Origin of the sequence: Bartonella sp. AA18HLJMS (assembly GCF_042197245.1) — a bacterium.
Lineage (GTDB): Bacteria > Pseudomonadota > Alphaproteobacteria > Rhizobiales > Rhizobiaceae > Bartonella.
Genome location: NZ_JBHIRP010000001.1, coordinates 258,227 through 424,287, shown reverse-complemented (window position 1 = coordinate 424,287; position 166,061 = coordinate 258,227). Strand labels below are relative to the sequence as shown.

At 37.3% G+C, this 166,061-nt stretch carries 118 protein-coding genes, 1 tRNA gene and 1 pseudogene (1 of these 120 cut by a window edge); 60 read left to right on the top strand and 60 right to left on the bottom strand.

Annotated features, from left to right (window positions below; translation table 11 throughout):
* The 10 genes from cyoD to acnA all read right to left on the bottom strand — a co-directional run.
* The coding region (gene cyoD, locus ACFINW_RS01685) for a cytochrome o ubiquinol oxidase subunit IV (protein WP_375640007.1) at positions 1–601 on the bottom strand (601 nt) is incomplete at its 3' end.
* Positions 601–1,269, bottom strand: coding sequence for a cytochrome (ubi)quinol oxidase subunit III (locus ACFINW_RS01680; protein WP_375617543.1), 669 nt, complete (start codon positions 1,267–1,269; stop codon positions 601–603). The genes cyoD and ACFINW_RS01680, both read right to left, overlap by 1 nt.
* Positions 1,266–3,284, bottom strand: a complete 2,019-nt coding sequence (cyoB, locus tag ACFINW_RS01675) for a cytochrome o ubiquinol oxidase subunit I (RefSeq protein WP_375639690.1) — start codon at positions 3,282–3,284, stop codon at positions 1,266–1,268. Before cyoB ends, ACFINW_RS01680 begins: the two co-directional genes overlap by 4 nt.
* An 84-nt stretch (positions 3,285–3,368) precedes the next feature.
* Entirely contained in the window at positions 3,369–4,340 is a 972-nt protein-coding gene (gene cyoA / locus ACFINW_RS01670; RefSeq protein ID WP_375673697.1) for a ubiquinol oxidase subunit II, read from the bottom strand.
* A 130-nt stretch (positions 4,341–4,470) separates the two neighbouring features.
* Entirely contained in the window at positions 4,471–4,923 is a 453-nt protein-coding gene (gene aroQ / locus ACFINW_RS01665; RefSeq protein ID WP_375673696.1) for a type II 3-dehydroquinate dehydratase, read from the bottom strand.
* A 55-nt stretch (positions 4,924–4,978) separates the two neighbouring features.
* Positions 4,979–6,112 carry a DNA replication/repair protein RecF gene (gene recF, locus ACFINW_RS01660; protein WP_375673695.1) on the bottom strand — a complete coding sequence of 378 codons (1,134 nt, stop codon included), beginning with the start codon at positions 6,110–6,112 and terminating at the stop codon, positions 4,979–4,981.
* A 20-nt stretch (positions 6,113–6,132) separates the two neighbouring features.
* Entirely contained in the window at positions 6,133–7,254 is a 1,122-nt protein-coding gene (gene dnaN, locus ACFINW_RS01655; RefSeq protein WP_375673694.1) for a DNA polymerase III subunit beta, read from the bottom strand.
* Between the two features lie 186 nt (positions 7,255–7,440).
* Positions 7,441–9,012, bottom strand: a complete 1,572-nt coding sequence (dnaA, locus tag ACFINW_RS01650) for a chromosomal replication initiator protein DnaA (protein ID WP_375620839.1) — start codon at positions 9,010–9,012, stop codon at positions 7,441–7,443.
* Positions 9,013–9,713: 701 nt separating this feature from the next.
* Positions 9,714–9,980 (bottom strand): 30S ribosomal protein S20, encoded by a 267-nt coding sequence (gene rpsT, locus ACFINW_RS01645; protein ID WP_375673692.1) that lies wholly within the window; start codon positions 9,978–9,980, stop codon positions 9,714–9,716.
* Positions 9,981–10,217: 237 nt separating this feature from the next.
* Positions 10,218–12,905 (bottom strand): aconitate hydratase AcnA, encoded by a 2,688-nt coding sequence (gene acnA, locus ACFINW_RS01640; protein ID WP_375673691.1) that lies wholly within the window; start codon positions 12,903–12,905, stop codon positions 10,218–10,220.
* A gap of 294 nt (positions 12,906–13,199) precedes the next feature.
* Between acnA and ccmA the strand changes: the two genes are divergently transcribed.
* From ccmA to ACFINW_RS01615, 5 genes are read left to right on the top strand one after another with little or no spacing between them, the layout of a single operon-like run.
* Entirely contained in the window at positions 13,200–13,811 is a 612-nt protein-coding gene (gene ccmA / locus ACFINW_RS01635; protein ID WP_375611428.1) for a heme ABC exporter ATP-binding protein CcmA, read from the top strand.
* Positions 13,812–13,822: 11 nt separating this feature from the next.
* Positions 13,823–14,488 (top strand): heme exporter protein CcmB, encoded by a 666-nt coding sequence (gene ccmB / locus ACFINW_RS01630; protein ID WP_375611427.1) that lies wholly within the window; start codon positions 13,823–13,825, stop codon positions 14,486–14,488.
* A 46-nt stretch (positions 14,489–14,534) separates the two neighbouring features.
* Positions 14,535–15,314, top strand: coding sequence for a heme ABC transporter permease (locus tag ACFINW_RS01625; RefSeq protein ID WP_375611426.1), 780 nt, complete (start codon positions 14,535–14,537; stop codon positions 15,312–15,314).
* Entirely contained in the window at positions 15,302–15,553 is a 252-nt protein-coding gene (locus ACFINW_RS01620) for a hypothetical protein (RefSeq protein ID WP_375612828.1), read from the top strand. Before ACFINW_RS01625 ends, ACFINW_RS01620 begins: the two co-directional genes overlap by 13 nt.
* Positions 15,528–16,121 (top strand): DsbE family thiol:disulfide interchange protein, encoded by a 594-nt coding sequence (locus ACFINW_RS01615; protein WP_375620841.1) that lies wholly within the window; start codon positions 15,528–15,530, stop codon positions 16,119–16,121. The genes ACFINW_RS01620 and ACFINW_RS01615 overlap by 26 nt, the downstream gene beginning before the upstream one ends.
* A 706-nt stretch (positions 16,122–16,827) precedes the next feature.
* Here ACFINW_RS01615 and ACFINW_RS01610 read toward each other — a convergent pair.
* The 3 genes from ACFINW_RS01610 to ACFINW_RS01600 are packed head-to-tail and all read right to left on the bottom strand — an operon-like array spanning position 16,828 to position 19,991.
* Positions 16,828–17,808 carry an Hsp33 family molecular chaperone gene (locus tag ACFINW_RS01610; RefSeq protein WP_375620842.1) on the bottom strand — a complete coding sequence of 327 codons (981 nt, stop codon included), beginning with the start codon at positions 17,806–17,808 and terminating at the stop codon, positions 16,828–16,830.
* Positions 17,809–17,844: 36 nt separating this feature from the next.
* Positions 17,845–18,780, bottom strand: coding sequence for an ornithine carbamoyltransferase (gene argF / locus ACFINW_RS01605; RefSeq protein WP_375620843.1), 936 nt, complete (start codon positions 18,778–18,780; stop codon positions 17,845–17,847).
* Positions 18,777–19,991: an aspartate aminotransferase family protein gene (locus ACFINW_RS01600; protein WP_375640015.1), complete on the bottom strand. Its 1,215-nt coding sequence runs from the start codon at positions 19,989–19,991 to the stop codon at positions 18,777–18,779. Before ACFINW_RS01600 ends, argF begins: the two co-directional genes overlap by 4 nt.
* A 486-nt stretch (positions 19,992–20,477) precedes the next feature.
* Between ACFINW_RS01600 and ACFINW_RS01595 the strand changes: the two genes are divergently transcribed.
* A complete protein-coding gene (locus ACFINW_RS01595) occupies positions 20,478–21,014 on the top strand; it encodes a GcrA family cell cycle regulator (RefSeq protein WP_375617530.1) in 537 nt (178 codons plus the stop codon).
* A 529-nt stretch (positions 21,015–21,543) separates the two neighbouring features.
* Positions 21,544–21,792, top strand: a pseudogene (locus tag ACFINW_RS01590) (Arm DNA-binding domain-containing protein); the annotation flags it as partial.
* A 135-nt stretch (positions 21,793–21,927) separates the two neighbouring features.
* Here the strand turns inward: ACFINW_RS01590 and ACFINW_RS01585 are convergent.
* Both ACFINW_RS01585 and ACFINW_RS01580 read right to left on the bottom strand, forming a co-directional pair.
* Positions 21,928–22,518, bottom strand: coding sequence for a Smr/MutS family protein (locus ACFINW_RS01585; RefSeq protein ID WP_375611420.1), 591 nt, complete (start codon positions 22,516–22,518; stop codon positions 21,928–21,930).
* Positions 22,519–22,570: 52 nt separating this feature from the next.
* Positions 22,571–23,263 carry a Tim44/TimA family putative adaptor protein gene (locus ACFINW_RS01580; protein WP_375639703.1) on the bottom strand — a complete coding sequence of 231 codons (693 nt, stop codon included), beginning with the start codon at positions 23,261–23,263 and terminating at the stop codon, positions 22,571–22,573.
* A gap of 175 nt (positions 23,264–23,438) precedes the next feature.
* On the opposite strand from ACFINW_RS01580, the gene ACFINW_RS01575 reads away from it, so the two are divergent.
* Positions 23,439–23,933, top strand: coding sequence for an FxsA family protein (locus tag ACFINW_RS01575; RefSeq protein ID WP_375612822.1), 495 nt, complete (start codon positions 23,439–23,441; stop codon positions 23,931–23,933).
* A gap of 142 nt (positions 23,934–24,075) precedes the next feature.
* Entirely contained in the window at positions 24,076–24,552 is a 477-nt protein-coding gene (gene secB / locus ACFINW_RS01570) for a protein-export chaperone SecB (protein WP_375611417.1), read from the top strand.
* Between the two features lie 69 nt (positions 24,553–24,621).
* Here the strand turns inward: secB and ACFINW_RS01565 are convergent, their stop codons facing one another.
* Positions 24,622–26,922 (bottom strand): NADP-dependent malic enzyme, encoded by a 2,301-nt coding sequence (locus ACFINW_RS01565; protein ID WP_375639707.1) that lies wholly within the window; start codon positions 26,920–26,922, stop codon positions 24,622–24,624.
* A 195-nt stretch (positions 26,923–27,117) separates the two neighbouring features.
* Here ACFINW_RS01565 and mutS point away from each other — a divergent pair, with 195 nt between their 5' ends.
* The gene (gene mutS / locus ACFINW_RS01560) at positions 27,118–29,862 is read left to right on the top strand and encodes a DNA mismatch repair protein MutS (RefSeq protein WP_375639710.1); all 2,745 of its coding nucleotides are present in this window, start codon (positions 27,118–27,120) and stop codon (positions 29,860–29,862) included.
* A 1,048-nt stretch (positions 29,863–30,910) separates the two neighbouring features.
* On the opposite strand, the gene ilvD is transcribed toward mutS, so the two are convergent.
* From ilvD to ACFINW_RS01540, 4 genes are all read right to left on the bottom strand, one after another.
* Positions 30,911–32,749 carry a dihydroxy-acid dehydratase gene (gene ilvD / locus ACFINW_RS01555; protein ID WP_375620847.1) on the bottom strand — a complete coding sequence of 613 codons (1,839 nt, stop codon included), beginning with the start codon at positions 32,747–32,749 and terminating at the stop codon, positions 30,911–30,913.
* A 171-nt stretch (positions 32,750–32,920) separates the two neighbouring features.
* Entirely contained in the window at positions 32,921–33,100 is a 180-nt protein-coding gene (locus ACFINW_RS01550; RefSeq protein WP_375611413.1) for a hypothetical protein, read from the bottom strand.
* A 600-nt stretch (positions 33,101–33,700) separates the two neighbouring features.
* Positions 33,701–33,952 carry a DUF1150 domain-containing protein gene (locus tag ACFINW_RS01545; RefSeq protein WP_012754519.1) on the bottom strand — a complete coding sequence of 84 codons (252 nt, stop codon included), beginning with the start codon at positions 33,950–33,952 and terminating at the stop codon, positions 33,701–33,703.
* Positions 33,953–33,978: 26 nt separating this feature from the next.
* A complete protein-coding gene (locus ACFINW_RS01540) occupies positions 33,979–34,410 on the bottom strand; it encodes an Hsp20 family protein (protein WP_375612819.1) in 432 nt (143 codons plus the stop codon).
* 120 nt (positions 34,411–34,530) lie between these two features.
* On the opposite strand from ACFINW_RS01540, the gene nth reads away from it, so the two are divergent.
* From nth to ACFINW_RS01490, 10 genes are all read left to right on the top strand, one after another.
* Positions 34,531–35,271: an endonuclease III gene (gene nth / locus ACFINW_RS01535; RefSeq protein ID WP_375612818.1), complete on the top strand. Its 741-nt coding sequence runs from the start codon at positions 34,531–34,533 to the stop codon at positions 35,269–35,271.
* 155 nt (positions 35,272–35,426) lie between these two features.
* On the top strand, positions 35,427–35,630 hold the full coding sequence (gene rpmI, locus ACFINW_RS01530; protein WP_183193590.1) for a 50S ribosomal protein L35: 204 nt from the start codon (positions 35,427–35,429) through the stop codon (positions 35,628–35,630).
* 33 nt (positions 35,631–35,663) lie between these two features.
* Positions 35,664–36,065: a 50S ribosomal protein L20 gene (gene rplT / locus ACFINW_RS01525; protein ID WP_012754515.1), complete on the top strand. Its 402-nt coding sequence runs from the start codon at positions 35,664–35,666 to the stop codon at positions 36,063–36,065.
* A 94-nt stretch (positions 36,066–36,159) separates the two neighbouring features.
* On the top strand, positions 36,160–37,242 hold the full coding sequence (gene pheS, locus ACFINW_RS01520; protein WP_375612817.1) for a phenylalanine--tRNA ligase subunit alpha: 1,083 nt from the start codon (positions 36,160–36,162) through the stop codon (positions 37,240–37,242).
* Positions 37,243–37,274: 32 nt separating this feature from the next.
* Positions 37,275–39,689: a phenylalanine--tRNA ligase subunit beta gene (pheT, locus tag ACFINW_RS01515; RefSeq protein ID WP_375673689.1), complete on the top strand. Its 2,415-nt coding sequence runs from the start codon at positions 37,275–37,277 to the stop codon at positions 39,687–39,689.
* A 290-nt stretch (positions 39,690–39,979) separates the two neighbouring features.
* A complete protein-coding gene (locus ACFINW_RS01510) occupies positions 39,980–40,888 on the top strand; it encodes a metal ABC transporter substrate-binding protein (protein ID WP_375611408.1) in 909 nt (302 codons plus the stop codon).
* Entirely contained in the window at positions 40,885–41,715 is an 831-nt protein-coding gene (locus tag ACFINW_RS01505; protein ID WP_273790252.1) for a manganese/iron ABC transporter ATP-binding protein, read from the top strand. The genes ACFINW_RS01510 and ACFINW_RS01505 overlap by 4 nt, the downstream gene beginning before the upstream one ends.
* Complete coding sequence (locus tag ACFINW_RS01500; protein WP_375611406.1) at positions 41,712–42,578, top strand: metal ABC transporter permease; 867 nt, start codon at positions 41,712–41,714, stop codon at positions 42,576–42,578. Before ACFINW_RS01505 ends, ACFINW_RS01500 begins: the two co-directional genes overlap by 4 nt.
* A complete protein-coding gene (locus ACFINW_RS01495; RefSeq protein WP_273790250.1) occupies positions 42,575–43,480 on the top strand; it encodes a metal ABC transporter permease in 906 nt (301 codons plus the stop codon). Before ACFINW_RS01500 ends, ACFINW_RS01495 begins: the two co-directional genes overlap by 4 nt.
* Before the next feature lie 410 nt (positions 43,481–43,890).
* Entirely contained in the window at positions 43,891–44,277 is a 387-nt protein-coding gene (locus tag ACFINW_RS01490) for a YbaN family protein (protein WP_375611405.1), read from the top strand.
* A 1,464-nt stretch (positions 44,278–45,741) separates the two neighbouring features.
* Here the strand turns inward: ACFINW_RS01490 and pncB are convergent.
* From pncB to aroA, 5 genes are all read right to left on the bottom strand, one after another.
* Entirely contained in the window at positions 45,742–47,046 is a 1,305-nt protein-coding gene (pncB, locus tag ACFINW_RS01485) for a nicotinate phosphoribosyltransferase (protein WP_375611404.1), read from the bottom strand.
* Positions 47,047–47,178: 132 nt separating this feature from the next.
* Positions 47,179–55,743: a GH36-type glycosyl hydrolase domain-containing protein gene (locus ACFINW_RS01480; protein WP_375673688.1), complete on the bottom strand. Its 8,565-nt coding sequence runs from the start codon at positions 55,741–55,743 to the stop codon at positions 47,179–47,181.
* A gap of 229 nt (positions 55,744–55,972) precedes the next feature.
* A complete protein-coding gene (gene rpsA, locus ACFINW_RS01475) occupies positions 55,973–57,673 on the bottom strand; it encodes a 30S ribosomal protein S1 (RefSeq protein WP_026500132.1) in 1,701 nt (566 codons plus the stop codon).
* A 132-nt stretch (positions 57,674–57,805) separates the two neighbouring features.
* The gene (gene cmk / locus ACFINW_RS01470; protein WP_375629216.1) at positions 57,806–58,453 is read right to left on the bottom strand and encodes a (d)CMP kinase; all 648 of its coding nucleotides are present in this window, start codon (positions 58,451–58,453) and stop codon (positions 57,806–57,808) included.
* A complete protein-coding gene (gene aroA, locus ACFINW_RS01465) occupies positions 58,450–59,778 on the bottom strand; it encodes a 3-phosphoshikimate 1-carboxyvinyltransferase (RefSeq protein ID WP_375639730.1) in 1,329 nt (442 codons plus the stop codon). Before aroA ends, cmk begins: the two co-directional genes overlap by 4 nt.
* A gap of 187 nt (positions 59,779–59,965) precedes the next feature.
* On the opposite strand from aroA, the gene ACFINW_RS01460 reads away from it, so the two are divergent.
* Positions 59,966–60,346 (top strand): TIGR02300 family protein, encoded by a 381-nt coding sequence (locus ACFINW_RS01460; RefSeq protein ID WP_375611400.1) that lies wholly within the window; start codon positions 59,966–59,968, stop codon positions 60,344–60,346.
* 117 nt (positions 60,347–60,463) lie between these two features.
* A tRNA-Ala gene (locus ACFINW_RS01455) sits at positions 60,464–60,539 on the top strand.
* 1,600 nt (positions 60,540–62,139) lie between these two features.
* Here ACFINW_RS01455 and ACFINW_RS01450 read toward each other — a convergent pair.
* Both ACFINW_RS01450 and ACFINW_RS01445 read right to left on the bottom strand, forming a co-directional pair.
* A complete protein-coding gene (locus ACFINW_RS01450) occupies positions 62,140–62,727 on the bottom strand; it encodes a hypothetical protein (RefSeq protein ID WP_375629210.1) in 588 nt (195 codons plus the stop codon).
* Between the two features lie 111 nt (positions 62,728–62,838).
* The gene (locus tag ACFINW_RS01445; RefSeq protein ID WP_375629208.1) at positions 62,839–64,020 is read right to left on the bottom strand and encodes a DNA recombination protein RmuC; all 1,182 of its coding nucleotides are present in this window, start codon (positions 64,018–64,020) and stop codon (positions 62,839–62,841) included.
* 90 nt (positions 64,021–64,110) lie between these two features.
* Between ACFINW_RS01445 and def the strand changes: the two genes are divergently transcribed.
* From def to truA, 3 genes are read left to right on the top strand one after another with little or no spacing between them, the layout of a single operon-like run.
* Positions 64,111–64,647, top strand: coding sequence for a peptide deformylase (def, locus tag ACFINW_RS01440; protein WP_375620854.1), 537 nt, complete (start codon positions 64,111–64,113; stop codon positions 64,645–64,647).
* A complete protein-coding gene (gene fmt, locus ACFINW_RS01435) occupies positions 64,647–65,576 on the top strand; it encodes a methionyl-tRNA formyltransferase (RefSeq protein WP_375620855.1) in 930 nt (309 codons plus the stop codon). Before def ends, fmt begins: the two co-directional genes overlap by 1 nt.
* A gap of 1 nt (position 65,577) precedes the next feature.
* Positions 65,578–66,321: a tRNA pseudouridine(38-40) synthase TruA gene (gene truA / locus ACFINW_RS01430; RefSeq protein ID WP_375612809.1), complete on the top strand. Its 744-nt coding sequence runs from the start codon at positions 65,578–65,580 to the stop codon at positions 66,319–66,321.
* A 32-nt stretch (positions 66,322–66,353) separates the two neighbouring features.
* On the opposite strand, the gene ACFINW_RS01425 is transcribed toward truA, so the two are convergent.
* Positions 66,354–67,217, bottom strand: coding sequence for an LOG family protein (locus tag ACFINW_RS01425; protein WP_375620856.1), 864 nt, complete (start codon positions 67,215–67,217; stop codon positions 66,354–66,356).
* A gap of 106 nt (positions 67,218–67,323) precedes the next feature.
* Here ACFINW_RS01425 and dapD point away from each other — a divergent pair, with 106 nt between their 5' ends.
* Positions 67,324–68,172, top strand: a complete 849-nt coding sequence (dapD, locus tag ACFINW_RS01420) for a 2,3,4,5-tetrahydropyridine-2,6-dicarboxylate N-succinyltransferase (protein ID WP_375620857.1) — start codon at positions 67,324–67,326, stop codon at positions 68,170–68,172.
* 574 nt (positions 68,173–68,746) lie between these two features.
* Here the strand turns inward: dapD and lepA are convergent.
* The 5 genes from lepA to dnaK all read right to left on the bottom strand — a co-directional run bounded on the left by lepA (position 68,747) and on the right by dnaK (position 78,764).
* Entirely contained in the window at positions 68,747–70,552 is a 1,806-nt protein-coding gene (gene lepA / locus ACFINW_RS01415) for a translation elongation factor 4 (protein WP_375611467.1), read from the bottom strand.
* A gap of 1,435 nt (positions 70,553–71,987) precedes the next feature.
* Positions 71,988–72,902: a DMT family transporter gene (locus tag ACFINW_RS01410; RefSeq protein WP_375611392.1), complete on the bottom strand. Its 915-nt coding sequence runs from the start codon at positions 72,900–72,902 to the stop codon at positions 71,988–71,990.
* 32 nt (positions 72,903–72,934) lie between these two features.
* A complete protein-coding gene (argB, locus tag ACFINW_RS01405; RefSeq protein ID WP_375611391.1) occupies positions 72,935–73,840 on the bottom strand; it encodes an acetylglutamate kinase in 906 nt (301 codons plus the stop codon).
* A gap of 1,730 nt (positions 73,841–75,570) precedes the next feature.
* A complete protein-coding gene (gene dnaJ, locus ACFINW_RS01400; protein ID WP_375611466.1) occupies positions 75,571–76,713 on the bottom strand; it encodes a molecular chaperone DnaJ in 1,143 nt (380 codons plus the stop codon).
* A 158-nt stretch (positions 76,714–76,871) separates the two neighbouring features.
* Positions 76,872–78,764, bottom strand: coding sequence for a molecular chaperone DnaK (gene dnaK / locus ACFINW_RS01395; RefSeq protein WP_273790233.1), 1,893 nt, complete (start codon positions 78,762–78,764; stop codon positions 76,872–76,874).
* A 960-nt stretch (positions 78,765–79,724) separates the two neighbouring features.
* Between dnaK and ACFINW_RS01390 the strand changes: the two genes are divergently transcribed.
* Positions 79,725–80,279, top strand: a complete 555-nt coding sequence (locus tag ACFINW_RS01390) for a copper chaperone PCu(A)C (RefSeq protein WP_375611390.1) — start codon at positions 79,725–79,727, stop codon at positions 80,277–80,279.
* Positions 80,280–80,389: 110 nt separating this feature from the next.
* Here ACFINW_RS01390 and lysM read toward each other — a convergent pair whose 3' ends face one another.
* Entirely contained in the window at positions 80,390–80,845 is a 456-nt protein-coding gene (gene lysM / locus ACFINW_RS01385; protein WP_375639745.1) for a peptidoglycan-binding protein LysM, read from the bottom strand.
* A gap of 386 nt (positions 80,846–81,231) precedes the next feature.
* Between lysM and ACFINW_RS01380 the strand changes: the two genes are divergently transcribed.
* The 6 genes from ACFINW_RS01380 (at position 81,232) to thpR (ending at position 86,280) form a co-directional block, all read left to right on the top strand.
* The gene (locus ACFINW_RS01380; protein WP_005774392.1) at positions 81,232–81,954 is read left to right on the top strand and encodes a response regulator transcription factor; all 723 of its coding nucleotides are present in this window, start codon (positions 81,232–81,234) and stop codon (positions 81,952–81,954) included.
* A 39-nt stretch (positions 81,955–81,993) separates the two neighbouring features.
* Positions 81,994–83,778, top strand: coding sequence for a stimulus-sensing domain-containing protein (locus ACFINW_RS01375; RefSeq protein WP_375611388.1), 1,785 nt, complete (start codon positions 81,994–81,996; stop codon positions 83,776–83,778).
* 23 nt (positions 83,779–83,801) lie between these two features.
* Entirely contained in the window at positions 83,802–84,266 is a 465-nt protein-coding gene (locus ACFINW_RS01370) for an HPr kinase/phosphatase C-terminal domain-containing protein (protein ID WP_375611387.1), read from the top strand.
* 136 nt (positions 84,267–84,402) lie between these two features.
* Positions 84,403–84,801 (top strand): PTS sugar transporter subunit IIA, encoded by a 399-nt coding sequence (locus ACFINW_RS01365; protein WP_375611386.1) that lies wholly within the window; start codon positions 84,403–84,405, stop codon positions 84,799–84,801.
* 17 nt (positions 84,802–84,818) lie between these two features.
* The gene (locus tag ACFINW_RS01360) at positions 84,819–85,112 is read left to right on the top strand and encodes an HPr family phosphocarrier protein (protein WP_012754483.1); all 294 of its coding nucleotides are present in this window, start codon (positions 84,819–84,821) and stop codon (positions 85,110–85,112) included.
* Positions 85,113–85,740: 628 nt separating this feature from the next.
* Complete coding sequence (gene thpR, locus ACFINW_RS01355; RefSeq protein WP_375620860.1) at positions 85,741–86,280, top strand: RNA 2',3'-cyclic phosphodiesterase; 540 nt, start codon at positions 85,741–85,743, stop codon at positions 86,278–86,280.
* 106 nt (positions 86,281–86,386) lie between these two features.
* Here thpR and grpE read toward each other — a convergent pair whose 3' ends face one another.
* Both grpE and hrcA read right to left on the bottom strand, forming a co-directional pair.
* The gene (gene grpE, locus ACFINW_RS01350) at positions 86,387–87,049 is read right to left on the bottom strand and encodes a nucleotide exchange factor GrpE (RefSeq protein ID WP_375620861.1); all 663 of its coding nucleotides are present in this window, start codon (positions 87,047–87,049) and stop codon (positions 86,387–86,389) included.
* A 124-nt stretch (positions 87,050–87,173) separates the two neighbouring features.
* On the bottom strand, positions 87,174–88,244 hold the full coding sequence (gene hrcA / locus ACFINW_RS01345; protein WP_375629189.1) for a heat-inducible transcriptional repressor HrcA: 1,071 nt from the start codon (positions 88,242–88,244) through the stop codon (positions 87,174–87,176).
* 513 nt (positions 88,245–88,757) lie between these two features.
* Here hrcA and rdgB point away from each other — a divergent pair.
* Positions 88,758–89,405 (top strand): RdgB/HAM1 family non-canonical purine NTP pyrophosphatase, encoded by a 648-nt coding sequence (rdgB, locus tag ACFINW_RS01340; protein WP_375673685.1) that lies wholly within the window; start codon positions 88,758–88,760, stop codon positions 89,403–89,405.
* Positions 89,402–90,601: a radical SAM family heme chaperone HemW gene (hemW, locus tag ACFINW_RS01335; RefSeq protein WP_375673684.1), complete on the top strand. Its 1,200-nt coding sequence runs from the start codon at positions 89,402–89,404 to the stop codon at positions 90,599–90,601. Before rdgB ends, hemW begins: the two co-directional genes overlap by 4 nt.
* A 1,602-nt stretch (positions 90,602–92,203) precedes the next feature.
* On the opposite strand, the gene dapE is transcribed toward hemW, so the two are convergent.
* The 3 genes from dapE to ACFINW_RS01320 form a co-directional block, all read right to left on the bottom strand.
* The gene (dapE, locus tag ACFINW_RS01330; RefSeq protein WP_375673682.1) at positions 92,204–93,376 is read right to left on the bottom strand and encodes a succinyl-diaminopimelate desuccinylase; all 1,173 of its coding nucleotides are present in this window, start codon (positions 93,374–93,376) and stop codon (positions 92,204–92,206) included.
* A 222-nt stretch (positions 93,377–93,598) separates the two neighbouring features.
* Positions 93,599–94,345 (bottom strand): M48 family metallopeptidase, encoded by a 747-nt coding sequence (locus tag ACFINW_RS01325; RefSeq protein WP_375673681.1) that lies wholly within the window; start codon positions 94,343–94,345, stop codon positions 93,599–93,601.
* A gap of 31 nt (positions 94,346–94,376) precedes the next feature.
* Positions 94,377–95,156, bottom strand: coding sequence for an alpha/beta hydrolase (locus ACFINW_RS01320; RefSeq protein WP_375620866.1), 780 nt, complete (start codon positions 95,154–95,156; stop codon positions 94,377–94,379).
* 196 nt (positions 95,157–95,352) lie between these two features.
* Between ACFINW_RS01320 and infC the strand changes: the two genes are divergently transcribed.
* The 4 genes from infC (at position 95,353) to ACFINW_RS01300 (ending at position 98,522) form a co-directional block, all read left to right on the top strand.
* Entirely contained in the window at positions 95,353–95,871 is a 519-nt protein-coding gene (gene infC, locus ACFINW_RS01315; protein ID WP_375673680.1) for a translation initiation factor IF-3, read from the top strand.
* A gap of 345 nt (positions 95,872–96,216) precedes the next feature.
* Positions 96,217–96,402, top strand: coding sequence for a hypothetical protein (locus ACFINW_RS01310; RefSeq protein WP_375620867.1), 186 nt, complete (start codon positions 96,217–96,219; stop codon positions 96,400–96,402).
* A 64-nt stretch (positions 96,403–96,466) separates the two neighbouring features.
* The gene (locus ACFINW_RS01305; RefSeq protein WP_375620868.1) at positions 96,467–98,233 is read left to right on the top strand and encodes an ABC transporter ATP-binding protein; all 1,767 of its coding nucleotides are present in this window, start codon (positions 96,467–96,469) and stop codon (positions 98,231–98,233) included.
* 151 nt (positions 98,234–98,384) lie between these two features.
* On the top strand, positions 98,385–98,522 hold the full coding sequence (locus tag ACFINW_RS01300) for a hypothetical protein (protein WP_375620869.1): 138 nt from the start codon (positions 98,385–98,387) through the stop codon (positions 98,520–98,522).
* Positions 98,523–100,475: 1,953 nt separating this feature from the next.
* On the opposite strand, the gene ACFINW_RS01295 is transcribed toward ACFINW_RS01300, so the two are convergent.
* The gene (locus ACFINW_RS01295) at positions 100,476–105,134 is read right to left on the bottom strand and encodes a translocation/assembly module TamB domain-containing protein (protein ID WP_375673678.1); all 4,659 of its coding nucleotides are present in this window, start codon (positions 105,132–105,134) and stop codon (positions 100,476–100,478) included.
* Positions 105,134–107,098, bottom strand: a complete 1,965-nt coding sequence (locus tag ACFINW_RS01290; protein WP_375629174.1) for an autotransporter assembly complex family protein — start codon at positions 107,096–107,098, stop codon at positions 105,134–105,136. Before ACFINW_RS01290 ends, ACFINW_RS01295 begins: the two co-directional genes overlap by 1 nt.
* Positions 107,099–107,507: 409 nt before the next feature.
* Here ACFINW_RS01290 and ACFINW_RS01285 point away from each other — a divergent pair, with 409 nt between their 5' ends.
* A complete protein-coding gene (locus ACFINW_RS01285) occupies positions 107,508–109,040 on the top strand; it encodes a YifB family Mg chelatase-like AAA ATPase (RefSeq protein WP_375611373.1) in 1,533 nt (510 codons plus the stop codon).
* Positions 109,041–109,051: 11 nt separating this feature from the next.
* On the opposite strand, the gene ACFINW_RS01280 is transcribed toward ACFINW_RS01285, so the two are convergent.
* Positions 109,052–109,957, bottom strand: a complete 906-nt coding sequence (locus ACFINW_RS01280) for a transporter substrate-binding domain-containing protein (protein WP_375611372.1) — start codon at positions 109,955–109,957, stop codon at positions 109,052–109,054.
* A gap of 1,196 nt (positions 109,958–111,153) precedes the next feature.
* Here ACFINW_RS01280 and gyrB point away from each other — a divergent pair.
* From gyrB to tsaE, 11 genes are all read left to right on the top strand, one after another.
* On the top strand, positions 111,154–113,586 hold the full coding sequence (gyrB, locus tag ACFINW_RS01275) for a DNA topoisomerase (ATP-hydrolyzing) subunit B (RefSeq protein WP_375629169.1): 2,433 nt from the start codon (positions 111,154–111,156) through the stop codon (positions 113,584–113,586).
* 118 nt (positions 113,587–113,704) lie between these two features.
* Positions 113,705–114,487, top strand: coding sequence for a bifunctional demethylmenaquinone methyltransferase/2-methoxy-6-polyprenyl-1,4-benzoquinol methylase UbiE (gene ubiE / locus ACFINW_RS01270; RefSeq protein ID WP_375612796.1), 783 nt, complete (start codon positions 113,705–113,707; stop codon positions 114,485–114,487).
* A gap of 2 nt (positions 114,488–114,489) precedes the next feature.
* On the top strand, positions 114,490–116,076 hold the full coding sequence (ubiB, locus tag ACFINW_RS01265) for a 2-polyprenylphenol 6-hydroxylase (protein WP_375620872.1): 1,587 nt from the start codon (positions 114,490–114,492) through the stop codon (positions 116,074–116,076).
* A gap of 69 nt (positions 116,077–116,145) precedes the next feature.
* On the top strand, positions 116,146–117,567 hold the full coding sequence (gene coaBC / locus ACFINW_RS01260; protein ID WP_375620873.1) for a bifunctional phosphopantothenoylcysteine decarboxylase/phosphopantothenate--cysteine ligase CoaBC: 1,422 nt from the start codon (positions 116,146–116,148) through the stop codon (positions 117,565–117,567).
* Positions 117,568–119,446: 1,879 nt separating this feature from the next.
* Entirely contained in the window at positions 119,447–120,145 is a 699-nt protein-coding gene (locus ACFINW_RS01255; protein ID WP_375673676.1) for a sulfate transporter family protein, read from the top strand.
* A gap of 1,006 nt (positions 120,146–121,151) precedes the next feature.
* Positions 121,152–122,072, top strand: coding sequence for an acetyl-CoA carboxylase, carboxyltransferase subunit beta (gene accD, locus ACFINW_RS01250; RefSeq protein ID WP_375611366.1), 921 nt, complete (start codon positions 121,152–121,154; stop codon positions 122,070–122,072).
* Between the two features lie 4 nt (positions 122,073–122,076).
* Positions 122,077–123,396 carry a bifunctional folylpolyglutamate synthase/dihydrofolate synthase gene (locus ACFINW_RS01245; RefSeq protein ID WP_375639772.1) on the top strand — a complete coding sequence of 440 codons (1,320 nt, stop codon included), beginning with the start codon at positions 122,077–122,079 and terminating at the stop codon, positions 123,394–123,396.
* A 44-nt stretch (positions 123,397–123,440) separates the two neighbouring features.
* Complete coding sequence (locus tag ACFINW_RS01240; RefSeq protein WP_375620876.1) at positions 123,441–124,439, top strand: complex I NDUFA9 subunit family protein; 999 nt, start codon at positions 123,441–123,443, stop codon at positions 124,437–124,439.
* Between the two features lie 713 nt (positions 124,440–125,152).
* Positions 125,153–126,550 carry an adenosylhomocysteinase gene (ahcY, locus tag ACFINW_RS01235; RefSeq protein WP_375620877.1) on the top strand — a complete coding sequence of 466 codons (1,398 nt, stop codon included), beginning with the start codon at positions 125,153–125,155 and terminating at the stop codon, positions 126,548–126,550.
* A gap of 34 nt (positions 126,551–126,584) precedes the next feature.
* Positions 126,585–129,050 carry an ATP-binding protein gene (locus ACFINW_RS01230; RefSeq protein WP_375673674.1) on the top strand — a complete coding sequence of 822 codons (2,466 nt, stop codon included), beginning with the start codon at positions 126,585–126,587 and terminating at the stop codon, positions 129,048–129,050.
* 51 nt (positions 129,051–129,101) lie between these two features.
* The gene (gene tsaE, locus ACFINW_RS01225; protein ID WP_375612787.1) at positions 129,102–129,572 is read left to right on the top strand and encodes a tRNA (adenosine(37)-N6)-threonylcarbamoyltransferase complex ATPase subunit type 1 TsaE; all 471 of its coding nucleotides are present in this window, start codon (positions 129,102–129,104) and stop codon (positions 129,570–129,572) included.
* A gap of 678 nt (positions 129,573–130,250) precedes the next feature.
* On the opposite strand, the gene trxA is transcribed toward tsaE, so the two are convergent.
* The 6 genes from trxA to ACFINW_RS01195 form a co-directional block, all read right to left on the bottom strand.
* Positions 130,251–130,574: a thioredoxin gene (gene trxA / locus ACFINW_RS01220; protein WP_273790200.1), complete on the bottom strand. Its 324-nt coding sequence runs from the start codon at positions 130,572–130,574 to the stop codon at positions 130,251–130,253.
* Positions 130,575–130,751: 177 nt separating this feature from the next.
* A complete protein-coding gene (gene addA, locus ACFINW_RS01215) occupies positions 130,752–134,228 on the bottom strand; it encodes a double-strand break repair helicase AddA (protein ID WP_375673672.1) in 3,477 nt (1,158 codons plus the stop codon).
* Between the two features lie 2 nt (positions 134,229–134,230).
* Positions 134,231–137,350, bottom strand: a complete 3,120-nt coding sequence (addB, locus tag ACFINW_RS01210; protein ID WP_375673670.1) for a double-strand break repair protein AddB — start codon at positions 137,348–137,350, stop codon at positions 134,231–134,233.
* A gap of 386 nt (positions 137,351–137,736) precedes the next feature.
* Positions 137,737–139,311, bottom strand: a complete 1,575-nt coding sequence (locus ACFINW_RS01205; protein WP_375639794.1) for a peptide chain release factor 3 — start codon at positions 139,309–139,311, stop codon at positions 137,737–137,739.
* The gene (locus tag ACFINW_RS01200; RefSeq protein WP_375673669.1) at positions 139,311–140,972 is read right to left on the bottom strand and encodes a lysine--tRNA ligase; all 1,662 of its coding nucleotides are present in this window, start codon (positions 140,970–140,972) and stop codon (positions 139,311–139,313) included. The genes ACFINW_RS01205 and ACFINW_RS01200 overlap by 1 nt, the downstream gene beginning before the upstream one ends.
* 373 nt (positions 140,973–141,345) lie before the next feature.
* Positions 141,346–142,581, bottom strand: coding sequence for an argininosuccinate synthase (locus ACFINW_RS01195; RefSeq protein ID WP_375673667.1), 1,236 nt, complete (start codon positions 142,579–142,581; stop codon positions 141,346–141,348).
* 170 nt (positions 142,582–142,751) lie between these two features.
* Here ACFINW_RS01195 and ACFINW_RS01190 point away from each other — a divergent pair, with 170 nt between their 5' ends.
* On the top strand, positions 142,752–143,393 hold the full coding sequence (locus ACFINW_RS01190) for a LysE family translocator (protein ID WP_375612781.1): 642 nt from the start codon (positions 142,752–142,754) through the stop codon (positions 143,391–143,393).
* A gap of 789 nt (positions 143,394–144,182) precedes the next feature.
* Here ACFINW_RS01190 and rlmN read toward each other — a convergent pair.
* The 6 genes from rlmN to lptC all read right to left on the bottom strand — a co-directional run bounded on the left by rlmN (position 144,183) and on the right by lptC (position 151,338).
* Positions 144,183–145,409 carry a 23S rRNA (adenine(2503)-C(2))-methyltransferase RlmN gene (gene rlmN / locus ACFINW_RS01185; protein ID WP_375639804.1) on the bottom strand — a complete coding sequence of 409 codons (1,227 nt, stop codon included), beginning with the start codon at positions 145,407–145,409 and terminating at the stop codon, positions 144,183–144,185.
* Positions 145,410–145,450: 41 nt separating this feature from the next.
* Positions 145,451–145,954: an invasion associated locus B family protein gene (locus ACFINW_RS01180; RefSeq protein ID WP_375611465.1), complete on the bottom strand. Its 504-nt coding sequence runs from the start codon at positions 145,952–145,954 to the stop codon at positions 145,451–145,453.
* A 1,886-nt stretch (positions 145,955–147,840) separates the two neighbouring features.
* The gene (ptsN, locus tag ACFINW_RS01175; RefSeq protein WP_375611353.1) at positions 147,841–148,305 is read right to left on the bottom strand and encodes a PTS IIA-like nitrogen regulatory protein PtsN; all 465 of its coding nucleotides are present in this window, start codon (positions 148,303–148,305) and stop codon (positions 147,841–147,843) included.
* Between the two features lie 911 nt (positions 148,306–149,216).
* Positions 149,217–150,011 (bottom strand): LPS export ABC transporter ATP-binding protein, encoded by a 795-nt coding sequence (lptB, locus tag ACFINW_RS01170; protein WP_012754448.1) that lies wholly within the window; start codon positions 150,009–150,011, stop codon positions 149,217–149,219.
* Positions 150,012–150,017: 6 nt separating this feature from the next.
* Positions 150,018–150,617 (bottom strand): LptA/OstA family protein, encoded by a 600-nt coding sequence (locus tag ACFINW_RS01165; protein WP_375639809.1) that lies wholly within the window; start codon positions 150,615–150,617, stop codon positions 150,018–150,020.
* A 76-nt stretch (positions 150,618–150,693) separates the two neighbouring features.
* Positions 150,694–151,338: an LPS export ABC transporter periplasmic protein LptC gene (lptC, locus tag ACFINW_RS01160; RefSeq protein ID WP_375611351.1), complete on the bottom strand. Its 645-nt coding sequence runs from the start codon at positions 151,336–151,338 to the stop codon at positions 150,694–150,696.
* Positions 151,339–151,521: 183 nt separating this feature from the next.
* Here lptC and ihfB point away from each other — a divergent pair, with 183 nt between their 5' ends.
* The 7 genes from ihfB to ACFINW_RS01125 all read left to right on the top strand — a co-directional run bounded on the left by ihfB (position 151,522) and on the right by ACFINW_RS01125 (position 157,431).
* The gene (gene ihfB / locus ACFINW_RS01155; protein WP_273790186.1) at positions 151,522–151,800 is read left to right on the top strand and encodes an integration host factor subunit beta; all 279 of its coding nucleotides are present in this window, start codon (positions 151,522–151,524) and stop codon (positions 151,798–151,800) included.
* Between the two features lie 7 nt (positions 151,801–151,807).
* A complete protein-coding gene (locus tag ACFINW_RS01150; RefSeq protein ID WP_273790185.1) occupies positions 151,808–152,104 on the top strand; it encodes a lipopolysaccharide assembly protein LapA domain-containing protein in 297 nt (98 codons plus the stop codon).
* Between the two features lie 171 nt (positions 152,105–152,275).
* Positions 152,276–153,208, top strand: coding sequence for a class I SAM-dependent methyltransferase (locus tag ACFINW_RS01145; RefSeq protein WP_375620886.1), 933 nt, complete (start codon positions 152,276–152,278; stop codon positions 153,206–153,208).
* 2 nt (positions 153,209–153,210) lie between these two features.
* Entirely contained in the window at positions 153,211–154,065 is an 855-nt protein-coding gene (locus tag ACFINW_RS01140) for a TrmH family RNA methyltransferase (protein WP_375639815.1), read from the top strand.
* The gene (gene lspA, locus ACFINW_RS01135; protein WP_375611348.1) at positions 154,055–154,558 is read left to right on the top strand and encodes a signal peptidase II; all 504 of its coding nucleotides are present in this window, start codon (positions 154,055–154,057) and stop codon (positions 154,556–154,558) included. Before ACFINW_RS01140 ends, lspA begins: the two co-directional genes overlap by 11 nt.
* A 1,123-nt stretch (positions 154,559–155,681) precedes the next feature.
* Complete coding sequence (locus ACFINW_RS01130; RefSeq protein ID WP_375611347.1) at positions 155,682–156,455, top strand: Bax inhibitor-1/YccA family protein; 774 nt, start codon at positions 155,682–155,684, stop codon at positions 156,453–156,455.
* 112 nt (positions 156,456–156,567) lie between these two features.
* Entirely contained in the window at positions 156,568–157,431 is an 864-nt protein-coding gene (locus tag ACFINW_RS01125; RefSeq protein WP_375620887.1) for an endonuclease/exonuclease/phosphatase family protein, read from the top strand.
* A gap of 5 nt (positions 157,432–157,436) precedes the next feature.
* Here the strand turns inward: ACFINW_RS01125 and polA are convergent, their stop codons facing one another.
* The 6 genes from polA to ACFINW_RS01095 form a co-directional block, all read right to left on the bottom strand.
* Positions 157,437–160,364 carry a DNA polymerase I gene (polA, locus tag ACFINW_RS01120; protein WP_375673666.1) on the bottom strand — a complete coding sequence of 976 codons (2,928 nt, stop codon included), beginning with the start codon at positions 160,362–160,364 and terminating at the stop codon, positions 157,437–157,439.
* Positions 160,365–160,663: 299 nt separating this feature from the next.
* Positions 160,664–161,371 (bottom strand): DNA polymerase III subunit epsilon, encoded by a 708-nt coding sequence (gene dnaQ, locus ACFINW_RS01115; RefSeq protein ID WP_375639824.1) that lies wholly within the window; start codon positions 161,369–161,371, stop codon positions 160,664–160,666.
* A gap of 4 nt (positions 161,372–161,375) precedes the next feature.
* Positions 161,376–161,963: a dephospho-CoA kinase gene (gene coaE, locus ACFINW_RS01110; RefSeq protein WP_375612770.1), complete on the bottom strand. Its 588-nt coding sequence runs from the start codon at positions 161,961–161,963 to the stop codon at positions 161,376–161,378.
* On the bottom strand, positions 161,960–162,832 hold the full coding sequence (locus ACFINW_RS01105; RefSeq protein ID WP_375629126.1) for a shikimate dehydrogenase: 873 nt from the start codon (positions 162,830–162,832) through the stop codon (positions 161,960–161,962). The genes coaE and ACFINW_RS01105 overlap by 4 nt, the downstream gene beginning before the upstream one ends.
* Positions 162,825–163,421 (bottom strand): Maf family nucleotide pyrophosphatase, encoded by a 597-nt coding sequence (locus tag ACFINW_RS01100; protein ID WP_375611343.1) that lies wholly within the window; start codon positions 163,419–163,421, stop codon positions 162,825–162,827. Before ACFINW_RS01100 ends, ACFINW_RS01105 begins: the two co-directional genes overlap by 8 nt.
* Positions 163,418–164,257: a pyruvate, water dikinase regulatory protein gene (locus ACFINW_RS01095; protein WP_375632115.1), complete on the bottom strand. Its 840-nt coding sequence runs from the start codon at positions 164,255–164,257 to the stop codon at positions 163,418–163,420. Before ACFINW_RS01095 ends, ACFINW_RS01100 begins: the two co-directional genes overlap by 4 nt.
* A gap of 552 nt (positions 164,258–164,809) precedes the next feature.
* Here ACFINW_RS01095 and rho point away from each other — a divergent pair.
* Positions 164,810–166,061: the 5' portion of a transcription termination factor Rho gene (gene rho / locus ACFINW_RS01090; RefSeq protein WP_015857121.1), read on the top strand. Its footprint extends 14 nt past the window's final position; the window shows 1,252 of its 1,266 coding nt (coding positions 1–1,252); its start codon is at positions 164,810–164,812; its stop codon lies off the right edge, out of view.

Below are 166,061 nucleotides of genomic sequence, written 5' to 3'. Positions count from 1 at the left end.
CAGGAGTTTGCGTACTTAGACCCTGCCCCATGGGCATTTCTGAACCAGGTGCTTGATCTACAGGAGTTTGCGTACTTAGACCCTGCCCCATGGGCATTTCTGAACCAGGTGCTTGATCTACAGGAGTTTGCGTACTTGCACCTTGCTCCATCGAAACCTCTGAGCCCTGTATCTTTTCTGGCTGTTTTCTTACGGAGATATCTTTGTTTGATAACTGCTCAGACACTGAAGAATCATCTCTACTTGATATTTCCGGTTCAATAACACGTCCTGAACCACCCATCATATTATAATTCAAATGAGAAATAGCCCACCAAGTTCCCCCAATAATAACAAAAACGCAAATAGCAGCAAACCACAACGCGCTTAAATTCCACTTGGCGTCTGGACCAGAATTCAAGTGCAAAAAGAAAACAATTTGTACTATAATCTGAATAATCGCCATCCCAATAAGATACGCAACCTTTGTACTAACTGCCCAACTTTCCATCATTCCATACATCACAGGAATAAAAGAACCCAAAGTGAAAAATACAGCTAGAATAAAACCAACCAAATAGGAACCAGTACTGGGACCATGTGTTTCATTTTGCACGCTCATCACAACGCTCCTAATAGATAAACCATGGTGAAAACACCAATCCATACAATATCAAGTAAATGCCAAAAAATGGAAAGACATGCTAAACGTGTTTTATTGTTCTGATCCAAGCCATTACGACGAAGATGAAAAAACATCACAACCATCCAAAGAAGGCCAACACTTACGTGAAGTCCATGGGTGCCAACCAAAGCAAAAAATGCTGACCAATAAGCAGAGAGAATTTCCCGTCCAAAAAGCTGTAAACCTGTTGCAGGATCAATACCCGCATAAGCATTTGGATCAAAATAAAAAACCTCACTCAAAAGTTCATGAAATTCGTAAAGTTCCATACCAATGAAGCAACACCCCAATACAAAGGTAATAGCCATCCATAAACGCACACCACTGATGTTATTTTTATGTGCTTGTACCATTGCAAAGCCATAAGTGACGGATGAAAACAACAAGAAAGCAGTCTCAACCAAAACAAACTTTAAATCTATAAACTCACTGCCCGCTTTACCACCACCATAAGAAGCAGAAAAAACAGCAAAACTTGAAAACAGTGTCGAAAACAGGATTAAGTCTGAAAGAATATAGACCCAAAAACCAAACGTCATTACCGAGCTACTATCGTGGTGAAGTTCATCTATAGTACTCGCGTTATTCATTGTTACAGCACTCATACTGTCACTCCTTGTTCTTTAAGAACAGCTGTAAAGGCATCTTCAGTTTTTTGCACTTCTTCAGCTGGAATATAGTAACCATGATGATCACCTGTTAATGAATGACACACAAGCGTTGCAATAAAACCAATCAGTCCAACAGCAGCAAGCCACCAAATATGCCAAACAAGTGCAAAACCAACAACTAATAAGAAGAATCCCGCAATAATTCCAGCCGATGTATTCGACGGCATATGAATTTTTGTGAATCCACTTGTCGGACGTTGATAACCACTTTTCTTCATATTCCAATAAGCATCATCAGACTGTATCTTTGGAAGGAGGGCAAAATTGTAGGCAGGAGGCGGTGAAGAGGTAAACCATTCAAGTGTACGTGCATCACCCCAAGAATCATTCAACGTTACCGGTAGGTGACCTTTATGCTTAATACCATACCAAATCGCCAAAACAACCTGTAACACAAAACAAAGGATACCAAGCAAGATAATAAAAGCACCTAGAGCAGCAATAATAAACATCGGCTGCCAACTAGGTTCCATGTAATGCTGGAGACGACGTGTTGCACCCATTAAACCAAGCGCATAAACAGGGAAAAACGCAAGGTAAAAACCAATAAACCAACACCAGAAAGATGCAATACCTAATATGCGATTTGGTTTATAACCAAAAACTTTTGGAAACCAAAAAGCAAGCCCTGCTAAATAAGCAAAAACCACACCTCCAATAATTGTATGATGGAAATGCGCTATCAAAAAGAGCGAATTATGAAACTGCCAATCTGCAGGAACAATAGATAATAAAACACCAGTTAACCCACCACCAACAAACGTAAAGATCATTCCCATGCACCAAAGCATTGGAGGCTCAAAGCGAATCCGACCTTTATACATCGTGAGCAGCCAATTAAAGACTTTTACACCTGTTGGAACTGCGATGATCATCGTAGCAATACTAAAGAAGGTATTTACAGCTTCACCACCACCCATTGTAAAGAAATGATGTCCCCAAACAAGAAGCGAAAGAATCAAAATAACCACCATGGCCCATATCATGGAAGTATAACCAAAGAGGCGTTTTGAAGAAAAAGTTGAGACAACTTCAGACACAATGCCAAAAGCAGGAACAACCAAAACATACACTTCAGGGTGACCAAAAACCCAAACATAATTAATCCACACCATTGGATTTCCACCACCAACGTTAGTAAAGAAATTCATGTTCAAATAACGATCACATGCCAAGAGCGCAAAAGCAACAGTTAAGACAGGATAAATAACTACAATAAGAACATTGCTGACAAAAGCGCTCCAACAAAAAATAGGCATTTTCATCATTGTCATTCCAGGAGCACGCATTTTAATCATCGTTGCAATAAAATTCACTGATCCCATTGTTGTTGCAATACCAGAAAGCTGAAGAGACCATAAATAATAATCTACCCCTGTATCTGGACTCGTTTGTAATTCTGTAAAAGGTGGATACATCAACCAACCACCCCGACCAAAATTACCAACACCTAGGGATATATTAATCAAAATCGCCCCAGCTGCCGTAATCCAAAAACCCAGATTATTTGCAAAGGGAAAAGCAACATCACGCGCACCAATTTGAAGCGGTATCAGATAATTAAAAAGACCAAATAAAATAGGCGTAGCCATGAAAAAAATCATGATCGTACCATGCGCCGAAAAAATTTGATCAAAATGCTCAGGAGGTAAATAACCTGCTGTTTCACTCCCAAGAGCTAAAGCTTGATGCGTTCGCATCATAAGTGCATCCGCAAAACCGCGAACAAGCATAATAATTCCAAGAACTATATACATTATGCCTATGCGCTTATGGTCAACAGTTGTAATCCAATTTCGCCATAAAATTCCCCACCACCCAAGCGCTGTCAGAGCAACGACAGCAATTAAACCAACCAAAACAATCGCAATACATGTATACAAAACGATCGGTTCATGTGCAAGCGCATGAAAAGCACCTGCCGTAGGATCTGTAAGTCTTCCAAACATTTCTCAACCCATTTCAAATGAAATTTAAGTTTAAAAGAAACCTTATATTAAAAATATTAAAAGGGCTCTTTCTCTATTGACCCTTTAAATAACATCAGGATCAAATACTGAACACAGTGCACCCCATAGCGTCTGAGCAGCAGCACGTTTCATTAAATCTTCATTACACACCGTCTTTTCATCGACACATCGATTAACAACACGATAGTAAAGCCGCTTCTCAACAGGTGCAAAATAACGAACTTCAGCATCTTTTTCCTTCGCAGCAATATCACCCATACGAGGCGCAATAGAAAGTTGACGATAAGATGTACGATCAAGTAATCGACCATTAGCCCGAGCTTTTACAATCCAATCCTCAAAATCCCGCGAAGACACAGAATGCCACTTAAACCGCATACCCGAAAAACCATCACCACTGTAATTTGCTGAGGTCCCTTTGAATACTCCTTGCTCTTCAGCGACCAAATGCAACTTAGCATTCATCTGCGGCATAGCGTAAAGAACTGTACCCAATTTGGGAACCCAAAAAGCATTGACAGAATTCTCTGACGTCAATTGCAATAAAACTTGACGTCCTTCAGGCGCATAAATCTCATTAATCGATGCAACACCGTATTCAGGATAAATAAAAAGCCATTTCCAATCAAGAGCAATAGCATCAATCTGTAATGGCTTTCCTTCACCTACAACTTCCACTGGAAGAGGATTTGTAGGTTCAAGCTTATAGGTATAATAAGCTGTTAATGAACCTAAAACCATTACAATTACAACTGGAATACCCCACATCAATGCTTCAATTTTATTTGAATGTGCCCAATCAGGAGAATAGTCCGCTTTCATATTCGATGCACGATATTTTATAGCTAAAAATACCACACTTACCATAACTGGGATAACAATACAAAGCATCACCACCACACAAACAACGATCAAAATGAGCTGTTGACGTGCAACATAACCTGATGGCTGCATAACATCAACTTTACAACCAGACAAAAGCAGTGCTCCCCCTAAAATCACAAGCATTTCTAATTGTCTAACAAAGCTTTTCATCTCTATTTACCCCCGTCATACGCACTAAAAACTGTCATAAATATATACCTCACATTGTACAGATTTGAAAATAATTATCAAGAGAATTAAATGCCTATATTACTCTTATTAAACGCTTACTCTTTACCTATCACAATTTAATTGTTTTGCTTAATTGTTTTGCAATATACTCAAGTGCAAACCGATATCCATCACCTCCACACCCAGTTATGATAGCGTCTACACCTGCAGATGTATAAGAATGGTGACGAAAAGCTTCACGCTGATAAATATGAGATAAATGAACTTCTACTTTCGGCCCTGAAAACATTTTTAGGGCATCGAGAAGTGCAACAGATGTATGACTGTAAGCCGCTGGGTTAATGATCAATCCAGAACTTGCCTCTATTGCTTCTTGTATCCATGCTACTAATTGCCCTTCACAGTTACTTTGATAAAAATTTATTATGATATCATTTTTTTTTGCCCATTCTCTGCATCTTTTTTCAATACCTTCTAGAGTTTCAGTTCCATAAATTCCTGGCTCACGTTGACCTAGAAAATTTAAATTAGGACCATTTAAAATCGTTATTATCTCTGACATAGCAAGCCTTTTCTTTCAGAGTCATCACTTATTAGAAAGATATTTAGCATGTTTTTTACAGCAATAAAGCTCCATTCTTAATCTCAAAAAATTCTGCGCGTCCTTTTAAGGCATCAAATAAAACACGATCTGTTCCTGTCATGAATGTTTGCACAGCTAAATCATCAAGAATATCAAATAAAGCAGCACGTCGATGCGAATCAAGATGAGCAGCCATTTCATCAAGAAGAAGAATGGGAGCCCTTTCCGACATCATACCTGTTAGACGTGCATGACATAAAACTAAACCTGTCAGCAGCGCTTTTTGTTCACCTGTTGAACAAGATGTTGCTGCTATATTCTTATCAGCATAAAAAACCTGTAAATCTGCGCGATGTGGTCCTTCTAATGTTCGCCCAGCAGCACGATCCATTGCGCGATTACGCTGCAACTGATCACAAAACTGCTCTTCAACTTCAGTTGCTGATATTTCACTAAGAGCTGTTTCTAAAAAACCATCAATTTGCAAAAAAGCTCGTGGAAAAGGTATATGAGACGGCATTTGTGTAAACATTTCATTTAAAAGCCGAATAACATCAACACGCGCTGCAGAAATAGCTGTCGCCAGTTCTGCCATCTGCTTTTCTAAAGCATCAAACCAAGCACAATCTTCATTTCCATCCAAAAATAAGCGATTACGTGCACGCATAGCTCTATCATAATCGGCTATGCGACGCCTATGCAAGGGATCAATCGCTAAAACCATACGATCCAAAAAACTACGGCGCTCAAGTGAAGGACCTGTAAAAAGACCATCCATGGACGGTGTTAGGACACTAATATGACAATAATCTGTTAGGCAATCACCTGGTTCATTCACACCATTAATATGGACCTTTCGACTGTTATCGCTAACCTCCAAAGCTGTACCAATCTTTACTTCACCATAAAGAGCACATTCAAGACGTGCAAATACAACGAATCCTTCACCTCCGCCCTCTACAAAGCTAACATCAGAATAAGCAGCACGTCGCAAACCACGACCAGGAGAAAGAAAAGATAACGCCTCTAAAAGATTCGTCTTACCAGCACCGTTATGGCCAGTAAAAACCACATGCTGACCCGAAAAATGAATATTAAAAAAAGAATAATTGCGATAACGTAAAAGCTTCAGCTGCCTCACTGCCACTTTGTGCACACGACTCGCCATGCATTGCAAAACAATTGCCCCTAAACGCGAATAGGCATCAGCACATAGAGCACATCTGCATCATCATTATCACGAATCAGAGCCGGTGCTCCAGCCTCAGCCAACATAAAAACCATCTCATTGCTTGAAAGCTGCCCAGCGATATCCAAAAGATAACGTGAATTAAACCCTATCTCAAGCGGTTCAGATGTGTAAGTTACTGATAATTGATCTTCTGCACTGCCCGAATCAGGACTATTAACGATAAGCTTTAACTGTCCATGCTCAATCGTCAACTTAACTGCACGCCCCCGATCACTTGAAATCGTTGAAACACGATCAACTGCAGAAGAAAAACCCTGCCTATTAACAATTAATTCTTTATCATTTCCAAGAGGGATGACGCGCTGATAATCTGGAAATGTTCCATCAATTAACTTTGATGTAAAAATAACAGAACCCACAGAAAAACGAATCTTTGTCTCTGAAAGCTCTATACATACATCACCATCATTTTCTTCTGAAAGAAGTTTCTGCAACTCTCCTACAGTTTTACGGGGAACAATAACACCGGGCATTCCTTCAACTCCTGAAGGAGCTTCCATCTCAACTTGTGCCAAACGATGACCATCCGTTGCAACCAAACGCAGTTTCAAAACACCATCATTAACAACATGGAAGTAAATACCATTAAGATAATAACGGGTTTCTTCAGTAGAAATAGCAAATTGTGTACAATCAAGTAAACGCCTTAACCCTGATGCCGATAGAGAAAAGCGATAACCAAACTGCCCAGGAAGCGACTCTGGAAAGTCTGCCCTCGGAAGACATTGAAGCTGAAAATGTGCACAACCCGAAACAATGGACATTGTACCTGCTTGATTCTCATCGAGGGATAATACAACTTCATTGCTATCAGGAAGTTTTCGAATGATATCATAGAGCAAATGTGCCGGAACAGTTGTTGCTCCAGCTTGTTTAACATTAACTGCAAAAGATTCCATAACCTCTAAATCAAGGTCTGTTGCTTTTAACTGTACACGGCCATTTTCTGCATCAATCAACACATTCGATAAAATAGGAACAGTATTACGGCGCTCTACCACACGGTGAACCCGACCAAGAGACTTGAGAAATTGACTGCGATCAACTGTAATACGCATAAAAGCCCCGTATGATTTACTAAAAACTATAAGAATTCCTTAGAATTAAAGAATAGATCCCTTTAGAGAATCGCCTGCTAGAGTTTATTAAACCTCTCTTAAAATGGCAAGTCACTCCTGCATAAGAAAAAATAAATCTTTTCATTAAATTCTTTAAAGTCTCTCCAAAGAAAGAAACGATAAACACTATACAGCCTGTTCTCCAATCAACCGCTTAAGCAACTCAAGTTCCTTAGCCAAGGTCTGATCACCACAAACCAAATCTTCAATTTTACGCACAGCGTGTAAAACTGTTGTATGATCTCGCCCACCAAAACGGCGCCCAATTTCTGGTAATGAGCGAGGAGTTAATACTTTTGCTAAATACATTGCAACTTGCCGTGGCTTCACAACCGTACGTGTTCGACGATTAGATAACAAGTCCTGTTTAGAAACATTATAATGGCGTGCTACCGTACGCTGAATTTCTTCAATCCGAATACGCTTAGGTTCACCAGGACGTGTCAAATGACCTAATAATTCATCAATCCGCTCTAAAGATAAATCAGACTCAAAAGATTGACGAAACAAGAGCTGATTAAACGCACCTTCAATATCACGCCCCGACCCTAAAACCGTTTTCGCAATATATTCCAAGATATCATCAGAAATTGATACCATGCCATCATCTTGTTGTGCCACCTTCAACCGCTGGCGCAACATTTGCAAACGCATTTCATAATCTGGTGCTTCAATTTCAAGAGCTACCCCTCCCTGAAGACGAGAGCGAACGCGAAGATCAAGCGATTCTAATTCTGCTGGTGGACGATCTGCAGCGACAACAACCTGTTTTGCACTATCAAGTAACATATTAAGCAAATGGCAAAACTCATGTTGTATCGACTTACCCTGCAAAAACTGCATATCATCAATAATCAAAAGGTCGATATCACGAAGCTGTTCTTTAAAAGAAAGAGCATCATTATCACGAATAGCTGTTGCAAAACGCCACATAAAATATTCAGCAGTTAAATAAATAACGCGCACAGACGTTAAACGCTTCAATGCAGAAGCAGCAATCGCTTGAAGCAAATGTGTTTTTCCTAAGCCAACAGATGCGTGAATAAAAAGAGGATTAAAACGTAAGGCACTTTTATGCCCCTCTGCAATGGAACGCGCAGCTGCTAAAGCAACACGATTAGAAGCCCCCTCAACAAAACTTTCAAAAGTATAGCGAGAATCAAGTGGAGATCCAAAAACTCCCGTTTGAGAATTCTTAACTGAATGCTCTGCGCAACTTTCAACAAAAGATGAAGTCGCCTGCTCCTCTAGCACAACAGGAGGAACACTTCTTTTACAAACGACATCTCTTGAAACACGTTCCATACCACGAACAATAACTTCAACACGAAGAATTGCTGAATTCTCTTGTTTCCATAAATGAGTCAAAAGAGAACCATAGTGATTATTAATCCATGAACGTAAAAAAGCAGTAGGAACAGAAAGCTTTACAAGAGTATGACTATATTCAGCAAGCTTCACACGTCCAAACCAACTGGTATAAGCCTCAACACCAACCTGCACCTTTAATTGCGCCATAACACGTATAAAAGCCGCCGCACTTTCCTCCTCTGAAACAATAGAATGCCCTATAGAAGCATTTCTACAAACGTTCTCATCACTTTCCGTCATCCTATTCTTTATTATGTTCTCTGCCGACAGGATATTTACCGAAACCCTTTTAAAGGAACTAGCTTTAGAGTTCAATTTATCCACCATCTTCCATCCTGATAAAAATAAAATTTTGTCCTGCCAAACAACTAAAATAAATCTAGCGAAGGCAAAACGCCCTACCCCAAATAAGATTACTCACCCTCCCCTAGGATAGCCTCATCACAACCCCACTAACAAAGATGACCAATAAGATTTATTTGCACTCATGATATGACCCACCCTTCTAAAATGGTAAACATATCCATTAAGAAAACTAAAAAACCGTCAGAAAACCTCTCCAACACAAAAGTTTCGAAAAGCCTAAATCAAAACATCTTGTATTCAACAAAATACAGAATAATGCGCTGATGTGACCCCTTCATGCTTCTTAGTCTTCATAAGAACCATACAAAACAGCAGAGGTAAAATGCAAGAGGTCAAAATAAAATCAAAAAACCCAAAAAAAATGCTTATATTAATGAGGACTGAAAAAAATATTGATTCAATTCATTTTTTTTCTCTAAATTTACCAATAATTAAAGAATCTCTTCAGATTTAAAAAAAAAAATAAAATGCTTGACAAAAAAGACTCTGTACAAATCCACAAAGCTTGTGGATAACCATACCTCCCCCTATAAACTTTCTCTCCTTTTTCAAGTGGAGAATCATTATCGATTCTTATTTTCAATAGAAACTTTTTGAAATAATAAACAAAAAGCCAGCATCCTCATGGATACTGGCTTTGTTCTCAATTAAAGGAGAAAAGCTTAAACGCTGAGAGCCTTCAAACGTTTAGCTAAACGTGATACTTTCCTCGCAGCAGCATTTTTATGAAAAATCCCTTTAGAAACTGCACGCATAATTTCAGGCTCAAAATTCTTAAATGCAATCTCTGCAGATGCCTTATCGCCACCCGCTAAAGCGTCATCAAACTTACGTATAAAAGTACGAACGCGTGAACGGCGGGCCTTATTAACCTGTGCGCGCGCCGCAACCTTGCGCACCGCTTTTCGAGCAGAAGGTGTATTCGCCATAAATATAATCTCTCTTTCAACACCTTGGTAAAATGAGTCTCAATAACAACTCTACCAATATAAATAAATCCAACCCAAGCAAAACTATAAATCTGCCTATAACCGTGTGGATTATAGCGCAATCCTAAAGCTAACGTCAATTAGATTTTCAAAGATAGCCATAAAAAAACGAAGCTAAACTCTTTGATCCGCAACTTTATAGCTTAATAATAGATATTCCTTAACAAACAAAAGAATTTAAACGGCTAACTTACGCAAGACATATTGCAAAATTCCACCATGATGCAAATAATCTAGCTCATCTTCAGTATCAACACGGCATAATAATGGAACGGTTTTTACCGTACCATCAGAAAAAGTAATTTTCGCTACAGTCTTTTGACGAGGTTTCAAGTTATGAATCCCTTCAATTGTCACCTTTTCATCTCCCTTTAAGCCTAAAGATTTCCAACTTAGCCCCTCCTCAAAGACAAAAGGGACAATGCCCATACCAACAAGATTAGAGCGATGAATCCTTTCAAAAGACTGCACAATCACTGCTTTGACACCAAGAAGATTGGTCCCCTTGGCAGCCCAATCGCGGGATGATCCATTACCATATTCAATACCTGCAAAAACAACGAGTGGAATACCTTCTTGTTTATACGCCATTGCTGCATCGTAAATAGTTTGTTCTACCGCTGACGGATAATAAACCGTATAACCTCCTTCTCGACCATTTTCCCCTAACATGAAATTACGAATGCGAATATTGGCAAAGGTCCCACGCACCATAACTTCATGATTCCCACGACGCGTTCCATACTGATTAAAATCAGCCACTTTAACACCATGATCCATTAAATATTTTCCGGCAGGAGAAGCTGCTTTAATAGAACCAGCAGGAGAAATATGATCCGTCGTGATTTTATCACCAAATAAACCTAAAATCCGTGCATCTTTAATATCTGGTAAGATATCAGGTGTTTTCTGCATATCATCGAAATAAGGTGGATTGCGTACATAGGTGGATTGCTCATCCCAAGAATAGGTAGAACCCGTAGGAATCTGAACTTTTTGCCAATTTTTATCTCCCTTAAAAACATCTGCGTACTTTTCGGCAAAAACCTTCCGCGTGACATTTTTTTCGATAAACTCCTGTATTTCTTGAGAAGTTGGCCAAATATCTCTCAAATAAATGGGGTGGCCATTTGAATCTTCACCTAGAGGCTCCTTGGTTAAATCTTTACACACCGTCCCGATGAGCGCATGTGCAACAACTAACGGTGGTGAAGCTAAATAATTCGCTTGCACATCAGGGGAAACACGCCCTTCAAAATTACGATTTCCTGAAAGAACCGCAGATGCAATTATACCATTGTCATTAATCGTTTTGGAAATAGCTGGATGCAAAGGACCAGAATTCCCAATACATGTTGTGCACCCAAATCCTACTAAGTTAAATCCTAATGCATCTAAATCTTTTTGCAGACCCGAATTTTGAAGGTAAGCTTCAACGACTTGTGAACCAGGTGCAAGAGAAGTTTTTACCCATGGTTTACTCCTAAGACCCTTTGCCACAGCATTTCGTGCCAAAAGACCCGCAGCAATAAGAACACTTGGATTCGATGTATTCGTACACGACGTAATCGCAGCGATCACCACATCACCGTGACCAAGCGTATATTCTTCACCTTCAACCTGATAACGCTTATCTTGTCCAGAAGTCTTCTTATAGTCTTCGACCAATGCCTTCTCAAAACCCTGCCCAACATTTTCCAATGCAATACGTCCTTCAGGACGTTTAGGACCAGCCATAGAAGAGACAACGGTTCCCATATCTAATTCAATTGTATCACTAAAAATGGGATGAGCCACCATTTCATCATGCCACATCCCTTGTGCTTTGGTGTAAGCCTCCACTAAGGCAATCCGACTTTCATCACGCCCTGTCATATTGAGATAACGCACTGTCTCCTTATCAATTGGGAAAAAACCACACGTTGCTCCATATTCAGGTGCCATATTTCCAATCGTTGCCCGATCAGCAAGCGTCATATGCTCCAAACCAGGACCAAAAAACTCAACAAATTTACCGACAACACCCTTCCGACGTAGCATTTGGGTCACCGTTAATACGAGATCGGTGGCTGTTACACCTTCCTTAAGTTTACCTGTTAGACGAAAACCAATCACTTCAGGTAACAACATAGAAACAGGTTGGCCTAACATTGCTGCTTCTGCTTCAATACCACCAACACCCCAACCTAAAACCCCTAAACCATTTACCATAGTCGTATGCGAATCAGTTCCCACACAGGTGTCAGGATAAATCGTCTCACAGCCCTCTTCATTCTTCATCCATACACATTGTGCTAAATATTCTAAGTTAACCTGATGACAAATCCCTGTTCCTGGAGGAACAACGCGAAAATTTTGAAAGGCTTGTTGCCCCCATTTAAGGAAACGGTAGCGTTCACCATTGCGTTCATATTCATGCTCAACGTTTTCCTTAAAAGCCATGGAATTGCCAAAAGCATCAACAATAACTGAGTGATCAATGATGAGATCAACGGGAATGAGAGGATTGATTTTTTCAGCGTTACCACCAAGTTTAACCATAGCATCACGCATTGCAGAAAGATCAACAACTGCTGGAACACCTGTAAAATCCTGCATAAGAACACGTGCAGGACGGTAAGCAATTTCTGCCCCAGCGCTCCCTTTGTCGTTTAACCACTTAGCAACATTGAAGATATCCTCTTTTTTAACTGTGCGACCATCTTCGAATCGCAATAAATTTTCGAGAATAACTTTCATCGAAAACGGTAAACGAGAAACACCTTCAAGTCCGTTCTTCTCCGCTTCAATCAAGCTATAATAAGTATATTCTTTGCCACCAACATTTAATACTCTACGACAATTAAAGCTATCAATTTGAGTCATGACTGTCCACCCTCATACTATAACCACCCAATTTCCAGGAATGAACAACACAAACTACGAGTCAAGGTCGCAGCTTGAGCGCAGACGCAATTACCTCCGCCATCCATTTCCCCTCCACCCTCTAGGCATAATGCGGAAATCAGCGCCAGAAACCATTTTACACCAGATATTGATGCAAGGTATCCCTTATAGAACTATTTCTAGAACTATTCTAGGTACAATTGCATAAAAAATGTGTTTTTTATTCTATAATGCAATAAAGAATATGAAAATAAAAACAAAATAGGCAATCACATGGTGTTATCAGGCAAAGATTTAGCCGCTTACAGAAACGAGGAAATTCTGTTTCAAGGTCTTTCTTTTTGTTTATTTTCACAGCAACTTATGACAATCACCGGTCCTAATGGTATCGGAAAGTCTACATTACTCCGAATCATTGTCGGTCTTCTTGAAGCTGCTGAAGGTCATATAATACTTAAAGACCATGATCAAATATACCCTGTTGCAACTGCTTGTCATTATCTTGGTCCTCAAAATGCTATGAAACCTCTCTTATCTGTCATTGATAATTTGCAATTTTGGGCAGATTTTTACGGTCAACATTTACGTTTTGCGCATGAAGCTCTTGCCGATATTGGTCTTTCTAACCTTGAACATTTACCCTTTAACGCTCTGTCAACTGGACAACAAAGACGCGTAGCTATTGCTCGCCTTTTGCTCTCCTATCGTCCTCTTTGGATTTTAGATGAACCAATATCTGGGCTTGATAACCATGCTCAAAAACTCCTTGCTCGTATTTTCCAGCGTCATCTCAATCAAGGTGGTATGATTATCGCTGCAACTCATAATTCCATAGGCATTCCAGAAAACCATAAAATCGCTCTGGAAAAATTTTTACCTCTCTAGGAGAGAATAAAATGAAAGCACTGTTCTGGCGTGATCTTAAACTATTATTAGCGCTACAAGCCACTTCACTAACAGGATTATTGTTTTTTATCGCTGTTGTTGTCATAACCCCCTTTGCCATTGGACCAGATCCCAAAACTCTTGCACAAATAGGACCAGGTATATTGTGGTTTGGGGCCCTTCTTGCAGGACTCCTCAATCTGAACAAACTTTTCCAAATCGATCGCGATGATGGTAATCTCGACCAATTTATCCTTTCAGGAAAAAGACAAAGTTTTACACTAATTGTCTTTACAAAATGTCTTGCCCATTGGGTAGGAACAATGCTTCCTCTTATTTTTGCCACACCTATTTTAGCCCTCATGCTCCATTTAGATGTAGTAATAACTTTTACAACAATACTTACCCTTTTATGCGGAACACCAGCTATTATTTTTATTGGTGCTATAGGCGCTGCACTCGCAACCTCATTGTTGCACAGTACTTTGCTTATTTTTATCATTATCTTGCCGTGGATCATTCCAATTATGATTTTTGGTGTTTCCGCTGCTACAGCCCCAATAAACCCAAATACCTCTTTTCTCACTTCTCTAGCTCTTCTCAGCGCTTTTTCACTTCTTTTGAGTCTCTTTAGCTCTTTTGTTGCTGCGATAACGCTTAAACTTTTATCAGAATAATAAAAGATGATTGCCGCATAGCAAAACTCTGCCTATTATGAATTTTATGAATAAACTATCTCGTACATATAAAATCAGGTTACTCCCTGCAAGTTTCACCCTTTTCATGAAAATAAGCAGAGTCGTCTTACCTTGGTTGGCCGGCATAACATTGTGTTTCCTTATCTTAGGGCTTATTCTAGTGATGCATTCCCCTGATGACTATCAACAAGGCATTACTGTTAAGATTATGTACCTTCATGTACCCTTTGCGTGGTTGTCTACATTCTGCTATGTAACGATGAGTGCAGCGGCTTTAGGAAACCTGATTTGGAAATATCATCTTGCTGATGTAGCACTTAAATGTGGAGCGCCTATTGGGGCAATTTTTACCGCCTTGGCTCTCATGACAGGAGCGCTTTGGGGGCGACCTACATGGGGAACATGGTGGGTTTGGGATGCACGATTAACATCAGTTTTAATTCTGCTTTTTATCTATCTCTCCATTATCCTGCTTGGGCGTGCTTTTGACAACCAAGTAAAAGCCGCTCGTGCTACTGCAATTCTTACACTTGTTGGATTTGTTAATATCCCTGTTATTAAATTTTCCGTTAATTGGTGGAATACATTGCATCAACCAGCATCATTGTTACGTGCTGGAGGATCAACAATCGACAATGCTATGTTATGGCCCCTTATAACAATGCTCTTTTGTTTCATCTTTATGTTTATTGCTCTTTATTTGATGGCTATGCGAAATGAAATCAATCGTCATTATATCCGAATACTTCAGATTAAAAAATCCCGTCGTGCACAACAACAGGACGCTTCATCATGCTCGACCTAAATGGCATCCACGGCGGACTTTTAGGAAATCTATCTCAGAAAATTGATTTTTTCCTGAGCACCCTTAAACACGAGCAAATTGTTGTTTTAAGCTATGTGCTTTCTGCAATATCCCTCTTATGTCTTATTGGATATATTCTTTGCAAAGCCCTATACCAAAAAAAAATTCTCCAACAGCTAAACAAAAAAGAGCTGTCCCAAAAAGAAAAGTATAATGAAAAACATCCCTCTAAAACTTAAAAAAAATATATCTTTACCTGTTCTGCTTGTTTTTTTTGGACCATTTGTGCTTTTTCTTCTTCTCATGATGTTTTTTTTCAACTTTATGGATAAAAAACACCTTCAAGATTCTTCTCTTCTCCCAAACGCATTGGCTGAAAAACCTGCTCCCAATATTCATCTTCCTCTTCTTGATAAAGAAAGTTATCTCAATTCAAAACAGTTTAAAGGACGTGTTACATTGGTCAATTTTTGGGGCTCTTGGTGTTTGCCCTGTCGCGAAGAGCATCCTATTCTTATGCAAATTGCACAAGATAAACGTTTTGATCTGATTGGTATTAATTACAAAGACAATAAAACAAACGCCCTGCGCTTTTTAAACAGTTTTGGTAATCCTTTTAAATTTATTGGCTTTGATGTTTCAGGATATACAGCTATTGACTGGGGGGTGTATGGACCACCAGAAACCTTTCTCTTGAATAAAGAGAGTATTATTATTGCCAAACATGCTGGTCCCTTAACATGGCAAATTTATCAAAAAAAAATTCTACCAAAAATTGAACAAGCGATTATGACAGAAGACAAATAAAATATCGACATATTGATTTTAAATAATTTTTACCATTTTTATCTATTAAATGAAAACACCGAATACTATGAGATTTTTTCAAATTTCTTTATGTTGAATTAAAAAAATGTTTAAGAAAAGGCTAAAAATACTTTTTATGAATCATCTAAATATGAAAATAATTGGCAATATTTTAAGTTGAAAAATATAATAATGCAGACTTGTAAGTAAAAACATCCAGTTTTACCACGCTATGTATGCCGTTTTATAGAGCACCACCATTTTTACGCTTAATATAAATAGCAAGCTATTATCACCACACATTTTGCCAGCTCTTGGGTATTACGACATAGCCTTGGCACTTGAGACGATTCAGAAGGATTTTTACACCTTTTTTCGTGTTTTACCCCCACGCCAGCTCTGCTTGTAACGTGCAAGCAAGTGATTTTAATTGATGCAATATAAAAGAGATTTGCCATGAGAGAACTTTACAATATTCTGGACTCTCATTCAACATGCAAAACGATAAATTACTATTATAAATCAATATATTGAAGGTACTGTATGATATTAATACTGATTGCAAAAGAAAGATCATTGGCATACATCGAAAAAAGCTAAAGAAAGAAATATTCTAGAAGTTCATATGAGCTTATGCGTAAACTTTTATGACGCAAATAAAATAGGCTTTTGTTGCAATCATCATTTTTTAATGAAAAATGTTTGATTATGTTTTTTCTTCCAAAAATTCTTGCGCTGTAAAACGATACATTTTTGAGCAAAATTCACATGTAACTGAAATATATTTATTTTGAACCATTTTATTGCGTTCATCAATAGAAAAGCCTTCTAGGATTCCTTTAATTTTTTCGTGTGAACAAGAACATTGATCAACAAGAGAAAAAGGGTTAAAAACTCTAACACCTTGTTCATGAAAAAGACGGAACAAGAGCTGTTTACTACCGACCTGGGGATCTGTTAATTCTGAACTTTCAATCGTTTTCATGAGTATTTTAGCTTCTTGCCATTGGTTATCCAATTGGATATGAGTTTTCGTTTCTTCTCGCTTGTGATGAGACGATGATTGGGGCAAAAGTTGGGTCAAAATACCTCCAGCTCGCCAGCTTTTCTGCGGTTTTCCTTGTTGGTCACGATTAATTAATATAGCAACAGCCAAACGGATATCGGTAGGAATTTGTTCTGATTGATCAAAATAAATACGAGAAGCTTCTTGTAAATTTGATCCATCTAATGCAACTATCCCTTGATAGGGTTGCATATGGGGACCTTGATCAATTGTGAAAGCTAAAGTGCCTTTTCCTAAAAGTATTTCTGAAGAGATTTGATTATTGTCTATGGCTTGTTTAAGCTGTTCTTTATCAAAACGAGCGTATCCACGTAAACTGGAAGGAGGCGAAAAATCGCACACCAACATATTAACTGGTCCATCGGAATGAGTTTGTAAAATAAATTTTCCCGTAAGTTTTAGAGAAGTTCCAAGCAGAACCGTTAAAAGTAAAGCTTCTGCTAGAAGATAAGAAACCGGTTCAGGGTATTGATGTCTTGTGAGAATAGAATTTAAAGTTTCCCCAAGTTGTACGGCACGTCCACGGATATCAAGTTCTTCAACTTGAAAGGGAATAACACTATCATCTTCATGCAAGAAGTTGTTGTTGAGAGAGGCTTCATCTTTAGCTTGTTCACTCATAGCTTTGCCTTTTTTATATAATTTGTTGTAGGGAGGCTATTGTGGAGAGAAAAACGCATTTTGTAAACACCAAGAAAGAATTGCTTTTTGAGCATGAAGACGATTTTCAGCCTCATCGAAAACAACGGAGTGCGGTCCATCAATCACAGAATCAACCACTTCTTCACCACGATGAGCAGGAAGACAATGCATAAAAAGAGCATCAGGTTTTGCTAATTTCATGAGAGATTCATTGACTTGATAAGGCTGAAAAATAGAACGACTGCGAGCACGAAATTCTTGTCCCATGGAGACCCATGTGTCGGTCATAATACAATCAGCATCTTGAGCTGCTTTTTGGGGATCATGGGTTAGCATAAGATGTGCTCCTCGCTCACGTGCCCAATGTATAAATTTTTCCTGTGGTTCACTGCCCTTTGGAGTAGCAATACGCAAATGAAAACCAAAAAGAGCTGCGGCTTCAATTAAGGAATGGAGCACATTATTACCATCCCCCATCCACGCAAATATTTTACCAGAAATAGGCCCCCGATGCTCCTCATAGGTTAAGATATCTGCTAGAATTTGGCAAGGATGTGTATCATCTGTAAGGGCATTAATGACAGGAATTTGTGCATATTGTGCCAATTCAAGCATACGTTGGTGTTTCGTTGTTCGCAATATCACAATATCCACAAAACGGGATAAAACGCGCGCCGTATCAGCTATGGTTTCACTATGACCAAGTTGCATCTCTGAACCCGTGAGCATGATCGTATCTCCGCCAAGCTGGCGCATACTGATATCGAATGAAATACGGGTTCGTGTGGATGGTTTTTCAAAAATCATCGCGAGTGTTTTACCTATAAAAGGTTTTGAACCTTTTCCTGCCTTAAAAGATGCTTTAAGAATTTTTGCATAATCAATCAGTGCACGTGCCATTGCTGGCGTTAAAATGGATAAATCCGTGAAATGACGAAGAGCATTTGTCATATGTGTGATATTTGTCTTTCTTTATTTATTTGCGAAAGATAGGAAATTGCTTTTTCAATACGATGCAAACTTTCATCTATTTCTTCTTCCCTAATGATAAGAGGAGGCAATAAGCGCACAACATTGTTGTTGGCTGCAACGCTTAAGAGATATTCATTTTCCAAAGCATTAACGACAAGATTTGAAGGCACAACACATTGAAGACCCAACATAAGCCCCATCCCCTGAACTGCGCAGATAATATCAGGATAGATATTGAGAATGTGCAAAAGCCCATTTTTTAGTTTATCACCCATGCGCTGAACATGGATGAGAAAACTTGGCTCTAACAAAACATCAAGAACACTATTTCCTACAGCCATTCCAAGCAAATTTCCTCCAAAGGTTGATCCATGCGTTCCAAGTATCATACTTTTTGCAACTTTATCCGTTGCAAGGCAAGCGCCCAATGGAAATCCACCTCCTAGTCCTTTTGCGAGGGTAAGAATATCAGGCGTGACATCACTCCATTCATAAGCAAAAAGCTTTCCTGTTCGTCCCATGCCCGTTTGCACTTCATCCAAAATCAACAACAGACCATTATCATCGCATATTTTACGCAAAAATCTTAAATATTCATGAGAAACCGTTCGTATTCCTCCTTCTCCTTGAATAGGTTCAATAAGAATAGCGGCGGTATTTTTATTAATAGCGTTACGCAAAGCGATTTCATCACAAAAAGGTACTTGAATAAATCCACCAGCTTTAGGTCCAAAGCCTTCAAGATACTTTTCATGCCCAGTCGCAGCAAGTGCAGCAAGTGTACGTCCATGAAATGCCCCTTCAAAAGTAATTATTTCAATGCGTTCTGAATGACCAGCAGCATAGTAATAATGGCGTGCCGTTTTGAATGCGCACTCCAATGCTTCAGTGCCTGAATTGCAGAAAAAAACCTTATCCGCAAAACTATTTGCACAAAGCCGCGTGGCAAAAGATGCTTGTTCAGGAGATTGAAAAATATTAGAAACATGCCAAAGTTTTTCAGCTTGTATCTTGAGCGTATCAACCAATTTTGGATGTGAATATCCTAATGCATTAACAGCAATGCCAGATGTGAAATCAAGATAATGGTCTCCTTTATCGGAAATAAGCCATACACCATGCCCCTGTTCAAAATGCAAATTTCGTCTTGCGAAGCATTCATAAAGTGGTTGTATAGAGACGGCATCCATCATAATTCCCTTTATATTTTAGTCTTTTCAATATATATATAAAGCAACACTACAAATAAAACAGCATGGTATATTTCGTTACGGTGCTTTCAACATTTCATTACGATTAGTGATTACACCTATAGAATAGATCATTACACCAATTGAAAAAAAGTCAATGAAGGTTCTACAAATAAGCATTTTGGGAAAAAGCCTTAAACAAAAGTGAAAGTTTAACCTATGATTGATTTGCAAGTTGGGGAAAACATTCTAAATAAACTCTTCAAGAGGTAAAGACTCTTGTCATAGAGTGAGTGCATATTGTAATTTACAATATAATAAGCAAGATGATGTGTTTTGATTTGTAAATCCACAGGTTGGATGATTTTTTTATGCTCACGTAGAGTGTAAAGTTCTTTCATTCAGCGTAATGAAAACATTATTTAAACATTTGAAGATGCAACGGGGGAGAGCATCTTAGTGACGTAATCGGAATGGAGTGCTGGTATGGGTTGGACATGTGAACGCGTTGAGCTTCTTAAAAAGCTTTGGAGTGAAGGGTTAAGTGCAAGTCAAATTGCTGCTCAATTAGGTGGGGTCAGCAGAAATGCAGTCATCGGCAAAGTACATCGATTAAAGTTACCAGGACGTGGTAAGACAGCACAAGGAAGCACGCGTGCGCAAAAAACTCCCGTGGGAAGTAGCAGCCCATCATCTCCACGTGTGCGTCGCAACACATCCACGGTATCGCCAATAAACACATCATCTGTAAGTATTGAAGAAACCGCTTTAAAGACAGAATTTGTAGTGGAAGATGTAAAAGAAGTTGATATGTCCACAAAATCCAATGTAGTTGTGCCTATATCACGTCAACTTAATCTTCTACAATTGAGTGAAAATACATGTAGATGGCCGGTTGGCGATCCATTATCAGCAGATTTTCATTTTTGTGGTGCAGATTCTGATGAAAATAGCCCCTATTGTGCCTTTCATGCTAAGCTAGCATTTCAACCAATATCTGAAAGACGTCGGATAAGAGTGTAATATCCTCAATTGAATCTCGTATTCTACGCCTTCTGCGCTTCGCTATTAAATTTTAATTATCGAATTATTATGAGAAAGAAATTTAATGGAGCTTTTAATAAATGAAAAAATTTCTTCATGAAACTATTCAACGAAACTGTATCTTTTGGTGCTATTGCGCAGCTGTGTGTTGTAAAGTTATATTCCTGTTTATTTTCACAGTTTTCTTTAATTTAGTTGTACTGCTTTTAACACTATCCATAGTGACATCTTTTGAATAAGCTAGTTTCTCAATTTCTCATGTTTTTATTCTTCGTGTATTTATATAGAGTAATGCTGTGGTTTATAAAAATAATTTATCGCTTTGCAACCTGAATGAGATCCATTTATATCTCTCTCATTTTAAGTCCTCTTATATTGAATCAATCAAAATCTTTTGTTTGGGCGTCACGAGCGAGATGAGAACTGTGGAGAGTTAAAAACACTTAAAGAAAAGCATGCCTCTTATAAATGCTTTCAAGTGCCAAGGACTTAAAGGGTTGTTGCAACATTGGGAGATGGCAAAGTGTGTGATGATGCCAGATTGCCCTTTTATTAAGTATAAAGATAGGGTGTGCTTCATGGATTTATCATTATACTCTTCATGGATGCCGTCGCAAAATAGGCTTGGGAGCGTTGAGAGATGTTTCTTTAAAACAAGCCTGTGAATATATGCAATTCAATATCATTCTGTTTTGCGTGAGGGATGTGCCCCGTTAAAGAATGCGATAAACAAAAGCGTGAAGCAATACGTAGAATGTAAAATAATATCTTTATAATTTTTTATAAAAAATTATAAAGAAGGGAATATTGTATTCAAGGCTCTTACGAAATATACAAAAACAATAAATTATAAGTATAAATAAATATAAAATCTAGAGCGACCACAATAACATCACTTTCCTTCTCCCGACACAAAACGGCGCAACCAAACATAAAGCGCACCTTCTCCGCCATGCTGACGCGCTGCTTGCTCAAACGCGTGGACATAGTATCGAAAAGCTGGTGTTGATAACCAATACGGAACAAATCTATACAAAGCTCCATCGCTCCCAACGGATCGTCCTTTTCCTGTAATCACAAGGACATAACGCAATCCTCTCTGCTGAGAGGACTGTAGAAATTTTTTTAAGAAAAAATAAGCTTCTTCCTGCATATAACCATGGAGATCAAGACGCGCCTCAAGAGGACAACGACCTTGGGAAATTTTACGATATGCAACATGATCAAAGAAATGAATCTTTTGTGCTTGTGTAACTGACCTCTTTTCTCTTTTAATAATTGTCGAGGGTTGTTGATTTTCCTGAGACAATGAGGAGATTTGAGTTACAGGCTGTTTTTTATCATTAATATTTGCAATAGTTTCTGAAGCAGAAGAGAGCATCTTACCGTGAAGCGGTGTTATCGTACGACAAACCATCTCCCATAAAAGACGATCTTGTGAAGCCAATAAATCTCTTTTTTGTCTCCATTTACTTGAGGACATTTTAATTTCTCATAAATCATTGAATGCTTATGGAAGAAAAACAAAAAGTATTTTAATTTTCATTTTCTGTAGCAAAAAGCTTCCAGTTGGGATCTGACGATAAACTATTGCGAACAAAAGTCCAAATATCCCTGATTTCTATAATAGCATCAGGATCACCGTCTATACGCTCGCCCTGTTCATTATAAGTAACAGAAATCATCTCACTGACAATACGTATCGTTAAAAGTTCATCTTTTTCTTGTATTGCCGCCGCAACAAATTCGGCCTTATTAATTCCAACAAAAGTGAATTCTATTCTTTCTTTATTTTTTTCTCGTTGCTCAATAGCCATACAAAAGCTCTCAAAAACATCCTGACAAAGCAAGCTTTTAAGTTGATTGCGATCACCTTTGGCAAAAGCTGTTACAATCATTTCATACGCAATTTGTGCACCTTTTATAAAAAGTTGAGGAGAAAAATGAGGATCAATTCTATGCAATTCCCGCAAATTTTTATTCAAAACACTCCCCTCCGGTGAAATTTTATCAATTTCACTAAAGTCGTCTTTTTGTGAATTTTTCTGATGAGGGAACGAAACAATATTATCAGCCGTTTCTGCTTCAACTTGTTTTTTAGAACGTCGTGAATAAGGATCAAAGGGTGGCTTTTCAAACCCAATTCGTTTCCCTAATACATTACGGAGTTGCACAAAAATAACAACCATAACAACAAGAGCGATGACAAGTATAACGTCAAATTCCATAGGCGCTGTCAATCTCCAAAGCTTAAGTCTCTAATAAACATTGCAGTCAATACCATTTATCAATAAATATGTAAAATAAGGAATCTTATCATTCAAATATTTTTATAGATTTTGTATTTAAACGGAGTTCTCTTAAGAATTTCTCCCCCCTACTCATCTAGAAGGAAACTTTCATGTGATAAAACTTTATTCTATAAATCCTCGTTTTTTTGTTGTTATCTTTCTTTGCATTCTTTTAATCGAGATTGCTGGTTTTATCTTTGTTGGTCAAGAAATTGGTATTTTGGCAACCTTGAGCTTGGTTATTCTCACAACCATAGTTGGGGTTGTTTTATTGCGAATTCAAGGGATTAGCCTCTTAAAAAATATACAAAATGAACTTATCCAAGGACGCACATTAGAAAATAATATTATTAATGATGCTTTCATCATGTTTAGTGCAATTTTACTTATTCTTCCCGGCTTTGTAACTGACCTCTTGGGAATATTACTTCTTATTAAACCAATTCGCTCTGTTGCTTGGCATTTCTTTGCATCATTAAAAAACAAAATGAATCCCAATACTAAAAGAAAAAATGACTCTGAAAAAATAATTGATCTAAAAGCAGAAGATTACACAATTCATGATACGACAGAATCTCCATGGCGCAAAAATGATGATAACCATTGAAATGCCTAAAAAATCTGTAACAAACTAAAAAAATATTCAAGATAAAGAGCGCATTTCTTGCAACCTTTTGCAAGGCGTGATAACCAATCTGGTCTTTAGATCTAAAATAAATATACATATTATAATGGAAGAGGTTTGTCGTATGGCCGAAGATGAAATGAATAACAGTGGTGGAGAGCCGGTTTTTGCTGTATTAACTCAATATTTAAAAGATTTATCATTCGAAAACCCTGGTGCTCCTCGTTCATTACGTGCACGTGAAAAATCACCACAAATTGATATCAATATTAACGTCAATGCTAACCCAATTGGTGATGACAATTATGATGTCGTTTTGTCTCTCTCCGTCAAAGCCAATGATGAAACTGAAACCTTATTTCATGTAGAACTTATTTACGGTGGTGTTTTTCACCTTAAAAACATTCCACAAGAACATGTTATGCCACTGGTCTTTATTGAATGTCCCCGTCTTTTATTTCCATTTGCTCGCCAAATTATATCTGATGCTACTCAAAGTGGTGGTTTTCCACCTTTGTGGATTGATCCTATCGATTTTGCAGCACTCTTCCAAAAGCGTCTTTCTGAAGAGCAAAAAGACAATCAAATACAGCCCTCTTAAAAAATTTATTTTTTTTTGCTATCAAAAAGCCCCTTGATATATTATTGGTATATTAGGGGCTTTTTTCCTTTAGACGACTTTTGCGGCATGATAAGCCGCAAGCATTGCAATATTGACAACATCTGTATCGCTTCCACTAAACGGTACAATTTGGACAGATTTTTCCAATCCAATTAAAATAGGACCAATGATAGTTGCTTCACCGAGTTCTTGTAACATTTTGCTTGCAATGGAAGATGCGTGATATCCAGGCATAACCAAAATGTTAGCAGGCTCCGTTAATCCCATAAATGGATATTGCTGCATCAATTTGGAATTGAGTGCCACATCAGCACTCATTTCTCCATCAAACTCAAAATCAACTTTGCGTTCATGCAAAATATTAATCGCATCCTGAATTTGCTGCGTCGTCTTCCCTTTCATATAACTAAATGTAGAAAATGCTAAAAATGCTACCCGTGGTTGATATCCAAATCCTCGCACAAATGAAGCTGCTTGTTCAGCTATATCTGCAAGTTCTTCAGCATTAGGATTTTCATAAACGGCTGTATCCGTAATAAACACAATTCGTCCACGGCAAATAGCCATTGAAATACCAATCAATCGTTCTTTTGGTTTTTCATCAATTGCACGACGTATATCGATCAACGCTGTTTCATAATTGCGTGTCACCCCTGTAACCATTGCATCAGCATCTCCTAGTGCCACCATACACGCAGCAAAATAATTGCGATCATTATTGATACGACGATGACAATCACGCAACAGCCAACCTTGACGCTGCATTTTTTTATAAAGATAATTCGCATAAGCATCTGTACGGCAAGAAAGCTTAGCATTCATAATAGAAATACCTTCACGCTCCAGATCAATTCCAGCGATAACAGCCGCTTCTCTTACTTGCTCTTCACGACCAACCAAAATTGCTTGTCCCAATTTTTGATGAACATAGGAAACGGCTGCCCGCATAACTTGCTCTTCTTCACCTTCTGCAAATACAATTTGTTTTGGCGCTTGACGAACATGGTTATAAACCCTACGCATCATCGAGGAAGTAGGATCACGTCTCGCATTCAAATCGCGCTCATAGGCCTCTAAATCATCTATGTTCTTTTGCGCAACACCGCTTTCCATTGCTGCTTTTGCTACCGCTATTGAAACAACCGTAAATAAACGCGGATCAAAAGGAACAGGGATGATATAGTTAGGACCAAACTTTAATCGCTTTCCATAATAAGCTTCTGCAACGCTGTCAGGCACTTCTTCATGCGCTAAATTAGCAAGAGCCTTTGCCGCAGCAATCTTCATGGCTTCATTAATAACTCTTGCACGCACATCAAGCGCACCACGAAATATATAAGGAAAACAAAGAACATTATTAATCTGATTTGGATAATCGGAACGCCCTGTTGCGACAATGGCATCATGACGCACTTGCATAACCTCTTCCGGCGTAATTTCTGGATCGGGATTAGCCATAGCAAAAATGATCGGCTGGGGTGCCATGGATCTTACCATTTCAGGAGTAAGAGCACCTTTAGCAGAAACCCCAAAAAATATATCTGCACCTTCCATTGCTTCCATAAGCGTACGTTTATCTGTTTGAATAGCATGCGCAGATTTCCACTGATTCATTCCCTCTTTGCGGCCTTCATAGACCACACCCTTTGTGTCACATAATATGATATTTTCGGAACGAAAGCCCATCGCTTTAATCAGTTCAATACAAGCAATCCCTGCAGAACCAGCACCATTACAGACTAACCGCGTATTTTGCATATCGCGCCCTGTTAAAGTCAAAGCATTGAGAACACCCGCAGCAACAATAATCGCTGTACCGTGTTGATCATCGTGAAAAACAGGTATATTCATCACCTCGCGTAGGCGGCTTTCAATCATAAAGCACTCTGGCGCCTTAATGTCTTCAAGATTAATTCCACCAAAAGAAGGTTCTAAATGACGCACTAAATTGATAAAACTTTCTGTATCGTTTATATCAATTTCTAAATCAATGGAATCAATATCCGCAAAACGCTTAAACAGCACTGCTTTGCCTTCCATGACCGGCTTAGAGGCAAGTGCACCTAAATTGCCTAACCCTAAAATAGCTGTACCATTTGAAATAACAGCAACAAGATTGCCTTTTGCTGTATAATCATAAGCTAGCGCTGGATTTTGAGCAATTGCCTTAACTGGAACGGCAACACCTGGTGAATAAGCAAGTGCTAAATCATGCTGTGTTGCCATAGACTTTGTTGCAACAATCTCAAGCTTTCCTGGTCGACCACGACTATGAAAATCTAGAGCTTCTCTTTCGCTCGCACTGTAAACAGTTTGAGACATTTTCTGATCTTGCTCGCTCTTTTTCATCTCACTTTATTTTCTCCAAAAACAGTGTAAATTTTGCTTGATAATGCGTATAGTCATTAAATTTGATTCATATATTAGAAATCGCTATTCTTGCCTTAGCAAATCTGATGATGCGTTGCAATTTAGAGATAAATAGATATTGAAGTAAACAAAAAAGAGTAAAAACTTCACTTAAAGGAAACAGGCCTCGTACAAATGGATAAAAAAAACAATCATAAAAATAATTTAATTCCACAGCCTGCCTCCCCATCTGCTTCCTCTCAAGAACGTCTTACACCTATGATGGAGCAGTACATAGAAATCAAAGCCGTCCATCATGATTCCCTTCTCTTTTACCGAATGGGGGATTTTTATGAATTATTTTTTAATGATGCGATTGAAGCTGCTCAGGCCTTAGGAATTACACTCACAGCACGTGGAAAACATTTAGGACAAGATATTCCTATGTGTGGTGTTCCCGTTCATACTGCTGATGATTATTTACAAAAACTGATTGCTTGTGGTTACCGAGTTGCTGTTTGTGAACAAATAGAAGATCCTGCTGAAGCAAAAAAACGTGGCTCAAAATCTGTTGTTCGGCGTGATGTTGTTCGCCTTGTAACACCAGGAACAATAACAGAAGAAAAACTCCTTGATCCAACACGCGCAAATTATTTGATGACACTTTCCCGTATAAAAACTAGCGATGGAGAGGAATTTGCTCTTTCTTGGATTGATATCTCAACAGGCATATTTCGTGTAACAGAAAGCCGCCAAGAAAAACTTTTAGCAGATATTATGCGTGTTGATCCACAAGAAATCATTGTTGCTGATTCATTTTTTCATGATAAATTTCACAAGTCACTTTTTAGTGTTCTTGATCGTATCGTTTCACCTCAACCTGCTTGTCTCTTTGATGCACTCACCGCTGAACGCGATATTTGCAATTATTTTAAACTCTCAACTCTTGAAGGCGTTGCCGATTATTCACGCTGTGAACTCTCTGCAATTGTAGCTGCTATTCGTTATATCGAAAAAACACAAATCACACATCGCCCTCCCCTCATGCAGCCTGAGCGCCAAAATGAAAGTGCGACTCTTTTTATTGATGCCGCAACCAGATTAAGCCTTGAACTTATTCGTACGACATCAGGTCAACGGGATGGAAGTTTATTAAAAGCTATTGATCGCACTGTAACAGGAGGAGGATCACGCCTTCTTATTGACCGCCTTATTGCTCCCCTCACCACTCCTTCAGCTATTGATACGCGTTTGGATTCTATCGATTTTTTTCTACGTAATCCTTCTCTTGCAGAAGCGATAAAGCTTATTTTAAAGGGGGGACCAGATATGCCCCGCGCCGTTTCACGTTTGGCTCTTGGACGAGGAGGTCCCCGTGATATGGCGACAATCCAGCGTGGCTTTGAAATCATTCGTGAATTGCATCAACTTCTTGATAATGAGCTTCTGCCTCAAGAAATAAGTGATGTACAACAGGTGTTCTCAAAATTACCCACAGCGTTATACTTTCATTTAGAACAGGCATTAGCTGATGATCTCCCACTCCTTAAACGTGATGGTGGTTTTATTCGTTCTAATTATCATAAAGAGCTCGATGAAATGCGTGCTTTACGTGATGAATCTCGCCGTGTCATTGCTGAACTTCAAGCGCAATATGCCCAAGAAACAGATATTAAGACGCTTAAAATAAAGCATAATAATATTCTAGGTTATTTCATTGAAGTAACCAGCACACAAGCATCTTCCCTTACAAATAATCCACAAGCTAAAGCACGTTTTATTCATCGGCAAACAATGGCAAACGCTATGCGTTTTACGACAACAGAGCTCGCTGACCTTGAAAGCCGTATTGCCCATGCTGCCAATCACGCATTGACACTTGAACTAGAGATTTTTGATATTCTCGTTCATGAAATTACCGAACAAGTTGATTTTATTCGTAAAGCCTCTGAAGCACTTGCTATTTTAGATGTCTCTGTCGCTTTAGCATATCTTGCTGAAGAACAAGGATATTGCCGCCCTAAAATTGATCTTTCACTTACCTTTCGCATTACAGCAGGACGCCATCCTGTCGTCGAGCAAGCACTCCGCAAACAAGCAGCAGAACCTTTTATTGCCAATAATTGTGATCTCTCTGTGCAAGAAAATCAGCAATATGCAGCAATCTGGCTGTTGACAGGGCCTAATATGGGAGGAAAATCAACTTTTTTGCGGCAAAATGCTCTTATTGCTATTATGGCGCAAATGGGGTCCTTCGTTCCAGCAACTTCAGCACATATTGGTGTCGTAGATCGCCTATTTAGTCGCGTTGGAGCTTCCGATGATCTTGCACGAGGGCGCTCAACCTTTATGATGGAAATGGTTGAAACAGCAACGATTCTCAATCATGCTAGCCACCATTCCCTTGTTATTCTTGATGAAATAGGACGTGGAACATCAACCTTTGATGGACTTTCTATTGCTTGGGCTGCTGTTGAATATCTCCATGAAGTTAACCATTGTCGTGCTATTCTCGCTACCCATTTTCATGAAATGACCGCACTTACCGAAAAACTTGACAGACTGCATAATGTAACCATGAAAGTCAAAAACTGGGATGGTGATGTAGTTTTTCTTCATGAGGTCACACCAGGAGCGGCTGACCGCTCCTATGGTGTACAAGTCGCAAAGCTTGCTGGACTTCCCCCAGCCGTTATTACACGAGCAACAGATGTACTCCATCAATTAGAACAAGGCGAAATGGCTGGAAAAGGACATAAACTCATTGATGATTTACCACTCTTTTCTCTTAAAGCAACATCTCCCGTCAATGAAGCAAAAAACAAACATTGTATACTTCACGAAGCTTTAAAAAATATTCATCCCGATGAACTCTCTCCTAAACAAGCTTTAGAAGCAATTTACCACCTCAAACAGCTTGAAAAGAGTAACCCTTTATAGAAAACAGATGTTATTTTTTATTAAAAAACCTTCTTAATAGGAGATAACGTAACCATTTTTGATATACCACAGCATAAACAGTTATTTATCGTATTCCCATCGCTTTTCTACATAATATATTTTGATAAGTGTAATTGCCTATAGGCAAAACCCTATGCATTATATTTCATATTCCCTTAGATTAATATTGGCTCTTATACAAAAAATTGGTCAAGATCGACTATTTTTACAAGATAGTCGTTTTTTGTAAAGATTGTCATGAAATCTCCTCCACGTTGCAAATACGCCATATTTAATGAATTATGCTTTTTCACGATCAATATTATTGTTATCATAGCAATATTTTTAGTTTAAAACTGTCAGTGTTGGAATACCATCCCATTTTGCATAATAAATTCATGGATAATGGGTCTCGTATTTTCTTCACATTTTAAGTTATTATTCACATTTTAAGTTATAAAGAGCTCTTTTACTGTTTTCATATGAAACATATAATCAGATATATCACAGCTGTACTTTATTTTCATAAACATCCTTTAACTCCTTCCCACACCTTAATGGATAAGGATTTTCATTCGAATCAAGTCTGCAAATAGTCCAACTTCTAACGGATTTTCCTTGACTTCCTAATCATGCGCTTCTCTTAAACTCAAAGCTTTACAAACAAGTCTAAGAATATTCACCACACACTAAAAACACACTTAATATTTAAGGAAGATGCCGTATATCACAGTCCTAAATGACAGTGTTTTACGGTACAACAAGATAATGCCACCAGTACAATAAATATCTTTCATAAATATGAGTAATAAGAAATCATAATCTCATATAAGATTGGAATATGATATGAAAAGTAATTATACTGTATCTGTTTTACATAGCTGCTAAAATAAGCAATCTACCGCAGTTTTTAGTTGTATTGATAGCTTTTTAATCATACTCATCATGACTCGAAATATTCTGATAAGTTCATAAACTCATAAAATAATTAGCTTAGAATATCGTGCAAAAGATGCAAAAAATCAGAGCACTATCTCTATTCAACTCATCAAATATTACGTACTGCACCCTTTGCAGCAGATGTGGTCATCGCTGCATAGGCTTTGAGAGCCTTTGAAACTTTACGCTGACGCTTCTCAATCGGTTGCCAAGCGCCTTTTCCTTTTGCTTCCATCTTAGAACGGCGCTGCTTCATCTCAACGTCATCCACCAACATATGAATTCTACGATTTGGAATATCAATTTCTATGATATCCCCCTCTTCCACCAACGCAATTGCTCCTCCTTCAGCAGCTTCTGGTGAAATATGTCCTATTGAGAGCCCTGAACTTCCACCTGAAAAACGTCCATCTGTAACAAGTGCACAAACCTTGCCTAATCCTTTAGATTTGAGATAACTCGTTGGATAAAGCATTTCTTGCATTCCAGGTCCACCACGTGGGCCTTCATAACGGATTAAAACAATTTCACCTGTTTTAATCTTATCAGTTAATATAGCTGAAACAGCTGAATCTTGGCTTTCAAAAATTCTTGCCGGACCTTTAAAAGTTAAAATTGATTGATCAACGCCTGCTGTTTTTACAATGCAGCCATCTTTTGCAAGATTTCCATAAAGAACTGCCAATCCTCCATCTTGTGAATATGCGTGTTCCCTATCGCGAATCACACCTTTTTCACGATCAAGGTCAAGGGTCTCATAGCGACAAGATTGACTAAAAGCTGTCTGTGTTGGAATACCACCTGGAGCGGCACGATAAAATGCATGAACTGTTGGCTCATTAGTTTGCTTTACATCCCAGCGGTAAAGAGCTTCTTTCATTGTTTTTGCGTGAACCGTATAAGTTGATGTATCAATGAGTCCTGCCGCATCCAGTTCACCTAAAAGCCCCATAATACCACCAGCGCGATGAACATCTTCCATATGTACATTTGCAACAGCAGGAGCAACCTTACATAAAACAGGAACACAACGTGAAAGATGATCAATATCCGTCATGGTAAAATCCACCTCACCTTCTTGCGCTGCAGCTAAAAGATGCAGTACTGTATTGGTTGATCCCCCCATGGCAATATCAACGGTCATTGCATTTTCAAAAGCCTTGCGTGAAGCAATAGAGCGCGGCAAAACTGTTTCATCATCTTCTTCATAATAACGTTTAACCAATGCAACAATCTGTTTTCCAGCTTCTTCAAAAAGCATTCGTCGATCTGCATGTGTTGCTAACATTGATCCATTTCCGGGAAGAGAAAGCCCCAATGCTTCCGTTAAGCAATTCATAGAATTGGCCGTAAACATTCCTGAACAAGAACCACATGTAGGACAAGCAGCACGCTCCATTTCAGCAACTTCTTCTTCTGAATTTTGTTCTGAAGCTGCTGCAACCATGGCATCGACCAAATCAACCGTTAGATCTTGATCCTTCCATTTAATCTTACCTGCTTCCATAGGACCGCCTGAAACAAAGATTGTCGGAATATTCAACCGTAAAGCAGCCATTAACATACCAGGCGTAATTTTGTCACAATTAGAAATACAAACAAGTGCATCTGCACAATGTGCATTAACCATATACTCTACAGAATCAGCAATGATTTCACGTGAGGGCAACGAATAGAGCATTCCATCGTGCCCCATCGCAATTCCATCATCTACAGCAATGGTATTAAATTCTTTCGCAACACCACCGGCAACTGCTATCTGTTGTGCGACTAATTGCCCAAGATCTTTTAAATGGACATGCCCTGGTACAAATTGTGTAAAAGAATTCGCAATCGCAATAATGGGTTTACCAAAATCAGTATCTTTCATCCCTGTTGCACGCCAAAGTCCGCGGGCTCCTGCCATATTACGCCCGTGGGTCGATATCCTTGAACGGTAAGAAGGCATTATTTTTTTCCCCTCAAATAATTCCATTTTGCTTGTTGTGCTGTAACTTCATTATAAAAACAAGAGCTTTAATATTCAAAAGAGAAAAATACCTTGTACTGCGGCATTTGAAGCACAAAATTAAAAGCTCTGCATAAACTTTTTCATAAAGCCTTTGTTTTTTATTACCTGTTAATCAACATCTAATCCCTGTGCGAGTCCACGTTTGAGACAAATATCAAAACGCTTCAGTATGACACGAACTGTTCCAGATTTTTGTATGCCAGATTTGGTTAGTATATTGCATCTATCTGTTTGCGTAATTTCTGGAATTGGAAAGAATATAAAGAAATCGTGATAAAAATCTATCATCTCCTTATAATTCAGCTTTACACCTTTCAAACGCATTCATAAAAATATCTTTTAAATAATAATGACGCATTATCTCATGCTTTTGTTTTTACACTCTTCAATAGAGCTACTCCCCTCAGGAAGAACAAAACACACCAAACAAAATACACTTGTATAGCCTTTATACTCATTGCACTCGAGCCCATTTCACGATAGCGCCTATGAATGGTATAACAGCCCCCGTGAATAATATAAATCTATAAGGGACATCTTCACACTTATGAAGAAGAAAACTGACACCATCATACATTTTTTTATCCCCATATCGTGAACGTCCTTGGTAATTGAGACAATTAAAAAGAGATATTTTTATTCCTTTCTTCAAGTGTTTTTATCCACATGGCTCTCCCTGCTTATGACATCAAGCAAGTGACTTTAATTGTTTCAATATAAGAAGATCTCAAATGAGAGAACCTTATGATATTTGGGACTCTCATTCCAGTTGTAAAAAATTAATTATGAATATAAATCAATACTTAATCTAATTATAACTCACATTACACCCTTTACGAAAAAACAGATAGAATTTATAAAGAGTACAGCTTTTTCTCGTAAGGTAATCTAGTGCAGAGTTACAATTTGTAGTTCATGCTCATTGGCTCCAGCAAGGGCGATAGAACGCTCATCGGATAAAATGATAGGATAACCTGTTTCACCAAAGAGAGCCCATATGGTAATGCCTGGAGTCATAGGGGGAAGATCTGGAAAGTTTTTAGCCAGATCATCTGTACAAACTTTTTTTAAATAGGCAATCTGTCCCGCATCAGAGTAGGATGTGTTCTGAAACGACAAGTTTTGTTTGTGTTCTCCCATTTCACTGTTCCTTTACGCCTTAACTTTTATGACTCACCACTACTGACTTTAATTGGAATCTGTTTTATTTCTTTTTTTAATTTTGGTTGATACAGATTAATTGATAAAAGACCATTTTTCAACTCTGCATTTGTAACATGCATCCCTTCCGCGAGAACAAAGGTTCGCTGGAATTGTCGCGCAGCTATACCGCGATATAAATATTGATGATTTTGGTTGTCTGTTTGTTTACCATGAATAACCAATTGATTATCATCGAGTAAAATATTAAGATGGTTAATCTTAAATCCAGCAACAGCCAAAGTTATCCGGATATGATTTGCATCATCACTTTTATGCAAACGTTCAATATTATAGGCTGGGTAAGCCTCATCAGCTTTACCGATACGTTGCAATATTTTTTCTACGGTTTCAAACCCTAAAAGAAAAGGATTGGAGAAAGGCGTCACATGTGTCATTCATGAGTATCCTCTTTAAAACGGCTTTACTTGACCAAACTCTATAAAAGTGTTCGCTGCACTCCTCTCATATGGCGAGCGTGAATGATAACTTCAAGAGAGAAGATTTAAGAGAGTTCAATGCCTCAAAGTAACATAAAATTATCAAAGGTGCGAAATTTATCTAGTATATTGTATAATAAAGATGAAATTGCGGAAATATTTCGCCGTTTTTCTGTGCAACGCCCAACACCTAAGAGTGATCTTAACTACATAAATACTTTTACACTTTTAGTTGCCGTTGTGCTTTCGGCTCAAGCGACAGATGTAAGCGTTAATAAAGCGACAAAAGAATTATTTTGCCTTGCTGATCAACCGGAAAAAATGGTTGCATTAGGGGAAGAAGAAATAGCAAATCATATCCGTTCAATTGGCCTTTGGCGTGCAAAAGCACGTAATGTTTATGCGCTTTGCAACTGTTTAATTGATTATTATGGCGGTCAAGTACCCGATACGCGTGAAGCACTCATGGCCCTTCCTGGAGTGGGGCGCAAAACGGCTAATGTGGTCTTGAATGTTGCTTTTGGTCAGCCTACATTGGCAGTAGATACACATATTTTTCGCTTAAGCAATCGTCTTGGTTTGGCGCCTGGAAAAACACCAGAAATTGTTGAGAAAAAATTATTAAAGATTATACCGGTTCATTATATTCGCCATGCGCATCATTGGCTGATTTTACATGGTCGCTATATTTGTCAAGCCCGTAAACCACAATGTACGCAATGCATTATTGCCGATTTATGTAAAGCAGCCATCAAAACAAATGCAATTCCAGCACCTTTGGTTGAGCTTCAAGGCAATGGAGCGCCGATTTTTTTGTAATACGGTCTTGCTATTTTGTGTATACTAGCTTATGAAAACGTCTTTAAGAGCCGCCCGGCAGGGCATGCCGTGGCTGTTTAAATGCTTGTTCAAGCGTTGGTCCGCTTGAGTGAATAAAATGTTTGATTGAATAAATTAATGTACGGAGTAGCAAAATGCCCAAGATGAAGACCAAATCATCCGCTAAAAAGCGGTTTAAAATCACTGCGTCAGGCAAAATTAAAGTAGCAGCTGCCGGTAAGCGCCACGGCATGATTAAGCGTTCGAATAAATTTATTCGCGATGCACGTGGAACAATGGTTTTGTGTGAACAAGATGCTAAAAAAGTCATTCAGCATTATTTGCCGAATGGTATTTAAACCTTACGCTTTTGATTTTGAGGAGATTATAATATGGCTCGTGTGAAAAGAGGTGTGACAGCACACGCTAAGCACAAAAAAGTTCTTAAACAGGCTGAAGGTTTTTACGGTCGTCGTAAAAATACCATTCGTGCAGCTAAAGCAGCGGTTGATCGTTCAAAGCAATACGCTTATCGTGACCGCAAAAATAGGAAACGTACTTTCCGTGCTTTGTGGATTCAGAGAATTAATGCGGCTGTTCGCGCAGAAGGTTTAACTTATGGACGTTTTATTGATGGCTTATCAAAAGCCGGTATTGAGGTTGATCGTAAGGTTCTTTCAGATATAGCAATCCATGAGGCAGAAGCATTTTCTGCTTTAGTTGCTTCGGCAAAAAAAGCTTTAGAATATTTAAAAGATACGACACCTAATGCTTTCGAAGGCGCTGTCAAATAAGCCAGTCGTGTTCTCTTAAAGCATTCATTTATTCGAGGTCCCGTGCTGGCTATTGCGAGTGCGGGTTTTTCTTTATTAAAAAATAGGCAAAAATATGAATGATATTGAGCGTCTGGAACAAGAAATTTGTTTAGCCTTAGAGGCAGCAGGTGATGAACAAGCACTTGAAGAAGTGCGTATTGCAGCATTGGGTAAAAAAGGTAGTATCTCTGAAAAATTAAAAGAATTAGGAAAAATGGATGCTGGCGAGCGCCATAAAGTTGGACCAGTTCTTAATGGATTAAAAAATCGCATTTTAGAATTATGGGCACAAAAGCGTGATCTTCTGAAAAGACAGGCAATGGATGCCCGTCTTTCTCGTGAAACAGTTGATGTTACCTTGCCTGTTCGCTCTTCACCTATAGAACGGGGACGCATTCATCCTATTTCACAAGTGATTGAGGAAATTATTGCCATTTATACAAAGTTGGGTTTTTCTCTTGCAGAGGGACCTGATATTGAAACAGATTATTATAATTTTACAGCATTGAATTTTCCTGAAGGGCATCCAGCGCGTGAAATGCATGATACCTTCTTTTTTGATGTTGATAAAATGGGAGAACGAAAATTATTGCGAACCCATACATCACCCGTACAAATTCGCACACTAGAAAAACAAAAAGCACCGATACGAATCATTATTCCTGGAAAAACTTACCGCATGGATTCGGATGCAACACATTCTCCCATGTTCCATCAGGTCGAGGGTCTTGTCATTGATAAAACCTCCACCATTGCACATATGATGTGGCTGCATGAAACTTTTTGTAAAGCATTTTTTGAAGTTCCCTCTGTAAAAATGCGTTTTCGTCCCTCTTTTTTCCCTTTTACCGAACCATCTATGGAGGTAGATATTCAATGTGATCGTTCTGGTTCAGAAGTAAAGTTCGGAGAAGGGCAGGATTGGTTGGAAATTTTAGGATGCGGAATGGTGCATCCCCAGGTGTTGAAAAATGTTGGTTTAGATCCAGATGAATATCAAGGTTTTGCATGGGGCATGGGCATTGATCGTATTGCCATGTTGAAATACGGTATGCCTGATTTGCGGGCTTTTTTTGATGCTGACCTGCGTTGGTTAGACCATTATGGCTTTCGTTGCTTTGATATGCCTGCTTTTTTTCCTAATAGAAATGTGTGATCTTAGTCATCGCTTTCATGTGAGGTTTTAAAATGAAGTTTACATTGTCCTGGTTAAAAGATCACTTAGAAACAAATGCATCTTTGAATGAAATTTGTGAAAAATTAACCGCTATAGGTCTTGAGGTTGATTACGTTGATGATCGGTCTTCTTTAAAAGGTTTTGTGATTGCAAAAGTTTTAACAGCAATAAAGCATCCTGATGCAGATAAACTTCAAATTTTATCAGTCGATACAGGGACTTCCACACCTGTTCAAGTTGTCTGTGGAGCACCAAATGCACGCGCAGGTCTTGTTGGTGTTCTGGCACTACCAGGCACTTATATTCCAGGACTTGATGTAACATTATCTGTAGGAAAAATCCGAGGTGTTGAAAGTTTTGGGATGATGTGTTCACAAGCGGAGCTTGAATTATCAAATGAGCATGATGGGATTATTGAACTTCCAGAAGATGCACCTATTGGAGGTTCATTTGCAGCTTATGCTGGTTTAGATGATCCGGTTATTGATATTGGTTTGACCCCTAATCGTTCCGATTGCACAGGTGTTCGTGGTATTGCACGTGATCTTGCTGCCGCTGGAATGGGAAAATTAAAAGAATTATCCTTGTCAAAATTTGATCCTTCCTTTGAAACACCTCTCGATGTTTCATTAGATTTTTCGCAAGATTCATCATTATGTTTAGGTTTTGCTTGGCGTGAAGTGCGCAATGTTCAAAATGGTGCATCACCACAGTGGATGCAACAGCGTTTGAATGCAATTGGTCTGAGACCGATTAATGCGCTTGTTGATATGACCAATTACATCAGTTTTGACCTTGGTCGTCCGCTCCATGTTTTTGATGCAGATAAAATTAAAGGTAATTTGTGTGTACGTTGCGCGCGTGAAGGAGAGCAGCTTCAAGCACTGAACGGAAAAATCTATCATCTGGGCCCTAAGAATTGTGTCATTGCAGATGACGAGGGGGTTGTTTCGATTGCCGGTATCATGGGCGGTGAAAGAACGAGTTGTGATGAAACAACACATCGCATTATTATTGAATCGGCGCTTTGGGATGCGCGAAGCATTGCACAAACAGGAAGAGCATTAGGTCTTATTAGTGATGCACGTTATCGATTTGAACGAGGTGTTGACCCGGCTTTTATAGAAACAGGACTTGAGATTGCAACAGAATTGGTCTTACGTCTTTGTGGTGGTGAAGTATCTAAAAAGAAGATCGTTGGCTATCAGCAACAAGAAATCAAACAGATCGCTTTTCCTTTTTCTGAAATTAAACGTTTAACAAATTTGGAAATAGAACCTGAAAAAGTCATCTCTATTTTAACAAAACTTGGATTTTTTGTTGAAGGAAAAGGAGAAGTCGTTACGGTAAAAGTACCATCATGGCGCCCTGATATTATGGGTAAAGCCGATTTGGTGGAAGAGGTTATGAGAATTTATGGGTTAGATGAAATTAAACCTATTCCTTTGGAAAACTTTGCAGAAGGAAAAGATCAAATTTTAACATGCGCACAAATTCGTTCACGTGCTACACGTTTGGCTCTAGTGCAACGTGGTATGAAAGAAGCGGTGACATGGTCTTTTATTTCTGAAAATCAAGCTCTTGCTTTTGGAGGAGGTCAAGAAGAGCTTAAATTAGTTAATCCTATTGCTGCTGATATGTCAATGATGCGTCCTTCCCTTTTACCTGGCTTGATTATGGCGGCACAAAGAAATGCTGATCGTGGTTTTTCCGATCTTGCTTTGTTTGAAGTTTCAAGTATTTATGAGGGCGACACCCCTGATAAACAACACCGTGTTGTTAGTGGAATTCGTCGCGGAACAGAGCAATTTAAAGGAGCTGGGCGTTTTTGGAATGGAAATGCAACCGTCGTTGATGTTTTTGATGCCAAAGCAGATGCCTTAGCTATTTTAGAAGCATGCGATATGGATGTTGGGAAAGTGCAGATTGAAGTTGGAGCACCGGATTGGTATCATCCTGGTCGTTCAGGTGTCATAAAACTTGGATCAAAGATTATTCTTGGTTTTTTTGGTGTTTTTCATCCTGCTACATTAGAAAAGTTAGATGTCAGTGGACCTTTATGCGGCTTTGAAATTTTTCTAGATCGAATTCCAGAATCAAAGAAAAAAACGACCAAAAGCCGTCCTCCTTTGAAACTCTTACCTTTTCAAATGGTGCGGCGTGATTTTGCCTTTATAGCGGATAAAACTGTTGCCTCTTCTCTTATTATTCGGGCGGCAAGCGGAGCCGATAAAAAACTTATTCATTCAGTGCAGGTTTTTGATATTTTTGAAGATTTAAGCTTTGGTGAAGATAAAAAATCTGTTGCAATTGAAGTAACTATTCAGCCCATAGAACGGACTCTAACAGATGAAGATTTAGAAAAGCTTGCCTCAAAGATCGTGGATAATGTTACCAAAATGACAGGTGCATATTTGCGCTACTGAGTATACTCATTTTTTATGAGATATTTTACATGAAGTGGGAGCATCTTTGCGTGCTCCCTTTTTGTTTGGCATTCAAGAGCTATAGAACTTCTTGAAAGGGGACCTCCTTACCAAAACACGCTGCTTAAATCATCAATTTTTTCAATATGAAAAAACTGTTTTTAAACATCTTGAAAAGTTATTTTTTCTCTTAATCCTTCATTGCAAATGTAAAAGATAACTGCTATTGCTAAATGATAATGCAAATTATTTGCAATAAAAAGAAGGCATATAAAGGAAAGAGAGAATCAATGAACGTAAGAACGTTTTTCACCATAGTTTTTGGAAGTGTTATTTTTTTTACACCCAATTTTGCTTTGTGTGCTGGTAAATTTAAAGCTGTTACGACATTCACTATCATTGCTGATATGGCACGCAATGTAGCAGGTGATGCCGCTGATGTTGAATCCATTACAAAACCAGGTGCGGAAATTCATGAATACCAACCCACCCCACGCGATCTTATGCGTGCTCAGGGAGCTAACCTTGTATTGTGGAATGGTTTAGAGTTAGAGCTTTGGTTTGAAAAGTTTTTTCAAAATATCAAGGATGTTCCAAGTGTTGTTGTTTCAAAAGGTATTGTACCCATTAAAATTGGTGAGGGCCCCTTTAGCGGTAAACCCAATCCTCATGCGTGGATGTCACCGACCTCTGCTTTGATTTACGTTGATAATATTCGCGATGCTTTTGTAAAATATGATCCTGAACATGCTGAAATTTATAAACAGAATGCTGAAATTTATAAACAGAAAATTCGTGCAACGATTGATCCAATTAGGGCTGAATTAGAAGCTGTACCGCAAGATAAACGTTGGCTTGTGACCAGTGAGGGGGCTTTTAGCTATTTGGCGCGTGATTTTGATCTAAAAGAACTTTATTTATGGCCCATCAATGCTGACCAACAAGGAACACCACAGCAGGTCAAGCATGTTATTGATATGGTTCGCAAATACAATATTCATGCAGTTTTTTCTGAAAGCACTATTTCCCCTGCGCCTGCTAAGCAGGTTGCCAGAGAAACAGGAGCTAAATACGGTGGTGTTCTTTATGTTGATTCTTTAAGTGAGAAAAATGGTGAGGTACCCACTTATATTGATTTATTACGTGTCACGAGTGGGCGTATTAGCAATGCTTTAGTAGAGGGAGTAAAAAACCAATGACGGAATGTGGAATTTTTGCCCAAGGAGTAACGGTAACATATCGTAATGGACATACAGCTTTACGCGAAGTGAATTTTGAAAGTCCAAAGGGTTCTATTACGGCATTGGTTGGTGTTAATGGATCCGGTAAGTCAACGTTATTTAAAGCGATTATGGGGTTTGTACGCCCCTCAAAGGGAAAAATTCGTATGTTTGATTTGCCCGTTGATATAGCTTTGAAAAAAAATCTTATTGCTTATGTTCCTCAAAGTGAAGATGTTGATTGGAATTTTCCTGTCTTGGTTGAAGATGTTGTATTGATGGGGCGGTACGGTCATATGAATTTCTTTCGCTATGCCCGTACACAAGATTATGAAGCCGTTCGTATTGCCTTAGAACGCGTTGATATGTTGGCTTTTGCTAAGCGCCAAATTGGAGAACTTTCTGGTGGACAGAAAAAGCGTGTTTTCCTAGCGCGCGCTCTTGCACAGAAAGCAAAAGCTATTTTATTAGATGAGCCGTTTACAGGGGTTGACGTTACAACAGAAGATAAAATCATTGCTTTGTTACAAGATCTCCGTAAAGAAGGAGCAGTGATCTTGGTTTCAACTCACAATTTGGGTTCTGTTCGCGAATTTTGTGATCATACAGTTTTAATAAAAGGTACTGTTTTAGCTTCTGGGTTAACAGAAAAAATCTTTACAAAGGAAAATCTGGAGAAAACTTTTGGAGGGTCTTTGCATCACCATATTTTTGATCTTCAAACCACAAAAAAAAATGATGTTTTCATGGGAAGAAAGCAGTCTGCAGTTTGTGAAGATATTGAAAGAGTGGAGCACGTTGCATGATTTCTTGGTTGCTTGAGCCACTGAGCTATCAATATATGGTGAATGCAATGTGGGTTTCTGGGTTAGTTGGGTGTGTTTGTGCCTTTCTTTCAGCTTTTTTGATGTTAAAAGGTTGGTCATTGATTGGTGATGCACTTTCCCATTCGATTGTTCCTGGTGTAGCAGGAGCTTACCTTTTAGGATTACCTTTTTCACTCGGCGCTTTTTTTTCTGGTGGTCTTGCAGCAGCAGCAATGCTCTTTTTTAACCACCGGACAAAGCTTAAAGAAGATACCATTATTGGGCTCATTTTTTCTTCCTTTTTTGCCTTTGGGTTGTTTCTCAAATCATTAAAACCAATGGCTGTTAATATTGATACGATTGTTTTGGGAAATATTTTAGCAGTGAGTTCAACAGATATTCTACAATTGGCTTTTATCGGCTTTGTTTCGTTGCTTATATTGCTTTTGAAATGGAAAGATCTTCTTGTGTCATTATTTGATGAAACGCATGCGCATGCCATTGGATTAAACGTAAAATTTTTAAAGATTCTCTTTTTCACATTGCTTGCCGCTTGTACTGTTGCTGCGATGCAAACCGTTGGAGCATTCTTAGTCATTTGTCTTGTTGTGACACCTGGGGCAACGGCCTATCTTTTAAGTGATCGTTTCGTGAACATCTTGGTTATTGCAGTTGTAATTGGAACCTTCACAAGTGTCTTGGGTGTTTATGTGAGTTACTTTTTGAATGCACAAACGGGGGGGGTTGTAGTGCTTTTTCAAGCATCTTTATTTGTTTTGGCTTTTATTTTTGCTCCTAAACATGGGTTTATTGCTGCGCGCTTACGCATAAATGCGGCAAAAAAGGGTGTAATATTATCATGATTGATCAATTACTGCTTCCGTTTCAGTTTTCTTTTATGCTTAAGGGTATGCTTATTGTCATGATTCTTTCTATTCCCATGGCGATGCTTTCCTGTTTTCTTATTTTGAAAGGATGGGCGCTGTTAGGCGATGCCATTTCTCATGCAGTTTTTCCAGGTGTTGTTGTTGGTTATATGACAACACCATGGGTAATCGCATTTTTAACTTCTTTGCCATTTGCTTGGTTTCAGCATATGCGTCCAGAGAATATTACAATGACTTTGATTACTTGCGGTGCTTTTGTTGCAGGAATGGTGTGTGCACTATTAACGGGTTTTTTAGGGAGCAATAGCCGTATCAAACAGGACACGGTGATGGGTGTGGTCTTTTCTTCAATGTTTGGTTTGGGGCTTGTTTTAGCCACGTCTATTTATAGTAGCTTAGATTTGAATCATATTCTATTTGGTAATCTCTTAGGTGTTAACTGGCTTGATATAACGCAGACGGCAATCATTTCCGCTGTTGTCACTTTTATTTTAGCAGCAAAATGGCGCGACTTTATGCTGTATATTTTTGACACAGTTCAAGGACGTGCAATGGGGTTACCAATATCTCTACTCCACTATACCCTGCTAACGATGATTTCTCTTACAATTGTTGCAGCTTTGAAAGCTGTAGGGATCGTACTCGTTATTTCTTTACTGATAGCACCAGGAGCAATTGCCTATCTTGTCACAAAGCGGTTTTCTTTTATGTTAATGATCGCGATACTTGTTGCAGCTTTTTCTGGTTTTTTAGGGATTTATCTCAGCTTATTTATCGGCTCTGATTCTGCTTCCACAATTGTGTTGATCTTGACGTTGATTTTTATGGCTATTTTCATGATGATTTTCTTTCGTCGAAACACAGTTCAAGAGACTTGAAAGTGTTAAAATTCATGCATATCAGCCATGCATTTTTATATATTGTTTCTCATTTTTATTTTAATTAGAGTCCCGAGTGCTAGATTATTTTTCCTCCTAATATCTAGCAGGTGAATGCAGTAAATTTTCTCCCCCCCCCAACACTGCATTCTTAATTAAGAGGCTGCATTGATTTCTTCTGCAGCCTTTTTATTTTTTTGTTTTTCTAAAATCTCTCCTCTTTTCTTGAAATCATTTAAAATGATTATAATATTGTGTAAGCTATTCGGTATTTTCAAGGAACTTATAACAGCAAAGACACTTACGCATGAAGGGGTAGAGCGTAATTGTGCACTCAGACATGTAAACAGAAAAAAACAGATACAATGTTTTTGTATAGGGTTTTGCGTAGAGGAAAATAGTACGAGAAAATGAAAAAAGATTTGAAGATATCGCACCCTTTACGTATCTGCTATTATATAGCAGGGTGGGCGATGGTTATATTAGGTATTATCGGTGTCGTATTACCTATTATGCCAACTGTGCCTTTTTTATTGGTTGCCTCATGGTGTTTTACGCGTTCTTCTCCACGTTTTCATCAATGGTTGAATAATCATCGTATTTTTGGTCCCCCTATTAAGCGATGGGAAGAAAAAAAAGCAATCTCTCCATTCGTTAAAGTTTTTGCAATGATGAGTATGACAGGAGGATTTTTATCCTTTTTTGTAATGCTACACCCTCCTTTGTGGATTTCTTTACTTGTTGCGGTTATATTATTGCTGATTGCCATTTATATTGTAACACGTCCATCTTCCTAATGATAAAAAAGGCTTTATGGGATACTCTTTTTAGCTTCAACTTATTTGTAAAAACTATGAGAACTTTTAAGTTTTGAATATAAGCTCTCCATTTCCAAAATGCATATGAAATAGCAAGCTTTTTGAACGCAATTAATTAATAATATGTTTGTGAAATAATTTTTATGAACACTCAAAATGTTCTCACTTGGTAAACAATGATAAATCACATTCATGGAAGAGAGTCATTATTTTTGTAAAGCATGTTTGTATGAATCTCTACATATACATCATTAAAAAGTCATTGATATGATAGTCATTTCTTTCTAAAAGACATTTCGTTTGTTTTCATATTTCTTAATGAGGATATAATACAAAGCTTACTAAACACCATCATTTTTATACTTATACAGTTAAGAAGCCGGTCTATTATATCAATCTTTAATGTTATATCTGTTATTAACTTAAGAATAATTCATAAAAAACAACAGAGTTTTTCAAATGGTTTTATACATACACGCATTCTTATTATAATATGCGAATAAATAATTTCTCTGTCTTTGTATAAAGCTTATTCGAAATAAAAATATTATTGCATTCTCTGTTTTTAATAAAGTCATGCCCCTCACGTAAAACAAAAGGTCTCCCAAATCATGTTATTTACACATTTATTTTAATGAAACATCTCTCAACGCTTTACTCATTTCATAATAGCAGACCATACATGGATAAAGTAAAATCTCATTGTAACGTGTATAAAATCTATTTGAGCACCATCATCCTTGCCTTTCAAAATGCACACCAATAGTCACCATGCTATTTGTCATCCTCCAATGTTGCCTTAGTAATTCCTAATGCTACAATTATAGCTTGTCATCTGGTTTTGTATATTTTGACACTAGATTTTGTATCAATTTATTTTTTTCAAAGAGTTTAAAGATGTTCTCAAAGGGTTTTGAAAGCCTTTTCTCATTTTTACTTATGGAAACGCACTTTTTTCTGATTTTCGGTAATTTTTGCAATTTTAGGTGTCAAAATCTATTTTGATAAAACGCGCATTTAATGGCCAAAATTGTACATAAAAATAGCAAATTACCACGTATTCCTACTTAATCCAACCTCTTCCCACTTAGTATAAAACCTACTGTCAAACTACAACAATAACCCTTAGAACTTGAAAACCTTCATACATGCAAGGAGATGAGTGTGCTTGATTTAACAGGGTTAAAATGAGAAAATCTCCTTGGTTAAACTTCCTTGGCTCGTTAAGTATTTTTTTAATGCGTCGTAAATATTTTTAAGTCTTATCTATCGCGCCTTATGTAAGTGAAGCGTATGCGTGGTAGGCCAAGTAGAATCTGCTCAAAAACAGCCGAACTGTTTACAGACCAGCAAAGGTTAAGAATCCTCGTCCTTAGAGTAGGACAAAAATCAATCTTATAAACAATATGATGGATCAATATACTTGTTTTAAAGAACCGGAAACTATGTCTTTATAGGTCTAGCAATTCGCTTTTTATTACCAAAAAAATTGAGATAACGTTGTACTTCTTTTGAATCACCGATCGTTTTTTCAGGATTATCTGAAAGTTTTACGGCTGGTCGACCATTGGCATAGGTCACCTTACAAACAAGGGAAAGAGCATCAAGAGTTTCGATTTCCTGAGGTGCACAGCCTGTAAAATCATTGGTAAGATCCGTGCCCCATCCAAAACTCATGCGCACTTTACCATGGAAATGATGATAGGTTTTTTCAATTGTATTGACATCAAGAGCATCAGAAAAAATTAAAAGTTTTTTGCGTGGATCTTTTCCTTTTTCTTTCCACCATTGAATAATACGTTCACCACCTTCAATAGGAGGCGCACTATCGGGTCTGAAACCCGTCCAATCAGCGACCCAATCTGGTGCATTGCGTAAAAATTCTTCTGTACCAAAGGTATCAGGTAAAACAATGAGAAGATTTCCACCATAATAACGATTCCAATCTTGCAAGACTTGATACGGAGCTCTGCGTAATTCATCATCGTTGTTGCTGAGAGCCGCAATAACCATAGGCAATTCGTGTGCATTGGTTCCAAGAGCTTCTAAATCCGTATCCATGGCAAGAAGAACATTAGAAGTTCCAGTAAAAGAATGACCAATGCCTTCTTTTAATGCTTCCACACACCAGCGCTGCCATAAAAAAGAATGGCGGCGCCTTGTCCCAAAGTCAGATATTTTAATATCAGGCAATTTTTTGAGACGTTCAACTTTACTCCACATTTTTGCTTTAGCACGCGCATAAAGTACATCAAGAGCAAAACGATCTAGTTTTTTGAGAGCAGCACGTGAACGTAATTCACTAATAATAGCAAGGGCAGGAATTTCCCACATGGAACTATGGGCCCAGGGTCCATGAAAATGAAGGATATATTGGCCATCTTTGCGGGTGAGTTCATATTCTGGGAGTTGAAAATTCTCAAGCCACTGAAGAAAATCCGGTTCAAAAATTTGTTTGCGTCCATAAAATGTATTACCAGCAAGCCAGATCATTTCTTTTTTTGTAAAGCGCAAACTAAGAGCATGATCAAGTTGAGCACGTAATTCACTCTCATCAATATCATCGGCAAGACGTATTGTTTTAGAGCGATTTATGAGGGAAAAAGTAACATTAACATTAGGGTATAACCCCCAAATCATCTGCACCATAAGAAGCTTATAAAAATCCGTATCAAGAAGTGACCGAATAATGGGATCAAGCTTCCAAGTGTGATTGTAAACACGTCTAGCAATATCCGGATGATTCATAACCTTTTTCTTTCATTTTCATAAAATCTAAAATATTATGCACCAACACGGCTAATATAGACGGTGCAATATAACAACTCTACAGTTTTGGGCAAGAATAAAAAGCCTACTCTCTTTTTCCATCTTTCATCTTTAAGATTTGACAATACGCATAATTTCATGCTGACCTGTTTTTTGTAATTTTATCCCTGTATGAACTTCGGTATATTCTTTGCTATTAACATAGAGCATATTTTTAGGTCCCCATTTTACTTTAATGCGATAAACGGCATCATAAAACTTCATTGTTGCTTCATATTTTGGCCAAATAGAGGGTAAATGTGGCTGCAAAAACAATAGGTCTCCCTGACGCTGTATTCCAAGAATAGCTTGTGTTGCAGCGCGATAAAACCAACCGGCTGAACCTGTATACCAAGTCCAACCGCCTTGACCACATCTTGGTTCAACAGCATAAATATCTGCAGCCATCACATAAGGTTCAACACGATAAATTTCAGGATCTTGTCCATGGGTAATTGGGTTTATCATAGAAAATAAAGCATAAGCTTTATCGTTTTGTTCCATTTCAGCCAACGCAAAAATACTCCAAATGGCACCATGCGTGTATTGACCACCATTTTCTCGAATTCCTGGAGGATAACCTTTTATATAACCAGGCTCGAGCGTACTTTTATCAAAAGGCGGCCAAAAAAGCCGAATGAGTCCGCCTTTTTTATCATAGAGCTGTTCCAACATTGATTTCATCGCTTGTTTTTGACGTTCAGGCGATGCCATTTGAGAAATGACAGCCCAAGATTGAGCAATGGTATCAATTTGACATTCATCATTGATTTTAGAGCCAAGAGGTGTTCCATCATCAAAATAACCACGTCGATACCAAGCACCATCCCAACCGTTTTTCTCTAGGGATTTTGTTAAATGTTCAAGGTACGTACTCCATATTTGCATATGGCTATTATCACCACGTTTTTTGGCTAAAGAAATAAATGCTTGTAATGTGTACCCAAGAAACCATCCTAACCAAATGCTTTCGCCTTTTCCTTCCACACCGACCAAATTCATGCCATCATTCCAATCCCCACCTAAAATAAGAGGGAGACCATGTGGTCCGCAGCGTTTAATGGCAAGGTCTAAAGCTAAAACACAATGTTCATAAACTGTTGCAACCTTTGAGGATTGGGTGGGTTGAAAATAAGCATCCTGTTGCCCACTTTTGAGAACATCACCTTCAATAAAAGGAATGAGCGTATCAAGAAAAGCGTCGTCACCAGTGGTAGTGACATAAAGAGCTGTTGCATATGCAAGCCAAACGATATCATCAGAAATGTATGTACGAACACCAGCATTTGTGTCAGGCAACCACCAATGTTGCACATCACCTTCAAGAAATTGGTGCGCTGCTGCATTTAACAATTGTTCACGTGCTAATTGTGGTTCCAGCAATAACAAAGACAAGCTATCTTGTAACTGGTCACGAAAACCAAATGCACCACTCGCTTGGTAAAAGCCTGCGCGTGCCATGATGCGGCATGCGTAGATTTGATAAGGAAGCCAATGGTTGACCATAAGATTAAAAGAAGCATCAGGTGTTTTGACTTGGAAAGGAGAAACAAAATCACTCCATTGCTGTTTTTGTTTTGTGAGCTGAATTTCAAAATCACTTGCACGTACTTGATTGAGTAATTTTTCAGCTTCTTGCCTATTTTCAGCACTGCCAAGATAGAAGATGATTTCTTTTGTTTGCCCTGGTTGAAGATCAATATCATAGGCGAATGCTGAACAAGGATCACATCCTGCTTCAATGGTATTTGAAAGAGCAGCGGCTTTACGGATCGCATTTGGACGTGTTACGGTTCCCGTTGCACCAATAAATTCAGCGCGATTGGTCGTCGTGCTGGTTGGCATTTCGGATGCTGATAAAAATATAACTTGTTGAGATTTCTCGATGTGATAGGGATTTTGAATAAAATGTGCACCCCATCTGGTCTCATAAGAGGAAACAATAAAGGGGGCATATTTTGTACGGACATTTCCCAAAACCCATTCAACATAATTATAAAGGCGTAAACTGCGTGGTTTTTTCCCTTCATTCGTAAGGATAAGACGTGAAAAGCGAATAGGTTTTTCGGGATCAAGTGTATGAGTCAGTTCTAATGCGATTTCTGAATGTGTTGATTTAAAAGTTGAGCATCCAAACCCATGACACGCCTCATAGACAATATTTTCGTCACATTCAACAGTAGAAACGGGTGAGAAACGTTTTAAAGACTGGCGATCAACCAGATAAAGAGCTTCTCCTGGTCGGTTAGACGTTGGATCATTCGCCCAAGGAGTTAGTTGATAATCACGGCTATTGTTAGCCCAAGTAAAAATTGCACCTTCAGCAGAGACATGAAAACCAAATCTGTGATTAGCAATGACATTAATCCACGGATGCGGTGTAGTGGTACGTCCATGAAGACGTATTACATAATGATTGTGCTGATTAAAACCACCGTAACCATTCCAATATCTTAGATCTTCTCCATTTGGGAGAAAAGAGGATGGTTTTTGTTGGCTAATAAGACCAATGGAAGAAAAAAGATTTTGTTCAATTTGTGTTGTAAATTGCTGTCCTTCGTTATATCTTGGCAAGTCTAATTGATCATAAGATTCTTGATAATTTTTATGAATTGTGAGATTAAAATCATTCTCATCAAGCCGTTTAAGTTGTTCAGATAAAGAGCCATTTTGGGCATCAAGAACGATACGCGCTGATGCAAGAAGCGTTTTAAAACTCTGTTCACTCATTTGATCGCGTCGAAGCATAAAAATATGTTGGCGTTCATCTGTTTTTTGCGTGTGGTGATAATAAGATTCACAGACCCACTCAAGAGCGCGTTGTGTACTTTGTATATAGGAAAATGTTTGTTCATTAAGAATGACCAAATCAACAATGAGTCCACGCATACGCCAATATTCGTGTGCTTTAAGGAGCTCGCGCAGTACAGCTATATTTCCCTCGTTATTTAACCTAAGAAGACAGAGTGGATTGTCTCCTGAGATAGACATGGGCCAAAGATTAGACTGTTTTCCTAGCGTTTTTGCTAATATTTCAGAAGGAAGACGCCATGTGCGGTCTGGATAGATAAGCGGTGTTGCATATTTTTGATAGATAATAGCTTCTTTAAGCTGGGTTCCGCTCTGATACAGTGCGACTTGTGAGTGCGTCCATGCCATTGAAAGTTCTTTTTGAAACATATCAGGTTGTCGATAATGTTTAATATGATTATTTAGCGCTTCTTTTGTATGAGCAGCAAAAGTCCAAAAAATAAGTTCTGCTTTTTCATGGGCTGAAATTTTTATACGGCATCGCAATGACATAACAGGGTCAAGAACACAACCTTGACTGTTACTAAAACGAGTATTTTGGTCAAATGCAGCGGGACGATGAATAGATCGCCCCCGACCAATAAACAGAGAGCGATCTGTTTCAGCTTCTGTCTCTTGGAGAATATCTGTTGTACTAGAAACAAAATGGGTAACATAGATTTCAGGATCACTAGGCGAGCGTTTGCGCCTTTTGGCAAAAATTGTTTTACCTTCTTCAGTAATTTCTGTCTCTATAAACATACGGGAAAAAACAGGATGAACTTGGTCTGTATCCATCGTGGCAAGCGCTAATTCACCATAAGAAGTCACTTCAATGAGTCGGTCTTTATTTGTCGTATTCATCAGTTGAATACGTCTCCCTTCGCCACATCCTTCAGATGTAATAAGACATTCAAGTGTTGATTTAATACCATCAACCATTTTTGTATATTCAGCCTTTTCATCTGTAAAAATGCTGACAGCTTCTTCTTCAATAACACGTGTTGGCTCACCAGTAACAGACCACCACCGTCCACTATGCGTATCACGTAAGAAGAATAAAGTACCTTGTTGATCTTCTGTTGCATCAGGAATAAAGCGCGTAATCGCATAATCGTGCCAACGGCTGTAACCAGAACCGTTCGCTGTTAACATGGTAGAATAAAAGCCATTAGACAAAAGTAAAGTTGCTCGTGGTTTGAGTAACGGGTTTGTAATAATGCGCAAAGGGGCTGCGTCAAATGCTTGAGACTTATTGCGCATACGATTAACAGCTTTGGTATGAATAATAGGAATGAGATGAGGCGCTCTTTCCTGTAAGAGCAATTGTGTTGCTTCAATAACGGGATCACGGTGAAAACGATCACGCATTCGCCCTTGAAAAATAACATTGTTAAGAGCAAGGATAGACATGCCATGATGGTGCGCATAATAATTGCGTATAATGGCGTATTTTTCCCCTGTTTTCACGCGTGTTGGAGTAAAATCAACAGAGTCATAATAACCATATGTTCCTAAAGCTCCAAGATCACGGAGTCGTTTTAAATTAGCGACAGCGCAAGCAGGAGCATATTGTGCCGCTAGAAGGCTGGCATAGGGAGCAATGACAGCATTGCGTGAAAGACCACGTTGGAGTCCGAGGTTTGGAACACCAAAATGAGCGTATTGGTAATTCATTAAATGATCGCGAGCATTAAATGCGGCTTCTGAAATACCCCATGGCAATTCCCGTTTATGGGCATATTGTATTTGACAACAAATAATCAATCGATTTGTTTGATCTAAGAGAGACCCTAAAGGTTCATGCATTACGAGAGATGGCATAAGATATTCAAACATTGATCCAGACCATGATAAGAGTGCACCTTTCCCACCTATGGGGATGAGAAGTCGACCAAGACGAAACCAATGTTTAAGTTTTATATCTCCTTTTGCGATGGCAAAAAAGCTTGCAAGACGTGCTTCTGAAGCAAGTAGGTCATAACAATTTTCATCGAGTTTGTTTTCTTGAACACGATATCCAATGGATAAAAGGTGCCGTTTAGGCTGTTCTAAAAAGTCAAATTTCATATCAAAGGCTATTTGCCTTGCCATTATAGCCAGCCTGTTTAGTTTTTTACGTAATTTTTCAGTATCACAATGAGCAGTCGCATCATTATGATGAGCGTTACAGGTGTCGATAAGGCATTTAGCCCAAGAAAGCGCACGAGCAGATTCTATCGTTTGAATTTTGTGGTCAAGTTCACCGACTAAGTGCACAATATCATGGGCTGCAAGTGAAAGATCTATGATGTGAGAAGGAATCGTATTTTCTTGTTCTATAAAAATGAAGATAGAATCATGAAAACGAGTGATGTTTTCTTCGATTTTTTGGCGTAAAGAACGTAAACTGGGTTGATGATCTGGAATTTCTCTGACAGTTTCTTCAAGAATAGCAAGAACATCCGATAAGCCTTCTCGATCACTTTGGAAAAAAAGAAGCGGTTTTTCAGCCCATTCACTTAAAGCAGAAGAGAGTGTTACCAAATGACCGGCAAGATTTCCTGAATCAACGGTTGATACATAAGTAGGTAAAAGAGGCCTGAGTGTATCCGTTTCATACCAATTATAGAGATGACCACGAAACTTTTCCATTTTTGTAAGAGAGCGTAATGTACATTCAATACGGTTGATGGTCTCTTCAAAACCAATCCAGCCAAAATCACGTGCTGCAATAATAGAAAGGAGATAAACGCCAATATTCGTAGGCGATGTACGTTGAGCAACAAGAGGTTCAGGATCTTCTTGAAAATTATCGGGAGGCAGATGGTTGTTTTGTGCATTGACAAAGGTTGTATAATAAAGCCATGTCCGCCGTGCGATAGAGCGGAGTTTTTTTTCATCTTTTGAAGAAAGATCAAGGCTATCTTGAAAGGTTGAAGGTTGACTCACAATCCAAGCAATGAAGGGTGAAAAAAACCATGCTATCCCAAAAGGCAAAGCAACCAAGCTTGCAAAACTATCAGAAAAAAGAGGGAGTGCTATAGTAAGAATACCAATAAGCGATGCTGGTGCCATTGTAAAAACATAGAAACGCAAACTATTGGGTATTGATTTTGTTGCGGCAGAAGTTTTCCATTCAAGAAGATGCTGTTTTGAAATCGTCATACGATAGAGTGTACGAATAATCGCATCGGTCATAAAATACGCCGAATGAGCAAGAAACGTCGTTTTAAGAAATATATCAGCGCTTGTAAGAGCAATTTTGTTCCAAATTAATTGAAAATGTCCACGCAAAGAATGATCTATATTGGATGAGACAAGCGTTTTTAATACACATAGAATGGGTGAAATGAAGGAGCTAAACAACAAGAATAGTTGCCAGACGATTGCACTCTTTAAAGACAAAAAAGCCCATCCTGCAAATGCTGCGATTAACCACATAAGTGGAGTGAGAGAACGACGTAAATTATCCTGCATTTTCCAACGCGTCACGGAACTTATTTGACGGTGGGAAAAAAGATAAGGCAAAAGCTGCCAATCACCGCGGACCCAACGATGATAACGCATAACATCAATATTATAAGCGGTTGGATAGTCTTCAATGACTTCTATGCTACTTACCAGAGCAGTACGAGCATAACCTCCTTCTAAGAGATCATGACTAAGAATAGTATTTTCTTTAATTTTGCCATCAAGTGCTTGTTCAAATGCATCAATATTATAAAGACCTTTACCGATAAAGGTGCCTTCTCCTAAAAGATCTTGATAAGTATCAGAAACAGCAAAAACATAAGGATCAATGCCACGGTTGATAGAAAAAACCCGTTGGAGAATTGATGTTTTTTTTCCTGTTGTAAGAGAAGGAATAATGCGTGGTTGTAAAATGCTATAGCCCTTTACAACCTTTCCACTTTGTGGATCAAAAACGGGATGATTGAGTGGATGGTTAAGCTTTCCAACAAGTTTCGCGACGCTCTCTGGAGTAAGACGTGTATCATAATCCAGCGTCATAACAAAACGGCAATCCATAGGAAGATGTGGATTGGGAGGATAAAAGCTTGTATTTTTATCGCCTCTTAAGAGCCGATTAAGTTCATGAAGTTTTCCTCGCTTTCGTTCCCATCCCATCCAACATTTTTCGCTTGTATTATAAAGGCGTCGGCGATGTAAAAGGAAAAAAAGCGGAAGTTCATCACGATGATAACGACTATTGAGTTTATCAATACTCTTTTGCGCATAGTGCAATAAATCAAGATCATCTTGCGTTTCTCTCAATGGAGCATCCACCCAATCTGTAATGAGTGCAAAATGAATGGCACCTTTAGGATTGGAAAGATAGTGCACTTCAAGATTGCGCACTTGTTCATCAATATCATCGCGTGATGTCATCAAAGTAGGTACAATAACCATTGTCCGTGCATGTTTTGGAATACCTTCTTTATATTCATAACCAATGAGTTGTTTTGATGGGACAAACCACGAAACAACAGTGTTAAATAAAGCAAAAGCAGCATCCATAGCAGGAAAAAGCGCCAATACAGTAAAGCAAAAAGATATCCATTGTGTCATGCCAGATATTTGTAAAAGGGCGTAAATTACCAGCAAAAGAGCAAGCGTCAGAAAAGAGACAGGAACGGCGATGACTCTCAATTTTGAGCAACAGGAAGCGCGTGTCCATTTTATGAGAAAGGGCGGAATATACCCACAAGCCTTTTCAAATATGCCACGACCATCATCAACAAGGTACCACCCCACACAAGAATGATGAGGCATATCTTTAGAAGTGGAATTTGCCATTTCTACAACTTTATGTGCAACTTCCAGTTCACTAAGAGGCGAAAAGCGAGAAACTTTTTCAATGACTTGTCGATAAATATTGCGTGAGTGAGCATCAATTTCAGAAAAATCACTATTTTTACGCAAAATAGAATCGACACAACTCACTGTTTCAAACCATGCTGTCCAATCAACATCATCTATAGCTTTAAGAGCACGGATAATATTTCCCATGGTCACACCATCTGCTGCTTGTCGGGTATGTTCATCAGCTGTTGCAATCTCTAAGCTACTACCTTGGCTTTTCAATTGCTTTTCAAGCCAAGTTAATGCTACGGTTGAATCGACAGATGCACTGCGCAGGCGATAGAATAAATGTGCTGAAAAAGTTGGATCAACAGTAAATGGTTTATACTGCGTAAAAAGAGAGTGTGGATTTGTTTTATTTTCTACAAGAGAAATTTTATCAGCTACTTGACTAGCAAGATGGCGCATATGTCGCGCTTTTTCGATACGTACTGAAAGACGACGGACATTTTCAATGAGCAGCATTTGCATAACTGAAGGAAGAGCCCACAATTCACCAATTGTGAGCGCACAAACTTCTTGAAATCCGTTGGTCATAGCAGTGAGTGTTTCTTGTGAAAAGCTGCTATCGGTATGCGCAATATAAAGCCAAGTTAAAGCAAAAATTCGTGGTATGCCGGCTTTGTGTGTAGAAAGAGGAAGTTGCTTTATGAAGGACTTGGGTAGATTACGACGTAGCTTTTGTATGGTTTTATCAATGGTGTAATGATTATCAATGAGCCATTGAGCAGATGGTGCGATGGTTTCATCATTTCGGGCAGCAAAATCACTGGTATGAAAGGCATGAAGAATAAGTTTAGCATTTTCATTCAATCTCTTGCGAAAATCTCCTACTCCTTCATATTCAGGGAGTAAAATTTCTTTACCAGAAGCTATATCATGCCCTAAGTTATAAAGATCTTCCTGTACCTTATAGATTGCACGAAGAGGAAAATCCGTATTAATAAAATGATCTTTTTTCTCTTTTTGAGAAAAAAGTATTTTATGAAGGGTATTATGCACGCCATGTCCCATTGTTATTTAATTACATCGTTTTTTATTTAAATTGTAAGCATTTTATCTGAATAGTGAACCGTTGTTAGACAAAAAACAAACTTTTTGTTTTTATTTGCAAGCATTTATAATTTTTGTTTCAATAATTTAAAAATAAGCAGACAATTTTTTTTAGAAAATAAAAAGGTCACTCCTAATGAGTGACCTTAATAATAACACCAACTTTAATGATTGATGATTAATCTTGTTCTTGTTTTTTCAAAGCTGCACCCAGAATATCACCAAGAGAAGCACCTGAATCTGTAGAACCATATTGTGCAACAGCTTCTTTTTCCTCTGCAATTTCTAAAGCTTTAATCGATACTGAAATTTTACGTGTTTTTTTATCAAATGCTGTGATGCGAGCATCAACCTTTTGCCCAATTGCGAAACGCTCAGGACGTTGCTCATCACGATCACGCGCAAGATCAGCACGCCGAATGGTTGTCTCAAGGTTGTGGTCAATCAATTTCACACCAATGTCATTGTCGTTAACAGCAATCACTTCGCATGTTACAACTGCACCTTTTCGCAATTCGCCAGAAGCAGCTGCTTCTCCAACTTTATCACTGGAAAGCTGCTTAATTCCAAGAGAAATGCGCTCTTTTTCAATGTCAACATCAAGGACCACAGCTTTAACGATATCGCCTTTATTGTAAGTATCAATAACTTGTTCACCAGGACGGTTCCAATCAAGATCAGACAAATGAACCATACCGTCAACATCGCCTTCAAGCCCAATAAACAGACCAAATTCTGTTTTATTTTTAACCTCTCCTTCAATTTGCGAATTGACAGGAAATTTATTAGCAAAAGCTTCCCATGGATTTTCAAATGTTTGTTTTAAGCCAAGAGAAATACGCCGTTTAGAAGGATCAATCTCAAGAACAACCACTTCTACTTCTTGTGATGTAGACAGAATTTTTCCAGGATGAACATTTTTCTTTGTCCAGCTCATTTCAGAAACATGGATCAGCCCTTCGATTCCTGGTTCAATTTCAACAAAACCACCGTAATCAGTAATGTTGGTAACAGCACCCGTAATTTTTTTACCAATCGGATACCGGACACTGATGCTTTCCCAAGGATCACTTTCAAGCTGTTTCATTCCAAGAGAAATACGGTGCGTATCTTGATTAATGCGAATAATCTGAACTTTAATCGTTTGGCCAATTGTGAGCACTTCAGATGGGTGATTAACACGCCGCCATGCCATATCTGTAACGTGCAAGAGACCATCAATCCCACCAAGATCAACAAAGGCACCATAATCTGTAATATTTTTCACCACACCTTCAACGATTTGGTTTTCTTCAAGATTTTGTACGATTTCTGAACGTTGCTCAGCGCGACTTTCTTCTAAAACAGTGCGGCGTGAGACCACAATATTGCCACGACGACGATCCATCTTCAAAATTTCAAAGGACTGTGAATTATGCATGAGGGGTGAAACATCACGAATGGGACGAATATCAACTTGGCTGCGAGGCAAGAAAGCAACGGCACCATCAAGATCAACTGTAAAACCACCTTTTACTTGGCTAAAGATCACTCCATCAACGCGTGCACCAGCATTGAATTTTTCCTCCAAACGGACCCAACTTTCTTCGCGCCGTGCTTTTTCACGCGATAAAACAGCTTCACCCATCGCATTTTCAATGCGTTCAATGTAAACCTCAACTTCATCGCCAACTTGCAAAGAACCATCTTTTGCTTTAGCTCCAAATTCTTTGAGAGGAATACGTCCTTCGACTTTAAGACCAGCATCAATAATGGCCATGTCTTTTTCGATTGCAATAACACGACCTTTAACAACAGATCCTTCATTAAGATCATTAGTTTGAAAAGATTCTGTTAAAAGGGCTTCAAAATCCGCTGTTGTGGGATTGTATTGTGACATAAGAACTCCTAATATATACCTTGTATTATAAGGTATGAGCGCTAGGTTAGTGTTAACATAAGTAACTCCCTAGCCTTTTCCTTGAATAAAGGAAAAAAAGTTAGCGCTAGGCTGGAAGTTACCTTAACGAATTTATCCAATTATATGCATTTTTATGATTGGATCAACAAAACTGCATGCAATTTCAAATGTTGCTTCTATACTCAATTCTGACGTATCAAGCAAGTGGGCGTTTTTTGCTGGTTTTAGTGGACTTTGTTTGCGCGTTATATCGCGACTGTCGCGCTGTTCAAGTTGAGCTAGGATTTCATGATAATTTGCTTGAACACCTTTTTTTAAAATCTCTTGGTAGCGGCGTTTGGCGCGTGTTTGAACATTGGCTAGAATATAAAACTTGATATCGGCATCAGGACAAACAATCGTTCCGATATCACGCCCATCAAGCACACAGCCGGGCAAAACTTTAGCAAAGTTGCGTTGTTTTTCGACAAGAATTTTGCGTACAGCAGGGTTAATTGCTATTTTTGAAGCCGCTTCACCAAGTTCATGAGAAGAAAGAAGAGAAGGATTTAAGGTATTAAAATCAAGTTCTGTAGCATAAATAATAGCATTTTTTTCATCATTAAGAGCTAAATTTTGTTGTAAAAGCGTATGAGCAACACTACGATAAGTAAGACCAGTATCGAGATGACGAAGGCGATAATGTGCAGCAATTTTGCGTGCTAAGGTTCCTTTGCCTGAGGCTGCAGGTCCATCAATGGCAATAACAAAAGGCTTCAAGCGATTTTCCCCCCAAGTTTTTTTATAAAAGGAATAAACTCTGGAAAGCTCGTAGCGATCATTCGTTTATCATCAATGGTAACAGGTTTTTCTGACACAAGCCCAAAAATGAGAAAACACATAGCAATTCGATGATCAAGATGTGTGGCAACATACCCCCCCCCCAAACCTTTGGCAGAACCTTTTCCATAAACAATAAGAAAATCTTGACCTTCTTCACAGTCTACACAATTAATTTTTAATCCTTGAGCAACAGCAGACAATCGATCTGATTCTTTTACACGCAATTCTTCAATTCCTAGCATAACTGTTTTGCCTTCTGCAAAGGCTGCTGCTACTGCCAAAGCAGGATATTCATCTATCATCGATGGAGCACGTTCTTTGGGCACCGTAACGCCTCTAAGGACCGATGATTTTATCCGTAGATCAGCAACATTCTCTCCACCTGTTTGACGTCGGTTCAAAAATTCAATTTGAGCACCCATTTCCCACAATGTTTCGATAAGTCCTATTCGAGAGTTATTTATCAAAACATTTTCAATGGTGATATCAGAGTCTTCTACAAGAAGGGCTGCGATAATTGGAAAAGCAGCAGAAGAAGGATCACCCGGAATATGAATCGTTTGTCCAGTAAGATGGGGTTGACCATTAAGATGAATCAAACGCGCACCTTTGTTATCTTTTTCTATTTCAAGTTGCGCACCGAATGCTTTTAACATTTTTTCCGTATGATCTCGTGTCAGAACTGGTTCAATAACAGTTGTAGTGCCGGCGGTATTGAGTCCAGCAAGCAGGATTGCTGATTTAATTTGGGAGGAAGCTATTGGAACACGGTAACGAATCGGATTAGCCATTTTCGGACCATAAAGCGTTAAAGGAAGGTAATCGTCGCGCGTTGCCTCAATTTCAACCCCCATGAGACGCAGTGGATCAAGGATACGCCCCATTGGACGTTTAGAGAGAGAAGCATCACCAATAAAGGTTGTTTTCATATGATACGGACCAACCATTCCCATAACCAAACGAGCACCTGTTCCAGCGTTTCCAAAGTCTAAAGGTTTTTGTGCAGCTAAAAGGCAACCATTCCCTGTTCCTCGTATGATCCAGAAGTCTCCTTTTTTAATAATACAGGCACCCATAGCTTGCATAGCAGCAGCTGTATTGAGTACATCAGCGCTTTCAAGTAATCCATGAATATATGTCTCACCACTTGCTAATCCTCCCAATATAAGAGAGCGATGAGAGATTGATTTATCTCCTGGTATTTGAATTTTTCCAGAGAGACTACTCGATTTATAGGTGGTTATAGGGATTGCTTTTTGCATGGAAATTCTATTTAATTCTATCTAACTTTTATGAAATTGTGCATCCTTTAGCACATGCTTTAAAAGACGTCATGAAAAAATCACTGTGGAACAGTGTATTTATCTTTGACAAAGGTATTATTTTTCGATTAAGCACCATAAAATTTATCTTTTAATGGAATAATAGTTAATCAAAGAGGCACGGTTTATGGCAAAACAAGAACTTGGAACTAAACGTGTTGATCCAGAAACAGGAAAAAAATTTTACGATCTAAATCGCGATCCTATTGTGTCGCCCTATACAGGAATTTCTTATCCGCGTTCTTACTTTGAAGTTGCAGCAGCTGAAGCAAATAATGAAGAAGAAGTTGATACTGAGGAGCTTGATACAGCACTTGAAAAATCTGCTTTTATGCTTCTTGAAGATGATGATGTGGATTCTAAAGATGACGATCTTCCTGATTTAGAAGATAGTGATGTAGATCTTGGTGATGATGATGATACATTTTTGTCTCATGATGGTGACGATGAAGATGATGACGTTACTGATATTCTCGGAGGCGGTGTTTCTAATGATGACGATGCTTAAAAGAAGTAAAAGAGGACATCTTTTCTATTGAATGTAAATTCTTCTTGATCTTCAATTTTGATCGTTCTAGAAAAGTTGGAATTGTATACTGTCTTTTTGGGACAATTTGTTTTTATAGGGGCTATAGCTCAGCTGGGAGAGCGCTTGCATGGCATGCAAGAGGTCAGCGGTTCGATCCCGCTTAGCTCCACCAAAAGGACCAACTGTTCTATCAAGGGAATCAATCATAATAAAAGATGTGTGCATCAATTTAAAAGGTTTATGTGCTATTTAATTATCATTCCAATAGCGCCTGTTCCTTGCATTTTAATGACATTATAATACATTTTTAATCATTTGTTGGATTATAAAATTTACTGTCGCAACCATGAAAGTAGATAATTTTTTTATGCTTTGCACAGAAATAGAAAATGATCTGTTTAATCTGCGCCTTGTCTTAAAGGACAAAATCTGAATTTCCTTTACCACAATATTTCCACAAATATCATAATATGTTGGTTACTGGTATCTTTTTAAAAGATATGAAGTACTTAAACAAAGAGTAGAGAATAAAATATTAAAATATACTTCTCAATTATTGCGAATCAGAACTTTTTTCGAGTATTTTTAGCCTGATCAGATGTTCTGCCAATTAAAAATACCTACCTTGAGTAGCGTATACCTGCTCAATACTAAGGTATATTAACGCTTAAATAATATATTGAATCAATTAATTTTTTTCCTTGCACGTCACAAACAAGGTCGAGGTGTGAGAGCAAAGTGGTGCCATCATTATATGTGCTAATTCCCAATGTTACCGATAATTCTTACATTTGAAAATGTATGTTCATAAAAAAATATTTTTAGTCTTTTCTTTCACAGTTTTTATCCACATACCCATTGTGCTTGTTATCTGCAAGCCAATGGTTTTATTGATTCAACCTCAAGAGATCTGAAACGATAAAACCCTACGCCATTCGAGATTCTTACTTTAATATAAATAACGATATATTATCTTTATAAATCAATATGCTTAAACCATTTAAGAAAAAGAATAAAAATGCTTCTCATAAATATTCTCAAATGCAAAAGCTATCACAACATTGGAGACTGACTTGTTACTTCATAGGCGTTACAAATCTTTCTCTGAATATTCCCTACCCTGAATATTCATTGTGTGTAAAGTTGCATATACCTTATCATCCTATAAACGGGAGTGTTTTTACAATACAATAAGATAACTTTTTTCAATTAAGATGGACTGGATGGACGAATATGTTTTATTTCATACAATACTAAATACACCTAGTTCTTTTGAAGACTGTAGCGCCCTCTTTATACAAAATAACGTTTTTTCGTTTAATGCATTTCTCGTTTTTTTATATTGAATATTTTACCCTTTTTATGATGCCCGAATTGCATTTGTTTTAATTGCTATTTTATACGCTTAACAAAGAAAATATTCATATAATAATCAGCCAGTAATACGCATAATGAAAATAAAAAATGATATTATATTTTAAAATTTTTCTTCAATAAGCGCTGGCACTTAGCCCAATGCGAAATGCCAGCGCTAAATAGAAGATAGTTTCTATTATAAATTTTTTTAACAAAGGAGGTAAAAATGTCGAGAGTATCTTCAAATATATTGTGTATTGCAAAAACTTTCTGTTGCTTGAGTTTATTCTAAAAAATAACAATTTATTTCATTGAACGATCGGAAAAACGGCACTGTTTTATCATATCATGCGGAATTTTGCTTTCGAATAATTCTATCCCATCAATTCCCTGATTGAGATTTTCAAAAATCTTCCCTAATGCCATCCACATCTTTTTAATTGCTGTTCATAGAGCCTCGATATCCTTGCCATGCGCTGTGCTGTCTGTGAAAGCGCAGCACTGACATGCCCACCACTACGTGCATAAGCACCATGCCCCATATGATAATTTAAATAAAGGCTATATGCATCATCAAACCTCACCCCATTGCGTTGAACACTTTGGCGATGATACCAAGCAACAAAATCAGCAGCATCTGCGAAATTCGTACGCCATGCAAAAGACTTTCCTGTAGAGCGAAGATACATTGCCCATGTACTATCAAGCGCTTGAGCATAACCATAAGCTGTCGACCGACGCTTCCATGGAATAAAACCAAGTAGTTTTTTGCGTGGAGGACGTGCATTGTGACGAAAGCTCGATTCCATCTTAATGGTTGCAAGAATAATAGGCATAGGAATCCCATAGCGCATTTCTGCTCTTTGAGACGCCTTTCTCCAATTATCAAAAAAACCATTTTTTTGTGCTAAAATAACGCAAGCATTGTTTGTGTGAATGGGAGTGGTTGTTGCGCATCCCTCTAGCAAAAACACCAGTGCCCCTAAAAACAAAAGGTGTCGCATATTCCTATTCCTCTCGTTTAAGAAATAAAACAAGATAGAGATACTAAAAAATGATTACCAATCAATAAAGAACATGATCTAACTTGTAATATTTAAGAAGCTTGCTTTGCTTTATTCCTCATCAGCAAAACGCAATGTTTGCGACTGAGCCAATGTTGTCATTTTTGTTGGTTCAGAGTAATTTTCTTTTAATTCGACAGTTTCAATGCGATTTGCCCGTTTCATGATTTTGGAAGACGATATCAAAATTCCCTCTATATCTTCACCTGCTTTATGAAAGTGCTTCTGTAGTGCGCGAACACGCGTATCCATTCGTCCAAAATCTTCCATCAATTTTGCTACTTCTGATTGAATTAAATGCGCTTGTTCACGCATCCGCGCATCTTTCATAATGGTTTGTACCACTTGGACAGAGAGCATCAACAAAGATGGTGAAACAATAATCACATGGGCTCTATTGGATTTTTGTACCAATGCCTCAAAATCCTCATAAATTGTTGCGAAAATCGATTCAGATGGCACAAAAAGGAAAGCAGTGTCATGGGTTTCTCCAGGAATCAAATATTTTTGTGCAATATCACGAATATGAACTTCCATATCGGTACGAAATTGGCGTTCTGCCTCTTGACGCTCTTGCGCTGATTCTGCCTTACGCATAGCATTCCAAGCTTCCAGAGGAAATTTAGCATCAACAACAAGAGAAGGAGCTTTATTGGGCATATGAATGAGACAATCTGGGCGCTTTCCATTGGAAAGAACAGCCTGAAAAGCATAAGCGTTTGTTGGTAAGGCATCGGCAATAATTGCTTCCATCCGCCCTTGACCGAAAGTACCACGCGTCTGCTTATTACTTAAAATGGACTGCAACTGAACAACTTGTCCCGTAAGCGATTGAATATTATTTTGTGCTGCATCAATCACTGCTAAACGCTCTTGCAAACGATTCAAATTTTCATAAGTGGATTTGGTTTGTACCTGAAGTGTTTGGCCTAAGCTTGTTGTCATCCCATTGAGTTGCTCACTGAGTGATTTATTCAATTCAGCCTGCCGTTGACCAAAAATTTCCGCCATCGTTTGCATTCGTCCTTGCATTTCAGCTTGTGTTTTCAACAAGGTAGCCATCTGCATTTGTGCCTCACGTGCGCGTTCAGCAATTTCATTTTCCAAAAATGCTTTTTTTCGATGAGAATGTATCAACATAAAAAATGCCAAACAGACAAGTATAAATAAAAGCAAAAGCATTAGTTTAGAAAAAAAATCACCAGCGAATATGGAAAAAAACGAATCAAACATAAATTGTAATATAACGCTCTTATTGTAAAAAAACGCAAGAATCCGTTATTCAATATTGACCAATAACAAACCATTGATTAATCTCTACTTATGCCAATGAGATCTTTAGTTACTTTACCTGATCCAATTTTACGGGAAGTGTCCAAACCTGTTGAGCAGGTCGATTCAGCTCTCCAAAAACTTGCGGATGACATGTTGGAAACCATGTATAATGCTAAAGGCGTTGGTCTTGCTGCTATTCAAATTGGTATACCGCTACGTATGTTGGTTATAGATGTCTCTGGAAATTCTGAAGATGAGCAGAAAAAACCACTTGTTATTATCAACCCTGAAATTTTATGGCTTTCAGATGAGCGTAATATTTACAAAGAAGGTTGTCTTTCTATTCCTGATTATTTTGCAGAGGTTGAACGTCCTAAACGCCTTCGTGTTCGCTATCAGAACCGTGAAGGAAAACAAACAGAAATTGAAGCAGACGATCTCTTAGCAACTTGCTTGCAGCATGAAATTGATCATTTAGATGGGCGCCTTTTTATTGATTACATTTCAAAGATCAAACGCGATATGGTGATACGAAAATTTAAAAAACGCGCAAAAGAAAAAAACATGCAGGAAGCAGTTTTGTAATGGCTTTACGATTAAGTTTTATGGGAACACCAGATTTTTCTGTTCCTATTTTACATGCTTTATTGGATGCAGGTCATGATGTTGTTGCTGTTTATAGTCAACCCCCTCGTCCAGCAGGACGTCGAGGACTTAAATTAATCCCCTCCGCTGTTCACACCGTAGCAAAAGAAAAATCCATTCCTGTCTTCACGCCTCAAACACTCAAAACAATCGAACAACAGGAGCAATTTGCAGCACTTTCTGTTGATGCTGCTATTGTGGTGGCTTATGGACTCCTTTTACCTAAAGCTATTCTCGAAACGCCACGTTTTGGTTGTTTTAATGCCCACGCTTCACTCTTACCACGTTGGCGTGGTGCTGCGCCTATTCAACGAGCAATTATGGCTGGTGATAAAGAAACAGGTATCATGATCATGAAAATGGATGAAGGACTTGATACGGGGCCTATCGCTCTTTCTCGCTCCATCCCCATTACTGATAACACCACCACTGCTGAGCTTTCAAACAGACTTTCACATATTGGCGCAGAACTTATGGTAGAGACTTTATCCACTCTTGAAAAAGGACAACTTAAACTGACCCCACAATCAGAAGAAGGCATCACCTATGCCGCCAAAATTAGAAAAGAAGAGACCCGCATTGATTGGACAAAACCTGCAGAGTTTATTCATAGGCATATTCGCGCGCTCTCTCCCTCTCCTAGTTGCTGGTGCAATATGAATATCGGTGGACGAGAAGAACGTGTAAAAATTCTTGATAGTCGTTTAACAACAGGTCCTTCTCTTGAAATTGGACGGATAGAACCAGATTCTTTGATTATCCATTGTGGGCAAGGACGGATAGAAATAACCTCTCTCCAAAGATCTGGCGGTAAAATTCTTGAGTGCGCAACCTTTTTGCGAGGTGCTCATATTTCTGCTGTTTTTTAAGATGCCACGTTTTAAACTCACTCTTGAATATGATGGTTCAAATTATGCTGGTTGGCAGCGTCAAGCAAAACTTCACACGATACAAGGAGCTCTTGAACAAGCAATTTTTTGCTTTAGTGGACAACAATTGACCATAACAACAGCAGGAAGAACCGATGCGGGCGTACATGCTACGGGACAAGTTGCGCATGTTGATTTTGAAAAAAACTGGCTCTCCCATACTGTGCGTGACGCGCTCAATGCTCTTTTACGTAAACAGGGAGAGGCGATTTCAATCTTAAATGTAGAAAATGTCCCTGATGACTTTGATGCACGATTTTCCGCTGTAAAACGCCATTATCTTTTTAAAATACTTAATCGTCGCTCTCCACCAGCTTTAAATGCCAAACGCGTGTGGTGGATACCAAAACCTCTTCATGCTGAAGCCATGCATGAAGCTGCGCAAAAGCTTGTAGGACAACATGATTTTACAACTTTCCGTTCAGCACATTGCCAAGCCAAAAGCCCTATTCGCACCCTTGAACGTCTCGATATTCAAAGAGAAGGTGAAGAAATTTTCCTTTATGCACAAGCTCGTTCTTTTCTTCATCATCAAATCCGTTCATTCGCAGGAAGCCTCATGGAAGTGGGTATTGGACGTTGGACAGCTCAAGATCTCGAAACAGCTCTTCATGCTAAAGATCGTAAACGTTGTGGTGTTGTTGCCCCCCCCTCAGGACTTTATTTAACCAAAGTAGAGTATTAATTATCCTTCAAGAGTGAGCATCTCAAAAGTCGTTAAGGCAGTTTATAAAAAGAACGAATTTCTTCAAAAGCTTCTGCTGCTGTATTAACAAATTTCACAAAATTAATATCAGTAGGAGAAATTGTACCTTGTGCAGACAGATACTCAAAATTGACAGTATTGCTCCAAAATTCTTTGCCAAACAATAAAATTGGTACCTGTTTCATACGCCCCGTCTGTACTAAAGTTAATGTCTCAAACAGTTCATCCAGAGTTCCAAATCCGCCAGGGAAAATGGCTAGGGCTTTCGCTCGTACTAAAAAATGCATTTTGCGCATCCCCAAATAGTGGAAATTAAAACATAAATGCGGTGACACATACGAATTAGGCTCCTGCTCATGTGGTAAAATAATATTCAAGCCAATCGTTGGGGCACCAACATCACAAGCACCACGATTTCCCGCCTCCATGATTCCTGGTCCGCCCCCTGTAACAACCACAAATTCACGATATTGTGTCGTAGCAGAATAAAGTGAGCACAAACGTGCAAACTCTCTTGCTTCATCGTAATAATGTGACATAGCATGCAAATTTTTCTTTTGTATTTCATTTTTTGCAGCCCACGCTGCTTGCCTAGGTTCAGGAATACGCGCACCACCAAACAAAACAACTGTTGATTGAATATCATATTCTTTAAGGGTTATTTCCGGCTTTAAAAATTCAAGACTAATACGTTGTGAACGCAGCTCTGGACGCATCATAAAATCTTGATCGATATAGGCTAAACGATAAGTAGACGAATGCACCTGTGCTGAATTAGAAACTTTATGTATTTGTTGTAGAGCATCCTTCGTATGGAGAAGTGGCGTCCAGTTTTCTTGCTCCCTTTTTCTTTTTTCTTTACAGCTTTTTTTCATGCACCTGTCCTACTTCCTCATCGTTTTATTGACTGAACACATTTCTTCGCGTAGTTCATAGAGAATAAATCTTGAAGCTTTCAACTTGTTTAACGGAACTCTCGTCATGACCCATATCACACAACTTGAAATTATTATCGAAAAAGCTTTTGACGACCGCGATTCTATCGATACTACCACAAAAGGCGAAATACGTGAGAGTGTTGAACATGCATTGAACCTTCTTGATAAAGGTGAAATCCGTGTTGCAGAACGACAAAAAAATGGACAATGGCATGTTCATCAATGGTTGAAAAAAGCGGTTTTACTCTCTTTTCGGCTTAATCCTATGCAAATTATTACTGGTGGAATCAATGGGACACATTGGTGGGATAAAGTTCCTTCAAAATTCTCTGGTTGGCAAGAGGCAGATTTTAAAAGTGCTGATTTCCGTTCCGTTCCTGGAGCCATTGTACGTCATTCTGCTTACATTGCACCCAATGTTATATTGATGCCATCCTTTGTCAATCTTGGTGCTTTTATCGATGAGGGCACAATGGTTGATACATGGACCACCGTTGGTTCTTGTGCACAAATTGGTAAACATGTCCATCTTTCTGGCGGTGTTGGTATTGGAGGTGTTTTAGAACCACTGCAAGCAAATCCAACAATCATTGAAGATCATTGCTTTATCGGTGCTCGCTCTGAAATTGTTGAAGGCTGTATTATCCGTGAAGGTGCTGTTTTGGGAATGGGAGTCTTTATTGGAAAATCAACAAAGATTATTGATCGTACAACAGGTGAAATTTTTATTGGTGAAGTACCAGCCTATTCAGTGGTTGTACCAGGTTCTCTCCCCGGAAAACCTTTACCAAATGGTGAAGCAGGCCCAAACCTTTATTGTGCTGTTATTGTAAAACGCGTTGATCAAAAAACACGAGAAAAAACATCTATTAATGATCTTTTACGTTCTTAGACACAAGATTAATTCATAATAATATTTCATCGTTTTTTAACTTGAATAATAACCTCGAATACAAGGATTCTCTCATTTCAAATCCTTTCATAGTGAATCAATCACTATCATTTCCTTGCACGTTATAAACGCAGTTGGTGTGTGGGTAAGAAACACTTCAAGAAAAGAGTGAAATACCTTTAATGAATTCTCTCAAGTGATAAGGACTGTCATAATATTTTGAGCTGAAAAAAAGTATGATGGGTGCGCTTTGCACCTTTCTGACGCGTAAAAGCGGTAATGCCAAATGGATTTTATATCATTCACAGTGTATTTTACGTTATATTTTTCATAGCCCCCGTTGTGAAATGGAGTTTGATGTATTGAGTGATGATTTACGAAAACGAGCACGCCAATATGCAACATAAATGTATTTTGTTTAAAGCATTCTGTTTTACGTGAGGAAGTGATACCATTATGCAATACACAAGAACATGAAGCACGACGCAATTCTATTTAAAAGTGTTCTTTAAACACCTGAACCAATCGACAAAAGCAAAAGCGCAATCAATGAGAGAAAATACCCCTTTTTTCATTATTTGTTCATTTTGAGCGCTTGAATAAATGCCGATTGTGGAATTTCTACTTTTCCAAATTGGCGCATCCGCTTTTTGCCTTCTTTTTGCTTTTCCAAAAGTTTGCGCTTACGCGTAACATCACCCCCGTAACATTTCGCTGTTACATCTTTACGCAAAGCACGAATCGTTTCGCGCGCTATAACTTTACCACCAATAGCCGCTTGAACTGGAATCTGAAACATATGCTGAGGAATAAGATCTTTCAGTTTTTCGCACATTGAACGCCCACGCTTTTCTGCAATCGTGCGGTGAACAAGCATCGATAATGCATCAATAGGCTCTCCATTCACCAAAATAGACATTTTAACTAAATCACCTTCTGCATAATCTGTCATTTGATAATCAAAAGAAGCATAACCCTTTGAAATCGATTTTAGCCGATCATAAAAATCAAAAACAACTTCATTCAGTGGTAAATCATACGTTACCATAGCACGGGTTCCAACATAGGATAAACCAACCTGTACCCCACGCCGCTCTTGGCATAGCTCTAAAATTGACCCAAGATAATTATCAGGAGTCATGATTGTTGCCCGAATCCATGGTTCTTCTATGGAAGAAATTTTAACCACATCAGGCATATCCGCTGGATTATGTAACTCTTTAACAGAACCATCATTCATATTCATGCGATAAACAACTGAAGGTGCTGTCGCAATTAAATCCAAATTAAACTCACGCTCTAATCGCTCTTGAATAATTTCAAGATGCAGAAGTCCCAAAAAGCCACAGCGAAAACCAAACCCCAAAGCCGCAGATGTTTCCATTTCAAAAGAAAAACTCGCATCATTTAAGCGTAATTTGCCCATGGCTGCACGCAAATCATCAAAATCAGCAGCATCAATTGGAAAAAGCCCACAAAAAACAACCGGTTGCGCCGGCTTAAAACCAGGCAAAGCATTTTCACAAGGACGACGCTCTTCAGTAATCGTATCCCCAACCCGTGTATCTGCTACCTCTTTGATAGAAGCAGTGATAAAACCAATCTCGCCTGGTCCTAATTCATCAACCTGTACCATTTTAGGTGTAAAAACCCCAACGCGCTCAACTGGATATTTTGCACCTGTACCCATCATACGAATGGTTTGGCCTTTTTTTAAAATACCGTCTATCACCCGTACCAAAACAATGACACCAAGATATGCGTCATACCAGCTATCAACCAACATTGCTTTCAAGGGATTTGCAACATCGCCTGTATGTGGAGGTGGTAATTGTGCAACAATTGCCTCCAAAACATCAGGAACACCCAAACCTGTTTTTGCTGATATTTCTACTGCTTGAGATGTATCAATGCCTATCACATCTTCAATTTGTTCTTTAACTCGCTCAGGTTCTGCTGCTGGAAGATCAACTTTATTGAGAACAACAACCAACTCATGGGAATTATCAATGGCTTGATAAACATTTGCTAACGTCTGCGCCTCTACGCCTTGGCTTGCATCCACCACCAACAGAGAACCCTCACAAGCTGCCAATGAACGCGAAACCTCATAAGCAAAATCCACATGACCTGGTGTATCCATAAGATTTAAAATATAGGTTTCACCATTCTTTGCCTTATAGTGTAAACGTACCGTCTGTGCTTTAATAGTAATTCCACGTTCACGCTCAATATCCATGGAATCGAGTACTTGTTCTTTCATCTCACGTGTATCAAGCCCACCTGTTATTTGAATCAAACGATCAGCTAAAGTGGATTTGCCGTGATCAATATGCGCCACTATGGAAAAATTACGAATATAATTACGATCTATTGTCATATAAGGCGATTTAGCAAAGAATAATACAAAACGCAAAGACCAATTATGCTCCAGCTCCTTACAAAAGAATATAAACCTAAAAAGCCTCTCAAAACACAACTTTTTATAGCCTAAAAAATGAGGCTTTTATTTGCTAAATTAAATCCAAGGCTGCTAAAATGATCTTTTCGCATCTTATTTGATAACTCATATGCTGTAGTAAGCTGGCACCATCACACACTTTGCCAATCTTCAATATTGCGACGATCCTTTACATTTGAAAAATTTTATAAGAGATATGCTTTTCTTTTACAGTTTTTACCCACATGGCCCCACCCACTCACTTGTGACGTGTAAGAAAGTGATTTGGATTGATTTAACATGAAAATGATTTGACGTGAGAAAATTTTACGGTATTCAGGGTCATAATTGAATGTGAATAATGCTATATTATAATTATAAATCAATGTATTATCATATTTATATGATGGGCGTGTATATCACTTAGGCTTGCAATAAAATTCGCAAGAAATGCTTTTTATTTGTACGCAATAATCTGCTTTTTTAGCAATCTTATATAAAATAACATGAATATCGAGAGAGTTTCTTCTCAATTTTTAAAACTTTAGAAATACGCTCTATTGAGTGATGTTTTTATATAACTCCTTCCTTCCTCCATTAAATATAAAACACACCAATCCTCTTCGATTCATTGGATAACGCATTGATTTATAATGATCGTTTATTGTTTTGCAATTTAAATTAAAGCTCTGAATATCGCGAGCTTCTCTCATTTTAAATCTTCTCATAATGAATCAATAAATTTTTTGCTCCCCCATTATAAAACAGAGCTAGTGTATGGATAAAAACGTTTAAGAAATGAGTAAAAATACCTCTCTCTTTCAAATGCCAAAAGCTATCGTAATATTGAGAACAGATAAAGAAAATGCTCGTGCCTTTTATTTTAAGTAAAATGATGATGCTCTGTGGTTTTTCTATACTTCATGCAAACCGTCAATGAATATGATGTATATTGAGAAAATTATCTTTTAAAAAACGCTTTAATGTACAACGTTATGGGGATACTTTGGGCGTTCTATTTTGCGTGAGAAGCGTAACTCTATTAAGGGACAAAAGAAATAACGTGCGACAGTGCGTAATTTTCATTATTCAAAAACATTACCGTAGATGTTTTTGAAAGTTGTTAAAGCCGAATTTAAAGATGAGCGTTAATTTTTACCTTTATATCACCTCATGTTTTGGCTCAATGAAGGTTGTCTGCCCGGTTCAGAAATCTGACAAACAGAGAGAAGCATACTATTTCTCCAATTTGGTATGCAAAAACTGGAATAATTTATAGAACTTCTTAATCATCTGAATATTAAAAAAGCTCCAAAAATGAAAACTCTATAAGCAAAAAGCTCATGCAATAAAATCATAATAAAAAAATGTATAGCTAATCAATTTTTTTAATTGCTTTATTTTTTTTACGCCATTGTGAAGGTTGTAATTCAGCCACAATGATCCCAATCAGAATAAGCAAACCGCCCAATAAAGCTAAGGGAGATAAATGTTCTCCAGCCAAACGCCCAACAATACCAGCCCATACTGGTTCACCTGCGTAAATGAGTGTCGCACGCGTAGGGGAAATAGACTTTTGTGCCCAATTCATAGCTAATTGAATGATGGCACTCATTAATGCCAATCCTATACCAATATTAAACCAAACCCACGAAAATTCAGGAATGCTTTCTCCCATCAAAGGCATACAAGCAAATGAAAAAAAACCACTAAAAAATAACTGAATAATGGTTACACGCCGACTATCAACCTTGTTCGCAAAAATTCCGATGAGTATGACTTCTCCAGCAATCGCTAAAGCGCCTAACAAAGTTAAAATTTCGCCTTTTGAAAAATCAAAATTTCCCGGCTTTTGTCCTGAAATAAATACAAGCCCAATAAAAGCGAAAATAATGCCAATCCAACAAGCTAAACGGGGAGGTTTTTTAAAAACAATCCATTGCAAGATTGGAACCATCGGTACATAAAGCGCTGTGATAAAAGCTGACTGACTACTAATAATTGTTTGAAGTCCAGCTGCTTGAAAAGCATAACCAAAAAACATGGCTAAACCTATTGCCATCCCAGCGAAAACTTCATAAACAGTTATACCTTTTATAGAACGCCAAAAAATTACCCCACATATAAGAGATGCAACAATAAAACGAAATCCAACAAAAAACAGAGGACCACTATAGCGTACCGCAATGTGAATGACTAAAAATGTAATGCCCCACAATATTGTCGCAGTAAATATTGCCAATTCTGGCTTACTTAATAAAGGATATTTAAACTGTTTTAGATTCACCATGAAAAACTTTCTCTTCCAATTTTCCCCACAATTTATGAAACAATAAGCGTTCCAACTCCCTGTTCGGTAAACAGCTCTAGTAAAACAGAATGAGGAGTTTTACCATTTAAAATGACAACACCTTCCACACCATTTTGAAGGGCTTTTATGCAAGTCTCTACTTTTGGAATCATGCCTCCTGAAATTGTCCCATTTTTAATAAATTTCTCAGCTTCAGAAACTGTCAATTCTTTTAAAAGTTTACCTTGTTTATCCAAAACACCAGGAACATCAGTGAGAAATAAAAGGCGTTTAGCCTCTAATGCACCAGCAATAGCTCCAGCAAAAATATCAGCATTGATATTATAAGTTTTACCATCGCGTCCTGGAGCTACAGGAGCAAGAACTGGTATCATTTCAGAAGATGCTAAAAGATCTAGCAATGTGCGGTCAACTTCAACAGGCTCACCAACAAACCCCAAATCTAAAACACGTTCAATATGCGAATCAGGATCAATGACAGTTTTATAAGCCTTTTCGGCAAAAACCATATTGCCATCCTTGCCGCATAATCCTATTGCCCATTCACCCTCAGCATTGATGAGAGCAACAATTTCTTTATTTATGGAACCCGCTAAAACCATTTCAACCACTTCAACGATCCGCTCATCGGTTACCCGTAGTCCGTTTTCAAATCGTGATTCAATCCCCATTTTCATTAAAATTTCAGCAATTTGAGGCCCACCACCATGAACAACAACAGGATTGATCCCCGATTGCTTTAATAGAGCAATATCACGCGCAAATGCTCGCCCCAAAGCAGGATCACCCATAGCATGGCCGCCATATTTTACCACGACCGTTTCATTTTCATATTTTTGCATATAAGGTAAAGCAGACGATAAAAATGCTGCTTGTTTTTCCAAAACATCTACATCACCGTTTTTAGCATCATCCATCAATAGAGCCTCCTCATCACTTTTTACCATCTCTTAATGAAATTTAGGAAAAGTGAAAACAATAAAACCAAACTTTACTCTATCCACCCCCTCCCCTGAAAATCGTCAATTTTCCTCTAAATTACGAAAAAGGAATAGCAAAATGAAATACAAAAAACTTCCTTTAAAAATTGACAGCGAAAAATTAAACAAAATAGACGTAAAAAAATGTCATTATTTTATGACCTTATATATAAAATTGAAAAGCAAAATTTTGAAGCTAAGCCGTACATTCAACTCATTAGTTTATCCCTATGGATACTTAACAATGAATAGGAATATATACAACCATTGATTTTGTAAGATAAAAATAAAGTTTCTTATAATAATAAAATTAACATATTCCCAAGATAAGAAATCACTCAACTGCTTTATAGCTTATCCCAATAAACTATAACTTTGGTTTTAAAAATTTGACTTTTTCTCAATCATTAAACATGAGGAAATGTCAATTGAACGCTCCTCATGGAGAATCATAATAAGTTGATTTATAATCATAATTTATCTTTTTATATCGTAAAATCAAAAAAAGGCTTTGCAAAATTATCATATATTGTGACTTTATTTCGATAACTCTTCAGAAGCATCTTCGTAAAAGCATTTAATTGTTTAGATTACTCTCTTCGTAAGGTTTTATAAAACTTCTCATTTTTCATGATCGGTCATTAAGTTTTTCTTTCTGCATAGCGATACATGCTTGAATTATTCAATGTTTTGTAGAATTTTTAACTCTTTTAATTATGTTATTTTATGAAAAAAGATTCATTTCGTAAATTTCTCTTTCCATATCACCAATCAATTTCAACAATATATCGTGCTGTTTTCTAAGCATATTGTGCTATTTTTTATTGTATTTATTTTTTCTTTTTAAAGGTAACTTCCTCTATCTTCCCACCAACTTTTTATTATGCCAATAAATTCAATTAAGTGAATTCCATCGAATCTGTTTCCCCACAAGAGAGATACATCGAATAACTCAAAAAGTGTTTTGTTATGTCTTCTTTAGCATTCAACACACATTATCTCATTCCACAATTTCTTTGGAACAAAATAAACTTGATTATAGCGTTTTTTATTATCTGGAAGAACTATTTATGACATCAGAAATACAAAACTAAATCCGCATCTAAAAAGACATGATTACTGCTAAAAGCTAAGATGAGGCATGTAAAAGCTATTCCGAACAAAATAACCCTTATTTTAAAGGAAGCAGTGATTAAAACTATGAAAAATGCCAAAAATAAAATCGGTTATAAGAAGTTGATACTTTATTTGAAAAAGATGGATTGCCTAACAGCTTATTTAGCGTTTCTTGGCAAGCCGCTACCCATTTTATAATTTTATTATAGAGCCTTTAAAAAGAAATTTTGAGTGAAAAAATAAACATCAAAAAGACTGAATGCATAAAGGCAGTTATCATGACACTGGCAATATTTATTATCAATCACTCAATTGCGTTCTTATATGGATAAGCCCTTTTTAAAATGTCATAGACACTCAAAAATAAGACTTATCCATAAAACTCATGAAATATAAAAACTATCAGCAGCAGGAGTTTATCCTAAATTAGCTGTCTCTCTCTTTTCTTTTCAAGAAAAAATGCTTTTCAAAGATAATGAGACAATAGAAAGCTTAATGAAAATAACTTTCCCACAGTTCTCTCTAATTATTCTGAGAACATTCACATAATTTTAACCAGAAATATTTTCAAAAAATTCTTTCATACGTGAAAAAAAACCATGTGATTGCGGTGAATTTTCATGATTTGAGAGTTTCTCAAATTTTTGCAACAATTCACGTTGTTCTTGCGTTAATTTCTGCGGCGTCTCAATCGTGATATGGATGTAAAGATCACCCCTTGCTTGCTGACGGCGCAACATGGGCATACCTTTGCCTCTAAGGCGGAATTGACGTCCATTTTGTGTCCCTTCTGGAATCTTAACGCGTGCTTTAACACCATCAAGGTCGGAAACTTCAAACTCTCCTCCTAAAGCAGCTGTTACCATTGAAATAGGAACGCGACAGTGAAGATCTGCTCCTTCTCGCTGAAAAAACTCATGCGGTTTAATGGAAAGGAAAATATAAAGATCACCATTGGGGCCACCACGAATACCAGCATCACCCTCACCAGAAAGGCGAATACGCGTTCCATCTTCAATACCAGCTGGAACATTTACGCTTAATGAACGTTTTTTCTCTATACGCCGTGTCCCCTGACATTTGGGGCATGGATCCGTAATAGTTTCACCACGTCCATGACATGTAGGACATGTCCGCTCAATAGAAAAGAAACCCTGTGCAGCACGCACACGACCAGATCCATGACATGTTCCACAAACTTGCGGCTTAGAGCCTTTTCTTGCTCCTGATCCTTCACAAACATCACACGTAACGGAACTGGGAATATTAATTTCTGCAGTTTTTCCTGAAAATGCCTCTTCTAAAGTCACTTCCATATTATAACTCAAATCTGCGCCACGTTCGCGACTATCACCACGCTTACGGTGTGTCCCTCCCATAATCTCACCAAAAAAGTCTTCGAAAATATCCGCAAATCCACCACCAGCAGCAAAACCACCAAAGGGATTTGCTCCCCCTTGACCACCGCTATTTTCAAAGGCCGCATGGCCAAATCGATCATAAGCAGCACGCTTCTGGGGATCTTTAAGAACTTCATAGGCTTCCCCAATTTCTTTGAATTTTCGCTCTGCCTCTTTATCCCCCGCGTTGCGATCAGGATGATATTGCATTGCCAACTTACGAAAAGCAGATTTCAACTTTTTATCATCACATTCGCGAGTCACGCCAAGAATTTCATAATAGTCAACCTTCATCATGTATTCCTGATAATTTTTCTGTCATCCATCTTTATGGATAATATTGCTTTTAATTTATATTTTTAGCAACAAAGTTGCAACTTATCTCAAATAATAAAGCCCAGCCTTATATTTCAAAGGCCGGGTTTATCAATTAATCAACACATATGCTGACACTATTTCTTCTTATCATTAACTTCTTCAAAATCAGCATCAACAACATCATCATTCTTTGCCTCTGTTTCAGTGTCAGCGCTCGCTGCTTGTGAGGCTTCGTACATAGCCTGTCCAAGCTTCATACTGACTTCTGCTAATTTTTGCATCTTTGTTGTTACTTCTTCCGTATCACTGCCTTCAAGCGCAGATTTCAAATCAGATATTGCTGTTTCAATCTGTCCCTTTTCTTCAGCTGATACTTTATCGCCATATTCATTGAGCGACTTTTCAGTTGAATGAATAAGAGCCTCCGCTTGATTTCTAGCTTCAACACCTTCACGGCGTTTTTTATCCTCAGCCGCGTGCTCTTCTGCATCCTTTACCATTTTTTCAATATCAGCATCACTTAAACCACCTGATGCCTGAATACGAATTTGATGCTCTTTACCTGTTCCCTTATCTTTGGCCGAAACATTAACAATACCATTCGCATCAATATCAAAAGTAACTTCAATTTGAGGTATACCACGTGGGGCTGGAGGAATACCAACAAGATCAAATTGAGCCAATAACTTATTATCACTTGCCATTTCCCGTTCACCTTGGAAAACACGAATCGTCACAGCACTCTGGTTATCATCAGCTGTCGAAAAAACTTGCGATTTTTTCGTCGGGATAGTGGTATTGCGCTCAATAAGGCGTGTGAAAACCCCACCCAAGGTTTCGATACCCAAAGATAAAGGTGTTACATCTAGCAACAACACATCTTTGACATCGCCTTGCAATACACCTCCTTGGATGGCAGCACCCATTGCGACCACTTCATCAGGATTAACGCCTTTGTGTGGATCCTTACCAAAGAAGCTCTGCACAACTTGCTGAATCTTGGGCATACGCGTCATTCCACCCACTAAAACAACTTCGTCAATCTCACCGGCCTTTAATCCAGCATCTTTCAACGCAGCTTTACAAGGTTCAATGGTACGCTGCACTAAATCGTCAACGAGAGATTCAAATTTTGCCCGAGTCAATTTCATTGTTAAGTGCTTAGGACCTGATTGATCTGCCGTGATAAATGGTAAATTGATTTCTGTTTGCTGTGACGAAGAAAGCTCAATTTTTGCTTTTTCTGCCGCTTCTTTTAAGCGCTGTAAAGCGAGTTTATCATTTTTCAGATCAATTCCTTGTTCTTTTTTGAATTCATCGGCAAAATAACCGACCAAGCGCATGTCAAAGTCTTCCCCCCCTAAAAACGTATCCCCATTGGTTGACTTAACTTCAAAAACGCCATCTCCAATTTCAAGGACTGAAATATCAAATGTACCACCACCAAGATCGTAAACTGCTATTGTTTTTCCGTCCTTTTTGTCCAAACCATAAGCTAAAGCAGCAGCAGTTGGCTCATTAATAATCCGTAAAACTTCAAGTCCAGCAATTTTACCTGCGTCTTTCGTGGCTTGACGTTGCGCATCATTAAAATAAGCAGGAACCGTAATAACGGCTTGTTCAACTTTTTCACCAAGATAAGATTCTGCTGTTTCCTTCATCTTTTGCAAAATCATAGCTGAAATTTGTGACGGAGAATATTTCTTTCCCGCCTCTTCAACCCATGCATCACCATTGTCACCTTTAACAATTTTATAAGGAACAAGCGCTTTATCTTTTTCAACCATAGGGTCATCAAAACGGCGCCCTATCAAACGTTTAACTGCAAAAACTGTCCCTTCAGGATTTGTCACCGCCTGCCGTTTAGCAGGCTGCCCAACAAGCCGCTCCCCCCCATCAGTAAAGGCAACAACGGAAGGTGTTGTTCGCGCTCCTTCTGAGTTTTCAATAACTTTTGCGTTTTTGCCATCCATAACAGCCACACAAGAGTTCGTTGTCCCCAAATCAATACCAATTACTTTTGCCATATTATAATCTCCATTCAGCAAGCTACCTCAACCTTCATAAAGCATCTTTTTAAGATAGCTCCTCATAACACCTAAAGCCCGTATATTGCTTCAAGCAATATAAATAATGATAAACTGCAAGTCGCAACAAGCCTTGCTGCCTCGTATATAAGAACAGGCTTTTATTGCTACAAGAGAATAATGAGAGAAACATCTCTAAAATAAAAAATTTATTTTAAAATAGGCACTCTAATGACCCATAAATACCATATTTATGAGAGACTTGAGAGGATAATATATTTTTCTTGCAATTCTCAAAAAATATATCTTTCTATAAAAACTAAAAAATAAAAGAATGATTGCACTCTCGCTCTTGATCTTCTCATCATTGATAAAATCATACTCACGTAAAAGCTTTTTAAAAGGCGAATAATTTATATCACAAATATTATAAATTTTCCTTGGACTAAAATAGTCATCATATCTAATGCTCATATCAGTAAAGGTATTATCTATCTATCTCCTTTCAAAAATTCTCCTTCTAACGGTCTCATTGTTTGCGGCTATTTGAAATCTGTGCTTTAAATTCACCTAAAGCGTTTTTTCTTAACTGTATAATTTTGAACTTTGAAAATATATAAAAATACCTCTGTATAAACGCTTTAAAATGCCAAGAGCTGTCATAATATTAAAAATTGGTAAAGTGGTTGATGATTGTTCTGTATTATATCTTCATTAAGTAAAACAGTAGTGCATCATAGATTTTATACCATTTGCAAATACTATTTATGAGATGAACACGGAAGCGTTAAGAGGTGTGTTGTCATTGTAAATCTTACTGTCTTCTTTTAAATTTCAAGAATTCTATGATTTTTATATTAAAATCAATTTCATTTTAGCATTTCTTTCTTTTATTTTAAATAAAAGCTCTGCTAAAATAAAAATATTCAAAGTGTGAATCTTATGAAGGAGGGTAAATCAATGATGACATCTATTATTAAGAAAATAACAAATCTCATCTTTAAGAATATAATACATACACAATATCCATACAAAAAGGTTATCATAAATATCGTGTGTGCTCTTCTCTTTGCTGGTATAACCCTGCCAGCAGGTGCTCAGCAATATAAACTTGGCGACATAGAAATTCTCAATCCTTGGACACGCGAAACACCTAGAGGTATAAGAGTTGGTAGCGGTTATCTCTACATTATCAATCACAGTAATACCCCAGACCGTTTGGTTTCTATTTCCACAAACGGAGTAAAAACAACAGAGATACACTCTATGGCTGTCGTTAATGATATTATGAAAATGGAAAAAATGCACAATGGCATTGAAATTCCGGGAAATGGCGAAATCACGCTTAAGCCTGGCGGTGATCATATTATGTTCATGGGGCTTTCACAACCATTTAAGTTAGGTGATAAAATTAGCGCAAAATTAACATTTGAGAAAGCAGGAACCATTGATGTTGATTTCTCTGTAAACGCTATGAAAGTACCATCACCTTCTAAATCCTCTCCTGTTCACTAAGCTCCTTTTATTATAAATACACACTTTATAAAATGAAGAAGCGTGAAATTTTTTACGCTTCTTTATTTTTTGTTTTATGCCATCAGTAAAAAATTATCCCCTTTGATGAATTAACTATGGTCAATTTCAGGAATACGTAAAACTTGTCCAAGATAAATTTTATCGGGAGATTTTAGCATTGGCTTATTGGCTTCAAAAATAAATGTGTTTTTATTACCTTGCCCTTTTCCATAAACCTCTTCAGCAATTTTCCAAAGATTATCACCAGATTTAACCTCATAAAAGCGAGAAGTTTTTCTAGGCGTTGTATCTATAACCTTTAATTGATCAACATCTACAGAAGAGATACCTTGTGAATTGCCAACAACCAGCAGTGCTTTTTCAAGTGTTTCCCTATCTGGAACTTCACCGCTTAAAATAGCTTTACCGTCTTCAACTTGAATATTGACTTTTTCTGTACCGAGTTGAAAATGATCAAATGCTCTCTTAAAATCCTTTTCTTTTGGTTCATGGTCCCCAATACCTAACTTTTCCCCTACAGTTTTAATAAAATTAAAAAATCCCATTACGACCTCCTTTCGTGTAGCAGAAACAAATTTTTGTGCATATATTGCCACATTCTTTTCTTTGCTCTTAAAACACATAGGCAGATTTTCTAAACTTCAACAATCAAAACTACATCTGTTCAATTATGAGACAAATACAATAATAAACTTTGTAATAAACCTTGATAAAAAAAGCCTTTATGAAAATTTTCTCTCAAATGAAGGGATCTTAATAGACGTAGAAACATTATAAATTATGAAAGCAAAACAAGATTTTACAGTAATGACAAAAGGTTTTTTACTTTGCTACAATTTGTATCATATTTGTTTTGCAAAAAAAATATGAACTCCCATATAAATAAGTGTGGGTAATTTGCTACCACAGCAATAGAAAGGTCTAAGAAACCATGAAAGATACACCAACAATCACACAAACGATTGTACTTGTTGATGATGATCGCAATATTTTGACATCTTTATCTTTTGCGCTTGAGACAGAAGGATATCGAGTTGAAAGCTATACAGATGGAGCATCTGCACTCAAGGGTCTCACACTTCACCCTCCACACTTAGCTATTTTTGATATTAAAATGCCCCGAATGGATGGGATGGAACTTTTGCGTCGTTTGCGTCAAAAATCTGATCTTCCAGTTATTTTTCTTACCTCTAAAGATGATGAAATTGATGAATTATTTGGTCTCAAAATGGGAGCTGATGATTTTATTACTAAACCTTTCTCCCAACGTCTTCTTATTGAACGCGTGAAAGCTATTTTACGCCGTTCTAATGCACGTAACCAACCGCTTTCTACAGGAACTTCTTCCACCTCTTCTCTCAAACGTGGAGATCTTGTGATGGATCAAGAACGCCACACCTGTACATGGAAAGATAAACCTGTTATTTTAACCGTTACGGAATTTTTGATTCTGCAAACCTTAGCACAAAGACCAGGAGTTGTAAAAAGTCGTGATGCTTTAATGGATGCTGCTTATAGTGATCAAGTCTACGTAGATGATCGCACCATTGATAGTCACATTAAACGTCTGCGTAAAAAGTTTAAACAAGTGGATGATGATTTTGCAATGATTGAAACACTTTATGGTGTAGGTTATCGTTTCCACGAGGTATAAAACTACTTTGTCGCAAAAATTTGAATGGCAATCAAATCGATGACAGACAATTCTCAACTGGAAACTTTACAAAAAACAACCGTTAATGGTACATCCTCAACGCCATTTCTTATGTTCGCTCGTTTGCATCTTCGAACACAACGTCTCTTTAGACAATTGCTTTTTTCCAGCCTCACACGTCGCATTGTTATATTAAACATTGCTGCTCTTGCCGTTTTAGTTACAGGCATTTTATACCTTAACCAATTTCGCGATGGTTTAATTGAAGCAAAAATCAAAAGTTTATGTACCCAAGGAAAAATTATTGCTGGGGCTATTGCTGCTTCTGCAACAGTAGATACAAATTCTATCCTCATTGACCCTCAAAAACTCTTAGAGTTACAGACTGGTGAAAGCGTTACACCCGCTCCTCAATCAACCGATTCTTGGGATTTTCCTATTAACCCTGAGCAAGTTGCCCCTCTTTTACGGCGTCTTATTACACCTAAAACGACAAGAGCACGTATCTATGATCGTGATGCTACTCTCCTTCTTGATTCGCGCGTTCTTTATTCTAGTGGAGAAGTTTTTAGTTATGATTTACCCCCACTTAAAACAGAACAAAACATGTGGGATCGCCTTACTTCATGGTATTCAAGCGCATTTTATGGCAAAGGTATTGCTCTTGACAGAGAACAAACAAAAACCAGTGGTATTGCTTATCCAGAAGTGTACCGCGCATTAAACGGATCTCTTGCTACGGCTAAAAGACGCAACAGACAAGGGCAATTAATTGTTTCTGTTGCCGTTCCTGTTCAACGCTATCGCGCAGTGGTTGGAGCTCTTCTTCTTTCAACCACTGGTTCCGATATTGATAACATTGTAAAAGGCGAAAGACTGGTTATCTTTAAAGTTTTTGCCGTTGTAGGTAGCGTACTTTTGGTTCTTTCTCTCTTTTTGGCCCATACGATTGCCCATCCATTAAGTAAATTATCTGCCTCGGCTAATCGAGTGCGTAATGGCAATAATCAGCGTGTAGAAATTCCTGATTTTTCAATGCGTGAAGATGAAATTGGTCACCTTTCAACTTCTATTCGTGATATGACCAATGCCCTTTATATGCGTATTGAAGCCATTGAACGTTTTGCTGCTGATGTAAGCCACGAATTAAAAAATCCTCTCACCTCCCTACGCAGTGCTGTTGAAACGCTCCCTCTGGCTAAAAATGAAGAAGCACAAGAAAAATTGCTGGAAATTATTCAACATGATGTGCGCCGCCTTGATCGGTTGATTACAGATATTTCTGATGCATCGCGACTCGATGCAGAGCTTGCACGAGAAACCGCAGAGATTGTTGATATGACACCGCTTTTGGAAAGTCTTGTTCATGCTGTTCAGGAAGTGTATCGTAATACGCAAACTATTGATATAAGCCTTAATATTGTCCCACGTCCTCATGGAAAAGCTTATCTTGTATTGGGACATGAACTTCGTTTAGGACAAGTGATTTCAAATCTTCTTGAAAATGCGCGTTCTTTTATTCCTCGGAATCGTGGCAAAATTTGCATTACTATGAAAAGCCATGCTTCAACCCTTATTTTAACCATTGAAGATAATGGCCCAGGTATTCGTTCAGAAAATATTGAACGCATTTTTGAACGTTTTTACACAGATCGACCAAATGAAGATGCTTTTGGACAAAACTCTGGACTTGGCCTTTCTATTAGTCGGCAAATCATCGAGGCTCATAATGGGACAATTACAGCCGAAAATATTATTGATCCTACACTTGGGAAGTGTAAAACTGGTGCACGTTTTACTATCATGCTTCCGCTTGCTAAATAAATCTTTTATCCAAAGTAAAAGACATGAAAACAAAATGTGAAATACTCCACGCAAATTGCCTTCAACTAGGCGGCAAGGGGCTGTTAATTATAGGTCCATCCGGATCAGGAAAATCAACCATCACCCTTTCTTTGCTTGACCGCGCTGAGTGGTCAAAACGTGAAGCGAAGCTTATCAGTGATGATTATACAATGTTGCGTGCGGAAAATGGAAAGCTTCACGGATACACTCCTGATAATTTAGAGGGCGGCATCGAGATTCGTGGCGTTGGTCTTTATATGATAGAATTTGAAAAGCACACAACTATCGATTGTGTTATTTTTCTCGGTCCGGAATATGAACGTTTTTCCACAAATAAAACTTTTCAATTTGAAAATTTGCACATTCCTCTTTTAAAACTTCCCTCTCTTCGTGAAGCCGATTGTACAGCCATTTGTCAAGCTATTGAAGCATTTTTGTTTAGAAAAATATGGCAAAAATCTGTCTAATTTTTTTCTAAAGATAAAAAAATCACAATTTTTGCCTTTTTTTTGCAAATTTTTCTTGGCAGCAAGATAAAGCCTTGTACAATGTCTTTCCTACCAACTATGGTTGGGTCTTATTAGTTAACAGGAGTTTGCGTAAATGATTGGACTCGTGCTTGTAACGCACGGTGAGCTGGCTGTCGAATTTTTACATGCCGTGGAACATGTTGTTGGAGTACAAGAAAAGTTCGCAACAATATGCGTTTATCCCGATGACGATATAGATCAGCGCCGAGGTGATATTATAGCCGCAGTAACCGATACAGATACGGATCATGGCGTCATCATATTAACAGATGTGTTCGGTGGAACACCATCAAATATAGCTATTCCTGCTATTGAAAAAGGACGCGTTGAAATGATTGCGGGTGTTAATTTGCCCATGCTTATTAAACTGATTTCTATTCGCAAATGTCCTGATATTTCATTATCAGACGCGTTAAGAATAGCACAAGAAGCAGGGCGTAAATATATTAATGTACCAAGTATGATTTTATAGCGGATAATAAAATACCAATGTTTTCCAAAGATACCCTCCCATGTATAAGTCGTCATTTCAATATCTGTAATAAACGTGGGTTACATGCACGTGCTTCTGCAAAATTTGTACAAACTGTTGACAATTTTAATGTTACTGTTGAAGTTGAAAAGGACGGGAAAATTGTTGGCGGATCATCAATTATGGGACTTATGATGCTAGCGGCTTCATCCGGTTGCAACCTCACCATTCGTGTTTCAGGACCAGAAGCAACAGATGCTCTTAATGCTCTTGAAAAGCTCATCAATAACAACTTTGGAGAGGAAAACTAGTGCTTTTTCATCATAAACAAAGATGATAATTCTTAGAAAATAGGAACTTTCCATCATTATTTTGAATTTTAATTTCTCTTCCCGCTTTTATACAAATATTCATATCCATTATAGATTGGCATAATTATCATAAATGTAAAAGCTTATAGTAATTTTGTTATGCTCGATTTTTTTCTTCCTTTCCTAACATTATTTGACCAATTTGAATAGTTTTGCGTATTATGGCTATTCCCCGACTTAATCATATAATTAAATTTTTACAGAAAAGAGAACTCTTTACCTTGTATTAAAGTATGCTTTATTTTAGGCTAAAGATAAATGTCAAAATAATTTCGCACATCAAAAATCTATCAACTTTTCTTATTTTCTGCTAACTTTGTAGCCTTTATAATACACAAGTAATCTTCCATTGCACATCATTGTGATACAGATCCTGAAAACGCAATTCTTATCAATATCATAACCATTTTCTTAAAACAAATAAGCTGTGTATATTCATAATTATGGTAAGCATTTTTTAAACATTATTTTTCTATACTATTGCCTTATGTTCTTTGGTAGACAACTCACTCTCGTTATCTATCATTGTGCTTGGAGTGGCATCTTTTCATTGTAAAGAGGTAATATTGTGGGTCGTCTATTTAGTGCCCTTCAAATTCCTCAACAAACAACACAACAACTTGTGTCGTTGCAAAGTGGCTTACCAAATACGCAGTGGATTAATTCGCAAAATTTTCATGTCACCTTATCTTTTTTTGGCAAAGTTGAAAGTTCTACCGCAGATATACTTATGCACGCCTTTGACACAATAAAGCTCTCTCCTTTTATGCTACAAATAGATGGTTTTGATATTTTTGGTTCAGAAAATACTGCCCCCTCTCTTGTTATTCGCATTAAACCTTGTAAAGCTCTCAATCTTCTACACGAAAAGATGCAATCTATCCGTAGCCATTTAGGTCTAACACCTGATGAAAGAGAATTTACTCCACATATTACTATTGCGCGACTGCTTGATACTAAACCTGAAGACCTTGTTCCTTATCTGTTCTTTCGAAGGAATTTTTCATTTCCTCCTTTTGAGGTTGATCATTTTGTTTTATTTTCATCGCCATTTCCCTCAAGCGATGCCGTGTATGTTGTAAAAGGAAATTGGCCACTTCAAAAATAAAAGGGTGTTTGTCACACCCTTTAAAAACTCTTTGAGAAAAGACCCTATATATATGAAACTGCAGGGAATACTGCATTTTACGATAGAGGTTTGTTATTGATGTGTTTTAAGCCGAATCATCTTCAACAGAAGTTTCTTTTGCTCCTCCTTTGGCTACACCCACTATAGCTGGACGTAACACCCTTTCCCCGATAATATAACCTGCCTGAACCACTTGTTGAACAGTATTATCTGGAACATCAGCATTGGGAATTTCAAACATCGCTTGATGAAAGTGAGGATCAAATTTTTGCCCCTCTGGATGAATTTTTTGCACCCCATGACGTTCTAATGCTGCCATCATGGCACGTTCAGTCATTTCAACGCCTTCTGCCAATGATTTCAAACCAGCATCACTCTCCCGTGCACCTTCTGGAATAGCTTCCAAAGCACGATTGAGATTGTCAGAAACCGATAACATATCCCGTGCAAAATTAGCAATGGAATAAGCTCTTGCATCCGCCACATCTCGCATAGTACGGCGTCGAAGATTTTCCATATCTGCAACAAGACGTAAAAGCTGATCTTTCAGTTCTTTATTTTCATCCTGCAAAGACGCTAAAAGATCACTAACCTCATTGCTTTCTGTTTCAACGACTTCGTGTTCCTCTGTTTTATGTGTTTTTAAAAATTCATCGGCTGCCTGTTTAAGTGTATTACGATCAGCTGGATTTTTTAAATCACAATTTTCAAATGAAGCGTCAGTAAATTTGTTTTTTTCATCAGACATAAAAATTTTATTCCTTCATAAGATTCGTTATTCTCGATATCGAAATTCTACAGACAAAAATCAAGGGGTATCGATGTATATAATACAATGAGCTTTTATAGTACAAATACTTACTTGCATCGTTTTAACGCAATAACTGTGACACAAGTTGAGCTGTATAATCAACCATGGGCACGATCCTTGCATAATTAAGCCGTGTAGGACCAATAACACCTAAAGCACCAATGACTCTTTGTTGTGAATCACGATAAGGTGCTACAACTAAAGAAGAACCAGAAAGTGAAAATAACTTATTTTCTGAACCAATAAAAATTCTAACCCCAGAACCTTCATCCGTTAAATCGAGAAGTTGTGCCATACTTTCACGCGTTTCAAGATCATCAAACAAATGGCGTAATCGTTCTAAATCTTCTTCTGCTTTCACATCTTCAAGTAAATTGCTACGCCCGCGAACAATGAGGTGTATTTTATGATCAGCACCTTCTCCTCCCCAAAGAGCTAATCCCGTTTCAACAAGATGATGCGATAAATCATCAAGTGCAGCCCGTGTTTCTGCGCATAAGCGGGCAATTTCCCCTTTAGCTTCACTCAATGTACGCCCTTGGATATGGGCATTGAGAAAATTCGTTGCTTCCGTCAATTGTGCATGAGTAACCCCTTCCGGTAAATGAACAATACGATTTTCAACTTCACCTTGTTGAGTCACCAAAACGGCAAGAGCATGCTCCCTATCAAGGCGCACAAATTCAATATGTTTCAATGTTCCTTCTTGTTTTGTTGCTAAAACAAGCCCTGCCCCACGTGAAAGATCTGAAAGAACTCGGCTTGCTTGAACAAGAAAATGTTCAACCGATTGTGCATGACCAGCCTCTTTGACTTGCATTTCAATATTTTCTCGCTCTTCGTTTGGCAAATCACCCGCTTCCATAAATGCATCAACAAAAAAGCGTAAACCTGATTGTGTTGGCATTCGACCCGCAGAAACATGTGGTGCATAAATTAAACCGAGATGTTCAAGATCACTCATCACATTGCGAATCGTCGCAGGCGATAATGTCTGTTGTAAAAGCCGCGAAAGATTACGTGATCCTACAGGTTCACCATCATTAAGATAAGCTTCAACAATATGGCGAAAAATATCACGCGAACGTTCATCAAGATATTTTAGTTCATTATCAATAGTTTTGTGCTTCATCACAACTGTTTCACTACTTTTAAAATCCTCATCTCTTATATAAGTTTTGCCAAGGTTTGGTCAAATAGTCTAAAGTAGTATAAAAACATATTATCCTATTGAGCTGTAAAATGCTACCTTTCAGAGTGATGCTTGATAAATTACGCAGGAAATATTTTTGTTAGAGTGTGTGAGAAATATTTAAGATTAAGAATTGATCTGTAAAGTGGTCTGCTGTAGGGACTTGTCAAGAGAATCTAGATTGATTAAAAATCGCTGTAAATAGAAAATTTCACCCTTTAGAGCAAGCAGAAAATTGGAAGTTTACCATAAAATGCTATCATAAAAAAGACATGTCTTCCCTATCTTTGCAAGGTTATCTTCGTGCAAGATAAAAAATTTTATTGGAATAAAATATCATAAAACGTGTAAAATAATCATATTATGTGAAATCAAGCAGAATGTGTGTATATGAGCATTTAAACCGTTTTTTAGCACAAAAATAATTCCCCTTTCATTTTTGGAGAAATCTATATGAGAAGCATAGCAGATAAAAAACTTGTCATTGCTACACATAACACTGGAAAATTGCATGAAATCACTACTTTAATTACGCCTTTCGGTTTAATAATACAATCGGCAAAAGAACTAGGCTTGCCAGAACCAAAAGAAACGGGAAAAACATTTGAAGAAAATGCTTATATTAAAGCTTTTTCAGCAGCAAAAAAAACAGGACTTCCTGCCCTCTCTGATGATTCAGGCTTAGAGGTAGATGCATTGGAGGGTGCGCCAGGCGTTTATACCGCTGATTGGGCAATTCAAGCCGATGGTACACGTAATTTTCCAAAAGCTATGAAAAAAATAGAAAATCAACTCCAAAAAGTCGGAGCACGAGAAAAAAGTCAACGGAAATGCCGTTTTATATCCGTCATTTGCATTGCATGGCCTGATGCTCATGCAGATTACTTCCGTGGATGCGTTGAAGGAACGTTCATTTGGCCTCCACGGGGAGATAAAGGCTTTGGTTTTGATCCTATTTTTTTACCAGATGGATGTGAAAATACCTTTGGAGAAATGTCAACAGAACAAAAACACAACTGGAAACGCAATGATCTTCCCCCTCTTTCACATCGCGCACGTGCTTTCAAACTTTTAGCAGAAAACCTTTTAGCATTCTCATGAATGAACCTTTCGGCATTTACATTCATTGGCCCTTTTGTGCAGCTAAATGTCCTTATTGTGACTTTAATTCGCATGTTCGCATCCATGGTGTTGATCAACCACGTTTTGTCACCGCCTTTAAGCGCGAAATAGAAACGCAATACCACAAAATAGGACCACGCCATATTACAAGTATTTTTATTGGTGGAGGAACCCCCTCTCTTATGGAGCCACAAACTGTCGATGCCCTATTGCAAGCACTTGCAAAAAAATGGGTAGTCGATGATAAAGTTGAAATTACATTAGAAGCTAATCCATCCAGTGTGGAAGCAGAGCGCTTTCGTGGATACCGTGCGGCAGGTGTTAATCGCTTATCTCTAGGAATACAAGCGCTCAATGATAAAGCATTGCGCAAACTTGGCCGACTCCATAATGTGGAACAAGCTCTTTGTGCCATTGCTTTAGCACGACAAATTTTTCCACGTTTATCCTTTGATCTCATTTATGCCCGCCCCGAACAAACCCTCGAAGAATGGAAATCTGAAATTTCCCAAGCAATTGATTTGGCAGCAGACCATCTTTCTCTTTATCAATTGACGATCGAAGAAGGAACCGCCTTTAAACGCCTTCATGATGCAGGAAAACTTATCCTTCCCCCATCAGAGCTAGCAGCAGATCTGTATCATCTTACTCAAGAAATAACGGCACTACATGGACTTCCTGCCTATGAAATCTCAAACCATGCAATGCCCGGTGCCGAATCAGCACACAATCTTCTTTATTGGCGTTATCACCAATATGCAGGCTTTGGTCCAGGAGCACATGGACGTTTCATTGAGCATACACCGAATCATTCCTCTTTCTGTTCAAAAACATTGTCATCAAACCTTGAAAACCGCGAACGTTATGTCACAATAAATGAAAAGCATCCCGAACAGTGGCTTAATTTGGTAGAAACAACAGGACATGGCTGTATTGAAACGGAACATTTAACCACTGAACAACAGGCAAATGAAATGCTCCTTATGGGATTACGCCTTTGCGAAGGCTTAGAACTTATACGCTATGAAACCTTAAGTCCCAAACGCATCCCTATGGAAAAACTGATCGAGTTACAACACCAAGAATTGATAGAAATGGTCGATAACCAACGCTTAAAAGCAACAGCCAAAGGACGTATTGTTCTTGATCACATCATCAGCCAACTCGCAAATTAAAGTTTTTATAACAACATACTTATTTTAATCATAATTATCATTTTTCATAGCAAGGTGAGACTAGAATATTGTGAGATTCTTTCATTTCAAAACTATTTATAGCAAGTTAGTTATCGCCATTTGCTTACACCTTAAAAATAGAGAAGCATGTGGATAAAAACTATAAAAAAGGAGTAAAAAGGCCTCTTATGAACACTCTTAAGTGCTAAAAGCTATTGCAATATTTTGAGCTAGAAAGTGTATGGTGCTCTAACTTTATTTTTCATAAACATAAAGATGGGGAGGCATTATAGATTTTATATTACAACATTCATAAGCACCGTAGTAGCACAAATGTGACAAACATTAAGAAAATTTCTTTAAAACAAGTACGTGAATGCATAATACGATAATGTATTTTTTCTTTATGAAATCGTGGCACCATTAAAAGAACCAGAGAAATAAACATGAAACCATGCATCAATTTCTGATTATTTAAAAGATATTACTCTAGATAATTTTGAAAACCGTAAAGCTGAATAAAAGAGAAAGTAAAAAAGAACGCTGATTTTCACCTTTATACCTTTATATTTCCCCTCAATCAGGTTGTGGTTGTATGTCTGTTTCAGAGATTACAAAAAATAGATATACACAATGCTTTTATCCTATTCTGTCATATAAAAGCTGTTATCGCAAAAAATACTGAACCAATATTTATTTGAGATACGCGGCTGTATGATCGTATTAATTTATAGGTAACAGCAACATTATGAGCTTTACTAAACAAATAATGTGCTCAAATGGCAAATATACTAAATATGAATCGGTATTGCTTTGTTAGCGAGCGAAACGATGTTAATCTCATATGATCTTACTTGTATGCGTATATGCTTATAAGTGTCTGTACCCGTCCTTTAAGGTTATTTAATTAAAAAATTGAGAATAATACTAGGACAATCTTTGGTTAAAGAAATCAACGTGCTGCTACAAAAAAATTCTGTGTATCTTTATCATAACCAAGATTAAAGCTGATTAAATACGCTCACCTTCTATCTCGTAATGATTTGCAACGGAAGTTCTTGGGGACAAAAAAAGCAAGGTAAAATATATGAAATAAAACAAACTTAAAGCGCTTTTCCTATAGTCTTTATTCTAAGAAAGTCTATAGGAACAAGAAGTACCTTTTATGCGAGTGCAGAAAACATATCAAAACATGAGCTGTGAATGAGCGCATTTATGTTGTACGAACTTTTTACAATAGTAGCATGTTTTTGTGTGTCTTTATGGCATCAACCTGTCATCACACAATGATGATATAATATTCATTGTTTTCCATATATGATTGCGTGTGACTTCCTTTCTACACTTTAAAGAACGAATATTTTCAATCCAATATGGTCTAAACAGTTCTGCTTCTTCAAGCAGATCTCTTTTGGCTTTTCAATTATGTAATTCACTTAACTAAAGACTCTACAGGCAAGAATCCCAACTTAAGAATATTCATTACTTACTCTAAGACTACTTAATATATTAAGTTTTACGAGTCTCGTATCACCACACCATAAATGGCAATATCTTATGGCACAACAAGATAAAGGTATTTTTGAACCAGCAACCTTTTCTTTATGCAAAAAATTCAATAATAAAACGCTCATAAATAGTAGTAAGTGTTTCTATTGCATCAAGGGCTACACACTCATCTACCATATGCATCGTTTGCCCCGGTAAACCAAATTCGACCACTGGGCAATAATCCTTAATAAATCGTGCATCTGAAGTACCACCAGAAGTGGAACATTCTGGTATATTCCCTGTTACACTTTTAATAGCATTGGATAAAGTTTGAATGAGTTTATCATTTTTGGTCAAAAAAACATCTCCTAAACTTGGAATCCATTCAAGCTGATAAGAGGGATATTGGTCACCATTGTTTTTTGATTGTACCAAAGCAAGACGCTTTTCAATTTCCTTCATCAGTGTTTCTTTTGTCCAAAGATCATTGTAGCGTATATTAAAACGAATCGTTGTCTGCGCTGGAATAACATTGACCACTAAATTACCGGTATCGATGGTTGTTAGCTCTAAATTACTGGGTTGAAAATTTTCTGTCCCTTTATCTAAAACGGTTTGTGTCAATGCTTGAATAAGCTTACTTGCCAAAGGCAAAGGATTGGCAGCCCTTTCTGGAAAAGCAACATGACCTTGGCGACCCTTCACGGTAATGACACCAGAAATCGATCCGCGGCGACCAATTTTGATAATATCACCAACAGTCTTTACGCTTGTTGGTTCTCCCACAAGAGCCGCAGTCCATTTTTCGCCTTTTTTTTCTGCCCATTTGAGAAGTTTTACCGTACCATTAACAGCAGGCCCCTCTTCGTCACCAGTAATTAAAAGGCTTACCCTTCCTTTAATGGGTCGTTTCTCAAGAACTCGCGCTAGAGCCGCAATAAAACAAGCGATACCACCCTTCATATCAACAGCACCCCGCCCATATAATTTCCCCTGATCTATAACAGCTTCAAAAGGTGGATAAGTCCAATCTTCCAATGCACCTGGCGGTACGACGTCCGTATGACCCGCAAACATAAGATGGGGTCCTTCACTTCCCATTTTTGCATAAAGATTTTCAACATTATCTGTATTTTTATCCGTAAAAACAGGGCGATCGACGTGAAATCCCATTTTTTTTAAAAATTGTTCCAAAGTTGATAAAGCCCCTGCTTCATGAGGTGTAACAGAAGGACAACGAATAAGTGCCTGTAATAGCTGAAGTGGATCTGTAAGAACAGACATAAAAAACCTTCCCATTTTTTTATAAGTCATCGGAACTTAGGGTTATTACGCTGAATTACAAAAAAGATAAAGCAAAACATTGAAGACACTCAGCAAACCAAGCAGGGGAGAACAATCGTGCTGAGAGCTTCAATGGCTTCCTCATTATGCATGAGCAAGCAAACACTCAACAAAACACTCAACAAAAAGTTCCGTTAAATATTGCCTTCATTTGAAAGTTTTTTACGCCTCTAAATTATATGAATCAAAATTAATTGCATGCAGTCTAGAAGCATTTTCTTTCAACCAAGCACGATATGTTTTACTATCAGGACATAGCTCTTCACAAAGAGCCCAAAATCTTGGCCCATGATTCATTTCAACAAGATGAGCAACTTCATGGGCAACAACATACTCAACAACTTCTTTTGGTGCCATAATAAGGCGCCAAGAAAAAGAAAGACGCTTATCGATTGAACAAGAGCCCCAACGACTTCTCGTATCTTTATAACAAATGGATTTGACTTTACGCTCTACCTGATGAGCATAATGTGCCACCAAAGGCGTTATAATAAGCGCCGCTTGTTTTTTCAAAACGTCAGCAATGCGTCTTGGGAGATATTCTAATTGACCATAAACAATAATTTCAGGCCCTTGCTCCGCATCTGCTGTAATGATTTCTGTTACCCCACGTCCCTCTCTATGCTTTATGGTATGAGAAACACCCAATAAGGAAATTGTCGCCCCTTCTTTGAGATAAGCATTTTTATGAGAGATTTGTACATGAGCAAGACGTGCCTCAATCCAAGATCGATGCTTTTCAATAAAATTTTCAACCGCATAGAGATTTATTGCTGGTGGTGTTGTTACACAAATCTCCTGACTTCTGGCATCAATACGTAAGGTAAGACGGCGCGCATACTTATTTTCCCGCACCCGTACAGGTACAAAACGCTCAGAAAAAATAAAATGCTGTTTAGAAATGCTCATATATTTTTATCTTCATCAATAAATGTACCCCTTACTTTGCATTAATCTGATTAATAAAAGATCTCAATACTGTTTCAAGGCAATCTAAATCTTGTGGACGAGAAAAGCGATGATCTGCATCACGAACAAGTGTCAATGTTACATCATGGAGAGGTAAATGATCAAGTAAAGTCAATGTATGCTGATAGGGAATATCTTCATCTTCCATCCCTTGTAGAATATGGACTGGACACCCAACATCAATGCATCCTTTCATAACACAATTTTCGCGCCCATCTTCAATCAATGTTTTTGTAAAGGGCATTGGCTCTGTATCATCAACTGCAGGTCGTTCAATATAGCCTTTTTCTTCCAAAACCTTCCATTCTTCTGGGCCTAATTTTGGTTCCACCAATGTTTGTGTAAAATCAGGTGCTGGAGCAATCAATATCATGCCAGCAAGCTTCTTATTTTTCTGTGCTAGCATCATTGCAAGCCTTAGCGCAATCCACCCCCCCATAGAGGAACCAATCAAAATTTGTGGACCCTCACAATAGGTTTCAAAAGTCGCTAAACTTTCCTTAACCCAACGCGAAATTGTTCCTTGAAAAAAATCACCTTCAGATTCTCCATGTCCAGAATAATCAAAACGTAAACAAGACAAATCATTCTTCTGAGCAAACTGATCAACTAACGCTGCCTTACTTCCTAACATATCGGATTGATAGCCAGGAAGCCAAACCAAACCTGGAGATTGGCGCCCCTTGCGATAGCGTACTGCAAGTGCGGTGTTCTCAAATGAAAAAAACTGACAAGGAATATTTTGATCCATGATTTTTTATCCTCTATAAAACAATTTCTTTAAATTAAGAGAAAAACTTTTATAATCTAAATCATTCCAAAAAGTAATAAATCAAATAATGAAAATAACACGAATTATAGTTGTTTTTAGGTACATAATTGTATATTAAATTAACTGTAGTTGAATCAAAATTTAAGGAGCATAAACCATTCGTAAACCGTTTAAAATGACACCTACCCAAAAAGACGGACCACGTTCAAATCAGGATATTCGGGTACCTCATGTTCAGCTTATCAATGATGAGGGACAACATCAGGGAGTTGTTGCGATACAAGAAGCTCTTGCTATGGCTGCAAATGCGGGACTTGATTTGGTTGAAATTGTACCAAATGCGGAGCCACCTGTATGTAAAATCATCGATTTGGGAAAATTAAAATATCAAACCCAAAAAAAAGCTGCTGAAACACGTAAGAAGCAAAAAGTCATCGAAATCAAAGAGATTAAGATGCGCCCAAATGTTGATGTCCATGATTATGGAGTCAAACTCAAGGCTGTTCATCGCTTTATTGATCATGGTGATAAAGTAAAGATTACTTTGCGTTTTCGTGGTCGTGAGATGGCTCACCAAGATCTTGGATTAAAGCTTCTTCAGCGTGTGAAAGAAGATACAAGTGAAATTGCCAAAATCGAATTGGAGCCAAAGCTTGAAGGCCGGCAAATGATGATGGTGATAGCACCTAAATAGTTTTGCATTGGAATAATATTCGCATGCAACGCATCAAAATGATGTGTATAGTATTATTTAGAAGCACCACATAGAATTTTTGTGGTGCTTTTAAGGTTTTATAAATGTGTATAAATCCTTTTAAGAGTTTAATAATGCTTTATCAATTTATAAGAAGAATTCGTCATTTTGCATATTAATGAGAAAGCTCAAACATCGTAAGGTCTTCTTATTTCAAGCTCTTTTATCATGCAATGCGGCAAAATTGTTTGCTTACACATCACAAATGGAGATGATACATAAAAATTATTAAAAAAGCAGAAATGTTTTTTGTGAGCCATTTCAAGTGCCAAAGGCTATCACAATATGGAAATTGGTAAATACAATAGTGAAACTCACCGGTATCTTTTATTGAAAACTAAAAATAATGATGAACAACGAATTTTCGTTATACCTTTTACAGAAACTTTGAACTACATTCTTCACTCTCACCGTCGTGAAATTGATGTGATGAACCTTGAAAGAAAAAGCTATTTTTGTAAAAAAGATTAAGGGGCTTTTTAATTAAGAGTGTTTCAATCTTGCATAAAATAATGAGAGAATATAGAAGCTCTTCATGGCTAAAAAACAAATTTCCTCTTTTGACAAACATCTTATTATCCGCCTTTTGCGAGAAAATTTTCGTAAACATATGCGTTGGTACAGTGCGGCTATCTTCTCAATGATCATCATTTCTTGTACCACAGCAACCAGTGCATGGATTATGCGGGATGTTGTTAATCAGATTATTGATGCACAAAATTTTCCTATGATTGTTTTGATTTCTAGCTTCATTGCTTTTATCTTTATTCTCAAAGGAGTTGCAACTTTTTTCCAAACTTACTTTCTAAACAAAGCAGGCAATAGTATCATTGCTGAACAACAGCGTAAAATTTTTGCACGACTTATGGAACAAGGTGTCTCTTTTTATCATAATAACACTTCATCTGATCTTCTTGTTCGTGTAACTCATAACGCGACAGCCGTACGTAATATAATTGATACTATTATCACAACTTTTGTACGTGATTTGCTTTCCGTTAGTGGTCTGTTGCTTGTCATGTTCATTCAAAACTTTGTGTTAATCTCCATTACTTTAATCGTAGGACCACTAGCTTTTTTAGGCGTTCGAATGGCTTTAAAACGCGTTCGCAGCTTGATGGAAAAAGAGCTCCTTTCACTTGGTGAAATTATCAAAATCGTACAGGAAACGGCTGTTGGTATTCGAATCATCAAGGCCTTTTCACTAGAAGAAGTCATGAAAAAACGGATGGACAAAGCCATTTGTGATGTTGAAAAACAAACAAACAGTATTGCAACACTCGAAGCTATTACCAATCCAATTATGGAAACACTCACGGGTGTTGCCATTGCAGGTATTATTTGTTTTTCCGGTTATCTTGCAACCCAACGCGCAGGTGTTCAAGGTGAATTTATGTCCTTTATTGTTGCTTTACTTTTAGCTTATGAACCCGCAAAAAGACTAGCAAATGTACGTGTTAAAATTGAATCTGGCTTGGTCAATATCCGTACGATGTTTGAAATACTCGATTGTCCCCTTACAGTTGTAGAACATAAAGAAGCTAAAGATCTGAATAAAACGCAAGGAACTATTCGTTTCGAACATGTTTCTTTTGCATACACTAATAACAAAATGATATTGAAAGACATCAACCTAGAAATAGAAGCCGGAAAAATGACAGCATTGGTGGGACCATCCGGTTCGGGAAAATCAACCCTTATCAACCTTATTATGCGCCTCTATGACCCCACAAAAGGACGCATATTGATTAATGATCAAGACATTCGCTACACAACATTTCGCTCTCTGAGAAACCTGATGGCCTATGTAGGACAGGATACTTTTCTCTTTCAAGGAACTGTTAAATATAATATCGGGCTTGGAAAAGAAGGGGCTAGTGATGACGAAATTATCGAAGCAGCAAAAGCAGCAAATGCTCATGACTTTATTATGAGTTTGCCAAATGGTTATGATACACAGATAGGTGATAATGGCTGTAATCTTTCAGGGGGGCAAAAACAACGACTCGCTATCGCTAGAGCAATGATTCACGATAGTGAAATTCTGATTCTTGATGAAGCAACAAGTGCGCTCGATTCACACACCGAAGCACAAATTAATGAAGCTATTCATCACCTTACTAAAGGACGCACAACGATCATTATTGCTCATCGCCTTTCAACGATTGCTCGTGCTCATAAAATTGTGGTCATACAAAATGGACAACTGATTGAACAAGGTACTCAAAAAGAATTGCTAGCAAAAGAACATGGGTTTTATAAAAAACTTCATAATATCCAGTTCAAAAAACATACCTCCTAATTTCTAGATCCTTAAATAAAATTTGAAATAAAAAATGGATAGAAGGTAATGCTCCATTTATAAAAAAGACTTGTTACCACGAAAAAGCATTACTTTAATCAAAGTTGGCAAAGAATTTATGGTTTATTGAAAATAAACTTCTTGGATTTAGATGAAAACTTTACTCGCTATTTTGTTGAATGCAATTGACTTTAACCATGAAATTTCAAAAACCCCTTCCCTTCCTCAAATAAGTGTTGAAACATTCATAAGTGTTGTGAATCCTGAAAGAGAAAGCATAAAAGTTTGAAAAAATTATCGCGGATGATGATGAATTTGGATTAATACAACCTTTATCCGTGTTTATCCCTGCACTGATAATTTTTTTCTCCACACAACTTTTAAAGGACAAAGACTCTACCCAATCTGATCTGTAAACAATCTAGATTTTTATTGAGCTCATTCCTCTTGATAACAACTTATGTGATTCACTTATACAAGGCTTACCCTAAATATTCACCACGTGCTTTCAGAATACTGTGTCAAAAAGGCTTACATACCTTATATCACCACACCTCAAATGTCGGTCTTTTATGGTACAACAGAATAAGCTAACAATTATAAATTGTGTTGCAAATTATAGATACACTCCGTTTAAAAGAAAAACATTGAAAAAATAAGAGAGGTTTTATTATAAAACTTTTTTACTGTTGTAGCTTGCTTTAAAGCAAGCTTTGCTGCTTTTTCTACATTTAGAAACTAAAATGATATTCCTCCAATACCTTAACGGCTTGAAGAGTTTATAAATGCACAACGTTAGTGCCTATATAAGGCTATAATTTCAATATGTAAAAAAACAGATGAAAAGCAAAATGACATTCCTCTTTCTTTTAACCGCTAAAATAGAAAAATACGACATATAATTCTGATAAATATTTTTACAAAAATATCTTTTAATATACATTTTAATACTTTGATTTATAATCGTAATTTGTTATTTTATATCTTAAACAAAAGATAAGATGTAATTTGCTTATTGCAAATTTTCTTTATATTTATGATGAATCAATCAAAAGCGCTTGTTGTACGTCATAAGAGATATTGGTATATGCATAAAAACTCTTAAGATAAGCAATAAAAATACCTCTACACTTTCAAGTGAAAAGATTGTCAGCAACATGAGAAGCTGGAAAATAGAATGATAATGCCGGCTTATAGCTTTAGTAAATACTTATACCTTTATTAATAACGGTAGTGTAGATTTTATACCATTCATAAGAGATACTTTATACCATTTCACAAGCAATCTTATGAAATAGACTCAAGCGCACACTGAGAAATGTTCCTTTAAAACAAGTACATAAACTTGCAACACAATAATGTTATATTTTGGAGTATTCTGTTTGGGGAGCTATTCGTTATAAGAAAAGTGATCTTATTCCAGACACAATAAACAAAATCTAAAATAATAGGTAATTTTTATTATTAAAAAATATTGCTTTAAATGCGTTTGACAATAAAATCGATATCTTATGAATTCTCTGCTTGCCTCACGTTTTTGACGGTCTTTAATGGAATCATGTCCTTCACGTAAAAACAGAATGCCATTGTGTTGCAAATTCACGTACTTGTTTTAAAGAGATCTCTCTCAAAGTCTTCCCTAAGCCCATTCGCAATAACATTCGTGAATTGTATAACGATAAATCCATTAACCCCCTCTATCTTTACGCTTATGGAGTAACAAGCCGGCACCACTCACACTATTCTGCCAGTCCCTAATGTTGCGACAGCTCTTAGCTCTCGAGATGATTCATAAGAGGCATTTTTAGTTATTTCTTAATAGTTTTATCCACACAGGATTCTCCGCTTGTAGCATACAAGCCGAATGATTTTGATTGATTCAATACGAAAGAGATTCGTACGATATTCAAAGTTCTAATTCAAGTTGAATAACAATAAATTATCTTTATAAATCAATATATTGCACACACTACATTCTTTAGGCAACAGCACGATATGGGCTTGAAAACAAGGTAAGGTATTTCTCTAAAATAAATATATAGCAGCAAAATAACATACTATCTTTCGTGAAGATTTTGTCCCTTTAGAGAATAGCATAACAAAAATCAAATATTTCAGATACATCTCTTCACGCCTCAACAAAAAGCTTCTTCTTTTATAGGATTTCTAGTCTATGCCTCCTTCCTCAGATTTAGAAATGAGAGACAAAAAACGAAGAAATTGTTTTTTTAAAATTCAATCTTTAATAATCTCTTTCATAAAAGAGACCTATACTAGAATTTTGTTCATTTCCTATGGCACCTTTAGCTTTGAGATGACGCGAAATATCTAAATTAATTGTCCCTTTCGTCGTTCCATCAGACCCTGCTTCAAAGCCCAAATAAATATTATTGTGTATGTAGCGTCCAATACGTAAGCCTGTATTCCCCTTCTCATTAACGATAACATCAAGATCATCAAGTCCAATTTTAGTTCGTAAAGTATTCAACAAAGATGTATTAGAACTACCTGCAAGATCAGCCGCTGCTGCTGCAAGTTGAGCAATCTGAAATGGTGATAATTCATTAAGAGAGCGTTTAAAAATCAAACGCGCCAAAATCTCATCCTGAGGCAAATTTGGTTGTGATGAAAAATTAATATCAAGATTATCAACCGTCCCACTTACAGTTACAGTGACACGAATATCACCACTGTTATTGTTGGTTACAAAATAAACCGTAGGATTAAGATTACCACTAAAACTCGCTTGTCCTTGATCAAAATTAAGACGTTGCGACAAGATATCAAAACGTCCACGAATCATTCTAAATTCACCAACTGGATGCACATCATTCAATGGACCTGCTAGATTAATGCGTCCTCCCAGTTCAGCATCTAAGCCTTTTCCGCGTACAAAAAATTGATTGCGTGCTGTAATACGCATATTTGATAGCACGACAGATGAAGATTCTTGTGTAACTATACGGCTTTTGCTTTTGTTCGTGTTCTTAACATCAGCACGTTCAAGTGTTGTTTGAATCGATTTAGTTAAATTCTTATTTCTAACATCAAGAAACTTGGCATTTTTAAAATGATCAGGAACAAAAACTTCAGCTTTTTCAACGATGATATCACCACCAAGAACAAGACTATTTAAAAAATGACCTGTCATTGTCATCTCACCTGATAATGTTGCCAGAATCATAGAACCATCATTATAATTGGCATTATCAAGATGAAATATCAAATCTGTCTCTAGACCATTAGAGATACGACCTGAAGCAGAAATTCCTCCCCCCTCAAACGAAGAAGCTGAAGCTTTTTCTATAAGGATATGATCACCTTTCAATTTGCCTTCAATTGTTATATTATTCAATCCTACATTTGTTTGTGAATCAAAAAAGCTACCGTCGCCTATAGAAATATTTCCTATCAATTGTGGTTTTGATAATGACCCATTAAGAGCTGTATCAATTCTTGCTGTACCCGTTATATGTGCACCACGCTTAGCTAATAAGAGATTAACAAAATCAAGAGGCATTATCCCTTTAACGTTTAATTTTGCCTCTGAACCATTAAGAGATACAGGCCCATGGATGGAAAGATCTAATCCTTTATCTCCAGTAGCTATCATATTTTCAATATGAAATGTCGATTTTTTATAAGAACCACGAGCATTTATATTGATTGACATCGGTCCTTTATGCGTCATAGCGGTTAAATTTTGACTAGAAAGCTCAAAATGAGCAGATGGATCCTTCATTGTTCCACCAATATCAACTTTACCTATCACTGTCCCATCAAGCGCTTGTCCTGCAATAAAACCATTCGCCAAACGTGCAGATAAATTTTGCAAATTAATACGAAGATCAAGCGCATTTTTCTCTAGAGATACACGCCCCTGAGCTTGTGCTTGTACTCCTTCTCCTGTTAAATTTGCATTCAAAGTAAGATTTTGATCTACAGTGTTTCCCGTGGCAGAAAGAGAAAAAGGCATAATTTTTTTATCTTGAAAAGCAACGGTTGTCAGTCCCTCACCTTTTATATCGTAAGTTATATCAGGTTTTTTTAAATGACCACGAATCATAACCTGCCCTGTTACACTCCCTGCTGCACCAAGATCGGATTTCCACAAATTGACTAAAGTAGCAGGAAGGGCATTCATTGTAAGTTGTAAATTCAGGGTATCTTGAATATTTCCTGCTAAGATGATGTTGCCCCCATTTATTGCAATTCCTAATTCATTGATTGTCATTCCATCTTTATCAAAAGAGATTATAGATGGCTTCGGCAATGTCGCATGAAAAGTATGTTGTTTTAAGTCCACAGCTTCAATTTGCACTTCTCGTTTTATACTTTCTGGAAGTTCCTCAACCATTAAACGACCAGAAAGCCGTGCATTGAGAGTATCATGCAACGTCGCCTGGACAGTAAAAACCGTTTGTCCATTATTCCTATCAGCGTGAGCATTTAAACGATTGACCATTACCAAAGGTGTTTGAATATGTTCTGCATTGATAACTCCTTCAAACTGAGTCATGCCAAAAGGATCGAATATGTCAGCATCTATTGCCAATTTTTTTATTTTATTCTTGGAAAATTTCAAATGGTTAACATGCGCCTTCACATTGGTTTTTTGTCTGCCATTTTGTTCATCAAAAATAAAATCTCCTTTTACTTTTCCACTACCATCCTGCAAAAATAACGCTGAAAGTACGGAAATATCATCGGCATCAATATGCAGCGCTCCTTTCAAAAAACCGCCAAGTTGTTGAGAAAGATCACCCGTTATTTTTGCACTTCCCCCTCTAATATCGATATTTTCAAGTTTTCGAATTTTATGAGAATCTTCAAAAGAGGCCGATAAATGCAAAGGTTTCTTAGCAAAAATTCCTTCACCCTTTACCACCCCTGTTAAAGAAGTAACTGGTGCTGTATTATCTACAAATGCATCTATGTTAAATGTTGTGTTTTGAAGTTTCTTCCCTACAATTAATGCTTCAGAAATATGGGCACGCGTATTTAGTTTTATATGGCTATTGCGCCCTCTCGCCGTACTTTGAATTGTAAGTGCACCACTTATCTTTGAGTCTAATTTGGACAAATCAGATATTTGAGCAGATAGATCCATTTTAGCGCTTTCATCTGAAAAATAACCATTAGCCTCTATATTTGTATATTGATTTTTCAAATTAAAATGACGTAAAGTGAAGCCCTTTGTATTTCGAGCAGTGCCACCTGAAAGAGTAGTATTTCCTTTGAATAAACGATCAAAAGACTGCACGCCTATTTTCATATCGTCAGCCATTCCTGATAATTGGAGATCAAAAATGCCACTCAATAAACTGATCGTTCCTTTGGCTTTAATATCTGCATTACCAGAAAGTGATTGTTTACTGAACACTTCCAAAGGAGTTAATGTTTGAGCTTTTAAACCGAGATCGCCTTTAAAAACAAAATTCTCCATTGTCCCTTTTAACCAAGAAGAAAAACCCTGAGCCGTAACACTCAGATCATGAATCAAAATTGGTTTGTTCGAAACAATATCCGTATCTAAATGCACATGAACCGCTTGGCTTAAATTTTCTACTAACGCTCCCTTAATCTTTTTAACCCCTTGAAGCGTCCCTTTAACCTGAACACCAACATGACGAGAAGCTGCATTATCAAGATTTTCGCTTACTCCTCCCATATCAAAAATTGCATCGCGAATATAAATATTTTTATTGCTTAAATGATTTACAACCAACCGCCCATTCCAAGATTGTTGACCTTCGCGACCATAGTCAATGTTCAAAGCAAGAGTATTCGCAGGTTTTGGCACTTCTGATATAGGTAAATGAATAGACTCCTTTTCGTTATCAAGAGCCATTTTGCCATCAACAAAAAGCCGTCGCAAGAATCCATCGGCGGTTATTTCAGCATTGGCTATAACATTCATTGCTTTGTTCTGAATAACCATCTGATCAAGGTGTGTCACACCTTCTTTTGTTCTTCTTGCCTTTGCTTTTAATGTTATATCAGATTCGAAGAGACTACGATATTGAACAGGTATTAAAGGGCTCAGTGTTCCCTCTAATTTCGTAGAAAAACTCTGTCCTTCTGGAACACTTGCAAGAATAACATTACCATCTAAAATAGAATGATGATCGGACTCTAAAGAAAGTTTGATAACCAAATCATCAAAAGTACCATCACCTTTCACGACGAGACTTAATGCTGGACGTTGTTCAATGTTAAAAATATTCGCCAAAATACCATTTTGTGGTTCGTTAGCAGAAATATCAATTTGAGCTGTACGATTACTATCAGATATCTTGGTGAGAACAGAAAAAGAACCCGGTGCATCTAAACGATGCGCCGCTATATCGACATCAAAATTACCACCAGCCAAGGTGAAATTGCCTTTTAAGGACATATCAGCAGAAAAACCAAAAAGATTCTGTTCAAATGTCACATGTTGAGCTGTAAGCGTATTGATAGAAAGAGTAAGCGGTAATTTTGGTAAAGAGAATTTACCAGTCTCAAGGGAAGAAACAAAAGAAGAATTGCCTTGCGGTTTGCGTAAAAATGTAACCTGTTCTGCCGAAAGCTGGTTAATATCCATCCGTCCTCTCAGCAACGCTAGACGATTCCAATCCATTTTAGCATTGGTAATTTTAAGCCAAACCCCTTTTTTATCACTGACAGTAATAGTATCAATTGATGTTTGAGAAGACAGTGTCCCTTGCATATTGTGTAAACGAACTTGACGATTAGGCGCTGAAAGCTTTCGTTCAATTAAAGAAACAAACCATGAGCGATCATCTGTTTTCATTTCGCTAGAGGGAAGAATGTCTCCTCTTTGCGCAAAAACAAAACCACCCACCCCAAAAAACAAAAATACAAAGAAGAAAGCTGATAAATGTACACCTTTTTTCATTAAAATGCTTGCCCTATACCCACATAAAAACCAATGCGAGGGTCACCCTTCTCTCTCTTTAAAGGAAAGGCTAAATCAACGCGTAAAGGACCAAGACCCGTCATATAACGACCTCCTATACCGGCTCCCCATTTAATTTTTTGAGAAAAATCAAAATTCGCCTTTTCCCCGACTAAACCTCCATCAAGAAAACTGACAAACCCTATTTTATCATTTAAAGAAACACGCAATTCTGCTGACCCCTCAATAAGCGCCCGTCCACCAACAACCCCATCATTTTCTGTTTTGATACCAATATTACGGTAAGCATAACCACGAACAGAGCCCCCACCACCAGCAAAAAAAAGCGTATTTGCGGGTACTTGTGCTGCATCATTCCCAAGAATTGCACCAAGCTTTGCCCGCGCAGCAACAACAAAACGATCCCCTTCATCCAACGCCCAATAAGAACGACCTTCTGCTGTTACTTTTGCAACAAAGTTGCTAAAACGCATCTCATAAAAAGGCTCAATGAAAACTTCACCATATAAACCTTTTGTTGCATTAAACTTATTATTACGACTATCGTAAATCAAACCGCTAGGGAAACCGATTGTTGTAAAATTACGGCTCCCAAAATAGATATCACGTGAATAACCATTTGAAACTTCTACAGCAGCCTGTCCCGATAGATTACCATTAAAAATATGCGTAATACCTAATTTTCCTTTGATGGCTTTTGTCGTATAATTTTCTAAAACATCTTGTTGTATTTTTAATTCTGACCTGAAATCTGTATCTGGCGTGAGTACACCGGGCTTTACAAATGTAGCACCGAAAAGATAATCAAAATTTTTAAAATTATATGATTGCTTTTTATTGCTACCAACACCACTTATTTTTGTTTCAATTTTAAGAGTCTCTGCATGACCCAAAAGATTGTTATGCATCCAATAAGTCTCAAAACCAGCACCGTCTAAAGTTGAATAGCTACCGCCTACACCAAAACGACGCGGTTTACGTTCTTGTACAACAAGTGCAAGCGGTAAACTACCATCTAGATTAATAGTATCAGCCTCACGTATATTGATAGCACGAAAAACACCAAGGCGCGCAAGACGTTCATTTGCCTTAGCTAACGCATCAGAATCGTATATCTGCCCTGGTTTCAATCCGGTCATCCACGCGATATAAGCTGAATCTACACGTGGTTTCTTACTTATATTACGCACACTTAAAGGACCATAATAAGCCTTTTGTCCAGGAGCAACAACAATCCGTCCTTCAACACGCAACGCAGCATGGTCAGCCACGACCTCACTCTTCATAATTTTAGCTTTAGCATAACCTTGTTGCCGCCATCCTTCTATCGCCCATTTTTCTGCTTTCAAAATGGTTTCAGATTTAGCAATAGCCCCAACTTTATAGCCCAATTCTTCAATTGTGGGCATTTTATGCGCTTTACGTTTTTCAAACGGAGCTACTTTATCAATATTGGCAATACTAAAAACATATTGTGGACCAGCATTAATTGTAATAACGATATTCGATTGTGCTGGAAGTTGAGTTACCGGACTTAAATCAGCGACTTCTAAGCCATTAATTTTAATACTAATAACACCACCATAGCGTCCATCAGCATAAAGAGCAGAAAGAATTGCTCGATAATCTGAACGCGCCTTGGCGAGCAAACCAGAAGAACTGGCGGATGCTTTCTCTTTATCAGCAACAAGAGAAGAAACAGATTTAACTATTTTTATACCTTCTAATGGTGCACCTGGCGGTGCAACAACATCAACTTTATAAAATTTCTCTGTACTTTTGGCATAATGTGAAGAAGAATTTGTTTTCTTTTGACCAAAAAGAGGGATGCCGAAAAAATCAAATGCAGCAAGTGGCTGTGGAAAAGAAAAAGTAAAACACAAGCCTATAAATACACAGCGCACAGTCCCTGATTTTAACAAAATTCTTGTCTGGTATACCATAAAATCAGATACCTTATAATACACTTTGCATCTACTACGCTTTGAAATAATATAAAAATAAGAAAGGTAAATATAATTACTTTGCACATTTTACACGTTTTATCACATCAAATAACACTCTGCGATACATAACGTTATCCTCCCCTTATATTTTCATAAAATTTTACACTGTTGTATAACACGAACAGCCTCATTCTTTTTTTCTTAACATATTTATTTAGCTTATTATAAATGTTTTATTGCGTCCCATATCATCATGGTTAAATTTGTACAAATGACTTTCCATGGGAATGCTAAAAAACTGCCCACGTATATAGTTCTCTCTATAAAAAAAGCTATAGAGATGCTTCTTGATTTTTATAAATAGATATGATTGTCTCTACCAAGTCTAAAGGGGGAAAATAAATAAATGATCGCACGTATTACAACTGTTGCTTTTCGCGGTCTAGAGGCAGTCCCTGTCGATGTACAGGTTATGATTTCGTCTGGTAAAATAGGAATGGCTATTGTTGGATTAGCTGATAAAGCAGTTGCAGAAAGCCGTGAACGTGTACAAGCAGCCCTCCACGCTTGTGGACTTTCTATGCCTACTAAACGAATTACGATTAATCTTGCACCAGCTGATTTGCCTAAAGAGGGATCGCATTATGATTTGCCAATCGCCGTAGGCTTAATGCTTGCTATGGGAATCCTCCCTCCCGAAGTAGCTCAAGACTATGTCATTTTAGGAGAATTATCACTGGATGGTTCACTTACCGCCGTTAATGGTGTTTTACCAGCTGCCATGACAGCTTTATCACTCGATAAAGGACTAATTTGTCCCTTCCAATGTGGACCTGAAGCAGCATGGGCAAATGCAGAAATAAATATTCTTGCCCCAGAGACTCTGCTCACTATAGTCAACCATTTCAAAGGAACCCAAATTCAAAAACGTCCACAACCGCGCCAATATACTATCGAAACTGAACTTCCAGATCTTTGCGAAATCAAAGGACAAAAAACAGCCAAACGTGCCTTAGAAGTTTGTGCTGCTGGACGCCATAACCTTTTGTTTGTAGGTCCCCCTGGTGCTGGAAAATCTATGCTAGCGCAACGCTTACCTTCCATTTTGCCACCTCTTGATAGCCGTGAGCTTTTAGATGTCTCTCTGATTGCTTCTATTACAGGAGAAACGGTTCATAATACCATTTCACTTCATTGTCCCTTTCGTTCCCCACATCATTCTGCTTCCATGGCCGCAATGATTGGTGGAGGGCTTAAAGGACGACCGGGAGAGGTCTCCCTTGCTCATAATGGTGTGTTATTCCTTGATGAATTGCCTGAATTTTCTCCACAGGTTCTTGATTCTCTTCGTCAACCTTTAGAAAGTGGGGAGTCAGTTATCGCCCGCGCTAATCACCATATTAGCTATCCTGCTCGCTTCCAACTTATTGCCGCAATGAATCCTTGCCGTTGTGGTATGGCAGGCGAAAAAGACCATGTTTGCCCTAAAGGGATACGCTGTCAAATCGATTATCAGTCCCGTATTTCTGGTCCTCTGCTTGACCGAATTGATTTACGGATTGATGTCCCTGCTTTGACGGCTATGGACCTTATGCAACCAGAACAATCAGAAAAAAGCTGCGACGTTGCCAAACGCGTCGCACGGTGCCGTACCATTCAAGCTAAACGTTTTTCAACAATGGGGTTTGATCATATTCGTACCAATGGCGATTGCCCTGCCAAAATTATAGAACAGATTGCCATTCCTGATAAAAGTGCGACCATACTCTTACGAGATGTGAGTGAAAAAATGCACCTCTCCGCACGCGCTTATCATCGCATTCTCAAAGTTGCACGCACAATTGCTGATCTTGACGGATCAGATACTCTTTCACGCTATCATCTCGCAGAAGCTATTTCCTATCGACTAGGCGCAGAAAGATTAACAGCCCTTAATTAAAAAACTACTCATCAAAAAAAACTTATTGGAAAATAACGCAAATAAAGTTCTGTAAGTTTACCATCCTCTTCTAGAGATTTCAGCGCATAATTGAGTATATCAACCAATTTTTCATTCTTTTTTGCAACAGCAAGCTGCATTCCTTGCCCCAATAACTGTGGCGCCATATATGCCCCCCCAACAAAATGGCAGCAATCAACAGATTTTTGTTTTTTGAACCATAATGATAAAGCAAATCCATCATCAAAAATAAGGTCAATTTTACGCTCTTGTAATGCTTTATAGAGCTCTTCTCTCTTTTTAAACCCTTGCCATTTGGCTTTAGGAAAATAATATTGAAAGAGTTTTTCGTGAACACTTTTAGACAAAACACCACTGGTTAAATGTATCAATTGATCGCTTATTGGCTCATCGAGATTTAAACGTCGAGAAGCAACAAATCGCGCTGGAAAGCGCAAATATGACTTTGTAAAAACAAGATCTTGCTGGGTTTTACTTGTTTCTTTTAAACCCGCAATAATGACTTCTGCACCACCATTTTTAACATGTTCTAAAAGCTCTTTCCAAGGAATCACTTCTATTTCACAAAGCTTCTCTAATTTTAATTTTGAGCAAATAGCGCGCAATAAATCGATATTATAACCTGCAAGATACCCCGATTGATCAATAAAATTAAAAGGAGGAAAATCAAAAGTTGTTACAAAACGCAAACGAAAGATATCCGTTGTATCAGGTTGTACCAAATGTTCATGCGAATCAAAAAAAGAAGGCAGCCTTTCAGCTTCTGCGTAAGAGGAAAATAGAACCCCCCCTGCTACAAATAAAATACGAATAAAAATATTGTATGGATTATTGAATAAAAAGTACTGTAAACGCAATTGAAGATGTTTCACATATATAGATTTTTTTATTTTCAAAATCTCTCCCCCATTTTTCAAAACTAAGATGCAACACTTCTTAATTATTATCTAACGCACTTCACCAAAATATCTGGCGTTTAATAAATAAAATTCTTGCTATTTTTGAAACCATTGAAAATGCTTAGATTTCTGATGTTAATTTTCCAAAATGAATATATAAAAAGTAATTTTAGAGAAAAGCGATTTAATTTTTTAATATAAGAAATAAGCTGTATATACTTTAGTGGTACACTTTATTTTATCAAAATATCCCGCGTACCTTAAAATATTAAGACCATTTCCTTGCGTATCACAACCTGGGAAGTATATAGATACTATTGAAGAAAAGAGTAAAAATACCCCTCAAATGCCGAGGGTTTTCTCAACATTAAGGTTGCACCAACATTTAAGAGCTGAAAAATAAAATGATGATTCTGATTTGCACTTTATTGTCACGATGGGAAAGATGGAGGACATAAATCTTGTAGTATTCACAGGGTATTTTGCGTTATACTATTCAAACATCGTTGTAAAATGAGTTTGGGAACATTGAGCGATGCAACCTCACGAGAATGCAAGAAACAAAAGCGTAAGATAATTCGTCATTACCCTCATTATTCAAAAACATCACCGTAGACGTTTTTTTAATTGTAAAGTTGAATATAAAAGATGATCGTAGAAACGTGTTTTTACATTTACGCATTTATATTTTCCTCAAATGAAGCTTTTTTCACACTTTAAAGATGACACAAACCAATATACAAAATATTTTCGCCTCAATCTAACATACAAAAGTTTGAACTGCTTAGAGAGCTCGCAACCTTTGTTTTAAATATATGGTAGAATTAGGATTGAAAAATTGATTTATGGATAAAACAAGTGAGACCTTTATTAGTGTAACACAAAAATGCATAACTAATTCTGAAACATTACGCATATGCAAAAATAAACAAAGTAAATAGCATCGTTTATGAAACAGTTTTTTGTATAAGTCATAAGTGTTTATTCGCCTTATATCACCGTCCTAGTGTTTTACAGCATAACAGTACACTATCATTTTATCATTCTCTCCATTATATATCGACAGATATTGAATCTAGATCTGATATACGGTAAATATTTAATGTGGTTATTCCATAAATAACTGATCAGAACATTGAGCTTTAAAAAAGCGGATAAAATATTGTAAATTGAACACAGGAATGGACTAACTTATGAGTGATGAAATAACCTCACCAGCACAAAGCAATAACTATGATGCCGCTTCTATCAAAGTTCTCAAAGGTCTTGATGCTGTACGCAAACGTCCTGGTATGTATATCGGTGATACTGATGATGGATCGGGGTTACATCATATGGTCTATGAAGTTGTAGACAATGCTATCGATGAAGCTTTAGCCGGTCATGCAACTCTTGTAAACGTCACACTCCATGCTGATGGTTCTTGTTCTGTTCGTGATAATGGACGTGGAATTCCGACAGATATCCATCCAACAGAAGGTATTTCTGCCGCTGAAGTTATTATGACACAGCTTCATGCCGGTGGAAAGTTTGATCAAAACTCTTATAAAGTTTCAGGCGGATTACACGGTGTTGGCGTTTCTGTTGTGAATGCATTATCCGTTTGGCTTAAATTGCAAATCAAACGCAATGGTAAAATTCATGAAATATCATTTACCCACGGGGTAGCTGATGCTCCATTAAAAGTTGTTGGCGATTGCGATCAAGAAAGTGGAACAGAAATTAGATTTTTACCAAGCTCTGAAACCTTTACTATGGTTGAGTTTGATTTTGAAACTTTAGAGCGTCGTTTACGGGAATTAGCTTTTCTAAATTCTGGGGTTTATATTCTTCTTGTTGACGAGCGTCATGCTGATATTAAATCCGTTGAATTGCATTATGAAGGTGGATTAATAGAGTTTGTGAAATATATTGACCAATCAAAAAAAGCTCTGCTTGATACTCCTATTTATATTGCAAGTGAAAAGGATGGTATGAGCGTTGATGTTGCCCTGTGGTGGAATGATTCCTATCATGAGAAGGTCTTGTGTTTTACCAATAATATCCCTCAGCGTGACGGTGGAACGCATTTGATAGGTTTCAGAAGTGCCCTTACACGCCAAATTAATGGCTATGCTGAATCTTCAGGTATTGCTAAAAAAGAAAAAGTGAACTTAACCGGTGATGACTGCCGTGAAGGATTAACAGCTATTCTTTCTGTCAAAGTTCCTGATCCAAAATTTTCTTCACAAACAAAGGATAAGTTAGTCTCTTCTGAAGTGCGCCCTATTGTTGAAAATTTGGTCAATGAAGGTCTTTCAATATGGCTGGAAGAACATCCTCATGAAGCAAAACTTCTCATTAGTAAAGTGGTAGAAGCTGCAACAGCACGTGAAGCAGCACGCAAAGCACGTGAACTCACAAGACGAAAAGGGGCACTTGATATCACTTCTCTACCAGGAAAGCTTGCCGATTGCCAAGAACGAGATCCCGCAAAATCAGAAATCTTTATTGTCGAGGGGGATTCGGCTGGCGGTTCAGCAAAAAGTGGGCGCTCACGTCAAAATCAAGCAATTTTACCCCTTCGTGGTAAAATCCTCAATGTTGAACGAGCACGTTTCGATCGCATGCTCTCATCTGATATGATTGGAACACTTATTACAGCTCTTGGAACGTCTATCGGTAAGGATGAATTTTCGCCTGATAAATTACGTTATCATAAGATTATTATCATGACGGATGCGGACGTTGATGGAGCCCATATTCGTACTCTGCTGCTCACTTTCTTTTTTAGACAAATGCCCGAGTTGATTGAACGTGGACATCTTTATATTGCTCAGCCTCCTCTTTATAAAGTATCGCGTGGAAAATCTTCCCAATATATTAAAAATGAAGCAGCGTTTGAAGAATTCTTGATCGATACTGGATTAGAAGAAACAACGCTTGAGCTTTCAACGGGAGAAGTTCGTGCAGGAGCTGATTTGTATCAACTCGCTAAAGATGCTCGTATATTACGTCAACTTTTAAATGGTCTTCATACCCGTTATGACCGTAATATTGTTGAACAAGCAGCAATTGCTGGCGCTTTTAATCTTGAAGTCTTTGCAACACAAGAAAAAGCGCAAAAAATAGCAGATACTACAGCACACCGCCTTAATCTGATTGCTGATGATATGGAACAAGGTTGGAGTGGACAATATACAGCAGATGGAAGTTTATGTTTTGAGCGTATTTTGCGTGGTGTTAAAGATGTTGTTACGCTTGATGTGGGGCTTATAAATTCAACTGACGCACGCCAAATTGATCGCATTTCTCAAAATTTTATCGACATATATCATCCTCCTGTTCTTTTACGTCGCAAAGATAAAACAGAGCGTATTTTTGGTCCTATGAGCCTTTTAGAGAGCATTTTTACAAACGGTAAAAAAGGTGTTACTCTTCAACGTTATAAAGGTCTTGGGGAGATGAATGCTGAACAACTTTGGGAAACAACGCTTGATCCCAATGCACGTTCTCTTTTACAAGTAAAGATTAATGATGCAACCGATGCAGATTCACTCTTTTCTCGTCTCATGGGTGATGAAGTTGAACCTAGACGTATTTTTATTCAAGACAATGCCTTAAGCGTTGCCAATCTTGATATCTAAAGGTACTCTTCTGTTTTTGGCTGTGTAAACGTCGTAGTTTTATACGTTGTTTTTTCGTAGTTGAACATTCCCTCTCTATTTCATTTACGATAAAAGAAAAATAAGGAAGATCATATACATGGCAATTGAAACAGAACGTGTAGGAACCAAGGGTGGCATGGAGCACTCTTTTGGTTTTACAATAGTAGATGAAACACAAAAACAATCCATGGTGGATGGTGTGTTTCATTCTGTTGCTGAAAATTATGACAAGATGAATGATATCTTATCCTTAGGGCTACACCGTGTGTGGAAAAATTCCATGATTGCTTGGCTTTCCCCACCAGCACTTTCTCATTGGAAAGTTCTTGATGTCGCTGGCGGTACAGGTGATATTGCTTTTCGTATTCTTAATGCTTCACGCCAAAAAGCCCATGCTACAGTGCTTGATATTAATGGCTCAATGCTCAGCGTTGGCAAAAAACGCGCACAAAAAAATGGTCTTGCCCCTCTGATTGATTTTGTTGAAGCCAATGCAGAAAATCTACCTTTTGAAGATCAAAGCTTTGACGCTTACACGATTGCTTTTGGAATTCGCAATGTTCCTCATATTGATCAAGCTCTTAGAGAAGCTTTTCGTGTTTTAAAGCTCGGTGGACGTTTCTTATGTTTAGAATTTTCAAATGTCGAGATGCCTTGGCTCGATAAAATTTATGATCTTTGGTCTTTCCATGCTATCCCTAAGCTAGGTCAATTTATCGCAAATGATGGCGATGCTTATCGTTATTTGGTTGAATCTATCCGCAAATTTCCTAAGCAAGATGATTTTTCCCATATGATCAAGCATGCGGGGTTTTCGCGGGTATCGTACCGCAATCTCACCGGTGCGATTGCAGCGCTGCATTCAGGTTGGAAAATTTAAAAATGGTGCAAATTTCCCCTTACTTTCAATTGATGCGTGCAGGATGGGTTTTAACACGTGAAGGTGTTTTAAGTGCTCTTCCTCATGATGATCTTCAAGGATTTCCAGCGCTATGTCATCGTATAGCGAATGCATTAGCACGACGCAAAACAAAAAAGAAACAGCGATCTGAAAATATTTCATATGCCATTAATAAGCTTGGACCCTCTTACATAAAACTTGGTCAATTTCTTGCCACAAGACCTGATATTGTTGGGCGTGATATTGCGGAAGATTTGTCACAGCTACAAGATCGTGTCCAAACATTTTCTTGCACTGCCGCTATTGCTCAAATTGAAAGTTCTCTTGGTCGCTCTATTGATGATTTATTCGTAAATTTTTATCCCCCCATTGCCGCCGCTTCTATTGCTCAAGTTCATCCAGCTGAATACAGTGATGAAACTGGCCATAAGAAAAAATGTGCTGTAAAAGTTATTCGTCCCAATATCAGAGCACGTTTTTCTAAAGATCTTAGAGGATTCTATCTCATTGCTCATTTACAAGAGCGCTATATCCCTGCCTCTCGAAGGCTTCGTCCTGTTTGTGTGGTGGATACTTTAGCACAAACAACACGACTTGAAATGGATTTACGCTTAGAAGCAGCAGCTATATCTGAAATGGCTGAAAATATTCAACATGATACAGGATTTCGGGTTCCACGTATTGACTGGGAACGGACAGGACGTAATGTTCTTACAATGGAATGGATTGATGGTATAAGAATATCCGAAACTTCCAAACTCAAAGAGGCAGGATTTGATTTGAAGGCGCTTGCTATTACGCTTATTCAATCTTTTCTTCGTCATACACTGCGTGATGGTTTTTTTCACGCCGATATGCATCCTGGTAATTTATTCGTAGATGAAAAAGGATGTATTGTCGCTGTTGATCTAGGCATTACAGGAAGGCTTGGCAAAAAAGAAAAGCATTTCCTTGCTGAAATTCTTTACGGCTTTATTACCCGCGATTACCATCGAGTTGCACGTGCCCATTTTGAGGCAGGCTATGTTCCTTCACACCATAATATCGAAAGCTTTGCACAAGCCAATCGCGCTATTGGCGAACCAATTCACGGACAATCAGCACAAAGCATTTCCATGGCTAAATTGCTCACTTTATTGTTTGAAGTCACTGAATTATTTGACATGCAAACGCGACCTGAACTTTTATTGCTGCAAAAAACGATGGTTGTCGTGGAAGGTGTTGCCCGCACATTAGACCCCACTTTTAATATGTGGAAAGCTTCTGAACCCATTGTCAAAGAATGGATTAGTAAAAATTTAGGACCCGTAGGCGTTGCAAAAGACTTTAGTGAAGGAGCACAAGCTCTCCTTTCGCTGGCACGCAAAACACCACAATTGGTTCAAAATTTCCAACGAATAGAAGAAGATTTCAATCAAATGAGAAAAACAGGTTTTAATCTTTCTCCTGCTACCCTCAAACAACTTGCTGTGGAACAAAGCCACAGAAACCGTTATGGTCGTTATAGTCTTTTCATCATTGCACTTTGTTGCGCTTGTCTTACTTTTTACTTTTTTCATCTTTTCTAATCTCCTTAATATGCTAAAAATATCAACAATGAAATCATTGAAATCATTTTTATTTCTTGGAGGTATTTTATGGCCAGTATTACTATTCGTAACCTGTCTCTTGAAACCAAAGAAGCTTTGCGCATACGCGCCGCGCAAAACGGTATTTCTATGGAAGAAGAAGCCCGCCGTCTTTTAAGCAATCCTCCTACTCACACCACACTCCCCTCTCATGCCAGTGCTGTTGAAGTGCAATCATTGAAATCAAAATCTCTCCTTCTTATTATTGGTGGAAGTATTGCATCTTATAAAGCCCTTGATTTGATTCGCCGTTTACAAGAACGTGGAGCACATTTAAAAGTTGTGATGACAAAAGCGGCGCAAAAATTTATTACGCCTTTAGCCGCTGAAGCTTTAAGCGGTGGTACTGTATATACTGATTTATTTTCACGCGAAGAAGAACATGATATCGGACATATCCGATTAGCACGTGATGCTGATCTGATTATTTTAGCTCCTGCTACAGCCAACCGCATTGCAAAAATAGCCAATGGAATAGGAGATGATCTGGCTGATTGTGTCCTTTTAGCAGCACGCTGTCCACTCTTGATTGCACCCGCCATGAATCCAGCCATGTGGGTGCATCCAGCAACTATTCGTAATGTTGCACAATTGCACGCAGATGGCGTTCATATCATCGGACCAGAAATCGGAAATATGGCTGAACGTGATGAGATTGGATATGGACGTATGAGCGAACCTTTAACTATTGTCGCTGCTATAGAGAATCTTTTGAATGTGCATGAAAAACCTCTTTTTGGCCGCCATTTCATCGTTACCTCTGGTCCTACCCATGAACCAATTGATCCAGTACGTTATCTTGCTAATCGGTCCTCAGGTAAACAAGGTCATGCCATCGCAACCGCTCTTGCACATTTGGGTGCAAAAGTAACACTTATTTGTGGACCTGTTCATCTTGCAAACCCACAAGAAGTAAAAACAATTCATGTTGAAACAGCACAACAGATGTTAAAAGCCGTTCAAACCGCATTGCCTGCTGATGGTGCCATCTTTGTTGCCGCTGTTTGTGACTGGCGCAGTCAAACGCAGTCTTTACACAAAATTAAAAAGAATGCTCATAAAATACCACCATCCCTTGATATAGTCGAAAATCCTGACATTTTAGCAACGATTGGACACGCTCCAAACCGCCCCTCATTGGTCATTGGTTTTGCTGCTGAAACATGTGATATCATTGCCAATGCGCAAAAAAAATGTGTTGAAAAAGGAGCTGATTTCATTCTTGCTAATGATATTTCTCTTCAAGTAGATGGTACAAGTGTCATGGGTGCTGATACAAATCAAGTTTATCTCGTAAGTAGAAAAAAAGTTGAACAATGGCCTCATATGAGTAAACAACACGTAGCGCAAAAATTAGCAAACGTGATTGTATCATTTTTTGCCCCCCAAACATCTACTCCTCATGAGAAAAATATACCCCTTTGCAAATAAGAACTCTTCAAACGCGTTGATATTAAAACACCTTATAAAATAGAACTGACAATAGGTGTCTATCCATCTCAATTAGTATATAATATTTTTGATTTATAATGATAACCTAGCATTGTTCATATTAAATTAGAATCCCAGACATCGTAAGATTCTCTTATTTCCAATCTCTCTCATATTGAATCAATAAAAATCATTTTCTTGCACGTTTTAAACAAGGATAACTGTATGAATACAAAACGTTTAAGAAAGAACTAAAAGCGCTTATAATGGACCGTCTCAAGAACCAAGGGCTTGTCTCGGACAACACTGAGGATGATGGTGCCAGCGTGCTCTTTTTATTAAGCGTAAAGTTAGTGATGCCCTATAAGTTTTATATTATTCACGAGAGCTTTACCCATATACCATTCACAAACGCTGTTGCGAAATGGGTATGATGAGCGTTGGGAAATGTTTTTTTAAAATCCTATCTCACCCTAGCCTTCATAAAAGTAGAATCTATTGCACCACTGTCTCGCCAGCTTATAAAAAACAAGCTATCATTCACTTTGGCTACCATCAATTTTGACAAAGCTCTTGTAATGGATAAAATTTATAAAAAGCATTTTCTTTCTTCAATGTTTTTATCCCCATATTGGTCATATTTATGATATGCAAATAAATGATTTTGATTGTTTCATGATGAGAGCAGCTAATGAGAAAATATGACAACTTTATTTTGAGCTCTTATTCGCTATGAAAAATAATGTATAAATCAATGATATTATAACATCTCAATGCAATTTGAAGCATATCTCACACTGACGCTTATAAAGAGTGTAGACAAAATTCACTGCACCACTGTCTATAAGTTTATGAAACTGAAGCCTTTATTATTTTCCTCAGTGATCGGTCTTTAAGATTAAATGTGTATGTCCTCTCTCCAGAATACTAAGACCACAAAAACTAGAATTTGATCCATGATATCCTCACATTGTGATGTTTCATGAGAAGCATTTTTATTCCTTTATCGAAAGCTTTGTATCCATACATTGGTCTCGCCTATAATGTGTACGTAAATAATTTTTTGATGTTGAATAGAGTCTTTGAAATTAAAGAATATTTCTATATTTGGGATTCTTATTCAAGTTGAAAATGATCAATTCTCTTCGATAACTTAGTGGTGTTATTATCTAAAAATTATTTGATACAGTGCACCACTTGTATGAAAAGTGCTTCAATGAATGCTTACTTCATTGCACTTATAGCTTTTAAAATTCAAAATCTCATCATTTTTAAGCATCCGTGGTTTCTCCCTTTCTTTGCTTCTTCTCAAAAAACTGCTCTTTTCTATGGGATCTGACGGTCAATCGCCTAAGCTTATTTTTTCCACTTCTATCATATTAATCATTCTGTTGCCCAAAATTAGAATATCTACGGAGCTACTACGTTACCCCTATTCCATTGAACTCAATATTTTTTTGAAAGCGAGAGGCAAAAGCATGCCGCCAAATAGTAGAAAAGTACAGAATTTTAGGAATTGTGCAAAACAATTAAACATTTAGATAAACGAAGTTAGATAACTCTACTGAATAAATAGAAATAAACAACTTTTCTACCAAATAGTTCTTATTCCTTAATTTTTTACATATATCATATAAACGCAATAATCTACACTATGTACAAAAATACTAAAAATTTCTTCTACAACAGCTACTTTGTTAAATTCTTCTTTGTTTTTAAAAATCAAAATTTCTATTTATTCAAACTTTATTTTTAACAAAGAAACCTTAACCGTTTTTTATAATGTTCTTGAAAAAAATCTTGTAATTCAAAGAAAGAAAAAATCATACAATAAATATATTTCTTGTTTTTTTTGCTTCTTTCCTTAATTTACTAATCTATGATTTTTACTGCTGCTTATCGTGCTTTACAACGTCTTCTAACCTCGCAATATCGTATTATGATACTGAAAGCATTGGGGGTTACTTTTTTCATTCTCACCATTTTATGGTTATGTGTGCACCAACTTTTTGTGTCTTACTTTTGGCCCTGGATTGCTCAATTTCTTCCTGGACTCCCTAGTTGGGCGGGATGGATTGGTTTTAGCATACTTATCATTTTTAATCTTGGTTTGGCTCTTTTGTTGGCTTTTTTGATTGCACCGATCTCAGCTATGATTGGTGGTTTTTTCATTGACTCTGCTGCTGAAATCATTGAAAAAGAGGATTACCCAAACGAGCCTATTGGACAAGCTTTGCCGTTTCAGCGTTCTCTTATCATTTCCTTTAAATTTGTTATTTTAAGCCTTCTTGGTAATGGAATTGCTTTTATTTTATTCTTCATACCAGGTATTAATTTAATTGCTTTTTATCTTATTAATGGTTATTTGCTCGGTCATGAATATTTCTTGTTTGCGGCTTACCGTTTTCGAACAGAACAAGATGCCCGTGCTTTTTTACATACTCATTACACAACGGTTTTTGGCGCAGGATTATTGATAGCGCTTTTTGTTTCGATTCCTATTATTAATCTAGCAACACCGCTTTTTGCCGCCGCCTTTATGACACATTTACACAAAACGCTTTCCCAAAAGACATAGCACGCATCACACAAAAATAATGCTCCTTAACTTTAAATCAAACAAAACTTGTAAGCCCCCAAAAGCATAATATAAAATTTTATGCTTTTCTTTTTATTAAGGCAATATATTGATTTATAATGATAATTTATCGTTTTATGACATGAGTGAAAAACCTAAATATTATGAGGGTTTCTCATTTTAATCCTATTCATATTGGATCAATTGAAATCGTTTGTTAATATGTCATAAACGGAGGTGGTGTGCGGATAAAAGTACTTTCAAAAAAGCGTGAAATATCTTTATATGAATCCTCTTAATGCAAACATTATCGTCGTATTGAAAACTGAAAAAGAATATGATGGTGCCGCTTTGTACCCTCTATTTCAGTAAAAACGGATAGCATAATGTCTTTTATACCATTCATGGAGAGTGTATACTCTTCATAAGAGAGTTTTGGAAATTATTGAAAGATATCTGTGTAAAACAAGCACGTAAATGAGTAATATAATGATATTTTGAGCGTATTCTATTTTAATTGTAAAAAGCGTGCGCTTTAAAGAAACCTTTTGAAAAAAATCTTGCTCTGATGTTAGCGTTTCGCTAATATAGCGTTATTGTATTCATTATCTTTAATGGATTATTTTAGCCTTGTTAGCGCCTTATACTATAAGGTTTCTTTTCTTCAAAACTGTTGATACGAATGATTAATTGGATATTCATTTTTTATTAAAAATAAGGCGTTTGTTAACCATCGCAAGGAGTAAATTTTAACACCAAAGTAAAAAATACAAACATGTAAGTTCTTAGAACTTATGAGAAATTTATTATAGGGAATACTCTTCATGATGCATATGATTGTTATGATATGGGAAAAATTAAAAATTAAAAAACAAGCTATACGTACGCTGATAAAAGTATTAAATAGACTCCTTTGTTCAACCGGTAAAGTAAATGTGACTGCTTAAGTTCTATATTCTTTCAAATCATGCAAAAGATGCACAATATTTAAAGGAAGGTTATAAAGATGAACTGGATTACAAATTATGTTCGTCCTAAAATTAACTCTATATTGGGGCGCCGTGAAATTCCAGAAAATCTATGGATTAAAGATCCTACCAGTGGTGAAATGGTCTTCCATAAAGATCTGGAAGCTAATCAATTTGTAGCTCCCAATTCTGGTCATCATATGCGTATCAGTGCTAAAAATCGTCTCATGCATTTTTTTGATGATGGTGTTTATACAGCTCTTGAAAATCCAAAAGTTGTAACAGATCCTTTAAAATTTCGTGACGAAAAACGCTATATTGACCGGTTAAAAGATTATCGTTCTAAACTTGGGGTTGATGACAATATTTTAAGTGCACGTGGTACGATTGAAGGCTTACCAATTATTGCAACTGTTCAAGATTTCGCCTTTATGGGTGGATCACTTGGTATGGCTTCAGGAGAAGCTATTATCAAAGCTTTTGATACTGCCATTGCTGAAAGGCGTCCGCTGGTTCTTTTTGCTGCTTCTGGTGGTGCACGAATGCAAGAAGGAACACTCTCGTTGATGCAAATGCCCCGTACAACTGTAGCGATTGAAATGTTGAAAGAAGCAAAGCTTCCCTATATTGTTGTGCTGACTAATCCAACCACCGGTGGTGTTACTGCTTCTTACGCCATGCTTGGTGATATTCACATTGCCGAGCCTGGCGCTATGATTGGTTTTGCTGGTCCACGTGTGATTCAACAAACTATACGCGAAACCCTACCAGAAGGTTTTCAAAGTAGTGAATATCTGCTTGAACATGGTATGATTGATATGGTTGTATCGCGTTTAGAAATGAAAACAACAATTGCGCGTATTTTACGCTTGATGATGAAACGCCCTGCTGTTTTTAACCCTTCCGATCCATCCCCAACAGACTCTCAAACATCGCTTTCTAGGACAAAAGCAGCTTAAGTTTATGCAACAAAGCCAAATACAAAGGGTGGTGGATGATTTACTAAGAAATTATCCGAAAAAATTTGATCTTTCTTTAGAGCGTATTGTTCACCTTTTAGAGCGTCTTGGTAACCCACATTTAAAACTTGCCCCTGTTATTCACATCGCTGGAACAAATGGCAAAGGATCTGCTTCAGCAATTTGCCGTGCTCTTTTGGAAAGTGCAGGATACCGCGTTCATGTTTATAGCTCACCTCATCTCGTCAACTGGAATGAACGCTGCCGGTTAGGTCAAAAAGGAGGTGGTCAACTTGTTACAGAAAACCAATTGGCTGAGACAATCCGTGAAATTATAAAAGTAAATCGTCAAGAGCCGATTACTATTTTTGAAATTTTTACAGCCGCTGCCTTTATGTTGTTTAGTATACATCCAGCTGATGTTGTCATTTTAGAAGTTGGATTGGGAGGACGTTTTGATGCTACCAATGTCGTTAACAAACCAGCTGTATCGCTTATTATGCCCATTGATTATGATCATGAGAGCTTTCTTGGAAATACAATTGCTCAAATCGCTTTTCAAAAAGGGGGAATTATAAAACCAAACGTTCCAGTGGTCATCGGAAAGCAGAATTATGAAGAAACTCTTGCTACTTTAATACCCCTTGCCGATAAAAATAAAGCATCTTATGCTCTCTTTGATCAAGATTATCAAAGCTATAAAGAACATGGACGTATGGTTTTTCAAAACCATCAAGGTCTCATGGATCTTCCTCTTCCTAACCTTATTGGAGACCACCAAATTGCTAATGCTGGTGCATCTCTTGAAGCAGTTTATCAAGCGGGTTTTCAACTTTCAGAACAAACCATAAATGACGCTTTGAAAAATATTTATTGGCCCGCACGAATGCAGCATCTTACCCAAGGACTTTTGGTTGATCAACTATCTCCTGATATTGATTTATGGTTAGATGGTGGTCACAATCCTGCTGCAGGAAAAGTTATTGCGGCAGAACTTACACAATGGAGAAAAAAAACAGATCGCCCCATTATTATGATTGCTGGCATGCTTAATACCAAAGATGCTGTCGGTTATTTTCGTCCTTTAGCTAACCTTGTCGATAAAGTATATACGATACCGCTGCTTAACAATATTGCCAGTATCTCTCCAACAGACTTAGCTAAATCAGCCCAAAAAGTAGGAATCCCTGCTGCCCCAAAAGCGCACCTACAAGATGCTTTACATAAAATTAAAATGGAATATAAAGAGGCTATTGTTCTTATTAGTGGTTCTCTTTATCTTGCGGGTGATATTTTGCGTGACAATAAAACACCACCGTGCTAGATAATTAGCTATTTTTAAAGCTTTGAAAGATAGACTTTTTAATCATGCAACTTGATTGTGCACTTTATCAACATCCTAAACTCATTACTGTTTTTGGCGGATCCGGTTTTGTAGGACGACATGTCGTTGAAACTTTGACTAAGCGGGGATATCGCGTTCGTATCGCTGTTCGTTGTCCGCAAAAAGCTTATTATATGCTCCAAATAGGAGAAGTAGGACAAACCCAAATGCTTAAAACAGATATCAAGCATCGTGCCTCTGTTGCACGCGCGTTGCTTGGAGCTGATGCGGCAGTGTTTTTGCCTGGTAGCTTAAAACAAGCAAGTCAATCGAATTTTAAAAACACACAAATTGATGGTGTTTACAATGTTGCTGAATTAACAGCAGAAACTGGTATTCCGCTCATCTATATGTCAACACTTGTGGCTAACGAGAATGCTTCATGTCTTTATGCACGTGTTAAGTTTATGGGTGAACAAATCATTCACAACAAGCATCTTCAAGCAATTATTATCCGTCCATCCGTTATCTTTGGACCAGAGGATTGTTTCTTTAACACCTTAGCAGATTTGTCACGTTTTTTACCAATTATGCCTCTTTTTGGAGGTGGACAAAGCAAATTGCAACCCGTGTATGTTGGTGACGTTGCTGAGTTTATCGTGCGCGCTTTAGATGGACAGGTTGCTTGGGGAAAAAATTATGATCTTGGTGGTCCCCAGATTATCACCTTCCAAAATACTCTTGAAAATATACTCAAAATTATTCACCGTAAAAAAACAATCCTATCCATGCCCCTTTCTGCTGGTCTATTGATTGGAGGAATTTTGGGAACAATCGGTAAATTGCCTTTTGTACCAACACTCGTAACAGCCAATCAGATACGTTTTTTGCAAATGGATAACATTGTTTCTAAAGAAGCTATAGAGAATGGATATACTCTAGAAGGTGTGGGTATTACCCCCAGAGCAATGGCAGCATTCTTGCCAAGTTATCTCTGGCGATTTCGTCCACATGGTCAATTTTCCCAAAACCTACTCGTCTAGAATAAATTCTTCCAAAACTGAGTTAATTATTTGATTTATAATTCATAGCGCGTTGTTAGCGGTTTTAAAATCAGAGTGTTCAATAGAGTGATGTTTTTACATTTTAAATACTCTATTCAGTATCACAAAAAATGTTTAATCGTATATCTATAGTCTTTTGATAAAAATCGTTGAAAACAGGAGAAAAGCACTTCTTATAAACTGTCTTTATCCAAGAGCAGGTGCAACATTGGAATCCTAAAGAACCGATTCTGAACTGCCTATCCATAAACATGATAATCTATGGCTTTACATTTATATTATTTTGCTAAAAAGCTTAATAATGAGATTAAAGTAATTCTTCCTTTTTCAACAACCGCATAAGTGAGTAGAATACGAGTATACTACTTTCGATATTATCCCATAAAAATCAATATAAAAACTGTAAAGCAATGCACCATTTTTATTATTTAAAAGGTATTCCCTCTGGAGACTTTTAAAAGCTTTAAAGTTACGTGAAAAGGATAGAATTTTGTTTATATAATAAAACTTATCATGAAGATCTCCTACTCCGTCAGCAACATCACTACTCAGATCCATAAATGCATATTTGTTGCACAAATTTATGGAGATTTTAAAAGAGCTTTTTCACATAAAGAAGTCCTCTTCTTGTCTTGCATTTTTTTTTAATTTCTCCTACCGTCTTGGAAAAACTTATTTTAAAGGAATGAAGAATGGCAGCTCAAGATTTTGTTGTCAAAGATATTGCACTTGCTGCTTATGGTCGTAAAGAACTTGATATTGCTGAAACAGAAATGCCTGGTTTGATGGCTTGTCGTAAGGAGTTTTCTTCCAGTCAACCTTTGCGCGGAGCGCGTATTTCTGGCTCATTGCACATGACAATTCAGACAGCTGTTTTAATTGAAACATTAAAAGCGATTGGCGCCGATATACGATGGAGCTCTAGCAATATTTTTTCTACGCAAGACCATGCAGCAGCAGCTATCGCCGCAACTGGCATTCCTGTATTTGCCATTAAAGGTGAAACATTGGAAGAATATTGGACTTATATAGATGCAATCTTCCAATGGCCAGATGGTAATCCTTCCAATCTTATTTTAGATGATGGAGCTGACGCCACAAACTATATTTTAATGGGAAGTCGTGCAGAACAAAATAAAGATATTTTATCGCATCCCAAAACAGAAGAAGAAGAAATTTTTTTCAAACAAATACAAAAGCGTATGGATGCAACGCCAGGTTTTTTTACACGACAGCGCGCGGCAATTAAAGGTGTAAGCGAAGAAACCACAACAGGTGTAAACCGTCTTTATCAGTTACAAAAAGAAGGACTTCTACCTTTTCCTGCTATTAATGTTAATGATAGCGTCACTAAATCAAAGTTTGATAATAAATATGGATGTAAAGAATCATTGGTCGATGGTATTCGACGTGGAACAGATGTGATGATCGCTGGTAAAACTGCCATTGTCTGTGGTTATGGTGATGTAGGAAAAGGTTCAGCAGCATCTCTTTCTGGTGCTGGGGCTCGTGTTAAAGTAACAGAAATTGATCCTATCTGCGCTCTTCAAGCCGCTATGGATGGCTATGAAGTTGTTAATTTGGATGATGCTGCTTCCAGTGCTGATATTATCATCACGACAACAGGCAATAAAGATGTTGTTCGTTTAGATCATATGCGACAAGTAAAGGATATGTGTATTCTTGGAAATATTGGTCATTTTGATAACGAAATCCAAGTCGCTGCCCTTAGAAATTTGCCATGGACAAATATTAAACCACAAGTTGATATGATCACCTTTCCCGATGGAAAACGCATCATTTTGCTCTCTGAAGGGCGTTTGTTAAACCTCGGGAATGCGACTGGGCATCCTTCTTTTGTCATGTCGGCCTCGTTTACTAATCAAGTTTTAGCGCAAATTGAACTTTTTACCCGTTCAGAACACTATACAAATGAAGTCACTGTTTTGCCTAAACATCTTGATGAAAAGGTTGCACGTCTACATCTGGATCGGTTAGGAATAAAATTAAGTGTTTTATCAGAAGAACAAGCCGCTTATATTGGAGTCTCACCACAAGGACCTTATAAACCAAACCATTACCGTTACTAATACGTTTCCTTGGGTTAAAAAAGGGAAAGATGCCGTGCTCAGCTTTGGTGACTATAACCCCAAAGAAAAAACTCAAAAAGAGATCCGAATCTATACGTATATATTTTGCTTTTTTTTCTTTTTTTCTCCAACATGCGCTTTTGCTCAGTCATTGGAAGGTTATTTACCATTTTTCTTCACTTTGCCGAATGGTCCATGGCTGCTTTTAGCGCTGTGTGGAGGAATTTCTTGTGCTTCACTTCTCTCGTGTATAGCTGTTACCGTGCGTGCAAAAAAAACTGCACAGAAGCCTTTGAAGATAATTCAGGCAAATTTTTCTGAAAAACTTAAATATTATGAATGGCTTCTGGAAGAAACCGAGCAATTCCTTCTTATTTGGGAAAATCCAACAACCTTACCCCGTGTTGTTGGTGCTCTTTCTGCATTGCAAAAAATAGGAATCGATCAGAAAGATTTTCAGCGTTTTGAGCTCTGGGTTGAAGAAAATTCTCTGCGAGAACTTGATTATGAATTGACTCAACTACGTTGTAAATGTCACCCTTTTGATCTTTCTATCACCACCACAAACAATGTACCGCTACAAGTTACAGGAGTCATCGCAGGAACAGTCGCCATTGCTCGTTTTCAAGATATCTCAAAACAACAGAAAGAAAATTCTCGTTTACAGAAAGATATCGCCCGCCTTCTTACTGAATTGAGAATGCAGCGTAATCTTCTTGATCTTATTCAAGAGCCCGTATGGATAAAAGATTGTGAAGGAAAAGTTTGTTTTATCAATCGCGCCTTTAGAGAAATGACAGATTTTCGTGAAGACAGTGATGACGTGGGGGATCTTTTCAATGAAAATACACAACGCAAAACAGATGAAACAGAAACAATTTTTCAAGAACATGTTTATACGGTTATTGGTGGAGAACGGCACCGTTTTCATCTCACACGTATTACAACAGCTGAAGGGATGGCAGCTTTTGCACGTGATGACAGCGCATATGAAAATCTTGCTCATGAATTAAGATATGTTCTTCAAAGCCATTGTGAAACACTTGACCAAATTTCAACAGCTGTAGCCATTTTTGATACAAACCAAAAATTAAAATTCTGTAATCATGCTTTCAAAATTTTATGGCCGTTGGAGAGTTCTTTTTTAGAAAGTGAACCAAGCCATACATTGTTTCTTGAACGTTTACGTGAAAAGGGGCTCATTGCTGAACACCCTGATTGGCGCGCATGGAAAGAAGAACTTTTAAAAGCCTATTGGCAAACAGAATCGAACCAACAAATTTGGAATCTTCCAGATGGACGTACGGTGCGTGTTGTCTCGAACCCTCATCCACAAGGAGGTGTCACTTGGCTTTACGAAAACCTTACAGAAAAAATTGATCTTGAGCGCCGTTATAATACACTTATTAAAATACAAGGTGAAACACTTGATAAACTTTCTGAAGGTGTGGTCGTTTTTGGTACTGATGGACGCCTTCGCTTATCGAATCCTGCCTTGTCGAAATTGTGGTCTCTTCCTTATAATTTACTGGTAGAAGGAACCCATATTACACAGTTACAAAGCCATTGTTCAGCCTTAACCTTGGGGCAAGAATGGGATCAATTTACCAAGTTCATTACCGGTTTTGCTGAAAAACGTGAAACATTTTCAGGTCGTATAGATCTTAAAAATGATATGATTATTGACTATACTCTGGTCCCTCTTCCTAATGGACAAACGATGCTTACTTTTGTGAATGTTACGGACACTGTCCATGTTGCGCGTGCTCTTCAAGAAAAAAATGAAGCATTAGAAAGTGCTGATCGTTTGCGTAATGAATTTGTCCAACATGTTTCTTATGAATTACGCACACCTCTCACCAATATTATTGGATTTTCCGATATTTTACGTGATCAAATTTTCGGCTCTATCAATGAACGTCAACAAGAATATCTTGAACACATTCATTCAGAATCAGGAACTCTTTTAAATATTGTTAACGATATTCTTGATCTTGCTACCCTTGATGCAGGCATTATGGAGTTGGACATAAAATCGGTTAACATTGCCGATGCTATGATACAAGCAGTAGCACGTGTAGAAGATCGCCTTAATGAACGTCATATTACGCTTTTACAACAAATTTCTCCTTCCTTAAATTCTATTTCTGCTGATGAAAAACGCTTGCATCAAATTTTTGTGAATGTACTGAGTAATGCTATTAATTTTGCAACGGAGGCGAGTACTATTGAATTTTGCGTCGATGAACAAGATGATAACATTGTCTTTAGCGTTCACAATCAGGGCTCTGACATCCCAGAAGACGTTCTTGATCGTATTTTTAAACGTTTTTCTTCCCATTCACACCATGGTGGGCGTGCGGGAGCGGGTCTTGGCCTTTCCCTTGTAAAAAGTTTCGTTGAACTACACGGTGGACATGTTGAAATTCTTACCGGTTCTGGAAAAGGAACAACAGTTAAATGTTTTTTCCCACTCTCCAAAGGAGATACGATTTTTTAATTTTAACCTTTATGATAACAAAAATTTTTCATCCATTTCATGGAACTTTTAATGAATTTTAGTTTTTTTCTTGAAAATGAAGAGGCAACAAAGCTTTTTGCACAAAATTTAGCTCTTTCTTTAAAGCCAGGAGATCTTGTAACGCTGCAAGGAGATCTTGGAACTGGAAAATCAACCATTGCACGTACAATCATTCAAACACTTGCGAACGATAACACTATGGATGTTCCAAGCCCTACTTTTACTCTTGTGCAAAGCTATCAACTTCCAAAGTTTGAAATTATTCATGCTGATCTTTATCGCCTTTCTATGGCAGAAGAAATTGATGAATTAGGGCTTCATGAAGCTCGTGAGAAAAATATTTTACTTGTTGAATGGCCAGAAAGAAATACAGCTCTTTTAGAACTCGCCACTTTTGCACTCACCTTACACTATAAAGAACATGGGCGTCATGTAACAGTTAGATCAGCGCAACATTCCATTGAATGTTTGCAACAGTCTTTTACAATTCGTACATTTTAAAAAAACATGAACATCATCATTTTTTAATTTGATAATACCTCAGTACTACCTATGAAATCTGAGATGATGGACAACATAAAGAAGGCTTCATGGAGGCACCAACCATGGAAGATGAAACGAAATGCTGACTCTTTTATATAACAATGACATAAATTGCAAAGGACAGCCGTTAATTTATAGAAATTCATCAATTTATTTTAGAGAATCTGATACCTACAATTTTGATTCTAGAGAATAGTATAAGAGAATTTTAAATTGAAGTGGTAACCCTTTAGAAGAGCATTCTATAACCTGTAGTGAATTGCTTGTTTCTTTCTGCTTAAAAATTGTGAGCTTCAGAAAAGTAATTTGCAAAGTTTTTGCTTAAAATCTCCTTTTATGTGTTGAAAGCACTATCTATCTCAATAGTCTTATCTAAGAAGAAATACCTTTATGAAATTATCATTCACCCAATATTTTTAACGCGCCTATAAGGAAAGAATTGCCTATATTCTTCATACAAAGCAATTTTTTATAAAAATGGTCAATTGAATCATGCATAAAAGCACGAATTCTTAAATTCATTTACAATTTTGATTTTTATTGTCTTTTCATTATAATATAATGCAAAAAAGAATATTTTAAAAAAGTCAAAAGGAGAGACAAAACTTCTCTCCTTTAGAGTGATTATATGTGGAATTAACTAAGCCCATCTTTTATCCATTCAGAAAGACGTCCTTTAGAGGTAGCGCCAACCATATTCGATGAAATATTTCCATTTTTAAACATTAATAATGTAGGGATAGAACGTACTCCGTATTGGGTAGCCAGTTCCGGATTTTCATCAATATTTACCTTAGCAATTTTAACTTGATTTTGCATTTCTATTGAAATCTCATCCAACATTGGAGCAATCACTTTGCAAGGGCCACACCATTCTGCCCAAAAATCAACCACAACAGGGGTGGAAGAGGTTAGAACTTCACTTTCGAAATTGTCCTTATCAACTTTTATACACGTCATTGATTTATCCTTTATATTCACTTTTTATAGATTGGTATAATAACAATTCATATCAAGTTATTGCAAAGATAAATTATTAAAGGACTTTTTTACACCAGAGATTGTGCGTTGTGTTTGTTTGAGCGATTTTATGAAAGTAAATAAAGTGTAAAGATGATTTGCAAGGAAAAGAGTAGCTTATAAAGCAACTTCACTAAGAAATGCCTCAAGTTTTTCTGGAGGAAGTTTAAAAATTTTGGCTTCTTTACTGTAGATAAGCAGAGCCTGGATATCTTTATCGGGATGAATAGCTTGCAACAATTTTCGGTAAAGAGCTATTTGCAACCAGTGATGGGAAGCAATAGCAGCTTCATTTTCTGGTGGGGTTCCTGTTTTAAAATCTGCAAAGATAACACTGTTTTGCGTGATGTAGAGACGGTCAATTTGACCAGAGATTGCTTGTTCTTTTCCACGAATTTTCACAATACCCATTAAGGAGACCTCAGCACGTGAATGCTCAGAGAAAAGGGGCTTGAGGTAAACATGATCTAATATTTTCCAAATATGGCGAAGAGCATCTTCTCTTTGGCTTTCATCCCAATGAGAGGCTTTGATATTGAGATAGTTTCGAGCATAATCTCGACGTTTTTGTGGGGGACAATCGGGCAAATACTGTAACAATCGGTGAACGAGATTACCATATTCAATGGAAAAAGCCCTGTTGGTATTTTTTTCTCCCAAAACAGGCGAAACGCTATGATATTTTGAATTAGAAGAAATCTCGGTATCAGCCTCAATGGAAAGACTAGCAACAGAGGGTCTCAACGGTTTTGGTAGCACTGGTTCTTCTGGTATTTTATGGGAGAAAAAAGCAGGTAACGCTGGTAAGGTTTGAGATTCAGTGCAAGGAACTTTTGAGTTTATAGAAGCAGAAGAAGCAGGTGTAATGCAATAACGCCAAGCTGCAATATCTTCCGAAGAATCTTTTATAGCAAGGGCATGCGGTTCGAGGGCTTTTTTTACGAGTTGTAACCATGTATGAGATGGCGTTTTCGGACCTTTATACCCACAAATAAACAAGCGATCTTCAGCGCGTGTCATTCCTACATAAAGAAGACGCCTATATTCTTCTTCTGCACGCTCTTTTAAATATGAAATTGCTTGTTTAGAGAGTTTTGTATTAAACTTTTCATTGGGATGCCAAATAAAGGCTTGTTTTCCGTTCCATTGTGCATTGTTTAAAGGAACTTTAAGCAAGTGAGGCGCATGCTGAGGATGCCAAATCGCACTACCAGGATCGACTAAAAACACAACAGCAGCCTCTAGTCCTTTTGCAGCATGAACAGTCATAATGCGAATTTCTTCATTACTTTGTTCAAATTCACGTTTAATTTCTGGTTCGCTTGCACTTAATGTTTCTAAAAAAGCTTGTAATCCTGGTAATCCTGTTTTTTGAATAGTGAGCGTATAATCCATAAAAGCATCGAGCACATCATTTGCTTCAGATCCTAAACGGGATAGAATTTTTTGCCGTCCCTTATCATTATTCAAAATATGGCTATAAAACTCGAAAACTGGTATTTTATCCACTAAAGCGCGATAATGGTTTAGCTTTTCAAAAGCATCTTTAAAAGATACCTGCGATGATGTATGCGCACACAGACTTTGCCAAAGAGAGCCGGTGCGGTGTGCGGCAAGCTGATAGAGTTCCTCTTCACTAAGAGCAAAAAGTGGGCTTTTTAAAACACAAGCAAGAGAAAGATCATCTTGTGGCTGTAAAACAAAACGCGCAAGCGCCATTAAATCACGGATACTAATATGTTTGGTAAGCTGTAAACGATCAGCCCCTGCTACGGGAATATTACGGTGTTTAAGAGCACGAGAAAGAGCTGAGACAAATTGATCACGTTTACGGACCAAGATCATAATATCACTTGCACGTATTAAGCGTCCTTTTGCTGGAAGCATTTCGCCTTTTTGTAACCAGTCAGCAATCGTTTCAGCAATTTTTTCTGCTAAACGGACTTCAGGTGTATCTAAATGATTAACAGTTGCATGCCAATCTTGAGGAAACTCACTCGTTTCTTTTGAAATGGCATCCCATATAACAACTTCACCGGGACTGTGAACACGGATAGCTTCATGCACCGTTTTTGTATTTTCTGCCGAAAGTCCTTTATAGTTTTCTGGTGTTTCAAAAACAAGATCAACGCTTTTAAGAACATCTGCTGTAGAGCGAAAAGAATAATGCAGTTGTATTTTTTCAAATTGCTGATTTGTTTGCTGCACTTTTTTTTGAATAATTCGTCCATTTGCAGCAAAATTTTCTGGAGCAGCGCCTTGAAAAGAATAAATAGATTGCTTTTCATCTCCAACAGCAAAAAGAGTCCGTATGTTTGTTCGTTGGCTATACCCTGAAAAAAATTCCTGTGCCAACAGTTGAATAATTTGCCATTGCTCAGGGTTGGTGTCTTGTGCTTCATCAAGTAGAATATGATCAAGTCCCTGATCAAGTTTATAGTGCACCCATTGGCTTGCACCTTTGCGCTGTAACAAATGAAGTGTACGCTCAATAAGGTCATCAAAGTCTAAGAAGCCATTGGACTTTTTTAGATTCTTATAAATTTTGAGATAAATAGTACAGAGCTGAAAAGCAGCCATATTGAGGGTGGCAACCTTTGCGCATTGATATTTTTCTAAAAGAACAGAAAGCTTGTTTTGTTTATCTTCAAGCATTTGTTGAATAAAAGGCCAAATTTCATCTGATTTTTTATGAAATAAATGTGAAAAATTACGCGGCTCACCTTTTGTTGTAAAATAAATATCAGAAATAATATTGAGAATATTTGTCTCATCATGCACCTTTTCTAATTGGGAAAGTTTTGCCACCATATCCTTAAAGCTTTGATTACCATTGGTTTCACAATGCTTAAGAGCATAAAGAGGAAGGCGCGCTGTTTGTTTAATTTGTTCCAGAAGATATTGATTTGTTTCATTGGGCGCTAAGTTAAAAAGCGCGCGCAATTTTTCTTCTCCATTTTCAGATAAAAGAGAAGATAAAAAATCAGACAATTTATGTTGCTTTTCAACTGCCTCATAGAGCAATTGATTAAAAGTATGTTCGCTAATAACTTGAAGTAACTGTTGCAAAGCAGGTTGTACATCACGACGGGCTAAAAGTTCGCGACGGGATTCTTGTTGTAATTTTTTTCGACCGATATCATCGGGAAGTTCAAAATGCCCTGCAATATTGGCTTCTAACATAAATTGATGTAAGAGAGCTTCACAAAAAGCATGAATCGTTTGAATTTTTAAGCCACCAGGCGTTTCGAGGGCACGCGCAAAGAGTTGCCTTGCATAAGTTAGTTTTTGCGCATTAACAGGTTTTTTTTCAAACCGTGTTAAGGTTTCTTGCAGCTGTGCATCATCGAGCTCATTCCAACTAGAAAGCGTGCGAAAAATTCGTGATTGCATAACAGCAGCAGCAGCTCTTGTATAAGTAAGGCATAAAATACGTGCTGGAGGCGTACCGTTTAAAAGCAAACGGATAACACGTTCACTTAAAACGTGGGTTTTTCCAGATCCAGCATTTGCAGAAACCCACACGTTTTTTTGGGGATGTGTTGCTGTTGCTTGTGCATCAAGAGCGGCTTCAGGAATAGAAAAAAACGTCATGATTACTCTTCTTTATGAAAACCACTTGACCATTCCCACAACCGAGCCAAATGGTCGTAGTCACCTTCATATCGTTTTGACATGGGGACAGCATGTGAGAGATAGCCTTGTTGTGGATTTTGATAATAAGTTATGAGTGCGATAAGATTTTCCCATGCATTTTCAGCAAGATCAACAGCACTTAGATAAGTTTTTCCGTCTTTTTTCTTTAAAAGAATTGATTGGGATTTAATTTCACCTTTTTTGTTAAGGGGAATGTAAAATAAATTTGAGGGTGTAAAATCTTGAAAATCTGGGAAGCCCCCTTGTATGAGTAAAGCTGTTTCTAAAGCCAATTGCGGAAATAATAATTCACGAACTTGTTTTGATAAAGGAGGCGTTCCGGTTTTGAAATCTAGAATTTCAACCGTTTTATCTGGCAAAACATCAAGACGATCAGCACGTCCTGAAAGGGTTACCCCTGTTGTTCCTATAGGGATTTTTTGTGATACCACTTCCGAATATCGCTCTCGCAGTCCTAAACTTTGTTCCCATTGAATAAAGCGTGGAGCAAGATTTTCAAAACTATTCCACCAAATTACTTCAATATCGGGTGGAAAGTTGAATTTATCAAACTCTTTACGCCCAATAGCAAGCAGTACATTGAGTGCATTTGCAGCATTTGGATTTTTCATTTGTGTGCAAAAAGCTGCAAGAATAGCGTGATAAAGTGTTCCACGTTCTGAAGCGCTAGGATCATGAATAAGTTCTTTAAGTGGTTTGAGCCTTAAGATTTTTTTGGCATAAATAGCATAGGGATCATATCGCAATGTTTCTATTTCAGTGACTGAAAAATGGCGCGGGCGTATATCAAGAGGTGGAGAAGGGCAAGGACGTTCCACCTCAGAAGTTATGCTTGTATGATCAAGCATCTTTGCCCAATGGCGTAGTATTTCACCTCGTTCACGGATTTGTTCCCAAACCTGTTTTCCTACAACTGTTTCCATGCGTTGTAGCCAGCGTGATGGAATGGAAGGCGTATGATTAACGCGCAATGCGCGACTCATCACCACTTTATCCATTCCCATCGCCCATTGAAAATCATGCGCAGAAAGACCAATACGCTGCTCTGGTGGTTCCAGAGTTAACATCATTTTCATCGGTCGCGATAAAAAAGCATCATTTCGGGTTGATATTGGCCATGACCCTTCATTAAGACCGCCGATGACCACTGTATCAACCGTTTGCAAACGCGATTCCAAAGTACCCCAGATGAATAAACGTGGATGTCCTCCAGGCGAAGGTGCGACGGAACGAGTTGCTATTATGGCAGAAAACATAGCAGGCCATTCGCAAAGATGAAATGTTAATCCTGATTGATCACTGACCAATTCACGTAGAAACTTTGATAGGGCTTGTCCTGCTTCGTGTTGATAAAGATGTGCAAGAGAATTATCCTCATTGCGACCAAAATTTTCAAAAACCTCAACAGTTGCTATTGCAGCCTCATTGATGGTGCATTCTTTCTCTTGTTTCATAAGAGATGTTAAAGGTTCAACAGCTGTCCTCAAAAGATGACAAAGGAGACGTGCTTCTTCACATTTCTGCTGATCAAGGGTGTCGATTTCAGAACTATTATGAAAGGATGTATCAATCCATTTTTCAAGAAATTGATCACACTCGCAAAGATTGATGCGCCCTGTATTCCCTCGAAGAACAAAAAGTTCAAAATTTTCTGCCATTTCCCGTAAACGATGACGATTTTGTTGGAGTGTTGTAAGGGGATGTTTAAGAAGAGAAAGAAAAGCAATGGGATCATCAGGTTGCAATACATTTTCTAAGATAAGTCGTAAGAGAGTTACAGGCAATGTTTGTGCAAGTGGTATTCCGCCTGAATCATTTGCTTCAATTCCAAATCGCTGTAATTCCACGGCAACACGGCGTGCTAAATTACGGTCATTTGTAATAAGGGCTGCAGTTTTTTTGGGTTTTTCAATAGCTTTGCGTAAGGTAACAGCTATAGCGAGAGCTTCTTCACGTTCATTTATAGCTTCAATAAATGACCAATCTGCACAAAGATTTTCATAATCATCACGGACAATTTGTATCCATTTATCTGTTGTAGAAGCAGGTCGGAGTGCTTCTGATAAAAGAGCCATTCGTTTTTTCTTTGTTATACTTTGTTGGCCAATTTCGCAAACATGATGACGTTGACACTCCATGAGAGTTAGAAGTTTTTTTAAATGATATTGAGGATGGCTAAAAACATTTTCTGCAGGATCAAAAAAATCACAAGCTGTTTTTTCTTTATTGCTTGTGCTTAGTGCATTCCATTGTTCTTCATCCATATGAAGATCAAGGCCAGGAAGAACAACAGCCCCTTTGGGCAGAGAAGCTATAACCTTTAAAAGATGAGAAACTGCGGGCATAGAACCTGACACACCAGCAGCAATGATAGGTTTATCAGGCTGCGTGCATCGCAAAGTCTCTGCATGCATTGTGAGTGCTTGATTACGCCATTCCGCGGGATTGCTTCGTTGCCTTTCGGTCAAGATTTGTGGCCAATTTTGCGTAACAATAGTCAGAAAGTCGAGCGTTATTTGCCACCATTCAGCGACCATATCAGGTGCAATATCTTTAAGTTTCGACCAATCTGCTCCTTCTGTTTCAATTTCGTCCATCAAATGCGCTAAATCCTGAGCAAGCCAAATTGCATCAGCACTATGAGCCGGAATAAGTACACCTTCTGTACCAAACATGGCACGCAGATGCGCAGGTAAATTTTCACGCCATGGGCGAATAAGGCGCGCTAAAAGCAGTAAGCGTTCACTTTTTCCAATGGGTGGATTCAGAGTGCTGCTATGATTTTCAACAAAAAGGAAACTGTCTTCATCGACATCTCCTAGAGCACGAATGGTTGGTAAGAAAGTTGATTGTGTATCGCTTCTTTCAACAAAGGCTAAACGTAAAGCGCGAGCAGCACGACGTGTCGGAACATAAATAAGGCTATCGGCAAGGGCAGTTTGAATGTCTCCATTGGGAGCGAAATTATCAATAAGGGTACCGGAGAGCAGTGCCTCAACAAAGTGAGGCAAAAAAGCCATTCCAGAAGATATAGAAAAGACACGTGGTTTATAAGTCATATGATCTCATATTGGGAATAACAAATTTCATCTTATTGATTATTTGCTTTATTTTGACTGTATACAATTTTCATACAAGAAAAAACTGAAAAGCTCTATTTATACAGGAGATTTTTAGCTGACATTCAAAATACTGAAATATATGACCTTGTCTTAAGCTATTGTGAAAAAATATATCAAAATTTTAAAAGACGTTACAATTACAAATATATTATAACTTATTGAATATTATAAAATAAATTTACCGTATTCTTTATACAGTGCAATCTGAAAGTGTTCTTTACATACTCCTTTTGTTTTCAGAAAAAATAACAATATTCAGATCCCCAACTCAATATGAAAAATCATTATCAACCAAATTGTTACATAAAAAATTCTTCTTTACATTAAAAGCTTACTTGATAATCTTTAAAAGTAGAAAATTTTATCTTAGGAGCTCTTTCTGCTTCATAATTTAATGAAAAATGGTTCTCCGCTAAAAAAACTGGATCACCTTCTAAATCATACGCAATAGCAGAGCGGTGATTGCTGAGAAACTTTTGCAACTCATCTTTGCTCTGCGCTGAAATCCAACGGCATAAATTAAAGCGTGCAAACTCAAAATTCACTGGCAAAGAATATTCTATTTTTAATCGCTCTTTTAAAACATCAATTTGCAAAGCACCAATAACACCAATGAGAGAAGGCGACCCATCATCAGGAATAAACAATTGCACAACCCCTTCTTCAGCCATTTGTTGCAAAGCTTCTTTGAGCTTTTTTGCTTTCATTGGATCGCCCAAACAAACACGACGCAAAATCTCTGGTGCAAAATTTGGTACTCCCTTAAAGAGGATATCTTCTCCTTCAGTCAAAGTATCGCCGATACGCAATGTTCCATGATTAGGGATTCCTACGATATCACCAGCATAGGCTTGATCAGCAATTTGGCGCGAACGCGCAAAGAAAAATTGTGGAGCCGAAAGTGTCATCGGTTTTCCTGTTCGGACCAACTTTGTTTTCATACCACGTTCAAGTGTTCCCGAGCATACCCGAAAAAATGCAATACGATCACGATGATTAGGATCCATATTCGCTTGAATTTTAAAAACAAATCCCGTCATTTTAGGTTCAGTTGCTATGATATTGCGCTGATCTGCACTTTGATCACGAGGACTTTGACCAAAATCAATAAGTGCATTGATCAAATCACGAACACCAAAATTTCGTAAAGCTGAACCAAAATAAACCGGAGTCATATGACCTTCACGGAAAGCTTGAAGATCAAAATTCTTGCAAACACTTTGAGCAAGTTCTACCCCTTCAATAAAAGTGGAACGTTGATATTCAGGGAGTAAATGGACAACCTCACTGGGATTTGAAACGATCCGCTGTGTTATCTCATCATCTTTTTGGCGAAAACGGTTATGATGAAGGTCATAGGTCCCGACAAAATCTTTACCCGACCCAATGGGCCATGTTATGGGGGCGGTATCAAGAGCAAGCTTTTCTTCAATTTCATCTAAAAGCTCTATAGGATCACGTGCCTCACGATCCATTTTATTGATAAAAGTAACAATAGGAATATCCCGCATCCGACACACTTCAAACAATTTTAATGTTCTAGGCTCAATCCCGCGGGCCCCATCCAACACCATAACAGCACTATCAACAGCTGTGAGTGTGCGATAGGTATCGTCTGAAAAATCTTCATGGCCTGGGGTATCTAGGAGATTAAAAATATGATTTTCATATTCAAACGTCATCACCGAAGTCACAACGGAAATACCACGATCACGCTCAATATTCATCCAATCAGAACGGGTTTGAATACGATCTTTTTTGGCTTTTACTTCTCCTGCAAGTTGAATAGCACCACCAAACAATAAAAGCTTTTCTGTTAATGTTGTTTTCCCCGCATCTGGGTGAGCAATAATTGCAAATGTACGGCGTCGCTTTACTTCCTGCACTCTTCGTTCCATTATTCCTCCACAGGACGTGCAAGTGTTTCAGCAATCAGTGCACGCATTTCATTAATCCCATAAAGCGCTATAAATGATCCCCATCGTGGACCTCGCTCTTGTCCAAGAAGGACTTCATACAACATTTGAAAAAAACCATTAGAAACACCAGGCCCACCTTCAGGGCTTTTTTTGCTATGATCTTGATAGCGTTCCGTTAATCGTGCAACATCAAGAAGCATATTTTGTAATATGTTGCCATCAACAGTTTCAGGTAAATGAGCTAATTTTTCATCAATTTGTGCTAATGTTGCTCGTTCGCTATCATCTGGTATACGAAATTTCTTGTTTGGTTTAACAAAAACATCAAAATATTTAATGGCAAACTTCACCAATTGATCAAGTTCTGGATAAGTTTGTGCATTTGCTTCTTTAGCGTAACGAGAAATAAAACCCCAAAGAACTTCTGCATTCTCCGCATTTGAAGCACTTACCAAATTTAAAAGCATCGCAAAGGATACAGGCAAATCAACCTGCGGTGGACAACCATTATGAATATGCCATACAGGATTACTGAGCCGTTCTTGCCATTTTTGACGACCATAAGCAGAAAGATGAGCATAATATTCATCTACAGCTTTAGGAATAACATCAAAATAAAGCCTTTTTGCTGTTTTAGGTTTTGAAAACATATAAAGCCCTAAACTCTCTGTTGGGGCATAAGTAAGCCATTCATCAATGGTTAAGCCATTTCCCTTGGATTTGGAAATTTTCTGCCCTTTCTCATCTAAAAAGAGCTCATAGTTGAATCCTTCTGGGGGGGTTCCACCTAATACTTTACAAATTTTAGAAGAAAGATTTGTGGAATCGATAAGGTCTTTTCCGGCCATTTCATAATCAATGCTAAGTGCTGTCCAACGCATTGCCCAATCTACCTTCCACTGACACTTAACTTTGCCCCCCGTAACCTCTGTTTCTATGGTTTCTCCTGTTTCAGGTTCAATATAAGTGACAGTCCCTTTTTCAACATTACGCGCAATCATCGGTACCTGTAATACTTTTCCAGAAAAGGGAGAAATCGGTAGAAAGAGTGAATAGGTCGCTTGCCGTTCTTCACCTAATGTTGGTAAAATAATTGCCATAACCTTGTCATAACAGGCAAGGATTTTCAAAAGTGTTTCATCAAAACGACCGGAATTGTAATAATCCGTAGCACTTGCAAATTCATAATCAAAACCAAAACGATCAAGGAAAGCCCGTAACCGCGCATTATTTGCCGCTCCAAAAGAAGGATAATCATCTCCAAAAGGGTCGGGTACACGGCTCAACGGTTGACCAAGATAATGTTCCATCCTCTCGCGATCAGGCACATTCTCAGGAACCTTGCGCAAACCATCCATATCATCAGAAAAACAAAGTAATTTTGTTTTTACTTTATTCTCCGTGAGAATATGAAATGCATGACGCACCATGGTTGTACGTGCAACTTCCCCAAAAGTTCCAATATGCGGTAAACCAGAAGGGCCATAACCTGTTTCAAATATCACACTGTCTGGATAACCCGTTTTTTCATACCGTTTGATAATCTTACGTGCTTCTTCAAATGGCCAAGTTCTCGATTGAGAAGCTGCATCTTTTAATTCAGGCGTAAGGTTGAGGGTATCACACTGATCACGCATCATTATTTATCCTAAAAATTACACTCTTTTAAAATAGGGTGTATGGTTCTTGAATTTATTCGTCAATAATAGCAAGCAAAAAGATGAAAATTTCTTTATACTCTTAAGTCACTATACAAAAACCGCCCTCGTTATAAACATATTTTGTTCTGATAAAAATCAAAAACATTCAATATTATAAAGCAAAATTGACTTGTTTTGATTATCGAAGCCTCCATTGCTATTATTATCATGGGTTTTGCTTATTATATTTATTAGCGCAGAAGATAAGCTTCTAGTATTGAACGAAAGAACGGTAAAAACCAACAGAAAAATGCTTAAACTAGGCATTTCATACAAAAGCATTAATCCACATTACACTTGTCACCGTAACTTTCTATTTCTTTTCTTTATCAACTTGATGACGCCTTGCTAATGTACATAAACGTAGGGCATTTAATTTAATAAAACCAGTTGCATCTCTTTGATCATAAACACCTTGATCATCCTCGAAAGTTACCAACTCACTGGAATAAAGTGATTTTTTACTTTGGCGCCCTTCAATAATTACATTCCCCTTATAAAGCTTTAACGTGACTTCACCTTCAACATGTTCTTGAGATAAATCAATCGCTGCCTGCAACATCTTACGTTCCGGCGAAAACCAAAATCCATAATAAATGAGTTCTGCATAACGTGGCATCAATTCATCTTTCAAATGCGCTGCACCACGATCTAACGTTAAAGATTCTATTGCTCTGTGAGCCGTCAAAAGAATGGTTCCACCTGGTGTTTCATAAATACCCCGCGATTTCATACCCACAAAGCGATTTTCTACCAAATCTAACCGACCAATACCATTATCGCGCCCATAATGATTTAATTCTGCAAGTAAAGTTGCAGGAGATAAATTTTTTCCATTGATTGAAACAGCATCGCCTTTTTTAAAGCCAAGAGTAATTCTGGTTGCTTGATCTGGAGCATCTTCCGGCGAAAGAGTACGCATATGGACATATTCAGGAGCAGGAAGTGCTGGATCTTCTAAAATCTTTCCTTCTGATGAAGAATGCAATAAATTTGCATCCACTGAAAAAGGCGCTTCACCTTGCTTATCCTTTTCTACAGGAATTTGATGAATACGAGCAAATTCAAAGAGATCTGTCCGACTCTTAAAATCCCAATCACGCCATGGAGCAATAATCTTTATATCAGGATTAAGCGCATAAGCGGAAAGCTCAAAGCGTACCTGATCATTGCCTTTTCCTGTTGCTCCATGAGCAATGGCATCTGCCCCTGTTTCCTCAGCAATTTCAATAAGGCGTTTTGAAATAAGTGGACGTGCAATTGATGTTCCTAAAAGATAAGTCCCCTCATAAACGGTATTGGCTCGAAACATCGGAAACACAAAATCACGCACAAACTCTTCGCGCAAATCTTCAATGTAGATCTCTTTAACACCTAGCATTTCAGCTTTACGACGAGCAAGTTCTAGCTCTTCTCCCTGCCCCAAATCTGCTGTAAAAGTTACAACTTCAACACCTCGCGCACTTTGCAACCATTTAAGAATAATTGACGTATCCAATCCACCTGAATAAGCCAAAACAACTTTTCTAATATTTTGCCACTTTTTCATTTTAACGTTCTATATGAGCTACTTTTTTATTTCTACCCAAAAATCAAAACGATGTAAGAAATATAAAAATAAATTCTTTTTAAGCAACATTAAAAAGACGCAAAAAGCGTAAATAAAGGCGCCTCAAAGTATAAATAGTAAACACTGCTTAAAAATAAAAGGAGATTTACGTGTCATTTCTACCGGAGTGGTCTATTGTTGTACAATTTGCTTTAGCATCGTTGATTTTAGCACTTATTCCAGGACCAGATATGATGCTTTCTGTAGGACGAACCATTACACAAAGCAAAAAAGCTGGAATTATGTGCGCCTTGGGTAGTGCAACAGGGTTTGCCATTCAGGTTACGGCTGTAGCACTTGGCTTATCAGCGCTTATTTTTGCTGCCCCACATACTTTTGTTCTTCTGAAAATTGTTGGCGCCTTTTATCTTTTATGGTTTTCCTTTCAAGCTTTACGGAGAAACCCCACTTTTTCCTTTGAACAGACATCTTCTAAATCTCAAAGCGCTAAACGTAACTATCTTGCTGGTATTGGGATTAATCTTCTCAATCCTAAAGTTATACTCTTTAACGCGACATTCTTACCACAATTTATCAATGCGAATGATCCTATGGCAACACAAAAATTGCTCTTTTTAGGACTCTCTTATATCCCTATTTCTTTCCCCATTACAATTGCAATCGTTTTTACAGCGCATAAACTTACCAAAACTCTCAAAAAGAACCCTCTTTATATTCGCTTTCTCGACTGGCTTATTGCTGGTACTTTTACCAGCTTTGCCCTCCATCTCCTTGTGGTTACAAAACATTGATTTATACGTGTAATGTATCGCTTTTAATTTAAATAAAAAAACAAATATTATAAGATTTTTTCATTTCAAACCTGTTTGTTTTGGATAAAACAATACCTTTCCTTTGTACATCACAAGAGAAGCTGGAGTTTTCGTATGGATAAAAACTATCTAAGAAAAGAATAAAAACACCTCTTATAAACCATCTCAAGTACTAAAAGCTGTTACAACATTGGGAGCTGAAAAATAGAATGGTGGTACCAATTTACACCTTTATTAAACATAAAGGTGTAGGAGTACAATACATTCACAGAAGCTTTTTGTTATACTCCTCACAAGCATTATCGTGATATGAAGAGTGTACTAAGAGATACTTAAAAAACATATCAATGGATAACTCAATGGTATTTATATTTTAGATCCTCTGTTTTGCTTGTGATGCGTGATCTTATTTAAGAAAATAATAAACAAAAGCATGAGGCAGTGCACAATCTCCACTTTTTAAAAGATATTACCGTAGATGCTTTTAAAAGACATAAAACCGAATTAACGAGTATGATAATAAGGTAGAAATTAGTTATAATCCTTAAGACCTCATATTCCCTCTAAATTAGGTTTCCTTCTTATTTCAGAGATTATGTAAACAGACTATAGACAATCTCTTACCCCATTTAGCATATAAACGCTGAAACTGTTCGTCTAGCACTTATCCATCTTAATCTCTGTCTCACATATGCCATCGCATGAAGTTTGGATATTAAATTACAAACAAAAAAGTATAGGCCTCGATATCGCTGAAAATTGCGTTACCTAATGACCAATGGCATTTTCAAGTCGTAAACGTTCAGATTTACGTAAGCGCTCTGAAGCTGATTTAAGCTGTCCACATGCAGCTAAAATATCGCGTCCACGCGGTATCCGAATAGGAGAAGCATAGCCCGCTTGATTAACAACATCAGCAAAACGCTCGATTTTCTCCCAATCAGAACACTGATAATTACTCCCTGGCCACGGATTAAAAGGGATTAAATTAATCTTAGAAGGAATCCCTTTCAATAACTGAATCAATCGCTTAGCATCATCTAAACTATCATTGATATCTTTCAGCATAACATATTCAAATGTGATTCGTTTTGCATTGGAAAGACCAGGATAATTACGGCAAGCCTCCATTAGTAAAGCAAGCGGATATTTTTTATTAATGGGAACAAGCATATCCCTTAGTGTATCGTGTACTGCGTGGAGTGAAATTGCTAACATAACACCAATTTCTTCTCCAGTTCGGATAATTCCAGGAACAACTCCACTAGTTGAAAGCGTAATTCGACGTTTTGATAAAGAAAGTCCATCGCCATCAGAGGCAATCAATAAAGCTTTTTTAACAGCTTCAAAATTATAAAGAGGTTCTCCCATTCCCATCATAACAATATTGGTAATTTTTCGTCCTTCAATGGGAACAATTGCTCCATCAGGGGTATTCTTATCAGGAAAATCACCCAAACAATCACGTGCAACCAATAATTGTGCCAAAATTTCTTCTGCGGTCAGATTACGAACAAGTATCTGCGTTCCCGTATGACAAAAAGAGCAGGTTAACGTACACCCTACTTGCGATGAAAGACATAAAGTACCACGTCCTTCTTCAGGGATATAAACCGTTTCAATTTCAACAGGCCTTCCAGCTCCACGTGCAGGAAAACGTAAGAGCCATTTACGCGTACCATCTTTTGATATTTGTTCTCCAACAATTTCTGGGCGCGCAATGGAGAAATGACACTTAAGTGTTTCTTGCATTGCTTTAGAAATATTCAGCATATCATCAAAATTTGAAACACCACGCACATAAAGCCAATGCCAAAGCTGACGCACACGCATACGCGTTTGATGCTCTGGTACACCAACTGTCTTTAAAGCTTGCATCATTTCATCTTGCGACAAACCAATTAAAGAGAGCTTAGAACTCTCCTTCACGACCACATTATCTGTTTTTCGTGCAAAACATGAACCAACTGGTCTAAGGTCATAGGAAATGGCCATTGCTTTCCAATTCACATCACTATTTTAGAGTTATCGAAACCTTAATGGCACTTTTGAGCTGCATTTAATGCAGCAGTGACCCCTTTTAAGGAATAAGTATAAGTGGTATGCGTTCCTCGTTTTGATATCGCTTGCACTGTCATATTGCTTCCAGCACGCATAGCAGAAACAAGCTGCTTTTCTAGCTCTGATGACGCCAGCCAAGCTGAGGAATCTTTCGTGAAAAAATCAAAGTCCTTACCTCCAATGGTCACTGTCACTCTCGACCCTTCTTGAAGGGTATAACCAGCCATAAACTGCGGTTCAAACGAAATAGGTGAATGAGAACGCTTGGTAACCAAGAAAAAATTATCACCATGATTAACTGTCGTTGGAAGAGCCTTCAAAGGTACCGATAACACATAGCAAATCGTATTTTTGGGCGATTTATAAGAATAGGCTCCCCACGCTTCAAATTGATTTAAACGGCTTGGCGTTTGTGCATATGCCACTCCCGCTGTAACAAGAACCATTACAGATGCAGCAATAACAGTCTTTTCAAACATCTTCATTTAGCTCACTTCTTTAGTCTCTAACAAGATTTTCTTCATTGGAAAAATTCAACAAAAACTCCTCGATATTCATGTGTTATTGTCCTAATTCCTTCAATAAGCGAAATATTTTCACACTAATCAAAATAGATTTCTACGTTTCATTGTGACCTTTTAATCGTTACCAAAACATAAACTTCTTATTCAATAACCACATTAAAAAATAATATCTTCATTTTACGCTACTTATTTCATTTTTGTATAAAAAACGATTTCTTTAAGCTATAGAACTTCAAAACGAGATGAAAATATACCATCACTCTGTTAAGAAATAAACCATACTCTTTATATCACAAGCAATCTGATGCAAAATTTTGAAAATACACCCCAGACTCCCCGCAAAAAAGCTTAATCGCCTTACGAATATCACTTCTCGACTTTATGCATTCAATACATTTATGTTCGCAAAATACTCCATCTTTTATTCATTATAGTGCATTCATATTTCGTATTCAATATCGTCCCGATAACACTTTTTCTCAATCTTCAAAAGACCTTGTAAAAATAATAAAATATTATCAAGATATTAATAATAAAACATAAAGAGTTTAGATTCTATCTCAATAATCACATACAATTTTGTTTCTTTTTATCTTATTTCCCTATATATTTCATCTCCAATTATTAATTTCTAAAATGATTTTAGTAGCTTATAATAGCTTAATCGTATTATTTTAATGTATTAGACGATATTTTTCTTTCTGTTATAAAAAACTTCTTAAGAATTCTTTGGGAAAGTCTCCTTATCTTATTTCTAAGTAATTTATAAAAAGAAATATAAAACTTTTTTCTATAGCAGTTCTAACATTACCGTTTTTTAAACAATATTTTAATCAATTAAAGACACTTAAATAAATCTTCCTATGCATAAAAACTCTTTCACCTAACCTAAAGGTATAATTTTCATTCTTACCGTACAAAATTGTTCTTTAGCATGAGCTCTATACAACAGCAGACATCTAAATCATACCTATAAAATAGTTGATCTCTCCACTTGTGAAGAAGAAAGCTGGCACCATAACACTATTTTCCAGCTCCCAATGTTTTGCTACAACTCTCGATACTTGAGACGATTCATAGGAAGCATTTTTACCCCTTTCTTGTACAGTTTTTATCCACACGCTAATTTCGTTTACAACGTGCAAGGAAATGGTTTTGATTGATTCAACATAAACAAGTTTGGAATGAGAGAATTTTACAATATTCGGATCTCTCATCTAACATGCGAAATAGTGAATTATATTTAAAATCAATATCTTGCTATACTGAAGATACAATATATCTCTTATTTCTTCTTGAGCATTAAAATATTATCCCTAAACACTCAAACTCAACTTACAAAAAAATTCAATGCACAAATAAACTTTTCTGTTGATTTCTTTCCCGCTTTCAAAGGACGAAGATTCTTAATCCAATCTGGACTGAAAAAGTTTGGATTCTTGTCGAGCGATCTCCTCTTTTCTTCCCACTCATGTGATTCACTTAACTAAAGGCTCTACAGACAAGTCCTGTTTAAAAATATTTACCACGCACTCTAAAAGCACTTAATATATTAAGAAGACTTACAGAATTTATCTCACCATATCTCAAATGATAGTGTTTTTACAGTATAATAGGATAAAAGAATCCACGAACATAATAATTAGATGCTTTAATATACGAGAACAAGAAAGGAAAAGCCCTTCGTTTTTGTTGGTTGCTCTTTAAAAAGAAGGTTCAATTAGAAGTAATTTTCTTAAATCTCATGACATAACCTTTTGTTATTAGTCTTAAGATGCAAGTTATATTATTTCCTACGCTCTGTAGTGCATACCTCGCAATTTATACGCTCATAATAACTTTTAAGCTGCATTTGATTCTGAAGTTTGAATCAATAAAGCATAAAGCGCATTGGCATTATGCGTACTGCGCAACTTTTGTACAACATCAGTGTGACGCAAAACACGTGCGATCTGTGATAAAGCTTTTAAGTGATCTGCACCAGCATTTTCAGGTGCTAAAAGGAGAAAAACGAGATCTATAGGTTCATCGTCAAGAGCTTCAAAATCAACAGGACTTTCAAGACGTGCAAATATACCAATGATCCGATTAATATCAGGTAATTTTCCATGAGGAATCGCAATACCTCCACCCAAACCCGTTGAACCAAGCTTCTCGCGTTGTAAAACAACATCAAAAATTACATGCTCACTAAGACCTGTTAGCTTAGAAGCTTTTTCGGCTAAAATTTGCAGAACCTGTTTTTTCGAATTAGCCTTAAGAGCCGGAATGATCGCTTCCGGTGCTATTAACTCACTCAAATTCATACTTTAATTTTCCTCTTACACGCTAAAATGCTCATCAATAAACCTATAAACGCTATAGATACTTAATGTTCTTTCACTTTTCGCAACATCGCATGTGTTTTTACTTTTCAATTTATAATAGGTGATGGCTCAATACATCTCATATCACTTCTAAAACAATAATAAATAGTATTCGGATCATCATTAACGGCATGAGAAACCAAAGAAATGAAGTTGTTCATAAAGTTAATTTCCTTACGACTCTAGAAAAGGCCATTATTCATAAATTTATTAAACTTGTCATAAGAGTTTGATGTATAATCCGCCATCAAAGTTTTTCTTTCTTTAAAAATGAGCCCTTAAATTAAGATGAAAAGCATACTGAGCAAAATGGACCTTTACTTTGAAAATTACTGTATAGCTTGAACATCGACTTATAACAAGAATATAAAGATTTTTAGAAATTTAATGATTATTTTAAAAGATTTATAGATTTAGCCTGATATCTGTAGCCAAGCTCCTGTTTTCAAATAGGCGATATAAACCAATAAAATACGACAACTCCTATTGAATAACCGCAATATATAAACCGGTGCTCCCATCAAAATACCTAAAACAGCATCATCGATATATTATTTGATTCGACAGAGAAAAATATGATAAATATCTCTTACCTTTCAATAACACACGCATTTATTGAGAGCTTCGTTTATCACTCATTATCACGTTAATCTAGTGATATCTTTTCTATGATACAATTATGAGTAAGCTAAACTTATAAAACAACAAACTAACCTCTAATGATGAAGCCTTTTTCACCACTCAATAACAACATTAAGGTTATAGTCATAAAGAAGTTTTGGCATAAATAAGGAAATTTTCAGTAATAATGTTTGGTTAAACTTAAATGGAAACTCGTGAAAGCTGTAAAATCAAAGAGAAAACTGATTTCCCAAATAAATTCTGCGTACATCAACGTTGTTGATAATATCGTTAGGACAACCGTGAACTAACACCCGCCCTGTATGAATAATATAAGCGCGATCGACAAGCCCTAATGTCTCACGCACATTATGATCCGTTATTAAAACACCAATGCCACGCCTCGTTAAATGACGAATAAGTTGTTGAATATCGAAAATAGCGATAGGATCAATTCCTGCAAATGGTTCATCAAGTAACATAAAATGGGGACGAGAAGCTAAAGCGCGCGCAATTTCAAGTCGCCGACGTTCACCTCCAGATAACGAAAGTGCAGACATTTTACGTAAATGATCAATTTTAAATTCATGTAAAAGGCTATCTAACTCTTCACGTTGTTTAAGGCGATCTTTTTCAACGACCTCTAAAACAGCTTTAATGTTATTTTCTACTGAAAGACCACGAAAAATAGACGCTTCCTGTGGAAGATATCCAATACCTAAACGCGCACGTCGATACATCGGAAGATGCGTAATATCAAATCCATCAATTTTAATGGATCCTCCATCAGATTTTATAAGCCCTGTCACCATATAAAAACAAGTTGTTTTACCTGCCCCATTGGGCCCTAAAATGCCAACGGCTTCTCCTGTACGAATGCCAAAAGAAACACCATTAACAGTTCGTCTTCCTCGATAAACTTTAATCAAATTACTGGCAATCAAGGTCCCTTTTAAGGGATTTTTTGAAGCTTCACTTTCAAGATTATACCTATCAGTCTGTTTTTTTCTTTTGATTCCAAACATGAAATCTTAATGGCCATTCTTTTGATTTTGTTTTAAAATAATAGAAACACGACCTTTTTTCTTAGGCGTCTCACAACCTTCTAAAAAAGCCTTTCCGCTTTCCATATTTGCCGTTAGTTTGCACCCCGTTGCCACATTATCACCATCAGTTAACACAACATGATTCCCTGTCAAACTCATCATTTTTGACTTTCCATCAAAAACGCCTTTATCACCCGTAGCAACTTGCGTAGCAATTTTTATATAAACTTTTCCTAAAGCTTCCATTTTTTGTATACTCGACGAACCAAATAAAGAAACAGATGATGCCTTTGTATCTTCCTTGTTTTTATCAATTTCTTTATATGCTTTATCGTAGTAAACAACTAATTTTGCCGTTTTTAAAAGACGTTCACCTTGTACCACTGAAACATCACCCTTAAAAAGCGCTATCCCTTCTTTATCACGTATTTCCAAAGAATCTGCATGAAGTTCTACCGGTTCTTTGTCGCTTGATAGACTTATTCCAAAATGAGCCACTTCAGCATATCCTAAAACTGCTCCTTCTCCTAACATTCCCATGCTAAAAGCTAACATCACACCTATCCATCTTTTGTACGATTTCATTATTTCAATTCTTCTGTTTGTATATACACATACTTCTCTTTATAAATATCCTTTAAAGATTTGTATTGATATTGCGTTATTGCTTTTGAAGCACTAAATGCACACCACCATGGAAATATATGTTTTTTCCTTTTTCTCGAATTTGTAAGGCGTTTGCGGCAAGATTCAAACCGGCTTGCTGAATATTAACACGTTGATCTGTTTTTAACTGTCCCTCGGATAAGTTAATACTAGCTGACATAAATTGTACCATCATCCCATCATTCGTCGTAATCGTGAATGGCTTATCCAACTGTAAAAAACCATTAATGTTATCGTAAACCCCCCCTTGTGCGACGAGAAAAACCTGTCGTTGTTGGCCCATAAATGCTCTAGCTGTAATGTTTTGCAACCCAATCATTCCAGCGTGGGTATGATCTTGAAATGCCTTTTCTGCTTTAAGCCAATAAGGTTCATGAGCACGCGTATACCCTTCTAATTTTGGATTGAGCATCGTCAAATTCATCACGCCACTTTCTCCATTATTCAAAGGCATAGAATCAGAAGTAACGGGAACCAAGAAAAACGTAAACCAGCAAAAAACCAGCGCTGAAATCAACGCTAAGAGAGGTAAAAAAATTTTTAATATGCTAATGCGACGCGAATGACGGGATGCTTTTTTTAAAACATCTCCAAAAGATGATTGCGTTGAAAAGGCTTTATAATGATTGTGTACGGACATACTCTCCTGATCTCTTAAATCCTGCGCATTTTTAATCTGTATACCCTTTATAGAAGGTATTTTCAAATTTTGTTTCTTGCAATTTGTTTTTTCTTGATTTTATTTTGCTTTTATCCGTTTATATATTGTAATATGCATGGAGTGCACAATTACAAAATTTTTTTGTGTGAAAGTGAGGCTATTGTGGTAAAATCAGAGCTTGTACAAATTATCGCTCGTCATAACCCGCATCTTTTTCAACGGGATGTGGAGAATATTGTAAACGCTATTTTTGAGGAAATTGCAACAGCACTTGCAAATGGCAATCGCGTTGAACTTCGTGGATTTGGAGCTTTTTCTGTAAAAAGCCGTTCAGCCCGTAATGGACGTAACCCACGAACAGGTGAAGCCGTTTCTGTTGAAGAAAAGTGGATTCCTTTTTTTAAAACTGGCAAGGATTTACGCGACCGTCTTAATCAGTGAGAAACTTATGATAATTAAACGTATTCTTCTAACAAGTATCGGTGTGATTCTCGCAGCGGTTTTGATTGTTTTTATCGTGGCTAATCGTCAAATGGTTCCGTTAACCCTTGATCCTTTTCGAGCAAATCCTGAAAGTTTTACTTATCATGCTCCCCTCTTTATATGGCTCTTTATTTTCTTTGGTTTTGGTATTTTATTAGGAAATCTGATCAGTTGGTTTTCCTATCACAAATACAAAAAAGCTCTCAAAAAAAGTAAAGCCGAGATTGAAAAATTGAAAACATCTATCACAAATCTGGTGTAATGGTATTTAAATGAAATCTTTTCTCTCTGTATTCTATATTCAGTACAGAGTTAAAAGTGCTCTTTTTCTTTTTTATACATGTTTTAATTGACTTTAGCTTTTTTGCACTTTTACGAAACATTTAAGAGCTTTATAATATATTTTTATACCTCATATACCGTGATACAAAACATGCCCGCACAATGCTTTCAATTCTCCCATAACAATAGATATCCGCAGGAAAAGCTGCCCCTTATTTTAGAAACGGGTATAAGCGAAAACTATGCTCTCATTGATTCTGGTCATGGACAAAAATTAGAACGTTATGGAGCTTACCGCATTATTCGACCAGAAGGTCAAGCACTATGGAAACCGGCTTTACCACAAAAACAATGGGCTGATGTTGATGCTATTTTCACAGGAAACCTTGATGAAGAAGGGGTTGGGCGTTGGCATTTTCCTAAAAAGCCACTTGATGAAACATGGGCTCTTGCTTGGAATGGATTGTCTTTTCTAGGCCGTTTTACTTCCTTTCGTCATGTGGGGGTTTTTCCTGAACAAGATGCCCATTGGCGCTCTATGGAAGAACAAATTGTTAAAGCCGAACGCCCTATAAAATTGTTGAATCTTTTTGGCTATACAGGTATTGCCTCTTTGATTGGAGCACGAGCGGGTGCGAATGTTACCCATGTTGATGCTTCTAAAAAAGCCATTGCGTGGGCAAAAGCTAATCAAGAAAGAGCAGGATTACCAGATCATTCTATTCGCTGGATTTGCGATGATGCTATGAAATTTGTCGAGCGTGAACTGCGTCGTAAGAAAAGCTATGATATGATTCTTCTTGATCCCCCTGCTTATGGGCGTGGACCCCATGGTGAAATTTGGCAACTGTTTGATCATTTACCCGCCATGATCACAAATTGTCGTAAACTTCTCTCTGATAAACCGCTCTCTGTTGTCCTTACAGCTTATTCTATTCGTGCTTCCTTCTTTGCACTTCATGCTTTAATGCGTGATGCATTTGTAAATCTTGGTGGTACGGTCGAATCAGGAGAACTTATTTTGCGTGAAGAAGTTGCAGGACGTGCTCTTTCTACTTCTCTTTTTAGCCGTTGGATTGCTTGAATATGTGTAGACCCAAAACTGGTAGAGTGAAAGAAATTACCTCTCTTAGCAACCCCATCATAAAAAATCTTAAAGCACTTAGCCAAAAGAAAAACCGTAATAGAGAAGGTCTTTTCATGGCAGAAGGATTGAAATTGGTCATTGATGCTCTCAATCTTGGCTGGACAATACAGACGCTTATTTTTTCTAAAAGTGAAATCGGTAATGCTACTATCGAAAATACTGCCGCACGTGCTGTAGCCAACGGTGGTTTTGTTATTAAAGCCTCACAAAAGGTTATGGAATCACTTACCCGACGCGATAATCCACAAACAGTTATTGGTATTTTCAAGCAAAAATGGCACTCTTTTGAAATGATAAAAGGGCAGATTAAAGATGTTTACATCGCGCTTGATCGTGTACGTGATCCTGGAAACCTTGGTACCATTATTCGAACCGCTGATGCTGTAGGTGCTAAAGGTGTTATTTTAATTGGCGAGACAACAGACCCTTTCTCGCCTGAAACAGTCCGTGCAACCATGGGATCTATTTTTTCTGTACCACTTTATCGTTTTGATGAAAACGGCTTTTTAAACTGGTCTTCTCACTTTAAAGGTATGATTGTTGGAACACACCTCAAAGGTTCTATGGATTATCGCACACTTGACTTCAAAAATGGCCCTATTATTCTTTTAATGGGGAATGAAAAACAGGGATTATCAGATCTTCTTACGAATCGGTGTGATAAACTTACGCGTATTCCACAAAGCGGACGAGCAGACTCGCTTAATCTAGCTGTAGCAACAGCTGTTATGCTTTATGAAATCCGTCGCCCCTATTTAATACTGGAACCATGTGAGGAAAAACATGATTCGTAAATCACTCCCTTTTCTTCTCTTGGGCTTGGCTTTTACAGTAGTACTTGATCAAGCTGTCAAATACTGGGTTATGCACAATATGCCTTTAGGAACAGAAATTTCGCTTATTCCTTTTCTTTCCCTTTATCATGTGCGCAATTCTGGCATTGCATTTTCGTTTTTTTCTTCCTTTTCTCAGTGGGGAATCATCGCCATCACGATCATTGTGATTATCTTTCTTCTATGGTTATGGAAAAATACTGAATATAATAAGTCTTTAATGCGCTTTGGCCTTATTCTTATTATTGGGGGAGCCATCGGCAATCTCATTGATCGTATTCGCTTTCATCATGTCACTGATTATATACTTTTTCATATTGATGATATTTTTTATTTTGCTATTTTCAACCTTGCAGATAGTTTTATCACTCTCGGTGTTATTGCCATCCTTATTGAAGAATTGCGTACTTGGATGAAAGCAAGGCGTCATTCCAATAGTACATCTTCTCACTGATATGTTCAGTGCCTTAGAAAACAGAGATTATTGACCATCACAAGTCTGATTACGCATTGATTTCTCTTAATCAATTCTTGTTGCTCGTCATTTCACGTGTTTCTCTTCATAGGACTATAAGATCTTACTTTCTTTTCAACTTTACATTTCTACACTTAGTTAGTGCAAAAGAAATGAACTCAAATAGAATCAATATTTTTTATCCATGTGTCCTACATCACAATTTTTGAGGAGACATTTCACAGCATTTGAAGTTCTGTTTATTTGATTAGAACAATTGCTTTTCGTATGTTTTTTAGTTTTTACAGATATCGATTTTACAGAGCCTTTCTTAAGTGCTTCGTTTAAAAACTCTCCTTTTTTATTTTATATATTGTTTAATAAAAAACATTTTTTCAACTATTTTCAATAGTGTCTTGTTAAAGCAACATATTGATTATAAATATAAATTACCGTTTTTCATATTGAATAAAAGCCCTTACTATCCTAAATCTCTTTTATTTGGAATCTGTTCATGTTGAATCCATTAAAACCATGTCTCTTGCAAGACACAAGCAAGTCAATAATCTTGATTGATTTAATATGAACAGATTTTCAACCAGAGAATCTTGCGATATTCGGAGTATCATTTAGCATTCAAAAAGACAATTTATCATTATACATCGATATATTATATAAAAATCCAATTCAATAGCTCTTATAACCGTGCAAAACAGATGCAATATTAGAGGTTGAAAATAGTGTGATGATACTTGCCGCTCTTCTCATAAACGCAAAAATAGTGAATATTTTATAAGGGATTGTATTACATAGTTTTTGTGAAAATAGAAAAGTTTTTAAGTGTCGTCTTTTTATCTTGCAAAAATATGGCAAAAAATGGAAATATTTTTTATTAAAATGAACTATTTCCTTACCAATTTGTAAGGTTCCTTCTTCATATAAATCTCTTGTAATTTTTAAATAAATCTCCATAATAAGAGCATATATGCTGGAATTCTGTCAGTGATTCTTAAGGGTTTTTGTATTTGCCCAATTAAGGCTTATACCAAGCTTATCTGTGTAATGACAGAGACACCTTTAAAGCCCTATATCTGACAGAACATATGCTAAAGGATTTTATATTATGGCTAATTTTAAAGATTTACGTTCGGCACCTGCTTCTCATGCCGATGCATCAATTGATCAGGGATTACGCGACTATATGTTGGGTGTCTACAATGCAATGGCCATTGGTTTGCTTATTACAGCTGCTGCCGCTTATGCAATTGTATCATTAGCAACGACAACAGATATGAGCCAAGCAGCAGCTCAAATCAATAGCAGTGTTTATCTAACACCATTTGGAGTAACATTTTATACATCGCCATTCTCTTATATTGTTATGTTTGCACCACTCATAGCAGTCTTATTTCTCAGTTTTAAAATTAATACATTGAGCACAAATGCTGCTCGTAGTCTCTTTTTTGGTTATGCTGCTCTGGTTGGTCTTTCACTGTCTTCAATCGTTTTGCGCTATACGACAGAAAGTGTTGTGCAAACCTTTGTCATTTCCGCCGCAACTTTTGGAGCTCTTTCACTTTATGGATACACAACAAAGCGTGATCTCACAGCAATCGGTTCATTCTTATTCATTGGATTGATCGGCTTGTTGCTTTCCATGATTGTGAACATTTTTCTTGGATCAAGCGCTTTGCAGTTTGCTATCTCTGTGATTGGTGTTTTTATCTTTGCTGGTTTAACAGCCTACGATACCCAGAGCATTAAGTTGATGTATTATGAAGGAGATGAAAGCGATACCAGAGGACGTAAAGTTATTATGGGCGCGCTGAATCTTTATCTTGATTTCATCAATATGTTTGTCTTCTTGCTACAGTTTCTTGGCTCAAATCGTGATTGATTGCAAAAATCATTACTTAATTAAAGAACCTTGTTTCTAAAAGAAACAAGGTTCTTTTGTTTTTAGTGTAAATCTTTACCTTCTGCTTCTTAGAAACTATTCTTTTCGCAAAATGACAAAAATCCCTTATAAGCAAAAATTCCCTTGGTTTACCGGTTTTATCCAACAAAAACTCCATAGCTCCTTTTTAAATACAATTCACAGCCGCTCTCATCATCAATCAAACATCGTCAATCAAAATAGTAATTATGATCTGACCGTTGCTTCCTATAATGTGCATAAATGTGTAGGTGTTGATAAAGTTTTTAATCCTACAAGAATTGTCCGTGTTATTACTGAATTACAAGTTGATATCCTTGCTCTTCAAGAAGCAGATAAACGTTTTGGGGAACGCATCGGTTTGATTAATCTTCAGCTATTAAAAGCTGAAACCGGTTTGATTCCTGTACCTCTTAATACTATGTCACCTCATGGCCATGGTTGGCATGGGAATGCTCTTTTTTTGCGAAAGGGATATGTACGTGATACTTTACAAGTCACTCTTCCTAGTATTGAACCACGTGGGGCTGTAATTGTAGAGTTGGAAATGGCAGCAGGACCTATTCGTATTATTGCGGCTCATTTTGGCTTATTACGTTACTCTCGTAAACAACAAACAAAAATGCTCCTTGAAATTTTCCAAAAACGCCCCCTTATGCCTACACTCCTCATAGGAGATTTTAATGAATGGCGAATGGGAAAAGGCTCATCTTTAAATCATTTTTTTCCCTATTTTGATAGCACTTTTGAAGTTGTACCAAGCTTTCCCTCTCGTTTTCCTTTGTTAGCCCTTGATAGAGTTTTTTCTTTTCCCCACCAATTGGTAACAAGTATTGAAAATCATTATTCACCACTTGCACGCATTGCTTCAGATCATTTGCCTATCAAAGCCTATCTTAATCTTTCCAACGCAATCAATATTCTTAAAAATAAATAAAAAAATTAATGTGCCTCATCCCAATTTTGAGCCGTCATAACTTTTACTTCAAGCGGGACAGATAAAGATAGAACCGGTATTGTAGCATTTTCCATAACATTTTTAACAACAGTCATGGTTTTTTTACTTTCTTCTTCTGGTACTTCAAAAATCAGTTCATCATGAACTTGCAGCAACATTTTTGCTGATAGTTTTTCTGCTTTTAAAGCATCTTCCATATGTATCATAGCGCGGCGAATAATATCGGCTGCAGAACCTTGAATTGGAGCATTGATAGCTGCCCGCTCATTAAGAGAACGAATTTTTACATTCTTTGCTTTTATTTCTGGATAATGGATACGACGTCCAAAAATTGTTTCTACATAACCATTTTCACGTGCAAAGATTTTGGTCTTCTCCATATAATCTTTAATTCCTGGAAATCTTTCAAAATACAGTTGAATATAACGACCCGCTTCTTGGCGTGAAATTCCCAACTGATTGGCTAATCCAAAAGCTGAAATACCATAAATAATACCAAAATTAATCGCTTTTGCACGCCGTCGTATATCTGAATGCATTCCTTCTATCGCAACACCAAACATTTGTGATGCCGTTATAGCGTGAATATCATGCCCTTTAGCAAAAGCTTCTTTTAATGCTTTTATATCCGCAATATGTGCAAGAATGCGCAACTCAATCTGACTATAATCAGCAGAAAGTAACACATGTCCTTTGGGAGCAATAAAAGCTGTTCGAATTTTACGTCCTTCAGCAGTTCGCACTGGAATATTTTGCAAATTTGGCTCTGATGATGATAACCGACCTGTTGATGTTATTGCCAAAGAATAATTCGTGTGAACTCGCCCTGTTTTTGAAAAAATATAAGAAGGCAAGGCATCTGTATAGGTAGATTTTAGCTTTGAAAGTTGACGCCACTCAATAATTTTACGCGGTAAAATATGACCTTCAGCAGCCAACTCTTCTAAGGTCTGTGCAGAAGTTGACCATTGTCCACCCTTTGTTTTAGCGCCTCCAGGCAATCCCATTTTGCCAAAAAGGATATCCCCTAATTGCTTTGGCGAAGCAAGATTAAACTTTTCATCAGCTTGTTTGTAAATTTCCTCTTCTAGAATCAAAGCAGCTTGTGCCAACTCTCCTGAAAGACGCAATAAAATCTGCCTATCAATAAGAATCCCCCGTTCTTCCATTCTTGCAAGAACTTCTACAAGAGGTCGATCAAGACGCTCATAAATTTTTGTCATTCCACGAGCAACAAGTTGTGGTTTCAATACTTGCCAAAGACGTAGCTTTATATCAGCATCTTCCGCCGCATAAAGGGTTGCTTGTTTTAAATCTACTTGTGCAAAAGAAGTAATTTTTTTCCCGTTATGCGTTAAATCTTTATAGGCAATTGGTTTATGCTTAAGCCAACGTTCAGACAAATCATCCATATTATGGGTTAACATTCCAGCATCAAAAGCATATGATAAAAGCATGGTGTCGTCAAAAGAGCTTATCATAATGTCGTATTGCTTCATCACCAACCAATCATATTTTATATTATGACCAATTTTTAACACCGCTGAATCTTCTAATATCGGTTTTAAAAGTGCTAAAGCTTTTCGAGCCCCAATCTGTGAAGCAATGCGCCCGCCCCTCAAAAGGTCCTCTTCTCCTTCATCAAAATGTTCAAGAGGTATATAAGCTGCTTTTTCCGGCTGTAATGCGAGTGAAAAACCAACAAGCTTTGCTTGCATCGGATCAAGAGATGTTGTTTTAGTATCAAAAGCGAAAAAACCCTGCTCTTGTGCTTGTGATAACCAGTCTTTTAAAATTTCCTCATCAAGAATTGTTGTATAAGCATCTCTTGTAATTTTTTGAGTCAGCGCTTGATCTTTACGTTCTTGTGCAAAAACTTGTGGAGAATTTTCAGAAAAATTATGAAGGGATGCGCGCTCAGTATTCTTGATATCAGAATCATGCCTGATATCAGAATCATTCCTGGGGCTTAGTTTTTCCCATTCAACATTTATATCAAGTGCGTCAATAACAGCTGCATCGCATGTTGTTGCCTCTGCCACGCGACGCGTTAATGTTGAAAACTCCATCGCTTTCAAAAAAGCAATTAAACGTGGACCATCTTGTGGCTCCAAAATAAAATCATCTAAATCATTATCTATAGGAACATCTGTTTTAAGCCTGACAAGTTCACGAGATATTTTAACTTGTTCTCTATAAGCTTGAATGTTTTCACGTCGTTTTGTTTGTTTAATTTCTGTTACGTTTTGCAATAGAAGATCAAGAGAACCAAATTCATTTAACAACTGAGCTGCAGTTTTTGGACCAATGCCTGGAATACCCGGTACATTATCCGTTGAATCTCCAATTAATGCTTGTAAATCAATCATTTTTTCAGGCGCAACACCCCATTTTTCTATAACTTCTGAGATACCTATATGCTTATCTTTCATTCCATCATACAAAGATACATGCGTATTTACGAGTTGCATAAGATCCTTATCGGAAGAAATAATGGTTGTTTTTGCCCCAACCTTTGTTGCCAACTTTGCATAGGTAGCAATTAAATCATCCGCTTCAAAGCCTTCCTTTTCAATACAAGGCAAATTAAAAGCCTTCGTTGCTTGGCGTATTAGCGCGAATTGAGGAATTAGATCTTCAGGAGGTTCAACGCGATTCGCTTTATATTCAGGATAAATTTGTTTCCGAAAAGTATCAGATGAATAATCAAAAATAACAGCAAAATGTGTTGGAACAACACCCGTAGCTGTATTACGAGCATCACAAAGTAATTTCCATAACATATTGCAAAAACCAGCTACTGCTCCTACAGGAAGTCCATCCTTTTTACGTTTTAAAGGCGGCAAAGCATAATAAGCACGAAAAATATAGCCTGATCCGTCAACCAAAAAAAGATGATCTGTTGCTTTCATGACAATTTTTTCTCCATTTCAGCTAAAAAAACAAATTACCCTTATATATTTTTTCACTTTGCCTCTAAAAAGCCATTTTTTCTCTTCATAAGACGTGAAGTCGTTGCACTTTATATTAAGTACCTAGAGCTTTTCTTTGCTGTTACAGGATTAATAGCTTTCATTTTGCTCCTCCTATGATAGCTGAGGTACGATGTAGCGACAGGGTCGTTGTGGTGTTCCCCTCCCCACAACGACCGTTTTTTTTGACATCGATATTCTTTAATTTCAATCGTGACTCTTTTAGATAAAAGATGATGTTATTCATGAATTTTGAAATTTTTCCACAGAGCTTTTTCACCCATTTTGTAGATAAAATCAGCGTGTAACTTTTTTTCTTGCGTACTCAATCTTGAAAGTAAAGCCTGTGGGCGAATTTTAACGGCATAAGATGTATCTTTATCGTTTTGGATATGTTCATCAACATCCCTTCTGTTATCAAAACCCAATACACCTTGCTTTCCACCGATGAGCTCAATATAAACATCGGCTAGAATCTCTGCATCAAGCAAAGCACCATGAAGAACACGATGGCTGTTATCAATTCCAAAACGTTTGCATAAAATATCAAGAGAATTAGGACCCATAGGAAATTTACGCCGCGCCATAGCCAATGTATCAAGAATATTATCAACACTGATAAGCGGTTTGTTGACGCGTTTTAATTCTGCATTAATAAAACCAATATCAAAACTCGCATTATGCGCAATCATTGTCGCGTCTTTGATAAATTCCAAAAATTCATCAACAATATCACTAAAACTTTTCTCGTTTTTCAAGCGTTCATTGGTTAATCCGTGAATTGCTACAACTTCATCAGGAATAATAACGCCTTCAGGGTTTAAATAAACATGAAATTGGCGTCCTGTGAGATAACGATCAACCATTTCTACACAACCAATTTCGATTATGCGATCTTTCTCTTTATCTAAACCTGTTGTTTCTGTATCAAAAATAATTTCACGCATAATTTTAATTCTTTAGCAATTTTTTTATCACATCAAAAACCTGTTGACGTGTATTCTCTAAATCTTTCCCTGTATCAATAATAAAATCAGCACGTTCTCGTTTTTTTTCATCTGGCATTTGTTGAGCGTTGATAAAGGCAAATTTTTTCTCATTCATACCTTGGCGAATCATTACACGTTCTTTTTGTATTTCTGGTGGAGCAGAAACAACAATAACGCTATCCACACGACTTTCACCATTTTTTTCAAACAGAAGTGGAATATCAAGAATAACTAATTTTTTCCCTTGTTCACGCGCTATATCAATAAATTCCCTTTCTTTTTCTTGCACCAAAGGATGAATTATTTTTTCTAATGTTTGTAATTTTTCCTTATCATCAATCAAAATTTCAGAAAGTTTCAAACGGTTAACTTCTCCGTTTTCAACCACACCAGGAAAAATACGCTCTATGAATGACAAAGCTGGCTCACTTTTATAAAGCTGTTGTACTGCTTCATCAGCACTAAAAACAGAAATACCCGCTTGCTTGAAAAAATCAGCAACTGTTGATTTTCCCATAGCAATTGATCCCGTTAATCCTATGATCTTCATTCTCTTTTTTCACTCATATCCTCTAAAATAGCTGTCCGTAACGCTTTTGTTACCTGTGGTCTTATTCCGAACCACTGTTCAAACCCTATAACAGCCTGATGTAGAAGCATCCCAAGTCCATCAACCGTCTTGAGATCACAAGCCTTTGCCTGTTGTAAAAAAGGAGTTATCAATGGTGTATAAATAATATCTGTTACTAATGCCGTTTTTTTTGCTTTATGAAAATCGCAAAAAAAAGAATCACTTTTTTCTTCTGGACTTTTTATGCCAATAGAGGTTGTATTAACAATCAAATCAGCTTGATGAAGTATTTCATGGATTTTATGCCAATCGTAAACTTTAATGATTTTTCCAAAATGCTGAGCTAAATTATCAGCACGTTGTTTTGTACGGTTAATTAAATAAATCTGTTCAAATCCGCGTCTTTTTAAGGCATATATGATAGCGCGTGCGGCACCACCTGCTCCAAAAACAAGAGCTGTTTCCCCTCCCCAATCAGATACAAAATCATCAAGATTAGCGCTAAAACCATAGGCATCACTATTCGTGGCACAAAGCTTATCTCCTTCATACCAAAGTGTATTAACAGCACCAATCATTGTTGCTCTCTCATCTTTATAATCTGCTAAACGAAAAGCTTCTTGTTTATAAGGCAAAGTAACATTTCCTCCACAAAAGCCTATTTTTTGTAAAGACGCAATAAAATGACTGAACTCTTCAGATGTTACTTCTTGTGCAAGATATTCTCCTTGTAAACCATATTGTTTAAGCCAAAAATTGTGAATTCTTGGCGATTTTGAATGATGAATTGGAGAACCAACAACAAAAGCACGCGGATAATTTGTTTTTTTTATTGTTAAGTCAACCATCAATAATTCCTAAGTGGCGCAGTTTTATGAGTAGAGGCAGCAAAGGTAAACCAACAATGGTAAAAAAATCTCCTTCAATTTTTTCAAAGAGATGAATTCCTTCTCCTTCAATTTGATATACTCCCACGCTGTTTAAAACATCTTTTCCTACGCGTGCTAAATAACGTTCAATAAATTCTGATGAGAGTAAACGGACGGACATATGTGCACTAAAAGCTTCAACCCAAATTTTTTGACCATTTTTAAATAAAGCTACCGCACTATGAAGAGAATGGGTTTTTCCTGATAATTCACATAAACGTTGATGTGCTTCTTTAATATTTGTTGCTTTGTGAAAAACTTGACCTTCAAAATCAAGAACTTGATCACAACCAATAACGAAAGCATCAGGAAAACGATCTGAAACATTTTTTGCTTTTGCGCTCGCAAGAAAACAGCTGAGTTCTTTAGGTGTTTTTTCTTTTGCTTTTTTTTCTACTTCTCTTTCATCAAAAGAAGCTCCTTCAATGGAAAAATTTAAGCCTGCTTTTTTTAATAATTTTGCACGATAAAAACTAAGAGATGCTAATATTAAAGTATCTGCGTTCATGAGAATTTTCTCTCATTTCCTTCACGAAATCGTGATAACAGTTCAAATATTGCAGCAGCAGTTTCTTCAATAGAACGTCTTGTGACATCAATAATAGGCCAACCAAAACGTTCGCAAATGCGTTTTGCATGGATTAATTCTTCAGCTATGTTGATACGATTAGTATAATTATCAAGAGCAAAACCTTCTCCTAAATCTCTATTTTGACGAATATGTGAGATTCTTTCAGCTGAAGCAATTAAACCAATAATTAAAGAATTTTTTGCCTCTAAAAGGGATTCTGGCAAATCAATATTAGGAATAAGAGGAATATTAGCCGTCTTTATTCCGCGATTTGCTAAATAGATGCTTGTTGGTGTTTTAGAGGTTCTTGAAATTCCCACAAGGATCACATCTGCTTCGGATAAGCTACTGGAAGACTGTCCATCATCATGCTCTATTGTAAAATCCAGTGCCTCAATACGGCGAAAATAATCTGCATTAAGATCATGTTGTGCGCTCGCACGTAAATGTGTTGGCATTCCAAGGTAAGACTGAAAAGCATTTAAAACAGGATGCAATATATCAATACAGGGAACTTCTATTTTTTTGCATTTTTTTTGAAGGAGTAGTTTAAGTTCTTCATCAATCATTGTGTAAAGAACAATACCTGGCTCTTGTTGTATTTCATCAAGAGCTTTCTGTAACTGTATTCTATTACGAATCATAGGATAGATATGCTCTGTTGCCTGAATCATTGCATATTGCGATGCTACAGCTCTTCCAACAGAAATTAATGTTTCTCCTGTTGCATCAGAAAGCATGTGTAAATGAAAGAATTTTTTTTCTTTTGTCACAAAAATTTTAACTCCTTGTTAAGACATGTGTATATATCCTCACCGTTTTTTATAAAACTAAAATTTATGAAAAATTCTCCTTTTTTATGCACAAATTAAATGCTTGTGATAATTTAATCCCTCTTATAAAAAAAGAGGGGATAATATCTTTAAGATAGTGATATTTTTATTCTTTTTTCAGTTCCTTTTGTGGATAAAATTGAGGATAAATAATAATCCACACTAAACACAGTTATAAATAAGAATAATCCTTTCTTTAATATAAATTTATTAATATAAATTTCTGTAAAAAATACTTTTGAATAGCATTTCATTAATGCTATAATCCTAACTCACATTTTTGTTATTAAAATAATTAAATACTATTTGGATTTTATATTTTTTCAAGTTTTTCATATAATTACTTAATATTACAGGAACAAATTTCATATAAATGGTACTTGCAGATTAAAAAAATTGAGTGTAGGATATTTTTTCTTAATAATATTTCACTCATAAATTTCCATAAATTATTTAGAACAATCTTCTCCTTAATTACAAAGAGCATATTTCATGCAAAAAATGAAACTACAAGAACTTAAAAGCAAAAATCCCGTTGAGCTTGTTTCTTTTGCTGAAACATTAGAAGTTGAAAATGCCTCCCTTATGCGCAAACAAGAATTAATGTTTGCTATCTTGAAAAAACTTGCTCTACAAGACGTTGAAATTATAGGAGAAGGTGTTGTTGAAGTTTTACAGGACGGATTTGGATTTTTGAGATCTGCTGATGCTAATTATCTTCCTGGTCCTGATGATATTTATCTTTCACCTGCACAAATACAGTCGTTTTCTTTAAAAACAGGCGATACAATTGAAGGTCCCATACGCAGTCCAAAAGAGGGAGAACGTTATTTTGCTCTCCTTAAAATTAATACAATTAATTTCGAAAAACCTGAAAAGATTCGTTATAAAATCCACTTTGATAATCTTACTCCTCTTTATTCAAATGAACGTTTCCAAATGGAAATACAAGATCCTACAGAGAAAGATATGTCATCACGCGTGATTGATTTGATATCTCCATTGGGAAAAGGACAAAGAGGGTTAATTGTAGCTCCTCCTCGGACGGGAAAAACAGTTTTACTTCAAAATATTGCTCATTCTATTACCACTAATCATCCTGAATGTTATCTCATTGTTCTTTTAATTGATGAACGACCAGAAGAAGTTACTGATATGCAGCGTTCAGTAAAAGGAGAAGTGGTTTCTTCTACTTTTGATGAACCTGCAATACGTCACGTACAAGTGGCAGAAATGGTCATTGAAAAAGCCAAACGTCTCGTTGAATATGGGCGTGATGTTGTTATTCTTCTCGATTCTATTACACGTCTTGGGCGTGCATATAATACAGTTGTTCCCTCTTCAGGTAAAGTTTTAACAGGTGGTGTGGATGCAAATGCCCTCCAGCGTCCAAAGCGTTTTTTTGGTGCAGCACGTAATATTGAAGAAGGCGGATCTTTAACCATTATTGCAACGGCTTTGATTGATACAGGAAGTCGTATGGATGAGGTTATTTTTGAAGAATTTAAAGGAACAGGTAATTCGGAAATTGTTCTTGATCGAAAAGTTGCTGATAAACGTATTTTCCCTGCTATGGATATTTTAAAGTCAGGAACGCGTAAGGAAGAACTTCTGGTAGAACGACAAGATTTACACAAAATTTTTGTTCTTCGTCGTATTTTAGCATCTATGAATGTAACAGATGCAATTGAATTTTTGATTGATAAATTAAAGCAAACAAAAAACAATAGTGAATTTTTTGATT

Coding starts and splice junctions, on each gene's coding strand:
- ACFINW_RS01680 (WP_375617543.1), bottom strand. CDS start 1,269: ATGAGTGCTGTAACAATGAATAACGCGAGTACTATAGATGAACTTCAC.
- cyoB (WP_375639690.1), bottom strand. CDS start 3,284: ATGTTTGGAAGACTTACAGATCCTACGGCAGGTGCTTTTCATGCGCTT.
- cyoA (WP_375673697.1), bottom strand. CDS start 4,340: ATGAAAAGCTTTGTTAGACAATTAGAAATGCTTGTGATTTTAGGGGGA.
- aroQ (WP_375673696.1), bottom strand. CDS start 4,923: ATGTCAGAGATAATAACGATTTTAAATGGTCCTAATTTAAATTTTCTA.
- recF (WP_375673695.1), bottom strand. CDS start 6,112: ATGGCGAGTCGTGTGCACAAAGTGGCAGTGAGGCAGCTGAAGCTTTTA.
- dnaN (WP_375673694.1), bottom strand. CDS start 7,254: ATGCGTATTACAGTTGATCGCAGTCAATTTCTCAAGTCTCTTGGTCGG.
- dnaA (WP_375620839.1), bottom strand. CDS start 9,012: ATGGTGGATAAATTGAACTCTAAAGCTAGTTCCTTTAAAAGGGTTTCG.
- rpsT (WP_375673692.1), bottom strand. CDS start 9,980: ATGGCGAATACACCTTCTGCTCGAAAAGCGGTGCGCAAGGTTGCGGCG.
- acnA (WP_375673691.1), bottom strand. CDS start 12,905: ATGACTCAAATTGATAGCTTTAATTGTCGTAGAGTATTAAATGTTGGT.
- ccmA (WP_375611428.1), top strand. CDS start 13,200: ATGGTGTTATCAGGCAAAGATTTAGCCGCTTACAGAAACGAGGAAATT.
- ccmB (WP_375611427.1), top strand. CDS start 13,823: ATGAAAGCACTGTTCTGGCGTGATCTTAAACTATTATTAGCGCTACAA.
- ACFINW_RS01625 (WP_375611426.1), top strand. CDS start 14,535: ATGAATAAACTATCTCGTACATATAAAATCAGGTTACTCCCTGCAAGT.
- ACFINW_RS01620 (WP_375612828.1), top strand. CDS start 15,302: ATGCTCGACCTAAATGGCATCCACGGCGGACTTTTAGGAAATCTATCT.
- ACFINW_RS01615 (WP_375620841.1), top strand. CDS start 15,528: ATGAAAAACATCCCTCTAAAACTTAAAAAAAATATATCTTTACCTGTT.
- ACFINW_RS01610 (WP_375620842.1), bottom strand. CDS start 17,808: ATGAGTGAACAAGCTAAAGATGAAGCCTCTCTCAACAACAACTTCTTG.
- argF (WP_375620843.1), bottom strand. CDS start 18,780: ATGACAAATGCTCTTCGTCATTTCACGGATTTATCCATTTTAACGCCA.
- ACFINW_RS01600 (WP_375640015.1), bottom strand. CDS start 19,991: ATGGATGCCGTCTCTATACAACCACTTTATGAATGCTTCGCAAGACGA.
- ACFINW_RS01595 (WP_375617530.1), top strand. CDS start 20,478: ATGGGTTGGACATGTGAACGCGTTGAGCTTCTTAAAAAGCTTTGGAGT.
- ACFINW_RS01585 (WP_375611420.1), bottom strand. CDS start 22,518: ATGTCCTCAAGTAAATGGAGACAAAAAAGAGATTTATTGGCTTCACAA.
- ACFINW_RS01580 (WP_375639703.1), bottom strand. CDS start 23,263: ATGGAATTTGACGTTATACTTGTCATCGCTCTTGTTGTTATGGTTGTT.
- secB (WP_375611417.1), top strand. CDS start 24,076: ATGGCCGAAGATGAAATGAATAACAGTGGTGGAGAGCCGGTTTTTGCT.
- ACFINW_RS01565 (WP_375639707.1), bottom strand. CDS start 26,922: ATGAAAAAGAGCGAGCAAGATCAGAAAATGTCTCAAACTGTTTACAGT.
- mutS (WP_375639710.1), top strand. CDS start 27,118: ATGGATAAAAAAAACAATCATAAAAATAATTTAATTCCACAGCCTGCC.
- ilvD (WP_375620847.1), bottom strand. CDS start 32,749: ATGCCTTCTTACCGTTCAAGGATATCGACCCACGGGCGTAATATGGCA.
- ACFINW_RS01550 (WP_375611413.1), bottom strand. CDS start 33,100: ATGATAGATTTTTATCACGATTTCTTTATATTCTTTCCAATTCCAGAA.
- ACFINW_RS01545 (WP_012754519.1), bottom strand. CDS start 33,952: ATGGGAGAACACAAACAAAACTTGTCGTTTCAGAACACATCCTACTCT.
- ACFINW_RS01540 (WP_375612819.1), bottom strand. CDS start 34,410: ATGACACATGTGACGCCTTTCTCCAATCCTTTTCTTTTAGGGTTTGAA.
- nth (WP_375612818.1), top strand. CDS start 34,531: ATGCCTCAAAGTAACATAAAATTATCAAAGGTGCGAAATTTATCTAGT.
- rpmI (WP_183193590.1), top strand. CDS start 35,427: ATGCCCAAGATGAAGACCAAATCATCCGCTAAAAAGCGGTTTAAAATC.
- rplT (WP_012754515.1), top strand. CDS start 35,664: ATGGCTCGTGTGAAAAGAGGTGTGACAGCACACGCTAAGCACAAAAAA.
- pheS (WP_375612817.1), top strand. CDS start 36,160: ATGAATGATATTGAGCGTCTGGAACAAGAAATTTGTTTAGCCTTAGAG.
- pheT (WP_375673689.1), top strand. CDS start 37,275: ATGAAGTTTACATTGTCCTGGTTAAAAGATCACTTAGAAACAAATGCA.
- ACFINW_RS01510 (WP_375611408.1), top strand. CDS start 39,980: ATGAACGTAAGAACGTTTTTCACCATAGTTTTTGGAAGTGTTATTTTT.
- ACFINW_RS01505 (WP_273790252.1), top strand. CDS start 40,885: ATGACGGAATGTGGAATTTTTGCCCAAGGAGTAACGGTAACATATCGT.
- ACFINW_RS01500 (WP_375611406.1), top strand. CDS start 41,712: ATGATTTCTTGGTTGCTTGAGCCACTGAGCTATCAATATATGGTGAAT.
- ACFINW_RS01495 (WP_273790250.1), top strand. CDS start 42,575: ATGATTGATCAATTACTGCTTCCGTTTCAGTTTTCTTTTATGCTTAAG.
- ACFINW_RS01490 (WP_375611405.1), top strand. CDS start 43,891: ATGAAAAAAGATTTGAAGATATCGCACCCTTTACGTATCTGCTATTAT.
- pncB (WP_375611404.1), bottom strand. CDS start 47,046: ATGAATCATCCGGATATTGCTAGACGTGTTTACAATCACACTTGGAAG.
- rpsA (WP_026500132.1), bottom strand. CDS start 57,673: ATGTCACAATACAATCCCACAACAGCGGATTTTGAAGCCCTTTTAACA.
- aroA (WP_375639730.1), bottom strand. CDS start 59,778: ATGCAAAAAGCAATCCCTATAACCACCTATAAATCGAGTAGTCTCTCT.
- ACFINW_RS01460 (WP_375611400.1), top strand. CDS start 59,966: ATGGCAAAACAAGAACTTGGAACTAAACGTGTTGATCCAGAAACAGGA.
- ACFINW_RS01450 (WP_375629210.1), bottom strand. CDS start 62,727: ATGCGACACCTTTTGTTTTTAGGGGCACTGGTGTTTTTGCTAGAGGGA.
- ACFINW_RS01445 (WP_375629208.1), bottom strand. CDS start 64,020: ATGTTTGATTCGTTTTTTTCCATATTCGCTGGTGATTTTTTTTCTAAA.
- def (WP_375620854.1), top strand. CDS start 64,111: ATGCCAATGAGATCTTTAGTTACTTTACCTGATCCAATTTTACGGGAA.
- fmt (WP_375620855.1), top strand. CDS start 64,647: ATGGCTTTACGATTAAGTTTTATGGGAACACCAGATTTTTCTGTTCCT.
- truA (WP_375612809.1), top strand. CDS start 65,578: ATGCCACGTTTTAAACTCACTCTTGAATATGATGGTTCAAATTATGCT.
- ACFINW_RS01425 (WP_375620856.1), bottom strand. CDS start 67,217: ATGAAAAAAAGCTGTAAAGAAAAAAGAAAAAGGGAGCAAGAAAACTGG.
- dapD (WP_375620857.1), top strand. CDS start 67,324: ATGACCCATATCACACAACTTGAAATTATTATCGAAAAAGCTTTTGAC.
- lepA (WP_375611467.1), bottom strand. CDS start 70,552: ATGACAATAGATCGTAATTATATTCGTAATTTTTCCATAGTGGCGCAT.
- ACFINW_RS01410 (WP_375611392.1), bottom strand. CDS start 72,902: ATGGTGAATCTAAAACAGTTTAAATATCCTTTATTAAGTAAGCCAGAA.
- argB (WP_375611391.1), bottom strand. CDS start 73,840: ATGGATGATGCTAAAAACGGTGATGTAGATGTTTTGGAAAAACAAGCA.
- dnaJ (WP_375611466.1), bottom strand. CDS start 76,713: ATGAAGGTTGACTATTATGAAATTCTTGGCGTGACTCGCGAATGTGAT.
- dnaK (WP_273790233.1), bottom strand. CDS start 78,764: ATGGCAAAAGTAATTGGTATTGATTTGGGGACAACGAACTCTTGTGTG.
- ACFINW_RS01390 (WP_375611390.1), top strand. CDS start 79,725: ATGATGACATCTATTATTAAGAAAATAACAAATCTCATCTTTAAGAAT.
- lysM (WP_375639745.1), bottom strand. CDS start 80,845: ATGGGATTTTTTAATTTTATTAAAACTGTAGGGGAAAAGTTAGGTATT.
- ACFINW_RS01380 (WP_005774392.1), top strand. CDS start 81,232: ATGAAAGATACACCAACAATCACACAAACGATTGTACTTGTTGATGAT.
- ACFINW_RS01375 (WP_375611388.1), top strand. CDS start 81,994: ATGACAGACAATTCTCAACTGGAAACTTTACAAAAAACAACCGTTAAT.
- ACFINW_RS01370 (WP_375611387.1), top strand. CDS start 83,802: ATGAAAACAAAATGTGAAATACTCCACGCAAATTGCCTTCAACTAGGC.
- ACFINW_RS01365 (WP_375611386.1), top strand. CDS start 84,403: ATGATTGGACTCGTGCTTGTAACGCACGGTGAGCTGGCTGTCGAATTT.
- ACFINW_RS01360 (WP_012754483.1), top strand. CDS start 84,819: ATGTTTTCCAAAGATACCCTCCCATGTATAAGTCGTCATTTCAATATC.
- grpE (WP_375620861.1), bottom strand. CDS start 87,049: ATGTCTGATGAAAAAAACAAATTTACTGACGCTTCATTTGAAAATTGT.
- hrcA (WP_375629189.1), bottom strand. CDS start 88,244: ATGAAGCACAAAACTATTGATAATGAACTAAAATATCTTGATGAACGT.
- rdgB (WP_375673685.1), top strand. CDS start 88,758: ATGAGAAGCATAGCAGATAAAAAACTTGTCATTGCTACACATAACACT.
- hemW (WP_375673684.1), top strand. CDS start 89,402: ATGAATGAACCTTTCGGCATTTACATTCATTGGCCCTTTTGTGCAGCT.
- dapE (WP_375673682.1), bottom strand. CDS start 93,376: ATGTCTGTTCTTACAGATCCACTTCAGCTATTACAGGCACTTATTCGT.
- ACFINW_RS01325 (WP_375673681.1), bottom strand. CDS start 94,345: ATGAGCATTTCTAAACAGCATTTTATTTTTTCTGAGCGTTTTGTACCT.
- ACFINW_RS01320 (WP_375620866.1), bottom strand. CDS start 95,156: ATGGATCAAAATATTCCTTGTCAGTTTTTTTCATTTGAGAACACCGCA.
- infC (WP_375673680.1), top strand. CDS start 95,353: ATGACACCTACCCAAAAAGACGGACCACGTTCAAATCAGGATATTCGG.
- ACFINW_RS01310 (WP_375620867.1), top strand. CDS start 96,217: ATGGAAATTGGTAAATACAATAGTGAAACTCACCGGTATCTTTTATTG.
- ACFINW_RS01305 (WP_375620868.1), top strand. CDS start 96,467: ATGGCTAAAAAACAAATTTCCTCTTTTGACAAACATCTTATTATCCGC.
- ACFINW_RS01300 (WP_375620869.1), top strand. CDS start 98,385: ATGAAAACTTTACTCGCTATTTTGTTGAATGCAATTGACTTTAACCAT.
- ACFINW_RS01295 (WP_375673678.1), bottom strand. CDS start 105,134: ATGAAAAAAGGTGTACATTTATCAGCTTTCTTCTTTGTATTTTTGTTT.
- ACFINW_RS01290 (WP_375629174.1), bottom strand. CDS start 107,098: ATGGTATACCAGACAAGAATTTTGTTAAAATCAGGGACTGTGCGCTGT.
- ACFINW_RS01285 (WP_375611373.1), top strand. CDS start 107,508: ATGATCGCACGTATTACAACTGTTGCTTTTCGCGGTCTAGAGGCAGTC.
- gyrB (WP_375629169.1), top strand. CDS start 111,154: ATGAGTGATGAAATAACCTCACCAGCACAAAGCAATAACTATGATGCC.
- ubiE (WP_375612796.1), top strand. CDS start 113,705: ATGGCAATTGAAACAGAACGTGTAGGAACCAAGGGTGGCATGGAGCAC.
- ubiB (WP_375620872.1), top strand. CDS start 114,490: ATGGTGCAAATTTCCCCTTACTTTCAATTGATGCGTGCAGGATGGGTT.
- coaBC (WP_375620873.1), top strand. CDS start 116,146: ATGGCCAGTATTACTATTCGTAACCTGTCTCTTGAAACCAAAGAAGCT.
- ACFINW_RS01255 (WP_375673676.1), top strand. CDS start 119,447: ATGATTTTTACTGCTGCTTATCGTGCTTTACAACGTCTTCTAACCTCG.
- accD (WP_375611366.1), top strand. CDS start 121,152: ATGAACTGGATTACAAATTATGTTCGTCCTAAAATTAACTCTATATTG.
- ACFINW_RS01245 (WP_375639772.1), top strand. CDS start 122,077: ATGCAACAAAGCCAAATACAAAGGGTGGTGGATGATTTACTAAGAAAT.
- ACFINW_RS01240 (WP_375620876.1), top strand. CDS start 123,441: ATGCAACTTGATTGTGCACTTTATCAACATCCTAAACTCATTACTGTT.
- ahcY (WP_375620877.1), top strand. CDS start 125,153: ATGGCAGCTCAAGATTTTGTTGTCAAAGATATTGCACTTGCTGCTTAT.
- tsaE (WP_375612787.1), top strand. CDS start 129,102: ATGAATTTTAGTTTTTTTCTTGAAAATGAAGAGGCAACAAAGCTTTTT.
- trxA (WP_273790200.1), bottom strand. CDS start 130,574: ATGACGTGTATAAAAGTTGATAAGGACAATTTCGAAAGTGAAGTTCTA.
- addA (WP_375673672.1), bottom strand. CDS start 134,228: ATGACGTTTTTTTCTATTCCTGAAGCCGCTCTTGATGCACAAGCAACA.
- addB (WP_375673670.1), bottom strand. CDS start 137,350: ATGACTTATAAACCACGTGTCTTTTCTATATCTTCTGGAATGGCTTTT.
- ACFINW_RS01205 (WP_375639794.1), bottom strand. CDS start 139,311: ATGGAACGAAGAGTGCAGGAAGTAAAGCGACGCCGTACATTTGCAATT.
- ACFINW_RS01200 (WP_375673669.1), bottom strand. CDS start 140,972: ATGATGCGTGATCAGTGTGATACCCTCAACCTTACGCCTGAATTAAAA.
- ACFINW_RS01195 (WP_375673667.1), bottom strand. CDS start 142,581: ATGAAAAAGTGGCAAAATATTAGAAAAGTTGTTTTGGCTTATTCAGGT.
- rlmN (WP_375639804.1), bottom strand. CDS start 145,409: ATGGCCATTTCCTATGACCTTAGACCAGTTGGTTCATGTTTTGCACGA.
- ACFINW_RS01180 (WP_375611465.1), bottom strand. CDS start 145,954: ATGTTTGAAAAGACTGTTATTGCTGCATCTGTAATGGTTCTTGTTACA.
- ptsN (WP_375611353.1), bottom strand. CDS start 148,305: ATGAATTTGAGTGAGTTAATAGCACCGGAAGCGATCATTCCGGCTCTT.
- lptB (WP_012754448.1), bottom strand. CDS start 150,011: ATGTTTGGAATCAAAAGAAAAAAACAGACTGATAGGTATAATCTTGAA.
- ACFINW_RS01165 (WP_375639809.1), bottom strand. CDS start 150,617: ATGAAATCGTACAAAAGATGGATAGGTGTGATGTTAGCTTTTAGCATG.
- lptC (WP_375611351.1), bottom strand. CDS start 151,338: ATGTCCGTACACAATCATTATAAAGCCTTTTCAACGCAATCATCTTTT.
- ACFINW_RS01150 (WP_273790185.1), top strand. CDS start 151,808: ATGATAATTAAACGTATTCTTCTAACAAGTATCGGTGTGATTCTCGCA.
- ACFINW_RS01145 (WP_375620886.1), top strand. CDS start 152,276: ATGCCCGCACAATGCTTTCAATTCTCCCATAACAATAGATATCCGCAG.
- ACFINW_RS01140 (WP_375639815.1), top strand. CDS start 153,211: ATGTGTAGACCCAAAACTGGTAGAGTGAAAGAAATTACCTCTCTTAGC.
- lspA (WP_375611348.1), top strand. CDS start 154,055: ATGATTCGTAAATCACTCCCTTTTCTTCTCTTGGGCTTGGCTTTTACA.
- ACFINW_RS01130 (WP_375611347.1), top strand. CDS start 155,682: ATGGCTAATTTTAAAGATTTACGTTCGGCACCTGCTTCTCATGCCGAT.
- ACFINW_RS01125 (WP_375620887.1), top strand. CDS start 156,568: ATGACAAAAATCCCTTATAAGCAAAAATTCCCTTGGTTTACCGGTTTT.
- polA (WP_375673666.1), bottom strand. CDS start 160,364: ATGAAAGCAACAGATCATCTTTTTTTGGTTGACGGATCAGGCTATATT.
- dnaQ (WP_375639824.1), bottom strand. CDS start 161,371: ATGCGTGAAATTATTTTTGATACAGAAACAACAGGTTTAGATAAAGAG.
- coaE (WP_375612770.1), bottom strand. CDS start 161,963: ATGAAGATCATAGGATTAACGGGATCAATTGCTATGGGAAAATCAACA.
- ACFINW_RS01105 (WP_375629126.1), bottom strand. CDS start 162,832: ATGGTTGACTTAACAATAAAAAAAACAAATTATCCGCGTGCTTTTGTT.
- ACFINW_RS01100 (WP_375611343.1), bottom strand. CDS start 163,421: ATGAACGCAGATACTTTAATATTAGCATCTCTTAGTTTTTATCGTGCA.